Raw genomic sequence first — 230,686 nt, forward strand, 5'->3', positions numbered from 1 at the left:
GGAAATCTCATCAGCTTAAAATGAGCGATTTAAAAAAGATCCTTGAAATGCTGGGGTTCCAATCTGTGAAAACAGTTTTACGTAGCGGTAACGCAGTGATGAAAGGCGCGCCACAAGATGTAAATTTAATTGCTACAAAAATTGAAGAAAAATTAAAAACAATTGTTGATTTTCCTATTCCAGTTATTGTAATAACGGGAGAAACATTTATTCAGAATTTAGAAAAATGTTCCCTTTTTAAAGCAGAATTAGAAGAACAGAAAGAAATTCTTATTGTTTATAAAAAATCAGCTTTCGTTACGAGTGAGTTAGTCAATTTTAACTTTCCAAATGAACAATGGGAAATGATCAAAAATTGTTTAGTTATTCAAATTTATGGCAATCAGTTGTCTTCGCCCTTGTTAAAACAATTAACACCATATTTAAAAAAAGAACAAGCAACCATTCGCAACTGGCGAACTGTGACAAAATTAAGTGGATTACTGATTGAGTTAAAGACGTAGAATTTGTTTAGGATAAAAGGAAACGAGTGACTAATTTCCTTTTATCCTCTTTTTTAGATAGGACATTTTTAAAGAAAGGATGTGACCATCACGATGCGTTTGCAATTTGTTTTGGGAAGAGGAAATACAGCTAAACAAAACTATTTATTAGATGAAATTGGTCAAACTTTAACAGAGGATTCCACAGCTAAGCTATTTTATTTAATTCCAGAGCATATGTCTTTTCAAACAGAAATGTCTGTACTTGAAGGATTAGGTAAAATGCCTAATTTTCAAAATCAAAAATTAATAGGAATGATGAATTTACAAGTTTTTAGTTTTAGACGTTTAGCCTGGTTTTTTTTACAAGACTCATCTCTGTACCACAAGCCTCAATTGACAAATACAGGATTAACGATGCTTGTCCGAAAGTTATTGTTGCAATATGAAAATGAGTTAACCATTTATCGTGGAGAAGTCAAAAAAAGTGGTTTTGTAGAAAAATTAACTGAATTATTTTTGGAATTACGAAGTGGAAAAATTACGGAATCTGATTTACAAGAGTTGTTAAAACAGCAAGGAGATTCACCAAAAGAAGCGGATTTAAAATTAAAATTGCAGGATATTGTGTTACTGTATCATGCTTTTGAGAATGCTCTATTGGGAAAATACTTGGAAAAAGAAGATATTTTAACGGCTTTAGCGACTAAAATTGAAACTGTTGATTTATCAAATACAACCATTTATATTGATGGCTATACAAGATTTAATGCTCAAGAGCAAGCATTAATAGTAGCTTTAATGAAAGCTTCTAAAAAAGTGACCATCGCTTTGACTTTAGATAAAGGTTATCCAACTGAAAAACCGTCTATGTTTGAACTTTTTCAAGCAACGGGAGAAACTTACTATCAACTTTATCAAGCAGCCAGAGGAGATGGGATTCAAGTAGAACACGATAAGATTTTAAAAGAGTCAGATGCCCGTTACAGTGAAGAAATCAATCAATTAGAAGATTTTTGGGTTGAAACAAGTAAACTCTTACCGATAGATTACCGAAAAAAACAAGAACGAATTCCAATGTCTAATTGCGTGGAGGTTTGGCAAGCAAGTAACAAGCAAGTTGAAGTGACACATGTTGCTAAAGAAATCCGTCGCTTGATTGCTTCAAAAGAATATCGTTATCAGGATATATTAGTATTGGCTAGAGATATGAGTGAATACCAATCTATTTTGGAACCTATTTTTAAAGAAAATGAATTAGAAGTATTTACGGATGATGCAGCGGTGATGAGTCATCACCCTTTAGCTGAATTTTTAGTAGCCATGCTAGCAATTAAGAAAAATAATTGGCGATACCAAGACGTGATGCGTTTACTTCGAACCGAACTATTGTTGCCACTTCAACAAGTAGAAGAATCAGTGGACCGTACAACTAGGGTATTGATGAAACAAAACCACATAAACAACTTTCGAAATAAGATTGATATTACTGAAAATGTGGTTTTAATGTATGGTTACGAAGGTTTTTATTGGACGCAAAAAAAACCATGGCATTATAGTCGCTTTGTACAAGAAGAAACAGCAGGACAAACGACGGAAGATCAACGAATTGAAGGCATTGCCAATGAAGTCAGAGATTTTTTACAAAAAACCTTATTGCCGTTTTTTAAAAAATTGGATCAAGCAACGAATGGCTTAAGCTTTGCTAAAGAGCTTTATGAATTTTTAGAAAAAAGTGGCGTTAGCCAACAGCTCTCTTTTTGGCGTGACCAAGAAATTGAAAAAAATAATTTAGAAGTAGCCAAACAGCATGAGCAAACATGGGATGTTTTACTACAATTATTAGATGAATACGTTGAAATTTTAGGTACTGAATCTGTCGATTTAGATGCCTTTAATGACATTTTAATTGCAGGATTTGAGGGAGCAAGTTATCATTTAGTCCCCCCTACAATTGACCAAATCATGTTCTCTCCTTTTGATACAACCAGAAGAAATGCAACCAAAATCACCTTTATTTTAGGAATGACAGATACGAATTTACCAGCAAAAATTGAGAACAAAAGTGTTTTGACGCAAGAAGATCGCACTTATTTTTCTGAATTTTTACCAGAAGATAAATTTTTAGCACCATCGGTTGAGTCTTTAACAGCAACAGAACCGCTGCAAGCTTATCTTGCCTTTCTTTCATCAACAGAGCGCTTGATTTTTTCTTATTCAAAAAATGACGATTCAAAACAGAGTGCGCAACTGTCTTCTTATATTCAACGAATTGTCACAGGCCTAGACATTCCAATTCAAACTAAAGTAGAAGATAGTACAACTATTTTAGAAGAGCAAGAGGAAGCTTTAGCGTTTATTGGTTCAAAAAGAAGTACCTTAAGTCAGTTGTTAGTTGTTTTAAGAAAATCTCAAGAAGAAAATAGCCCTTTAGATCATTTTTGGTATGGCATCTATCAATATTTAACGGGATCTGGAGGAATGAAAGAGCTAACCAAACAAGTTTTAAAAAGTTTAACGTATAAAAATGTTCCTAAACCGTTAAAGCCAGAAATTGTCTCGGAGTTATACGGAAAAGAGCTCTATACATCTGTTTCACGAATGGAAAATTTTTATTCTTGTCACTATAAACATTTTGTCACCTACGGATTAGGTTTAAAAGAACGTGAAGTCTTCGGACTCTCGCCAGCAGGTACTGGGGAATTTTTCCATGATGCGTTAGACCAACTTTTTAAATCCCTTCATAGTCAAAACATATTGTTAAGTGAATTAACAGAAGAAACCCTAAGTAAAGTTACCGATGATGTGTTGCAAGTGATTTATGGAAAACCAAAATTTTCGATTTTAACTGTTTCTAACCGAATGAATTACATTCGATACCAACTAAGCCAAACGATTCAACGAGTAGCGTGGGCATTATCCAATCAAAGTCGAAAGACCGGTATGTCTACAATTGAAACGGAAGTTTTATTTGGTCAGATTGCCAGTCAAAAAGGAATTGAAGGATTAGAAATACCACTAAAAAATGATGGGAAACTTCATGTACGTGGGAAAATTGATCGAGTTGATGGAATGGAAGTCGATGGAAGTCATTATTTAAGCATTGTTGATTATAAATCAAGTGCACACACATTTGATTACCGTGATGCGTATTATGGTTTAGCAATGCAAATGATTACGTATTTAGATACTGCATTAATGAATTCAGTGAGTTTAGTCGGTCATGAAGCAAAACCAGCCGGTGCTTTTTATTTACATGTAAAAAATCCTTTTATTAATGATGAAGACGCAAGCGATGAAGAGCATTATCAGGATTCTCTTTTAAAAAACTTTAAGCTAGATGGGATTTTATTAGAAGATGATCCGATGTTGCGAAAATTAGATCAATCATTAGAACCAACGAATAGCTCTCTTGTTTATCCTTACCGAGAATTAAAAGATGAAACCTTAAAATCAGCGAAGTTCGTAACGAATGATGAAATGGCAGCTTTAAAAAATCATAATAATCGTTTGTTTAAAAAAGCAGGAGATAAAATTATTAGTGGAGATACGGATTTAAATCCCTATTACAAAGACAAACAACGAATTGCATGTGGGATGTGCCCGTTCCGTTCGATTTGTGAATTTGATGTGATGTTGCCAGAAAATAACTACCACCGTGTCGATCCTCTAAGTCAAAAAGATGTTTTGGAACGGATGTTAAAAGAAGAAGGTGAAAAAGATGAGTTATGATTTACCTGTCAAGCCATTAAACAGTCGTTTTACAGATGGTCAATGGCAAGCTGTCTATGAAGAGGGACACAATATTTTAGTTTCGGCTTCTGCTGGCTCAGGAAAAACCACTGTCTTAGTGCAACGAGTAATTGAAAAAATTAAAAGTGGAGTGAATGTAGATGAACTTTTAATTGTTACCTATACGGAAAGTGCTGCAAGAGAAATGAAAGAACGTATTCAAGTAGCGATTCAAAAAGCCATTACACAAGAAGGGGAAGCGGAATCAAAACGTCACTTGGTTAAACAGGTTTCCTTACTTTCTCAAGCTTCGATCAGTACTTTACATGCTTTTTGTTTACAAGTGATTAGACGTTATTACTATCTAATTGATTTAGATCCGGTGTTTCGTTTGCTAACGGATGAAACAGAAATGTTGTTATTGAAGGAAGATGTTTGGGAAGAACTTAGAGAAGAACTTTATGGAGAAGAAAAAAATGTTTTTTATGAGCTAACAGCGAATTATTCTGGAGATCGAAATGATGATGGGTTAACAAAGTTGATTTTTTCTTTATATGAATTTTCAAGAGCGAATCCAAACCCAGCTTTATGGTTAACTCAATTATCTGATTTGTATCGCATCACTTCAACTGACATCGGAAAATCTAAACTTTTCTTAGAATTACTAAAACCACAAATTCTTGAAATTCTTAAAAGCTTGATTCAAGTAAGCCGTTCGGCCGTTGTTTTAGCCGATGGAACGGAAGAATTAAAAAAACATTACGACTTAGTAGCAAGTGAAGCAGTCTTTTTTGAAGAGTTAATTGAATTAGTTGATACCAATAACTATAATGCTGCGTTTCAATTTATCTCTGACTTTAGTTTTGGTCGTATTCCTACCGTTAAAAAATCGGCGGATGAAGCGGTTAAAGAAGCTGGAAAAGAGATAAAAATGTTACGGGATCAGTATAAAAAAAGGTTTGGTGAATTAAAAGATAGCTATTTTTACACAAAACCGATTAATATGTTAGAGATTATGGCAAGTGCAGCACCGTTAGTTGATGAAATGGCACGAGTAACCCAACTCTTTACAGATGCCTATCGTAAGGAGAAAGCGAGACGAAACGTACTGGATTTCAATGATTTGGAGCATTTAACACATCAAATTTTAGCGACATATACGGATGAACAGTGGTTAGGAACAACGGCTTCTGATTATTACCGTGAAAAATTTCAAGAAGTCTTAGTAGATGAATATCAAGATGTCAATAAGCTACAAGAAAGCATTGTTTATTGGTTGACGAAGCATAGTGAGGAAGAAACGGGAAATTTATTCATGGTAGGAGACGTTAAACAATCGATTTATTCCTTCCGTTTAGCAGATCCATCCTTGTTTTTAACTAAATATGAACAGTTTGGGGAGCATCGAAATGGAGAGCGGATTATTCTGGCAGAAAATTTCCGTTCACGAGGAGAAGTGTTGCACTTTACCAATTTAATTTTTCAACAATTAATGGATAAAACCGTTGGTCAAATGGCTTACGATGAAGCTGCAAAATTGATTCACGGCTTTCCTAATTTTCCAGAAAGTACTCTTCATCAACCGGAAATATTAATTTATGAAAAAGGTACGAGTGTATCAGAAGAAGAGGAAACAGAAGTTGAATCTCTTGAATGGAATATGCGAATTGATGATAAAACAGAAGGGGAATTATTAATGGTTGGGCAAAAAATTCAGCAATTAATTGCCAGTGAATTTCCAATCTATGATAAAGAGTTAAAACAAAATCGTCCAATTCACTATCAAGATATTGTACTACTAACTCCGACAAAAAAAAATAATTTAGTATTACTAGATATTTTTAAGCGTTTGGAGATTCCTATTCATGTCAATGATACACAAAATTATTTTCAAACGACTGAAATCAAAATTATGATGTCTTTACTAAAAGTGATTGACAATCCTTATCAAGATATTCCATTAGCGGCTGTTTTAAGATCACCAATTGTGGGTTTAGATGAAAATGAATTGGCATCCATCCGGATTACTAAGAAAACAGGAGAATATTATGAAGCATTAGAATCTTTTTATCATCAGTACGAAGGTCGAGATAAAGCTAGTCATTTTACGACTGCACTTTATGAAAAAATTGCGAAGTTTCGTAGCCAATTGCTAAGCTGGCGAGAGATGGCGAGACGAGAAGAATTGGTTCGCTTAATTTGGCGTATTTATGAAGAAACTGGCTTTTTAGATTACGTTGGTGGGATGAGTGCCGGAAAACAAAGACAAGCCAATCTTCATGCTTTGTATGATCGCGCAAGTCGTTATGAGGCAAGTAGTTTTAAAGGTCTCTTTCAATTTGTCCGTTTTATTGAAAAAATGCAAGAAAAAGATAAAGATTTAGCAGAGCCGACTGCCGTTGCACCAGATGAAAAAGCAGTTCGTGTGATGACGATTCATGCAAGTAAAGGTTTAGAATTTCCCGTTGTATTTATCTTAGACTTAACAAAACGATTTAATTTACAAGATACAAGAAGCGCATATGTATTCAATGAGGAATATGGTGTGGGGACGAATTATAAAGATTTAGAAAAGCGAATTACCTATCGAACCTTACCAGAAATCGCTTTGAAAATAGAGAAAAAGAAAAAACTTTTAGCAGAAGAAATGCGTAAGTTATATGTAGCCTTAACAAGAGCTGAAGAAAAATTATTTCTAGTAGGTTCTTATGAGAGTCAAGAAGCTGCTTGGAAGGAATGGGGAAGCGTTAGCAACCATAAAGAAGTTGTTTTACCAAGTGATATGCGATTAACAGCCAGTCATATGATGAAATGGATTGGTTCAACGCTTGTTCGTCATCCAAGTAGTCAAAACGATTATGTGACAGAAATTGCTCCAATTGGTGAAATTTGTCAACATCCAGTTTCTTTTTCGATTGAATTCAAAAATGAAGAGGAGATACAAGAGTCAATGAAGCTGGTTACAAGTCAAACAGAACGAAATATTTTAGTTGAGTTAGCTGAACAAACCTATGATGTTCAAGAAGTTGAAGCGAATCAAAAACTTCAAAAAGCAATCCAATTAATGGATTTCACCTATCCTTACGAGGGGGCAACACGAACAACAAGTTATCAATCGGTTTCAGAAATCAAACGTCTATTTGAAGAACCAGAAGATACACGTATGGTAAAAATTGATATCAATCAACCAAGAAATCGATTTGTTGAACAAAAATTAGCTCGCCCTAAATTTATGCAAGAATTAACTGAACCAACAGCTGCAGAAATTGGAACAGCGACTCATTTGGTCATGCAATCAATTGATTTAAAAGAAAAACCAACTTTTCAATCACTGGAAAAATTAATCAAAAAGTTAGTTGAAGAAGAGTTAGTGACTCCTCAAATTGAAAAAAAACTATCACTCAATCAGATGCTGCAATTTTTCGAAACGGAACTAGGGAATCAATTAGTTAACTATCATTCGTTAGTGCGTCGAGAGCAACCTTTTTCATTATTAATGAGGGCGGAGGATATTTTCCATGATATGGCTGAGCAGACAGAAGATAAAATTTTAATTCACGGAATCGTAGATGGGTTTATTGAATTTGATGACTATATTATATTGTATGATTTTAAAACAGATTATGTTCCTAAAAATGGAACTGAAAAAATTATTCAAAAATATCGAGGTCAATTAAATTTGTATCAGGAAGCATTATCCTCAATTTTAGGAAAACCCGTCAAAAAAAGCTATATTTGTTTGTTATCAATTGGAGAAGTTTTTCAGATGAACGCTAGCGTTTAAATATGCTGATTTCCAGTTTGACTATTCATAGTAAGGAAAGAACAATTGATAATCTTACCAATGAATAAAAACTGAATAAATAAAAACTGAATAAATAAAAAAAGCTAAAATCAACTTAGTTGATTTTAGCTTTTTTGTTTATAGATTAAAGTAAACAGCTTGGCTGCCCATTTGTTCATAGGTCTCTTCAAATGTATCGCGATCCATTGAAGAATCTTTTTCGCCATATGGATCATTAAAATAGACCATTTCACTATCATAACCAGTAATTGCAACGCTGTGCATACTATAAGTAACATCTATTTCACCGTCAGTTGTATCCCATGTTACAAAATCATCAACTGGGCTAAAAGTAGCAGTAGTAATCGTCCAAACAGGGTGACCACTTGATAAGGCTGCAAGAACTTCGTTAAAATCACTGCCAGTAAGATCAATTACTTTATTTTTTGAAACATATTTTTGCGCAAGTTTTACAATTGGCTCATGGTAGACGCCTAACCCAGGTTCTTCACCACTAATGCTTCCAACAAAGCCCTTGTGAGGGTTACCATATTCGTCGTCCTCATTTAATAAAGAAACTGTTTTTATTTCATCAGCCAATTCATTTTTTGTCACTTCAATATCGTAATAATTTAAAATCATTGCTAATGAAGTAACTTCACATCCGTTATAAAGACTAGGTTCATCAAATTGATAAAATAAAGGGACATCAAGTTGCGAAGATTCTTTTATTGGAACAGACAAAGTTTTTTTCTCTGTTTGATGAGGTGATTGATTTCCAATCGTGTCGTTCTTTTGATCGGCTTTAATGTAACGCTCATTAATAAATAAAATTCCAATGATGAACGTTGCTACGAGCAAACCAAATTTAATCCATTTTCTATTAGGCGACATATTTATTCCTGACTTTCTATAGCTATTTTTGTTAACTATAACATGCTCTAAAAGTAAAAAGGTCGAATGGTCAAAACTTTAATCTTTTATTAACGGAACTGTTACTTTGTAATGATTACATAATTAAATTATGGTTAACTTGTTAGCTAGCATAAAAAAGAGATCCTTTTAAAGGATCTCTTTTTGTTTAATTTAAACCACGCATTAACGTTTTGATTCTTGGATTCATAAAGGATAGCAATAATCCAACTACTACAGTAAAGCCACCAACAGCTGCAAAGTAGACAATTTCATTGTTTGGATTATATAATGAAACGATTTGAGCATTAATTGCTTGCGCTGCAGCATCTCCAAGGAACCACATGCTCATCATTTGAGATTGGAAAGCACGAGGAGCTAATTTAGTAGTAACACTTAAACCGACAGGAGAAAGGCACATTTCCCCGATAATAACTAAGAAGAAGCTTAAAACTAACCACATTGGATTTACACGTGTATCAACGCCATGCATCATGGCAGGAATCACCATAACGACGAATGAAAGTCCGGCAAAAACAATCCCTACTGAAAATTTAATTGTAGTAGAAGGTTGACGTCTACCCAACTTAGTCCATAACCATGCGAAGATAGGTGACATTAAAATAACAAATAATGGATTTAACGATTGGAACCAGCTTGACATTAAGTGAACACCCATAAAGTCTAAGTTCGTACGTTTATCTGCATAAATTGCTAAAATAACTGAGCCTTGTTCTTCAATTGACCAAAAGAAAATACTGGCAATGAATAGTGGGATATAAGCCCATATTCTTGAACGCTCTGTATCGTCAACATCTTTACTACGAATCATCTTCGTAAAGTAAAAGACAGGTAAAGCAACACCCATAATACTTAGTAATAAAATAACGAATTCAATTGTAAGTTGTCCCATTAAGAACGCTATAAGAAAGACTGCAACTACAACAATTGCACCAATAATAAGATTTTTTAAAAGTTGTTTCTTTTCGTTTTCATTGATAGGATTTGTTGGTTTCATTCCTAACTCACCAAGATATTTTTTCCCTTGGAAATGGAATTGAATTAATCCTACAAACATTCCGACTGCAGCAATGGAAAAACCAAGATGATAATTATAAGTTTGACCGATTGTTCCTACAATATAAGGAGCTAAAAATGACCCAATATTGATTCCCATTACAAAGATACTAAAACCTGCATCGCGGCGATTGTCTTTTTTATCGTAAAGACCTCCAACAATTTCTGAAACATTTGGTTTTAACATTCCGGTTCCAAGAACAATAATGGCTATTGAGGCAAACAAAGCACCGGCACCAAATGGCGTTGCTAAGACAATATGACCAACCATAATTAACACACCACCATAGAAGATGGTTTTACGGCTACCTAGAAGCCGATCACTTACCCAACCTCCAATTACACTGGACATATAAACTAACGACCCATAAATGGCCATAATCGAAGCAGCTAGTGTTTGAGAAAAACCTAGTCCACCATTTGCAACAGTATCGTAAATATAATAGATTAAAATTGCGCGCATGCCATAATAACTAAATCGTTCCCACATTTCAGTAAAGAAGAGAGTGGATAATCCTCTTGGTTGACCAAAGAAGGTCTTTTCTTTTTTCACTTGAATTCATCCTCCAATATCGCTTGAATTTGAAATATTCTAACAATTTAGCTTTATCAAATTTAAGCGTTCTATAAAGTAAGATTATACTCTAAAATTTCAATAATTGAATAGTAAAATAAACATTGATAGCGTTTTTCACATAAGAAGTTAATAAAACCGGAAAAATTTAATTTTTTTTTAATTTAAAGTATTAAATTTACCTCAAGATTTTCTTAAATTGGTAAGGTAGTGTCATTAGAGATGTTATACTTAAAAAGATTTGGAATGCAATGTTAGGAGTTGTTTTATTTTGAAAACAGATTTAAATGTGAGCCAATTTTCAACTGCCACTTTTAAAATACGAAAAATTGAATCAATAAACGAAGAAGTAATGAAAATGCGTGTTAATTTTTATCATAAAAGTATTGTAGATGAGAACAATGAAGGAAGCGTAAGATTGACGATTCCTATAGATTATTTAGAAGAGATAGAAGAAATTGCCGTCGATCAATTAATAGATTGTTATTTTGAAGCAGGCCCATTGCTAACGACGCGGTCTTATCCTTGCCAAGTGATTAATAAACTGATTGGTGTTAAATTACAAGATTGATTTTATAAAAAAACTTGCTAATCAAAAATATGCGTGTTACTATAGTTGTGTAATCGGTTACATGTTTGGAGGAAGGAGAATCCATTGAATGACAACCATTAAAGATGTTGCTAAATTAGCAGGTGTCTCTGTTGCGACAGTATCAAGAGCCATCAATCAAAGTGGCTATGTAGGTGTTGACTCTGCAAAAAAAATTGAAAAAGCCATCAAAAAATTGGATTTTCATCCAAGCGAAGTGGCCCGGTCTCTCTATCAAAAAAAATCGAAATTAGTAGGTTTACTGTTGCCTGATATTTCCAATCCTTTTTTTCCTCTATTAGCAAAAGGGGTAGAGGATAAAATGAATGAAGCTGGTTATCATTTAATTCTAGGAAATGTACAAGAAGATATGGCAAAAGAGCAAGATTATTTAAAAGCATTTATGCAAAACAATGTTGCTGGAATACTATCTGCTGTGGATGGTGGAACCAGTAATTTAAAAGAAATCCCCTTTGTTTTACTAGATCGCGTGGCAACAAAAAAAGAATACGCCGTTCATGGCAATGATTTTGAAGGTGGAATACTTGCAGCTAAAACGATTGCTGAGGGAAGCCCAAAAGAAATTGTTTTGTTAGTAGGACCAAAATCAATTAAAGGTTCTGTGGAACGTTTAAAAGGTAGTGTCTCTGTTTTTAAAGAGGAAAACTTAACGTATCACCTGCTTCAAACGGATTCTTTTCAATTTGATTCAGCAAAAAAAGCTTCCTTAGAATTATTTGAACAGTTTCCAAAAGTGGATAGCGTAATTGCTTCAAATGACGTACACGGGTTAGCTATTTTAAAAGAAGCCTTACGTCGAGGAATTAAGGTTCCAGAAGAGCTTCAAATCATTGGATATGATGACATTCCATTTAGTCAAATGGTCTATCCTAGTTTAGCGACGATAGCTCAGCCAGCCTATGAGATGGGTTATAAAGGAGCAGAATTATTATGTCGCGTCATGGAAAACCAACCTATTGATAAAAAAATAATTCAACTACCCGTTCTATTAAAACAAAGAGAAACTTTAAGAAAGAAGGAGTAATCATGAACCAAATTATTGTGATTGGAAGTGCATCAACAGATTTTGTTGTAAAAACTGAAAAGCGCCCTAAAAAAGGTGAGACCTTAATAGGCCAAGATTTTCAAACAACCTTTGGAGGAAAAGGCGCCAATCAAGCTGTTGCTGCGGTAAGATTAGGAGCAAAGGTAAAAATGATTGGAGCTGTTGGCAAGGATTTTTATGGGGATGAAATTATCGAGAATTTATCAAAAGAAAAGATTGATGTAACAAATGTGGAACGGGTTCCACATTTAGGGACAGGATCAGCTCACATTACACTATCTGAAGGGGATAATAGTATTATAGTGATACCAGGAGCTAATAACGCGATAAATGAAAAAATGATTAAGCCGTTACTAACAACCTTAAATAAGGAAGATTTTGTTATATTACAACAAGAAATTCCAAGTGAAACAGTAGAAATCATTATTGATTATTGTTTTGAACATGGGATTCAAACCGTTTTAAACCCTGCTCCAGCGCGTCAAATTGCTAAAAAAACAATCGATAAAGTAACCTACCTTACACCTAATGAACATGAATTTGAGTTGTTGTTTCCTAATCATTCGCTTGAATCTGGCTTAGCGATGTACCCCAATAAATTACTAGTTACATTAGGGAGTAAAGGGGTTGTATACCACAATGGTCAAGAACAACTGATTATTTCAGGATATCAAGTTAATCCAACAGACACAACTGGTGCTGGAGATACTTTCAACGGAGCATTTGTGGTGGGATTGATGAATCAATTGTCTCTCAAAGAAAGCATTCGCTTTGGAAATTTAGCTGCCTCTGTATCAATTCAAAAATTTGGTGCACAAGGTGGAATGCCTACTCTAGAAGAGTTGAAAGGAAGTGATCACTATGAAAAAGAATGGGATTTTAAATAGCGAGATTGCCAAAATATTAGCCGATTTAGGACATACCGATCAAATTGTGATTGCCGATGCAGGACTTCCGATTCCTAAAGGGGTTGCTAAAATAGACTTAGCTCTTAGTCTACAAGATCCTCCTTTTCAAAAAATATTGGCGCTTCTTCTTCAAGAAATGGAGGTAGAATCAGCTATTTTAGCAGATGAGATTCAACAAATGAATGTGCCACAGTTAAAGTCAATCCATGCTTTAATGTTAGACCGACCACTGACATTTGTAAGCCATGAAGCTTTTAAAGAACAAACTAAAGAAGCAAAAGTCATTATCAGAACTGGTGAAGCCACACCATATTCCAATATCATACTAGAAGCTGGGGTTATTTTTTAGGAGGAATCAGAATGAATATTTTATTACAAGGAATATCAAAAGCATTTGGAGAAAATAAGGTACTTGTCAACGTTGATTTTGACTGTGTTGGCGGAGAAGTCCATGCGCTGATGGGAGAAAATGGTGCAGGGAAATCCACATTAATGAATATTCTAACAGGACTGCATAAAAAAGATCAAGGCACTATTTTTATAGATGGCAAGGAGCGTTACTTTAGTAATCCTAAAGAAGCAGAGGAATACGGCATTAGTTTTATCCATCAAGAGATGAACACATGGTCAGAAATGACCGTTTTAGAAAATCTTTTTATTGGAAAAGAATTAAAAAATAAATTTGGAATCATTCAAAACAAAAAAATGGAAGCGTTAGCAAAATCTGTTTTTGAAGAATTAACCATCGAATTAGATTTGTCAGCGAATGTCAGCGATTTATCTGTCGGTCAACAGCAAATGATTGAAATTGCTAAGGCCTTAATGACAGATGCTAAAGTACTCATTATGGATGAGCCAACTGCTGCTTTAACGGAACGAGAGATTCTTGCTTTATTTAAAATTATTGAGCTACTAAAACAAAAAAATGTCGCAATTGTTTATATTTCTCATAGAATGGAAGAAATTTTTCAAATTAGTGATCGCATCACAGTTATGCGAGATGGATTGACAGTTGGCACAATGAAAGTGGCAGAAACAGACGTTGACGATGTGGTACGTAAAATGGTTGGTCGTGAGTTAAGTGACTATTATCCAAAAAAAACTGCACGAATTGGCGAAGTTCGATTTGAAGTCAAAAATATTTCTAGTAAAGGAAAATTCGATCAGGTTTCTTTTGCTGTTCGCTCAGGTGAAATAGTAGGGTTTTCTGGTTTAATGGGAGCAGGACGAACCGAAATTATGCGAGCTATATTTGGGATTGATCCTATCGACTCAGGAAAAATTTACATTGAGAAAAAAGAAGTTGTATTGAAAAATCCAAGCACGGCTATTTTAAATGGGGTTGGCTTTTTAACGGAAGATCGTAAATCAGAAGGGTTAATTTTAGATTTTTCAATAGAAGACAATATTAGTTTACCAAGTATTGACGGCTTTACGGTGAAGGGAATTATTGACGAAAAAGCTGAAGATGAATTTGCAGAGTTACTAATGAAGCGTTTAACGGTAAAAGCACAAAATAAAGACATATCTGTAGGAAGTTTATCTGGTGGGAATCAACAAAAAGTTGTTTTAGCAAAATGGATTGGCATTGGTCCTAAAATATTGATTTTAGATGAACCTACTCGTGGCGTGGATGTGGGAGCTAAACGTGAGATTTATCAGTTAATGAATGAACTAGCAGAACGTGGTGTTGCCATTGTGATGGTGTCCAGTGATTTACCTGAAATACTTGGTGTAAGTGATCGGGTTATTGTGATTCATGAAGGAAAAATTGCCGGAGAATACCCAAAATCAGAAGCCACTCAAGAAAATATTATGAAACTTGCAACTGGAGGCTATTAAAATGGAAAATTCAATGAAAAAAAATCAGTTAAAAGAGTTGTTAGGAAAATTAGGTCCAGTTCTTGCACTACTTGTTTTAATGGTCATAGTTACCATTTTAAATCCAAATTTTATAGCACCCATTAACTTGTTGAATTTATTACGACAAGTATCGGTAAATGCGTTGATTGCATTCGGGATGACCTTTGTTATTTTGACAGGAGGGATTGATTTATCTGTTGGGTCAACATTAGCATTAAGTGGAGCATTAGTGGCTGGAATGATTGCAAGCGGTTTAGATCCAATTTTAGCAATGATTATTGGTGTGGTCATCGGTGGCGTTTTAGGTGCAGTCAATGGCTTGTTAATTACTAAAGGCAAAATGGCACCTTTTATTGCAACGTTAGCAACAATGACAATTTACCGTGGGGCAACACTAGTCTATACCGACGGAAACCCGATTACGGGAATTGGCGATAGTTTTATTTTCAAATTTGTTGGACGTGGCTATTTATTCAATATACCGGTTCCTGTTATTTTAATGGTAATGGCTTTTGTTTTATTATATGTTTTATTACACAAAATGACATTTGGGCGTAAAACTTACGCAATTGGGGGAAATGAAAAAGCTTCTTATATTGCGGGAATTAAGATTGATAAAGTTAAAACATTGATCTATGCATTATCAGGAATGATGGCTTCAGTTGCCGGAATTATTATCACTTCACGCTTAAACTCAGCCCAACCTACAGCAGGACAAGCGTATGAAATGGATGCAATTGCTGCAGTAGTATTAGGAGGAACGAGTCTTTCTGGTGGGAAGGGACGTATTTTTGGGACATTGATTGGTGCATTGATTATTGGAACCTTAAATAATGGATTAAACTTGCTAGGTGTTTCTAGCTTTTACCAACAAATTGTTAAAGGTATTGTGATTATTATCGCTGTTTTATTGGATAGAAAGAAAAAATAACGGAGGGATAACAAATGAAAAAAACAATCGCATTATTCCTTGTCAGTATGCTGGTTTTGTCAGGTTGTAAAATAGCGACATTAGAAGGCGAAAATGTGAAGGAGCTTAAACCTGAAAAAAAAGCTGAAAATCAATTGGTTGTGGGCGTTTCTTTATCAACCTTGAATAATCCATTCTTCGTCTCTGTTAAAGAAGGGATTAGTGACTTGGCAAAGGAACATGATACGACAGTAAAAATAGTCGATGCGCAAGATGACTCAGTTAAACAAAGTAACGATATCACCGATTTGATTCAACAAAATGTAGATGTCCTTTTGATTAATCCCGTAGATTCTTTTGCAATCGCTCCTGCCGTTGAATCTGCGAATCAAGCCAATATTCCTGTCATTGCTATTGATCGAAGCAGTGAATCAGGCAAGTTGTTAAGTCTTGTGGCTTCGAATAATAGTGAAGGCGGAAAGATGGCTGGAGAGTATCTTGAAAGAGTGAGTGGAAAAAAGGCATTAGTTGGAGAATTGCAGGGCGTGCCAGGAGCTTCGGCTACCAGAGAGCGCGGTAAAGGATTTGAAGATTATGCAAAAGAACATTTAACCGTTGTTGCCAAACAAACAGCCAACTTTGACCGAGCAAAAGGATTAACGGTTATGGAAAATATGCTCCAATCAAATCCTGAAGTAACGGCTATTTTTGCTCAAAATGATGAAATGGCGCTAGGAGCAATTGAAGCCATTGAAGCAGCAGGTAAAAAAGAGATTAAAGTGATTGGTTTTGATGGAACGGAAGATGGCTTAAAAGCGATTAAATCAGGGAAATTAGATGCGACCGTCGCTCAAAAACCAACTGAAATGGGACGTCTTGCCTTGCAAACGGCCTATGATTTCTTTAATTTAAAAGACGTTCAAGCAAAAGTAGATTCACCGCTTGAATTAATTGAAAAAAATAAATAAGATTCAAAAGGATTCTATTCAGTTAGAATCCTTTTTTATTTCATGAGAGGTTAACCATTGAATCAACTGATGATAAACTGCTAATGCTTTTGGATTTTTAGGATTTTTATCAAAATCATGAGGCTCATTTTCAACAGATACAAATTGATTTATTGGGATTTTTTTAGCTAAGGATTCTCCAATCTCATAAGGAACATCCTCGTCAGTAGTACTTTGAGCTAAAAAGGTCGGAGGCAATGACAGAAGATCCGTATCGGTTAGAGAATATTTTGTTGCTTGTAAAATAGCAGGCAGCACCATGTCTAGCCAGTGACCAGATTGCCTTGCGTACATATAGATGCCATAACGCTCTTCAATTGCTCCGGAAGCAAGAGGTTTATTTCCAATAATTGCATTTTTAAGTTCCACTGAAACCTTAGGGAATCGTAAATAATAGTGGCTTGGTTTTGAGTAAAAAGAAGCATTGATCGCTTCATATCCGTAAAAGCTAATTAAACTTTTAGGGTGAGGAAGTGTTTGATCTTTGCAAACTAAAAAAGCTAGATAAGCACCTGCTGAACGGCCAAATAAATGAAAATCCGAAGAAGAAAGGTTTAACTCTGAAGTCGCAACCTTATGAAACCATTGAATCCCTTGTTTGATAGAGGCTACTATTTCAGGTAAAGTGGTTTCAGGTGCCAATGGATAGTCAAAAGTTAAAAAATTGTATCCAGCTTTATGAAAAAGGTCGATATAATCAGCAGGCAAATCCTTGCGACTGCCCCAAACAAGGCCACCACCATGAATGTAAAGAATAGTGCGACTGCCTTCGGAATGTGTTGATGGATAAAAAGTAGCCATTAAAGGAAGTCCTTGTAAGGTACTATACGTAAATTCTTGATAATCCATTTATTTTCCTCCTTAAGAATAATTCTATCTTCATTGTAAAGGATGATAGAAAAAGAATGATATAGCAACAGTATCTAAAAAAAAGAAGATAATTGTTTGTTATGAACAAAAAGATATAAGACTATTTAGCGTGTTTATACAATGCAATTCCATTGATAAGCGCTTACAATAAGAAGTGTAGTAAGAAAGCTTATAAAAGAAAGGACAGATGATACATGATGGATTTAACAAAAGAAGTAGCAGAAAATGTTAAATGGCTTTCAAATATAGGGGCAGATCCAACCGGAGGAACCACTCGCTTGTTGTATTCTGATTTCTGGTTAGAAGCTCAAAATGGTGTGAAGCAAAGGCTTTCTGATATTGGAATGGTCACAAGTTTTGATGCAATAGGCAATCTTTTCGGTCGTTTGGAAGGAAGCAAGTATCCAACTGAAACCATTTTAACAGGATCACATATTGACACTGTGGTAAATGGTGGGAAATTAGATGGACAATTTGGTGTTATTTCTTCTTATCTGGCAGTTAAGTATTTAAAAGAACAATACGGAACACCTCTTCGTTCGCTTGAAGTGATTTCAATGGCAGAAGAAGAAGGAAGCCGTTTTCCATTTGCTTTTTGGGGAAGTAAAAATTTGATGGGTCTTGCAAAAAAAGAAGACGTATCTGAAATAGCCGATTTTAATGGAGTGAAATTTGTTGATGCTATGAGAAACGCTGGTTTTGATTTTAAAGATGAAGAAGAAACGCTTCGTACAGATATTAAAGCCTTCTTGGAAATTCATATCGAACAAGGAAATGTATTAGAATTAGAAAATAAATCAGTCGGCGTGGTGACAAGCATCGTCGGTCAAAAGCGTTATACAATGATTTTAAAAGGTCAAGCAAATCATGCAGGAACCACTCCAATGAAGTATCGAAAAGACGCGATTTATGGATTTAGTAAAATCTGTTCCCAATCCATTGATAAAGCACGATTAGTTGGAGAACCATTGGTACTGACTTTTGGAAAAGTAGAGCCAAAACCCAATACTGTGAATGTTGTTCCTGGAGAAGTTTTGTTCACAATGGATTGTCGTCATACAGATCAAAACGTTCTAAATGACTTTACAGCGGAGATTGAAGAAGATATGCATCAAATTGCTGATGAATTAGGTTTAGAGTTAACCGTGGATTTATGGATGGACGAAACACCGATTCCAATGGATAAAAAAATGATTGAGGTTATTAAAAATGTGGCTGAAAAAGAAGGCATCAATTATCGTATGATGCATAGTGGCGCGGGTCATGATTCTCAAATTATTGCCCCTCAAATACCAACAGGTATGATTTTTGTCCCAAGTATTGATGGAATTAGTCACAATCCAGCAGAAGACACGAAATTAGAAGATTTAGTTGAAGGTGTTAAAACAATGGCGTTAGCTTTGTATGAGCTAGCATACGTAGATTAAAAGGAGTGAAGGGTATGGAGAATAGTCAAGCAATCAAACAAAAAGGTATGGAATACTGGAAACAAATCATTGTCATGTTGTGTTTAGGGTGGGCCATTATTTGGGTGTATCGTTCAGCACTATCCCCAATTTTCCCAGAATTAAATGCTTCATTAGGTGGTGGAATTAGTGATGCTTCACTAGGAGCCATCTCAAGTTTTTATTTCTTTGGCTATACAGGAATGCAAATTCCAGCCGGGATTTTAGTTGATAAATTTGGTAAGAAAATGGTATTGATTCCAGGATTTACTTTGTTTGCATTAGCAGCAGTTTTGATTGCCAATGCAAATGGGATTACGATGGTTTACGCAGGTAGTTTGTTAGCAGGTATTGGTTGTGGCTCTTATTATGGTTCAGCATACTCGCTATCATCTGAAAGTATCCCCGCCGAACGTCGTGGGCTTTCAACCGCAATTATTAATAGTGGTTCAGCAATCGGAATGGGAATTGGCTTGATTTTATCAAGCTTACTAGTAAAACAATTGCATCTACCGTGGCAAATTATGATGTATTTAGTGGCTGGTTTAGTTATTTTAATTATGATTGCCTTTGTTAAAGTCATTCGTTCAACACCAGATGAGGTGGTTCAAAAAGGTTCTAAAACAAAAATTGAGCACGCACCTGAAGATAAAGTTTCAATGAAACGTTTATTTGCTCCTAATATGATTGCTTCTTATATTTTATATTTTGCAACTTGTTATGGCTACTATATGGTCGTTACTTGGCTGCCTTCCTTCTTACAACAAGAGCGCGGATTCCAAGGCGTTGCAATTGGTTTTTCAGCAGCATTAGTTGCTTTTTCAGCAATTCCAGGAGCGCTATTCTTTAGTCGACTATCAGATAAATTTCAATCTAAAAAAATTCATTTTATCGTTGTGTTGGAACTACTAGCAGCTGTTATGTTAGTTTTAACTGTTTTAGCGCCAACATCAGGAATTTTATTAGTTGGCTTAATTTTGTATGGATTACTTGGAAAATTAGCTGTAGAACCCATTATTATTTCGTATATTGCGGATACAGCACCTAAAAAAGGCTATGGAACAACTTTTGGTGTATTCAACTTCTTCGGAATGAGTTCATCTGTACTAGCTCCTTGGGTAACAGGATTGATTTCGGATGCTACTGGATCTAAAGTAAATGGATTTTATTTATCAGCCTTAATTATGGTTGTAGGAACTGTTTTATTCTTAGTAGCTAATTTAATGATGCGTAATAAAGAAAATGCTTAACTGGAATGGATGACTAAAAATAGTCATCCAATTCCTAATCAAAAAATAATAAAGTGAGGTTTTTAAAGTGGGTTATAAAAATAATCGTATTGGTTATAGTGATGAATTATTATCATCACGTTCAATTATTAGAAGAGGAAATTTTGCATTGATTCCACCAGACGGACTAGTAAAAAATACAGTTCCTGGTTTTGAAGACTGTGAGTTATCTATCCTTTCAACACCAAAATTAGGAGCAACCTTCGTAGACTATATTGTAACAATGCTGCCAAATGGTAGAAATGAACTAGGATTTGGAGAAGAAGGTGTTGAAACCTTTGTTTACGTGTTAGATGGAAAAGTTAAAATAAGCGATAGTGAAACCGAATACATTCATACAACTGGTGGTTATGTTTATCTACCAGCGGGTAAAAAAATGTATTTAGAAAACGTAAATGGAGCAAATAGTGAATTATTCTTATATAAAAAGCGTTACGAAGCGATTGCTGGTCATACAGCCCATGTGGTGAGTGGCAACACAAATGAAATGGCAGCAGAACATTATGAAGGAATGTCAGATGTTTTATTAACGGATTTATTGCCAAAAGAGTTAGGTTTTGATATGAATTTCCATATTCTTTCATTTAAACCAGGAGCAAGTCATGGTTATATTGAAACGCATGTTCAAGAACATGGCGCATATATGTTATCAGGTTCAGGTGTTTATGTACTGGATAATGAATGGATTCCAATTCAAAAAGGTGATTATTTATTTATGGGCGCATACGTACCACAAGCAACATATGCAGTAGGACGTGACGAAAGCTTTAGTTATTTATACTCAAAAGATTGCAATCGTGATGCACAAATTTAATTAAAGAAGGCGGATTTTTGACATGGCAGAATTAGAAATGGTAAAAATAACAAAAGAGGAACTTCACCAATTGATTCAAAAAAAATTAGAAAAAGCAGGCTTATCCAGTATTCATGCTGATACTGTAGCAGATACATTAGCTTTCGCTGATTCAAGAGGTATCCATTCTCATGGAGCAGTTCGTGTCGATTATTATGCAGAACGAATTGCAAAAGGTGGGACGAATTTAGCGCCTAAATTTAAATTTAATCAAACCGGACCAAGTGTTGGTGTTTTTGAAGCAGATAATGGAGTCGGTCATTTTGCAGCAAATGAGGCTTTAAAAGAAGCGATTACTCTTGCAAAAGAAACAGGCATCGGAGTTGTCGGTGTCCATCAAATGGGACATAGTGGGGCCTTAGCTTATTTTGTTAAACAAGCTGCTGAACAAGACATGATTGCCCTATCTGTTTGTCAATCCGATCCGATGGTGGTTCCTTTTGGCGGGGCAGAGCCGTATTTTGGAACAAATCCGATTGCGTTTGCAGCGCCGCGCTTTGGTCATTCGCCCGTCGTATTTGATATGGCGACAACCGTTCAAGCATGGGGTAAAATTTTAGATGCTCGTTCAAGAAATGTTGATATTCCAGATACGTGGGCAGTGGACGGTGAAGGAAATGCGACAACAAATCCACATGAAGTGAAAGCGCTATTGCCAATTGCTGGTCCAAAGGGTTATGGTTTGATGATGATGGTGGATATTTTATCGGGTACATTATTAGGTTTGCCATTTGGGAAACATGTTTCGTCTATGTATACCGATATTACCGCGGGTAGAAACTTAGGTCAACTCCATATTGTAATCAATCCAAGCTTTTTCACTGACTTAGAGCAATTTAAAAAAGACATTAATCAAATGGTGGAAGAACTTCACGAATCAAAACCAGCTAATGGTTTTGATCAAGTGCTTTATCCAGGTGAATTGTCAGAAATTATTGAAGCTAAATATGAAAAAGAAGGCATTCCAATCGTTAAGTCGATTTATGATTATTTACAAAGTGATACGATTCATTTTGATCAATACAACAAAGCAAGTGCTTTTGGTGAAAAAGTCCAATAAAAGGACTAAAGGAGGGTTTCTTTGAAACTATCAAAAAAAGAACTACATCAATTGATTCAAACTAAAATTCAACGAGCGGGTTTAAGTAAAGAACAGGCTGAAATTGTTAGTGATGTTTTAACCTTTGCAGATGCTAGAGGCATTCATTCTCATGGAGCAGTTCGGGTGGAATATTATGCGGAACGCATTGCAAAAGGTGGGATTACCAATCAACCTCATTTTGAATTCAAAAAAACAGCTCCGAGTTGTGGGATTTTTGAAGCAGACAACGGTTCAGGTCATGTAGCCGCTACTAAAGCAATGAGTGAAGCAATGAAGATGGCAAAAGAAACTGGCATAGGTGCAGTCGGTATTCGCAATATGTCTCATAGTGGGGCCTTGGCTTACTTTGTTGAAATGGCGGCTCAAGAAGATTTAGTTGCTTTGTCAGTCTGTCAGTCAGATCCCATGGTGGTTCCTTTTGGTGGTAGTGAAGCCTACTACGGGACTAATCCTATTGCATTTGCAGCACCATCAGCAGATGAACGGATGATTACTTTTGATATGGCAACAACGGTTCAAGCATGGGGAAAAGTGTTACATGCTCGATCTAAAAAAGAACCGATACCCAATACGTGGGCAGTAGATGAAAATGGCGAACCAACCACAGATCCAACCAAAGTTAATGCTTTGCTTCCAATTGCTGGTCCAAAAGGATCAGGCTTAATGATGATGGTAGATATTTTATCAGGTGTTTTATTGGGTTTACCTTTTGGCAAACATGTTTCATCAATGTATCATGACTTATCCAACGGGCGTGAATTAGGACAACTGCATATAGTGTTCAATCCAGCATTTTTTACTGATTTAACAGAATTTAAGCAAAATATCTCACAGATGTTAGATGAATTAAAAGAAATCACTCCTGCTAATGGCTTTACTGAGGTAAATTTCCCAGGAGAACGTGGTCGTTTAAGAGAAACGCGCTATGAAGAATTGGGAATTGAATTAGTAGATGATATTTACACTTATTTAATCAGTGACACAATCCATGAGAATAAATACGACCATAAAAATAAATTTGCTGAGTAACTCACTCAATTAAAATGATAAGATTGCGAGGAAATAAGATATGTTACACACAATAATTAAAGAAAATGCTTATCAAGATTCAGTTGTATTAATGCTATTAACAAATAAAATCAACACAATGGACGGAATCAACCGTGTGTCCATTATGATGGCAACACCAGCGAATAAAGATATTTTTGGTGGTAGCGGTCTTAGAACCCCTGAATTAGAAGCAGCATCGGCTAACGATATGGCAATTGTATTAGACATTGAAAGTGAAGAAATTGTTCCTACTGTTTTAGAGGAAATCGATGCCTTCCTACTTTCTCAAGCAACTTCAAGCAATGAGGCTGCAGAAGAAACGATTCATACATGGGATAAAGCCATGAAAATTGGTAAGGATGCAAATATCGCAATGCTTTCTATTCCTGGAACCTATGCTGCACTTGAAGCAGAAACAGCTCTTGATGAAGGACTAAACGTTTTTATTTTCAGTGATAATGTATCGATTGAAGATGAATTGCATTTAAAACAAAAAGCCCATGAAAAAGGCCTACTTGTTATGGGTCCAGATTGTGGTACAGGAATTATCAATGGTGTACCAATGGCATTTACAAATATTGTTCGACCAGGAAAAATCGGGATTGTTGGTGCTTCAGGAACAGGCATACAAGAAGTATCTACTTTAATTGATAAATTAGGTGCAGGTGTTACAAATGCAATCGGAACAGGTGGACGCGATTTATCAGAAAAAATTGGCGGCATCACGATGTTAGATAGTATTGCAGCTTTAGAAAAAGATGCAAATACTGAAGTAATCGTAGTCATTTCAAAGCCACCTGCAAAAGCCGTTCGTGATAAAGTTTTAGCAGCCCTTCGTAACGTAACAAAGCCCGTTGTAACAATTTTCTTAGGTGAAAAACCAACGTATCATGAAGAAAATTTATATCATGCCTATACATTAGAAGAGACCGCAAGAATTGCTGTGGACCTCTTAAATCATCAACCAATCGAAGTGATGTCTGATGAAATTGAAATTCCAACGGTTCACTTACAAGATAGTCAAAAACACATTAAAGGGTATTATTCAGGTGGAACATTGGCTAGTGAAACCGCAATGTTGATTGCAGATGCAATGAAATTAGAAGATGGCTTAATTAAAAAAGATGGTTTTGTATTAAAAACCGACGGAAATGAAGTCATTGATTTAGGCGATGATATGTACACTCAAGGGAAACCTCATCCAATGATTGATCCAGAAAAACGAATTGAAATGATTCAGCAAGCAGCCGATGATGAAACGACTGCGATTATTTTACTGGATGTTGTTTTAGGGTATGGTGCCCATGACGATATGGCGACAGCCTTAGCACCAACCATCAAAGAAACAATTGCAAAGGCGCAAGCAAAAGGTAGAGAATTAATTGTAATTGGTACTGTTGTGGGTACTACAAGTGATCCACAAAATTTCTTCCATCAAAAACAACTCTTAGAAGAAGCAGGCGTTTTGGTATGTGATAGCAACAATCAAGCTGTTCGTACGGCACTTGGTATCTTAGGCTTAAAAATTAATGATAGTCATAAAGAAATAAAAACAATAGAAAAAGAAACAACAAGTGAAGAAAATACGCCTTCTGAAAGAGTGTTAGACATGTTATCTGAAAAACCATATGTTATCAACTTAGGTTTAAAGAGCTTTTCAGATGCAATTCGTGAAACAGGTGGGAAAGCACTTCAATTTAATTGGAAACCAGTTGCTGGTGGCGATCTTAAATTACAAAAAGTATTATACTTCTTAAATCATTACCATGCATAAGAAAAAGAAACAATCAAAAATGAATCTAGGTTAAATTATTTAGGAGGTAAAGGATATTATGACTTATCAAACAATTGACGAAGCAAATAAAGCTGTTGCAGCAAAAGTAGTGGCATCTTCTCCCTTTTTATTAGATGTGGTGCCAGCAAAAGAAGTGATTCCAGTATTAAATGGAAAAGTTTTACTACATGCAGGTCCTCCAATTAAATGGGAAAATATGCCAGACCCAATGAAAGGCTCTTGTATCGGAGCTGTTTTATTTGAAGAATGGGAAACTACAGAAGAGGACGCACGTACGTTACTAGAACAGGGTCACATTGAATTTATTCCATGTCACCATGTTGATGCTGTTGGACCAATGGGGGGAATTACCTCTGGAAATATGCCCGTTTTTGTTGTAGAAAATAAAACAGATCACAATGTAGCTTACTGTACAATGAACGAAGGAATTGGAGCGGTACTACGTTTTGGAGCTTACTCAGATGAAGTTATTACCCGCTTACGTTGGATGCGTGATGTTTTAGGACCAGTATTAGGAAAAGCTATCCGTACTATTGAAAATGGGATGAACTTAAATGTTTTAATTGCAAAAGCAATTGCAATGGGAGATGAATTCCACCAACGTAATATTGCAGCATCCCTTGCATTCCTTAAAGAAATGGCACCGATTATTGTTGGTTTAGATATTGATGAAAAAGAACGTCAAGAAGTCATCAAATTTTTAGCAGATACGGATCAATTCTTCTTAAATATTATGATGGCCGCAAGTAAAGCTATTATGGATGGCGCCCGTATGATTCAAGAAGGAACAATTGTAACCGCAATGTGCCGGAATGGAGAAAATTTTGGTATCCGAATTAGTGGAATGGGGGACGAATGGTTTACAGGTCCTGTTAATACTCCGCAAGGTTTGTACTTTACTGGTTTTTCAGGGGAAGATGCTAGTCCAGACATGGGAGATAGTGCCATTACTGAAACTTTTGGAGTTGGAGGAATGGCGATGATTGCAGCTCCTGCTGTGACTCGTTTTGTTGGGACAGGCGGTTTTAATGATGCTCTAGCTATCAGCAATGAAATGTTGGAAATCGTGATTGATCAAAATCCAAATTTCCCAGTTCCTACGTGGGATTTCCAAGGTATTTGTCTTGGAATTGATGCTAGAAAAGTAGTTGAAACAGGAATTACTCCAGTAATCAATACTGGAATCGCTAATATTAAAGCTGGAGCAGGACAAATTGGGGCTGGAACAGTTCATCCACCTGTTGAATGCTTTGAAAAAGCAATTGTTGCTTATGCTAAAAAACTAGGTATGAAAATCTAAATAAAGTGAGGCGCATCAGATGTTAGTATTCTATCCTCAAAAAAAATCAAGTTATCTAAAAATTTTTTTACATGAAAACTCAACTTGGAGAGTTCACAGTCTTTTTAAAAATGGTTTGAATTTATCAAATGGGGAGGATTTGCTCTTTATAGGGACAAATAAAAATGGGGAGTTGCCTTTTGCAGTCCATTTAACACTTACTCATACTCAAGAATTAATCCAGCAACTTCATTTAAATCAACTATTTATTTTTAAAAACAATAAGTGGCTTAGCGAGAATGAGCAGATAAAAATTTCATTAGATTATACCATTGATTTTTGTTCAAAAGGAGAAATAGTAACATCTGTTGATTTTTTTCAAATTGAAGAGCTAAAACGCTCCGTTAATAACTTGTCAGGGAAAAATGGGTTTGGGAACAAACTGCCAATGAATCTTGAGTTGGAAGGATACGACGAACGATTTACAAATGCTTTTAATCAATTACAAAGTAGTGATAAAAATCAGATAGAAGCTGGGCTACGTTATTTTATAGGCCGCGGTGAAGGGGAAACACCATCTGGAGATGATCTTCTAGTTGGTCTGCTAAGCGTTGATACAGCCTATCAAGTATTATCCCAAAATGTTAGAAAGCAATTAAACCTGCTATTATCCACCGAAACCCTTACAACTGACATTGGCAAAGCCTATTTAAAAGTAGCCCTTTCAAATCAATTCACTACCACAATTAATGACTTATTAAGTGAACTGAAAACTAGACAAAAAAATAATACTCAATTGAAGTACCTTATCAATCAACTATCAAAAACTGGGCATACTTCTGGCTTAGATACATTGACAGGAATTCTACTGGGGTTATTTATTAAAGAAAAACAGCAATATTAGGAGGAATAAGAGTGGGGAAACGTGTTGTAATCGCACTTGGCGGAAATGCCATATTGCGTCCAAATCAAGAAGCAACTTATGAAAATCAATTAAAAAATGTACAAATTAGTTCAGATTTAATTGCAAATGTAAAAAAAGCAGGTCACAAAGTGATTGTTACTCATGGAAATGGGCCTCAAGTTGGCAATATTTTACGTCAAAATGAAGAAGCAAAAGCTGTTGTTCCAGCTTTACCAATCGATGTTTGCAGTGCTGAATCCCAAGGCTTTATCGGGTACATGATGGAACAAACATTAAAAAATGCACTTCAATTAACCGGTGAAACTGCTGGAGTAGTGACTCTTGTCACTGAAACTGAAGTTGATCCAGCGGATAGTGCCTTTCAAAATCCAACGAAACCTATTGGTGTTTTTTTCACAGAAGAAGAAAGCAAACAACTAGTAGCTGAAAAAAATTGGGCCATGGGAGAAGACGCGGGTCGTGGTTATCGTCGTTTGGTTCCTTCACCTAAACCAATTAAAATTCACGGAGTTGAAGCAATTAAAACCTTAATCGAACAGAATCAAATCGTCATTTGTGCAGGTGGAGGCGGAATCCCAGTTATTCGAAATCAGCAAAACTTATTAGAAGGTGTGGAGGCTGTTATTGATAAGGATCGTTCTGCCTTAACATTATCTGAACAAACAGATGCAGATGTCTTTATGATTTTAACAGATGTTCCTAATGTTTATTTAAATTACGGAAAACCAAATCAATTAAAATTAGAAGAAGTTGCTCTTGCAGATGCTGAAAGATATATGAGTGAAGGACATTTTGCAGATGGAAGTATGGGACCAAAAATGGAAGCTGCGATTGCATTTGCAGCTGGCGGAAAAGAAGCTATTATTTGTTCGTTAGATGAAGCTGTAGCAGCCTTAGCTGGTCATGCAGGGACAAGAATTGTTCCAAATAAATAAGAACAAAAACCTCCAAAAATCTTGGAGGTTTTTGCGTTAGTTGTTAGTCATTTTTAGGCTCCGAGAGAACCAATGCAAGTCTTACTTTTAATGAAAAGTCCGGATCGTTGATTGGCATTTGAAATAAGTCTTCACACTTTGCTATGCGATATTTTACGGTATTACGATGGATAAATAACCGTTTGGAAGTTTCAGTAATTTCACACTGACACTCCAGATAGACTTTTAATGTTTTCCGTAGTTCAATTAACGTTTCTTCTTTAGGAAAAGCTAGCGTTTTTAAGTAAACAGCGCAAAAATGTTCAATTTCTTTTTTTGGCACGTATTCTACCAATTTGTTGATTCCTTTTAATTGGTAATGATTTAAAATAGTACATTCATGTAACTTGTTTTCTTGTTGTTGCAGGATTTCTAAAGCTTCGTTATATGAAAAATGCAAAGCTGATAATTCAGAAACTGTATTTCCAATAAAAAAGCTTAAATGAAGAGGCAATAAATGTTTTAATTTATGGTGAATTGCTTCTAACTGTTTGGTCATTTTGGCTGTAGAGTCCTGCAATAGAATCCCATAATAATTTGAATTTTTTATTGGAAATAGTAACGCGTTTGGAAGGACTTCTTCCAGCTGTTTTTCCAACCATTGATAGGCTAAATACGATTGATTTTTTGGGGGCACTTGATTTTCAAGAGTTAACTGAATTGTTGCTAAAACTATTTGATAAGAAGTAGACGACTTAAGTCCATAATCTTTTCCATACTCTAACCAGTTGAGCATTTTTTCATTATTGCTTAGTTCAAGCAGTTGTTGAAAGAAATCTTCTCGTAATATCAAATTACTTTCTAACAATTTTTGATTTTTATATAAGGTATAAGATAACACAATATTTGCTTGTTCAATTGCAAATTGTGAAAAAGGATAAGGAATTTGATCTGCTTTGAAAATAACTAATAAATAAGGGAAATATGAACCTGTTTGAACTGGGAATACAGAAACTAAAAGCTGCTGTTCGGCATCACTTTCTAAGATAAATGAGTATTCTTTCCCTAATTTTTGCGCCTCTTTAAGTTTAGGAATCATTTTATTAAAATGAGCCTCTAAAATGTGAGGTTGTTGTTTTAAGTGTCTGGATTCAGCAACAATTTCAAGAAAAGAGTCCACTAATAAAACAGGACGTTTTAAAATTGAGCCTAAGTGACGAATTAAAGAAGCTAGCGTTGCGTCCTTAATCATCATATTCGCAAATTTCTTTTGAATATCCAATGCATAGTTGAGTTTTTCTGTTTGTTGATCCCAAATATAAGACAACAGTTGATGAGAAATCGTTCCTAAAGTAACGGTACTCGGAATTTGGAGGATAGGAAACTGAAGCTTATCTGCAAATTCAAGTACCTTTGGGTCAATTTCATCAATAAAGCGACCTAGTTTGATTCCAATACCAGCTGCAGGTAAATCATGCAAGCTTTGAATCATGCTACACAAACCAGCTGGATCATTTTCAAAGACCATCGCAGTTGTAAGTAAAAATGAATTTTTAGGTAAAAAAAGCGCTACATCAGGTGTTTCTGATATTTCAATGGTATCAACTACTTTTGATAAATCCGCCTTTTTATTTAATGTATGAATGGTTGAAAAACGTGGAATTGTCAAAATTTCCCCTAGTGTAGTCATAAAATTAGTTCCCCCATATCTTAAAAGAATAGATAGTATTATTCTATCGATAGTAAATTAAAAAGTCAATCGTTATTTTAGCTGTTTTGAATATAGAATTAAACATCTATTGTATACTTTGAATAAAGAATCACAAAGTCCTTTGTTTTATAATAGAAAGTAGTAGAGATTGTCAAACTTTTGGGAGGTATATCAATGATTAAAGAACTTTCAGTACCGAAAAGAACCATTATGACACCAGGTCCAGTTGAAGCAGAGCCAAGAGTTTTAAGAGCACTTGCAACACCTATTTTAGGGCAATATGATCCAGCTTTTTTTGAAATTATGGGAGAAGTTTCAACATTATTGAAAACCCCTTTTGAAACTAAGAATAAACAAGCTTTTGTTGTTGATGGAACGTCAAGATCTGGTTTAGAAGCAGCTATGTTTGGCTTAATAGAAAAAGGCGATCGTGTCTTGATTCCTGCGTATGGTCGTTTTGGCTACTTGTTTGTTGAATTAGCAGAACGTGCAGGAGCAGAAATTAAGTTAATTGAAAAAGAGTGGGGAGAAACTTTTGAACCAACAGAAGTTATTGACGCTATCAAAGAATTTAATCCAAAAATAGTAGCCATGGTTCATGGTGAAACTTCTACAGGTCAAATCCAAGAATTAAAAGAAATCGGTCATTTTTGTCGTAAAAATGGATGTTTATTTTTAGTTGATGCAGTGGCAACTTTTGCCGGAGCACCAGTTAAGGTTGATGAATGGTGTATCGATATTGCCATTGGTGGCACTCAAAAATGTCTTAGTGTTCCCTCAGGGATGGCGCCGATTACTTATAATGAGCGAGTGGAAGAATGCTTAACTGATCGTTATCAAATGGAATTAGGATTATCAGATCAATTTAGAAATGACCATTTTATCCAAAGTAATTACCTTGATTTGAGTCAAATTCAACGCTATTGGGGAGCAGAGCGGATTAATCATCATACCGAAATGACTTCCATGATTTATGGTATTCACGAAGGCTTAAGAATTGTTCAACAAGAAGGGCTTGAAGCTCGATATGCACGTCATCAATTAAATGAGAAAGCAATGATGGAAGGGCTAGTTGCTATGGGCTTGACGTTATTTGGCAATCCTAAAAGTAAGATGGTGACAGTTACTTGTGTGGAGATTCCTGAAGGGGTTGACGGTGAGGCTGTTAGGGAAACATTATTAACTGAATTTGGCGTTGAAATTGCAAGTTCTTTTGGTTCATTAAAAGGTAAAATTTGGCGTATTGGCAATATGGGATACAGCAGCCAAAAAGCCAATGTCTTGCAAACTTTGGGCGCTCTTGAAGCGGCAATTTTATTACATGGTGGAAAAATTCATGTTGGTAAAGCCGTTGCAAAAGCTTTAGAAGTTTATCACCGTTAAATTTAAAAAACCTTTAGAAAGTATTTTTTCTAAAGGTTTTTTTAGTTTCAGAAAAAAAAGAAATACCTTTACTTAAAAAGGTATTTCTTTTAACTGTCATTTTAATAAAAAGTGACCAGTAGCTTCTTTAAATGCTTTTGTTTGTTTATCGTAAATCGTTTCGCCACGTAAAATGGTTCTGACAACTTGACAACCAATTTCTCGTCCAATATATGGACTAATTTTATTTTTATATTCTAAATCTGATTCTTTTAGTGTATAAGGTGCTTTTGGTTTAATAAATGTAAAATCTGCATCTTTTCCAATCGCAATACTGCCTTTCGTTTTCAATTGATATAAATTTGCTGGAGCCGTAGCAATTAAGTCCGCAAATTGAGTTAGTGACATTCCACGTTTTTGAACGGCTTCATCAAAAAGAATATCCACATTATTTTGTAAACCAGAAATACCTCCCCAAGCAGTAAAAGCATTTCCAATTTTCATTTCAGGAGGGCAGGGAGAGTGGTCAGATGTAACAAAATCAATTTCGCCATTAAATAATTTTTCCCATAGTAATTCTTGATTTGCTTGATCTCTTAATGGCGGTGCACACTTAGCACTCATGCCAATTTCAGCAAATTGTTCTTGATTGAGAGCAAAATAGTGAGTACATGATTCGCAAGTCACTCGTTGACCAGCTTGTTTAGCTTTTGTGACTTCTGAAATCGCTTCGGGCGTACTTAAATGGCAAATATGAATTTGACAATCGGCAATTTTTGCTAAATAAATGGCTCTGCGAACGGCTTCAACTTCTGTAAAGGGTGGTCTTGATGCTACATAATCATCCGTTGATGTTTGTCCCTTACGTTGAGAAACTTTACCTAGTTCATCACAAATTAACGCATTTTCTGCGTGAATAGCTAGTAAACTGTCCATTTTAGCAATTTTTTTCATTCCAGCAAAAAACGAATAATCGTCTACATTTTGAAAATCCGTTGGTTCATCAGGAAAACCACAGGTGGCTAAGAAGCATTTAAACGCAACGACACCTTCTTCATCTAAATCCTCTAAGTCCTCTAAATTATATGGAACAAGTCCACCAAAAAGTGCGACATCCATGGAAAGTTTTCCCTTAGCCGCATCAAATTTCAGTTGCAATGTTTCACGACTAGTAGTGGCAGGAAGTTGATTTAAAGGCATTTCAATAAAGGTAGTCACACCACCTTTAGCTGCAGCTTTTGTCCCTGTTTGGTAACCTTCCCAGTGAGTACGACCAGGTTCTGAAATATGCACATGAGCATCCACCATTCCAGGTGAAACAATCAATTTTCTCGCATCAATCGTTTCAGTTCCTTGTGTTAAATCTGCTCCAATGGCTGCAATTTTTCCATCCTTAACAGCAATATTGGTGACAATTGCTTGATCTTCTAAAATGACTGTCCCGTTTTTAATTAGTAAATCATAATTCATTTTATTTCCTCCTTATATTGGTTGATGATTTGAAAATTAAAATAGAAAAACTATAAAGTACAAAAGCAGATACACTGCCAATCATCCACGAGAAGCCAGAAAGAATAGATAAACTTGGAATGATTTTCCCTGTAAAAGATAGGACGGTAGAGAAAAAAGTGATACTTAATGCTAGCCAATTGATCCCACTTTGATAATAGCCCGTGGTTCCTTTTGTGACATAAAGTTTATCAAGCACAAGAGTTTGCTTGATTGCTACAAAGTAATGAGCCAACATTACACCTAAAACAGGCCCTAAAATACCACCAATAATTTCTAAAAATGTATAAATACTTGCTTGATTTTCCATTAATTTCCAAGGACAAATTAAAAAACTAATAATGCTAGCAATTAAAACACCTTGTTTATATGAAATCTTTTTTGGAAAAGTAGCTGCTAATTGATAGCCAGCAGGTATAATATTTCCTGTGGCATTTGTTGAAATCGTTGTTAAGAGTAAAACTAGTGTTGCAAAGGCTGTAGCTGCTAAGTGATCCCATTTCGTCACGATATCTAAAATATTCCAAGTATCTACACCATAATGAATACTTGCGCCAGCTAAAATCGTGACACTTGAAAAGGCAAACAAGCCATAAGAAAGAACTAGTCCCGCAAATTGACCAAAGGCCTGACTTTTGAAACTCTTAGCATGTTGTGTAAAATCAGAAGCACTAACGCCAGGAGCTGCCCAAACAGCAAGATTTGCGTTAATAATCATAAAGAAAATGATAAGTGGGGCGTACTCTTTGGAAATCTGTTGTGGTATATAGGCTAAAATTTCGGATAAGCCTCCACCAATATTTAAAGCCCAAATTGTCATTCCACCAAACAATACATAAATTAAAGGATTAAGCAGTGCTGTGAACTTATTTAGAATTGCTCCACCACCTAAGCCAATCATTAAATTTAAAGACCAAAAGATAGTAAATGCAATTAAACCAGGCATTGTAATTCCTAAAAATTGAAAATCACCACCAAGGCTTAAAAAAGTAGGCCAAATTTTTCCGATTAAAATGAGCAAAGCCAATGAGCCCGTGTAGGTTTGCAAGCCATACCACATAATGGCAGCAATACAGCCTCTTAGAATGCCAGGAATCAATGCTCCTTTTTCTCCATAGGAAGCACGCAGTGACATTGCAAATGGAATTCCATATTTAGAACCAGCCTTTCCATTTAATATCATCATGCCCGCAATTAAAATCGAACTAAAAAAAATCGCCAACATAATGTATTGAGGAGCAATTCCTAAGAAAAAAAAGCCACCAACAGCTACATAATTGGGAACATTGTGTACGGATCCCATCCATAAAGTAAAGTAATTAAAAGTTCCCCACGTTTGTTGTCTTTTTGTTTTAGGAAGTAAATCAGCTTGATAGCCTTTATACTTTGAATTTTTTAAAGGCTTTTGATTATCTTCTAACATAGCATCCCTCCTAAGTAAGCGTTATCATCATAAATATAACATGACAAATAAACGAATTCTTTGGATGAAGCGGACAAAAGGAAAAAATGTCTTTAGCTAGAATGAATAGTTTCGATAAAAAAATCGTTTATTTGAACAAAAAAACCTCTACATAATTACATAGAGGCCAAGAGTAAATTCATTCAACTAGATTTTTCATTCTTAATTGTGATGAAGGGCAAGGCACCATCCGTATGGATACGATCGCCACCACCGTTACGAGCATGATAACTACTTGTAAAATGAGGAACAACTTCAATTGCTTTAACAAACGTTCCTTTTTTTAAACAATCGATAACAAAATCCCTTTCGTGGTCTACGTTTGCATCGATTTTATGAGTGATTTGTCCGGTAAATAAAGACAAGCCTACATGTTTATCATAGGTTGCAGCACCTAACCAATCAGCCGTTTTCCCGCCTGGCAAATGCCAATCTTTTGGTGTTTGCCAAATTCGTATATGATGTCTTTTTCGGGGGTTGCCATCAATTTCCATTTCAAATGCCAAATCCTGTTTTCTAGAAAATAAAAATAGTGAGCTGACAGGTGCAGTAGGGTAAGATTTACCTAAAATACTTGAAAGAGTAATTTTCCATGAACTACGAATAGAAAGTGGGTCTGCAATATGCCAACCGCTAGCTTTAAAAGCCGCAACCAACTCTTTTTCAGTGCCATAAAAAGCCAAATTGATTGGGTCACCTAGTAAACCATCATTTGTTTTAGTTCGTCCGATAAAATAATCGGGGACATAAAATTTTGTTAATAAACGATTTAACCAGGGAAGAAAAAGATACGCTGTAAATGCCCAAAAAACAATGTAAATAAAAATATGAATTTTTTTTGTAAGAATGGATGCAAATAGATTTTGATAAATCATAAAGGCTATCAAACAAACAAAGATAAATTTAATGGTTCTAAGACAACCATTTAGTACATTTTCATACCACTTCAAAATAGACTCCTCCTTTAATCTCATTTTACTAAGTATACCGTATTAGGCGTTGCATTTAAAAGCAATAGCTTCGCTAGATTGTACCTGTTCATTGAACCAAATACTAAGATAACAAAATATTTGCAAAAAAAATCAATTTTAAAAAGTTCATGATAAAAAAACTATCCCTAAAGCAATTAATAAGGTAGAATAGGAAAGATAGGAACAATTTTATATTTTAAATGAAAGTTTATAAAGTGAGGTTAAAAAATGATTTATTATTATCTATTAGCCCTAGTGGTCCTGATAGTAGATCAAGTGACAAAATATTTGGTCGTACAAAACATTGAATTATACCAAGTAAAAGCATTTTTACCCGGTGTTTTATCTTGGATGTACATTCAAAATACAGGAGCTGCATGGAGTATTTTAGAAGGACAAATGTGGTTTTTTTACGTGATTACAACCGTCGTGATCATTGGTGTTCTCTATATCATGCAAAAGTACGCTAAGGAAAGTCGCTTATTTTCAATGGGATTAACCTTGATATTAGCAGGCGCTTTAGGAAACTTTATTGACCGCATTCGATTAGGATACGTAGTGGACATGGTTCGTGTTGAACTATTTGATTTTCCGATTTTTAATGTAGCGGATATGTCGCTTAGTATTGGAGTAGCCTTGATTATCGTCTATGTTTTATTAGATGAGAAAAATAAAAAATTAGCTTAATGGAATGAGGAAAAGAAGCACATGACACAAATTTATACATTTACAATTAACGAAGAAAAAGGTAGAATCGATAAAGTTTTAGCAGAATTACTTCCCACTCATAGTCGTTCACAAATTCAACAATGGGTAAAAGAGGGAGCCGTTTATGTAAATGATGAAGCGGTAAAACAGAATTATAAAGTCAAAGCAGGGGACCTTATTCAAGCAACAGAACCAGATGCGGTTCCCTTAGAGATTATTGCAGAAGACATTCCTCTTGATATTGTCTATGAAGACGAAGATGTAATGGTCGTGAATAAACCTCAAGGAATGGTGGTTCACCCATCAGCAGGCCACATGACGGGAACCTTAGTAAACGCCTTGATGTATCATGTAAAAGACTTGTCTGGAATCAATGGCGTGATTCGTCCAGGTATTGTCCACCGTATTGATAAGGATACTTCTGGCTTGTTAATGGTTGCTAAAAACGATCAAGCCCATGAAAAATTAGCTGCACAATTAAAAGATAAAACCTCTCTGAGAGAATATGTAGCTTTGGTTCATGGCGAAATTCCACATGAAAAAGGAACCATTGATGCACCAATTGGCAGAGCAAAGGAAGATCGTAAAAAGCAAGCAATAATTGACGATGGCAGACCAGCTGTGACCCATTTTACAGTTATTGAACAATTTAGTGATTTTACTTTAGTCACATTGAAATTGGAAACAGGAAGAACCCATCAAATTCGTGTTCACATGCGTTATATCGGTTATCCTATTGCAGGAGATCCAACATATGGGCCAAAGAAAACCTTAAAAGGGAACGGGCAGTTTTTACATGCGAAAACATTAGGCTTTAAACACCCTACAACAGGTGAATTTTTAACCTTTGAAGCACCGCTACCAACAATATTTGAAAATACTTTAGAAGAATTAAGAAATAACAATTGACATCTCCTTTAAAATTAGGTATTCTTAATTCAGTTAAAAATTTAATACTTTCCTTTAACAATAGTCCTGTGAGGCTAAGAAGGAGCATAAGTAAAACTAGGAATAGTTTTACACCTCAAAGATAACATTGTGCCCTCTTACTCTAACTAGGTAAGAGGTTTTTTTTCGGGAAAAATTAAGGAGGCGATGAACGTGATTCAAAAGGAAGTTGAAGTAGTAGATGAAGCAGCGATGAAACGGGCCTTAACTCGTATCACCTATGAAATCATCGAACGGAACAAAGGAATAGAAGATTTGGTTTTAGTCGGAATCAAAACAAGAGGGATTTATGTGGCTAAACGCATTGCAAGTCGATTAAAACAACTGGAAGGCGTGGAAATTCCAGTCGGAGAACTAGACATCTCATTATATAGAGACGATGTTCACACAAGCGACGGACGAGATCCAGAGCTAAATGGCTCACACATTCCGGTTTCAATTGAAGGCAAGCAAGTCATTCTAGTTGATGATGTTTTGTTTACTGGTCGTACGATACGCGCCGCTTTAGACGCACTGATGGATATCGCAAGACCACAAAAAATCTCATTAGCAGTCCTTGTAGACAGAGGACACAGAGAATTACCGATTCGAGCTGATTTTGTTGGGAAAAATATTCCAACCTCATTAGACGAACAAATTAAAGTCGAAGTCGAAGAAATCGATGGATTAGATAAAGTATCCATTAAAAAAATTAACTAATAAATCGAATAAAAAAGAATCGTGAAACTTTAACTGAGTCCAGAGAGGCACAGAAGGTCACCATAATGAATTGAATGTTTTGGAATCTCTCGTTTTAGATGAAAACAGGGAAACTTTAGCAAATTCAATGATTTAAAGAACCTGGGAGTCTCACATAGACCTTCAGGTTCTTTTTCTTTACAAAAAATGCATTGAAGTCACTTAATGTTGACTTTTAAAAACGAGGAGCAATTAAAAATGTCAGTTAAAGAAGTTAAAAGAAATCCAGATGTTGTCTTAGATATTCATGAAAAACCACCGGGGATTCAATGGTTTGGGTTAAGTTTGCAACACTTGTTCACCATGTTTGGAGCTACTGTATTAGTGCCCATCTTAGTTGGCTTAAATCCAGGAATTGCCTTAGTAACATCTGGGTTAGGAACGTTACTTTATATCGGAATCACAAAAGGAAAAATCCCTGCTTATTTGGGAAGTAGCTTTGCTTTTATTACACCTATGCTTATGGTAATTAAAAATGGAGGTGGCTATCCTGCAGCTTTCCAAGGAGCCCTTTATGCTGGACTCGTTTACTGGATTGTTGCTCTAGTCATCAAAATGATCGGATCGGATTGGTTAGACAAAGTTCTACCACCAATCGTTGTAGGACCCGTTGTGATGGTAATCGGACTAAGTCTTTCAGGTACAGCGGCAAACCAAGCCATGTATATTGGAGCTACAGCTGCTCCTGAAAATTATAGTGTGACTTACATTTTAGTCGCACTTGCAACACTAGCGATTACCATTATTTGCAACATGTATTTAAAAGGATTTCTAAGTTTAATTCCGATTTTAATCGGTATTGTTTCAGGCTACGTCATCTCGTTAATGGTTGGAATTGTTGATTTATCAGGAGTCGAAGCAGCAGCATGGTTCCAAGTTCCAAACTTCCAAATCCCATTTGTTTCATATAAACCAGCCTTTTCACTAGCTGCTCTAGCTACGATGGCGCCAATCGCCTTTGTCACAATGAGTGAACATATCGGTCATCTGATGGTATTAAATAAAATCACCACACGCAACTTTTTCAAAAAACCAGGTTTATCAAGAACGATCTTTGCTGACGGTTCTGCAACAATTCTAGCTTCACTACTTGGTGGACCACCTGCAACAAGTTATGGAGAAAACATTGGTGTCTTAGCATTAACAAGAGTGCACAGTGTCTTCGTTATCGGAGGAGCTGCAACTTTAGCCATCCTGTTTGGATTTATCGGCAAGGTTAGCGCCGTTATCTTAAGTATACCGGGGCCAGTTATTGGCGGCATCAGCTTCCTATTATTCGGAGTCATCGCTTCAAGCGGCTTAAGAATCTTGATTGACAACAAAATTGATTTTGATAAAAAACGCAACTTGATTATCGCTTCAGTTATCTTAGTCATTGGAATTGGCGGTGCGTTCCTAGAATTTGGTTCGCTAACCCTTTCTGGTATGAGTTTAGCAACAGTCGTAGGAATTATTTTAAACTTAGTATTACCAAAGCAAGCAAAAAGTGAAACCAATTAATACAGTCTAACAGCAAGCAAAACATTTAATGGAGGGGAAAATCATATGACAACAACTATTCAAAAATTACATTTAGAGAATCTTGTATCTGTTGAAGCACTATCAAACAAAGAGGTAATGTCCTTAATCAAACGCGCTGGAGAATTTAAAAAAGGTTCCGTATACGCGCCGCCAGAGCAAAAATATGCAGTGAACCTTTTTTTTGAAAATAGTACCCGAACCCATAAAAGTTTTGAAATGGCTGAAAAAAAATTAGGCATTGATATCATTGATTTTGAAGTTTCTACTAGTAGTGTGAATAAAGGAGAAACCTTGTACGATACCGTCTTAACAATGGATGCCTTAGGAGTTGACGTCGCTGTTATTCGACACGGAGACGAAGCTTATTATGAAGAATTGATTGCTAGTACCGGAATTAAACTAGCCGTCGTAAACGGCGGTGATGGAAGTGGACAACATCCAAGCCAGTGTCTGCTAGATCTGATGACAATTTATGAAGAATTTGGCCGTTTTGAAGGATTAAAAGTAGCCATCGTAGGCGATTTAACCCATTCAAGAGTAGCCAATTCTAACATGCAAATGTTAAAACGATTAGGAGCAGAAGTCTATTTTTCAGGTCCAGAAGAATGGTATGATCCAGCTTTTGACGAATTTGGCACCTATCTTCCAATAGATGAACTTGCACCACTTGTTGACGTCATGATGTTGTTACGCGTTCAACACGAACGCCATGAATATTATGGAAACTTTTCAAAAGAAAAATACCTTGCAATGCACGGATTAACAGAAGAAAGAGAACAAAAAATGAAAGAAATGGCGATTATCATGCACCCAGCGCCTGTTAATCGCGATGTTGAACTGCAAGGAACGTTAGTCGAGTGTGAGCGTTCACGTATTGTTCAACAAATGACCAATGGTGTGTATACAAGAATGGCAATTTTAGAAGCAGTTTTATAAAGAGATGAATCAGCAACAGGTTCGATTGTTGAATTTGTTGCTGATTTTATGCGAATAAAAAAATTTGGAATGGAAAGAGGCGGTTTAAAAATGATCACATGGATAAAAAATGCAAAAATTCTGACACACAATGATACATTAGAACCTATTGAATTGCTAATTAAAGACACTAAAATCGAGGCAATTGGGCTAGAGTTAGAAAAAATAGGCTTAACAGCAGATACTATCATTGATGCTAAGGGAAGTCTAGTGACACCAGGCTTAGTAGATGTCCATGTTCATTTAAGAGAACCAGGATTCACGTATAAAGAAACCATTGCTTCAGGAAGTTTAGCGGCTGCACGAGGAGGATTTACAACGGTTTGTGCAATGCCGAATACCAATCCGGTTCCAGATACACCAGAAAAATTCGCTGCCATTCAACAAAAAATTAAAGACGATGCGGTTATAAAGGTGTTGCAATATGCACCCATAACAACAGGTTTGAAAAGTCAGGAGCTTGTAGATCAAACAGCATTAATTAAAGAAGGCGCGTTTGCCTTTACAAATGATGGAGTTGGAGTTCAAACGGCAGGTACAATGTATTTAGCCATGGAAGAAGCCGCAAAAAATAACGTAGCCATCGTCGCTCACACAGAAGATGATTCCTTATTATTTGGAGGCGTCATGCATCAGGGTGCCATGTCTGAAAAACTAAATTTACCAGGGATTTTAAGCATTACCGAAGCGTCTCAAATTGCTCGAGATGTGTTATTAAGTGAAGCAACTGGAGCTCATTATCATGTCTGTCATGTTTCAACAAAAGAAAGTGTCCGAGTGATTCGCGAGGCAAAACTAGCTGGAATTCACGTAACTGCAGAGGTTACTCCCCATCATTTACTACTCTGTGAAGACGATATACCTGGAGACACTGGCATTTATAAAATGAATCCACCATTGAGAGGTGAAGACGATCAAGCAGCTTTACTTGAAGGATTATTAGATGGAACACTTGATTTTATTGCAACGGATCATGCTCCTCATGGCAAGGAAGAAAAAGAAGCTTCTATGTTAACGTCACCCTTTGGAATTGTCGGTATCGAAACGGCTTTTGCTTTAATGTATACCCATTTTGTAAAAACGAGAATTGTAACCTTAAATCAACTGATTGAATGGATGAGCACCAAACCAAGCGACGTTTTCAAATTAAATTCAGGAAGATTAGCTGTTGGTGAAACAGCCGACTTAGCCTTTTTTAATCTTGAGGAAGAAGAAGTCATCGATGCAGCTGATTTTAAATCACTAGCAAGCAACACACCATTTATTGGATGGAAGGTATCAGGTTTAACAGAAATGACTATGGTTGACGGGAAAGTGGTATATACGAAAGGGGCATAATCAATGAATCGCTTATTACTATTAGAAGATGGCACAATATTTAAAGGAAAAGGTTTTGGAGCGCCACAAGAAGTAACAGGAGAAGTGGTTTTTACAACCGGTATGACGGGTTACCAAGAAACGATTACCGATCAGTCCTACAACGGTCAAATGATTGCTTTTACATTTCCCCTTGTAGGCAATTACGGCATTAATCGTGACGATTTTGAGTCCATTGAACCTACCTGTAAAGGCGTTATTGTAAAGGAGCATGCGAGAGTTGCGTCGAATTGGCGTAACCAAATGACCCTAGATGAATTTCTAAAAAAACGAAACATTCCAGGGATATCCGGAATTGATACAAGAAAATTAACTCGTCTTTTAAGAGATAAAGGAACGATTAAAGGCATGATTACGAATGATACAGAGGATCTGGAACATGCTTTTGATCAATTAAGAGCGACTGTGTTGCCAACCAATCAAGTCGCTCAAGTGTCAACAACAAAAGCATATCCAAGTCCCGGAAATGGTCGAAATATTGTTGTGATTGATTTTGGTCTTAAGCACAGTATTTTAAGAGAGTTAAGCAATCGCGACTGCCACTTAACGGTTTTACCTTATGATACAGATAGCCAAACTATTTTAGATTTAAAACCAGATGGCGTGATGTTAACAAACGGACCCGGAGATCCAAAAGATGTCCCAACAGCGCTAGAGATGATTCGAGGGATTCAAGGAAAGGTTCCGATTTTTGGAATCTGTCTAGGACACCAACTGATTGCACTAGCTAATGGAGCCGATACGTTTAAATTAAAATTTGGTCACCGTGGTTTTAATCATCCAGTAAAAGAGATTGCGACTGGACGCATTGACTTCACCTCTCAAAATCATGGGTACGCAGTAAATGATAAAACAATAGCTGGAACTGATTTAATTGTTACCCATACCGAATTAAATGATGGAACAGTTGAAGGAATCAAACATCGTTATCATCCAGTTTTCAGTGTTCAATTTCATCCAGATGCAGCACCCGGGCCACATGATGCTGTTCATTTATTTGATCAATTTATGGAATTAATCGATGCTGGAAAGGAGCAACAGTCTGATGCCTAAGAGAAGTGATTTAAAGAAAATATTAGTAATCGGTTCCGGACCAATTGTCATTGGACAAGCAGCAGAATTTGACTATGCCGGTACGCAAGCCTGTTTAGCATTAAAAGAAGAGGGGTATGAAGTTGTTTTAATCAACTCAAATCCAGCAACTATTATGACGGATCAAGAGATTGCAGATAAAGTTTACATTGAGCCGATTACCTTGGAATTTGTATCTAGTATCCTTAGAAAAGAGTTACCTGACGCAATCGTACCAACCTTGGGAGGGCAAACTGGCTTAAATATGGCGATGGAGCTAGCGAATTCAGGGATTTTAGAAGAGTTATCCATTGAATTACTGGGGACAAAATTAAGTGCAATTGACCAAGCTGAAGACCGCGATTTATTTAGGCAATTAATGCATCAACTTGGCGAGCCGGTTCCTGAAAGTGACATTGTTCATACGGTTGCTGAAGCGGTTAAATTTTCAGAACAAGTCGGATTTCCATTAATTGTTCGACCTGCTTTTACCCTAGGTGGTACAGGTGGCGGAATTTGTGACAACTTAAAAGAACTGGAAGAAATCGTAGCCAATGGATTAAAGCTTTCACCTGCTAATCAATGTTTAGTCGAAATGAGCATTGCAGGATTTAAAGAAATCGAATATGAAGTGATGCGAGACAGTCATGACAATGCGATGGTTGTGTGCAACATGGAAAATTTTGATCCAGTTGGGATTCACACAGGGGATTCGATTGTTGTTGCTCCAAGTCAAACGTTATCTGATGTCGAGTACCAGATGTTACGAGATTCTTCCTTAAAAATTATTCGTGCCTTGGGAATTGAAGGAGGGTGTAATGTTCAGTTAGCCCTTGATCCAAATAGCTTCCAATATTATATTATCGAAGTTAATCCAAGAGTGAGTCGTTCTTCCGCACTTGCAAGTAAGGCTACTGGTTATCCCATTGCTAAGCTAGCGGCAAAAATTGCAGTTGGGTTAACATTGGATGAAATGAAAAATCCAGTGACTGGAACAACCTATGCGCAATTTGAACCGGCATTAGATTATGTGGTGACTAAAATTCCAAGATGGCCTTTTGATAAATTTGAAAATGGCGATCGTAAACTAGGAACCCAAATGAAAGCAACTGGTGAGGTAATGGCAATTGGTCGAACAATTGAAGAGTCCCTTTTAAAAGCCGTGCGCTCTTTAGAAATTGGAGCCCTTCATGTTTCAATCCCTGCTGCAAAAAAAGTCAGTGATGAAGCATTAGTTGAAAAAATGATTAAAGCTCAAGACGATCGTTTGTTTTATTTAGTAGAAGGAATTAGACGAGGCTACACAATTGAAGAATTAGCTGAATTAACGAAAATCGACTTGTTTTTCTTAGACAAATTGTTGCATATCGTAGAAATTGAAAACGAACTACAAGCCCAACCAGAAAATATAGCTACTTTGAAAATGGCAAAAGAGTATGGTTTTTCAGATAGTGTCATTGCAGAGTTATGGCAGAAAAAAACGAATGAAGTAGCCGAATTACGCTACCAAAATGAGATAGTTCCCGTTTATAAAATGGTTGATACTTGTGCAGCTGAGTTTGAATCTACAACGCCTTATTTTTACAGCACCTACGAAGAGGAAAATGAAAGCATCATTACTGAAAAAGAATCGATTCTGATTATCGGATCTGGTCCCATTCGAATTGGACAAGGAGTGGAATTTGACTACGCTACGGTACATTCGGTTAAAGCTATCCAAAAATTAGGCTATGAAGCCATTATTATGAATAGCAATCCAGAAACAGTTTCAACGGATTTCTCAATTTCAGATAAATTGTATTTTGAACCCTTAACAGTTGAAGACGTGATGCATGTCATTCGATTGGAAAAACCAAAAGGTGTTATCGTTCAATTTGGCGGACAAACGGCAATTAACCTTGCTGAACCCTTAACCAAATTAGGCATTCATATTTTAGGAACAAGCGTGGAAGATCTAGATCGAGCTGAAAATCGAGATTTATTTGAGCAAGCCTTACAAGAACTAAACATCCCACAGCCTCTTGGTGCAACTGCATTAAGTACAACGGAAGCTGTCACGATAGCCAACGAAATTGGGTATCCTGTCTTGGTTCGACCAAGCTACGTCTTAGGCGGACGAGGAATGGAAATTGTTGAAAACCAAAAAGACTTAGAAAACTATATGGGAAATGCTGTAAAAGCTTCTCCAGAGCATCCCGTTTTAATCGACCGCTATTTACTTGGAAAAGAATGTGAAGTCGATGCCATTAGTGATGGAACAGACGTATTGATTCCAGGAATTATGGAGCATATCGAGCGAGCTGGTGTCCATTCTGGAGATTCGATGGCCGTTTATCCGCCACAACAATTAAGCGAAGCGCTAAAACAAAAAATTGTTGATTATACCAAACGATTGGCGATTGGATTAAATTGTATCGGCATGATGAATATCCAATTTGTTATTTTCGAAGAAGAAGTTTATGTCATAGAAGTAAACCCACGAGCAAGCCGAACAGTGCCTTTTTTAAGTAAAGTCACAGGTATTCCAATGGCACAAGTAGCAACCCATTGTATCTTAGGAGAGTCCTTAGCTAAACAAGGTTATCAAAGCGGTTTATACCCAGAATCGAATCGTGTCCATGTAAAAGCGCCTGTCTTTTCATTTGCCAAACTGCTTAGTGTAGATACAAACTTAGGACCTGAAATGAAATCTACTGGCGAAGTTATGGGAACGGATAAAACACTTGAAAAAGCCTTGTACAAAGCTTTTGAGGGAAGCAACCTTCATTTAGCTGATTACGGAACCGTCCTATTCACCATTGCGGATGAAGATAAGGAAGAAGCTGTCATATTAGCCAAACGTTTTAATACAATTGGGTACCAAATTATGGCAACTACTGGGACAGCTAATTATTTCAAACACAAAGGCATTCAAGTAAAAGAAGTGGATAAAATCTCAGCAAATGAAGACGAAAAAAATGTGTTAAATGCCATCAGACAAAATCGTTTGCAAGTGGTTGTAAACACAATGGGACGGGATAAAGAAGTGCAAACTGACGGCTTTTTAATTCGCCGTGAAGCAGTTGAACATGGGGTACCGTTGTTCACCTCGTTAGATACGGCTAACGCTATTTTAAAAGTCTTAGAATCACGCTCATTCGATACAGCACCCTTATAGTCAAACTTGTTAGGAGGAATTTTATGTTACAAGAACTCATGACGGTTGTTGATCAAAAACAACTAGCACCTAAAATTTTTGAAATGCGCTTAACGGGGGAATTAGTTAATGAAATGCAGGTGCCAGGTCAATTTTTGCATATTTTAGTACCTCAATCAGATCTTTTACTCAGAAGACCAATCAGTATTGCTGAAATTATCCCAGAAAAAAAAGAATGTAGTATTATTTATCGGATTGAAGGAGCAGGAACCGAAACGATGAGCCACTTAAAAACAGGTGACTTATTAGATGTCATGGGGCCGCTTGGCAATGGATTTCCATTAGAATCAGTTCAAAAAGGGCAAACAGCCTTTGTTATCGGTGGGGGAATTGGAGTTCCTCCCCTATATGAGCTTTCTAAACAGCTGGTTAAAAAGGGTGTAAAAGTAGAACTGATTTTTGGCTTTGCAACAAAAGACGTCATTTTTTATGAAAAGGAATTTTCTGAATTAGGAGAAGTTCATTTAGCCACAGATGATGGTTCTAAAGGTCAACATGGTCATGTGGGGCATTTATTAGATACTTTACAAGGTAAGCCTGATGTAGTCTATGCTTGTGGCTCAAGAGGTCTATTGATGGCTGTTGAAAATCGTTATGAAAATCAAAACGCATTTTTATCACTGGAAGCACGAATGGCTTGTGGAATGGGTGCTTGTTATGCCTGTGTTTGTCCTAAAAAATCCGATCCAACGGGTCAAACAAGCTATAAAGTTTGTGACGAAGGACCAGTGTTTAAAGTGGGAGAGGTGGTTTTATAATGAATCGTTTAGCCGTTAAATTACCCGGTTTAGATTTAAAAAATCCAATCATGCCGGCAAGTGGATGCTTTGGCTTTGGTGAAGAATATGCGAAATATTTCGATTTAAACCAATTAGGCTCCATGATGATAAAAGCCTGTACCTTAGAGCCACGTTTTGGCAATGCTACTCCAAGAGTTGCTGAAACCACAAGCGGAATGCTAAATGCAATTGGATTACAAAATCCAGGATTAGAAGTTATTTTAACAGAAAAATTACCTAAACTAGAGCAATTCAAGGTTCCTATCATTGCCAATGTAGCTGGATCAACTAAAGAGGATTATATAGAAGTTTGTAGGGAAATTTCAAAAGCACCTAATGTAGCTGCAATTGAGTTAAATGTTTCCTGTCCAAATGTAAAACATGGTGGTATCGCGTTTGGAACGGATGAAAAAGTGATTTATGAGCTGACTCAAGCTGTTAAAGCTGTTTCAAGCGTGCCAATTTATGTCAAACTTTCACCAAATGTAACAGATATCGTTCCCATTGCCAAAGCAGTTGAAGCAGCAGGCGCTGATGGGATTTCAATGATTAATACATTGTTAGGTATGCGTATCGATTTAAAAACCAAGCAACCGATTTTAGCAAATAAGACAGGCGGTTTATCAGGGCCAGCCATTAAACCTGTTGCCATTCGGTTGATTCATCAAGTGAGTCACAGCGTGAACATTCCTATAATTGGAATGGGAGGCGTTTATACAGTTGATGACGTGCTAGAAATGTTTATGGCTGGAGCAAGTGCAGTAGCTGTTGGAACAGCCAACTTTACAGATTCCATGATTTGCCCTAAACTGATTGAAGAGCTTCCAAGACGAATGGATGAACTTGGAATACCTTCACTAGAAGCACTCATTAAAGAAGTAAGGGAAGGAAGATAACATGCAATCAAAACCAATTATCGCTTTGGATTTTTCAACAAGCGACGAAATTAAAACCTTTTTAACTCATTTCAAGAATGAACAATTATTTGTTAAAGTTGGAATGGAGTTGTATTACCAGAACGGACCAGAAGTAGTTAAATGGATGAAAAGCTTAGGACATCAAATTTTCTTAGATTTAAAATTACATGATATTCCAAATACAGTTGAACGTTCAATGAAAGGTTTAGCTGCATTGGGTGTCGATATGATTAATGTTCATGCTGCAGGAGGAAAACAAATGATGGAAGCCGCAATGAGTGGAATTATTTCAGGTACGCCAGCCGGTAGCCAAAGACCGAGCCTCATCGCTGTAACGCAATTAACCTCTACTACACAAGAAGCCATGCGAACCGAACAATTGATTCAAGTTCCCTTGCTCCAAAGCGTGATTCACTATGCAAAATTAACACAAAGTGCAGGATTAGACGGAGTTGTTTGTTCCGCCTTAGAAGCGCAGCTAATCAAAGAAAATACAGCAAGTAAATTCCTGTGTGTAACTCCTGGAATTCGTCCAAGTGGGGATGAAAAAGGCGATCAAAAACGTGTTGCAACACCAAGTCGCGCCAAAGAAGCAGGCTCAAGCTTTATCGTAGTAGGTCGTCCCATTACTCAATCAGCAGATCCAGTTAAGAGCTATCACACAATTAAAAACCAATGGAATGGAGTCGAAGAATAAATGTCAATTGAAAAAAAGATTGCCCAAGATTTATTAGAAATAAAAGCAGTGAGTTTAAGTCCGAATGAGCCATATACATGGGCAAGTGGCATTAAAAGTCCAATTTATTGCGATAATCGTATTACGATGAGCTACCCAAGCGTGCGACGTGAAATTGCAAAGGGTTTAGCAGAACTGATCAAGCGTGATTACCCTGAAGCAGAAGTGATTGCTGGCACGGCTACGGCTGGAATTCCTCACGCTGCATGGGTTGCAGAGCTATTAGATTTGCCAATGGTGTATATTCGTGGAAAAGCAAAAGACCACGGCAAAGGCAATCAAATTGAGGGACGCATTACTAAAAACCAAAAAATGGTCATCATTGAAGACTTGATTTCCACTGGTGGAAGTGTGATTGACGCGGCAGTAGCTGCAAAAAATGAAGGTGCAGATGTAATAGGGGCAGCCGCCATCTTTACATACGAATTGCCAAAAGGGATTGAAAATTTTAAAAAGCATCAATTATCCTTTGCAACCTTAACCAATTACTCTACTCTGATTGATGTTGCGTTAGAGCTTGGAACGATTGAAGCCAACGACTTAAGTTTATTAAAAGAGTGGAAGCAAGATCCAACTAAGTGGAAAAAATAAGAAGAGCACTTCACTCAAGCTAGTGGAGATACCAGATTGTTCCTGATGAAAAAATATGGTAAACTAGCTAATAATTAAAATAAAAAGAGCAAAAGAGGTGAGTGAGATGATGAATACCTACAAATTAATATTGATTATGCTCCCGCCGCTTCCCGCAGTGAGATGTTTTTTTTCAACCCTTTAATCATTATTAGGAGGAATTATTTTGAAAAAAAGCATCACAACTCAAGCACCATCTTTATTATTACTCATTATTTTAGTTGGTTTTCCACAAATTAGCGAAACGATTTTTACACCTTCCTTGCCAGACATCGCAAGTGATTTTGAGACGACACTAGGAACGGTACAGCTAACCTTAAGTATTTACTTTTTAGCTTTTGCCTTAGGAGTCTTTTGCTGGGGAATTGTTTCTGATTTTATTGGACGTCGCCCTGCAATTCTATATGGTGTGATTCTTTACGGAATTGGTAGCTTTCTATGCTTTCAAGCAAAATCAATTGAATTCTTATTAGCTGCCCGTTTTATGCAAGCTTTTGGAGCAAGTACGGGTTCAGTCGTTACCCAAACAATTTTAAGAGAAAGTACAAATGGTTTGAGACGACATACTTTATTTGCTCAAATTTCTGCAGCACTAGCCTTTACACCTGCTATTGGTCCTTTAATTGGTGGAGTAGTAGACCAATTTTGGGGATTTCGAGCCGTCTTTTTTGTATTAGTTATAATGAGTCTTTTCGTTTTTAGCTATGCTTATTTTAGCTTAGGTGATACCTATGATGTTAAACAACGATCAAAAGTGAAATTGCTTCCTATTGTAAACCGCTTTTTAAAAAATCAACCAACTTTAATTTATGGTTTTTTGATTGGAACAATCAATGGCATTTTATTTAGTTACTATGCAGAAGCGCCATTTATTTTTATTGAGTATTTTCATTTTTCAACAGCTACCTATGGCTTCCTTGGAATGATTGTCGCAGTAGCAAGTATTTTAGGTTCACTTTTGTCAAAGCGTTTAGTCACAACTAGACAACCAGAAAAAATTATTTTAGATGGAATCAAAATAATGCTGGTAGGTATAAGTATTATTTTAGCTGTCAGTGTATCAACTTTTTTCACCTCAGAATGGCAATGGTTTATGTTGCTAGTAGGTGTTTTTATCACGCTACTTGGAACAGGAACGGCTTTACCTAATTGTTTAAGCCTTGCATTAATGGATTTTCAAGATGTCATTGGATCTGCTGGTGGACTGTTTAGTCTAGGTTACTATTTACTAGTAAGTGTGGTTACATTTGGCATGAGCTTTGTTCACAATGGAACGCTCTGGGCAATGCCTTGCTATTTTTTACTAATTGGTCTCATTATGTTGAAATTAGCAAAAAAATTGACTAACAACTAGTTTAGATTATGTTTTAAGAATAACTAAAAAACGATCGAAATCTTAATTGATTTCGATCGTTTTTTCTATAATGTTTCATTTTTTTGAATCACATCAATATAAGAAGTCATCAGAGCGTTGATTGTACCACGTTGTTCAATTGAATTTGCCATCAAAGCATTATCTGTAATAATTCCGTGAGCAGTAGTAGCTAAATATTGATTAAATTCAGCAGGTTCGTCAACTGTCCATAGAAAGACTGGTTGTTTACTTTCAAAAAATTCTGGCGCCGCCATTGTGTGCTTTAACGTTAAAAATTGGAAATCTGGATATTCCTTGCTAGGTAACATTGAGACAATCATACCCACCTGTAAGTCGTGATTTACTTCTTTAATCTGATTTAAAAAAGCCTCATTGGTTGATTGGACCAAATAGGAATCAACAACGTCTCTATCTGCCAATAACTCGGCTAATTGTTTAGGCATATCTAAACTGTCTTGCTTACTTGTTTTGATATCTAATAAAAGAGGTTGCTTCGAAGTTTTAGCTAAATCGATTGCTTCTTCCAATGTTGTAATTGAAGATTCAAAATTATTCTGCTTTAACGTCAATTTCTTTAATTCTGCCAGTGTTAACTGATGAACTTTTTTCTTTTTACGCGCTAACCGTTTTAAACTTGCATCATGCATTAAAATAAAATGCTCATCTTTTGTTTGCCGAACATCTAATTCAATATATGCTGGTTTATAAGGAATAGCTGCTTGAATGGACGAAAGTGTATTTTCAACGCCACCAGCTTTATACCCTCTATGTGCAATTATTTTTGAATTGGATTTAGGAATACCCAATACTCCTTGTGGAAACCTAAGTGGTGCGCTATTGGATGGAACACGAGACTCGATTTTGACATTTTTCGATCTAGGACCATCTAGAGGTGAAAAAAAGAAACATAAGAAAAAAAATAAAAAAAGTAGCTTTAAAATAACAAGCCCCCATGTGTAAACTAAGACTTTCATTCAATCACCTTCCATTAGAATAGTGTAACAAAAAAACGTAAAAAAAAGAAGTTGCTGTTTTTTAAATAAAAGTTAAGTATACTGATAAGAGTATCTAAAACCACCATTCGATAATAAATAACCCATCTAACTAAAAAGGAGACGATAAAATGACCTATTACGACTGGCGTAAGGTAGAAAAACAATTTTGTTTTCCATCAACTAAACCCTATATTCTTAAAAAACCAGCTTTTCAATACTTGATAATTAAACGGTCAAAAGCACTCTCAATGGAAAGCTTTATCGAAGAAATGGAATTATTACTTGCTATCTCAAAAGCAATTAAATTGAAATCAAATCAAACGAATAAAAATCCCGATTATCAACTTTTCCCGATTGAATGCCGCTGGATTCAATCAGATTCTAGCAAACAAGTTGATTTTCAATTAATGATTCGTCAACCTCAATTTATTAACGAGAAACTACTTCAGCAAGCCGTGTTAAGTAAAAATAATTTAACGCATCAGTTCTTTTTAAAAAAACCTGAACCAACATTACGAGTTTTTTGCCTACATAAAGGTTCTTACCACACAGAAGCAGATTGTTTAAACAAAATGACACACTATTGTCAAAGTAAAGGATACCAACGAATTGGCAAAGACTACGAAGAGATTTATGTAGCTGATTTTAGAAACCATACTCCTGAACAATTAAAAACCGTTCTATCTTTTGAAATAGAAAAAACGACCTAATTTAACTAATTAGGTCGTTTTTTTAATTTACACGCAATGATTCAACCAGTTCCTTATCAGGCGTTACATAGACCGTCTTTTGACCTTCGTAAATCACAAAGCCAGGTTTCGCTCCATTTGGTTTCCGAATGGCTTTAACGGGTACGAAATCAACTGGTACAAGCGCTGAAAGTTGTGACTTCGAATAGTACGCCGCAATATTGGCAGCTTCAAGAATCGTTTCTTCACTAGGGTCTGAATTTTGAATGATGACATGAGAACCTGGGATATTTTTTGTGTGTAGCCAAATATCACTTTTTCTTGCTAATTTAAGTGTCAGTTCATCATTTTGTAAATTATTTTTCCCTACTAAAATGACGGTTCCATCTGTTGCGTGGTATTTTTCTGGCTTGCTTTTTTGTGCTTTCATTTGTTTTTTCTTAGTTTTTTTCTTTTTAAGATAACCAACCTGCGTCAATTCTTCCTTAATTTCAGCCACATCTTTTGGCGTTGCTAAAGATAACTGAGTAGAAACCGATTCTAAATAATCAATTTCTCCCATCGTTAAATCGATTTGCTCAGTCACATAAGAAATGGCATTTTTAAGTTTTTGATATTTTGCAAAATATTTTTGTGCGTTTTGGGAAGGATTTTTTCGAATATCCAATTTGATTGTAATAGGAGCATCTTCTTCATAGAAGTTGGGCAGTTCAATCTCTGTTGCACCACGTTTAAATTCATGAAGATAGGCGGTTAAAATTTCACCTTTAATTCGATAATCATCCGCCAATTCCGTTTCCGCCATTGTTTTATGCAATTTTTCTAATTTTTTCACATTTTTTTGCAGCTCATTGTTTACCAATCGAATCAATTCAGATCCTTGTTGATGAACACGATCCTTTTCAGCTTTCCCGCCATAGTAAGCATCTAATAATTCACTAAGTAACGGAAAGGTTTTTTGTTCGCCATCCAAACTTAAAAATGGGGTAGGGGTAAAAAAATCTTTTTGTGTGTTTTCAGTCAACGTTGGTGTCGCATTGCCGTCTTTAACTTCATCGATTAAGCTTACAAAAACGTCCGGTAATAAGGCTGGGTTACTTTCACTTCGAAAAATCATTTCTGCAGCAGTATCTCCACCAATTCCTTGATACGTCGTTTGAAGTTGTCTTTGAACGGACAACTCTGAATCAAGATCTAATTTTTCGCTAATTTCTTGTTTAGTAACAGTAAAAGGATTTAATTTATCTTGATGTGGTGGGTTTAGGTAGGTAGCGCCAGGCATAACAGATCGGTAGCTATTTAAGCTTGCTGGGACATGTTTAATACAGTCAATAATACGTTTTGATTCTTGGTCGATTAAGAAAATATTACTATGACGTCCCATTAGTTCAACAATCAAGACGACGTTATGAATATCACCGATTTCATCGCGGCTTTTAAAGGTAAAATGAATGATACGATCGTTTCCAATTTGTTGGATATCCTCTAAAATAGCCCCTTCTAATTGTTTTCTCAATAACATACAAAAATTAGGAGGCGTATTTGGATTTTCATATGGAATCTGTGTAACTTGTATTCTTGCATAACTTGGATGAGCAGATAATAACACACGGTGATTTTTACCGTTTGCGCGCATCACTAAAATAATTTCACTTTGATAAGGTTGATGAATTTTTGACAAGCGTCCGTTTTTTAACAAACTCTTTAATTCATCGACCATGGCATGAGTGAAAATTCCATCAAATGACATAGGATTTCCTCACTTTCATTAATTGAATATGGACAAAAAAAGACTTTTCTTATTGTCGCTAACGGTCTTATTATAACGGTTATTTTACTAAAAGTATATGGAAGATAAACAGGACCTAATTTTATAACTAAGAAAAATGGTAAGAAACTTCAAACAATATCAGTTGACTTTTTTTTTCAAAAAAAGGTAGAATAAATGAAAGTTTGTGTATTCTAGGAGGAATGATTTTGGATTGGTTCTACGAAGAAGGCCCCCGAGGTCCAGAAAATTGGAAAAATATCTGTGCGATTTTTCATAAAGCTGAAAATGAAAGCTTACAATCGCCTATTAATTTAAAAGAAGAAGAGGTTACAGCTGAGATGGATGGAAATCTACTAGCTTTTGATTACCACGCAACAAATTTTAGATCTTCTTTTTTTAATCACACGGTTCATTTAAATCCTGTTGCAGGAGAAAAAATCAATCACGTAGTCTTTAATCATAAACGCTATACACTAGAAGATATTCATTTTCATCTCCCTAGTGAACATCTGATTAACAGTCAGCAATTCCCTTTAGAAATGCACCTTGTTCATCGTTCAGCAAAAAATGAATTGCTCGTTATTGGGGTAGTAGCAGAACCTACTCAAGTACCCTTAAATAAAAAATTAGCTAAAATTGATAATATTGCATTAAATCCAAGAAATGCAGCTAGAGGGTTTGTAGTTCCTATTCTGTTAAATCAATTGCTACCTGAAAAGCGCACTTTTTTTAATTATAGTGGGTCACTTACAACACCACCAACTGAAGGTCCTGTTGAATGGCTTGTATTTAAAATGCCTGTTTACATGCGCCAAGGACTCTTAAAAGCTTTTGAAGAGCAGATTGGCAAAACCAATCGTCCTGTTCAAGAAAGAAAAGGGCGACCAATTTATTTAGCAGACAAGTAACCCTAATTATAAAAATCTGCTTGACAAATAAGATTGAAACATAGTAAGATTGATTTATCAAAGAAAACAAAGGAGTGCCACACATGAAAACAACACCAACGAATCTAAAACAATTGAATCGCAATTGGCAAAGCCAAAATAGATAGGTTGGATTTCATGAGAGTACTCATAGATGCAGCCTTCAGACAGACTTTCTGAACTTGTATCTATGTTGGTTTATTTGAGAATTTAAATTAAAATTCCACCACATAGAAACGGATACCCTGATTCTATGTGGTTTTTGTTTTGCTAAAAACAGCTTCCACAATGGTTTTATTCATTGGGAAGCTGTTTTTTTATTCATAAATTAGATAGAGGAGTTTTAATAATGAGACAATGGACTAGTCAACGATGGCAAAGCAAATAGATGACATTAAACAATTAAATAAAAATTTATTGGAGGAAAAACAATGAAAAAAATGATTGGTTTTATTACTGTATTGATTATTTTGTTAAGCGTTGCCTTTGTAACAGAAACTAAAAAACAAGCAACAAAAGAAAAAGAGATTCCAGTTGTAGGGATTTTGCAACTAACGAGCCATCCAGCATTGGATAAGATTTATCAAGGAATCGTGGATGCTCTAAAAGAAGAAGGTTTTGTCGATAAAAAAAACATCAAAATTGATTTTCAAAATGCACAAGGAGATCAAAGCAATTTAAAAACAATGAGTGAACGTTTTGCCAATGAACAAGCTGCTGTAATGGTAGGAATTGCTACGCCTTCTGCACAAGCATTAGCAAATGCTTCAAAAGAAATCCCAATCGTTTTAGGTGCTGTAACAGATCCAAAAGGTGCAGGATTAGTGGCAGACAATCAGCATCCAGGAGGTAACATTACTGGTGTGAGTGATTTAACACCAATCAAAGCACAGTTTAACTTAATAAAAACCCTTCTTCCAAGCGCTAAAAAAATAGGTATTATCTACTCATCAAGTGAAGATAATTCAGTTGTTCAAGGCAAACAAGCCGAAGCCGAAGCCAAAAAATCGGGTTTAGAACCTATTACAGCAACTGTTTCTTCAACTAATGATGTTAATCAAGTAGCCACTAGCTTAGCTGGAAAAGTTGATGCTATCTATGTTCCTGCTGATAATACCGTGGCTAGTGCCATGAACACTTTAATTTCAGTCACAGATGCCAAAGGAATTCCTGTATTTCCAGCTGTCGATACAATGGTAGCTGAAGGTGGCTTAGCAACCGTTGGATTAAACCAATATGAACTAGGAAAAATGACTGGAAAAATGACGGCTGATTTATTAAAAGGTAAGAAAAAAGCAGCAACTACACCAATTGAATATTTAAAACATGGAGATACCATTATTAATCCTAAAAAAGCAGAAAAACTAGGCATCACCATTCCGCAAGAAATGTTAGATCACGCAATCATCAATTAATGAGTATTGGAGGAAGAATGAATGAATTTAATCGTTACAGCAACTTCACAAGGATTATTATGGGGCGTAATGGCGCTAGGAATTTTTATTACATTTAGAATTTTAGATTTACCTGATATGACAGCAGAAGGGTCCTTTCCTTTAGGAGCTGCCGTTTGTGCCAAGTTAATATTATCAGGTGTACACCCAATAATCGCAACACTAGTCGCATTTATTAGTGGAATGTTGGCGGGTGCCATCACAGGATTTTTAATTACAAAATGCAACATTCCAGGACTACTTGCTGGAATTTTAACGATGACGGGTTTGTATTCCATTAATCTTCGAATTATGGGACGTGCTAATTTAAGCCTACTTGGCAAGGAAAAGCTTAATGACCTGCTTCGACCATTACATTTACCTGCGCAGTTTGATACGATTTTAATTGGTTTGATTATCGTAGTGGCCGTTATTCTTTTATTGATTCTCTTTTTCAATACAGAATTAGGTCAAGCCCTAATTGCTACAGGAGACAATGAAATCATGGCTCGTTCTCTAGGTGTTTCTACAAATAAAACTAAAATTTTAGCGTTAATGTTATCCAACGGCATGATTGCTTTTGCTGGTGGGCTAATTACACAAGACAACGGCTATGCAGATATCAGCATGGGGATTGGGACAATTGTTATCGGATTAGCTTCAGTTATCATCGGAGAAGTCGTTTTTGGCAATCTCTCTTTAGGAAATCGTTTGATTTGTGTGATTCTTGGAGCGATTATCTACCGTTTGATTATTACTTTCGTGTTAGTTATCGGCTTACAACCCAATGATTTAAAACTCTTTTCAGCTATTATCTTAGCGATTTGTTTAGCATTACCGAGTTTACGCCCAAAATTAAACTTAAATTTCTTTGCTAAAAAGGAGGAAGCCTAATGACTCAAGAAATTTTAAATCTTTCGCAGATTGAGAAAACATTTAATAAAGGAACTATTAATCAAAATCAAGTTTTAAAGGGAATTGATTTAGCAGTCAACGAAGGAGATTTTATCACGATTATTGGTGGGAATGGAGCTGGGAAATCGACGCTGCTTAATAGCATAGCAGGAAATTTTTTACCAGATACTGGACATATTTCTATTGAGGGGAATGATGTGACAAAACTAAAAGAACACCAACGAGCAGCAATGGTTGGAAGAGTGTTCCAAGACCCTAGAATGGGGACGGCTTCGCGAATGACGGTTGGAGAAAACATGTCGATGGCTTACCGCAGAGGTCAAAAAAGAACTTTGCGTAAAGGCAATACTCAAAAAGAGCGAACTTATTTTAAAGAGCAACTAGCCCAATTAGGATTAGGTTTAGAAAATAGAATTGATAGTGAAATTGGATTGCTTTCAGGTGGTCAACGACAGGCGATTACGTTATTGATGGCTACTTTGAAAAAACCAGCTATTTTACTATTAGATGAACACACAGCCGCATTAGATCCAAAGACAGCAAAAGTAGTGCTGGATTTAACCAATCAGCGCATTCAAAATGAAGGATTAACGACATTGATGATTACTCATAATATGAAAGACGCGTTGAACTATGGCAATCGTTTAATTATGTTAGATTATGGAAAAGTAGTTGTAGATATCAAAGGTGATGAAAAAGCTCGACTTTCTGTCAATGACGTAATGAACTTATTTCAAACTGCGACAAAAGATGGGCAGCTAAAAGATGAGATGCTTTTAGGGAGTTAAAAACATTGAATTTAAACGCTTTTTAGTATATAGTTGCATAACACAACGATAATAGTTGTGTTATGCAACTATTTTTAGAGTAGGAGGGATTTTCATGGGTAAGTACAGTCAAAGCAATGAAATTAAAATTCAACTGGAACATTTTTATAATGAGTTCAATCAATTTGAAAATAAATTATTAAAAGAGCACGCGTTAACAAAAGCAACCTTTACACTGTTAAATAATCTTATTGATATTCCTAAAACGATAAAAAAACTTAGCTTTGAAACGAACTTAGATAAATCAACTTTGAGTCGACAATTAGATATTTTAGTCAAAAAAAATTTAGTTATTGAAATTAAAAACGAAGATCGACGTTTAAGAAATGTTCAATTAAGTGAAGAGGGACAAAATTTACAAAATCGAATCAATCAAAACTTAACCCAACAATGGGAACTAATCTTCCAATCATGGTCAGATGAAGAAAAACAACTATTAATGGTTTTACTAGGTCGAATGAATCGTTCCTTTCAATTAATTCATTAAGCCTTGAAAAATATTTTTGATTTCCTTTAAGATTCCTTAATCTCTTTATGTTTTAATAAGAAAGGATTATGAAAAGAAACTACTTATAAAAACAAAAAAAGGTGAAAGAAGGCAAACTATGAGAAATCAACACAAGAAAAAACGCCATATTTTTCGAAATAGCGTACTTATCCTACTAATTTTATTGATAGCGGGAGGTGGTTTTGCTTATGCAAGCTATCGCAATAGCTTGAAAGAAGCTCGATCTGATCAAAATTTACCGGATAAATCGGATATTACATTTAATGGAGAAAAAGCGGAAGATTTAAATGACGTCAATATTTTATTTATTGGGAGTGATTCTAGAGGCGATGACCAAGGTCGTTCCGATTCTTTAATGATTGCCCATTACGATTCAAAGTCAAAACAACCAAAATTAGTTTCGCTAATGAGAGACATGTATGTTGATATACCTGGTCATGATAAAGATAAAATCAACGCTGCTTATTCATATGGTGGACCTGAACTACTAAGAAAAACCATCAGTGAAAACTTTGGTATTGGCATTGAATATTTTGTAATTGTTGATTTTGATAGTTTTCCAAAAATTATCGATACTTTGCTACCAGATGGTGTTCAAATTGATGCCGAAAAAGATATGTCTGAATATATCGAAGCTTCCATTAAAAAAGGACCACAAAAAATGGATGGAGAAACCTTACTACAATACGCTCGCTTTAGACATGATGCTGAGAGCGACTTTGGACGTGTAAGAAGACAACAGCAAGTCCTGAATGCTGTTGCAGAGCAAGGCGTTAAAGTCACCAATATTACAAAGTTACCAAGTGTCTTAGGTAAGGTTGAAGGATACACAGTTACCAACTTACCAAGTAGTTTATTGCTATCTGCCGGGACAGACTTTGTATTAGGAAAAACAAAACCGATTGAAACCTTAACGTTACCTATTGAGGGATCGTGGGAAAATGGTTATTACGAACATGCAGGTAGTGTTCTTGAAATTGATACGGCCAAAAATAAAACAGAACTAAATAAATTTTTAGAAGATTAAAAAAATCCCTTGCACTGTTAGAAATTGATCTAATAGTTGCAAGGAATTTTTTATAAAAGCAAATATGTTTACAGAGGAATCTATTCACTGTTAAACTGATAGTAATCTATTTTTAGGAGGACATCCCATTGACAGTAAAAAATAAAAAAATTATTGCGTTAGTTAGTGATGATTTTGAAGATTTAGAATTATGGTACCCGGTTATGCGTGTGAGAGAAGCCGGTGGAATTGTTCATTTGGTTGGAGAAGAAAAGAACCACACCTATATCGGGAAATATGGCGTTCCAGCAACTAGTGATTACGCTTTTGAAGAAATTGATCTAAATGACTATGCTGGAATTTTAGTTCCAGGTGGTTGGGCACCAGATAAATTGAGACGTTTCCCAAAAGTAATTGAATTCGTCCAGCATTTCAATACGAAACAACAACCAATTGGGCAAATTTGTCATGCGGGTTGGGTGCTTGCTTCAGCAGGGATTTTAAAAGGCATCAATGTTACCAGCACACCTGGTATTAAGGACGATTTAACGAATGCAGGGGCGATTTGGCACGACACTCCAGCAATTACGGACGGACACATCGTTTCAAGCCGTAGACCTCCTGATTTGCCAGAATATATGATCCAATTTTTAGCGGCATTTGAAAACTAACAAAAAGAGTCCTAGTGTTTGTAACTGGGACTCTTTTTTTGTAGGAAGAACGTTATAAAAATGGTAAAATGAAAGCTAGAAGTAGGTGAGAAGATGTTAAATATTGGAGATTCAATCGGAATAATCGCATGTTCAAATGGAAAATCCAAAGTAGATCGTCCGTTAATTGAAGCTTTAAAAGAAAAACTAAAGCATCAATTTGGAATTCAAACAATAGAGGCCACTACTCTATATCAACAATCAAACTCGCTTTTTAGTGGCACTAAGTACGAACGAAGGGACGCGTTAATGAATCTTTACTTGAATCCAAAGGTAAGAATAATTTTTGATTTATCTGGTGGAGATGTAGCGAATGAACTATTGCCGTTACTAGACTTTAAGATGATTCAAAAAGCAAACACACCCTTTGTAGGTTATAGTGACTTAACCGTTTTAATTAATGCAATCCTCCATAAAACTGGAATCAATGGCTTTAACTATCAATTATTGAATTTAGTAAAAAAAGATGCTACTTTACAAGAAAGCTATTTTTCAAAGGTATTTATGGAAAATAAGTCAGTAGAATTAGACTTAACTTTGGGAAGTACAGAGATGATTTCTTCAAACGAAACAATGATTGGCGGGAACATTCGTTGTCTATTAAAATTAGCAGGAACGCGTTTTTTACCTTCAGCCAAAAATAATTGGTTATTATTAGAAGCCCGCAGTGGTGATATTGCAACGATTAGCAGTTACTTTGCCCAATTAGAACAAATTGGTTATTTAGAAGATTGCAAAGGTATCTTGTTGGGAGAATTTACTGAACTGAATGAAAAACAACAAATCAATGATTTAAAGAAATTGATTTTATCCTATGCATCCAAGTATCATTTTTCAATCGCTCAAACACAAGAAATCGGACATTCTAGCATGTCAAAACCAGTTTTAATTGGCACGCGATCAAAAGCGTTGTGAATCTCTTAGAAACATGCTATTCTTTAAAAAATAAAAGAGAAACTTCTAAATAAGAGAGTAGGAAGACTATGTTTAATCAATCAAAGAAAACCTATCAAATTGCTATTTTAGGAATGTTAACAGCGATTGTTCTCATTCAAAATTTTGTACCTGTTGTCGGGTATATTCCAATTCCACCAATTAATCCTACAATTATTCATATTACTGTCATCATAGCAGCGTTAACGCTAGGATATAAAAATGGAATGATTCTAGGTCTTGTTTGGGGCGTTGCCTGTATTATTCGTGCATTTACAACACCAACAAGCCCTTTGGATATTTTATTTTTCACAAATCCGATTATTGCGATTATTCCGAGAATATTGGTGGGTTTTGTAGCAGGCTATGTTTATCAGTTACTCAAAAAAACCAAACTACTGGACAGCATCTCAATGATTATTTCAGCAGTATTGGCGTCTTTAACGAATACCATTTTTGTACTGCTGTTTATCTATTTATTCTATCGTGTAGAATACGCGAGTTTCCTGAATGTAGACCAAGGAAAACTAATAGGTATTATGGGAATCGTCATTATTACTAGTGGAGTAGCTGAAGCTGTTGCTGCGGGAATTATTGCCCCCATCGTTGCAAAAGCATTAAAACAATTTGTTCCTACAAAAAATTAATTTGTCAGAAATTTAAAAACATGCTATTCTTTTAAAAGCATCTTGTTAAAGAGATGCAATTGATATTCGGAGAGTGAACCTTTTATGCAAAATCGTCCCAATAAAACCTATCGCATTGCGATTTTAGGAATTTTAACAGGAATTATATTGATTCAAAATTTTGTACCATTTTTAGGGTATATTCCAATTCCACCTTTAAACCCAACGATTATCCATATTACAGTAATTGTAGCGGCCTTAACATTAGGCGTAAAAGACGGTATGATTGTCGGAGCTGTGTGGGGCGTTATCCGTTTGATAAAAGCATTTGTTATGCCAAGTAGCCCATTAGATTTATTACTTTTTACAAATCCGATGATTTCAATCGTACCAAGAATTTTAGTTGGATTTATAACAGGTTATGCATACTTCAAGCTGAAAAACCATTTAAAAACAACAACAGCCATGACGATTGCTTCTGTTTTAGCTTCTTTAACCAATACGATTTTAGTGTTATTCTTCATTTATGTATTTTACAAAGATGATTATGCTACAGCTATGAAAGTAGACATGTCAAATCTAGTCAAATTCTTAGGAACTATCGTTTTAACTAATGGTGTGGCGGAAGCCATTGCAGCGGGCGTGATTGCGCCATTCATTGCCAAGTCTTTAAAAAAGTTTAGCCGAAATTAAACTCAGAAAAAACCTCTTAAAGGAACTAACTTTGAGAGGTTTTTTGGTCAATTTGTTATTAGCTCCAAACCAATTGCCAAGTAACTCCAAAACGATCTGTAATCCAAGCAACTTTTCGCATGGGAGGAATGGCTTCTGGCCCCATCATAATCGAGCCATCTTTTGAAAGAGAGTTAAATAAAGAGTCAAATTGAGCTTCGTCATTACATACAACGAGTAGGGAAGTGGCCCAACTAAAATCTGGTGCAAACTGAGGCTCCATATCCATAAACATGAGGGAATGGCCCTTTATTTCAACCGTTGCATTTAATATTTTTCCAACTGGCCCATTTTGTCCTTCTTCAAATTTAACAACCGAGTGGATTTTAGCTTCATTAGGAAAGAGAGAGACGTAAAAATTCATTGCTTCTTCGGCATTTCCTTTAAACGTCAAAAAAGTAGATAGTAGCTTCGTATTTTCAAACATTTTCAACACACTCCTTTCATATAATTATAAGATACAAGAGGGGAAGGGAAATGTCCATTAAAACCATTCCATAGATGATTATAGAATTAAAAAATAAGGAATTAAATAAAATGAATGCATTAGAAAATACAAATATAAGAAGAATAAAGGGAATTATAATAATTATATGTGCTATATTAATAATTACGAGAGGAGGGTTATTTTGGATATTTTAATTACATTATTAATTTTAATCTTATTTTTCTTAGTGATTGTGAAAAAGGTTACAAATATTAAAATAATAGGATTATGGTCAGTTATTTGTCTATTATGCTTAGTTCTTTATTTCTTACATGCAACAAATGCACTAAATATATCATTATAAGGAGATCACATTATGCTAGGAAGTACTCAGAAATTATTAAAAAAATATGGATCATTATTAGGTTTATTAGCAACTACAGGAATGATAGGTGCTTTTCTTCTTGTTTTATGGGGCAGTTTAAGTGCTCAATTTTTACTACATGAGCTACCTTGTCCACTGTGTGTACTGCAACGTTATTCGATGCTTTTAGTCTGCTTAGGTCCGATTTATATTCTTATTTGTCGGGAAAAAGGGGAGTTAGATTTACAAAAATATATGATAGGACATGGCATTTCTATTCTTAGCTCATTAGCTGGAATGTTATTTTCTGCTAGACAAATTTTATTGCATATTCCAGCCAATGATCCAGGGTATGGAGGCGTATTTTTAGGCCTTCATTTCTATACATGGTCATTTATCACGTTTATCATTGTTATTTTTTATTCAGCCGTAATGATGATTTTTTCAGATCTATTATTACCAAATTATACAAAATCAAATAAATTAGTAGATTTTGGGATCAAAATTGTTTTATATGTATTTTTATTTACTACTGCTGTTATCTTTTTAGCAATTGTTGCAGAATTAGGCTTTAATTTTAAATTACCAGATGATCCAATTTATTATGAATTATTCAGATAAATTTAAACTCAAAATTATCTGAATTTCCAACCACATCCTAACTAATTAGGGTGTTTTTTTGTGAGTAATCAAGTTTAATAAGCGAATCAATTCTTTATTTTAATTATGGGAAATTATTGTTATAATTCAAAAGGAATCAATACGAAAGAGGAGGAATCTCAATGATTACTAAAACACCTTTTAACAATCATAAATATAATTGGATTAACATTAATCTGGAGGATGCTAGTGAACTAGAAAATTTTTACGAAGAATACGGCATTGATAATGAAGTCGTTGCTTATTCGCTAGATAGAAATGAACGTGCTCATTTAGATTACGATCAGACCACAAATACTTTTGTTTTAATTTTTAATTTACCAAATCAAGAAAAAATAGACAATCACTACGAAACCATTCCCATGACTTTTATCATTAAAGATATGCAATTAATTACGGTTACCAATAATAAAAATCAATACGTTGTTCAGAAAATGAAGCATTATTTGACTAAAAATGAGAGTACCACGATTTTTAAATTTTTATTTGGTTGTCTGTTTACCATTACAGATCTATTTTTCCCTTATATAGAAGAAATGAATTTTGATCGAAAAAAAATCAATGACAAATTGAAAGAAAAAACAACGAAACAAAATTTACTTTCATTATCTGATTTAGAAACAGGAATTGTTTATTTTGTTTCTGCCTCAAAACAAAATTTAGTATTATTGGAGCAAGTAAAAACGCATATTATTTATCGGACACTAAATACCAACGAGAAAGAGCAGTATGAAGATGCTTTAATTGAAGCCAGACAGTTAGTTGAAATGACTCAATTATCTTCACAAATTTTACAGCAGCTATCTGGAACTTATAATAATATTTTGAACAATAATTTGAATGATACGATGAAAATCTTAACCGTTTTATCCATTTTGTTAACCGTTCCCACAATCATTACAGGCTTTTTTGGTATGAATATGCCCCTTCCATTAGAGCATAATGCTCTTGGATGGATTATTGCAATTTTTATTAGTGCGATTCTATGGTTTGGGCTTTCAGCAATTCTACGTAAGATATTGAATTAAAGATACTTGTAATGGTAATTTTTGAGAAAAAAAAACTATTTTCTTTTGCTGCAAGATCAGGCTAAAGGTTGAAAATATACAACTTAAAAAATGGACTCGTTGCCCATAAATCAATATCAGACAAGGTGTTAACAATAATCGGTAGCTTATTTAATGTAATTTCTATTTAGAAAAAGTTAAAAAGGTAACAATTATTGTTCATATTTTAAAAGACATTTATGGAATACAAACTCATAAAACAGCAACTGACAAATACAAACTATATCTGGATGAAATAAAAAATTTCAGATCAATTGTTTTTCCGCATAACGCAAGATACACATGCTTTTATGTGGAAAAATGAAAGATTTGAAAAATAAACAGGGAGGGATGATAGAATTTATGACCTAAAAAATTATCAAATCCTAGTTTACATAATATATATTATACAAAGTACAGATAGGTAAAAAAAGAAATAACTATTTAATTTATAGTCATTTCTTTTTGCTTTTTATCTCATTTTAATTGTCTAGTTAGTGTATTTTTCTAAAATTTCTTTTAACTTCTCTTGTGCTTCTTTATCATCTGATACTTTAAATGATTTTTGAGTATTAGGTTCGTATAATGCAGTTAAATTTCCTGTATTATCTGCAACATAAAAACAATCAGAGAATGCTCCGTTACTAGGAGATTCATAAACTACTCCATTATCACCTAAAAGATATTTAACAATAGGTTTTTCACTATTCGCAACTGTACTAAATCCAGTTGCAGTAGATGGGTTATTTTCTGGATTATCAACTTCATTAGTATTCCCAGTTGTTCCAAAATTCGAATAATAAAAAATAACTCCTCCTAGAGAGTGGATTGGAAAGTGACTATATCCTGGTTTCCCTTCTAAATCTTGTTGTTGTACTTGAATAAAACCATCAGGTGAGAGTGCATACCAATCACCTATACCACTTGCTCCATGATTAAAATAATTCCCACTAACCGCCATACCAGCTATTTTCGCACGACCATCAGACCACTCAAGAAATTGATTATTTATTCCTTGTTTTTCTTCTTCTGTATAGACTTTCGCCAAATTTTTATTATCGCTTGAAGAATTAGAATTTTCTTTTTTCTTATCTATTTCATTTGATGAATCAGTTACTTTAGACTCATTTTCCGATTCATTAGATACTGATTCATCTGCAGTGGAATTACTTTTGCTGTCTTCCTTATTTTCCGATGTTTTTGCTTTTTCAGATCCTATTTTTTTATCTTGTATACTACTTTTTTCTATGTCTGCTTTATTTTTATTGCTATTACTTTTACCTATAGAAATACTTATTATAAATGCTCCAATTAAAACAATTGCAATTACTATACCTACATACATTAATTGTTTCTTCGTACTGTTTTTTTTCTTTCCCACTCTTGATTTCCCATTTTTTTTCATCAGCAACTTTTCTCCTTTTAATAAATTTTCATATGAACCTAAAAGTATAAGCTTAAAAGAAATACAACTAAATTATACTCTAGTTGTAGGAATTAATCTAATCTTTATTTAAAAATTATAGGTATATTTCTATATTAGTTATTTTTAAAATCCACATTAAATTAATATGAGAAATTTTTCTATTTAATACAATTTATAATCCAATAAAAACAGCAAATGCGGGTACAACAATGACTGTTACAACCCCTACTACTACAACCGCAATACTTGCCATCGCAGCTTCAACTTCACCCAATTCAATTCCAACAGCAACTCCTAGTGCATGTCCACTTGCTCCTAATGCCAAACCTCGTGCAATCGGATTTTTAATATTGAATTTTTCTAATAAAAAACGTCCTAATGCGTAGACAATCACCGCATTGAAAATAACAGCAAAGGACGTAATAGCAGCAATACCTCCAATTGATTCTGATAAAGGGACTGCGATTGCTGTAGTTGAAGCTTCTGGTAATAATGAGGCCATAATTGAATGATCTACATGAATGACACCTGATAAAAGATACACAACAACTACAGAACCAAATGAACCGACAATGATTGCTGAAACAATTTGTACCCAATATTTTTTCAAAACATCTACTTGTTTATATAGAGGGATTGCAAAGGCGATGGTTGCAGGCTCTAAAAAGAAACTGATCATTTTTCCTCCGCTGCTATACTCTTCATAACTAAAATGACCTACTTTTAAAAAGAGAATCCCTAACACCATTGCTACAAATAATGGCGTAAATAAGAAGAAACCTTTTGATTTTTTAAATAAAAAAGTACCTATTCCAAATGCAACCATTGAGACAATAATACCAAAATAAGGAGTCATCCTAATTCACCTCTTCTAATTTTTTAGAGTGTTTCTTAACGGAAAGACGCCGTTTCAATCCATTCCAAGAAAATGTTTGTTTCTTTTTTAAATTCAATAACGCAGTTGCTGTCCAACCAGTAATGGCTAATAAAATCGTAGTTGCAATAATAATAATCAAAACAATCTGTAGTCCATATTGACCCATAATTCCCAAAGAATTTATAACAGAAATACCAGATGGAACAAACAAAAAGCTAATCAATCCAGTTAAACTAGTTCCTAATGCCTCTACTTGTTCTAATTTAACAATTTTTAAACAGAGTGCAATAAATAATAAAATTAACCCCATGACTGAAGCCGGCATTGGAAATGGTAACACTCCCACAATAAAGTTGGCTAGTAACATAATAAGTGCAAAAACAAAAGCTTGTTGTAAAAATGAATAAAGTTTCTTAGTTTCCATATCTTATCGCTCCCTCAAGTTCTTTTGATAGGTTTATTATACTAATTTTCAAGGTTTGTGTACGCTTTCAACGCTGAAATGACAGTATGTTAAGCTGAGTTACCAAAATCACTAGCTGACTGACCGTAAACAAAAAAGAGAAGTCCATTTGACTTCTCTTTTGATTTAACTTAATCCAATTTGCTCCTTAAGCTGTTTAACATAAGATCGACTTACGGGAATCTTATCCCCATTCTTAACCGTAATCTGATACGTATGATTAAACCATGGTTGAATTTCTTGAATAGCTTCACGATTTACAATAAAGCTACGATGCGTTTTAAAGAAACGATTGGAGTCCAATCTGTTGGCCAAATGAGTCAATGTTTCACTTGTATCATACTGTTGATCTGTTGTAAAAATATGGCTAGCCCCATTGTCTACACTTATATATAAAATATCTGCAACGGTCAGGATAAAAATACGCTCATCTACCTGTACAGCTATCGTTTCCCTCCCCTCTTTTTCCTGTAAATGTGTTGTTTCTTTTGTAGAATTGGTTAATTTTAAACACGCCTTTTCTACTGCCTGCTTCACACGTTCCGCTTCAAACGGTTTTAAAATATAATCAATCGCATCTACTTCAAACGCTTTTAATGCATACTCATCATATGCTGTTGCAAAAACTATTTGTGGAGGATGCTGCATTCTTTTGAATTTTTCAGCCAAGTCAAATCCACTTTCATCTGTCAAATGAATATCAAGAAAAACTAAGTCCGGTTTTTGATTGACCATCTTTTCTAAAGCTTCTTCAATAGATTCTGCTTTGTCAATTGATTCTACATGACCGTGTAGTTCAACTAAGTAGGCTAACTCATCGCGAGCTAATGGTTCATCATCAACAATTAATATACGCATCTTTTTACCGCTCCTCTTCAATTGGAATAGTTAATAAAACTGTCGTACCACCTGTTTCATTTTGAAAAAAATGCAACTGTGATGCTGAACCAAATAAGCCAACCAAACGTTTATTTAAGTTGTCTAAAGCAGTTCCAGTTCCCTTTTCTGACTCGATTGCCTCTTTCCCAATTTTTTCTAAACGATCTGGTGAAATTCCAATCCCATTATCGCGAACTTCGATTGCCACAATATGGACTTGCTTTGTTAACTGCACCACTATTTGATTATCTACTTTTCGATTTCCAAATGCATGACGAATCGCATTTTCGACTAAAACTTGAAGTAAAAATGGAGGCAATAACAAGGCATCTAAATCAGAATCAATCTTAAAATTTACTTGGTAGCGTTGTGGAAAACGTGCTTGTTCTAGTGATAGATAGGCTTCTACATGTTTTAATTCAGCGGTTAAGGGAATTAACACTTGTCTAGCTCCTTGTAAATTCGCTCTAAAATAAGTGCTTAATTGAAGTAGTAAGATCCGAGCCTGTTCTGAATTTTGTCTCATTAGAGCTGAAATCGTATTCATGGCATTAAAGAAAAAGTGTGGGTTCACTTGTGCTTGTAATGATTTAATTTCAGCATCTTTTAATAATTTTGATTGAATTTCTGCTTCACCTAGCTCCAATTGACTTGAAAAAATAGCACCTAGCCCTTCTGCCAACTGTTCTTCCACATGAGTTAACTTTGTTACATCGGTAAAATACATTTTTAATGTGCCTACAACCTCTTTTTTTGAAGTTAATGGAATAACAATCGCTGCACTTAACTGACAACTTGGATTGCTACACCCTATTTGAATTTTTGATTTTGCAATGGCCAGTTGGCCAGTTTTTAAAACATCTCTTGAAAGTTCGGTGATCACTTCTAATTCAGGAATATGGTGATCACTTCCAGCACCTACATGAGCTAAAATTTGATGTGTATCCGTCATACTAATGGCGGCTACTTTTGTGTATTTTTTTATAATTTTGGCTACTTCACGACACGAATTTTCTGTTAGCCCCTCTCTAAAATAAGGGAGCGTCTTTGCTGCCAATTCGAGAACATCATGGGTTTGAACTGCCCTCATCTGCTCTTCTTGTTTAAGTGTTGAGGTAATAATAGATAAGAAAATAAAGGTTCCTATGCTGTTTAACAAAACCATTGGAAAGGCAATAAATTTTACTAATAACCAACCTTCAGCAAATGTTCCGCTAAAAATAAAAACAAAGAGCATCTGAACTAACTCCATTAGTGCTCCAATCCCCGCTGCTTGTATAGGAGAAGGAAATTGATTTTTCCTTGCGAAACGATCACCCACTAAGCCGGAAAAAATACCAACTAAACTAGATGAGAACAAATAAAATAAGGAAGTTCCCCCACCCTGTATGACGCGATGCATCCCTGCAAGCAATCCGACTCCTATTCCAACAACAGGCCCTCCAATCAAGCCGGAAACGCCAATCGCTAATGTTCGAGTATTGGCAATGGAAGCATTATCCGATAGAACAGTTAAAAAATCAGTAGAAATAATTTTATTTTCTGTGATTTCAACACCTGTAAAATTGGAAATAATAGCAAATAAAGTAAAAATTGCCATTAATTGAAACTTAGAACTCAACCATCCTCGATTTAATAAAATTATTTTAAAATAAGAAACATTTACTAATAAATAAGCGAGCAAAATAATTAAACCTACTCGTTCCATCATCATAATAAATAAATTAAACATCGATTACGTCCTTTCATAAAGTATTCTATTTAGTTTATCATGATTTATAATAAATAAGCAATTGTACGATTACTTATATAATTACCTCTTAACTAAAAAGAAGTCCCTACTAAAAACTAGTAGGGACTTTTTTTAATTAACTTAAAGCTTCTGTTAATTGAGGGACAACTTGTTTTTTACGTGATACAACACCTTTTAATAACGCTTTATTATTTTCTAGAGTAACATCAAATGCTTTTTCAACAGCGGAAATAGGCTCCCCAACTGCTAAAATAACCGAATCGCTATCTAAAATATTGGTTACCACTAAGATAAATAAGTCAAAATCTTCCTTTTTCATAGCTGCTTCTAAATCTGCTTGTTTGACAAAAACATCATTGATATCGACTGTATTGACTTGCGCGATACGAACGTTTTTGTCACCCATTGGGAAGCTTTTAGCATCCATATTTAATAAGTCAGCTGCTGATTTATCTGCTAAGTTAGTACCAGCTTTTAATAAATCTAAGCCATAGGTTTCTAAATCGATTTCAGCAATCGTAGCAAGCTCTTTAGCAGCTGCAATATCTTCTTGGGTACAAGTAGGTGATTTAAACAATAAGCTATCTGAAATGATCGCAGAAGCCATTAAACCAGCAATCTCTTTAGGAATAGCGATTTGCTGTTCTTTGTACATTTTTAAAATGATTGTATTGGTACATCCAACTGGCTCAGCACGGTAATACAAAGGATTTGCTGTTTCAAAGTTTGCGATACGGTGATGATCCACTACTGCCAATACTTCAACATCACGAATATCTGAAACGCTTTGTTGAAACTCATTATGATCTACTAACATTACTTGATTGGTTTCATTTGCAACTGTTTCAACTACTCGTGGTGCAGCTACATTAAAATAGTTTAAAGCAAAGGCTGTTTCTTCACTAACATTTCCTAGCGCAACTGCTTCAGCTTCAACCCCTAATTGCTTTTGTAAATACGCAAATGAAATTGCGGATGTGATGGCATCTGTATCTGGATTCAAATGGCCAAAAATTAACACATTACTCATATAAAAAATCTCCTTTAAATTCATTAATAGCACTACTTCTTAAATTTAACCGATTAGTCCTCTGATTTCAAGCGTGAATTGTAATCAGATTCAATTAAGTGGGCATCAAAACTGCTTAAAAAGTTTTCAATACGTGGAATTTGATCCTTATCACTTCGATAAACAAAAGCCATTTTAAATTTAATCGCAGGATCAAAAGGGATGGCTTGAAGCTCTGCCTCACGCTCATGAGCTTTAACGTAAGAATTTGGTAAGGCTGTGTAACATTCAGTCGCATTACTAAATTTATAAAGCTGAGAAGGTGTTGTGTATTGACCCGCAACTTCAGGTAAATCAGCTAATTGGTTTTTGTAACTTTCTTTAATGACTTCATTCATGTAGTAAGATTCAGGATAGGTCACCCAACGATTTCCTGTTGTATCTTTCATTTTGATTTTTTTCTTTTTAGAAAGAGCTTCATCATGGTGTAAGAAAAGGATTTCTTCTTCCATAATTTTCTTAGATTTATAAGGTTTCCAATTTTTAATACTCTCATCAGGTAAGTACATAATTGCTAAATCAATTTTGTTGTTCTCTAATTTTTCCCATATCTCTTTACGAGACAACATTAATAGTGTCACTTCAACATCTGGATTTTCATGATAGTAGTCAATAATAAAATTAGTAAATACTTTATCTTCAATGGATGACAATAAGCCAATTCTGATTTTCCCGATGGTTGCACTTGTTGTCTGTTGAATCTCATCCGTTGCGGCGTTTAAGATATCATATACTTCATGTGTCGTGCGTAACATGGTTTTACCAGCATCCGATAGATGTAATTTTTTCCCAACTGAATAAAATAGAGGTGCTCCAGCGATGCGTTCTAATTTTTTAATCTGTTGCGTTAAGGCAGGTTGAGTAATTCCAAGTAATTGAGCTGCTTGCGTATAGTTCATTGTTTCAGCAAGCTGTAAAAAGTAATTTAAAGTTTTGGATGAAAAAATATTATCCGACTTTGTTTTCATAAGGTGTTCTCCTTTAAAATTAATTATAATAACTAATTCTATGATAATCAAAAAAAAGAAAAAGAGCAACAAAAAGTTGCTCTCTTCATTATTTTTTTCTTATATATTAATTTAAATAACCTGTATAGTCCGCTGTCTGCAAAATTTTCTTCGCATTTTCTACACGTTCTGTCGTAGGCGTTTCAATTCCTTCTAAGGGATAAGGAATACCCATTTCTTGATACTTATATAATCCCATTGTGTGATAAGGCAATACTTCAACTTTTTGAACATTTGAAAGTGTTTTAATAAAATCAGATAAACGAATTAAATACTCATCATAATCGGTTCTTTGCGGAACCAAAACGTGTCTGATCCAAACAGGTTGATTAATTTCAGATAGATACTTCGCCATTTCTAAGATGTTAGAATTTCCTAAACTAGTTAGCACTTTATGTTGTTCATCGTCAATATGCTTAATATCAAATAAAATTAAATCAGTATACTTCATCAGTTCTTCAAACTGGCTAAAGAAAGGTTCTTCACGGGTAAAAGGTTTTCCGCATGAATCAAGGGTTGTATGCACACCAGCTGCTTTGGCTTTTTTAAACAAATCAATTAAAAATTCCATTTGCAATAACGGTTCTCCACCACTGACTGTTATACCGCCATCTTTTCCCCAGTACGTTTTATAACGTAAAGCTTCTGCAAGAATATCGTCTGTCGAACGTTCTTTGCCACCGCCAATTTTCCAAGTATCCGGATTGTGACAAAATTGACAACGCATCCGACACCCTTGTGTAAAGACGATAAAACGAACACCAGGTCCATCCACCGTACCAAAATTTTCAGTTGAATGAATACTACCTATTACAGCTTGTGTCATAACTGCTCCTCATTTCTTTGAATAAAAAGAGATGACAATTGCCACCTCTTTTTATCTAATTTTAATTATAAATGATCGTGTGATGTTCTTGCAATAACATCTGCTTGTTGTTCTGGAGTTAAGTCACGGAATTTAACCGCATAACCAGATACACGAATGGTTAAGTTTGGATATTTTTCTGGATGCGCTTGAGCATCTAATAATAATTCATTTGTAAATACGTTCACGTTTAAGTGGTATCCGCTGTTGTCGAAGTAACCATCCATTACGTTACGTAAGTTGTCAATTCTAGTTTCTTCATCTTTACCTAAACCAGTTGGGTTGATTGTTTGAGTATTCGAAATACCATCTAATGCACAACCATAGTTTAAGCGAGCTGTTGAATTAAGTGAAGCTAATAATCCGTTCTTTTCACCTAAGAATGCACCATCTTGATAAGATGGGTTTGCTCCTGGTGCTAAAGGTTTACCAGCACGACGTCCATCTGGAGTGTTCCCAGTAGCTTTACCATAAACAACGTTTGAAGTAATTGTTAACAATGATGTTGTTGGTGTTGAGTTACGGTAAGTGTGTTGACGTTTGATTTGTGTCATGAAGTAATCAAGAATCCAGTTAGCTGTTGCATCTGCTTCTTCTTGATCGTTTCCGTAAGTTGGGAACTCTTGAGTTGGTTTGTAATCAATTGCTAACCCATTTTCGTCACGGATAACTTCAACATTACCATGTTTAATTGCCATTAAGCTATCAGCAGCATGAGAAATACCTGCAATACCAGTTGCAAAAGTACGTTTCAAGTTGCTATCCATTAAAGCTAGTTGAGGTGCTTCATAAGCATATTTATCATGCATGTAGTGGATAACGTTTAATGTATTTACATACAATTCTGCTAACCAATCCATAATATCTTTATAACGATCAATAAATTCGTTGTAGTCTAATTTATCACCAGTCATTGGTCTAAATTTAGGTCCAACTTGTGCTTTAGTCATTTCATCTACGCCACCATTGATTGCGTAAAGAACCGCTTTAGCTAAGTTCGCACGCGCTCCAAAGAATTGCATGTCTTTACCAACAACTGTTGCAGATACACAACATGCGATTGCACAGTCATCTGATCCCCAGTTTGCACGTAACAAGTCATCATTTTCAAATTGGATTGAAGAGCTTTCTTTCGCAATTTTAGCTGCAAATGTTCTGAAACCAACTGGTTCTTTAGAAGAATACAAAACAGTTAAGTTAGGTTCTGGAGAAGGTCCCATATTTGTTAATGTATGAAGAATACGGAAGTCATTTTTAGTAACTAATGAACGGCCATCTAATCCCATACCAGCAATTGATAATGTTGCCCAGATTGGGTAACCAGAGAACAATTGGTTGTAATCAGGTGTACGAGCAAATTTAACCATACGTAATTTCATAATTAAGTGGTCAATTAATTCTTGTGCTTCAAATTCAGTAATTAAGCCAGCTTCTAAATCACGTTGGATATAGATATCTAAGAATGCTGAGATACGTCCAATTGACATTGCTGCTCCATTTTGAGATTTGATTGCTGCAAGGTAACCAAAGTATAACCATTGGATGGCTTCTCTAGCATTTTTTGCTGGTTTAGAAATGTCAAAACCATATGATGCTGCCATTTCTTTAAGTTGACCTAATGCTCTGTATTGTTCTGAAATTTCTTCACGTAAACGAATAACGTCATCAGTCATTACTTTATTCCCAGTATTTGCATGATCCTTAGCTTTTTCTTTCATTAAGAAATCAATACCGTATAAAGCGATACGACGGTAGTCACCGATGATACGGCCACGGCCATAAGCATCTGGTAAACCCGTAATGATTTTGTTTTTACGAGCTGCACGCATTTCAGGAGTGTAAGCATCAAAAACACCTTGGTTATGTGTTTTACGCCAGTCAGTAAAGATATTTGTCATTTCATCATCAACTTCGTAACCGTTAGCAGTTAATGCGTTGTTGGCCATGTTGATTCCGCCAAAAGGCATGAATGCTTGTTTCAATGGTACATCTGTTTGTAATCCAACGATTTTTTCTTCTTCTTTAATTAAATAGCCTGGTTTGTGTGAGGTAATTGTTGCAGGAATATTGCGATCCATGTCGTAAACGCCATTTTTTTCATGTTGCACATCGAATAATTCTTGCAGTTTAGTCCATAGTTTGTCAGTACTTGGTGCGATTGGCTCTAAAAATGAATCGTCGCCTGTGTACTCTGTGTAGTTTGCTTGGATGAAATCTCTTGTGTTAACCGATGTTCTCCATTTTTCGCCTTTAAATCCATTCCATTGTTCCATAATAAAATGAGCCTCCTATGATAACTGTTTTTTGTTTTTTAATGAACTTTTAACTAAATGTAACAGTTCTTACAAAGACAGTATAACACGTCGATTTAAAAAAACAAGGTTTTTATGCGTATTTATTTTACAAACTTTCGTTTTATTGAAATATTACACTTATAAACATTGATTTAACAACATATTAAGTATGTGAAATAGTTATTTAACTTCCCTTTTTTTCTATATTTTTTCCGTTTTCTGTTACACTTGAAACACCCTATCTGTACTATAATACAGATCTTTTTTCATCTTATAATAAATAAAAAATAATACAGATAGTTCAATCAAGTTCACTTTTGAACGAATTAGTTTACAAAAAAAGTGTCAAACTAAGAATTTCTTCTTAATTTGACACTTTCTATTTTTATTTTGGCGCATCTTTTGATACTACTGGATATGGTAAGACTACTTGAACTAACACAGGCTCCCCATCAACTGATTCATCTAAAACGAATGAGCCATTTGAGTAGCGATCACTTACTTGATAGTTTTGACTACTTAATAAAATTTCTTTATCTTTTGTAGTCAGGATAACAATTTCAGTTTCTTTCGTTACTTCAACCATTGCAACAAGACGATGCGGCATTTTTTTAAGTTCTCTTAGAACCATCAGCCCACGTTTTGCTCGACCTAATGTGTCAAAGTCGCTAAGATTCATTTTCTTCACACTGCCACGTTGAGTAATCATCATGACATCGGTTTTAGCTTGATTACGATTAATCAGCAATCCGCCTATTACGCTGTCTCCGTCTTTAAGATTAATGGCTTTAACCCCCGCTGCTTTTGCACCTACAACAGGAACTTCAGTAACTGGGTATCTTAAACCAAAACCACGGTTCGTTGCTAGGAAGACATCTTGATTTGCAGTATCCGTTGAGTAAATAACATTCACTAACTCATCTGTTGCTTGTTTTAACTTAATCGCAACGGAAGCTTTCGTTTTATAACCACGCCCAGCAATAAAATCTTTGGCTGCAGTTTGTTTGATCATTCCATCTTTGGTAATAAAAGTAAAGGTTGCTTCTGGAAGGAAGTCCACTAATCCAACGGTTTTAACGATGGTTTCGTCAACCGCTAAACCAATTGTTTGAGAAATATGCTCCCCAATATCTTTCCAACGTAAATCTGTGATTTCATGGACTGGACGATAAATCAAGTTTCCTTTGCTTGTAAACATTAAAACATGATTTAAGGTATTCATTTGCTTCACAAAGATAGGGAAGTCAGTATCCTTAATACCTAGTTCTTCTGGCTTCGAAGCGCTGTAAGAACGTAAACTACTGCGTTTTAAATAGCCTTCTTTTGTAACAGAGACCATCACTTCTTCTTGCGCCACTAAAACTTCGGTATCAATTTTCAATTCTTCAATTTCATTTTGAATAACCGTTTTTCTTGGGTTGGCAAATTTTGTTTTGATTTCTGTTAACTCTTCTTTCATCACACGAGCCATTTCAGAAGGATCTTTTAAAATTTTTGTCAATTGGCTAATAGTTGTTGCTAATTCTTTCGCTTCTTTTTCAAGTGCAGTAATATCTGTATTCGTCAAACGATATAACTGCAAGGAAACAATCGCTTCAGCTTGTAATTCTGAAAAATCAAAAGCTGTGATTAAATTTTCTTTCGCATTTTTTTTATCCGTACTGCTACGAATCGTTTCAATTACTTTATCTAGAATTGAAAGAGCTTTGATTAAACCTTCAACAATGTGTTGTCTTGATTGAGCTTTATTTAAATTAAAAGTCGTTCTTCTAGTTAAGACTTCAATTTGATGATCAATATACGCTGTAAGCATACGAACAATTCCCACTTGTTGCGGGCGTTTTTTATCGATTGCTACCATATTAAAATTATACGAAACTTGTAAATCGGTATTTTTTAAGAGATAGTTTAAAATTCCCTCAGCATTTGCTTCTTTTTTTAATTCAACAACAATTTGCAAGCCTGTTCGATCGGATTCATCACGAACTTCTGCAATGCCATCAATTTTTTTATTTAAACGAATTTCGTCCATTTTTTTCACAAGGACAGCTTTATTCACTTCATAAGGGATTTCGCTAATGACAATTTGTTGTTTGCCACCACGCAAATCTTCAAAATGCGTTTTAGAACGCACAATCACTTTGCCTTTCCCCGTTTCATAAGCTTGTTTGATACCATCCAAACCTTGTAAAATTCCACCAGTTGCAAAATCAGGGCCTTTTAAATACTTCATTAAATCTGCCACACTTGCTGAGCGATTATCAATCAAATGAATAGTTGCGTCAATTACTTCACCTAAGTTGTGAGAAGGAATATCGGTTGCATATCCAGCTGAAATACCAGTAGCTCCATTTACCAAAAGGTTTGGGTAACGAGCCGGTAAAACAGTTGGCTCTTCGTCAGTGTCATCAAAGTTTAATACAAAATCTACTGTTTCTTTGTCAATATCTTTTAAAAGTTCCGCCGAAATTTTAGAAAGACGGGCTTCTGTATAACGCATTGCAGCTGGAGGATCGCCATCCATACTTCCGTTATTCCCGTGCATTTCAATTAAAACTTCTCGTAATTTCCAATCTTGACTTAAGCGAACCATTGCTTCATAAACACTAGAATCTCCATGTGGATGATAATTCCCAATAACATTTCCGACTGTTTTAGCAGATTTTCTAAACCCTTTTTCTGCAGTATTGCCTTCAACATTCATCGCGTATAAAATTCGTCTTTGAACGGGTTTTAAACCGTCACGAATGTCTGGGAGTGCACGTTCTTGGATAATATATTTAGAGTACCTACCAAAACGATCCCCCATCACTTCTTCCAGGGTTAATTCCTGAATATCCGATCTAATCTCCATTTTCGCCACTTCCTTCTAGCTCATCTAATAATTCAACTTGCTCAATTTCCGGTTCAAGTGAATCCATCATTTGATTATTTTCTAAGATACTTCCGCCTTCTTCTAATGAGAATTCAACGTGGGATTCAATCCACTTACGACGTGGTTCTACTTTGTCTCCCATCAAGGTGGAAACACGACGTTCTGCTTGAGCAGCATCGTCAATTCGAACACGAATTAAAGTTCTTGTTTCTGGATCCATCGTCGTTTCCCATAATTGGTCGGCGTTCATTTCACCAAGTCCTTTGTAACGTTGTAAAATATATCCTTTACCAAAGGTTTTTGTTTTAGCTTCTAATTCTTCATCTGTCCAAGCGTATTCAATCACTTCTTTTTTACCGGTTCCTTTTGACAATTTGTATAAAGGCGGTAATGCGATATAGACTTTTCCAGCTTCAATCAACGGTTTCATATAACGATAAAAGAATGTCAATAACAGCACTTGAATATGGGCACCATCGGTATCCGCATCAGTCATAATGATGACTTTGTCATAGTTACAGTCTGCTAAATCAAATTCAGGACCAACACCTGCACCGATTGTATAAATCATGGTATTGATTTCTTCATTTTTTAGAATATCTTGTAGCTTCGCTTTTTCTGTATTAATTACTTTTCCGCGTAAAGGTAAAATCGCTTGAAATTTACGATCACGGCCTTGTTTAGCAGAACCTCCGGCTGAATCTCCTTCGACTAGATAGATTTCATTCCGTTTTGGATTTTTGCTTTGTGCAGGCGTTAATTTCCCTGATAAAAGCGATTCATTCTTTTTACGTTTTTTCCCGTTACGACTTTCTTCTCTGGCTTTTCTAGCCGCGTCTCTAGCTTCTCTCGCCTTAATGGCTTTACGAACCAACATTTGACTGACTTCGCCATTTTCAATTAAATAGAAACCAAGTTGTTCCCCAATAACAGCATCAACAGCAGCTCTAGCTTGCGGAGTACCTAGCTTGCCCTTTGTTTGTCCTTCAAATTGAAGAAGATCTTCAGGGATACGCACAGAAATGATTGCAGCTAATCCTTCTCTAAAGTCGCTTCCTTCTAAATTTTTATCTTTTTCTTTTAATAAACTTACTTTGCGAGCATATTCATTAAAGGCTTTTGTTAAAGACGCTTTCATACCCGATTCGTGTGTACCACCATCTTTTGTTCGCACATTATTAACGAAGGACAAGATATTTTCTGAATAGCCATCATTGTATTGAAAAGCAAATTCAACTTCGATTTGGTTGTTTTCGCCAGAAAAATAAGCAACTGGATTTAATGTATCTTTTTCTTCATTTAAATACTCAACAAATTCTTTGATGCCTTCTTCGTAATGGAAAATCTCTTGTTTTTCAGTTCGCTCATCAATTAGCTCAATTTTTAAACCCTTTAATAAGAAAGCAGATTCTCTTAAACGTTCAGATAAAATATCGTATGAATACTTAACTGTCGAGAAAATAGTTTCATCTGGTTTAAAGTGCACGATTGTTCCATTTTTTTCTTTTGTGGTTTTAACTTTTTTTAATGTATCAGCGGGAATTCCGCCATTTTTAAATTTTTGTTGATACATTACACCATCACGAACGATGGTAACAGTTAGCCATTCTGATAGAGCATTTACAACGCTGGCACCAACACCGTGAAGTCCACCTGACGTTTTATAACCACCTTGTCCAAACTTTCCTCCCGCATGTAACACAGTAAAGATTACTTGTACGGTTGGAATTCCTGAAGCATGCATCCCAACTGGCATCCCACGTCCATTATCCTTAACGCTTACACTATTATCCTTGTGTAAAGTTACAGTGATTTCAGTTCCATAACCGGATAAAGCTTCGTCTACTGAATTGTCTACAATTTCATAGACTAAGTGATGCAACCCTCTACTATCGGTTGAACCGATGTACATTCCTGGGCGTTTTCTGACAGCTTCCAGTCCTTCTAGAACTTGGATTGCTTCATCGTTGTATTCCATATTTATTTTTTTTGGCATTCTCAAAACTCCTTAGACCATAGAAAATAGGCGCATATTACTTGTATAACTGGCGCATCTACACAATGATACTCTATCTTTCAAGTAATGGAAAGCGAAAATCATCTTTTTTACTAAACTATCGAAAATACGTTCGCTTTATTTGAGAAAACTTTTATTTTCAGTTTTTATGTAATTTGATTTAAATTCACATTACTAAATAAGGTTAAAGCACAGTGTTTTTATACGTTCATCTAACATGAACTGCTTCTTTAATCTAACGCATTCTTTTGAAAAAAGCAAATCTAAATCGTGAATTTCAGTAATTTAACTAGTAAAGACTACGCTAAAATGCTAAAATATTGCGAGTGAAGGATATTTTGAAGTTATAAGGAGCGAATTCATTTGCTGAAAATCATAATTATGTTTGTTATCGCCTATTTATTAGGATCGATTCCGTCTGGTGTCTGGATTGGAAAATTATTTTATAAAAAAGACATTCGCCAATTTGGTAGTGGCAATTCTGGAACAACGAATACGTACCGTGTTTTAGGAAAAACAGCTGGAACCATTGTTTTAGCGATGGATATTTTAAAAGGAACGTTGGCTGCAAGTTTGCCTTATTTCTTTCATAGTGACATTAACCCATTGATTATTGGACTAGGCGCCATTATTGGTCATACATTTCCAATTTTTGCTGAATTTAAAGGTGGCAAAGCCGTTGCGACAAGTGCTGGGACATTGCTAGCTTATAATCCACAATATTTCATTATCTGCGCTTGCCTATTTGTCACACTGATTTACCTGACTCGAATGGTGAGCCTATCAAGTATGTTAGGAATGTTGATTATTGCCCCACTTAGTCTCGTATATCACGATTGGATTTTAACAACCATTGCTTTTATTTTATTATTTTTCATTACGTATCGTCATAAAGACAATATTAAGCGCATTAAAAATGGCACTGAAAATAAAGTACCTTTTGGCTTAGGCTATAAGAAAACAACTAAAAACTAGCAAAAACCTCTTATGGATTGAACAATTCAATCCATAAGAGGTTTTTTATTAATTTACAGTTATTTCAAAAGCTGCTTCAAATGATTTTTGAGGGGCCAATGTTTGAATACCTAATTTTTCTTCAATCTTGCCGGTAGCATTCATATCATCTGCAATTCCAAACCATGGTTCGATGCAAACAAAAGGAGCGTCCGTTTGGGGTGGCGACCAAATGCCCACATACGGAAAGTCAACGAATCGAACAGCTACAGAATGTTCTGTTTTTTCAGATTTAATGGTAAAAATATTTTCACCTTTCGTTTCATAAATCATTGCATCATTATCGAATAAACTACGGGTCAAAGCAATATCTGTATTTGTTTGAGCCAATGTTTTACATGGTGTATTTAAATACGCTCCTGACAACGGAATCGTTGTTCTGGTTTTTCTTGGTGAAAAAGAAAAATAGTAGTCTTCAAACGTCGTATCAGTTGTCAACGGAATATTAAATCCAGGGTGTGCGCCAATTGAAAAATAAAGTGGCTCATCAGAAGCTGGATTTTCAACATGATAGGCTGTTGTCACAGTATTCCCAGTTAAAGTATACGTAATCAGCAAATGAAACGCATATGGGTAGCGCTCTTTAGTACTTGGACTATCTGATAATTTCAATGTCACGGTGCTATCTGTTTGATGCATTATTTCAAATTCACAATCTCGTGCAAATCCGTGCTGACCCATTGGGTATGTTTTTCCAGCCACTTCGTAGCGGTCTTCTTTTAAACGTCCGACAAATGGGAAAAGAACAGGAGCATGTCTCCCCCAGTATTTGGGATCTGCTTGCCATAAATACTCAATCTTGTTGTCTTTTCTTTTAATACTGGTAAGTTCTGCGCCTTTAGTTAAAATAGTAACGGTTAATGTATCATTTTCAAGTTTGATCATAATCCTTTCCCTCCTTTTAATGCATTCAATAAAATTGATTATATCATAGTTTAACTCTTTATTTGAAACCATTTTCAGCTTTTAGGTAAATTTAAATAAAAAATGATTTCGATAAACTTTATCGAAATCATTTTTGTTTAATAAACAGATTCTTTAGCAAGGGCTTCTATAAATTTTGGATTATTTACCCGAATATAGGTCCCTTTCATTCCAAGTGAACGAGATTCAATAATCCCACCTGATTCAAGTTTTCTTAATGCGTTAACAATAACTGAACGAGTGATGCCAATTTTATCAGCAATACTAGATGCCGTTAGACGTCCTTCTAAGCCATCTAGTTCATTAAATATGGCTTTAACGGCTTTTAGTTCACTATAAGAAAGTGTTTTAATCGCCATTTGAACAATCGCCAAACTTCTTGTTTCTTCTTCGATTTGATTTGATTTGTGGTATAAAATTTCCATTCCCACCACAGTTGCACTGTATTCTGCTAAAATTAAATCTCCATCATCAAACGCCGAATGCAAACGTGCTAATATAATCGTTCCTAATCGTTCGCCAGCAGCACGAATGGGGACAATCGTTGTTAGCCCTTCAGCAAATAGGTCACGATTTTCAATTGGAAAAGCTGTATAGTCACTTTCTACACCTATATTCGATTTTGTTTCAGTAATACCTAACATGTTAGCTGTATAATCTGCTGGGAATTTTTCATCAACAAGCATTTGTTTCACTCGCTCATTGTTAATCCCGTGTTTTTCATTGTATCCAAGTAATACTCCGTTCTCACTAATCAAGTAGGTATTCGCATCTAGAGTATCTCCTAATATCTCTGCCATATTGTTAAATGGCAAACGATCAGAAACCGACGCTACACCGCCTTTTTGTTGCAGCATACTGCTGATTTTACGCATTTTAAGAAGTAAATTGTTCACTCGTTTTTCCTCCAGCTCTTATAAGATATAACGACTTAAGTCTTTATCTTGGACAATATAGTCAATTTTATCGTTCACATAGTTTTCTGTAATTGTAATTTCTCCCATATGCATATCTGGAGCTTCAAATAATAAATCTTCTAATAATTTTTCTAAAATTGTATGCAGACGGCGTGCGCCAATATTATCGGTTTCGTGATTCACCTTAAAGGCAATCTCTGCTAAACACTCAATCGCTTCAAAGGTAAAGGTTACTTTGATATTTTCCGTTCCAAGCATTGCAATGTATTGTTTAATCAATGCGTTATTAGGTTCTGTTAAAATCTTAACAAAATCACTTGCATCTAAATCATTCAGTTCTACACGAATTGGAAAACGTCCTTGCAATTCTGGAATCAAATCGCTTGGTTTAGAAACATGGAATGCTCCTGAAGCGATAAATAAGATATGATCTGTTTGGATCGTGCCATATTTTGTATTGACTTGTGATCCTTCAACAATGGGTAAGATATCACGCTGCACACCCTCACGAGAAACTTCTCCAGACTGACTTGCTTTAGAAGTTATTTTATCAATTTCATCAATAAAGATAATCCCTGTATTTTGAGCAAGTTTAATGGCTTGTGAATGAATGTCTTCTGGGTTAACGAGCTTTTCAGATTCTTCTTGGATAAAGATTTTAATTGCTTCTTGAACAGTCACTGTCCGTTTGATTTTGCGTTTTGGAGTTAAGGCTCCTAAGGTATCATTCAAATCAATCCCCATTTGTTCAAGGCCAGCTCCCATAGGAGAATTGACCGGTTTTTTACTCTCATTCACTTCAATTGTTAATTCTCTTTGATCTAGCAAGCCATCCCGAATTTGTTGCTTCATTGTTTCACGATTTGATGAAATCGTTTCGGTCACTTCTTCCTCGACCTCTTCTTGATTAAATTGAGCCATATCAACACCCATATTTTGAAACATATTTTCAAAAGGATTTAAATTAGCAGCCTTTTTCTTTTCCTTTTTAATTCCTGGAACAAGTAATTTGGCTACACGATCAATTGCGCGTTTTTCAGCTTGTGAATAGACATTTGAATATTGTTGCTTTTGAACAATTTGGATACTGACTTCAACTAAGTCACGAACCATCGATTCCACATCACGTCCAACATAGCCTACTTCAGTAAATTTTGTTGCTTCTACTTTGATAAAAGGCGCATTGACGATTTTTGCTAAACGACGTGCAATTTCCGTTTTACCTACGCCAGTAGGCCCAATCATTAACATATTTTTGGGCGTAATTTCTTGTTGCATTTCTTCTTCTAACTGTAGGCGACGGTAACGATTACGTAAAGCTACCGCAACTGATTTTTTAGCTTCATTTTGTCCAATAATGTATTTATCAAGTTCTTGAACGATTTCTCTAGGAGTCATATTAATAGTTGTATTCATTGTAGACACTTCCTTTTAAAGTTTTTCCACGATAATATTATGATTGGTAAAGACACAGATATCTGCTGCTACCGTTAAGCTCTCTTTGGCAATTTCACTTGCACTTAAATGTTGACCGTGTTTTTTTAATGCTCGGCCTGCTGAAAGTGCATAATTCCCACCAGAGCCAATCGCTAAGATACCATCATCCGGTTCAATCACTTCACCACCGCCACTCACCATTAGCATTTCATCTTTATTCATGACAATTAATAATGCTTCAAGTTTTTGCATTGCACGATCTGTACGCCATTCTTGAGCTAGCTCTACTGCAGCTCGTTTTAAATTGCCTTTGTATTCATTTAATTTAGCTTCAAATTTTTCTTCTAATGTAAAAGCATCTGCTACACTTCCAGCAAATCCAACTAGCACTTCACCGTTATAAATACGACGAACTTTACGTGCTGTGCCTTTCATGATAACAGATTCTCCCATCGTTACCTGACCATCGCCAGCCATTGCACATTCCCCGTTATGACTCACTGCAAAAATCGTTGTTGCGTGAAAAGTTGTTGTCATTGTTTATTCCTCCTATTAATTCATTTCTTCTTAAAGCATTACGCTCTTGGATGAAATTGTCGGTAATTTTTTTGTAAATGCTCTTTCGTTACATGAGCATAAATTTGTGTCGAAGAAAGACTTGCATGACCTAATAATTCCTGAACAGTTCGCATATCTGCACCATTATTCAATAAATGAGTAGCAAATGTATGGCGCAACATGTGAGGATGAATATTAGAGGTTAAACTGCTTTTTTTTATTACTTGGTTTAATACATATTCAATTCCAGTTGACGTTATCTGATCGCCATAATGATTTACAAATAAATAGGGATGTTCTTTATGGTATTTTGTCATTAAAGGTGTTCGGCATTTTTCAAGGTACTCTTTAATCGCAATTGCTGCATAATGCCCAAATGGAACGTAACGTTCTTTGTTGCCTTTCCCATGAACTAGCAGCACCCCTAATTCAAAATCTAAGTCTTTGATTTGGATATTGCTACACTCGCTAACTCGAATACCAGTACCATACAATACTTCTAATAAAGCTTCATTCCGAAAATCTAACAATCTATCTCCTTTTACGGCTGTAAACAGGGCTTCCATTTCCTTTTCATAAAAAAAGCGTGGCAATCTTAGTGATTTTTTTTTCAAATGAATATATGAAAAAGGATTGTCTTCTACTAGTTGGTCTTTCAATAAAAATTGATAGAACGCTCGCATACTTGATATTTTTCTTGAAACTGAGTTGCGACTTAACTGTTTTTCATTTAATAAACCTAAATAAATTCGAACGTCAGAAAGCGTAACTGCTTTGAAAGAAGCTTCACCAGTTTCTTCAAGAAATTTTTTAAACTCTAGAATATCTTCTTCATAGGCTTTTTTTGTTAATTCAGAGTAATGTCTTTCAATCATTAAATACTGTAAAAAAATAGAAATCCATTGTGACTCATCCAAAAAAATCCCCCCTGTTGATACGACAAAGATACTTTATCATATCAACAAAGAGAATTCAATCTATTCAGACCTCTATTGAGAGAATTTTCTTTAAATTTAAAATACTTTCTAATGCCCGATTTGCATACGCTTCATTTCGAAGTTTTTTATCTCTAATTTTTTCTGGTAAGGGTGGAAACAAACCAAAATTTGCATTCATTGGTTGAAAATAGTTGCTATCGGCATGGGTAATATAATAAGCCATACTGCCAAGCGTAGTTTCTATAGGAAAAGTTACTAATTCTTCTCCTAAAACTAGCTTAGCTGCATTCATTCCCGCAATTAAACCACTTGCGGCACTTTCTACATATCCTTCTACGCCGGTCATTTGTCCAGCAAAAAACAAATCTGAACGTTTTTTTGACTGATAGGTTGCTTTTAATAAGTCAGGAGATTTAATAAACGTATTTCGATGCATAACTCCATATCGAACAATTTCGGCTTGTTCTAAACCTGGAATCAATTGCAAAATCCGTTTTTGCTCTCCCCATTTTAAATGCGTCTGGAAACCAACTAAATTATAAAGAGACCCTGCCGCATTATCTTGCCGTAATTGTACAACTGCAAATGGCCGCTTATCTGTCTTAGGATCTTCTAAGCCAACGGGTTTTAACGGGCCAAATAGCAATGTCTTACGTCCACGTTTGGCCATCACTTCAACAGGCATACAGCCTTCAAAGAATTTTTCCTTTTCAAACGATTTTAACGGTGCTACTTCAGCTCCAATTAATTCATCATAAAAGCGATTAAACTCTTCTTCATTCATTGGACAATTTAAATAGGCAGCCTCACCGTTATCATATCTGGACTTTAAATATACTTTATCAAAATCAATGCTATTTTTATCAATAATTGGTGCAGCCGCATCATAGAAATATAGTCCATCTGATTCGGTAAATTCTGCAATCTCTTTTGCTAGAGCAACAGATGTTAACGGGCCTGTTGCAACAACAGTCGGTCCCTTCGGTAATGTTTTGATTTCCTCAGAAAAAATTTTTATCAATGGATGCTTTTTAATTCTTTCCGTTACACCTTGCGAAAATTTATCTCGATCAACAGCTAATGCTCCGCCTGCAGGAATTGCATTTTGATCTGCTTCACTAATGATAAGCGAATTAAATTGTCGCATCTCTTCTTTTAATAAACCCGCTGCATTCGTTAGCTGGTTCGCTCTCAATGAGTTGCTACAAACTAACTCAGCAAAATCTGACGTATGATGAGCTTCTGTATTTTTTACTGGACGCATTTCATAAAGATGAACCTCAATTCCTCTTTCAGCAATCTGAAAAGCCGCCTCACTTCCTGCTAATCCGGCTCCGATAACGTTTACAAAACTTGTTTCAACCAATAATATTACCTTCTTTCATCTTATTCCATTAAAAGATTAAAGAAAAAAAGAAGCAAAAACTTCTTTTTTCCCTAAATAAATTATTTTTGAACCGCTTCTTGGTAATCACAATTGCTACAAACAACTTGCTTGCCGCCTTTTAATTTTTTCTCAACTAAATAATGCTCGCACTTAGGACAATCACGTCCAACTGGTTTATCCCATGATACAAATTCGCACTCTGGGTACTTGTCACACCCATAGAACAAACGATTTTTCTTCGATTTACGTTCTATGACATTACCTTTTTTACAAGTAGGGCATGTTACGCCAATTTCTTTTACAATGGCTTTTGTATTTCGACATTCAGGAAAATTACTACAAGCATAAAATTTACCGTATCTGCCTAATTTGATTACCATCGGATGGCCACATAATTCACAATCAAATCCTGCTGGCTCATCTTTGATTTGAATTTTTTCAATTCCTTCTTCTGCTTTTTCAACTTCAATCGCAAAAGGTTTATAGAATCGATCAATTACACCAACCCAGTTTTCTTTGCCTTCTTCCACATGATCAAGCTGTTGTTCCATTTCAGCAGTGAAATGAATGTCAACAATTTGTGGGAAAAACTCCACAATCATGGTATTTACGATATCGCCTAGTTCTGTTGGCTCAAAACGTTTGCTTTGTAATTTTACATAGTAGCGACGTTGAATCGTCTCTAATGTAGGTGCATATGTGGAAGGTCTCCCTACGCCATTTTCTTCAAGAGAACGAATTAAGGTCGCTTCAGTAAAACGAGCAGGTGGTTGAGTAAAGTGTTGTTTAGGTTCAATATCAACTGATTTAACAGTATCCCCTTTTTCCATCTCAGGAAGAATATTGTCCTTTTCTTCTTTACCTTCGTCATTGCCTTCAATATAAACTTTAGTGAATCCTGCAAATTTAATTTTTTGACCATTTGCTCTAAATAAGACATCATTTTGAACCAAATCAACTTTCATTGTGTCAAAAACTGCTGGTGTCATTTGACTAGCTACAAATCGCGACCAAATTAACTTATAAAGTTTTAATTGATCTTTTGATAGATGCTTTTCTAATTCTGTAGGTGTTCTAAGCACACTTGAAGGACGAATCGCTTCATGGGCATCTTGCGCACCTTGAGCATTTTTTGATTTTTTAAATTTGGTTGCAGAATATTCCTCACCATATTCTTTTACGATAAATTCAGCTGCTTCAGCTTTAGCGCTATCTGCAATTCGAGTTGAATCGGTTCTCATATAAGTAATCAAACCAACTGCGCCGCCACGTCCAAGTGAAATTCCTTCGTATAATTGTTGGGCAACCATCATCGTTTTCCTTGTTCTAAAGTTTAATTTACGTGCAGCTTCTTGTTGTAAGCTACTTGTTGTAAAAGGAAGAGCTGCATTTCGTTTGCGTTCTTTTTTTGTAACATTAGTAACTTCAAAATCAGGACCATCTAATCTTTTAATAACTTCTTGTACTTCTTCAGTATTTTTCAAGGCAACTTTTTTGTTTTTTAAGCCATAAAAATTCGCTTTAAACTTTTTCGTTCCTTTTTTGAAATTTCCACCAATCGTCCAGTACTCTTCTGGTTTAAAAGCGATAATTTCTTTTTCACGGTCAATAATCAATTTTAATGCAACGGATTGAACGCGACCTGCACTAAGTCCTTTTTTTACTTTTTTCCATAAAATAGGGCTGATTGTATAACCTACTAATCGATCTAAGATACGTCTAGCTTGTTGTGAATCGACTAAATCCATATTAATCGAACGAGGTTCTTTAAATGCTCCTTTAACAGCCTCTTTAGTAATTTCATTGAAAACCACTCTATTTTTATCTTCAATATCCAGATTCAGTAAGTGTGAAAGGTGCCATGCGATAGCTTCCCCTTCTCTATCTGGATCGGCTGCGAGATAAACTTTGTCTGCTTTTTTAGCAAACTTTTTTAATTCCTTAATTAAGTCACCTTTACCTCGAATTGAGATATAGTGAGGTTCATAGTTATTTTCAACGTCAACACCCATTTTACTTTTTGGAAGATCTCTAATATGTCCTAGACTAGCGACTACTTTATAATTTTTCCCTAGGTATTTTTCAATAGTTTTTGCTTTTGCGGGTGATTCAACAATCACCAAATATTTATAGGCCACAAAGTTGCTCCTTTCGAATGAGCTTTTATTTAATGATAAATTAAAAACTGAAATCGTTTATCATCTTATGCCATCTAGTAGCACTTTGTCAACTAACTGTTCTAAAATTTTGTATTTATATAGTAGGAAAAATTAAAAATAAAGAGGTTCTAATAGATAACAACGTTGATATTAAGGTGTTTCCAGCCCTTATTTAATTTTTTAAAAATTTTTTTATTATTTTTACAAATCTTCTAAGATTTGTTCGGCATCTACAACACATTTTGCTCCATTTAAAAGAAGTTCATTGGTTCCTTTTGAATAAGAGCTTAAAATACTTCCAGGAACTGAAAAAACTTCGCGCCCTTCTTGTAAAGCTAAATTAGCAGTAATTAAGCTACCACTTCTTTTTTTAGCTTCAACAACTAATGTCCCTAAGCTTATACCTGCTATAATACGATTTCTTAATGGAAAATGATGTCTTTCTGGAGCTGATCCCATGGGATATTCTGATACCAATAGATGATTTTTCGCAATTTCCAGTTGCAAATCCTTATTGCTTTTTGGGTAAGCTAAGTCTAAACCCGTTCCGACTATTGCAATGGTTTTGCCTTTTAAGTTAATTGTTTTTTCATGAACTTCAGCATCGATTCCCTTAGCTAATCCACTTACAGTAACAATTTGATGTTTAAGCAATTTCGGTAAAAATAAATTTAAAACGGCACTTCCATATGCTGTTTTTAAACGTGAACCTACAATTGCTAATAAATTTTCTTTTAATAAGTCTTTATCTCCTTGATAAAAAAGTAGGGCGGGTGGATTGTAAATTTCTTTTAAATAGCTTGGATAATCGTCGTCTAAGATAGTAATCCAATTAATATTTTTTTCTTTATAATAATTAAGAGCCGCTTGACGATCTATTTTTTCGTAGCTTTCATAAAATAACTTCGTGTTTTTTGAACTTAAATTAGCACTAAATGCTAACTCAAATAATGACAAGGATGGATTCTCCATTAATTCTGCAACCATTCGAATGCTGCTACTTGCTCCAACTCCATGACAATGTGCCAGATGAAACAACCATTCATTTAATTCTGTTACATTCATATGCGTATCTCCTTTTTTAATAGTGTATATTCTTACTATTCGCCAAAAAGAGTCCATTCATTTAAAAAAAGAAAGACAAAGAGAATTTCTCTTTATCTTTCTTTCAATAATTGATTTTTAACTGGAGCAAAGGTTTTCCGATGAATCGGGGTAACTCCATACTTTTCTAAACCTTCTAAATGCACTTTTGTTCCATAACCCGCATTTTTATCAAATCCGTATCCAGGATATTGCTCGTCATAATCTTTCATCATTCGATCTCTGGTCACTTTTGCTACAATGCTTGCAGCTGCAATTGACAAACTTCTAGCATCTCCTTTAATAATACTTGTTTGTGGAATAGGGAGATCTAATTGCATCGCATCAATCAATAGATGTTGAGGATCAATTGTTAAGTTTTCAACTGCTTCAATCATCGCCAATTTAGTAGCTTGATAGATATTTACTTGATCAATAGTGGACTCGTCTTTAATCCCAACTCCAATCGCCAATGCTTCATCCTTAATTTTTTCAAATAAAGCATCACGTTTCGCTTCAGATAATTGTTTGGAATCATTGATTTCTAATACATGAAAATTTTTAGGTAAAATAACTGCTGCTGCGACAACTGGACCAGCTAATGGACCACGGCCGACTTCGTCAATACCTGCAATATGAAGACAATTTTTTTGCCATAATTCTTCTTCAAACTGCAACATTTCTTGATGTTTTTCCTCTAGCTTAAGTGCATCGGCTTGTTTTTTATGCCAGGCTTTAATCGCGATTTGAACACCTTTACGCTCATCATTAGTTAAACGTTCAAATAACGGATCATTTGTCGTATTAATCGTTTTTAATAGTTCTTTCACTTCTAGAATAGTCAATTTTTTATCCATACTTACGCCTCTTCTATTGTTTCAAAATGAACTGGCGCATGATCCAATGTATAGCGTCCCACTTTACCACTTCGAATTTCATAGACAATCATTTCACTTGCTCTAGAGTAATCATCTCTAAAACCCCTTTTTTCACTAATTAGCATCAATAATTCTGGTAAATCTAAAGCTAATTCTTCTTGGTTGATTTTAAAACGCTTCATCAATTGTTGTGGGTAATAAGTTCTCATAATATTTAAGCCGTATAGAGCAATATCATCCATTTGTAATAGATTGTCTTTAATTGCTCCCGTTAAAGCTAATTTTTTTCCGATTTCAGGATCTTCAAATTTGGGCCATAGAATTCCTGGGGTGTCTAACAATTCCAATTCTTTGCCTAATTTCAACCATTGTTGCCCTTTTGTGACCCCAGGCTTATTCCCGGTTTTAGCAATATTTTTTTTGATAAAACGATTGATTAACGTTGATTTCCCAACGTTTGGAATTCCAATACTCATAGCACGAATCGCTCGTGGATTAATCCCCTTGCTTTTCATACGATCAAATTTTTCTTTTAATAGCAATTTCGCTTCAGCCATTACTTTTTGCATGCCTTTGCCTTCTTGCGCAATAATTGGAACAGCAGAAATTCCTTGCTCTTTAAAATATAAAACCCATGCTTTAGTCTGTCTTTCATCAGCTAAATCACTTTTGTTCAAAATAATAACACGCGGTTTTTGTCCAATTAATTCATCCAAGATTGGATTTCGACTTGAAAGTGGTAGTCTAGCATCTACTAGTTCAAAAACGACGTCTACTAATTTTAATTTTTCGGATACTTCTCTTCTTGCTTTGGCCATATGACCAGGAAACCATTGGATTGTCATGTTGTTGCTCCTCTATACTTAAAATTTATCGGTTAGCGAACATCAGTAAAAGAAATGACCTAAAAGCTGTCATTTCATTCACTAAATTATTCAGTTTTTAGTGTTCCAAAATGAGTAAACGGCCAAATGCGAAGATCTGTCGTTCCAGAAATCGTATCAATATGCACAAACCCAAAAATACGACTATCTTTTGAATTACCTCGATTATCTCCCATTACAAAATATTCATTTTCTGGGACTTTAGCAACACCCGTTTTCCCCATTAAGGTAAAGTCACCAGTTAATAGTTGCCCTTTTTCTTTCAATTTCTTTTTGTATTGATCTAGATAAGGCTCTTGAACCGCTTTGCCATTCAAATACAAAACATCGTCTTGCATCGAAATTTCATCCCCTGGCAAACCAATCACACGTTTAATATATTCTTTGTCTGGTGCGTCAGGTGCTGGGAAAACAATAATATCGAACCGATCCACTTTTTTTATTTTGTTTAAAATCAAGCGGTCATGGTTTTCTAGCGTTGGCATCATTGACTCTCCATCTACACTTACTGGTGCAAATAAAAACTGACGAATCAACAAACATATCGCTAATGCCACGACAATATAAACAAAGGTACTTAGAATTTCATTTTTTTTGCCTTTTTTTGACCTTTTTTTTCTTGTTTTAGAATGATGTGCCTTACTACGAGGCTCAAAAATTTCTGCAGATTCATCTCGTCCATCTGAATAATTCGTTCTACTCATATCATTTCCTACTTTCTTTTATCAGCATTAATAAACACTTATTCTATTAAACGGAAAATACACTAAAATCGTTTTCCCAATAATCTCATCTTTGGCAATCGATCCAAAAACACGACTGTCATTGCTTGACCTACGATTGTCCCCTAAAACAAAATACTCATTTTCAGGAACTTTTTTCTCACCTGTCAATTGCTGTAATTCAAAATCAGATGTCCACGTTTCTCCAGCCTGCGTTACTAGTTTATTTTTTAAAAAAGGCTCGTTGATTTTATGATTATTAATATAAAGTTGATCATTACGATAGGCAATCGATTCACCCGGTAGTCCAATAATTCTTTTCACTAAGGTTCGATTAGACGCATCCTTAAAAACAATAATATCAAAACGTTTGATTTTTGAAAATGATTCAACGACCATTTGATCTCCTTGATGCAGTGTTGGAATCATAGATGATCCTTGTACATTCATTGGAATAAAAATAAAATTTCTTAAAATAGCAGTGAGGACAATCGCTAAGACAGCGGCTTTAAACCAATCCCATAAATGATCTCTCCAAGTTTTTTTCATGTCCTTTCGCTCCAAACTTGTAAACTTTACTACCTTCTATCATACAAGAAAATGACTGAAATAACTATTATTTTACTACATTTCATTTTTTTTTTTTTAATCCTTCAAAAAAAGACCCTATTTCCTAATTAAATTTTAGAAAATAGAGTTCTTTTTTTATTATTTTGTTTGTAAATAAGAAACAGCTTTTTCATATTGCGTGTCATTTTGTTTCATTAGTTCTCGTAATGCTTCGATTAATGCGGTAGATGTTTTATCTGTCACAATGCCATCAGAAGGTAAATTATGGGCAGTTTGAAAGGCCTTAACCGCTTCGGTTGTTCCTGTTCCAAAGTAACCATTTGCGTCATTAGAAGTAAAACCTAATGCGTTTAAAACACTTTGCAAGTTCTTCACTTCATCTGACACATCATTTTGTTGATAGGTTTTCTTTGGATCAATTAGTAATAATTTTGTATAAGTTGGCAAATCAATGGCAATTGTGGGTTCGATGCCTTTTTTATTAATCCATTGACCAGATGGTGTTAACCATTTAGCAATTGTCATTTTCAATTCACTCTTATCATCAAAAGTTGCTACTGTTTGAACCGTTCCTTTACCAAAGGTTTTCGTACCAATGATGGTCGTGTTCGCTGACTCTTTTAAAGCACCTGCTAAAATTTCAGAAGCACTGGCGCTCCCTTCATCTACTAACAATGTGATAGGTTCTGTTACTTTAAAGTCGCCTAACGTTGCATCAGCTTTCATAATATCTGCTTTTTTGTCTCGTTCTTTCGTTTGCATCAAGACTTTGCCATCCTCTACAAACATGTTAGAAATTTTTAATGCTTGATCTAATAAACCACCTGGATTTCCACGAACATCTAGTATAAAGGATTTTGCACCTTTTCCACGTAAATCTTTGACTGCTTTTTCAACTTCAGAAGCAGTTGGTTGTGAAAAATTCGTAATTTGGATATATCCAATTGTTGGATCTTTTTCATCCAGACGACTTTTTACTGTTTCAACTGGAATCGTATCACGTTTTAACGTTACATCAAAGGTAGTTGTTCCTCTTTGGATTTTCAAGACAACGTCGGTCCCTTTTTCACCACGAATATACGAAACTGCTTTATTTAAAGTCAGACCTGCCATCTCATGATCGTCTACTTTTAAAATAACATCATTTGGCAAAAGTCCTGCTTTTTCAGCTGGCGAACCCGCAATTGGAGAAACAATGGTGATGGCGTCATTTTGATTCATTACTTCCGCACCAATTCCTTCAAAAGAAGCTGAAATCGTGCTGTCTAAATCCGTTGCCTCTGCAACATCTAGGTATTGCGTATAAGGATCCCCTGTCGCATTTACCATGCCAGACAAGGCTCCTTCTAATAATTTAGTGCTGTCGACTTTTTTGTAAAATTGAGTCGATAACTTCGAATAGACTTCTTGTAATTTATTGAAATTCTGATCTACTTTAGCCGCATTTGAAGAATCAACGGCTACTTGATTTTGGTTTTTTTCAGTTAGGAAATAAGTTCCACCCACCGCTAATACCGCGACCAAGATAAGAGATGTGACATACACACTTAAAGTAACGTTCTTTTTAGTTTTCTTAGGTTTTAAATCATTCGGTTCTTGATTCAAAGGAACACCTCCACTATTTTATTGTTTTTGTCTAAGAGCTGTTTCCAATGCTACAATCATCATGTCACTAAATGTACGTTCACGCTCATCTGAAGAAGTTTCTTCACCTGTGAAAATATGGTCACTAATCGTTAGAATCGCTAAAGCTTTACGGTTATATTTTGCTGCTAGTGTGTATAAGCCAGCTGCTTCCATTTCAACAGCTAAAATGCCGTAATCCGCTAATTTTACTTTATCAAGTTCTGCGTTATAAAAACGATCTGCTGATAAAATATTTCCAACTTTAACTGATAATCCTTTTTCAATACTAATATCGTAAGCAGTTTTTAAAAGATCAAAATTAGCTAAAGGAGCAAAATCTACTTTCCCATCAAATGCTTGTCGGTTAATAAAAGAATCCGTTGTTGCCCCTTGTCCTAAAACGATATCTCGTACTTTAACGTCTGCTTGCATTCCACCTGCCGTGCCTACACGGATTAGATTTTGAACATTGTAACTATTCATTAGCTCATCAGCATAAATCATCATCGACGGAATGCCCATTCCCGTACCTTGAACAGAAATACGCTCGCCTTTGTATAAACCTGTATAACCAAACATATTTCTAACGCGGTTGTATTGTTCAACATCTGTTAAAAAAGTTTCAGCAATATATTTTGCTCGTAATGGATCCCCTGGCAATAATACCGTTTCTGCAATTTGTCCTTGTGATGCTTCAATATGAATACTCATTTTGTTATTTCCTCCCTAATTTGAACTGCTTAATGTTTGGTTCCGTTCAAGATATCGCTCCCACGCGTTGTCAAAGACACTCATTGAACTTAAATAGTCCCCATAAAACTCTAAATAATCACTTATTTCTTGATAATTTTCTGATTGTTTTGGAAAGCTGACATCCAGGTAAACATCATTAGCAAACTTTGTGACTTCATCATTTTTATGAGGGTCTCGTTCTGTCATTAAAAAATGAAAGAAAGACTGCCTCATTTTAATTCAGCTCCTTTATTCAATTGATAGGATTGTCGTTCATTTTGTTCTGCTTGGTATCGCGCTGGATTCTTTTTATAAAAATCTTGATGCGTATCTTCAGCAGGGTAAAAAGTCGCTACTGGTTGAATTTGTGTGACAATAGGTTTCGAATACATCTTACTTTCAACTAAACGTTGCTTAGAAGCTTCTGCTATTTTACGTTGTTTGCCATCCTTCACAAATATCACAGGTCGATAATTATCACCTCGGTCTTGAAATTGCCCCATGGCATCGGTTGGATCTGTTTGATTCCAGTAAATATCCACCAATTCTTCATAACTAATCAGGTCTGGATCAAAAGTAATTTCAACAGCTTCCGTATGACCCGTTGTTTTTGTTAGAACTTCTTCATACGTTGGATTTTCTACGTGCCCTCCCGTGTATCCGGAAATCACTTTTTCAATCCCTTTCATCTGATCAAAAGGCGCTACCATGCACCAAAAGCAGCCGCCGGCAAAAATCGCTGTCTCCTTCATTAACAGTCCCCCTTATTTCTTAACAAGTTCTTCTAATGGCAAATAGACACTAAATCGAATGTCGTCATTTTTCAAATCGAATTTTTTAGCTTTTATTTTCAAGCCATTTTCTAACTTATACTCATCCAAGTTTAAAACAATTAATTGTTTTTTACTATCGATTTGTACCCATTTAGGCAAGTTATATTGTTTGGAAATCAAATTCATCACGTACCCGATCGGTAAATTTAACTTTCCAATGCTTAAATTCGTTGCTTTTAACTGAACATTGCCGTTTTCCATTACAAAGGGATCTAAATATAGATAAAAATGAACATCATGATTAAAGAGTTTAAACGTGCCGATTACTTCAGCTTGTTCATTGAACACTAACTGATATTGGATGTCTCCTTTTTTTATAAAGCGATCAATCCCATGAGCAACGATTTCATTGACTTCTTTTTTATGAGTACTCACTTCAAATGAAACATCTTCTGTTTTCTGCACTTTTTTTTGCTCAGTTACAGTATTAACAGGTACAAAAATTTTCGTTCCACCCCAAATACCGATTCCTAATAATATAGCTATTAAAATTAAAAATGCCCATTTCCATGGATTAATAGGATGTTTGAATTGTTTTCTTTGTTTGGTTTCTTCTACCATTTCCTCACTGCTTTCTCTATTTACTTTTTACGGAAGCCATTCTGTTTTTGTTTTCTGCATATTTTCGTAAAGTGCTTTTGCCATTATGTCATAGCCTTCCTCATTAGGATGGAAACTGTCTTCTTCAAATAATAAATCATTGACAATTTCAGCCTTTTGATGAGAAGAAGTAGATGAGGTATCTTCATTTTCAGTAGACTCAACTTGGTTTCCTTTAGAAAGTAAGTCGTTGATTGGAATAAAGTGTGCTTTATTTTGCTCATCAACAACGGATTTCGTTGCATCATTCCATGAATCTACCACTGTCTGCATTTCAGGAACATCTGAAAAGTATAGATAGAAAGGATTGTAAATACCATAAACATAAATCGGCGCTTGTTTATTTAACTTTCGAATTTCTGAAAAAATAGTTTCTACTCGTTGTTTATATGCTGCTTCTGGCTTTGCAAAACTGTCTTCTGTTACTTTTAATAGTTGGGATTTAATCACTTTCATTAAATCATTCCCACCAAAAGTTAAAACAATGACATCTGCGTCTTTCAAAGAATCTTGAATATCTGTTTTCGTTTGAATTCGTTTTAGAATTTGCGTACTTGTATTGCCTGATATCCCATAATTAGCCGTTGTAATATCGTTGATTTTTTTATCTGTTGCGTATAAGTCAGCAATTCTTGAAACGTACCCTTCAGTTGAGGTCCCGTCGCCAATGCCTTCTGTTAAAGAATCTCCTACTGCAACAATGGAAATATCTTTTTTTTGTACTTTATTCGTAATCTTTGTAACTGCCTTTTGAGTTGCTGTCTCATTGCCACTTAAAAAATTCAGCACTTGAAAAACAACAAATGTCGCTACTGCTAAAAAAAGGAGTACGCCTATTAGTGATTTTAACTGTTTCATTTATTTTTCCTTTCTTAATTTAAAAAGAACAGTTCTACTTATAGTAGAATCTGTCCATAAATAATTATGCAGGATACTTACTAATCGGTATAGTACATGACTGCAAAAGCACCTTTACCAGCATGGGTTGAAATAATTGGGCTGGTTAATCTAACGCGCATTGGTACGTCAGGTAATGCTGCTTGAAATTGATTTTTAATTTCTTCGCAAGCCTCTTCATCGTCTGCATATGAAAATGATATTTCACGAATATTAGGTGTTTCTTTTAATTTCTCTTGTAATTCAACAAGCCACTTATTAACTGGTTTCATTCCGCGTCCACGAACACGTAATTCTAATTGTCCTTTTACTTGCTCCATCATCACTTTTACATTTAAAAAGCTTGACAATGCTCCTGCCAGACGACCAATTCTACCACCTTTTACAAGATTTTCTAATGTCACAACACAAATATATAATTTAGTATTGGCTCTCACTTCGTCAATTCGTTTTAAAATAGCTTCTTTATCGGCGTTCGCTAAAGCCATTCTGGCTGCTTCAATTACTTGGAAAGACAAGCCGCGATCCGTAAAATCACTATCGATAACCGTAACTTCTGTTGTCGATAATTGCGCTGCTTGACGAGCGGTATTAACGGTTCCACTAAGATTTTCTGTCATGTGAATAGAAATAACCTCACTGCCATCTTTTCCTAATTCATCATACAGTTCGACAAATTGTCCAATTGGTGGCTGACTTGTTTTTGGTAAAGCTTTTGCTTGTTGCATTTTTTCCATAAATTCTTCTTTTTGCAATGTGACCCCGTCAACATATACAACATCATCGATCATCACTGTTAAAGGCAAAACATGAATCGCTAATTCTTTAATTTCATCTGGTCCTAACTCAGCGGATGAATCTGTTACAATTTTAAATTTCTTCATTTTTTATTAATCCCACTCTTTCTTCTGCAAAAATAGATAGGTTCATGTTATAATGATTAAAACAAATAAGTGAATCACTTAAAAGTGACCTAGCGCTATTTTATTCTTATTAAAATAGTATAACAGATTCTCATATTTTCGTACACTAGGGAAACGTGAGATTTTTTAAAGTTTTAACTTATCGGGGGGATTTAATTGAAGGAAACAACAAACACAACACAACATTTTTCTAAAAGTTACTTAATTGTCAACGAAGTTTTCAATGCGATTACTCATGGAATCGGAGTTGGTTTAAGCATTGCTGGTTTAGTTTTATTATTAATCAAAGGAACCCAAAATGGTTCAGCACTAGAAGTTGTCTCTTACGCAATTTACGGAACAACGTTGATTTTACTTTACCTTGCGTCCACTCTTTTTCATAGCCTAATGTTCACAAAAGCAAAAAAGATTTTTCAAATTTTTGATCATAGCAGTATTTACCTTTTAATTGCTGGAACCTATACTCCTTACTGTTTGGTTACTGTTGGCGGTCCACTAGGTTGGTCATTGTTCGGTGTGATTTGGTTGATGGCTATTCTAGGGGTGGTTTACAAATGCATTTGGTTAGGAAAATATCAAAATGCATCAACGGTCATTTATATTATTATGGGATGGCTATGCTTGATTGCAATGAAACCTTTGTATAGCGGTTTAGGCCCGATTGGTTTTTGGTTATTAGTAGCAGGCGGCGTTTCATTTACCGTCGGAGCTCTGGTTTACAGCATGCGCTCCGTTCGATTTATGCATGTTTTATGGCATCTATTCGTGATGCTTGGCACAGGATTTATGTATTTTTCAATTCTGTTGTATGCTTAAAAAATAAAATTGATAAAAAATGGCAACTTCAAATTGAAGTTGCCATTTTTTTATTTTCTAACATATGTTTCAAAAACATGAGGATAACGGTTTTTTTCGTCTAAAATACCTGGAGTTGCTTCTATGATTTTCCATTCTTGCCAATTTAAAGGTGGAAATTGAGTATCTCCTTTAAATTCACCTTTAATGATTGTGCGATACAAAACATCAGCATCCTCCAAAAAATCTTTAAATACTCCTGTACCACCAGTGATAAACGTATCTTTTTCATAGGTTTTAGCAAAATCCAGTACTTCTTGGCGACTGTGCATCACAGTCACACCAGTTGCTTCATAAGTCGGATCTGTAGTTAAAATAATGTTTATGCGATTTGGTAATGGACGTTTCCCCATTCCTTCAAAGGTTTTTCTGCCCATCACAACTGCATTATGAATTGTTTTTTCTTTAAAAAATTTTAGATCATTCGGCAAACGCCAAGGTAACGTGCCTTGATACCCAATTGTACCATTTTCATCTTGTGCCCATAAATACGCAATCATGAGTTTTCCCCTCTTTTCTATTGATTAAACAGCAATCGGTGCTTTAATTGCTGGATGTGGGTTGTAATCTTCAATTTGAATATCCGCTACATCAAAATCAAAAATACTTGTTTTTTCTTGATTTAATTGTAACGTTGGAAATTCGCGAATACTTCGAGTCAATTGCAGGTTCATTTGATCCATATGGTTCGAGTATAGATGTGCATCCCCAATTGTGTGCACAAAATCCCCCACTTTTAAGCCTACTTCATGGGCAATCAAGTGTGTTAACAACGCATAACTCGCAATGTTGAAAGGAACTCCTAGAAAGATATCTCCACTTCGTTGATACAATTGACAACTTAATTTTCCGTCTGCTACATAAAATTGAAACATCGAATGACATGGAGGCAATGCCATTGATGGAACATCTTCTGGATTCCAAGCGGAAACAATCAAACGTCTTGAATCAGGCGTTTCTTTGATCATTTGAATCACATCTTTTAATTGATCAATGGTTTCTCCTTGAGTTGTTTTCCAATGACGCCACTGAGAACCATAAATATTTCCCAGTTCACCATATGTTTTAGCAAAGTCATCATCTGTTAAAACGCGTTCGCAGAATTTTTTTAATTCTACTTGATAGATTTCATTAAAATCGGCATCTGTAACTGCACGACGACCAAAATTTGTCATATCCGGTCCTGAATAATCTGCACTTTTTACAAAGCGTTCAAATGCCCATTCATCCCAAATATGGTTATTATGCTCTAGTAGATAACGAATATTGGTATCGCCTTTAATAAACCATAATAATTCACTTTTTATTAATCCAAAAGGAACCCTTTTAGTTGTAAGCAGTGGAAAGCCTTTTGACAGATCAAAACGCATTTGATGGCCAAAGATGCTCTTTGTGCCAGTTCCTGTACGATCTGTTTTTACATTTCCAGTTTCCAATACTCTTTTTCCTAATGCTAAATACTCTTTTTCCACATGAACGCCTCCAGTTAATCGATCTTTCTTTTTTATGCAAATTGACTTAAAAATTCCCAACGGTCCATTTTAGCTTCAAGCTCTTCCTCTAAATGAGTGACATTTTCTTGTAATTCTTGTAGTTTTGTAAAGTCGCTATTTGATTGTGCCATTGCTTCTTTTAACTCTTCAATCTCTTTTTCTATTTTAGCAATATCGTCTTCAATCGTGTCCCATTCTTTTTGTTCTACAAAGGTTAATTTCTTTTTTTCTTTGGTTTCACTCTCTACTAAATTGACTTGATTGATAGTTTTTGTTGGCACAACTGCCTCCACTTTTAACGTTCGATTTTCTTTTAAAAATTCAGTGATACTTCCGTAGTAAGGTGTAACTTGCCCGTTGCCTTCAAACATCAGTAATTTATTCGTTGATTTATCTAAAAAGTAACGATCGTGAGAAACAGAAATCACAGCACCAGGGAAGGTTTCAATATAATCTTCCAAGACTGTTAATGTTGCAATATCCAAATCATTTGTTGGTTCATCTAATAATAACACATTTGGGCGCTCCATCAATAATTTCAATAGATACAAACGACGTTTTTCGCCACCTGATAATTTTCCAATTAACGCACCATGCATGTGACGTTCAAATAAGAATTGCTCTAACAGCTCAGTAACACTTACTCTTTCTCCATTGGTAGTTTCAATTTCTTCTCCTACTTCTTGAAGGTACTGAACTAGGCGCTTGTTAGGATCCATGTCTTCTGTCATTTGAGTATAATAAGCAATTTTAACCGTTTCGCCAACTACTAATTTCCCACTATCCAGAATCATTCTGCCAGCTAGCACATTCAATAAAGTTGATTTCCCCGCACCATTTAGTCCACTGATTCCAATTCGATCTTTGGTTTGCACTAATAAATTAAAGTTATTTAAAATAACATGATTTTCAAGAGTTAACCCCGCATCTACTAATTCAAAAACACGTTTTCCTAAGCGACTTCCATCCATTACAATCTCAACAGACCCATCTGTTTTAGCTTGATTTAAATTTCCTTCTAAATCGTGGAATCGATCAATTCTAGCTTGTTGTTTGGTGGTTCTTGCTTTTGCTCCAGCTCGCATCCAATCTAGTTCTTTTAGGTACATTTGTTTTCTCTTTTGATCTTGCTTTTCCATTTCAAGCATTCGCTCTGCGCGTTCTTTAACATAAACTTCATAGTTTCCTGTATACGTAGTGATTTTACCGTGAGCTAATTCAATCATGCGATTCACAACACGATCTAAAAAATAACGATCATGTGTTACAAGTAGCAACGAGCCTTTGTAATTACTTAAATATTTCTCTAGCCAAGTAATCGTTTCAAAATCAAGATGGTTAGTTGGTTCATCTAAAATCAATAAGTCTGGTGCTTGAATCAATACTTGAGCTAATCCAACACGTTTCTTTTGTCCACCAGAAAGCGTTGCAACTTTTTGTTCTAAATCATGAATACCCAATTGATTTAAAATCGTTTTAGCATTTGTATCCGCTGTCCACGCATCTTCACGATTCATTTCTTGTTCAGCATTTGAATAGGCTCTTTGATAGGCTTCATTCATTGAATCTAACGTTAAATTTTCTAAAGCTATTTCATAGTGACGAAGGGCTTTTAATATCGGAGTATCGCCTTCAAAAACTGCATCAAATACTGATTGTTCTGGATTTAATTGTGTTTGTTGTTCCAAATAGCCAATTCGATAATCTTTTGGCATTTGAATTTCTCCTGCTTCACTGCCGTCTCGTTCTGTCAGTACTCGCAATAAGCTTGATTTTCCAGTTCCGTTCGTTCCAATCAATCCTACGCGGTCTCCCTCTTTTATAGTAAAGGAAATATCGTCAAAGAGAACTTTTTCTCCATAGGTTTTCGTTAAGCCAATTACTTTTAAATCTTTCATTTCTATTCGCCACTTCCTTTATTCATTTCCAAAATTCAGTCTTTCTCATTCTAACATGGATCTTCATCGGTAAATAGTCTAAATCGAATTGATGAAGACTTCCTTAATGAATCAGCCTTTTAAATGTTGTTAAATCTTCCATTATCAGCGACTGCAACTGGCGGTTATAAAAAATAGCAGCAGGATGAAACGTTGAAAAGACTCGATAGTTTTTTTCTGTCCATATAAACTGGTTTGAATTTAACGATTGTAATTTTTGAATGGGTCCCGTATAGAGTTGGCCATGAAGCTCTGTAACCGTCCCTACATTCCCAAGGATTCTTTTTAATCCGATATTCCCCATAGTCAAAATAATCGGTGGATTTACAGTTTGAATTTCTGCATCTAACAATGGGGCGTGCGCAATGATTTCTTTTTTTGTTGGAGGACGATTGTATTTTCGGATTGTTTTTTCTCCTGTTTTCACACTCACTTTTTGTTTAATTTTATAAGGTCTACTTCGCACGGTACTCGTTATATAAACATCTTCTCTTGAAACTTCTAACCTATCAAAAAATTTCATTAATTCTTTCCCTGCACGCCCACTAAACGGAATTAAATTTCCAATTTCAGTTTCACCAGGTGCTTCACCAATCAACATAAACAATGGATGTAACGATCCTTGTCCTGGTACAAAACCTTCAACTGGTAAATTCTTAACACGCTCTTTTCCTAATCTTATTAGCTCTTTCGTCAATGCTGTTTCCATTCTTTTCACTCCTGACCTAAAAAAGATATGAGACATCGTTACGTCCCATACCTCTATTTTTTAGAATAAACCCGAAACTTTCCCCTCAGCATCAACATCCATATTTAAAGCTGCTGGGCTTTTAGGTAAGCCTGGCATCGTCATAACATCTCCTGTTAACGCAACGATAAAGCCAGCTCCTAGTTTAGGTACAAATTCTCGAATCGTCACATCAAAATCAGTTGGTCTACCCAAAAGAGAAGGATCATCTGATAATGAATATTGTGTTTTTGCCATACAAACAGGTAATTTTTCCCATCCATAAGTTTTAAATGTTTTTAACTGTGTCAACGCTTTTTTAGAAAATAAAACCCTACTTCCACCATAAATTTGTTGAACAATTTTAGTGACTTTTTCTTCAATTGACGTTTCTTCTGCATTATACAATGGTTGGAATCCTTCTGAACTTGATTCAATCGCCATTAAAACAGCGTTGGCTAGCTCTACACCACCGTTTGAACCTTTTTCCCAGACAGCTGTCAACGCTGCCTCAACGCCTAATTTACGGCATAATTCTTTAACTAATTGTGTTTCATTTTTTGTATCGCTGCTGAATTCATTAATCGCTACAACTACAGGCAAACCATAAGACTGCATATTCTCAATATGTTTTTGTAAATTACTAAACCCCACTTTTACAGCTTCAACATTTTCAGTAGATAATTGATCCTTAGAAATACCACCATGCATCTTTAGTGCGCGAATTGTTGCGACAACAACAATTGCATCTGGTGCTTTTTCAAGCTGCGGAACTTTAATATCTAAAAACTTCTCAGCACCTAAATCCGCACCAAATCCTGCTTCAGTAACCGTGTAATCAGCTAATTTCATAGCTGTTTGCGTGGCTAATACGCTGTTGCAACCATGAGCGATATTGGCAAAAGGACCGCCATGAACCAGAGCCGGCGTGTGTTCAATTGATTGTACGAGATTTGGTTTTAACGCATCTTTTAATAACAACGTTAACGCGCCTTCTACTTTTAAGTCCGCAACCGTCACAGGGTGTTTTTGAAAGGTGTAGCCTATTACAATTCGAGCTAAGCGTTTTTTTAAATCTGTTAAACTTGTTGCTAAACATAAAATCGCCATAATTTCACTTGCAACCGTAATATCAAATCCGTCTTCTCTTGGAACGCCTTGCATTGGTCCACCTAAACCAATCGTCACATGACGCAACGCGCGATCATTTAAATCAACAACGCGTTTCCATATCACTCTTCTTGAATCGATTTGTAAGAGATTCCCTTGAAATAAATGATTATCAATAAAAGCTGATAACGCATTATTTGCTGTTGTAATAGCGTGCATATCCCCTGTAAAATGCAAGTTAATATCTTCCATTGGAATCACTTGAGCATATCCACCACCACAAGCCCCTCCTTTTACGCCCATTGTAGGCCCTAGCGACGGTTCACGTAAAGCTATCATTGTTTTCTTCCCTAAAGATGAAAGCGCATCTGCTAATCCAATCGTTACAGTTGATTTCCCTTCACCAGCTGGAGTTGGGTTGATTGCTGTTACCAAGATTAACTTGCCATTTTTTTGACCAGCAAGACGTTTTGTTGTAGTAAAGTCTATTTTTGCTTTATATTTACCGTATAGTTCTAAGTCATCTGAATCTAATTTTACTTTTTGTGCAATTTCTTGAATTGGTTTTAGTTCAGCTGCTTGCGCAATTTCAATGTCTGTTAATGTCAATTTATGAATTCCTCCCTATTATATCCGAACATTAAATCAATTAATGTTTAATTCGTTCTTATCTCACTTTAATTATACAACAATTGTGACCGAAAAAGAAACTTAATTTTTATAAGTTAACGTTATTTTAGCTATTTATATTTGACGGATTCATAGAATATTTCTATAATAAGAATAAGCCATATATTAATTTTGGTGACGTTGGATTCTAAACTAGAGGGGGACGTTACATATGGAAACTGGGACTGTAAAATGGTTTAGTAATGACAAAGGATACGGATTTATTGAATACAATGATGGGGAAGATATTTTCGTACACTTCACTGGAATTGAAGGCGATGGATTTAAAACATTAACTGAAGGACAAACAGTCGTCTTTACGATTGTTGAAGGAACTAGAGGTCCTCAAGCTACTAAAGTAACGATTGAATAAAAAAACGATACCCTTTATCAGGTATCGTTTTTTAAATCACTTAATCTCTTTGATCGTTTTGAAAGACCGATGTATCCAAATACGTTGGGGTTTTAATAAATTCTTCAGATAAAGGAATCGCTGGATAATCCGTTACGAAATGGTGATAAAATTGCGTTTTTATTTTTTTATTAAAGAAATAAAACCAAAACTTCGGACGTTCTGTTTTAAAATCAATTTGTTGACTTAAATGATGCCCCTTAATTTTTTTAATCGATTCAAGTGGAATACTTTCTTTTTTCATACCTCTTAAATATGAAAATTCCATATTCGTATGATTGATCGTTAGATAAGATCCTAGTCCAATGTAGGCTGTTAAAATAAAAATAATTGCTGCAAGAATACTTACTACATTTACCCGTTGAATCTCTAAAATACCTATTAAACTAATAAAAAAAGTAGTCCAACTAATAGACCAATAAATAATTTGATAAGCAGGCTCCAAAGAAAGACGATACCTTATTGTTGCTTCGTTCTTCAACCAGGATTCCTCCTTTTATTGTTAGGATGATTCTATAGTATCATAGATTAATTTGGGAAGCTATTAAGAAACTTATAAAATTGAAAAGGAGACTCTTTTTGTCATGCTTAAAATTTATACAGATGCTGCAACAAAAGGCAATCCCGGTCCAAGCGGCGTTGGCATTGTCATTTCTGGCCCCAAACAATTGTACCAACAATTAGCCATCCCCTTACAAGAAAACTGTAGCAACCACGAAGCTGAATTCCAGGCTCTTTTAATTGCCTTACAACATATAGAAAAACAACATCTTTTAACTGAAACGGTCATGATTTATACCGATAGTAAAATCGTAGCGAATTCGGTTGAACGTAATTATGCTAAAAATGATCAATTCGCGACGTATTTAAAACCCATTCATCATATTTTAAATCAAATAGAACTGTCCTTTATTAATTGGATTCCTGAAGCACAAAATAAAGGCGCTGACCACTTAGCTAGACAAGCTCTACAATTAAAGCTAAAAGAAAAAGCTTAGTAGATAACTACTAAGCTTTACAATACATGTGCCTGTTTACGAATAAACCACTCCATTAATAATGGTTTGAGTTACGTTAAATTGATCATCTAACATTACTAAGTCAGCAACGTAGCCCTCTTTAATTTCCCCAATAGAATTGAGCCCTAGTATATTTGCTGGCGTAGTGGATGCCATTTTAATACTATCAGAAAGCGGAATGCCAAAATCACTACTTAGTTTTAATGAGCGGTTCATTGTAATGGTACTAGAAGCTAGCGTTCCATCTTGAAGTCTGGCAATGCCCTCTTTAACGGATACTTGATGTCCGCCGAATACATAATCACCATCTCCCACACCCATTGCTTGTAAGGCATCTGTAGTCAACACGATTTTATTGGGCCCTTTGATTTTATGCATCAAGCGAATAATACCTGGATGTAAATGTACTCCATCAACTATGGCTTGCAAACTAACACCATCATTTTCTAAAGCGGCTGCTACCAATCCTGGGGCACGATGATGAATTACGGGCATTGCATTGAAACAATGAGTAATATGACTAGCACCTTCTTCAAAAGCTTGCGTTGCTTCTTCATAAGTCGCATTTGAGTGAGCAATTGCCACCACTACATTGCGCTTTGTTAAATAGTGGATCAAGTCAATTCCTCCTGGCAATTCTGGAGCGATGGTTACCATTTTAATTAAGTCTCCTGCTTCTTTAAAAATAAGATCCATTTCTTCAAAATTAGGATGGCGGAGATACTTTTCATTTTGCATGCCTTTTTTTAATACATTTAAATAGGGACCTTCTAGATGGATTCCAGCAATTTTAGCACCTTCTTCTTTTCCAATCACTTCTTTAGTACTACGAATCATCTTAAGAAGAGATTCTAGTGAGGAACTAACTGAAGTAACTAAAAAACTGGTACAGCCTGTCTCGGCACATTTTTTCGAAACTACCTGAATGCTTTCGGTTGTGCCATCCATCATATCAAAATTATTGGCACCATGAATATGAACGTCCACCATTCCAGGAATAAGAAGTTGATTTTTAGCATCTATAATAACTGTATCTTCCAAATATTCAATGTTTTCGGTAGTAATTTGCTTAATACATTGGTGTTCAATTTCAATGGTTACTTTTTTTCTTGTTCCCTCTTCAATAATATGAGCATTTTTTATTAGTAGATTCAACAAGCTCACTCCTCTGTAATGATTATTTGAATGTTATGATCTTCTAGTTTATTTTTTAGTTCTTTTGAAAACGGTCGATTTGAAATAATCAAGTCAATTCCGCTAAATGCTAATTTGAAAGAAGTTTCAACAGCCATTTTTGAAGAATCAACGACTAAACATACTTTTTTAGCATTTTTTATAATGGCCTTCTTCATTTGAATATCAGTTAACTCCGAATAAAAGACACCGTTAGTGGAAATCCCTGCAGCACCAATAAAGGCACAATCAAATAAAAAAGTAAACAATTGTTCAATGGTTGCTTCTCCATAAATCAAGTGCGACTGAGCATCAAATAATCCACCCAGTAAAAAAACATCATTGGTTTTATTTTTTTTGGAAAGAACGAAAGCATTGTCAACCGATTGAGTGACAATCATTAATTGCTCATGGTTTAAGTGCTCTGCAATCATTTGAACAGTGGTGGAGACATCAAAAAAAAGAACTTGATGTGGTTTTATTTCCTCAATCGCTTTTAAGGCAATTGCATTTTTTGCTTTAGCATTTGCAATCATTCTATCGGTATACGTTTGAATTTTTTCTTTCATAACGGGTAAAGAAATACCTCCCCGATAGCGCTCAACTAATTCTTGATTGAGTAAAACTAAAATATCACGTCGAATGGTATCTTTTGAAACGGCCAATTCTTCTATCAGCTCTTCTGTTGAGAGTTCTTTTCTTTCTTCTAATAACTCAAGAATAGTTTTCAAACGATCTTTTTGATTCATTTATACCACCTCTTTTTAAGTTTAACTAAGTTTTTCATTATTATTTTTAAGTTATTTTAAGTTTAATCTTTTTTTAAAAGAAAGTCAATGCTAATATTGTTAAAAAAAAGATACTAAGAATCATCGATTCTTAGTATCTTCTACTTAATAATCATAAACCATTTGGTAAATTCTATCTTGCAATTCTAGTAAATAGCGAGGATTTAAGGCTTCTCCTGTTGCTTCTAAAATCAATTCATTCGGCTCTTTAAAGGCACCATATTGATGGATGTGCGCCGTTAACCACTGACGGATGGGTTCATAGTCGCCAGTTTTATAAATTGCTTCTAAATCAATTTCTTTTGCCATAGTATGTTGCAATTGCGCTGCATACATAAAGCCTAGAGCATAGGATGGGAAATAACCAAAGCTACCGCCACTCCAATGGACATCTTGTAAAATCCCTTCAGAATCATTGGTTGGTGTTACTCCAAGGTACTCCTGATATTTTTGATTCCAAATTTGAGGCAAGTCCTTCACATCAACCTCCTCATTAAAAATCATTTTTTCAATTTCATAACGAATAATAATGTGAATTGGGTACGTTAATGTATCAGCTTCAATTCGAATCAAGGAAGATTTAGTTTCATGCAATCCCTTGTAAAATGTTTCAAAATCAACATCATCTAGCTCGCCGTCTGCATAGCTTTGCAACAATGAGTAGTTATCTAACCAGAATCGTTTATCGCTACCCATAACAATCTCATAAAACAAGGATTGTGATTCATGAATTCCCATTGAAACACCACCACTCAACGGCGTGTAATCATATTTTTCAGAAATATTTTGTTCATAAATTCCATGTCCGGCTTCATGAATAATACCAAAAATTGCCATTTTATAATTATGTTCATCCCACCGAGTTGTAATTCGAGCATCTTTGCGATTCATACTTTGCATAAACGGATGAATTGTATCATCAAGTCTTCCAGCTTCAAAACGGTACCCCATTTTTTTTACGACTGCTGTAGAAAAAGCCTTTTGATTTTCTTTACTCATAAAACGAGTTAAAAAATCAGTTTTAGGGGGTGTCCCATTTTCCTTGATTTTGGCTAAAATTGCTAGAATTCCTTGTCTTAGTTCAAAAAATAATTTATCTAACTTGGCAACCGTCATGCCTGGTTCATATTGGTTTAATAAAACATCGTAATTTGTTGCTTCGTCTTTTTTCCAATAGGTAATAAATTTCTTTTCATAAGCAATAATTTTTTCTAACGATGGCAAGAATACCTTAAAATCTTGGGTTTCTCTTGCTTTTTTCCAGGTCGCATCCGCTTCACTCGTTACTTTGATGAAATCTTTGTATTCATTTTGTGGAATTTTATGATTTAAATCATATTCTTTTTGAACTTTTTCCACCATTTTTTTTAACTCATTAGACAGTTCACTTTGATTTTTGTGAAGTTCACTTAAATAATGAGCCATTTCAGTGGAAGTTGATTTTTCAAATGCTTGACTCGCCAGATAACTTACCAATTCACCACGATAAGAACTGCTTTCTTCAGGCATTCCAGTTAATGAGTCCCACTCTAACAGCGCAACTGCTTCATTTAGTAAAGCAATTTCTTTAGTTAATTCTAAAAAACCTTTTTCTTGTTCCCCCATCTAAATTCACTCCTTTAAGTTCTTGGTGCTCTTGGTGGACGTTCGCCCCAATACTGGAAGAAATCGGTACGAAGTGCGCCATTATAAAGCTTACGTTTTTTCGTTGCTCGTTCTCCATAGTAACTTTCAAATGTTAAATCGCTTGTTAAAATATATTTACTCCATGTTTTTAACGGACGATAGGTTGTACCCATTTGTTTGTATAGCGTTTGAACAGCTTCTTCTTCTCCTAAACGCTCACCGTATGGTGGATTTGCTATAATTACACCATATTCTTTATCTGTGGTAAAATCACTTAATTGCATTTGTTTAAAGGTAATGCTGTCTCCTAGACCTGCTTCAATCGCATTTTCTTTTGCAAATTCAATCATTTTCCCATCAATATCGCTTCCCACAATATCTAACTCAATATCGTAATCTGCTAAAGATTCAGCTTCTGTACGAACTTCTTTAAAAATCTCCTCGTCAAACCAATCCCATTCTTCACAAGCAAAACTGCGATTGAATCCTGGTGCAATGTTATGACCAATTAACGCTGCTTCGATTGGAATTGTACCACTCCCACATACAGGATCATAAAATGGACGGTCTTTTCTCCAAGATGTTAATAATACTAAAGCTGCAGCCATATTTTCTTTTAGCGGTGCGCCACCTTTTGAAGTACGGTATCCTCGTTTAAATAAACTTGGTCCAGTTGTATCTAATGTAATTGTTACTTTATCTTTTAATAAAGCCACTTCTAACTGATACAATGCACCTGTTTCTGGTAAACGTGTATTACGATGATACACGTCACTTAGTCGGTTTACAATTGCTTTTTTTACGATAGCTTGGCAATCTGAAACGCTATACAATTTAGATTTGATTGATTTACCAGCAACTGGGAAACAGGCATCCATTGGCAATAAGTCTTCCCACGGCAATGCTTTTGTTTTTTCAAACAACTCATCAAACTCATAGGCATTAAATTCACCAACGATAATTTTCACACGATCGGCCGTACGCAACCATAAGTTGGTTTTAGCAATATCACGCATGCCACCTTCAAAAAATACTTTCCCGTTTTCCACTTGACATTCATACCCTAAATCTTTGATCTCTCTGCCTACTAAAGCTTCGATTCCACTAGCTGCAGTCGCAACAAGTTGAAAATTTTTCATTCTATTTCCTCACTTCTATTTATTAGTTTTGAACAGTCTCTATATTTTAAACGAACCTTAAAAAATAGTCTTTTTTAGTATACCATTAAATCCTTTAATTTTCATAAAAATACAGATCGTCTGTTAAATTTTTTATTTAAATAATAAAAAAATTCCACCTTCAAATGAAGATGGAATTCTTACCTGAATTTGTAAATTTCTGTAAGCCATGTTCTGTCAGGGAATGCGAGTCAGGTGACTGCACACTCCCGAGGTAATTATCTGTCTGCAATTACTTGCCTCTTTCTCTCGTTCATTTCCTTAGAAAGAGTGCCCCTACCAAAGTTTGGGTTGCTCGCTCGAGGGGTTTACCGCGTTCCACCCATTACGTTTCCATAATGGCTTCGTCACTGTGGCACTTTTCAGGAATACTCAAGCATAGTTTTACAACCTTAGCTATTTTTTCCGCCGTTACTTTATCATTTGATAAAGGCCTTAGCTTATGGTTTCGCTAAGCACGAACACTACAAGCATCTCAGCTTGTGCGAGCATGGACTTTCCTCAGCCTAGTCAAGCTAGACCGCAATTACCCAAAATTTACAAATAGTTTCTATCTAAGCTTAGACTTCTTCATTTTCATCTAATTTTGAACCAAACACATGTCGTTCTAGATTAGATAAACGTTTCAGAATGTCAAAGTTTGTTACAGTATTGTTAGGTTGTGAAGAATATGCTGGTTTTGCAATTGTTGCTTGTTTTGTCAACTCATCTACTTTACTTAAAAGACGTTCATGCTCAGCTTTTAACTGCGTGATTTCTTTATTGTAAGATTCATAATCTCGAATCACATTATCCAAAAATTCATCGACTTCTGCCGGACTATAGCCACGCATGCTTGTTTTAAATTCTTTTTGTAAGATATCTTTAGTTGTTAAGTTTCTATTTGCCATGGTTACACCTCATTTTTATACTGTCGCTATTTCATTATAGCATAAATTCAATACTTTTTCCTATTGTATCAAAAATTATCGAAAAAAAAAACTAATTTCTTTATTCAAATGTCTGATTTTGCAATTGATCGAAGTCGATTAACAAACATTCATACGTTGTTTTTTCTTGTTTTCTTTGGATTGCTTCATATAAGTATTTTGTTTTCCCTTCAAATTCAGGGTCGTAAACAAGTAACGCTAACTCACTATGATCTAATAAAAATTGCTGGTGATTTTTTAATTGCGCTGGATTTTCATATGGTTTATGAGAGGTACTGTCAGTATAATCAGCTGCTTGTTTGATTTTTTGCAATTTTAATTGATTTGCTTCATTCCAATTTGATCCGAATTCATAAAACGGAAAAATAACGCTATATTTTATTTGAGGATAGTCTTTTTTTAATTCCTGTACAACTTCTGCTGCCCATTGTTCAACACCTGATTGTCCCCCAATCAGAATCCATTCAACTTGATTATTTTCAACTAACTGTGTAATTTCTTGTGATAAACATTTTTTTATAACTGCAATTTTAGGATCGTCTTCTTTAAAAACACCTAATTCAAAAGAACGATAACCGCTAATTACTAAATTTGCCATAAGCATGCTCCTTTCTACTTTCCAATCGCCTAGTTTATTTGATATAATAAGCTACTAGGAGTGTGATGACTATTGGCAATTGGATATCCAAATGGTAAAAGCTATTCTCATAGTGCCGAAAATAACAAAAAAAATCAAGTAAAAAAGACAGTCCATTCTTTTTCCAAAAGAGGAATGTCTTTAGAAGATGACATTAACGCCAGTAATGAAACTTATTTATCTCGAAACAAAGCGGTCATCCATAAAAAACCAACGCCCGTCCAAATTGTACAAGTTGATTACCCAAGACGAAGTGCCGCAGTTATTAAAGAAGCCTATTTCAGACAAGCTTCTACTACGGATTATAATGGTGTTTATCAAGGTTTCTACTTAGATTTCGAGGCAAAAGAAACACAAAACAAACGCTCTTTTCCATTAAAAAACTTTCATGAACACCAAATTTTGCACATGAAGCAATGTTTAGCTCAACAGGCTATTTGTTTTGTAATTATGAGATTTACCAGCGTTAATCGGCTTTTTTTATTAGAAGCTCGCGTTTTGATTGACTATTGGGATTTAAAAAACAATGAAGGTAGAAAGTCAATTCCATTAGAAGAACTTGAAAAAAATGGTTATGAACTGTATTATGGATTATCACCACGTATTCCATTTTTAGATGTGGTAGATGTTTTAATAGAAAAAAGCTTTTCAAAGGAGTCGAACAATCATGACAAGCGATAATGAAGAAATGTCACGTGTTGCAAATAAAAAACCAAAAAAAGGTGGAAAAATGAAATTATGGAAAAAAATCCTACTTTCACTAATTGGAATTGGCGTTCTTGTGCTATTAGTAGGAATCGGATTATTTGCCTATTATGCTTCTTCTGCACCTAATTTAACAGAAAAAGAACTAAACGGTTCCTTTTCATCTAAAATTTTAGATAGTAAAGGGAATATCTTTAAAGAAATCGGTGGCGAAAATAGAGAAATCGTAGAAGGAGAGCAAATTCCACAATCGTTAAAAGACGCAGTCATTTCAATTGAAGACCGACGCTTCTATAAACATATCGGAATCGATCCAATTCGTATTGGTGGTGCGGTCCTTGCTAACCTAAAAGGCGGTTTTGCCTCACAAGGTGGGAGTACTTTAACCCAACAATTAGTAAAACTTTCTGTCTTCTCAACAAAATCCTCCGATCAAACGTTGAAAAGAAAAGCTCAAGAAGCATGGTTATCACTAAAATTAGAGCGTAAATACTCAAAAGAACAAATTTTAGAATTCTATATCAATAAAGTTTACTTGGCGAATAATGTTTATGGTGTTGGAAAAGCCAGTCAATATTATTTTGGTAAACCCTTGAATGAAATCAGTCTCTCTCAAGCAGCGCTACTTGCTGGGATGCCTCAAGCTCCAAACAGTTACAATCCTTATACAAATCCAGATGAAGCGTTAGCTCGTCGAAATATGGTACTGGATGCTATGGCAAGTAATGAAAAAATCACTGCAGCAGAACGAGATGCTGCTAAAGCAGAACCTATTAATAGCGGTTTAGTAGATCACACGGAAGAAAGTGCTGATAATCTAGTAATTGATGCTTATTTGAAAGAAGTTATTGAAGAAGTATCAAAGAAAACTGATGTAGATATTTATACCGACGGCGTCACTGTTCATACCAATCTTGATATGGATGCACAACAACATTTATATGATACCTTAAATACTGAAAACTATGTTAAATACCCCGATGATCAAATTCAAGCGGGTGTTTCAATGGTTGACGTCAATACTGGCCAAATCAAAGCTCTTGGCGGAAGTCGTAAACAAACTGCGCAGCTTGGACTTAATCGCGCAACTGACTTGCAACGAAGTATCGGCTCAACAATGAAACCTCTAGCAGATTATGCTCCAGCAATTGAAAATCTGAATTATTCAACTTACCAACAAGTAGTTGACGCGCCATACACCTACTCAGATGGGAAAACACAAATCAAAAACTATGACAAAGCTTATAAAGGTCAGATGTCCATTCGAGAAGCAATTACTGATTCTCGTAACATTCCAGCTTTAAAAACATTGCAAACAGTTGGTTTAGATAAATCCAATGAATTTTTGAAAAAAGTTGGCATCAACATCAAACAACCTGATGGCTATGAGGGGCTTGTTGAATCAAATGCAATTGGTGGCGATGTAACACCTGTTCAATTGTCTGCTTCTTATGCAGCTTTTGCAAATGGTGGTACCTATTATCAACCATATGCTGTCAACAAAGTTGTTTTACGAAACAATCAAGAAATTGATTTAACGTCAAAAGGTGAAACAGCCATGAAGGATTCTACTGCTTATATGATGACGGACATGTTAAAAGACGTTATTAAAAAAGGAACGGGTACAACTGCTGAAATCCCAGGCTTAGCTCAAGCTGGTAAAACTGGTACAACGAATTATGATGATAAAATCGCAGATAAGTTTCCTAGTACTTCCTCACCAGACGCTTGGTTTAGTGGGTATACAACGAACTACTCTATCTCTGTATGGGTTGGATATGATGATCCAAATGCAGATAATCATGATTTAAATCCAAATTCTCAAAAATTACCTGCTCGTATTTATAAAGAATTAATGACTCATGTTTCAAAAGATATTGAAACAAAAGACTGGAAGAAACCTGCAACCGTTGTTTCTTCACCTGTCTTAAACGGAAGTAATCCTGCTGCTAAACCTGGTCCAAATGTTCCAAGTAGTAATATTGTAACTGAATTATTTGTAAAAGGAACAGCACCGACAAATACATCAAATGGTACTGGCAACACACCTGAAACATTACCTGCTCCGACTGGTTTAACTGCAAGTTACAACAAAGAAACAGATGCTATCTCAATCTCTTGGGATAGTTATAAATCTTCAAGTAAAAATGCTAAAGTGAGTTATCTATTAAATGTTAATGGACAAACTTATGAAACAAGTGATCTCTCCTACACGGTTCAAAAACCAACGAGTGGTACAAACTCTATTTCATTGGTTGCTTCTGTTAGTGGGCAAAGAAGTGCAACAGCTTCAACTAGTGTTCAGGTAGATTCAAAGGAAGCTGAAAGCTCCAGTGAGTCTGTAATAGATTCTACTGAACCACCTGCTAGTAGTGAAGCTAGCTCTGAAATCGTTCCACCTGAATCAAGTAGTAGTGAAACAAGTTCCAGTACACCTCCACCAGACACTAGTTCTGGCGGAAATGGTTCTGATTCTTCTTCGACAGTTGTTCCTCGAAGCACCCGAAGTAAGAATTTTAGTTCTCTAGGGAAATTTTTATGGATTTTCAATCTAAAGTAATACAAATAAAAGAGCGATTTAAGAATGAGTTATTCTTAAATCGTTCTTTTTAATTTGATATTTATAGTCCCATACGTTGTTTTCCTTCTCTACATTGAGCTAATAATGGACAGATATCACATTTTGGACTTCTTGCAGTACAATGGTAGCGCCCAAAAAAAATCAATCGATGGTGGGCATCTACCCACATTTTTGCAGGCAGTTTTTCCATCATCGTTTCTTCTACTTGCAGCACGCTATCCTTAATTCGGCAAATACCTAAACGCTTTGTCACTCGTTCAACATGAGTGTCTACAGCAATTGCCGGAATCCCAAATGCATCTCCTAAAACCACATTAGCCGTCTTTCGACCAACTCCAGGTAAACTCATCAGTTCTTCTCTCGTTTGAGGTACTGCTCCATTAAATTCTTCAATTAATTTTCGACAACAGCCTTGAATATGTTTAGCCTTATTTCGATACAGACCAATCGTTTTAATGTCATTCATTAGTTCTTCTACAGGAACAGATAAAAAATCAGCTGGGGTATGATATTTTTTAAAAAGGTTTGGTGTAACCTTATTCACTGAAATATCCGTTGCTTGAGCACTTAGCATCACTGCAATCAGCAAGTGAAATGCATTGTCATGTACCAATTCACATTTTGCATTTGGAAACATCTCCCCCATCACATCAATTGCGCGAATGGTTTTTATTTTTGAGTACAAACGGTATCCTCCTTTTTATTTCTAAAATGAGTCGTTATTCAACCAATTGTGCAACGGTACTTTTGTTGTATTTTTTGCAGATTCATTGGTTGGATTTTGGCTTTGTTTAACTTGACTTTGTCGATGTTTTGTAGATTCTTTTACTACTTGATCTTTTGTTCGAATATTTTTTCGTTCCCAATTTAAAAGAATTCGATCAACATATTTTAAATTGTACACTTGGCTGAGGACGGCTTCTCGAAGAGCCAGCTCAATTAAATCGATTGGATAATGATCCTCATCAAGCCACATGCCGATTGTTTCAATTTCAATAGGGGATAAAGGTCTGCCAAATTCGGATTCAAATTGCTGAAACAACTCTTTTTCATTTTGAACTTCTTCAACTTTGACAGTTTCTGTTTCCGTCTTTATAAGTAGCAATGCTAATTTATCCCAAAGTTGCGTTAAACTATACGCATCTTGTGTTTTTCCATCAGCTGTTTTGTCTGTCTCAATGGCGAGAACTTTCTTTTGAATCAGTTGATGAATCCCATGAAAAACGCCATCTGTGGACTCATTCATGCGCATTGCGATTTCTTGTGTGTCTGGAAATAAAATCCCTTCATCCATTAATGATTTTAATTGAATGACTAAAATTAGTTCATTATTCGTTAAACCAATTTTATGATAGTGCTTTAATAAGAGATTCGAAATAGACGTATTTCCCGCCTTTAACCAACTCTGTAAAATATGATTATCCATGATGTTATCAATCTCCTTACGTCACTTATTATAGTACGCTATTTTTTTAAGGAAGACAATCCTAAATCAATCAATAAAAATAGCAATTTCCAACACTTCTTATGGAAGCCTGAAAATTGCTAGATTTATTTTTTAGATTAAGGGTAGATGCGGTTTAATAGACGTGGGAATGGAATAGATTCACGAATATGCTCTGTACCACAAATCCAAGTTACTGCTCTTTCTAAGCCTAAGCCAAAACCAGAGTGAGGAACTGTTCCATATTTACGTAAATCTAAATACCAAGAGTAATCTTCTTCTGCTAAACCAAATTTTTTGATAGCTTCTTGAAGTTTATCAAAATCAACTTCACGTTCACTACCACCAATAATCTCACCATAACCTTCTGGAGCGATCATATCTGCACATAAAACAACATCATCACGATCTGGATGTGGTTTCATGTAGAATGGTTTAATTGCTTTTGGATAGTTTAAAATGAAGACAGGTTTGTCAAATGAGCTAGCGATAAAAGTTTCATGAGGCGATCCAAAATCATCTCCCCATTCAATGTCTTCAAATCCATTTTCTTTTAATAAAACGACAGCATCGTCATAAGAGATACGTGGGAATGGCAGTTCAGTATATTTTTTCAATAAGTCAACGTCACGATCTAAGACATGCAATGCGTGTTCACAGTTATCTAACACTCTTTGAACTAAGAAAGCTACATATTGTTCTTGAACTTCAAGACTTTGATCTTGGTCCATAAAGGCCATTTCTGGTTCAATCATCCAAAACTCAATTAAATGACGTCGTGTTTTTGATTTTTCTGCTCTAAAAGTTGGTCCAAATGAGAAGACTTTCCCAAAGGCCATTGCTGCAGCTTCCATATACAATTGGCCACTTTGAGAAAGAAATGCATCTTGATCAAAGTATTCAGTATGGAATAGCTCTGTTGTGTCTTCAGCAGCATTTGCCGTTAAAATAGGTGGATCAATTTTGATAAATCCATTGTCATTAAAGAAGACATAAGTCGCAAGGATGATTTCGTTACGAATTTGCATAATGGCGTGTTGTTTAGATGAACGCAACCATAAATGACGATGATCCATTAAGAATTCAGTTCCATGTTCTTTTGGTGTAATTGGGTAATCTTGACTTTCTCCAACAACTTCCACTTCTGTAACCGTCATTTCATAACCAAATTTTGAACGGCTGTCTTCTTGGATAACCCCTCTTACTAAAATCGATGTTTCTTGGTTTAGTCCTTTTGCTAGTTGGAACATATCATCTCCAACTTCACTTTTTACGACAACTCCTTGAAAATAGGCAGATCCATCACGTAATTGTAAAAACGCAATTTTACCGCTTGAACGTTTGTTGGCAACCCATGCGCCAATTTCAACTGTTTCTCCAACATGGTGTTTGGCTTCGTTAATTGTAATTCTTTTCACGTTTTGTATACTCCTTTTAGTTAAACTATAGTTTAGTTATTCATTTTTTTTAGTACATATTGATGAATTCTTGCAATTCCCGTTTTAAGTGTTTCTAAATCCGCTGCATAGCTGATTCTAAAATTATCTTTTGCGCCAAATCCAGATCCTTGAACAACGGCTACATGGGCTTCTTCTAAAATACCGTCAACAAAAGCATCTACTGAATCAAAACCACACGCTGTTGCTGCTTTTTTAACATTTGGAAACAGATAAAAAGCTCCTTGGGGCTTAATCACTTCAAATCCTGGAATGGCTGCTAATAAAGGATACGCAATATTTAAACGTTCTTCAAAAGCAAGACGCATTGTTTCGACAATTTCTTGATTGCCATTTAAGGCTTCGATTGCGGCATATTGGCTGGCTGCAGTTGGGTTACTGGTAGAATGACTTGCAACATCAATCATGCCTTTGATAATATCTCTGTCTCCTAGAGCATAACCAATTCGCCACCCTGTCATTGCATACGTTTTAGAAACGCCGTTAATCAAAATAGTTTGTCGCTTGATTTCATCAGATAAAGTCGCAATTGAAATGAACTCATGTCCATTATAAATGAGTTTACCATAAATTTCATCAGAAATAATAAGAATTTTATGTTTTACTGCCCAATTGCCAATTTCTAGCAGTTCTTCTCTCGTGTAAATCATCCCTGTAGGATTTGAAGGAGAATTTAAAATAAGTGCTTTTGTCTGATTTGTTCTCTTTTCTTCTAACTCTGAAACTGTGATTTTATAGTCTTTTTCAGGTCGTCCATTGACCAAAACGGGAGTTCCTTCTGCTAACTTGACTTGTTCCGTATAGCTCACCCAGAACGGCGCGAGAACCAACACTTCATCTTTAGGATTGAGGATAGATTGAAATAGATTATAAAGTGCATTTTTTGCTCCATCCGTTACAATAACTTCTGCATCAGAATAAACCAATCCAGTATCTAGTAACGTTCGCTCTATAACTGCATCTCGTAATGTAGGCAAACCCGCTGTGGGTGTATAATAACTTGCCCGTCCATTTTGAATGGCTTCAATTGCCGCTGCTTTAATCGTATCAGCTGTTTGAAAATCAGGCTCCCCTACTCCTAAACCAATGATGTCAATGCCTTGAGCAATCAATTTTTTAGACTTTGCTGATGTTGCTAACGTAATGGATTCGGAAATATGCTCCATTCTTTTAGCTAATTTGCTCATATCAATTCCCCCCTAGTTAAATATTGCCGATATCACGAATGTACTCGCCATCTTCTAAGGTTATCACATGATAGCCTAGTCTACCATTTTTTTCTTGATAAGCTACTTCCCAAATTGGGACTTTTTTATCCATTCCAATTCGTGATTCTAATATTTTTTCTGGATTTTTAGCTTCTCTTGTCATGCTTCGAGCTTGTCCTTCAGAAATTGCTTTATCTGCATCGATTACCGTTGTTTTTCCACCTTTTTTTGCAATAATCACAATAATCGATTTATTTTTATTCGTTTTACCCGTTACTGTAAAATAGGTTTCCTTGCCATTGTACCAGTAGAAGTTATCCACTTCCTTTAAGTCTGTTTCACTTTTAGCAATATCGATTGCTTCTGATTTTGCCTTTGACATGGGATGATTCCCTTGATAATAAATCGTTGCAGCGCCAACTACAATCGTTGCCATTATAATGGTTAAAATTAACACAAACCATTTTTTCATTTTTTCACCTACTTTACATTAGAAGATCTTTCTTCAGTCGTCTTATTATACCAAACTTTTTTACTTTTGCGGTTTGAAAATGCTAAAAAATTCTTTAATTTAGCTTAAGAAATCTTGAATTTCAGTTACGATTTCAGTCATAGGGAGTTCTTTTTTAGGCAAGTCTGTCGGCAATGAGTGCAACATTTGTTTGCCGTAGTTTGTTTTAAATAAGCGGTCATCTAAAACCAACATTATTCCTCTGTCGGTTTCTGAACGAATCAAACGACCTAATCCTTGTCTTAGACGTAACGTAGCTTTGGGCAATGCTTCAACTGAAAAAGGATTTTCACCTAATGTTTCAAGGTAATGGTATTTTGATTTTACAAAGGGTTGTTCTGGTGAATCAAAAGGCAATCGGGTCACAATGATGATTCTTAATGATTTCCCTGGCAAGTCCACGCCTTCCCAAAAACTATCTGCACCTAATAAAATGCCGCCATTCGCATGAAAGAAGCGTTTTAAAATTCGTTCTCGGCTTCCTGAAATTCCTTGAGCTAAAATTTCACGTTGATTAAATAAATGGTTTTGTTGTAACAAGCGATACACATCATGCAAAGGTTCAAAGGCATTAAATAAAACCATAATATTTTCTTGGCTATTTTCAATCAATTGAATTAATTGTGCTACAATCGATTCTACGTAATGCTTCTTCGACATTGATTTAATGCTTCCCATTTCAGTGGGTAAATAGAGTCTCGCTTGGTTTTTGTAATCGTAAGGGGATGCTAATATTAACGTATCTAACTCTTTTTCACCAATTTGTTCCTCAAAATAATCGAATGTTCCTCTGATTTCCAGTGTTGCTCCTGTATAGACAATCTGTTTGGCCTGTTCAACCAAATGTTCTTTTAAAAATTCCGAACTATTAATAGTAGAGCGTTTGATTTTAAAACTATTTTTAGGACTCTTTTCCTTATAAGAAAACCAAGTAACTGCATAGGGATTTTCATTGTTAAAAATAGTTTTAAACATTGTCCCCTGTTGCTCTATACTAGTTAACAACACATTGAAATCTTCAACAAAATAACTTTCTGTTAAACTTAATGTTTCTGGCTCACGTATTAGCTGCTGAACCAATTCAAAACCAAGCTGACAAATTTCCGTAAATTGTGCACTAATTTTTTTTATTTTTCGTTTATTTTCAAGAGACCACTGGATTGTGTCACTCAGCATTACATTAATTTCTTCACTTTTATCCAATTTTTTTGTAGCCATTTGATGACAAATCAATAACAACTCATCTAAAAATTCCGCTAGTTCTTCACTTAAAGACAACCCGCTCATTTCTATATTACTTAATTGATACGCATAAATACTTTTTACTTTTTTTGACAAACTTTCAAATTGATTTAAGTAACTATCTTCACTATCAATACGCCCAATCAACTTCAAAGCGTGGTGCACTTGGTAGTAGCTAAACGTCTCACTAGAAGCAGCAACTGCTACATCCGATAAATGATGCGCTTCATCAATAATAAATCGATCTACTTCAGGAAGTTCCGGTACCTCTCGTTTAAAATCATGGCATAAAAAAGCATGATTAGTGATAATAATGCTCGCCTGTTGCACGACTTTTTTGGCAAATAAATAAAAATCTTCATTATACCAAGGATCCTCTCTAGGATCGTTTAACCAGCCATGGTGACAAACTTTCTTCCAAAAGGTTCCGTTAAAGTTGGTCATATTTAGTTCATCTAAATCGCCAGTTACTGTTTGTGTTAACCAAGTTAGTAAACGCATTTTTAAAAGAGCGTCATTCTTGTTTAAGGTTTCTGATTTTATTTCCTCAGCAAAACGTGATAAATGAAGGTAATGATTTTTACTTTTCAAAATAGCTGCATTTACGTTAAAAGGCACTAACTTATTTAATTGAACAATATCTTTTTCAATCAGTTGTTTTTGCAACAATGTCGTATACGTGCTAATCACAACTGGTTTTTTTTTATTGGCTAAATACGCTAATGGAATTAGATAACCTAACGTTTTCCCCACGCCAGTAGCGGCTTCAATTGCTAGATGTGCATTCGAATCTTTTTGGAAAGTATCGTAAACTCGATCCATCATAGTCACTTGGCTTTCACGAATAACCAAATGATCGGCAAATAATTGCTCCTTTTCTACTAATGAAAGTGGATAGTTTTTTGTTTCTCCCCAGTTGCCAACTTGTTCCAATTGAATCTCTTTTTTTTGAAGTGCTAAACCATCCTTAATCATCAAAGCGTCCGGTAAAGGAGGAATTTCACTGCGTACTTTTTCAAGACAATCAACAAAAAATTCATTTGTATTCATTGAACAAAAAAGAGCTAATTCCACCATTTTTTCCAATGTAACCAAGGGCAAATTCATCGCTATTTGCTGCAACATTAAAAATAACTCTCCCGTCACATAAGCATCACTATCTGCTTGATGAGGATTACTGTGTTGAAAATGAAATTGATTCGCTAAATCGGTTAACCTAAAACTAGGAGCTGTAGGCAATAAGATTTGAGCTAGTTCAACTGTATCCATTCCTTTTAGCGTTAGCGGAGGATAACCCGCTTGTTTAAATTCATTATTTAAAAATTGATAATCAAATTGAATATTATGAGCAATAAAAATACAACCTTCTAATAAATTGTAAATCGTTGTTGCAACATCTTCAAAATACGGCGCATTTGCTACCTGTTTTGTTGTAATTCCAGTTAAATGCTCAATTTGTTTTGGGATGCGAATCAAGGGATTAATATCTGTTGCAAATTGTTGAACAATTTTTCCATCTTCTATTAAAACGCAGCCAAATTGGATAATTTTATCTCCATTTAAGGCATTTCCACCAGTTGTTTCAATGTCCACAACTGCATATGTTGTCTTCGTTTTCACTTTTTTCACCTAATTCTTGATTCGTTATGTTTTCGTCATCTCTCATCATACTATGAAGCGAAGAAAATTACAAAAATGCGTTCACTTTAAAACAAAAAAACAACTAAGCTTTTCAGCTTAGTTGCGAATACAGGATTAAAGTTTATCAGAATAAATTTCTTTTGCTGTTTTAGTTGGATCAATCACAACATATAAATTTTTATTTGCAATAAATGCACTTTGGAATTCATTGTCATTTCCATCCACGTCTTTTGCTTTATATGGGAAATAGACACGGTCTGTTGCGACGATAACATTTGATAATGGGTGATCAGCATCTTTATATAAGATGTCCATCATTTCAATATCAGGGTACTGTGTTGCACGCTCGAACATGCCTAATTCCAAACCACCTAAGTTGATATCATCTGTATGAACGTGATCGGCTTCTTGAGCAATTTCAATTCTTAATGATTCACAAGGATGAATTTCTTGGAAATCACTGTCTCCAATACGTCCAAAACTTGTTGTAATTTGTTTGATCCAAAGATCCCCAATGTGTTGCTTTTCAATTGTCCAAGTTTCACCATTGCGGAAAATAAATTTAAGTGCTGTTACTTCTTTTTTCATAAGTCTGATCTCCTTTGCTTTCCAGCTAGAATTAGAGTGTTAGCGTTAACGAATTAAGCTTCCTCACATTATTATTTTAACATACCTTCATGAAAATTGCTTCAGTAAAAACAATTCATGAATAAATACAAAAAAACACCTTCATAATAATTCTGTTATGAAGGTGTTTGAAAAATCATTTATTAGTTAAATACACGGAAACGTGCTGCATCATCCATATATTCTTTTTCGCCAGCGGCTTGTTCAATTGAACCAAATGGCATTTGCGCTCTTAAGTTCCATGAAGCTGGTAAATCAAATTCAGCTCTAACAGCGTCATCGATTAATGGGTTGTAATGTTGCAAGCTAGCACCAATGTTTTCTACTGCTAATGCAGTCCAAACTGAATGTTGTGCAATTCCGCTTGCTTGTTCAGACCATACTGGGAAGTTATCCGCATATAATGCAAATTGTTCTTGTAGATTTTTAACAATATCCATATCTTCAAAATAAAGAATCGTTCCTTTTCCGGCACGGAATGAAGCTAATTTATTTGCAGTCGCTTCAAAGGCATCTGCTGGTACTTCTTTGCGAAGTGCTGCTTCAACGATATCCCATAATTTATCATGAGATTCATTAAATAAAACAACCACTCGTGAAGTTTGTGAGTTAAATGAAGATGGACTTTCTTTTACTGCTTCTTTTACTAATGAAACAATGTTGTCATTTGATAATGAAACATTTTTACCTAATCCATAAATTGAACGACGATTTTTTAATAATTCTGTGTATTGGTTTGACATAATTTGTTTCCTCCTCTTAGTTACTTACAAACAATATGTTAACATCTTTCTTTTAGTAAGTAAAGACTTTTTACTTATTTTTTGTAATTAAATTTTCAAAAAAAATGAAACCCTTGTTACTACAAAGAAAATACCTAGTTATTTAGCAATAAAAAAAAGAGTTGGCTGTTAAAAGAACAACCAACTCTTTTTTTAATTAAATTTAAATTTTTTTCATAAAAAGCTGTTTATTTACGATAGCGCGAATATGAGTTCCAGTTGCAATAACATCCTCACCAACAGTTGCTTTTATCTCAAAAAATAAAATTGATTTTTTTATTTCTGTCAGCTTTGCAAAGCACACAACTTCTTTTCCAACTGCTGTAGCTTTTAAATGTTTTAAGTTCATTTCGATGCCAACTGTTGTCTCATCAACTTTCAGAAGCTCTAAAGGCATTTCTTTTGCTGTGTTTTCTAACATTGCAATTAAACGTGGCGTGGCTAAGACAGGTAAATCTCCCGATCCAAAAGCCAAAGCAGTATCTTCATTTTTCACTAAAAATCGTTTACTTTGTTCTTCCATCATCATGCTTCTTCTCCTTTTACAGCCTCTAAAGCCCATTCAAGAATCGCTTGTTGTTGGTTTGGAATGGCCCCAATTAATAATTGATACTCAATTTTTGCTAACAATTCTCCTAACCAAGGACCAGCAGGTCGTTTTAAGGCTGTTATTAAGTCGCTCCCACTCACGTTCATCTCTTGACGCTCTTTAATTGGCAAAGCCTCATATAGCTCTTGAACAGTCTCTAATTGGCTTTCTTGCTGAAAACCGTCAACTAAGGTTTCAACTTCCAATGCAATGTCAAGACCTGCTTGATACAATCGCTCTTTATTCCAAAAAGATTCTAGCCTTTGATCAAAGGCAATCCGTTCTTTGATTATATGCTTAATTTCTTTTTTAGAGCATTTCCAATTTCTTAAAAAGTTCTCAATTTCTGAAACCGGTAATTCAATAAAATAAGTTAATAAGGTCCAAGCACTAGTTGACGTCACTAATCGCGTTTCAAATTTTGCAAAAGAGGTTAATCCCACTTTTTTAGACGCTAATCCTGGACAAAATTGATACAACTCTGTTTCAATCATTTTTCTTAACCCAATTTGTCGACCCTGTCCCAATAATAATTTGACAAATTCAACTTGGATACGTTCAACTGCAATTTTTTCTAAAAGAGCATGGTGCTCTTTTATAGCCAATTCGGTTTTAGTTTCCATTGAAAAATTTAATTGACTAACAAAGCGAACGCCTCGCATCATTCGTAACGCATCTTCATGGAAACGCTCCGAAGCAGATCCGACCGCTTTGATTATTTTTTTTTCAATATCTTTCAAACCGCCAAAATAATCAATTAGCTCTCCTTCACTATTCATGGCTAACGCATTTACCGTAAAGTCTCTACGTTTTAAATCTTCTTCTAATGAACGAACAAAGGTAACCGTATCTGGTCGTCGATAATCTTGGTAAGTCGACTCTGTTCTAAACGTGGTGACTTCATAGCCTTCGCCTTCAAATAGAACCATCACCGTACCATGTTCAATCCCAACATCTACCGTTCTAGGAAAAATTTCTTTGACTTCCATAGGAAATGCACTTGTTGCAATATCCACATCAGCAATTGGCTTTTTTAAAATCCTATCCCGCACACTTCCGCCTACAAAATACGCTTCATATCCTGCTTCTTGAATTTTTTGGATAACAGGCAAAGCCTTCATAAATTCAGAATCTAATTTTCTCATAAAAGATTTTCCAACCCATAAACTAACTGATCCAATTCCATCACTTTTTCACAACCTAATGCAACACCTGTCATAAAGGACGCGCGGTCATAGGAATCATGGCGAATCGTTAACCCTTCACCTGCACTACCGAATTGAACTTGTTGATGTGCTACTAAGCCTGGTAAGCGAACACTATGAATTTTCATGCCTTCAAAATCTGCTCCACGTGCTCCTTTAATTAATTCTTTTTCAGCTGGATTTCCTTGTTGATGGTACCCTCGAACTTCAGCTATCATTTCTGCTGTTTTAATCGCTGTTCCACTTGGGGCATCTAATTTTTGGTCGTGGTGTAGTTCCATAATCTCAACATCTGGAAAGTATTCTGCTGCTTTTGCTGCAAACTGCATCATTAAAATGGCTCCAATGGCAAAATTAGGGGCGATTAATCCACCTAGCTGTTGCTCTTTTGTTTGTGTAATCAACCCTGCTACTTGGCTTTCAGTAAAACCTGTTGTTCCTACAACTGGTCGAATGCCATTCTCAACAGCAAATAAAGTGTGCTGATACGCTACTTTAGGAATGGTAAAATCAATCCAAACGTCTGGCTTCACTTGTTTTACAAGCTCTTCTTTTTGATGAAACACAGGGATATCCAATTGAACAAACTCTGGTAATTCATTTAAATTCGCTTCCGTTGCCATTGGATCTAAGACGCCTACTAATTCAAATTTCTCATTTTCTATTACCATCTTAGTGGCTGTCAATCCCATTTTCCCTTTGAAACCTGCTACTACTATTTTAATCATCCTAATTTTCTTTCCTTTCAAAACGGTTTTTATCCCGTTGATTAAATTTTTCCATCACTTGATTGAATGAATGCGTTAAATCAATGTCTAATGAATTAGCCATTGAAATGGTGACAAATAATAAATCGCCCAGTTCTTCTGCAATTTCTTTCGCTTCTTCACTCGCTTTTTTTGGTTTCTCACCATAATAATGATTGACCTCTCTTGCCAATTCACCAACTTCTTCAGTCAATCTTGCCATTTGACCTAGTGGCGAAAAATAGCCAGTCTTAAATTGAGTAATGTACCCATCAACCTCATCTTGCATTTGTTTTAATGTTTTATCAACCATCATAATCACCTCAATTTAGTATGTTGCTACTCTTTTATAGTAACAAACTATTTCATGTTTTCAAAGACTAAAAAACTATCTAGCAAACTTCCCAAAAGGCGCGTTGGCTAGATAGTTTTGCTTGTAAGATTAAAAACGACTGATTTCTTTTTCAAGTGAATTTAATGCAGCAGATAATTCTATAAACTCTTCTTTATTTTGACTTTCTAGCGCATCGTCAATTTTTTTTAACAATTCTGTTTTTTGCTTGGCTAACGTCAAACTAAAGAGTGCTTCTTCAACCTCCGCTTTTATTTGGTCGCTAATTGTGTCATTCCAACGATGGAATGGATTATCTTCCAAAACAGCTAAATATTCTGGTACATGCCATTGATCTTGAAAAAACAATTCGACATATAAATCGTCATTCCAATTCAAGCGGACTTCATGAAAAGCTTGCTCGGGGTCATTAAAAATTGTTCCTTCTTTATAAAATTGAAAAGGCGCTTCTTGCATTCCAATAGTAGATAATGCCATTCCTCTAGGAGTTGTTTCAACAGCTTCAACAAAATGCACCCGACTTAAAATAACATCATGATTGAGTAAATAGTTGATGATCCACATAGATTCTCTTCTCTTCAACTGATAGCGATCTAAAAATAAACTTAAAAAAGCTTTTTTGGTTTCTAGTGATACTTTTGTACTCATCTTGGGCGTCCCCCTATTCTTAGCAATCGCATAGGATAGTCATTGCTTGATTCCATTTATTATAACGTATTTGATTAATATTCGCTATTGATTTCATCTAAGAGTAAGATCATTTCTTCATCGGTTGGTTCAAGTGCAAGGTATTCAGATAATACTGTTTTTGTTAACTTCAGATTGCCTTCTTCTCTCAAGAAAAGCGCATAGGCTTTAAGAAAATCTTTATTGTGTTTAAATGCTTCATAGGCTTTTTGATACGCTTCATTCGCAGCATCGTACTCTTCAAGGTTTTCATAGGCAATCGCTAAGTTCCAGTAAAATTGTGGATCTGCTTCTTCGTTAATCAACGCTTTTTGAATAGCTAGAACACTCTCTTCAAAGCGCTCTTGTTTGATAAACAAATTAGTCAAAGCAAGTTGAATCACTTCGCTCTCAGGTTCAAGAGCCAAGGCTTCTTCTAAATAAGTTTCTGCTTGCTCTTCGTTGTCTAATTTTAAGAAGATTTGAGCAGCATAGTAGAAAAGTTCATGATTAAATTGGTCTACTCGTAAACCTTCTCGAATTACTTCTGAAGCTTTATCTAACTGATTTTCTTCTTCTAAACTTTTAGCTAAATACGGATAAAGCGAGGTATAACTCGGATCTAATTCTTTTAACTTAAATAAAGTTTCACTTGCTCGACGAAATTCTTTATTTTGCAAATAAGTGAAACCCAGTTCAAATAATAAATCGGTGGATTCATTCTCTTCAACACCTGTTTCTAAATAAGGAATCGCCTGTTCAAAATCGCCTACCGCGCTGTAGGCACTTCCACAACGAGCAGATAGATTAATTCCTGTCATATCGTCAATTCCTTGCGCTAATAACTCTTCATAACCATGAATTGCTTGCGCATATTTCCCCATTGTAAAATAAAGCTCCGCTAGGGCAAATGTTAAAATAGGCTCCTCAGGAAGGATTTCCTTTGCTTGTAAGAGCTTTTGCTCACTAACTTCATATAAACCTTGAACTTGATATAAATCAGCAGAGACAAGTAATGCTTGCGGATATGCTGGACTGTCTTCTTCAATTTCTAACAGCCAATCCATTGCTTCATCAATCTCATCTGATTCAATTGAAATTTCAGCTAAACCGATTTTTAATTCATCGTCTGTTGGGAATTCTTTTAATAGTTGTTCATAGATTGCTTTTGTTTCATCTAAAAATCCCAATTCGTATAATGTATCTGCTAGAATATACAACTCATCTGGTAAATCCTTTGCCAAGGCTTCTTGAAAATAGTCTTGTGCTTCCATTAACTGATTGTCTTGTAGTGCCGCAATCATTTGTTCTCCATAACTCATCTATAAAAACTCCTTTTTGATAATTCTTGGTACTTCATGATTATTGTTAATAACTCTGATTTTTGAAACTCTTCCCTTGTCAATTTCCCATCTTTTGACAGTACATAAAACTGAGCAGAATGCTGATGTAGATTTTCAACGATATCCGTTACAAACCAATTTTCCGGTAAATCTAGTTGATAACCCAGACATTGAATTTGTTTAAGCCAAATTTCTAGTTCTGCTGAAAATCCATTTCGTTGCTGAGATGCAATGAATCCTAATGTTATTCCAATAATTGTATCACTATTTGTTGTCAATCGTTTTTCGCCATTAAAGGTCGTTAATGCCTTTTGAAAATCTAGCCCTAACAATTTCATTGATGCTTTTTTTTGATGAAGCTCATTCACTGTAGCTAGATATGTCGATAAATAAGGAATCATACTATTCTCTTGTAAATCCTTTGAATCGTTAAAGCCTTTTAGTAATTGAGCGTACAAAGCTTTGTTGTGACTAATTGCTACTTGTAACCAACTAGCAAAACCTCTTTGAGCTTCTTCCAGATCATCTATTGAGAGCAAACGACCATCTAAAAAAATAGTAGAAATGGTTTGATTAACTAGACCAGTCACTTTCCCTTCTTGAGTTAGGTAAGCTTCTCCACTGATACTTCCACTAAGTGCTTCTAAACTCGTTGGAATGGCTACTAGTGGATATTTTTTAAAATAAAGATGAGCAAAAAAATTCCCTAATTGAATAACGGGTTCAGTACCGATAGCTACAATCAAAGATTGTTCATTCAAATCAACTTCATCACAATAAGTCATCAAGGCTAAAAGTTCTTTAAAACTTTTAGCCTCTAAAGAATTCGGGCAAATGTACCAAAGTAATTCTTGCTGTTTAAAAAGTAGCGTTAGCTTCTCATAATAACGTTCATATGTGGTTTGGTTCGTAATAATCAGTAGTTGCTCAATGTTTTTAAATCGTGGCATGTAATCAACAACCAATTTATTTAGCGTTTCTGCAAAAAAAATCGTGGAGACACCATCGACTTGATGAATCTGCTGCTGCAAATGACACCCATCCTCTCACTTCTTTAATAATTTTACAACTATGTATAACAAAAAATAGAATAAAAGGCTACCGTACAAGTACAGTAACCTTTCACTTTTAGTCTTATTTAACTGCATCTTTAAGAGCTTTACCTGGTTTGAATGCAGGTACTTTGCTTGCAGCGATTTGGATTTCTTCCCCTGTTTGAGGGTTACGACCTTTACGTGCAGCACGTTCGCGCACTTCAAAGTTACCAAAACCGATTAATTGAACTTTTTCACCCGCACTTAGAGTAGATTGGATAGTTTCAAATACTGCATCAACTGCTGCAGTTGCATCTTTTTTAGTTAAACCTGTAGAAGTTGCAACGCTTTCGATTAATTCTGCTTTGTTAGCCATGTGTATTTCACCTCCCTCGAAAAGAAGAATAAATGCTTTGTTTAATATAAGCAAATATACATCGATAATACCAAAATTGAGTGGTCCAAAATTGGCTTGAAAGAAATTATTGAACTGAAATTCAGAAACAACATTTCTTCTAAAAAGATATCATACAAATGCTGATACTGCAATGATTTTTACTATTTTAAGCGCATTTTTTAATCATTTCTTCCATTTTTTTCAAATTATTTGAAATGACGTCTCGAATGTGTTAAAATGCTTATTTTCTTTGTCTAGCAATGATTCTAATTGGTGTTCCTTCAAAGGTGAAGGCATCACGAATACGGTTTTCTAAGAAACGTGAATATGAAAAATGAAGCATTTCAGGTTCATTAACAAAAATGACAAAAGTAGGTGGTTTTACAGCAACCTGAGTTGCATAATAAATCTTCAAACGTTTGCCTTTATCTGTTGGCGTCGGATTCATTGCAACAGCATCCATAATAACATCATTTAGGACTGCTGATTGAATACGCAAGTTTTGACTCATGCTAACGCGTTCAATAACTTCTGGCAATGTATGCAGACGTTGTTTTGTTTTAGCAGAAACATAAACGATTGGTGCATAGCTTAGGTAAGCAAATGATTCACGAATATCTTCTTCGAATTTTTTCATTGTGCTGTTGTCTTTTTCTAGGGTATCCCATTTATTTACAACAATAATAACCCCTTTACCCGCTTCATGGGCAAATCCTGCTACCTTCTTGTCCTGCTCTCTAATGCCTTCTTCTGCGTCTAACACACAAAGAACCACATCTGAACGTTCAATCGCTCTCAACGCACGTAACACACTGTATTTTTCAGTCGATTCATAAACTTTCCCACGTTTACGCATACCTGCTGTATCGATCATGACAAATTCTGTTCCATCAGCTGATTCAAATTTTGTATCAATCGCATCACGGGTAGTTCCAGCAACGTCAGATACAATCACACGCTCTTCACCAAGAATAGCATTAACAAGTGATGATTTACCTACATTTGGTCGACCAATGAAACTGAATTTAATAACAGATTCATCATATTCTTCTTCTTCTTCTGTTGGAAAATGGCTGATTGCCGCATCTAGTAAATCCCCGATGCCTAAACCATGGCTTCCTGAGATTGGATAAGGATCGCCTAATCCTAATGAATAAAAGTCAAAAATATCATTTCTCATTTCAGGGTTATCCACTTTGTTAACAGCTAATAACACTGGTTTGTGAGTACGATATAAAATTTTTGCAACATTTTCATCTGCATCGGTTGCGCCTTCTCTACCGCTTGTAATAAAAATAATAACATCGGCTTCGTCAATTGCAATTTCTGCTTGTTGTTTAATTTGTTCTAAAAATGGTTCGTCTCCAATATCGATTCCACCTGTATCAATAATATTAAACTCTTTACCTAACCATTCTCCTTGCGAATAAATACGGTCACGAGTCACTCCTGATACATCTTCTACGATTGAAATACGTTCACCTACGATACGATTAAAGATTGTTGATTTTCCTACATTTGGACGACCCACAATGGCGATAACTGGTTTTGCCATAGATTTAGCCTCCTTCTTTTTCTTTTATTTTATTGGATCAAAATGAGTGCTAAGCAATTATTTAATGTTCCCTTGTTTCCCACATGTCCATTGAAAGACACTTTTTAAAAGTACGAATTCTCTTTCAAGGATAAACTTCTAGCTTAGTTTTTTTACTGTTCCATCTAGTAGTTTATAGAATAACCCTTCAACATGCAAGCTTTTCTTATAGGAAGTACTCGCTTCATTAGAACTTTTCCATTAAAAAAAAGAGAAGCGCTTTTTAACGCTTCTCTTTTTTTATTATTGATCGTCTTCAGTTGTCATATCAGAAAGTTGTTCCCCTAGAATATCTCCTAAAGTAAAACCTGTATCTTCTTCTGGCAATTCATAATCTACTACTTCTTCTTTTTCTTTAAGTCCAGCTGGTTTTTCTTGCAACGCTTTAATGCTTAAAGATAAACGTTGATCACCAGGGTTAACATCTAAGACCTTCACTTTAATTTCATCACCTTCATGTAACACTTCATGCGGTGTTGCAATATGGTTGTGAGAAATTTGTGAGATATGAACCAGACCTTCAACACCAGGATATACTTCAACAAATGCACCAAAACTTGTCAAACGTTTCACTGTTCCTGTTAGAGTTGTTCCAACTGCTGCACGTTCTTCAATATTATCCCAAGGTCCTGGTTGTGTATCTTTGATTGACAATGAGATGCGTCCAGTTTCAGTATCAATTGAAAGGATTTTCACTTCGACTGAATCGCCAACAGTTAATACATCTGCTGGATTTTTAACGTGGTCGTAAGAGATTTGTGAGATATGAACCAAACCGTCTACGCCACCTAAATCAATAAAAGCACCAAAGTTTGTTAAGCGTGCAACCGTTCCGGTCACAGTATCGCCTTCAACTAATTTAGCTAATACTTCTTTTTTAGCAACTTCTTTTTCAGCTTCAACAACTGCTTTATGAGATAAAATCAAACGATTTTCACTTGGTTCAATTTCAACGATTTTGAAACGTAAGGTTTGACCTTTATATACTGAAAAATCATCAACAAAGTGTGCATCTACCATTGAAGCTGGGACAAATCCACGTACGCCAGCGTCCACTACTAGTCCACCCTTAACTGCATCTGTAACGGGTGCTTCGATAATTGTTCCATTTTCAAAGTCTTTTTGGATGTCTTCCCATACTTTTTTAGCGTCAATGCGGCGTTTAGAAAGTAAAAAGCTTCCATTCTCTTTGTCCATGATTGGTTTAATAACAACTAAATCAACAACATCCCCAACATTCACAATATCTGTTACATTTTCAAATGGTGAAGCTGATAATTCGTTGAAAGGAATTACGCCTTCAACGCCTCCTCCAATAATCCCAACAATTGCTTGTTTATTATCTTGGATTTTTAGGATTTCACCTTTTACGATATCCCCAATATTAACTTCTTGGACACTATTCATTGCATCCATCATTGTTTCTGTTGCTTCTACTTCTTGTTTTTCTACATGTTCTGTCATCATTAAATCCTCCTAACAGCTATTAAAGTCCTTCTTACCTATTTTAACGAATATTTTAAAATAATGCCACTAAAACATCACTATTTTAAAGCAATTCTTTTGATATTATTGCTGTTTTGCGATAATCTCTTTGATTTTAGCAACGACTCCATCTATTGACAGGCTTGTTGTGTCGACTAAAAAGGCATCTTCTGCCTGAATTAAAGGCGAAACGGCTCTCGTTGAATCTTTGTAATCGCGTTCTGCAATTTCTTTTTCGATAGTTTCAAGAGGGGTCATAATGCCTTTTTCAGTGTTTTCTTTAAACCGACGTTCTGCTCGTTCGGAAACACTTGCAACCATAAATATTTTCACTTCAGCATCAGGTAAAACCGCCGTTCCAATATCGCGTCCATCCATTACGATACCTCCGTCAGCTGCAATAAGTTGTTGGTACTTAACTAATTGTTTTCGAACTTCTCCATGAGCTGAAACGGCTGAAACATTATTCGTCACATCTGGTTGTCGAATAGCCTCTGTTACTTCTTCATTGTTGATAAATACTTTTTGGATGGCTGTACTTGGATCGAAACGTAGCTTCATTTTTTTTAATAGTTCAACAAGCCCTGCTTCATCTTCTGGCGTGATACCATTTTGTAACGCATAGTAAGTCAACGCACGATACATCGCTCCAGTATCGCAATAAACATAGCCTAAATCTTTTGCCACTATTTTAGCAACGGTACTCTTCCCAGCAGAAGCAGGACCGTCAATTGCAATTCGTAATTTTTTTGGATTCATAATGTGCCTTCTTTCTCTTAAAAATCAACTTTTTCACAAAATTAAAGCCGCCATATCTGACGGCTTTAAGCAATTAATTTAGTTTTAAAACTGTTCCAACTGGAACGTTATCTGAACTTAAACCATTTAATGTTTTTAATTGCGCCACAGTTAATCCATTGTTAGTAGCAATACGATATAATGTATCGCCTACTTGAACTGTGTGGGTTTTTGACGTTTCTGTTGCAGGTGGTTCTTCACTTGCTGGAGGTGGAGTTGATTCCTCTGGCGGAGTCACTTCTTCTGATGAAGACTCAGCTGGTGGCTGCTCTTGTGAAACAGCTTCCTCACTTGAAGATACCTCTTCTTTAGAACTTTCTTCTTTTGAAGAAGAGCTTTCTTTTTTACTGCTTTCACTGCTACTGCTCATCGTTACTTGATCATCATTGGATTTTGGATCTTCAGATGAAGCTGCATTTGTATACCACCAATAAGTTGCAATTGGCAGAATAATTAATAAGGCCAAAAATACACATAAAGTAGTTAGGATTGGAGAAATTCCACCCTTAGATTTTTTACGCGCCGTTCTAGAATAATTGCCTTCAGTCGTTCCTTCTTCTTCACTGAATTTACGCGACCACGCTTCTTTTGATGGGTCATTTGATTTATTTTTACTCATTTAGACTTCCTCCTAAAAATAGTTCGCTTTTATTGTACCATAGTTCAGTTAGTCTTGTCTTTTAAAAGTTTCTAACGAAAACATCTCTTGCAAAATTTTTTCCCAAGAATCAACACTGGAAAACGCTCTGTTTTCAAGGTTTTTTTCATCTATCTCATAAATTTCTTCATCAATGCCACAATTGCTACAACAATTTTCTACCGTTTTATTAAGTTTTTCTTCAAAATAGTGTAGAAGCACTCTTCTTTTGCATTCTTTTGTTTCTGCATAAGTAATCATATAACGCAACTGTTCTTCTTTACGAATCACTCTGGCTCTTAACTGCTGTTTAGCCTGAGCAAGTGGGATTTTTGAAGCTAAATAATTTTCTAACAGCCTTTGCTGACTAACACTGCAACTTCCTTCAAGCACGATATTCTTTCGATAAACATACTCTAACATCGCTTCTGTTGGCAAATCATTTTCTTGTAATCGCACTTGTATATATCCATCACCGGGCTCATAGAGCAAGATGGCAACACTAGGCTTTCCATCACGACCACAACGCCCGATTTCTTGTAAATAAGCTTCGACGCTTGCTGGCATATGATAATGGATTACAAAACGAATATTTTTTTTATTAATACCCATACCAAATGCATTTGTCGCACATATCACATCAATTTCATCATAAATAAACTGTTGTTGCAACAAAATCCGATCGGCGGTTTCTAAATCAGAGTGGTAACTAGCAACACGAATTGCTAAGCTTTTCCTTAAAAAATCAGCCATGTCATCAGCCATTTTTTTACTTGAAAAATAAATAATTCCCGGTTTTTTTAATTTCTTAACTTGCTTGAGCAATTGCTCTTTTTTGTCTTTATCACACGTAATTGTTACAAGAGCAATATTTTTTCGATCAACAGAATGTACGATTTGAGTTGTTTGAAGTGGATCTAATTTTAAACAGGCTAAAATATCTTCTTTAACTTGACGATTAGCCGTCGCAGTCAATGCCATCGTAAGAGGATTCCCTAATACTGCTCTGATTTTTCCAAGTTCCAAATAATCAGGTCTAAAATCCATGCCCCACTGTGAAATACAGTGAGCCTCATCAATTGTAAATAACGAAATCTTTAGTTGTTTCAATGCTGCTAGAATACGTTCATTTTGTAACATTTCAGGAGATAGAAATAAAAATTTATACTCATTTAAGTGACGGATAATGAATTCTTTTTCTGAATAATCTAGCAAACTATTTAATGCAGCCACTCTTTTTTCTTTTAATAATTGCAATTGCTCCACTTGATCTTGCATCAATGAAAGTAGTGGTGAAACAATGACAACAGTGCCTTCTAATAAATAACCGGTTAACTGGTAACAAATTGATTTTCCTGTTCCTGTTGGCAATAACACCAATGTATCTTGTCCTTTTAATGCGGCAGTAATCGTTTCTTCTTGTCCATCTCTAAATGAATCGTAACCAAAATAGGCTTTCAATGTTTTTTTCAAGATTATTGGCTCAACCATTTGTTCGCCTTCTTTCAATTTGAAGTAAACGATAGATGTAAAAGGGAATTTGGTAACCTTGTTCTTCTATCTCATAATAACCAATTGTTGGATTTAGTTCAAATAATCCCATTATTTGTCGATAGTCACGCTCAGGTATTAGTTCTTTAATTGGGTAAGTTTCATCAAGAATTGCTAATTCAATTAAATGCTCAGAAACGGTACTGAGTTTCAACCCACGTTTTGTCGCAACTTCATCAAGAGAGCTTCCTTCGTCAATTAATTTTTTAGTCTCTAGCGTACTTTGATTGAATAAACTGATTTTACGAATACTTTCTAGATAAAGTTCTAAGAAAAGCGGGAACTCATTTGATTCTTTGATGTATTTAATACACTGAAACAAGCCATCTGTTAAAATTACTTGGATTTCATCTAATTCCCGTTCTAAAAGAATTGAAATTTGTTTTGCTGTTTTTCCATAGGTTTTGTAGCCCGTCAGTTTCAAGCTAATAACCGTTGCTCCAATGGGTTCTATCATTGCTAACAACGCCATCCATTCTTTTGCAAAACTTTGACTTAACATTTCTTTTGAAAGCATCTTTTTTTGCATTTGCAACCAACTCTTTAACCAGATTTGCTGTTTCCATTCTTTTTCAATTGGCAAGTAACGAACATTCTCATGGCTCATTTCAGAAAGTACTTGAGTGACAAAGGTTAATAACCTCCAAAATGATTTTAAACTTCTTCCCTCTAATAAACCGTTAAAATGGGTAGGATAATAATGATTTTCAAAAAAAATAACGACCGCCTTTTCACCTTTTTCAGTCAAATAGACAAGGTTGTCTGATGTTGTCTTTAATTCATTTCTTTCGATTAGGATATCCATTTTTTTGAGGTATTCCTCTTTTTTCAAGTGACGAAAACAACTAAAAAAATGCTTTAATTGATAGCTTTCTGCTACATATAAGATTGATGCCGTGCGCTTTCCAGTCAGAATATGAAAGACAGATATCGGTTTTCTTGCTTCTTTTCTTGAAAATAAACTTAAGAAGAGGTACTCTAAATAAAGTGATGATTCCAATTGGTTCATTCCTTCCAAGTAAAATAAAAAGAGGTTAAATTATGTATTATACAAAAGTGGATCAAGAGAAATGCATTGCTTGTGGCTTGTGTCAAATCAAAGCACCACAAGTATTTAATTATAACGAAGAGGGTATTGCTTATACAATTTCAGATAATAATAAAGGAGCTCTCCCTTTAGGCAAAGAGGACGTGGAATCTTTTAAAGCAGCCTACCTAGCTTGTCCAACTGGCGCAATCGTTAGAAGCACTACACCATTTTCTATAGACTAGTCCCTCTATTTCATAGTAGTAAAAACTGGTATAGAAGTCAATTTGCTGTGTTTATTTGAATTTCATAAAAATAGAAATGTTGTTAAATGGATTAAATTTAACAACATTTCTTTAGTAGATTAATAATTTCGTAATTGATTTCTTAAAATAAAGGGTTTTAATTTTGCAAATAGTCCAATAAAGACAATTCCCACCACTAGTCCTTTTAAAATGTTAAAAGGCACTACGCCATATAAAACAATCTCTTTTACTGGCCCTAAATTAAAGCCCATGATTGTAATATACAATGGTGTAATAACAAACCAATTTGCAATTGATAAAACTGTAGTTAAAGAAACAGTTCCAACAATATTAGCCATTACTAGCGTTTTCATATCATAACGCTGTTGCTTAGTGACAATAAAATAAATTGGCATTGCATAGGCTAAACTCGCAATAAAACTCGCAATATCGCCAATTGGATACCCCATATCTCCACCTGTTTGAATATAGTGAAGGACGGTTCTAATTAGCGCCACTAGTACACCTCCAATAGGTCCGTATAAAAACATCCCCATTAAGACTGGCACGTCACTAAAATCGACTTTCATAAAACTGGCACTTGGTAAGATTGGAAAAGCAAAAAACATCAGCACAAAGGCAATTGCCCCTAGCATTGCGATCCCGACTAACCTTTTGGTATTACTGGTTTTCATAAAAAATCCTCCTAAAAGGATTCATCTAGAGCGATTATGGAATAGTTGAGAAAAATAAAAAACCCGCCTAACTTTTTCTTCAGAAAAAAAGTTAAACAGAGCCATTGAATTCACTCAAATAAGCCCCATCTTCTTTATCCAGACTTTACTGTCGGTATTGGAATTACACCAATTCAACCAATTGCCGAAACAATCAGTTCGTGGACTTTACCACCGGTCGGGAATTTCACCCTGCCCCTGAAGACGAATCATTGTATTATTTTATACACTCTCATGTACAAGTAACATTATACACAATTTTAATTTAATTAGCAACAGAAATGCTAACAAATAGTAAGCAAAAAAACAATCCCTACTTATTTTTAGGAATTGTTTTTTTATTATTCGTGTTTGTCTTGTTCATCCAAGTAAGGCAAGTGAATGATAAAACGTGTCTTAGTATTAACTTCACTTTGAACTTCCATATAGCCATCATGTTCTTCAACGATATTTTTAACGATTGATAAGCCAATTCCAGTTCCCGTTTGATTTTGTTTATTCATCACTCGGGCCTTATCAGCTTTGTAAAAACGTTCAAAGATAAAGGGCAAATCTTGTTTTGGAATTCCAGTTCCATTATCGATAATTTCAATTAACAATTCGTCCATAACTTCATCTAAATGAATCAATAATTTAACATAACGTATTCCATCAATTGGTTCAGCTAAACTTGTGTGGCGAATGGCATTATTGATTAAATTAAATAAAACTTGATTCATTTTATCTTCATCCATCCAATAACTCGTCATGCCATCTTGGATATCTAATTCAAGACGGACATGATTAGATTCCGCTAATTGGCTAAATCTCGTCAAGAGGTCTTTAAAAAATTCGTATAAATCGACCTCTGTTTTTGTTAACTCAATATAGCCTGCTTCCATTCTTGATAGATCTAACATCTCGTTAACCATCCGACTCATTCGTTCTGATTCTTCCCAGATAATTTTTGCCATTTCATGTTTTTCTTCATTTGTTTCAGCAACATCATCTAGTATTGCTTCGCTATAACCTCTTATCATCACTAAGGGTGTTCTTAATTCATGAGACACATTGTTAATAAAATCCACTCTCATCGTGTCTAATCGACGTTCTTTTGTCATGTTTTGAATCGTAATCAACACACCACGAACAATACAAGGCGCTTCACTAAAAAGGGGTACTAAGTTTAAAGTAAAATAAGCATCATCAATCTCTAATTCGAAACTCAATCCATTTCTTTTTTCGATTACTTCGTCTATTTTCCCATCTAAGACATACGGAAGAATTTCACTTTCATGATATTGACCATTTAAGCGCCAACGATTTAAAAATTCATCTCCTGTTGGATTGGAAGTTAAAAGTGTTTTATCTCGATTGTAATACAAAATACCCGTTGTCATGGAAGACACAATATGAGCTAATAATTCTTTTTCTTGTTTGGTAGACATTCCAATGGCTTCCAATGATTTCCCCATTTTATTCATCGCTAGTGCTAACTGTGACAACTCATCTTTGGAGTTAACAGGCACTTGATGTGAAAAGTCATTTTTGGCGTATTCAAAAGCAATATCACGCATTTTTGCTAACGGAGTACCAATTCTATATTTAAGGAATTGATAAAACAGCACAGATAATATGAGGAGCATCACAAAAATAAAAGCCGTCCACTCCGTCATTTTTTTATCAATCTTTGTTAAGAAAGATAAATCACCGTACGAATAGAGAACGCCACGCTTACCATCGTGTTCAAAGAAATTTATTTTTAGAATAAAAGAACCATTTTTACTTTCTTTATCGCTTTCCTCTTCTAACAACACACTGTCTTTACCAGAATGAATAATTTCTTTTACATCTTTACGATTCAATAATTGCGTCAAATAATTTTTAGGTAGTTCGTTATAGAAATCATTATAAAAAACTGCTTTTTGATCATCATATTCAAGATAAAAAAACAAATGTGAATCATAAGAAGTAAATTTATCTGTATTTTCTAAAACAAAAAGCGGATCATCGATTACCCGCTTTTCAATACTTTTAATGGCGTCTTTAAAATCACTTAAATAGATTTCTTGAACGTGTTTTTGATAAATGTATGAATAAATTACTGTACTAGAAATCAAACAGAATGCAACAATTGCCATCGTCACTAGCCACGTTCGAAACACAATGCTGTTTAGTTTAGTCATAAGGTTACTACTCCTTATTCTCGTAGTGAGAATTAAACTTATAACCTAAGCCCCAGACAGTCACAATCATTTTAGAGGCTACTTCTGATTGTTGTGCTAGTTTTTCACGCAACCGTTTTACATGAGTATCCACTGTTCTTAAATCACCAAAAAACTCATATTTCCAAACTTCTCTAAGCAATTGTTCTCTGCCAAAAATCTGATCAGGAGCTTGTGCTAAATAAAGAAGTAAGTCGTATTCTTTCGGTGTTAAATTGACAGGTTTTCCATCAGATAAAACGCGATGAGCCTGATTGTCAATTTCTAGATGAGGAAAAATAATTAAATCTGGATTTTCTTGTTTTTTAGGTTTTGCTAATTGTGTTCGTTTCAAAATTGCGGCTACTCGTAAGACAACTTCTCTTGGACTAAACGGCTTTACAATATAATCATCTGCACCAACTTCAAAGCCTTGAACCCGATTCGTTTCTTCACCTTTTGCTGTCAACATCATAATTGGCGTTTCTTTTTTTTCACGTAGTTGTTTAGCAACCTCAATACCGTCCATTTTAGGAAGCATCAAATCAAGTAAAATTAAGTCATAATCATTTTCAAGAGCTAGAAAAAGAGCATCTTCTCCATTGTCTGTTTCAGTAATGATAAAGTTTTCTCGCTCTAAATACATTTTTAATAAACGACGAATTCGATCTTCATCATCAACAACCAGTATATTCATTGCATCATTATTCATTTGATAAACACCTCTTTCTCCAACCCTATCTAAAAATTGTTATTATATCACTAATTATACACAACAACTGTTTCATTTATCAACCAAAAGGGGCTGATCTTATTTTTTATTTTGTTGACTTTCTTTAGCAAGAACACGAAGTTGATTCACTTCAAAACCTTTTAATTCACGCCATTCTCCTGGTTTTAAACCTTCTAAAGTTAAACCACCATATGTTTCACGTTTTAATTTTTGAACAGGATGATTGATTGCCATAAACATATTTTTCACTTGATGATTACGTCCCTCAAAAATAGTAATTTCAACAATTGAAGTCTGCTTTACTTTATCGACTGAAATAATTCTTGTTTGTGCAGGAGACGTTTTTTTGCCATCAATGACAATTCCTTTGTCTAGCTTTCTCGTGTCAGTTGGATAAATAACACCTTTTACTTTAGCGACATAGGTTTTTGCAACATGGTATTTAGGATGCATCAACATTTGAGAAAGTTCTCCGTCATTTGTCATAAGCAATAATCCTGTCGTATCATAATCTAAACGTCCAACTGGATAAATACGTTGTTTTACGGAACCAAAAAAGTCCGTTACAACAGGTCGATCTTTATCATCGCTCACGGCAGAAATCACATTTCTTGGTTTGTACAATAAAAAGTAAACTGGTTCTTCACGGTCGATTGGAACACCATCTACTTCAATATTATCTGAGTTTCCAACTTGAACCCCCATATCTGTTACAACTTTTCCATTCACTTTTACGTGACCTTTTGCAATTAATTCTTCTGCTTTTCTTCGAGAAGCTACACCTGCGTGTGCCATTACTTTTTGTAAACGTTCCATTATTTAATCCCCTTTATTCTTCATTTAGTTGAAATTGTTGATTAAATTTTTCAAAGAATAAATCTGATTCGCTTTCATCAGGACTTTGTTCTAATTCATCAATTGTTGGTAATTCTTTTATATCTTTTAAGCCAAAATAATCCATAAAATAAGCGGATGTTCCATATAAAATAGCTCTACCTGGCCCATTAACTCGCCCTTTATCTTCAATTAATCCTCTTAAAAGAAGTTTTTGCAAAGCACCACTTGTTTGCACGCCTCTAATTTCATCAATTTCCATCCGGGTTAACGGTTGTTTGTAGGCAATAATCGCAAGCGTTTCTAATGCGGCCTGTGATAAATTCGTGGATAACGGCGAGACTGCATATTTTTTAATTAAATTAGCGTATTCTTTTTTAGTAGCCAATTGATAATGATTGCCTACTTCAAGTAGCATTAGTCCATTTGTTTTAGATTCAATGTACCGTTGTTGCAACTGCATTAATAATTGATACGTAAATTGTGTAGATGTATCTAGTAATGACGCCATCTCTTCTAATGATAAGCCCTCATCACCTGATACAAAAAGCAATGCTTCAATCGCTGCTATTTCATTCATTCTTACCTTCTCCTTGATTGACGGACTCTTGATTTTCAAACACTAAAATATCTCCACAAATTTCTTCTTGATTGATTCTAATGGTTCCTTCTTTGATCAATTCTAGTAACGCCATAAAAGTTGTGACTAGTTCTGATTTAGTTGTAGCGTCAAAAAATTCTTCAAATAACAAACCATTACGACTTTGATGACTGTTTAATTTATTTAATATCAGTTTCATTTTATCGTCAATCGTAATTTCTTCTGCTTTGATTTTTGTTTGCATTGGAATTTTACGATTCTTTTTTGTTAGCATTTCATGAAAAGCCATAAACAAATCAATTGTTGTAATTTGTTCTGATTTTAAAGGAACTTCTGTTTGTAAATGCTGTAAATTTGTTGGTGTTTTCGTATAATACTGGCTTCGTTCTTCTTCTTTATCTTTTAATACTGTCGCTGCATATTTGTATTTACGATATTCTAATAGTTGTTCAACAAGAGCATCCCGCGGATCTTCTCCATCTTCATAAAACGACTCATCTTCGTCATCTAAAATAAGTTCTTGTTTAGGCAGCAACATCTTGCTTTTAATGGCCATTAAAGTAGCTGCCATGACTAGATAATCTCCTGCAATATCCAGCTCTAGTTCTTTCATTGTATGAAGATAAGCTAGGTATTGTGCTGTGACTTCAGCCATTGGAATATCGTAAATATCCAACTCTAATTGTTGAATTAAATGAAGCAACAAATCAAGCGGCCCTTCAAACACATCAATTTTCACATTAATTTCAGCCATTCATTGATTCGCTCCTTCAACCTAGTTTCTATTCACTTCTTTGTTGCTCCCATTTTGCTACAATTGGAGCTGTTTCTAACGTACCAATTATTTTTTTATCTGGTGCTTTTTTTTCAAGTTCATTAATAATTTGATAGCTAATCCCTTCTTTACGATACGAAGGATTGATTGAAATATGACGAAGTAAGACCATTTCCTCACTTATTTCTACACCTACAACTGCAATAATGTCTGTACTTTCCTCACTACGCCATAAATATAATTGCCGATTTTCATCCGCTTCATACCATTCGATTTCCGATTTCAAGCGACTCACGTCTTTTAAATCAGGAATAAAGGATAGTAGCCCCATCATGATTTTTTCGTAATCGTTTTTATAATTAATTAGCATTGATGAACCTCCATTCGTGTCTATTCTGTTGGAAAAGGAATATCAAGTTGCATCACGTCTGCATATGTTTCACGTCGAATTGCTAAAAAGTCAGCACTATTTTCAACGAAAACAACTGCTGGACGAGGAATACGATTGTAGTTACTCGCCATTGAATAGCCGTATGCGCCTGTACTAAAGACAGCTAAAAGGTTAGCTTCTTGTACTTTAGGCAGTGGCAAGTCCCAAATCAACATATCTCCTGACTCACAACATTTCCCTGCAATTGAATAGGTTTCTGTTGGCTGTTCGGTCACCCGATTTGCTAATACTCCAGTGTATTTTGCATCATAAAGTGCTGGTCGAATGTTATCGGACATTCCCCCATCAACAGCCAAATAGTTCCGCACATTTGGAACTTCTTTTTGTGAGCCCGTTTCATATAAAGTAGTTCCAGCATCACCAACCAAGCTTCGGCCTGGTTCTAGCCAGATTTCAGGCATTTCAACGCCCAATTCTGTTGTTTTCAAAATAACTTCGTCGATAATCGACTCCATCAGTTCAGGAATAGCTAACGGTTGATCCTCTTCCGTGTAACGAATGCCAAATCCACCACCTAAATTTAACACACTTAGTTTAAAGCCAAAAGTATTTTGCCAGTCAATTGTTTTTGACAATAACTTATCAATTGCCATTAAAAAACCATCCGATTCAAAAATTTGTGATCCAATATGGCTATGAAGACCAATTAAGTCAACATTTGACATTTCTATTGCCTGAATCGCTGCTTGTTCAGCTTGACCATTCATTAAATCAAACCCAAATTTTGAATCTTCTTGTCCAGTTGAAATATAATCATGTGTATGTGCCTCTACGCCAGGCGTTACACGAAGTAAAATTTTGACAATGACTTCTTTTTTACTTGCTAACTGATTCAACAAGTTTAATTCATTGAAATTATCTACAACAAAGCAGCCAATTTGATAATCTAAGGCGGCGTTGATTTCTGTCATTGTTTTATTATTTCCATGAAAATGGATTTTCTCGCTTGGAAAACCTGCTTGAATAGCCGTATACAATTCTCCACCTGAAACTACGTCAAGAGACATTCCTTCTTGAGCCATCAATTGATAAATCGCTAAACATGAAAAGGCTTTGCTAGCATAAGCTACTTGTGCATTGATTTGTTTACGTTCGAAAGTTTCTTTAAACTCTCGACAACGTTCTCGAATTAAAGCGATATCGTAAACAAATAATGGCGTCTGGTACTTATCAGCAAGTAAAACTGTGTCAATTCCTCCAATCGTTAGATGATCTTCAGTATTGATTGTCATTGTACCTGGTAGTTTAGTTAAATTCATTTATTTTCCCCATTTCAATCCCCGTAAATTGCTCATTTAACTTTACCATAATCTTGACATTTTCACAATCTAACTAGCTAAAAGAATGTTCTATTTTCAACGATTTTTTATTTTTATGCCCTCGGATGATAGGTTTTGTATACAGACGTCATCCGTTGCTTGGTGATATGCGTGTAGATTTGAGTAGTTGAAATATCTGCATGTCCTAATAACTCTTGAACAACTCGTAAGTCAGCTCCGTTTTCTAACAAGTGGGTTGCAAATGAATGTCGTAAAGTATGAGGAGTTACCTCTTTTTCAATTCCTGCTTTTTTCACAATCGCTTTTAAATTTTTCCAAACGCCTTGTCTCGTTAAACCTTTGCCATGATGATTTAAAAATAGATTTAGTTCACGTTTTCCAGGTTTTTCAAGCTTAACTCGGCTATATTTCATGTATTTTTCAATCCATTCAATCGCCAAATCACCAAGTGGAATAATCCGTTCCTTGTCCCCTTTTCCAATTGTCTGAATTAACCCTAGCGATAAATGTAAATCACTTAGTTTTAGCTCTGTCAATTCGCTGACCCGTAATCCAGTTGCATACATCACCTCTAACATCGCTCGATCTCTTAACCCTAAAGTAGTATTCGTGTCCGGTGTTTCAATCAAGCATTCGACTTCTTTCATTGACAGTGTTTTAGGCAAAGTTTGAGCTTTTTTAGGCGTATCGATGTGCAACATGGGGTCTGTATCACATAGTCTCTCTTGTTTTAAAAATTGATGGAATCTTCTTAAACTAGATACCATTCGAATCACAGTACCAGCTGCTTTTTCTTCGTCTTTTAATTGCTGTAAAAAAGTAAGAACTAAATAACGATCAACTTCCGACCAATTTTTGACTTGATTCATAGTCAAAAATTCAATATAGCTTATTAAATCACGACGATAACTTTCTATTGTATTTTTGGAAAGACCTCTTTCAATCGTTAAATAATGCAGATACTCTGTTAAATCGTTCTCCACTTTCGTCACCTCCAACAGTGTTTTGTTAAGAAAAAAAGAAACAACCAACAAAGTCAATTGTTTCTCTCATTTTTAATTGTTGCTCAGTGTTTCCCTTTTTCTTGACATTCTTGACAAATCCCATGAAAAGTTAAACGATGATCTTTTACGATAAAATGGAAACGACTTTCAACAATTGGTTCAATTTCTTCAAGTAAATCTTCATGAACTTCTTCAATATTTCCACACTCAATGCATAATAAATGATGGTGGAAATGTTTTGCGCCTTCTTTACGAACGTCATAACGAGCTAGACCATCGTTAAAACTGATTTTATTGACAATATTTAATTCTGTTAAAATTTCTAGTGTCCGGTAAACTGTCGCTAAACCAATGTCTGGACTTTTTTCTTTAACAAGCATGTAAACTTCTTCAGCGCTTAAATGGTCTTTTTCTTTTTCAAGTAAAACCGCTACTGTTGCTTCCCGTTGTGGCGTTAATTTGAAACCTGCTTCATGTAATTGATTTTTGATTTTTAGTAAAGGAGATTCTGTTGTTTTCAAAGTAATAGCCTCTCTTATTTATAATCTTTATAATCTGACTTCTACATTCTTCTCTTCTAGTTTATAAAAATTACAATCTAATTGCAATCAATTTAAGTGTTATTGAACATTTTTATGAGACTTTACTCACTTTCATTCTCAATTGGCGATTCAACTAAGCGAGTTTCACCATCTATTTGAATGATTTTGCGTTGTCTCATTAGATTTCCTAACGCACGTTTAAATTGACCTTTACTGATTCCAAAACGTTCTTTAATTTCTTCTGGATCGCTTTTATCTGTGTAAGGGAAACTGCCTGTACGGGTTCGTTCTAAAATCGCTAGTAACATACCAGCATCGTCTTCAATTGCTTCGTGAGCACGAGGCATCAACGAAATATTTAAAATCCCATCTTCACGAACTCCAATAACACGGCCTTCAACGACCTCACCTAAACGCGGCTCATCTTTTCGCTCACTAAGGTGTACAAAACCTAAATAATCTTCTTCCATGATTAAATAAGTGCCCACTACCTTCAAACGGAACGCAGTACCTTTAATATTTTTATTTTTTAACGCTTCTTCGTCTGTCGCTTTTTTAGCGATTGAGTAGTAAAATTCTTCTGGCGCTAAAGTTCCCCACATACGGTCTTTTGCATCAACATGAATGCCAATCAATAACTGATCGCCTTTTTTAGGCCATAAATGTTTTTCAGTTGGAAGTTCATCTAAAGAAACGACCATTTCCTTGTCTGGCAAACCAATGTCTACAAAGACACCTAAGTCTTTTCTCGTATCTATAACAATTCCCCAAGCAAACTTTCCAACTTGAACATTAGGAATCGTCTGTGTCATAACAAAGTCTTTATTCATTGAAATGTATACAAAACCTTCTACTGGGTCACCTAATTCATAGTTTGTTTCTTCTGTTTTAGCTAATTTGTATGTTACACCATCTTTTTGGATAAAATAAGATTTATCATTTTCATCTGTTACGATTCCCGTAACAACTGTACCTAAGGATTGATTCATTATTGTGCCTCCATCATTTTCTTCTTGTTCTATTATAGCGTAGAATGGCTCTCTTGCCTATCGAATCCTTTTAAAATCTGAGTCATTACTTCGTAAAAGGCAAAATTTGTAAAATACAATAGGTCAAACCTGCCGCAATAACAGGTCCTGCTGCAACACCTTTTAACAAAACAACTCCCATGATGGTTCCAAACACCAAGGCAATTGTTACTTCTGGACTAGCAGACAGTAAGCCCACTCCTTTGCTTGATAGTAATGATACTCCGATTCCACAAAGGATTGCTACCCAACCCACGGGGGATTTAAACGCTTCAAGTAAATCTTTAAATCCTATTTGACCTGTTGCAATTGGGACTAGTATAGAAGCGGTAATAATCGTAACTCCCCAATTTATCCCTTTCAATTGAACCATTTCTAATAATTTATCTGTTTGAGGAATTAATTTAATTAGTAAAATAAATGCTGTAGCAATAATCAACGATTGATTTTTTGCAATTAATGCAATGATTAAAATAATACCTAAAAATAGCCAACTTTCTAACAACGCTCTCACTCCTTTATTCTCTCTAACTAGTTTAACGAAAAAATCGAAAGAAGGAAAGAAAAATAATTAGTTTACCATAATTTTATTATGTAAATAAAAAAACTCATAAATCAGAAATACCTGATTTATGAGTTTTTAACTTTTTTAAAATTTAGATAGCTGTTGTAGCACCACGGTAAATGATTCCACGACGAGAATCAACAGTGATTAATTCATCATTTTTAATTAATGATGTTGCATTTGTTGCGCCAACGATAACCGGAATGCTCATAGCAATTCCAACTACTGCAGCATGGCTAGTTAAGCCACCTTCTTCAACTACGATAGCAGCTGATTTTTCAATTGCAGGAAGGTAATCTTTGTCAGTTGTTTTAACAACTAAGATTCCGCCATCAATTGCATTTTTGTTTGCTTCTTCAGCAGAAGTTGCTACAACTGCTTTCGCAATAACTGAAGTCGTACCAACACCGTGGCCAGTAGCTAATTTAGAACCAATTAATTGGATCTTCATTAAGTTCGTTGTTCCACGTTCACCCACTGGAACACCAGCAGTGATAATGATTAAGTCGCCTTCTTTAGCAAATCCTGATTCTTGAGAAACACGAGTTGCAAGGTTGAACATATCATCTGTTGAGCTTGGTTTTTCAGCTACTTGAGGATAAACACCCCATGAAAGAGCTAAACCGCGCATTTGACGTTCTGTAAATGTAATTGCAACAATATGTGATTTAGGACGGTATTTAGAAATCATACGTGCAGTGTGACCAGATTCAGTAGCAGCTACAATTGTTTGAATTCCTAAGTTACGTGCAGTGTGACCAACTGATTGACCAATTGCTTCCGTCATATCTGTTTTGCTATATGCTTTTAATGCAAATGCATCTTGATTTACTAATGCTTCTTCCGTACGGATTGCAATGCGGTTCATTGTTTGAACGGCTTCAACTGGGTAATCCCCAGCAGCTGTTTCACCTGAAAGCATGATAGCATCTGTTCCATCAAAAATCGCATTGGCAACATCACTGGCTTCAGCACGTGTTGGACGTGGATTTTTTTGCATAGAATCAAGCATTTGAGTTGCAGTAATAACTGGTTTACCTAAAGCGTTACATTTTGAAATCAATAATTTTTGAGCAATTGGAACTTCCTCAGTTGGGATTTCAACTCCAAGATCTCCACGAGCAACCATTAAACCATCAGAAATTTTTAGAATTTCATCAATGTTGTCCACACCTTCTTGGTTTTCAATCTTAGGAATGATTTGAATGTGTGTTGCATTGTTTTCTTCTAAAATTTGAGTGATTTCTAAAACGTCACTTGGACGACGTACAAAGCTTGCTGCGATAAAATCAACATCGTTTTCAATACCGAAACGGATATCTGCTGCATCTTTTTCAGTGATTCCTGGTAAATTGATTGATACGTTTGGTACATTCACACCTTTTTTATTTTTCAATGTTCCAGCATTTTTAACAACTGTTACGATTTCATTTGCTGCTTTATCGATATCTGTTACTTCTAAATCGATTAAACCATCATCTAACAAAATGTGTGACCCTGGGTTTACATCGTTGATTAATTCTGGGTATGAAATTGAAAATTTTTCTTTTGTTCCTTCGATTTGCGTCATTGCAAGACGAACAACATCGCCAGTTGAAAAATCAATTTTTCCATCTTTCATGTCATGCGTACGGATTTCAGGACCTTTTGTATCTAAAAGAATCGCAACCATTTTACCCGTGATTTTTGATGCTTCACGAATGTTTTTGATACGGTTTCCGTGCTCTTCAAAATCACCATGTGAAAAGTTTAAACGACAAACGTTCATGCCTGATTCAATCAATTTCACCAATGTTTCTACTGATTCACTTGCAGGTCCAATCGTACATACTATTTTTGTTTTTTTCATAATTTAATTATCTCTCCCAAAATTTATTTTTAACCGCCTAGGATTAGTAAGAGGTTAGAAGTTATGCTTCGCTTAATAAGAAATTTCTTGATTTAATTGGTATAAAGATAAATCGGCTTTATGTTTGCCATTTTCAAGGACGTCGATAATGTCATTTTCCACAAGTTTGTTGTCGCGAATTCCAACACAAAGTCCACCTTTTCCAGATTTCAATAAATCAACAGCATGTGCACCAAAAGTACTAGCAAGTACACGGTCACGAGCGCTTGGTGCTCCACCACGTTGAACATGTCCTAAAACTGTTACACGTGCATGATAATCGCCATGTTTTGCTAATTCATCAGCAAACTCATTGCCACCCATTACGCCTTCTGCAACCACGATTAAACTGTGTTTTTTACCACGATCGCGGCCTTTTTGAATTGTTTTAGCAACTTCTGCCATATCAAAATCTTTTTCAGGGATAATGATTTGTTCTGCTCCACCAGCAACACCAGCCCAAAGAGCGATATCCCCAGCATCACGTCCCATTACTTCAATAATAAAAGTACGAACATGACTTGTTGCAGTATCACGAATACGGTCAATTGATTCTAAAACCGTGTTTGTGGCTGTGTCAAATCCAATACAAAAATCAGTTCCTGGAATATCATTATCGATTGTGCCTGGTAAACCAATTGCTGGGTAACCATGTTTTGTTAAAGCCATCGCTCCATGATAAGAACCATCGCCACCAATCACAACTAATCCTTCAATACCAAATTTTTTCAATTGCTCGATCCCTTTTAATTGGCCTTCCTCAGTGGCAAATTCAGGATAACGTGCAGAATATAGGAATGTTCCTCCTCGTTGGATCATATCTCCTACATCACTAATTGATAGTTTACGAATGTCGCCTGCTACTAAGCCAGCAAAACCATAATTGATTCCATAAACTTCCATACCTTCGTAGATTCCTTTACGAACAACCGCGCGAACGGCAGCGTTCATACCAGGAGCGTCTCCACCACTTGTTAAAACAGCGATACGTTTCATATACCTCTCACCTCATACGTTATTATTGTAAAAAATAATCCCTAAACAGTCATGTTATTTTTTACGGCTTCCTAAACCTTTTCATTTGTCATTGAGTTGCCAAAACGTGTTGTTTCATGACAAACTTAAAAGCTCACATCAACATTCTAACACTTTTCTTAGCAATTGTCTTTTCAAAATGAGCAATTTTCAAAAAAAGTCCGTTTTTTCTTTGTTTGAACCGTTTTCTTTGAAAATTAAGTTCCTTTTTGCCAAACAATATTTTGTTTTCCTAGTAATTCTTCTAATCGAGACAATAAGCCTTCTGAAATAGTTACCCATTCAGTGTCATTTAAAACGATTTTTTTATTGGATTCAACATAATATAAAATAACAGGTACATTCCCAGTTTCAGCTTTTAAAATTTGATGCATTTCATTCAACGTTTCCGTTTCTTCTTTATCTGATTGAACACGTATAAAGAGCTTATCGAAACTACTTTTCTTACTTAACTCACTCGCATCTTCTATTTTATTAACGATTAATTGTTTTTCTTCTTGCAAACCTTCCTCAGCCTTGCCTTCAATATAAAGAATGTTGTTTTTCTCTAAATATTTCGCGTACTGACGATAGGTTTTTGGAAAAAGTGTGATCGAGCATTCCCCTGATTGATCGTTAATCACCACAAATGCCATTTGCTCGCCTTTTTTAGTTCGAATCAAACGACTGCTTTTCACAGCACCTATAATTTTAGCCAGTTGGTTGCTTTGCAAATCTTTAATATAGCCTGCTTGTTTTAAAAAACGAACATTTTCAAAACGCTCAACCGGATGCCCTGAAAGATAGGCACCTAAAAATTCTTCCTCTTTTTCTAAGCGTGTATCTAATGTCAGATCTGGTGCTACTTCATATTTTGGCTCTAACGATTTTATCAGAGTTTCGTTGTTGCCACTAATTTTAATGTTATCAATAATCCCTTCCAAAGACGCAATTAACACGCCTCTAGGGTACTCAAATGAATCAAAAGCGCCTGCATAAATAAAAGGTTCAATCAACTCAAATTTCAACCACTTCGGATCAATTTTTCGTAAAAAGTCAATTAAATCACGATAAGGTCCATATTCTTTTCTTAAGCGAATCACTTCTAAAATCATATCGCGTCGCACACCTTTAATACTGCCTAACCCAAATTGAATCGCGCCATTTTTTAATGAGAAAACATAAAAGCTTTTATTGATATCTGGAGCGAAAACGTCAATTTTACGTTTTTTTGCTTCTAGTAGATATTCTTTAATTTTTGTTGGATTATTCATAGCCGAATTTAATAAGGCGGCAAAAAAGGCATGAGGGTAATGTGCTTTTAAATACGCAAGTTGATAGGCAATAAAAGCATATCCTACTGCATGTGAACGGTTGAAACCATAGTTCGCAAAGCGTTCAATATATTGATAGACGGTTGCCGCTGTTTCTTCACTATAGCCTTTCGCCAAAGCACCTTCAATAAAATGTCCTCGTTCTCTGTCAATTACTGATTTTTCTTTTTTACTCATGGCTCTTCTTAAAATATCTGCTTGCCCAAGAGTAAAACCACCCATTTTCGAAGCGACTTGCATCACTTGTTCTTGATAGACCATCACGCCATACGTGACTCCTAAAATATCCTTTAAACTATCATCTGGATAAGCAATCGCGACTTTGCCTTTTTTACGGTCAATAAACAGGTCGATTTGTTCCATAGGACCTGGACGGTATAAAGCATTTACAGCGGCAATATCTTCAAGGGATGTTGGCCCTAGTTTTCGAAGGACATTTTTAATACCTGTCGATTCAAATTGAAATACACCTGATGTATCTGCTTTTCTAAAGATAGTTAAGGTCTCTTCGTCATCCATTGGGATTTGATGTAAATCAATCACTATCCCCTTTTCTTGCTTGACTAATTGAATAGCGTTGTCTAGGATTTGAAGGTTTCGTAAACCCAAAAAATCCATTTTTAACAGGCCAATTTCTTCGACATTTCCCATCGCGTACTGTGTTAAATGAATTTCTCCACTTCCTAATTGCAAAGGGATTAGTGAAACGAGTGGTTGATCGCTAATAACTACACCAGCCGCATGAGTTGAGATGTGGCGAGGTAAACCTTCTATTCTTTTTGCTGTATCAAAAAGCAATTTATTTTTGTCATTTTCTGCAACGAGTTGTTGGAGTGATTTGGATTGTTTGTAGGCTGATTCTAACGTAATTCCTAAAACTTTCGGGATTGCTTTTGACCAAACATTGGCTTCATTTTGGTTTAAACCAAAAACACGTGCCACATCTCGCAAGGCCATTTTAGCAGCTAAGGTTCCAAATGTGGCAATTTGTGCGACATGATCTTGTCCGTATTTATTTTTAACATATTGAAGCATTTCTTCTCGACGATTATCAGGAAAATCTAGGTCAATATCAGGCATTGTATAACGTTCTTCATTCAAGAAACGCTCAAATAATAAATCAAATTCGATTGGATCGACGTCGGTGATTTCCAGCACATAAGAAACCAAGGAGCCCGCTGCTGAACCACGACCAGCACCTGTGATAATCTTCGAACGGTGGGCGTATGCCATTAAATCCCAAACAATCAGAAAGTAATCTTCAAATCCCATTTTATGGATGATTGTCAATTCATGCTCTAATTGTTTTTGATAACGTTCATCTGCTGCTGGAACGCGTTTTTTTAACCCTTCAAAACAACGTTCTCGTAAAAAACCAGCCGTTTCTTGCCCCTCTTTTAATGGGAATTTTGGTAATAAGTGTTGATGTAGTGGAATCTCGACTTGAATGGTATTGGCAATTTTTTCTGTTTCTTGCGCCGCTTCTGTCAACCCGGCTTCACTAAATTTCGCTTCGATGGTCTCAACGGTTGGCAAATAATAAGGGCCACTTGTTGAAGTGATGCTTAAATCTAATTTGATGCCTTCGTCAACTGCACGTAAAACTTTTGTGCTAAAATCATCATTTGGTGATAAATAACGCACATCGTGCATGGCAACCGTTTTGATTTGATGTTGTTGTGCTAGTCCTTGCAGTTCCTCATTAATATCCCTTAACGTTTGATGAAGTTGAACGCCAAGATAAAATTGATCTTTAGCAAAAATAGCTAACCAGTTGGATACCATTTGCTGGGCATCTTCAAGGTGGTGATTTAAAAGGGCTTGCTCGATTTCACCCGTTTCTCCTGGGGTGATTGCAATCAAGTCTTCTGAATAGTCTTTTAATAGTTGATATTCCAAAACTTGATGATCTGTTACTAGCATTTTTTTGGTTGATAAAGCCATTAAATTTTGGTAGCCCTGGTAATTTTTTGCCAATAAAACTATTGGATACGTTGTTTCTGGGTGCATTGCACCGGTTACTTCTATCGTTAAACCAATAATAGGTTTGATTTCATGTTTTAAACAAGCTTTATAAAAATCAACAACGCCGTATAAGACATTATAATCGGTTAGGGCGATTGCTTGGTAGCCATTTTTTTTCGCACAAATAACAAGCTGTTCAATAGAAGTGGTACTTTTTAATAAACTGTATGCGCTAATTACTTGTAACTGTACAAAAGACATTTTTTTCACTCCTATTCGCTTTTCTCTTGTTTATTATACCCTGTAATAGGAAGGATTCGCAATCGAACATCTTCTTTTTTCCAACTTTGAGATAATTCTTTACAATTAGGGAGAATGTGATAAAATGAAGGCGAATGAAAAGAGGTGCAAAACTATGAAATATTTAACCACTTTTTTCTGGGCTTTCGCTGTTGGACAAGCTGTCAACTACATCGGTAGTGCGCTTGTAAATGGTACCTATGATTTCAAAACAGCTACAATCATTGGTTTGATTGCTGGACTGATTTGTCTTGGAATCGGTGCGGTTGTCAACGAATCTGCCCCTGCTAAAACTGAGAATTAACAAAAAAGACCTAGAGCAAATTCCTCTAGGTCTTTTTAATTTAACTATTTTCTGAAAATTCTTCATCACTTAAAGCAATGTTTTCAAAAACCAAATGATTGTCTAACAAACTTACAATGACTTTGGTTTTTGGTAAAACGCGACCTGCGATGATTTCTTTTGCAAGCGGCGTCTCCACTTCTTTGGTTAAGAAGCGTTTCAATGGTCTTGCGCCATAGATTGGGTCATAGGCATTTTCTGCTATCCATGTTTGAGCTTCTTCAGAAACTTCTAATAAAATTTCTTGATCCGCTAAACGTTGGCTTAATGTTTTCGTCATTTTAACGATGATGCCCTTCACATTTTCTAGGCTAAGTGGCGTAAATAAGACGGTATCGTCAATTCGATTTAAAAATTCTGGTTTGAAGGAGCCTTTTAATAAGGTCATTACTTCATCTTCCACCGCTGGTTCAATGTGACCCTCTGCATCAGTTCCTTCTAATAATAAGTTAGAACCGATATTGCTTGTCATAATTAAAACAGTATTTTTAAAATCAACGACGCGTCCTTTCGAATCTGTTAAGCGACCATCATCTAATACTTGTAATAAAATATTGAAAACATCGGGATGAGCTTTTTCAATTTCATCTAATAGAACGATAGTGTAAGGACTTCTACGAACTGCTTCTGTTAATTGTCCGCCTTCTTCATACCCTACATAACCAGGAGGCGCACCAACTAAACGGGAAACGCTGTGTTTTTCCATATACTCACTCATATCAATTCGAACCATGTGGTCTTCTGAATCAAACAAGTTTTCTGCTAAAGCTTTAGCTAATTCTGTTTTCCCAACACCTGTTGGTCCTAAAAATAGGAACGAACCTAACGGACGACTAGGGTCTTGTAAGCCTGCACGGGCACGAATAACCGCGTCTGTTACGCTATCAACAGCTTCGTTTTGACCAATCACGCGTTTATGCAAGGTTTCACCTAGTTGCAATAGTTTTTCTCGTTCGCCTTCAACTAGTTTAGAAACTGGAATACCGGTCATTCTGCCGATTACTTCTGCAATTTCATTTTCAGTGACTGATTCTTGTACTAAACGGCTATTTTCTTGTTTGTAGCTAGCACCTTCTTGTTCGATTTCAGCTAGCTCTTTTTCTAGAGCGGGAATTTGACCGTGTCTTAAGACTGCAGCACGTTCCAAATCGTAGCTACTTTCTGCATCTTCAAGTTCGCGACGTGCTTGGTCTAGTTCGGCACGTTTATCACGTAATTTAGACACTTCTTCTTTTTCGGTTTCCCATTTCATTTTCAATTGGTTGGCTTGTTCTCTTAAATCTGCCAATTCTTCTTGTAACAAGTTTAAACGTTTCTTACTTGCATCGTCATTTTCTTTTTTCAAAGCCGCTTCTTCAATTTCTAGTTGCATTAAACGTCTTGTCACTTGATCTAGTTCCGTTGGCATTGAATTCATTTCAACTCGAATTGTTGCGCAAGCCTCATCAACTAAATCAATCGCTTTATCTGGTAAATAACGATCTGTGATGTAACGAGTTGATAAAGTAGCGGCTGCAACTAAGGCGTTATCATGGATATTCACACTGTGATGGATTTCAAAGCGTTCTTTTAACCCACGTAAAATACTAATTGTATCTTCAACGGTTGGTTCATTTACTAAGACCTTTTGGAAACGACGTTCTAAGGCTTTGTCTTTTTCCATGTACTCACGGTACTCGTCCAATGTTGTTGCTCCAATACAGTGCAACTCACCACGAGCCAGCATTGGTTTTAATAGGTTCCCAGCGTCCATACTACCTTCTGTTTTACCAGCGCCTACGATTGTATGAATTTCATCAATAAAGAGAATAATACGACCATCGCTTTTTTTCACTTCTTTTAAAACCGCTTTTAAACGCTCTTCAAATTCACCGCGGAATTTAGCACCTGCAATTAATGCGCCCATATCTAATGAAAAAATCGTTTTATCTTTTAAGTTTTCCGGCACGTCTTTTCGAACGATTCGTTGCGCTAAGCCTTCAACAATCGCGGTTTTACCAACCCCAGGTTCTCCAATCAAGACTGGGTTATTTTTTGTTTTACGAGATAGAATCCGAATAACGTCTCGAATTTCCTCATCACGTCCAATAACAGGATCTTGTTTCCCTGATTTTACGGCTTGAACTAAGTCTGTTCCATATTTTTCTAGTGCTTGGTATTGTTCTTCTTGATTTTGAGATGTCACACGCTCTCCTCCTCTCATTTTTTCGATTTCTTCTTTTAAAGCTTTTTCAGTAATTCCTTGTTCTTTCAAATATTTTGTCAAAGAATAATTTTTTAATTTCATTAAACCAAGGACTACTGTTTCAGTAGATGTGTATTCATCTTTAAAGCTTTCTCTGATTTTATCTGCTTCAATTAGTAAATTGTATAAATTTTGGCTAAGACCTTGTCCATATTGAACATTTCCGCCTTCAATCGATGGGTAACGATCTAACTCTGCATCAACTTTTTGTTCAAATTGGTTCATATTTAAACCAAGATCTTGATACAATCCTCTTGCAAAATGATCAGGTGTTAAAAAGATTTTCCATAGATGAACAATGTCGATATCTTGATTGTGTCTTGTAATCGCAATTTCTCTAGCGTCTCCTAAAGCTTGTTGCATCGTTGATGTTAATTTTTCTAAATCCATACGTTTGTAACCTCCCTTAAATTTATCTTTGAGTCAATTATACACCTATTGGTCAAAAAAGGTCAATAAATAACCCTTAAAAAATCTAAAAATTTTTTTACAAAAAAAACCTGATTTAAAAGGATCGTCTTCTCTTAAATCAAGTTTCTTATTTTTTTATATTTGCCTAAAATTACCGACTAGGTCTGTTGTTTGTTGCACATTTACAAAGGCCTTAGAATCTGCTTCTTGAACGAGTGCTTCCAAATAAAACAATTCATATTTTGAGACAACAGTAATGTACATTTTTACAGGTTCTTTTGTATATAAGCCATAACCATGATCAATAACTGTCACCCCGTGAATAAACTTCGAAGTCAGCGCCTCTTCTAATTCTTCTGATTTTTTCGTAATAATCGTCACGGTCATTTTTTGTTGTCGTGTATGGAAAAAATCAACCATATGTGCATTAACATAGATGGCAATAATACTATATAAGGCTAATTCCCAACCGTATAAAAAGCCTGCTACAATCAAAATCATCCCATTAACTAGAAAGCCTAATTGCCCGACTTTACGACCTGTTGCTAGCTGAATGACAACCGCTATAATATCAACGCCACCTGTTGAAAGTCCATATCGCAAACAAATTCCAACACCCATTCCACACAATCCACCACCAAAAATTGCGGCGACTAATGGATTTGTGGTAATCGTCATAACAGGAACGATCTTCAAAAAGATGGAAGAGGCAATCACCGAAATCAAACTATAACAAGTAAAACTACTGCCTAATTTTTTCCATGAAAGAAATACTAAGGGTAAATTTAATAAGAGGATTAATGTTGAAATAGATAAATTCAAGTGGATATAATCTGTTAAAATTTTTGATAATAATTGCGCTAAACCGGTGATTCCACTTGAATAGACTTTAGCGGGTACTAAGAAAAAATTAATTCCAATACTTGCTAGCATTCCATATAAAATAGCTGCTCCAATACGACGAATTGATGTTGCTTTAAAATCTGGTTTTTCAGTTGCTTCTTTTCCTTTTAACATACATGCGCTCCCATTTGATGGATTTCTACATTTCTTAAGCTTGCGTTTATTATAACACTTTCCTTCTATATTAAAAGGAATTATCAGCGGTTTTAACAGCGTTCTTTAAAAATACTTATGAATCGATTACAAAAACATGATAATCCTTTTATTTTCCTTGAACTGCAACAAAAAAAGCATGGAAATGACTCCCATGCTAAAAGATTTATTCGACATCTCCAGTATTGATAACCGGTTGCGTTCCTTTATCCGTAATAATAGACACTAATAAATTGTTAACTAATTGCAGGCGACGTTCATCCGTTAATTTTAAGACAGACTGCTCTTCTAATTGGGCAATGGCTAGTTGTGTCATGCCTACCGCTCCCTCAACAATAATTTGACGGGCACTTAAAATGGCCTTTGCCTGTTGACGTTGTAGCATGGCACTAGCAATCTCAGTTGAGTACGCTAAATGTGTTAAACGTGCTTCAATAATTTCAACACCCGCCACTTCTAATCGATTTTGCAATTCTTGGGCTAGTTCTTCCGATACTTCAGAAGCATTTCCTCGCAATGTAATGTCTTGATCGGTAAATGAATCATAAGGATATTTTGTCGCTACATGGCGAATTGCCGTTTCACTTTGGATTTCAATAAAATTTTCATAGAAATCAACATCAAAAGAAGCTTTGGCAGTGTCTACTACTTTAAAAACGACCACTGCTGCTATTTCAATGGGATTTCCATCCACATCATTCACCTTAAGCTTGGCGCTATTGAAATTACGAACACGTAACGAAATCATTGCTTTTTGAGTTAAAGGAACTGTGATAAATAAGCCATTTGCTCGAATGGTTCCTAGGTATTTTCCAAAAAAGGTAATGACTTTGGCTTGATTGGGTGCTACGATCGTTAGCGATGTGAAAAATAAATACGCAATAATTAAAAATAAAGCTCCTGCTACAATTAAGCCGATATTTTCATTGACAACTCCATTAAATCCTAAAAATGCTCCAAACAAACCTAGTAAAATGAGTAAAACAATGCCTAAGTAACCGTTTAAATAAAATGTTTTCTTTTCTTGCATTTCTTTTCCCCCTTGTGAATGTATTCGTTTTACATTCACATTATACCATGATTTGGTTGTTCAACAGATTCTTTTTAAAGATTCTAAATTGAAAACTTAATAATACAATTAGCAGTCATGCAAAAAAGCTGTAATTGTTGACTAAGTTAATTTGTAGCTCTTTTATTTTGGACAGTTTTTTTCAAAATGACATTTACGAGAGTTTTAGAACTCTTCAACATTTTCCGTTTTTTATCAGACTTCTTCCTATTGAAAATATCCGCTTCTCGAAGCTTGACAACCGCAAAAAAACATAAGAGTACTTTTTCTTTTATCTTTTTAAGGATTAACAGAAAAATAATTGTCAATATACGTTTTGATTTTTTCAAAATCCTTTTCCATAAATAAGATTGCTGGTACTTCGATTATTGGGAGATTATTTTCATTATCAAACGGCGTAAAGGGTTTAGGAACGATCAAATAATCAACTGCGTCTTTATCCCTAATATAGTTAATTGAAACGTCGTAATACTTAGAAAAATACTCTTTCAAATCATCGTGATTCTTGATAAGTGGTACAGAAAATATTGAACCATAATTTATTCCAGTGCTGACTGTTAATACAAAGCCGATTTTTTTCATGATGAACCTCCTTTTACATTAATATTAATCTACACGACTCTCTTTTGTAAAGCGGTTTCAAAAAAATATTAGAAATACTAACGAATCTTAATAATAAGAGAAAGAGATAAGCTTTAAGTTCATCAAATATAAAAATTTAGCTAATATGCTTCCTCGCTATTGTACCAATCGAACTTATCTAAGCTCTTTAGTTTAGGGTAAATATTAAGTTTTTGGCATTCAGCTACAAATTCTTTTTCTGTTTCAAAAGAAACTACTTGTTGATTTGTCTTTTTCACGATATAGTACCGATATTTTTTATTAAAAAAACTATAAAAATTATCAGAAACCGACCTAATTATTATATAAGTTTTATCTGAATTCACCTGATTGACCTGTTCAACAATATTAGGAATAGAGCTTGCTGTGCCGGTCTTGTAATACAAGCTTGAAGTTATTGCACTCGTCGTATTTATCGTGTACTCCTCATCAATTCTGATAAAATTTCCAGTTGCTGACGTTCCATGCTCACGGTAACTATCTGGTGGATCAAAAAATAATGGAGAATTTAAAATAGTGTAGATCGTTACTATTACTAGAGTTGTTAATAGACTGGTTAGACTAATTAATTTTATATTTTTCAATGCAGTGTCCTCCAAACCATTTGCTTGCTTAACCAATTTTATTTTTCAAAAAAACTCTTTCACTAACAACTAAGTGTTAGTGAAAGAGTTTTTTGACACTACAGAAGGATTAATCTTCAATTAAATTATCTAATCCCCAACGCAATCCGTGCATAACGGCTCATTCTATCCGTTGTCCACGCAGGATACCAAACCAACTGCACTTCTGATTTGGTTACTTCTGGTACGTCTTTTAAGGCTGTCATAATTTGATCGGTGATAACGTCTGCTAATGGGCATCCCATTGTCGTTAACGTCATTTTTACAATACAGTGACCGTTATTTTCTAATTCTACTTCATAAACCAAGCCTAGGTTCACAATATCAATTCCTAGCTCTGGATCGATTACTTGTTCTAATGCTTGAATAATTCGTTCTTTGATTCCATCTATTTCTTCTTGCGACCAATTTTTATTTTCATCTGTCATAAACGTCACCTCCACGTAAGTTCCACACTATCATACCGTGTTTCAGAAAAAAAGTAAATCTCTCAATAAGATAATTCTTAAAGGCGTTTCGCAAAGAATGTCGCCATTTCAACTGAGCTTTCATACGGTACTTTATGGCCTGCACCTTTTGTGGAGGTAAAGCTAACATGTTTTGCTGCTTCAGGCTGCTCATTGATCACTCTTTCGTAAAAATCAAGGGTTGGTTGGTATGGAACGGTATTGTCTGCTGTTCCATGCCAAAAATGCAAGTATCGACCGGCTATCTTTTCTGGCTGTAAGCTTAAATCAATCGGCTTTAATTGCTCCAATTCTGCTTGATAGTTCGCTTCGTCAATATTTAAACCCTCCGCCCATGAAGAGTTTAATAACCATCTTGAAAATAAAACGGGTGCCGGGCTGCCCATCAAACAAACGGCTGTTTTGATGGAAGGATATTGTGTGAGTAAAGCACAGGTTGTAATGCCTCCCATTGATAAACCCGTTACACCTATTCGATTAGGGTCTGTTAAACCTTTTGAAATATAATAATCAGTTAACGTTGGGAATTCTTCGATACTATGTGCCACAACTTGCCAAAATTCCATATACGCTTCCTCATTCAAGGTGCCTTCTTTTCGTTCACCATGTAAATACGCTTCTGGTAATACCGCGCGAAATCCATGTTTTGCCAGTTCATACCCATTTACCATCGCACTTTCCTTACAGCTTCCCCAACCATGATAAAACAAGACAGTTGGGAGCTTTTGGTGGTCGATATCAGATTCAACCATTTCTAACAAAGGAATTTCTGCTACAACGACATGTTTTACTACAATCATTTTCTTTTCCTCTTTTCTTTTATGAAAGTACGTCACAAATGTTTTCATTTTATGGTACACTATTAGTAGTTCTCTTAGTTGATTTTAACATAAGAGTACTCTTTTTTGTGAAAATTAATCTTCTGGAGGTATGTATGACTAAAAAATTAATTACCATCGATTTAGATGGCACGACACTAAACAACGAATCAAAAATTACCCCTAAAACAATCGAAGTCTTTAAAAAAGCTCAACATGCAGGACATATGATTTCAATTGTAACAGGTCGTCCGTACCGTATTAGTAAACAATATTACCAACAATTAGGCTTAGATACACCGATTGTCAATTTCAATGGTGCGCTTTGTCACATGCCACATGAATTAGAATGGGCTGCTCAATACCATAAAACGCTCCATCGTGATATCGCTTTAGACATGCTTTCGCTAAAAAAACATATGGAAATTGACATGATTGCAGCTGAAGTAAAAGACAGTGTTTATGCGGATCAATTTTATATGCCTAACAAAGATTTTTTCCCAGATGGAAAAAAAGGAACGAACACATTAACAGCTAAGAATTTAAAAGATGATCCAACTTCTGTTTGTGTCTTTACTAAAAAAGAAAACCAAGCTTCCATCACCAATGAATTAATTACTCGCTATGGCGATTCGATTGAGATTCGAACTTGGGGCGGCGACACACCTTGTTTAGAGATTGTTTCTGCTGGTGTTCAAAAGGCTCTTGGGGTTGAGTGTATCGCTGATGCATACGGATTTAAACAGCAAGATATCATCGCTTTTGGAGATGAGGACAACGATTATGAAATGATTCAATATGCTGGACATGGCGTTGTCATGAAAAATGGAATTGATGCATTAAAATCGATTGCGAATGATATCACTCAAAAAACAAATAATGAAGATGGTCTTGCCTCTTATTTAGAAAATTACTTACACTTAGCTTAAATTTAGAAGTGTCACATAAAAAAAGGTTCAAAGGAAAATTCCTTTGAACCTTTTTAATTTATAATTGCTCTTTTTGACGTTTTTGCTGATCTGTATCCCAAAATTCGCCAATCAATTTATTCGTTTGTAAAATATTAACAAAAGCACTTGTATCGGTTTCTTTAACTGCAATTTCTAGATCGTACAATTCATAACGCGTAATAACGATCATTAAAACGGCACTATCGTCTCCAGTATAGCCGCCTTTAGCTGGTATCACTGTAATGCCACGAATTAATTTATCATTAATGGCTTTGATCATTTCGTCGCTGTGTTTTGTGACAATCATGGCTGTTACTTTTTGATGGCTCGTATGAATCGTATCGACAACTTTAGTCATCACATAGATGGATAGTAATGTATACAATGCATATTCCCATCCATAAACAAAACCGGCTGTTGAAATGATGATTAAATTAATGCCAAACATTAAACTTCCAATCGAGCGTCCAGTTGTTTTAGACAATACCATTGAAATGATATCCATTCCGCCTGTTGAAAATCCGTACTTCAACGCACAACCAATCCCCACGCCACTCATTACGCCACCTGCAACGGCATTCATAATAGGATCTGGAGTTAATTCAATAATGGGAAAAATCATTGAAAAAATCGACATTAACGCAACCGTCATAAAGCTATACAGCGTAAAATCACGTCCAATTTTGTACCAACCGAGTAAAGCAATTGGTGCATTGAACAAGATAATTAAAAGTCCTGTACTGACATGAATATGAGCAAAGTCAAAAAGAGACGAGGAAATCAACTGTGAAACCCCATTTAAACCAGCGCCATACACTCTTGCTGGGATCAAAAAATTATTTAACGCAATTGCATTTGTTAGTGCTGCAAAGAAAATAAAGAACATTTTTTTTGAAAACTCTGCCCACATATTGGGAACTTTTAATTTTGCCACTAAAGAAACCTCCAATCGATTTATCAGATTAAAATATAACAAGTTTTTCAACATAAAGAAAGAAAAATTTACTGAGTTTTTTCGTTTTCTTAGCTTCTTCACATTTTGACTGTAAAATGGTAGAATGTAAGCGTTCAATGAATTGTGAAATAAAGGAAGGAAGTGACTTTTTAGTGGCAAAAGAAGCTAGTTTTGATATTGTATCGGAAATCAACCAAGAAGAAGTAAAAAATGCAATTGCACTTGCAAAAAAAGAAATTACCAATCGCTTTGATTTTAAAGGGTCTATTAGCGAAATTAAACTGGAAAAAAATCAATTAGTTCTTGTCTCTGAAGATGAGTATAAGATTGGTCAAGTTAAAGATATTTTAACGAGTAAATTAATTAAACGTGATGTCCCAACTAAAAATATTCATTATGGTGAAAGCGAAAAAGCCTTTGGCGGAAATGTTCGTCAACATGCTGATTTAATTAGTGGGATTGATAAAGAAAATGCAAAAAAAATCAATACCTTGATTAAACAATCTGGCATTAAAGTTAAAAGCACCATTCAAGATGACCAAATTCGCGTCACAGGTAAAAGTCGTGACGATTTGCAACAAGTCATTTCATTACTTAGAGATGCTGATTTAAAAGTTGAGTTGCAATTTACGAACTTCCGCTAAGCAAAATACAAAATAGCACCTAAACCGTTAAAGGATTTAGGTGCTATTTTTATGGAGTCGTTGTGGCCATTACAGTGACTGTTTGACTGCCCTTCATCAGTTTAGAAATGGGACATCGCTGATCGGCTAATTCAACTATTTCTTGAATTTCAGGTTGACTAAGAGATTCAATAAATACTTTTGCTGTTACATTAAAATGATACCCGATTGTTTCAGGAATCAGTGCAATCGTTACTTTGACTGAGCTTTTTTTAGGCTGTTGTTGCTCTTTTAAAATTGTTTCAACCGTTGCATTCAAACAGGTGCTATATGCCAATGCTAGCAATTCTTCTGGGTTCGTCCCAGGCTCTTTACTGACTGGACTAGACACGTTTACTTTCCAGCCCTCACTGCCTTCAATATACGCAACACCAGCAACTCCAGTTTCATTAATGGCTGTTGTTTGATAAATACTTTTTTCGTTTTGATTCACTGAGATGCCCCCCCCCTAAACTAAGCCGAATTTTAATTCCCTCATCAAATCACTTAATAGCGAAGAACCTACTAATAAAATTTCATAAAGTGGTAAAATCTCTTCTCCTGTTCGACCTTCAAATAATAAAGAAACTTCTCCCTCATTTGTTAAAACTAAACGATAATAAGAGGTTTTTTCTTGGTTTAATTGATTGATTAACGCTACTAGTTGAAGACGATTGTCTTCATTAGAACACGCTATTAATTGATGATAAGTGATTGTAACATCCGTTTGTTTTGTCGCTTCTTTGAAGACAATGTCAAAAAGGATTTCATTTTCAGGGCTTGCTTGAAAACTCCCACTATAAGAAGTCTCATTGGAATTTTCTGTTGATTTAACTAATGGGATTTGTTTTGCTCTAAGTAATTCTTCAAATGCTCGGATAGCAGTCATTGTTAAACTCCTTTTTATAGTCAATTATTTAAGAAAAAAAGGAACATTTGTTAAAATAACGAAATGTTCACTCTCTATTTTTAACCTTTAAGTGTTTCTTCTTTTAAAAGTTGTACATGCTCTAATTCAGTAAACCATTTTTTAATCGTTTCAATCTTGTTCATTTTTTCTTTGTCTCGTCCTTCAACGAAACTGATTGCAACAATGGTTTCATACTCTTTATGTTCAGGATATTGCCATTCTTCGCCGTATAAATTCTGTTTAATCAACATTTGGTCAGCGTACTTTCCTGAATAATTAATACAGCTTCCTAATAGGTGATCGCCATGCTTATTGAACTCTAATTTAAAGCGTTCTTCTAAGTCATTTTCTACCACTGAAACACATTTTGAACTACCGTATTCCAAAAAATAATAATTTCTCATTTTTACTAGACCCCTTCATTCATAAAAAGCTGTTCTTTCATAAAGAATTTAAAACTATTATAGCACCGACCTTGGATAAAAACTAGGGTTCTGTTTATTTCTTTGAATTTTAAGTTATTTTTTCCCTTCATTCCCTTAAAGATATTGGTTTATACTTTATTTGTAAGTATTTTTTTAGGGATTAAAACTGTTAAAAAATTAGATTATTAAAATAAAAAATATATGTTTTTTTATCTTGACAATAAATAACTGTAGGTATATGATTAATATAAATAATTCACTCAGGTGAATATAAAAGGGGATTTTGAAATGAAAAAAATTAAATTATTAATTATTGGATTAAGTTTATTTTCAGCATTCGTATTTACCCGCACAGCAACTGCTCAAGAAACAACGATTGAAAGGGACGCATTGCACCCTAGTACTAGAATCACAACCGATGTTAAAATGGTTACTCTTGAAAATGGAGAATCCTATAATTTAAAAAAAAGCTTATTTAAAGATAAAAAACATTCTACTCTTTTAGCCTTCCAAGTAAAAACACAAGAAGATACCACTGAAGCAGTAGTTAAGACAATAAGATATGATGATGGACAAGATTTTGTGCCACCATATGTAGGTACTGTAGGTTACGTATCATCACAATTTTTAAAAAATTTAGATCCGAAGCATCGGCTTGGTTTTAATACAATCAATATTAGCCTTACCAATATGTCTGGGGGAACAGTCACTTATAGAGTTGCTTATAACTCAAAAGTTGTCGAAAATACTTCTATAACAGGAGATACAAATGATGACTATTTAGACATCATGACATGGAATCCTTATTTTAACTTCGAATAATACAAAAAATAATTTTTTCTAGCCTCCATAATTAGTGGGGGTTTCTTTTTTTACATTTAAATAATTCATCCATTGTCCGTTTCTTTAAGTTCAAACTAGATGGTACGTCAATGCTTTTTCAATACAAAAGGCCAATTCTTGAATAGGAAGTTCTTTTTGAGGATCAAGGAGGATTCCCCGATTTTTAGAAAATTCAAACGTACCGTTAAATAAAGGTCTGAACTCTTCAATTAAGGTTGTTTGGCAATGAATAAAAAGTGCTATCTGATGTTCACCAAATCGATCAATTCGAATCGGCGTGCCTGATTTTGTTTGATTGGTTGCGTAGCTCGGTTGGTTCCATTTTAAACTCTCTTCAATTTCGCCAACTTCTGCTATACCATCAGCTGTATCAAAAATAAGCTGCCTTATTTCTAATAATGGTGTACGATAAATTTTTGGATACTTTTTAAAAACAGCAGCAACCTCTATATTTCTAATTGGTTTCATAGGTATTTTTCCCCTTTTCTAATTAAATAATTTCTTTTCAATATCAATGTAACCCACAAATGATGACAAGTAGCTGTCATCGTTCAATTACTTGAATACGCTTTTTGTAAGTGAATGATTGCTGCTTGATGTTGTTTTTTTAAAGATAGTGGTGTTATCACTTGTACTCCATTTCCAAACATAAGTAAAAATGGAATTAAATGCTTTTGATATTCTGAAAAAAAAGTTACCTCAACGTGATTATCTACTACTCGAATTTCATCTTGGGTGTAATAATCGTAAAGTTTTCCTAGCTCATCCTTTTTAAAATATAATTTGACCCACTCACCTGTGAGAAGTTCTTTTTTTGTAGGTGGTATTTGTAGGTCAAAGTGTTGATCCAAAATAGTCATTTTCCGTATTCTTGTCACTTTAAAGTGTCTAAATGCTGCTCTTTTTTCACAATACGCATGCACGTACCAACTGCCATTTAGCAGCATCAATTCATAAGGATGGATTGTTCGTTCAGTTCCTTCGCCTTGGTTGCTGACATACTCAATTGTCAGCTTCAAATAGTTGTGTAAGGCATTGGTTAATTGAGTATTTTTTTGCTTTGTTTCCTCTTCTATTTCAGCACGATGAAGAGTTGGAGACGCAAATGAAATAAGTGGACTCGTGATTTCCTTTGATGGATGCAATTGCATTAGATGAATTTTTTCTTTAATTGTATGTTGTTTATCTGTTGGTTCGATAAATCGTTCTTTCATTTGCAAAGCGCTTAAAATATCCTGTTTTTCAGCATCTGTATAGGTATATGTACGAAGTTTAAATGAATTTAATAAAGAATAGCCACCCTTTCTCCCAGTAAATGAAACAATCGGAAAGCCTGCCATTTCAATTGTTTCAATATCTCTAAAAATGGTGCGCTTGGTTACATTGAAGCGCGTAGCTAGTTGTGTAGCTGGTATGACTTCATTTTCTAACAGCAATACAATGATTGAGAGAATGCGTTCAATTTTTTTCATATTCTGCTCCTTTCTTTTCTTCCTATTTATCGTAGCATCCTAATCACTATTCAGCAAGTTTTTGGACAACAAAAAAACCCTTGAATACTCAAGGGTCTCAACACTCATCTTAACGACGAGCTTCTTTGATACGAGCTGCTTTACCATGTAATGCACGTAAGTAGTACAATTTAGCACGACGTACTTTACCATGACGAATAACTTCGATTTGTGCAACACGTGGAGTGTGAACTGGGAATGTACGCTCAACACCAACACCGCCAGAAATTTTACGAACGGTATAAGTTTCGCTGATTCCAGCACCACGACGTTTAATTACTACGCCTTCGAATAATTGGATACGTTCTCTAGTACCCTCAACTACGCGTGCGTGTACACGAACTGTATCTCCAGGACGGAACGTTGGGATATCAGAACGTAATTGTTCGTTTGTGATTGATTCCATTAATTGACTCATGTTTTTTTCTCCTTCCAACAACCATTCATAAGCCTCCAATTGGGCTTAGCGGAATACCGTTTATCGAGTAAAGTTTCTCTTTACTCACCTCAAATAGTTTATCATATCTCTACTTTAGTGTAAAGGGGTTTTCCTTGATAATTTTATTTTTGACTTTATTCAATAATCAACATGTCTTGATCATCAAATTTCCAGCTATCAGCATAGGCAACTTCCCAATAATAACCATCTAAGTCTTTAAAGTAACCGCTATAACCGCCCCAGAATACTTTTTCAGGAGGCTTAACGATTTCCCCGCCTAATGTAGCCGCTTTTTGAATCAATTCATCCACTTCTGCTTCATGTTTTACATTGATTGCGAAAGTGATGCCGTTGAAAGCATTACTTTCTTTAGCAGGTGGCTCTGGAAGGTTCATATCTTTGGCTAATTCTGCAATCGGGAATAATTCTAATTTCGTTCCTTTGTTATTAAAAAACACAATCTGTGGATCTTCTGATTTTTCAGGCGTTTGAAAACCTAGCTCTTTGTAAAAATGCAATGATGCTTTTAAATTAGTAACTCCTAGACAAATTAAATTGATTCGATTCATAATGATTCTCCTTTTTTATAGTAAGTTTAAAAAATGATTTTCCCAAATTGCTTCGTGATGAGCGATGATGACTGGCGCTGTTAATAATGGACTGTCCACTGTCGTATGCAAGTCACTTTTCATCCAGCAGTGATAGGCCTAAACTGTGGGCAACTCGAATAGTCGTATCTACGCAATATTCTGTTTGCGCCCCACAAAATTCAATTGATTCTACTCCTAATTCAGTTAACGTTGCTTGTAGGTTTGTTTGGAAAAAAGAGTTGGCGTGGGTTTTCAATAGGTAATAATCTGTTGGCTGATTGTCTAGTTCCTTCATTTTAAGTATTTATCAGAATAAAGGCGCATCAATTTAAATAAATCTGACAAATCAAGTGGCTGGTTAGGTTCATCCGACCAGATTCCTTGCATATTCCCAATAGTAGCAAGTGGACCTTTGGCTCCTTTAACCATCGAAGCTTCTAAATGCGTGATACCTTCTACTGCTTGGTTAAAGTTATAATACCCATCTGCTATTGTCTTTCTCCCAATCACCCAATACCATTCGTCATTTGTATTTAAAATTGGATGCCCTTTTTCCACTAGATATTCAGGCATAGCAACATCGTAATTTTCCCAACCAGATGTCCAGTAAGCAATTATAAAGTCCTTATCAAAACGACCAAAAGTATCGTCATTATTGTAATAGACGCCATCATTGAAGATCATGGGTTTCATTTTATAGGTTTTAGCCATTAGGGCTAATTCATTGGCATAAGCTATAAATTTTTGATACGTACCTTGTTTTTGAATGGCTACCCAGCCGCCATCTTCCACGACATCGTTGGCGTATTCGTCACATCCAAAATTAATGATTTCAGCATAAGTTGAAAAATAAGCCACATAGTTTTTTACAATCGCTTTGGTAAAGGCCACAGCTAAGTCGTTGTCTAAATCAATCGTACTTTTTGACGATTTAAATGCTGGATTTAAAATCTTTAATTCCTTCATAATCGCTATGATTGTATCCATATGACCGGGACTGTTAATGACAGGGATGATTTCAATCTTTTTTTCTAATGCAAACTGCAGCAACTCATCCATTTCAGCTTGAGTTAACGCATTTCCATTTGGGTCATCGTAGTAGTGTCGATTCCCCTTAAGAAGAGCTTTCCTTACTTCATCACTTTTGTATACCTTTTCATTTATTGTGACTGTCATATCATCTAACAAAAAACGCAAACCGTTATTCCCCACGATAAGCTCCATACCTGTATATCCCAATAAATTGGCTTGATTGATGATTTTCTTTAACTCAGCTTTAGAAATATATTTTCGTCCTGCATCAATAGAAATGATTTTTTTCTTATTGCTAACATGGGTATCTTGCTGTTTTGATTGACCATACAACTTATTTTTACTCTTTTCCATTCACATTCCCCCCTGTGATGTTTTTTATGTCCATTTTCTATCCTTCAATTTTTATCATTTCTTTTGATTGAATATCTATCTCTAGATTAACATAAAACTCCTTAAATCCCCTCCCTTTTGATTCACTTTTTTACCAATTAAAAAAAGACAACTAATCCAGCTAGTTGTCTTCATTCATTACTTTTCTTCTTCTTTAATTTCAGCTAACCATTGTTCTTGCTCTTTTGTTAAGTCTAATACTGCCAACATATCCGGGCGGCGCAAATACGTTCGACGTAACGATTCTTTTTCCTGCCATTCGTGAATCAATTTGTGATTGCCGTTAGTTAAAACTTCAGGAACTTTCATTCCTCTAAAATCGGCAGGTCTTGTGTATTGAGGGTGCTCTAATAAGCCTGTGGAATGAGAATCTGTTTGAGCAGATAAGTTATTCCCTAGCACATCTGGCAATAAGCGTACAGTCGCGTCTATCATCACCATAGCACCTAGTTCTCCTCCAGTTAACACATAGTCCCCTAATGAGATTTCATCTGTTACAAGCGTCCGGATACGTTCATCATAGCCTTCGTAATGCCCACAAATAAAAATCAGATGCTCTTCATTTGCTAGTTCTTCTGCGACCGATTGGGTAAAAGGGACTCCAGCTGGATCTAACAGAATCACTCTTTTTTTAGTCGTTGGCGTTTCTGCTTCAATCGCTTCGATTCCGCTAAAAATAGGTTGAGCAGTCAGCAACATCCCTGCACCACCACCATATGGGTAATCGTCAACATTTTGATGTTTATTTTCAGAAAAATCGCGAAAATTAGCAACATTAACTTCTAACAGTTTTTTTTCAATCGCTTTTCCTAAAATTGACTCTGTTAACGGACCTTCAAACATTTTAGGAAATAGCGTCAAGACATCGATTCTCATTAATCCAACAATCCTTCCATTAAATGAACGATCACCAATTGTTTTTCTAAATCGACTTTAACTACAACATCCTCAATGTACGGTACTAGTAAATCTTTTCCTTTTGGACGTTGAATCACCCAAACGTCATTAGCTCCTGGTGATAAAATTTCTTTGATTTTGCCAAGTTCATTTTCTTCTTCATCTATGACAGTTAAGCCAATAATTTCATGATAATAAAATTCATGCTCCGGTAATTCTTGTAATTGTTCCGATGTAATTTTTAAAATAGCATCGCGGTATTTTTCTACATCGTTGATATTGTGATGGTCAACAAATGAAATAATATCAAAATTCTTATGTTTACGATGACTGTTAACCGTCATTTCTAATGGTGCTTTATTGTCTTGACAAAGCAATAATTTTGCTCCTTTTTTATAGCGTTCTTCTGGAAAATCCGTTCTTGAAATCACTCGAACGTCTCCTTTTAACCCTTGTGTATTGACGATTTTACCTACGTTATATAATTCAGACACATTAATTCCCTCATTTTCATTTATTTGATCTTATTTATTGTACCATATTCTAGCATTATTTCTGTCATTTTCAATGATTTCTTTGGAAATAGTGGGAAAATAAAAAACCATCTCAGTTGAAATGGTTTTTTCGTTATTATTTTGGATTTACTATTCGACAATCGATAATCGCACACGTTTAGGTCCATTGACCCTCACACTGTACACGATCGTACGAATTGATTTAGCTACGCGACCTTGTTTGCCAATTACTCTACCAATATCATCTGGATGAACCGATAATTGATACTCAAGATACTCATTAGATTCCTCAATCACAATATCCAATTCTTCCGGATGGGTGACTAAAGGACGAACAACTGTAAGAATTAATTCTTTCATGTCAGCCATAGAAAACATCCTTTTTATTTAACGTTTTTTGAATCATGGAATTTTTTCATAATACCTTCTTTTGAAAGGATGTTACGAACTGTATCAGAAGGTTGTGCGCCTGTAGCTAACCAGCTTAATACTTTTTCTTCTTCCACTTTAACTTCTGCAGGGCTTACAACTGGGTTGTATGTTCCTACTACTTCGATGTAACGTCCGTCACGTGGAGAACGTGAATCAGCGACTACCATACGATAAAATGGGTTTCTTTTAGATCCCATACGTTTTAAACGAATTTTTACTGCCATGTCTCTTTACACCTCCAATAACTATCTCACATTTATATATATTACCAGTAAATCACTCCCCTGTAAAGTGTTTTTTCTTTACAGGGTGATTTTTTTTTCAAATCAGAGTGAAACACTTTGGTTGCAAGCTTTTTAACGCTTATTTTTTGCGCTTATTTTTCTTTTTCTTTTTGTTTTTTTTCACCATTTGGTTCATGGCCATTTTGCCTAGCTTGCCTTTAATACCACTACCAAACATATTATCCATGCCATTAAAATTGCCTTTTGACATTTGATTCATCATTTTTTTAGATTCATTAAACTGTTTGATCATGCGATTTACTTCGGCAATTGGGCGACCTGAGCCACGAGCGATACGACGACGGCGACTTTGAGATAAAATATCCGGATTTTCGCGTTCTTGTGGTGTCATTGATAAAACAACGGCCTTCATACGAGCGGTATCTTTTGGATCGATTTTAATTTGATCTAAGCCTGGTGCGTTGCTCATACCAGGAATCATTTTTAAAATATCTTCTAATGGTCCCATGTTATTTAACTGATCCATTTGATCGATAAAGTCGTTAAAATCAAAGCTATTTTCTTTTAATTTTTTCGTCATTTCTTCGGCTTTTTGTTCGTCAAAGTCAAGTTGCGCTTTTTCAATCAGCGTCAACATGTCTCCCATGCCTAGAATACGACTTGCCATCCGTTCTGGATAGAAGGGTTCTAAAGCGTCTAACTTCTCACCTTGTCCAGTAAATTTAATTGGTTTTCCTGTCACTGAACGGATAGAAAGGGCTGCCCCACCACGAGTATCGCCGTCTAATTTAGTTAAGATGACTCCTGTGATGTCTAATTGTTCATTAAAGGATTCCGCTACATTAACGGCATCTTGCCCTGTCATTGCATCTACTACTAAGAAGATTTCGGTAGGGTTGGCCAATGCTTTAATATCAGTTAATTCAGTCATTAAGGTTTCATCGATATGCAAACGACCGGCTGTATCGATAATAACAAAATCGCGGTGCTCTTCTTTTGCTTTTTCAATCCCTTTTTGTGCAATTTCAACGGGGCTAACTTGATTGCCCATTGAAAACACAGGAATATCCAATTGTTCCCCAATCGTTTCTAATTGTTGGATTGCGGCAGGACGATAAATATCCGCTGCTACAAGCATTGGTCGACGGTTTTGGTTTTTTCTTAGATAGTTAGCTAATTTCCCAGCTGTTGTTGTTTTACCTGCCCCTTGTAACCCAACCATCATAATAACAGTTGGTGACTTTGGTGCCGTTTGAATCGTTGATTGTTCTCCGCCCATTAAAGCAGTTAATTCTTCGTTTACAATCTTAATCACTTGTTGAGAAGGAGATAGACTTTCCAACACTTCTTCCCCAATAGATCGCTCACTGACCGTTTTTACAAACTCTTTTACTACTTTAAAGTTTACATCGGCTTCTAGTAATGCAAGTCGAACTTCACGCATCATTTCTTTTACGTCTGCTTCAGAAATCTTCCCTTTGCGACGCATTTTATTCATTGCTGCTTGGAGACGTTCTGATAATCCTTCAAATGCCATATAAATTCACCTTTTCCTTATTTTTCATCTTTTTCATCTTGAAGTTGCTGGATAAGTGTTGTTAACTTTTTATCAGTTGAGTAGTTGGCTTCCACATAGCTTGCCAATTCTTCTACAATCTGTTCCGTGCGTTTAAAATCAGCTACGATATGCAATTTTTTTTCATATTCTAACAAGATATGTTCGGTTCTTTTGATGTTGTCATACACTGCTTGACGGCTGACACCAAATTCTTCAGCTATTTCGCCTAATGAAAAATCATCTGCATAATACAACTGCATGTAATTTTGTTGTTTTTCAGTTAGTAAGGACTCATAAAATTCAAACAAGCCATTGATACGATTTGTTTTTTCAATTTCCATTTCTGATCCTTCTTTCTTATTAGACGTTCTGTCAAGTGATTTTAGTTTACACACTTCACTAGCGTACCTATTTTTCAGTCTTTAGTCAATAGTTATTCGTTATAAAATAGGAATTTATCAAAAAAGAATAGGTTGCTTTGGTAAAGGTTGAAATTGCCTCTCTTCTTTAAAATGAAAAATAAAGCTCTAAATAAATTTAGAGCTTTACTTTTTTTACTTTTCTTCATTTTTTAGTAATAACTGACTAAACAAACCGTAAACGTATTCGCTTGGATCGAATTCTTGTAAATCATCCATTCCTTCGCCAAGTCCGACTAATTTAACTGGAATGTGCAGTTCGTTACGGATTGCTAAAACAATTCCGCCTTTTGCTGTACCGTCTAATTTTGTTAAAACAAGACCTGTGACGTCAGTTGTTTCTTTAAATTGTTTTGCTTGAATCATTGCGTTTTGACCTGTTGTCGCATCTAGTACCAGTAATACTTCATGAGGTGCTCCTGGGACTTCTCGTTCAATAATGCGCTTCATTTTTTCAAGCTCGTTCATTAAATTGACTTTATTTTGTAAGCGACCGGCTGTATCTACCATTAAGATATCCGCATGCTCGCTTTTAGCCTGTTTTACTGCGTCGTAAACGACTGCTGCTGGATCTCCACCTGGTACGCCATGAACAACATCTACCCCCACACGCTCGCCCCAAACGACCAACTGATCGATGGCGCCTGCTCTAAAGGTATCCCCTGCAGCTAATAATACTTTTTTGCCTTCTGCTTGGTATTGGTGGGCTAACTTTCCAATTGTAGTTGTTTTTCCTACTCCGTTTACGCCAACAAAAAGCATAATCGTTAAACCATCAGGATTTAAGTTGATTTCTGGTTTTTCAGGTTCGCCTTTTTCATAAATTTCGACTAATTTTTCAATAATCGCTTCTTGAACGGCTCCTTGATTTTTAGCATTTCTTAATTTTACTTCTTGACGTAGGGCATCAGTAATTTCCATTGTGGTATCAAAGCCTACATCCGCGCCTATTAAAACCTCTTCTAGTTCGTCAAAGAAGTCTTCATCCACGGTTCTAAAGTTGGCAAATAATTCATTCATTCGTTCTGAAAAGCTTTTACGTGTTTTTTCTAAGCCCTTTTCGTATTTCTCGGTGACTTCTGTTGTTTCGACTTCTTCACCTGTAAAAGCTTTTTTTATTTTATCAAAAAATCCCATATTATTTCCTCATTTCATTGCTTTCTTTGTTCTTATTGTAACACAATTTCAAACTAGATTCTGTTAGATATTCTCCAGTGTTTTTCCAGCAAGAACGAATTCTTCAACAGCGTAGGCAACGCCTTCTTCTTCGTTTGTTTTTGTGACAAATTGGGCTGCTTTTTTGACTTCATCTGTCGCATTCCCCATTGCAATACCTAACCCTGCGAATTCAATCATTGCCAAATCATTTTCTTCATCGCCTAAGGTCATTACTTCATTGGCGTCAATATTTAGCAACTTGCAAAGTGTGGCGATTCCTTGACCCTTGTCAACACCTTGTGGCAATAGTTCTAGTAAAAATGGTCTTGATTTCATGATGGTATATTTTTCAGTTAAGCTAGCTGGAATTCTGGTAATGGCTTCGTCTAAAATTACTTGATCGAAACAAAAAACAGCTTTGTTAACCGCAATGTCTGCTGGCACTTCTTCCATCACAACGGAAACCATTGGCAAAGCTTTCATCACGGTGCCATATAAAGAAGCGCGATTTTCAGGATGTGGCAAAGCATACACCTGTTTTAAATCGATAAAATTCATCGGCAATTCAAGGGCTTGACTCAATTGGTAAAGCTCTTCAATATGGTGTTTGGTCAGCGTTTTTTGAGCTAAGATTTCGCCATTATTAGTTTTTTGAACTAAACCGCCATTATACGTGATTCCAAAGTCACCTTCGTCGCGTAATCCTAGTTCATCTAAATAGTGAACCATTCCCAGCAATGGGCGCCCTGTACATAAAACAACTTTAACACCTTTTTCTTTAGCACGTTGCAAAGCAAGCTTGGTTCGTGGTGTAATTTGTTTTTCATTATTTAATAGTGTTCCATCTAAATCGATTGCAATTAATTTTATCATTCGTTTGCTCCTTCTTATCTGTCTACTCTTTTAGTATACGTGTTCTTGAAAGTATTGTGAATCAAAAAAAGCAAAAAGACGGAAAACTTCTTGTCTTTTTGCTTTTTTCGTTAACTCGTCGTTGTAATTTCGCCTGTTTCTGCAATTTCTTCTAAGCGAACGGAAACAATTCTGGAAACTCCTGATTCTTGCATCGTAACTCCATACAAAACATCGGCTTCTTCCATTGTTCCTTTGCGATGCGTAATGACAATAAACTGCGTATCCCCTTCAAATTGATTTAAGTAACGTCCAAATCGCGCAACATTGGCTTCGTCTAACGCGGCTTCAACTTCATCCAAAATACAAAATGGAACGGGACGCACTTGAATAATTGAAAACAACAATGCAATTGCTGTAAAGGCGCGTTCTCCACCAGAGAGTAAACTTAAATTTTGTAATTTTTTCCCTGGCGGCTGAGCAATAATCTCGATTCCGGTATTTAGTAAGTCTGACGGATCGCTTAACCTTAATTCTGCATATCCGCCGCCAAACATTTTTGGAAATACATCGGAAAATTTTTCACGAATCGCTTCAAACACTTCAGAAAAACGTTTTTTCACTTCTTCATCCATCTCATCCATCGTTTCAAATAGACTTGATTTTGCCGTTAATAAATCGTCTCGTTGCTCGGTTAAAAATGTAAAACGCTCATTCACACGGTCAAATTCTTCAATTGCACCTAGATTCACAGAGCCTAGTTCTTCAATTCCTAATTTCAATAACTTCACTTTTTGACGTGCTTCTTCAAGTGTTATCGTCAAAGAATGGTTCGCTTTTGCAAATTCAAAGCTCAATCCATATTCTTCACTTAAATGATTTAAGCGATTTTCGATTTCGACGTCTTGACGATTCATCGTTACTTCCGCTTTTGATTTTTGCTCTAACACAATATGTTGTTGATTATTCTGTTCTGCAATTGAGCGGTCAAGCTCATCAATTTCTGCTTCCATAATGCTACGCTTTTCTTTGCCTGCAAGCATTTGACCTTCAAGCGTTTCTTTTTCTGAAAGCAACGACGCTACTTTCACTTCTAATTCTTCTTTTGTCAATTGATGGTTGCCATTGTTTTCGTCAATTGCTTGGATTTGTAACTGAATCCCATTCACATTTTCTTCTTCTTGTTGGATGGCTTCCAATAAATTGGCTTGTTCTTTTCTTGAGCCTGCAAGTTGCTCTTTAACGACGGCAACAGTAGCTGTCAATTGTTGAACTTTTTCACTGGCTTCTTTTTGTAAGAGTGTTCGTTTCTCGTTTTCGGAAGAAAGCATGTCAATTTGATGATTAATTTTTTTCATTTCGTCTTCAATTAGGAGCATTTCAGCTTTAATTTCGGCTGTCCTTGAATGATAATGATCGGCTTCTTCTTTTGCTTCCTGAAATTCAAAGCTATGAGCTTTTAATTCACGAGATAAACGATGTTCTTTTTCGCTGTATAACTCGCAATCATTTTTTAATTGCTGTTCTTCCAAGCGTTTTTGTTCGCCTGCCATGCGGAGCTCTTCTAAGTGATGCTCAGCTTTTTTTAAAGCTTGTTTTAAACTTCGTACTTCAATCTCTTTTTCGTTTAATGTTTTTTCCATTGCTTCTATCTGTTGATTTAAGGTAGCAAGCTCATTTTTTCTAGCAAAAATACTGCCTTGATTGCCTTTTTTACTAGCTCCACCTGTCATTGATCCGCCAGCATTCATAACGTCACCGTCTAACGTTACAACACGGTATTTGAATTGAATAAGACGTGCAATTGCATTCGCTGAGGTTAAATCTTCCGCGATAATCGTGGTCCCTAATAGGTTTTGAATGACTGTTGCTACTTCTGCTGGATAGTCGACTAATTCACTAGCAATTCCAATAAAGCCAGCATTGTTGCGAACCGTTGCTTCTACACTACTTGGCAATTGCCTTGGCTTAATAGTTGTAAGTGGTAAGAAAGTGGCGCGACCTAAACGTTTTTGTTTGAGGTAGGTAATTCCTTTTCGTCCACTTTCTTCATCTTTTACGATGACATTTTGGCTCTGAGCACCAAGAGCGATATCAATGGCTAATTCCGTTTGCTTTGGAACGTTGATGACTTCCGCAACTGCACCAATAACTCCGCCAATCTCGGTTTTACGTTTTAAAACTTCTCGAACACCTTGATAGAATCCAGCATAATCTTCGTTTAAATCAGATAAGCTGTCTCTTTTTGCTTTGGCTTGTTGAACTAAACGCATTGCATCAAACATATTTCGTTCGTAGATTTCTAACGTTCCTTGATTTTTTTGATATTCAGTTTGTAACTCTTGATGATTTAATAATTTAGTAGCCAAATCTTGTTGAATGGTTTTTAATTGTTCTGTGACAGCTGCTTTTTTAGCGATGGCTTCGGTTAATTCTTCTTCCAATCGTTTGCCGGCTTCGTCGGATTGTTTGTTTTTTTGTGAACTATGAAGAAAACTTTTTTCTAAGTAACTTTGTTCATTTCTTAGTGTGGTTTGTTTTTGCATCCATTCCACATAGTCATCTCGTAAAGTTTCTATGGTATAAGCGCTGTCTTCTAAAAGCATATTTCGTTCTTTTTCTGCTTGAAGTAAGTCTGCTTTTAGTTTTTTTTCTTCCTCTTGTTTAACGGCAATCCGTTCTTTAATTTCTTCGTGTTGCTGATTTAATTGGCTTATTTTTGCTTCAATTTTTGCTTTGTTTTGTTGGAATTGTTCTAGATTTTCTTTTGTGTTTTTACTTCGTTCACTTAAAACTTTCTTTGAGGCTTCTGTTTGTTCGTATTGTTGAATAATCGTGACAAGTAACGCTTGCGTTCGATCTAACTCGCTATCTAATTGTTGACGCTTTTCTCGTAGTTCACCAACTGATTGTTCATTATGCTTAAGCAGATCTCGAATTGTTGCTAATTCACGTTGATACTGGGAAAGTTCTTTTTGGCTTGCTTGCCATTTTTCTTTCAATAAGTCGATTTCAACAACGGTTAGAGCAATTTCAACTTCACTTAATTGTTCTTTTTGGGATAAATAATCTTTGGCAATACTACTTTGTTCTCGCAAAGGCTCGACTTGATCTTCTAGTTCGTACACAATGTCTTGAACGCGATTCAAATTATCTTCTGTTTCAAATAATTTTTGCTCCGCTTTTTTCTTACGTGTTTTGTACTTTAAAACCCCTGCTGCTTCTTCAAAAATAGAGCGTCGATCTTCTGGTTTACTATTGAAGATGGCTTCTACTTTCCCTTGAGAAATGATGGAAAACGATTCTTTTCCTAATCCTGAATCCATAAACAAATCAACGATATCTTTTAATCTACAGCTTTGCTTGTTCAAGTAAAAATCACTATCTCCATTGCGATTTAAGCGTCTTGTAATGCTGATTTCACTAAAATCTAGCGGTAAAAAATGATCTTCATTTTCTAAGACAAGAGTCACTTCAGCGAAGTTTAAAGGCTTTCTAGATTCAGAACCTGCAAAAATCACATCGTTCATTCTGCCACCACGCAAACTTTTAGCTGAAGTTTCACCTAGTACCCAACGGATAGCTTCTGTAATGTTACTTTTCCCACTACCATTAGGACCAACGACTGCAGTAACGCCATCTACAAATTCAATGGTCGTTTTATCTGCAAAGGATTTAAATCCAGTAATGTCAATTCTTTTTAAATGCACTGTAGTCGTGGCTCCTTTCTTATCTTGATTGAATTGTTTTTAAAGCATTTTCAGCAGCAGATTGTTCTGCTGCTTTTTTCGTTTTTCCACTTCCTGAGCCTAACACTTTTCCTTTTGCACTGACTTCTACAATAAATTCTTTTTCATGGGCTGGACCAACTTCGTCAATTAAACGATATTCAATGATGATTTCACCGTCTTGTTGGAGCCACTCTTGTAAGTTTGTTTTGTGATCCATCACATGTGAGAAAGCACCGGTTGCAATTTTAGGGAACATGGTTTGTCTTAGAAAGTCTAAAACAGCCTCAATTCCTTGATCCAAATAAAGCGCTCCGATAAAAGATTCGTATAAATCGCAAAGTAGCGCGGGTCTATTTCTGCCATTCATTCTTTCTTCTCCACGGCCTAAACGAATGTATTTATCAAATCCATATTCTTTAGCAAATAAACTTAAACTGGCTTCGCAGACAATTGTTGCACGCAGTTTAGTTAACTTTCCTTCAGGTAATTCTGGATAATGATCGAATAAATAGCGAGAAACTGTTAATTCTAAAACGGCATCTCCTAAAAATTCAATTCGTTCGTTGTCTTGAATTTTGCAATCCCTGTGCTCATTCACATATGATGAATGGGTAAATGCTTCTTGTAAAAAAGCTAAGTTTTTAAACGTGATGCCAAATTTTTCTTTCAGTTCGTTTAAAAATAATTCATTCATTTCGACACTCCTTTTTAAGTATAACAAGTTAAACCTATTCTATTATACTTGGTTTTTCTGTAAAAATAAAATTTTTCCGCTGAAAAAAAAGGTTTTCTTAATAATAATGGGGTTTTCATCTTTTAACTCTCATTTTCCACTATAAAAACCCAGTCTGTAAAATCTAAAAAGATCCTACAAGCTGGGTTTTGTTGAATTTATTCATTATTATTGAAGATGAGCGTCGATGTATTTCACTGCATCGCCAACGGTTTCGATTTGTTCGGCATCTTCGTCGGAAATTTCAGTACCGAAAACATCTTCCAATTCCATTACAAGTTCAACGATGTCTAATGAATCTGCTCCCAAATCGTCTTTAAAAGTCAATTCACTAGTGACTTTTTCATTGTCCACGCCAAAACGTTCTACAATAATTTTTGCAACTTTTTCAAAAGTTTCATTTTGAGACAACTGCTCCACCTCCATCTACTTACTGGATCATTTTGTTTGATAGTCTTTAACGTATGTTCCATTTGTATCACAATTATTTTACTGATAAAGAATGCTTTTGTCTAGTATTTTTTTATTTTATACTAAATTTAATCTTCAATTGGTGTCTCTTTTGTTTCAAAATACGTCACTAAATCGTCGATCACATGTGATTCTAGCATTTCGTGAATTTGCTTGATGGTAAAATAAACAGATTCTTTTTCAGTAGAACCATGTGTTTTTACAACAGGTGCCTTTACTCCAAATAAAACAGCTCCGCCATATCTTGAATAGTCTAATTTTTCTTTCATATCCATTAAACCATTTTTTAATAGCGCGCCTCCAATTTTTTCTTTCACACCATTGTCATAAATTGCTGCTTTTAACAATTTCATCATGGACATTGCGGTTCCTTCAATTGTTTTTAACACAGCATTTCCAGTAAAACCATCCGTAACCACCACATCGGCAACGCCATTTAATAATTCACGCGCCTCAACATTTCCAATAAAGTCAATTTCTGGTTCTGCGGCTAACAATGCATAGGCACGTTTTGTCACATCATTGCCTTTATTTTCTTCTGTTCCGTTATTTAAAAGTCCAACAGTTGGTTTTTTAACACCTCGAACAAATTTTGCATAATAGCTAGCTAAAATGGCATACTGATGAATGTTTTCAGGTTTTGTATCTGCATTAGCACCTACATCCATTAAGTTAAAGACTCGTTCATCATTTCCTACAACAGGTAATGTCGGCATCAAGCCTGGACGATCAATTCCTTTAATTCTACCAATGATTAATAAGCCCGCTGTTAACAATGCACCCGTATTCCCTGCTGAAAAAAGAGCATCGGCTTCTTTATTTTTAACGGCTTGCGCAGCTAAAACCATGGAAGCATTTTTTTTTCTTCTAACAGAACGAACAGGGTCGTCATCACTTGCGATTTTTTCATCGGTATGAACAATCTTAATATTTGTTTCATCCGTCATATATTTACGAATCGCATCTTCTTTTCCATATAATATAAATTCAATATCGTTAAATTCTTTTGCTGCCATTACAACACCTTCTACAATGGCCTTAGGAGCGTTGTCGCCTCCCATTGCGTCTACTGCAATTCTCAAAAGTTACCCTCCTTAATTGGTACCCTAAAACTATGTTACTTGTCTATTATCTCATATTTTTTTTAGATGGCAACTGAATTTAATTAATTCCCTGGATTCTTTCGGTTAATCAAAGCCAAGGGAATCCATATTTTCAATCCCAATTTCACGACGCAAACTTTGATAGTCAGGTGAAACGTAAAATTCTTCTTGGTTAACTAAAAGAGCCGCTTCATTTCTAGCTGCTTCTAACGCACCAAAGTCACCGATAATATCGCCGACTTTAAATTCTGGAGCACCTGACTGTTTTGACCCGAATAAATCACCGGCACCACGTAATTCTAAATCTTTTTCGCTTAAAACAAAGCCATCTGTCGTTTCTGTCATGATTTTCATCCGTTCGATGCCGGTATCATTTTTAGGATTTGCCACTAAAATACAATAAGATTCTTTCGTTCCACGTCCAACACGTCCGCGTAATTGGTGTAGTTGTGATAATCCAAAACGATCGGCATCATAGATAACCATTGTAGTCGCATTTGGCACGTTTACACCAACTTCAATAACGGTTGTTGAAACTAAAACTTGCAATTGGTTCTTTTTGAAGCGCTCCATTACAGCTTCTTTTTCAGCAGGTTTCATTTTCCCATGTAACAATCCTACTTGAAAATTAGGTTCGTAATACGCTTGTAGCTTTTCATAAATATCGGTAGCATTTTTTACATCTAAGCTTTCTGATTCTTCAATTAAAGGACAAATCACATAAGCTTGTGAACCTTTTCTTAACTGAGTTTCAATAAAATGCAAGGTATGTTCAAAGTTTTTCGGTCGGGTCCAAGTTGTTTCAATAGGTATTCGACCGGCTGGAAGTTCATCAATAATCGACACATCCATTTCGCCATATGCTGTAATTGCAAGGGTTCTGGGAATAGGTGTCGCAGTCATAAAGAGAACATCAGGGTGATCTCCCTTTTCTCTTAAAATTTTCCGTTGATTCACACCAAAGCGATGCTGCTCATCCGTAATAACTAAACCTAAATTGTGAAAGGAAACATCTTCTTGAATTAACGCATGGGTTCCTATTAGAACATCCAATTCCCCATTTGCTAATTCAGTTAAGATTTCACGACGCATTTTAGTTTTTGTGGAGCCTGTCAACAGGGCAATTCGCACTTCTAATGGATCAAAAAGCTGTACCAAACTTTCCATATGTTGTTCTGCTAGAATTTCAGTTGGTACCATTAGAGCGGATTGAAAGCCTGCGTTGCTTGTTGCAAAGAGAGCAATGGCAGCTACGATGGTCTTTCCACTCCCTACATCTCCTTGTAATAAACGATGCATATGTAGGGATTTTCGAAGATCTCCGCAAATTTCATTGACAACTCTTTTTTGAGCATTTGTTAATTCAAAGGGTAATGAGGCAATAAAACGTCTTAAATCTGCAACGTTGTATGTCAATTCTGTCCCTTTGCCAACCGCTTTTTCTTGTTTTCTTAACACTTGCATTTTCATTTGAAAAACAAAAAATTCTTCAAAAACAACTTCACGTCTCGCTTGTTTCGTTTGTTCTTCGCTTGTTGGAAAATGCATCGCGTAGATGGCATCTCGATGACTGATTAATCGGTATTTTTCTTTTAAATAGGCTGGGATAATCTCTGGAATCAATGCTTCATAACGAGCAAAGGCTTCGGTTACTAGATTTAAAATGGTTTTTTGCTTAATTCCTTTATTTGCGCTATAAATTGATTCAAAACCGGCTTCTTCTTGTTCTATCTGTGCCCCAAGAATTTTCATTCCAGTTAAACTTTTTCGTTTGTCGTCCCATTTTCCGAAAACCGCAATTTCCTCGCCTGCATGAATTTTACTTTTTAAGTAGGGTTGGTTAAAGAAAGTAACCGCAATTACAGCGTGATCGATTGCCATGCGAAAAACAAGACGATTTTTTTTTGGTCCAAATCTAGTTAAAACAGCTTCTGAAACAACATCGCCTTTTAAAGTTACTTTTTCTTGGTCTTCAATTTCTGATAAGTCTTTGACTTGAATGTCTTCATAACGGAAAGGATAGTGAGAAAGTAAGTCTAGTACGGTAAAAATACCAAGCTGATGGAGTGCCTCCAAGCGTTTAGCGCCAACTTGAGGAAGCACGGTTACTGGATCATAGATTGATTTCCCCATATTTTATGCAGGATTGCCAAAAATACGCATTTTAATTTCACGTCCTGTTGGCGTATCTGCCAACCCTCCCTCTGCAGTTTCTTTGAAAATAGACGGCATTTGACGTCCTACTTTATACATTGCTTCAATGACTTCATCCGTTGGAATCACACTTGTAATTCCAGCTAAGGCCATATCTGCTGAAATCATGGCTTGTGCTGCACCTAAGGCGTTCCGTTTGACACAAGGAACCTCAACTAAACCTGCAACAGGATCACAAATTAAGCCCATCATGTTTTTCAACGTCATAGCAATCGCGGCACTACACATCTCTGGCGTGCCTCCACTAGCATCAACTAAAGCCGCACTGGCAATGGCACTAGCACTTCCAATCTCAGCTTGGCAGCCACCTTCTGCGCCACTGATGGAAGCATTATTGGCAATTACTAACCCGAATGCCCCTGCAGTAAATAAAAAACGTACCATCGCTTCTCTATTCATGTTTAAACGATCTTTAGCAGCAAATAGCACACCTGGAACTACGCCAGCACTTCCTGCTGTTGGTGTTGCACATACTAACCCCATTGCAGCATTGACTTCATTCGTAGCAACAGCATTACGAACAGCAGTCAAAATGGTTTCTCCACTTAAAAAATTACCCCTTTCGATGTATTCTTTTAATTTGGTCGCGTCTCCGCCTGTCAAACCAGTTGCTGAAGAGACACCATTGACACCTTTTTCAACAGCATTTTCCATTACTGTCAACTGCTGTTCCATTTTTTTTAAAATTTCGGTGCGCGGCATGCGTGTGGTTTCCATTTCTAGTGCAATCATTACTTCAAAGACACTGCCTAATTGGTTGGCTTGTTCTACTAACTCACTTACATTTTGAAACATAATTGAAATCCCCTTAAATTAAAATAATTAACAGAAAAGCTGAACAAATACTACTTGTTCAGCTTTTCTAACGTATCTATTTGAAAAAGCTCACTTGCATAATATGCGGAACTTCTTTTAATTCTTTTAGTGTTTCGCCAACTTCAAACTGATCGACTTCGATTATCATAATGGCTTGCTTGCCTTTTGATTCTCTCGAAACAGTCATCGTTCCAATATTAATCGCTTGTTCTGCTAGAATATTAGAAACTTTTGCAATCATACCTGGGACATCTTGATGAACGATTAAGAAAGTTGGTTGATTTTCTTCCAACTGAATTTTAAACCCGTTCACTTCAGAAATTTGAATTTTACCGCCACCGATTGAAGCCCCTACGACAGATAATGATTTCGTTTCATTAGAAACGACCATTTTAACTGAATTTGGGTGGTCTGCTTCATCATTTGTTGGAATAAAAACTACTTTCATCCCATTTTCGTTTGCAATTTCAATTGAATCAGCCAAATGTTCATCATCTGGATCCATTCCTAATAAGCCGCCAACTAACGCAATATCCGTTCCATGTCCACGATACGTTTTGGCAAATGATTCATACAAATAAATATCGACTTGTGTTGGCATTGAACCAAAAATTTTTCTTACTACCTTACCAATTCTAGCAGCTCCTGCAGTATGAGAACTGCTAGGACCTACCATAATTGGACCGATAATATCAAACACGCTGTGAAAGCGATTTGCCATAACTATCCCTACTTTACTAAACCCTTCTACTCAACAGAAAGAATGTATGGGTAAACAGGTTGATTTCCTTCATGGATTTCTACTTCAACATCTTCAAAATCGGCTTCAATTGCTGCAGCAATATTTTCTGCTTCTGCTAATTCAGCATCCTCACCAAGAATAATCGTCACGATTTCGCTATCTTCTGAAATCATTTGTCTCAATGTTTCCACTGTTACTTCTTCACGACTTGGTTTAGCAATTTTAATTTTGCCTTCGATAATCCCCATGTAATCGTCTTTACTAATTGAAACACCGTCAATTGCGGTATCTCTAACAGCGACAGTTACTTGACCACTAACAACGTTTTCAAGTTCATTCGTCATTTCTTCTTTATTTGTTGCTAAATCATTCATTTCATTGAAGGCTAACATTGCTGTCATTCCTTGTGAAATGGTTTTACTTGGTACGACAACAACTGGCGTTTCGCTTACTTCTGCAGCTTGATCGGCAGCCATAAAGATGTTTTTATTGTTTGGTAAGATGATCACTTTTTCAGCATTTACTGCTGCTACTGCTTTTAAAATGTCTTCTGTACTTGGATTCATTGTTTGGCCGCCACTAATAATATAGTGAGCCCCTAAACTCTTGAATAAGTTTTGCACGCCTTCACCTGCTGCGATTGCAATAATGCCATAAGGAATTTTTTTAGCAGGCGCTGCTGGTGTTTCTTTTTCGTGTTCTAAAATGGTTTCATGTTGTAAACGCATATTGTCTACTTTGATCTTCATTAATGAACCGAATTTTTGACCATAATTCATGACTTCGCCTGGACGTTCTGTATGAACATGAACTTTAATAATTTCGTCATCAGCAACAACTAATAAAGAATCGCCAATTTCATTTAAATGATTTCGGAAAGTGTCATAATCAAATTCGCTGTCGACTGTTTCGCCTTCGCCAATTTTAACCATGATTTCAGTACAGTAACCAAATTTGATTTCTTCTGTCGCAATATGGTTTGATACGCTACGGTGATGTTCTGCATTCACCATTTCGGTCATCTCTTTTTGGTTTGGTTGATGGTAGTCTTCTTCGACAACATTTCCTGATAAAACTTCTAGGAAACCTTCATAAATAAAGAGTAAACCTTGACCACCACTATCTACAACACCCACTTCTTTTAAGACGGGTAATAAATCCGGCGTTTTAGCTAATGATTTTTTTGCGCCACGAACAACGGCTTCCATCACTTCGATGACATCAGTTGTGTCTTTTGCTTTACGCTCACCCGCTTTTGCTGATTCACGAGCTACTGTTAAAATGGTACCTTCAACGGGCTTCATAACTGCTTTATAAGCTGTTTCAACACCATTTGTAAAGGCTGCTGCAAATTCACTGGCTGTTAATGTTTCTTTTCCAACGATTGCTTTTGAAAACCCTCTAAATAATTGCGACAAAATAACACCAGAGTTTCCTCTAGCTCCCATTAATAATCCCTTTGATAAAGCTTCAGCTAATTCTCCAATACTTTCAGAAGTTGAAGAGTTGACAGCTTTTGCACCACTTGTCATTGATAAATTCATATTTGTTCCTGTATCTCCATCTGGAACTGGAAAAACATTTAATGAATTGACAAACTCAGCATTTTTATTTAGACGATTCGCGCCAATTGCGACCATTGCCTGAAATTGTTTACCTTCTAATTTTGTTACTTCCACCGATATTATCCTCCTTTGTCACTCTTATTTTAATGAGTGACATTGACCATTTGTTATTAGTCTTTCATTACACGAACGCCTTGAACATATACGTTCACTGCATTTGCTGATACGCCTAACATTGTTTCTAAATTATACTTCACTTTTTCTTGTACGTTACGACAAACTTCAGAAATTTTTGTTCCGTAACTTACGATGATAAAGACATCTACAGCTACTCCATTTTCTTCTTGTTTGACTACAACGCCACGTGAATAGTTTTCTTTTTTTAGAATATCATTTAAGTTGTCACGAATTTGGTTTTTACTTGCCATACCCACGATTCCATAGATATCTGTTGCCGCACCACCAACTACAGTTGCAATAACTTCATTAGTAATGTCGATTGTTCCAAATTGTGTTTTGATTTTAACTGCCATGTTAAAAATCCTCCCTTTGGCTAAATAAGCCATAAATTACTATTCTATATTTTAGCATAGCTCCCTCGATTTTAAAAGGTTTATCCGATAAACTCTTATAAACATGCCATTTACTTAAAACAATATAACTAATTTTTTAGACTTTGACAATCAAAATAAACAATTTCTCACTACTATTTTACTCTTTTATAGGTTCAATTAAGTGTCAAGTAAAAATACTTGAAAGAAAACTATTGCAAAGCATCGCTAATTATGATAAATTATTGAGGTATGAATTATTGAAGCTTTGCTTCGAGATATCGGCAAAGGAGGAAAGAATAATGGCAAAAGTTTGTGTAATTACTGGACGCAAGAGTAAAAGTGGTAACCGTCGCTCTCACGCGATGAATGCTAACAAACGTACTTGGAAAGCTAACTTACAAAAAGTTCGTATTTTAGTTGACGGCAAACCTAAAAAAGTTTGGGTTTCAGCTCGTGCACTTAAATCAGGTAAAGTTGAACGTGTTTAATTTAAAGCATTGAAGAACCTGCTCTTATCAGAGATAGGTTCTTTTTTTATCTAAAAAATCCCAGCTAACGACGTGTTAGCTGGGATTTTTTCTCAGTCTTTACTTTGGATGACTGCAATGATTCCTGACTCAAAAGAAAATTCACCCGTCTCTTTTAAGAATTCATTACTTCCTAATGATGTTGGATACGCAAAATCAGCTTGATCTAATTGATATTTTTCATCAAATAAAGACAACTTTGTAACAGGTGTCAGACACGTAAAACCTAAATATTTTTTATCTGGCTCTTTTGTCAGTTGATAATGTCCTGGTAGATAATAACGAATGGAATTGTTTTGATCGACTAATTGAATTTTAGCTGCATTTTTTTTGAAACGTGGCTGTAAGACCATCCACAGATTGGAAAGGAAATGATCTAAACGACCTCCTGTTGCTCCTAATAAAATGACTTTTGTAGCTTCTAGTTCATCTAACGCTACTGATAAAGCCAACTCTGCATCTGTTTCATCTTTTTCAGACTGGCATCGTCGAACATCTTTTACATGCTCTTGAATAAGTTCGTAATCCGTTGCTGTAATGGAATCGAAGTCGCCTAACGCAATTAATTGATTGATGCCAGCTTTTACTAAGCGTAATGAGCCACGATCGACACCAATCCAACCATCTACTTTTTTTGACCACTCCATAAGATCAGGAACTGATTCTAATGGTCCACCTAGCAAAATAGCGATTACTTTCGAACTCATTTAGCAAGAGCCTCCTTCAAATGTTGAATTTGTTTTTGAGGATCTTCAGCATTGTAAACGTAAGAACCTGCTACAAAAACATCTGCCCCCGCTTGCTTACATTGTTTTGCTGTTTCTGGCACAATGCCACCGTCAACTTCAATTTCATAATGATAGTGGTTTGCTTCTTTTAATTGCTTTAGCTTTTCAATTTTTTTCAATGTTTCTGGAATAAAACTTTGGCCACCAAAACCAGGATTAACGGTCATGACTAAAACCATGTCACATTCTGAAAGAACGTATTCAACAGCTGCTACTGGTGTTCCCGGATTTAATACAACACCCGCTCTAACCCCTGCATTTTTAATCATTTGAATAGCACGATGAATGTGTGGTGTACTTTCAACGTGAACCGTAATAATATCTGCACCCGCTTTTGCAAAATTTTCAATGTATTTTTCTGGATTTTCAATCATTAAATGGCAATCTAAAGGAAGTTTGGTTACTGGACGAATCGCTGAAACGATGTTTGGTCCAAGGGTAATATTTGGCACAAAATGACCATCCATTACGTCCACATGAATATAATCTGCGCCTCCTTCTTCGACAATACGGATATCTCTTTCTAAATTAGCAAAATCGGCACTTAAAATAGATGGTGAAATTTTCATAGTGATGCTCCTTTTTAATGTTTTTTTGTGTATTTAGGTTTGCGATTTTCAATTTCTTCTAAAAATTGCAAGTAATGTTGGTAACGATACGCTTCAATTTCTCCAGTTGCCAATTCTTCTTGAACTTTACAGCCAGGTTCTTTACGATGCATACAGCCTCTAAAACGACATTCTGCTTGAACCTCAACAAATTCAGGGAAAAGTTCTGGAAGTTCTTCTGATTCGATTTCAGCAAATTCAATTGAACCAAAACCGGGTGTATCTGCTACAAGTCCACCAAATAGTGGCAGTAGTTCGACGTGCCTTGTAGTATGCTTTCCACGGCCTAAGGCGTTTGAAATGACACCTGTTTCTAAATCAAGTTCTGGCGCGATTTGATTGAGTAGCGTTGACTTTCCTGCTCCTGATTGTCCCATAAAAACGGTTAACTTATCTTTAAACGCAGCAGTCAGTTCCTCAACAGCTTGGGTAGGTTCTTTGGGATTAGGTAAAATAACTGAATAACCAATTTTTTGGTAGGCTTTTTTAAAGGCGACCATTTCTTGGTAGGCTGTTTCATCAAGTAAATCTGTTTTAGTAATGTATATCAAGCCTTTGATTTTTTTACTTTCCAGCGTGACTAAAAAACGATCTAATAAATTGGTTGAAAAAGTTGGTTCAATCGCTGACATTACTACAACGCCTAAATCAACATTGGCAACAGCTGGTCGAATCAGTTCATTTTTTCGAGGCAAAAGCTTTTTTAAAATTCCATCTGTTACGTTGTCACTTTCAAAAAGGACCTCATCACCAACTAGTGGGATTAGATTTTGATTTCTAAAATTTCCTCTTCCTCTTGTTTGATAAGTTTCGCCCTCATGATAGACATAATAAAACCCACTTAATGCTTTTCGAATTTGACCAATTGTCAAAAAATCCACTCCTTTTATTGAATAAAAGTTCTCTTATTTTACTCTACTGAAAGAACGCTTAGATTGCAACTATTTTCTGATGATTTTAGAGATATTTAAAAAGCCAATTCATTTAGTAAAAATGAATTGGCTTTTAACTTATTTCACAACGTTGTTATCTTCTAGAATGGTAACCCCATCACGTACTACTTTATATTTCCCTGCTGTTCCTTCTTTTAATTTAAAGGTCAAGTCAATAACGGTGTCTTTCGTAATCGTCAGTTTTTGGTAAACTGTTCCGTAACTATGTTCATCGTCTTCAATATAAATTTCAATTGTATTTGGTGTAAGTGTACTGCTTGAAGATGCTGAATTTTGTGAACTGCTGCTATCGCTTGAACTGCTGTCGCTGCTTACTGCACTATCCATTGTCTGAGATGCTTTGTAAGGGACTGTAATTGATTTAGTAAAGGTGTTGACTGGAACTTCTTTTGGACCTTTTGAAATAACAGCTGAAATAGAGTTACCACTATAAACGGTTGAACCGGCTTTTGGTTCTTGAGAGATTACTTGTCCATTGGTGATTTCATCTGAAAACTCTTCTGTAAATGTTACTTTTAGACCTAAGCTAGTTGCATAATCTTGAACACCTTTTTTCGAATAACCTGCAAAATCAATCAAGGTTTGTCCTTTTTCTCCAGAACTGACTACAAAACTAACTGTTGTTTCACTTGGAATCACTTCTGAACCTGAGTCAAGATCTTGGCTAATAATTGACCCTGAGGTTACAGAATCGCTACTCTCTTCAGTAAATTCTACTTTGTATCCTTGACGTACTAATTTTGCTTTGACTTCTTGGTAGTCATCGCCAACATAATTCCCAAACTTCACTGTTTTTTTACCTGAACTGATAAATAAGTCTACAGCTGAGTTTTCTTTTACTTCCTTCTCTTCTTTAGGATCTGTTCGAATCACTTTGCCTTCTGCAATTTTTTCATTGGCTTCCTCTGTTACTTTTCCTACCTTCAACTTAAGCTTAGCCAATTCACGTTCTGCTTGTGATTCTGTCATTCCTGATAAATCAGGAATCGTTACTTCTTTTGGGGCGCTTAAGGCAATGGCAAAAAAGCCAATCACTGCTAGTAGTAAGATGCCTAAAATTGAGAAGAAAATTAGTTTTTTCTTTTTCTTTTTTTTCTTTTTTTGATTATCTTGTGTTACTTCTTCTTTAATTGGAGAAGCGGATTTTTCCTCAACAGGTGGTTCAACAGGTAGCTGTTCGTGAATTCTAGTCACTTCTAACATGCTAGCTGGCTCAAATTTAGGTTCATCAAGTCGTTGTGGTGACAAAGATGTTGCTAAATCACTCGCCATTTCTTCTGCTGAAGTATAACGATCTGTTGCTTCTTTAGCAGTCGCTTTTAAAACGACATTTTCCAAGGCTTGTGGAATTCTCGTATCAAAGTCTTTTACCGATGGAACCGTTTCTTGGAAATGTTTTAACGCAATCGAGACAGCTGATTCGCCTTCAAAGGGAACGGTGCCTGTTAACATCTCATACAAGATAATCCCCATGGCATAAATATCCGATTGTTTCGTCGCCATGCTGCCTCTTGCTTGTTCTGGTGATAAATAATGAACAGAGCCTAATAAGGAATTTGTTTGTGTAATGGAAGTTTCAGATAGTGCAACCGCAATTCCGAAATCAGTAATTTTTACGACACCATTTTCATCAACTAAAATATTTTGTGGTTTTAAATCACGATGAATAATCCGATTGTGATGGGCATCAGCCACGGCGGATAGAATTTGTTCCATCATATCAATCACTTTTTGATACGGTATTGGAAAATAGTTATGGATGTATTTTTTTAAATCCGTCCCTTTAACATATTCCATCACAATATATTGCGAATTATCTTCTTCACCCACATCATAAACGCTCACGATATTTGGATGAACCAATTCTGTTGCGGAAAGGGCTTCTCTTTGGAAACGGCGGATAACATCTTGGTCTTCTCTAAAATCATAACGCAATACTTTAACAGCAACATCACGATCTAAAATTAAATCATGTGCAAGATAGACATTTGCCATCCCACCGCCACCAACAGTACCAATGATTTTATATCTTCCACTTAACTTTTTTCCTATTTCCATGGATATTATTGCTCCTCTCTTGTGGCAAAATCAGCTAATAATACGGTTATATTATCAATTCCACCTCGTTCATTAGCTAATGATACTAATTTTTCAACTTTTAAATCAACTGAAATTGGCTCTTTTAGGATCTCTTTGATTTCATTATCTGATAACATATTCGTTAAACCATCTGAACAAAGTAATAAACTATTTTCAACTCCAACAGGGAAAATCGCAATATCGATATCAATTTCTGCTGAAACACCCAACGAACGAGTTAACACGTTTTTTCTTGGGTGGTTAACGGCTGCTTCGGATGAAATTTCACCACTTTTTAATAGTTCATTTACTAGCGAATGGTCTTCTGTTAGTTGCAACATTTTGTCATTTCCATATAAATAACCACGACTATCACCAATATTGGCAATCACGATTTCTGAATCGAATAATGCAGCTGCGACTAATGTCGTTCCCATGCCATCTAAATCAGAATACTGGTTAGATTTCCCTACAATGCGCTCATTTTCGATACTAATATGTTTTAACATCCATTTTGTTACTTCCTCAGAAGTCGTTAGCTGACTTTCTTCCCAAGCATGACCTAAGTGAGAAACTGCCATTTCACTGGCAACATCACCAGCTTTATGCCCACCCATACCATCACAAACAACAGCTAAAGTGATGCCTTTTTTATTTTTAAAATGTCCAGCGTAGTCTTGATTATTTTTTCTTATTTTTCCAATATCACTATGAAATACAATTTGCATTTCTCCACCTCGTTTATGTCTTCATGATTGATTATTCTGCTATTTTTTTGATGCAACTAATAAAAAATCCATCTGTTTCAAAATCATGAGGATAAATTTGTACAAAGCCATCTGCAGTTACACAAGGCTGTAATTTTTCGCCAACGGCTACTTCAATTTTCTCAAATTCTGGATGATTTTTCAAAAATGCTTCAACGGTTTCAGTATTTTCTTGTTTCGTAATCGTACAAGTACTATAAACCATTATACCGTAAAGTTTCAACTTTGGCGCTACACTTTCTAAGATTTCTAATTGAATTTTTTGTAAATTTTTGAAGTCTGCTGCTTTTTTAGTGTATTTAATGTCTGGCTTGCGACGCATTAAACCTAAACCTGAGCATGGAGCGTCAACTAAAATACGATCAAATAATCCATCTTCAAATACCTCATCAACTTTTCTAGCATCTAACGTACGGCCTTCTACGACTTCTGAAACGTGTAAACGAGCTGCATTTTCTTCTACTAGTTTAACTTTATGGGCATGTAAATCTAAAGCAATTACTTTTCCACCTGCTTCTTTATCCAGATAAGATGCAATATGAGTCGTTTTTCCACCTGGAGCTGAACAGGCATCTAAAACTAAATGATGGGGTTCGATTTGAAGCGCAGGTGCGACAAGCATTGAGCTTTCATCTTGAATGGTTAATTGACCGGATGAGAATAACGGCGAAGAAGCAAAATGTCCACCATTGCTAATGATGCCCACAGGTGATACTTCACTTTTACGAACGTCAAAGCCTTCTTCTTCCATTGCTTCAATCGCTTCATCAACGGTTAAAAAGCGTTCATTTACTCGAGCGCTCGCATGACTTGGTTGTAATAAGGAAAGTCCCATCGCTTTTGTTTCTTCTAATCCAAGTTCTGCAACAAAATTTTCTACCAACCATTCTGGCATGCTGATTTCAAGACTAAGACGTTTGATATCGTCTTTGATGTCTGCAATATTTTTAAAGCCACGGCGTTCAGCGTTACGCAAAACTCCATTGACAAATTTACTAACTCCAACGTGTCCTTTTTTCTTTGCAATTTCTGCGGCTTCAAAAAGAATCGCGTGTTGTGGAATTTTGTCTAAGTAAATCATTTGATAGATCGACAAACGCAATAGATTTTGCACCCATGTATCCACTTTTTTTGCAGAGTCAATAAAATCTGACAGATAGAAATCCAAGGTGATTTTACGTTGTAAAACGCCGTAAACAAGCTCAGTTAATAACCCTGCATCTGGTCCACTCAGTTTGTTTTTTTCAATTGCATCATTTAGCAATAAATTTGAATAGGCATTATTTTTTTCAGTCTTATCTAAGATAGACATTGCAATGTAACGGCTTGTTTTTTTAGTATTGCGTTTCTCTTTTTTCACTTCGTTAGTCATTCGTTCCCACCATTTCTCCAACTTCAAGTTTATGGCCAACACCGCGTAGGTATTCTTCTACTGATAATCGTCCTTTTCCTGCTGGTTGAATTTCATTTAATTCTAAAACTGTATTTGCGCCACAAGCAACAGCGATACTTGTCGGTTCAATTGTAATAATCGTTCCTGGTTCAGCCTTTGTTTCTTTTTTAGTCGGGGTTACTGCCCATATTTTAAGACGATTCCCACCAAGTGTTGTATACGCTCCTGGCCACGGACGCATGCCTCTTACTTGGCAATCGATTTCAGTAGCGTTTTTATTCCAATCAATCACTTCTTCTTCACGGGTAATATTAGGTGAATACGTTACTTTTTCTTCATCTTGCTTAATCGGTTGGATATTTCCTGCAATGAGTTCTGGAATGGTTTCTAATAGTAAATCACGACCTAGTACGCTCAAACGGTCAAATAACGTCCCTACATCATCGGCTCTTGTAATTGGTAAGGAACGCTGATTTAAAATATCTCCTGCATCCATTTTCTTTTCCATATACATAATTGAAACACCGGTTTCTTTTTCGCCTTTTATTAATGAATAATGTACTGGAGCGCCACCACGGTATTTTGGCAATAATGAAGCATGGACATTAATCGCACGATATTTAGGCACTTCTAATAATTTAGTTGGTAGAAATTGACCAAAGGCAGCTGTCACAATTAAATCTGGTGCTAACTCGATGATTTCTGCCATTTCAGGAGAACCACTGATTTTTTCAGGTTGTAAAACTTTTAAATGATGCTTCAATGCCGCTTCTTTGACTGGCGGAGGAGTTAAGATTTTTTTACGACCGACTGGGCGGTCTGGTTGCGTAACCACTGCAAGAATTTCATAGTTTTCCTCAATTAAAGCTTCTAATATTGGAACTGAAAATGCAGGTGTTCCCATAAAAACGATTTTTGTCATATTACTCTTCTCCTTCCATATAGGCTTCCAAGTCTTCAGGGGCTATTGGATCAATAATTTTATCGGTAAATAATTTGCCATCTAAATGTTCGATTTCATGTTGAAAAGCTCTTGCGAGATAATCATCGGCTTCAACTTCGTATTCTTCACCTGTGCGGTCAAAGTAACGAACGACAACGCGTTCAGCTCGCTCGACAGTTCCATAGACTTCTGGAAAGCTTAAGCAACCCTCCACATCAATACTGCTACCAGATGATTCAATGATTTCTGGGTTGATCATTTCAAATAAGCCAGTATCTTCGTCTAATTCGACAATAGCAATTCTAAGATCTTGATTGACCTGAGGTGCTGCAATGCCTATGCCATCATGTTGAATCATTGTGTCGTACATATCTTCAAGTAGTTGGATGATTTCATCTGTAATTTCTTTGACTTTCTTAGTAGGGGTTTCTAAAATTTCATCTGGGTATTTCACTACTGGTAAAACGGCCATTATAGATTCCTTCTTTCTGCTAATTCGCCTTAAATAAAGTGCATGGGTTCAGAATCAATACTGACTTGCAAACCTTTTGCCATTTCTCGTTGCGATTGATTTAAAATTTCATGTAAAGTTGTAAACAGTTGGGGTTCATTTTTATATTTGATAATCGTTTGATAATAGTAGCGATTATTAACACGAGCCACTGCTTTGGGTGTTGGTCCTAAAAGAATTGTCTCGGGCTTTATAACAGGTTTAATCACCTGAATAATGTCTTGCATTTTTTTGGCTGCCTTTAGCTCTTCTTCATGACTTGTGGTAATTAGAATTGTAAAATAGTAAGGCGGATAGCCACCACGATGTCTTAAAAGCATTTCATGTTGATAAAAATGATCGTAGTCATGTTCTTTTGCTAGTTGTATTGCATAGTGTTCTGGATTGTAGGTTTGGACAATGACTTCACCAGTCAGTTCAGCACGTCCCGCTCTCCCACTAACTTGAGTGAGGAGTTGGAAAGTTCGTTCACTTGCTCTAAAATCGGGTAACCCTAGTGCTGTATCAGCATTGATAACACCCACTAAGGTAATGTTAGGAAAGTCGAGTCCCTTTGCAATCATTTGTGTACCCAATAAAACATCTGCTTCGCCATTGCCAAAGGCCGTTAAAAGCTTTTCATGAGCCCCTTTTTTTCTAGTTGTGTCGACATCCATTCGAATCACAGAAGCTTCTGGAATCAGCGTTAGTAACTCTTCTTCAATTTTTTGAGTACCTGTGCCATAATAACGGATTTTGTGCCCTTTACAACTTGGACAAGTATGGGGAATTCCTTCTTCATGCCCGCAATAATGGCATTTCATTGTCTTCGTGTCCATGTGAAGCGTTAATGAAATATCACAATTTGGACAAGGCAATACAAAGCCACAATCGCGACACATCACAAAGGAAGAATAGCCGCGTCTGTTCAACAATAACACGATTTGTTCTTTTTTGGCAATGCGTTCTCGGATTTTTTCTTGTAAAACTAATGAAAAGCTACTACGATTTTGTTTTTTAACTTCTTCTCGCATATCCACAACTTCAACTTCCGGCAGTGCTTTTTTATTTGCTCGCTCAGTTAGTTCAAGCAATGTGTATACTTTTTTTTGCGCTCTAGCACGTGATTCTAAGGAGGGCGTCGCACTTCCTAAGATTACTGGGCAGTGATGATACTCACTACGCCACAACGCGATATCTCGTGCATGGTAACGAGGGCTTTCATCTTGCTTATAGGTTGCTTCATGTTCTTCATCAATTATAATGACTCCGATGTTTTCAACTGGAGCAAAAATAGACGATCTTGCCCCTACTACAACCTTTGCTTCGCCTCGTTCAATCTTACGCCATTCGTCGTACTTTTCACCAACTGATAATCCGCTATGCAAAACAGCTACCGCTTCGCCAAAACGACCTTTGAAATGATTGACCATTTGCGGAGTCAATGCAATTTCAGGTACTAACATTAAGGCACTCTTGCCTCTTTTAAGTGTTTCAGCAATGGTTTGTAAGTAGACCTCTGTCTTGCCACTACCTGTAACGCCTTTTAAAAGGAAGGTTTCATTGCGATCTTCTGTAACAGCTTTTAAAATGGGGGCTAACGCTACTGCTTGACTTGACGTTAACGTAAATGCTTCTGTTTGTGCAAACTCTTTATCTTTAAATGGATCACGGTACACTTCAGTTTCAAAAATTTCTATCCATTTTTTATTAGCGCCTTCTCTTAAAACAGCAGAAGTCAACTCTGTTAATTGAGTAATTTCTTCCACACTGGTTGTTTCCTCACCTAAAGTTTCAAGAAAATCTAGTAATTGATGTTGTTTAGGTCCTCTTTTCCCGAGAGAATCATGGGCTTCTTTGATTTCAGTGAATGTTAATAAATTTTTGACCATCCGCTTCTTCTTCGTTCGGGCTTGATTTTTTACAACATAAATCACTTCAACGAGTTGTTGTTGTTTTAATTTCATTAGAGGAACTAGCAACTCTTTTTCTTCGGCTTCTTCCCAGCTGATTTCTAGGTTGTCTTTAAAGAATTTTTGAATGTCTGGATCGATTGATTCTGAGACTAGACGAATTTTTTTCTCGTATTTCGCCTTCATCACGCTTGGCAGCATCGTTTGCAGACAGGTAATTTGAAACGCAAACGTAGTGGCTGCCATATAGGTGCCTAGGGATAGCATTTCTTCGTTCAAAACGGGTGTTAAGTCCATCACGTTGTCAATAAACTTAAGGATGCCTTCATAATCTGTTGAGTGTTGGATTTCCACTACAAACCCTTGAACTTTTCTGCCACCTTTACCAAATGGAACTTCTACTCGCATTCCACGTTTTAATTGACTTTCAAATGCTTCTGGAATGCCATAATCATAAGGTCGATTTGTTTGCATTGTTGGCACGTCAACAATCACTTTTGCAATGGAAACCATGTTTTCTCACACCCTTTATTTCTTGATTTTTGATAATGCCACTTGTAGAATTTCGTCAGCAATTAAATCTTTACTGCGGACAGACACATGAATAGGTTCTTGATCATTCGTGAAAATGGTCACTTCATTGGTATCTGAATTAAATCCCGTGTCACTTTTTGAGACATCATTTGCAACAATCATATCGGCTTTCTTTTTAGCTAACTTTCCTTTAGCGTATTCTGCTAAATTAGTTGTTTCTGCCGCAAAGCCAATTAGTAATTGATGGTCTTTCATTTTGCCTAGCGTCGCTAAAATATCGGTTGTCTTTTCTAATTCTAAAGTAAGCAAGGACTCTGTTTTTTTTATTTTTTCTTTCGCTTCTTGAATTGGTCGATAATCTGAAACGGCAGCTGCCATAATTACGATATCGCTTGTTGCAAATCGTTCTAGGACGGCTTGCTCCATTTCCTGTGAGGATTCAACGATGACTCTCGTCACATTAACGGGTAAGGGCAAATTGCTCATTGTGCTGATTAAGGTTACGTCAGCACCTAATAAGCTCGCTGATTTTGCTAAGCTGTATCCCATTTTCCCTGAGGAATCATTGGTAATAAAGCGAACTGGATCAATTCGTTCTTTTGTCCCACCAGCTGTGATGATGACTTTTTTAGTTGATAATGGCAAATCAATTTGTTGTTCCAATAATCCAGCTTCAATAAATGCTAAAATTTCATCTGGTTCAGGTAGGCGACCTTTTCCAACATAGCCTTCTGCTAAAAAACCAGTATTTGGTTCAATAATCATTCGTCCATCGACTTGTAATGTAGTTAAATTGCGGACAGTTGCCGGATTTTCAAACATGTGTTGATTCATTGCAGGTGCGATAAAAATTGGGGCTGTTGTCGCTAAAAGAGCGGTTGAAACGAAATCATCTGCAATTCCGTTCGCCATTTTGGCAATGATATTAGCGGTTGCCGGAGCTACGACAGCTAAATCACACCAATCAGCCAAGTGAATATGCGCGACTTCTGAACTCACCTTTTCATCAAAAGTATCTAGGTAAACATCATTTTTACTTAACACTTGAAAAGTCAATGGTGTGACAAATTCAGTGGCAGAAGCAGTCATTGCTACTTTTACATCTGCTCCTGCTTTAATAAATTTCCGCACCAAATCACAAACTTTATAAACAGCAATGCCACCTGTAACATAAACGGCAATTTTTTTGTTTTTTAACATACCCAACAACTCCCTTGTTTGAAATCATTCTTTTCTATTTTACTAAAAAAAAGTCGTTTTGTCTTTGGAATTCAGTTAAAGTCTTGGTTAAACTTTTTTAGCATGGATTTAGAATAGAAAAGAAGCAAAAGCGCACAAACTCGCCTTTGCTTCTTCTCGTTGAATTTCTTTATTTAATCGTTTATTCTTCTGGTCCAACAGTTGTTGGATCAATGACTAAGTCTCCTGCTTCTACTTCTTCCAAAGCGCGGCCGACATTTTTATAAGATTGGTACTCTTCTAACATTGGCATTGCGTTGTCATGTAACTCATGAGCGCGTTTGCTGGCTAAAATCACCAATGAATATTTTGAATCGATTTTTTCTAGTAAGCTATCAATAGACGGATGTAACATCATAATTTCCTACAACTCCTCAATCATTTTTTTATAGCGGTGAAGCACTCGTGAAACTTTTAAGTGTTCACTTTCAATAATTTGTTTGATATTGCGTACGGCATTTTCCACTTCGTCGTTTACAACGGCATAATCGTATAAACGCATCATTTCAATTTCTTCTACCGCTTTTTTCATACGTTCTTCGATCACAGACATCTCATCTGTTCCTCGTCCCACGATTCTAGACTTTAATTCGACTAAGTCTGGTGGCGTTAAAAAGATAAAAACACCTTCTGGCATTTTTTCTCGAACTTGCAACGCTCCTTGAACTTCAATCTCTAAAAAGACATCTTTTCCACTTGCTAATGTTTCTTCAACATATGAAAGTGGAGTCCCATAATAATTGCCGACATACTCAGCATACTCTAATAAGCCGCCATTTTCAATCAAAGTTTCAAATTCTGCTCTTGTTCGAAAGAAATAATCAGTTGCATCAACTTCGCCAGCACGTTTATTTCGCGTTGTCATGGAAATTGAATATTCAAAATTGTTGTCTTCATTTTCAAAAATTGCTTGTCTTACTGTTCCTTTACCAACACCTGATGGTCCTGATAAAACAATTAACAAACCGCGTTCTGTCATAATGTCTCCCACTCCATTGTCTCATTTAATTCGTTTATATTATTCAATGTTTTGTACTTGTTCTCTAATTTTTTCAAGTTGTGTCTTCATTTGAATGACCGCATCCGTCAATTGAATTTGAGTTGCTTTTGAGCCAATTGTATTTACTTCACGGTTCATCTCTTGAATCAGAAAATCAAGCTCACGTCCAATAGGAGTATCTTTTTCTAATAATACACGCAATTGAGCAAGATGGCTATCAAGTCGCTCTAATTCTTCATGAATGTCGGCTTTTTCTAATAATAAGGCTAATTCAGTTAACAGTCTTGGTTCATCAACTAATCCTCCAGCAACTTCCATTAATTTGGTACTCAAACGTTTTTGATAATAGGCTTCAAAGCTCTCCGTATGGGTGGCAACTTCTTGAACTCCTTTTTCAAATTCAAACAAGTGATTCGTTAAGTGTTGCTTTAATCGCTCGCCTTCAGCTTTACGACTAGTGACCAATTCAATTAACGCTTGGTCCATAGCTTCTTGAATCAAGTTCATCAAATCATCGTTGGCTATTTTCTTCTCTTCAATCGCTAAAAAATCACCTGTGGCAATTAATTGAGTTAAGCTAGGTGTAAAATCAATTCCTTGTTCTTGGTATTTTTTATTCGCTTCTGAAACAAATCCAACAGCTTCTTCAATCAAGGACCAATTAACTTGGAGTTGTTTTTGATTTTCTGCGGTTTGTTTTAGATTGATGTAAACTTCAACACGCCCTCGTTTCAAAGTAGCTGTAATTTGTTTACGAATCTCACTTTCAAACGCATTTAATTCTTTTGGAAAACGACTAATGACTTCTAAAAATCGATGATTGATGGATTTAATTTCAATATCAATTTGGTAAGCAGCTGAGTGGATTGAATGCCTGCCAAATCCTGTCATACTTTTCATAAAGAACCTTCTTTCTCTTACATATCTTTTAAGTGTTCTTTTAAAACAGTGATTTCTTCGTTGGTTAAGGTCAAGCCTTTTCCCATTTTTTCATGATCTGGTGCCCAGTCACGAATATCAAACTTAGGAGGATTGCCATTCCAACTGACCAAATTAAATTCTTTTCGCCACCCTTTTGCATTTTCAGAAAGTACAGCGATTTCTTCCATGATTTCATATGAAAATTCTTTTGCCATCCTTATCACCTCAATTAAAATCAAGCTTTATTACAGTTTCCTTGAATTTGAAACTCACCAAATAGTGTACCATAAAATCAATGCTGGTGACAGTTCTTTTTTAGTTGATAAAGGTAGACTGCCATTAAGAACGCAATTGGTTTGCGCTCAATTAAAAATTGTTTGCGTTTTGACTGTAGCAAGCTGGCTTGATGTTGTTCTAATTGTTCCAAAAAGTAAACGGTCATTTTGACATTCGAAATAAAGGGCAACATTTCAGAATAAGCTGCTAGCCATTCGTCTCCACTATAAATACGATTGCTTTCGTCTAGCTCAAAGAGTGTTGTGGAATCGATTTGACTCGCAATTTTTTCAAATTTAGTGATTACGGCTTGGTTAAACTCGTCAAAAGAATAAATCTTGACGGGATTAATGCGTAGCATTTTACCTGTTAATTCGTGAATGGCAAAGCTTAGCTCACGTTTACCTACTCGCCCTTTAAAACTTAACCGTAATTTTTTTAATAAGAAGCGTTGGGTATCTTTATCAGTAAGATACGATGTTAAAAAAGATTCTTTGTCGCTGTGTATTAGTTTACGCGTTGTTTCGTAAAAAATTTTCTGGTGGGCCTTGAAAGAGTCATTCTCAAATGAGTACCAACTACCTTGTAGTTTGCCATAGGCTTTCAACGTTTCTAGATAGCCTAATCCAATATTCAGCTCAGAACGAGCGCCATCAAAAAGCAAGATTGTTCCTAATGACCATTTACTAGACAATTCGCATACTGTTGCACCAGTTGGAACTTTCACCCTTCTAGTTATCCCTGGTCCTTTGACATCGACTACAATAAAATCTGTTGCACCTTTTTTAATCGCTAAATCAATTGGAATATTGTCATGATACCCGCCATCAACATAGCTTTTAGTTCCAATTTTAGTAGGTTGCATCATTGGAAAAAATGAGGCGCTTCCTAATAAATAGAGATTGACGAATCCTTTAGGAATTTCATCCAAAAAGAATGAAGCTGAACGCATCGTTGGAAACTCCGTCATTGCAATGCCGAATTCAATGCCTCGATGGCGCATCCGCTCTTCATCTAATAAAGGATCAATAATATTGGTTTTCAAGGGATTCGCACTAATGCCTTTGTTTCTAAAGGCATCTAATAAAAATTGACTAACCACTTTACGGTACCCCTTAAAATCAACAATATTTCCTGAAAAATCAATGTCTAGTACATGATTGGTTTCAATAGCTTCCCACATTTCACGAGCCGCTTCGTAATCTCCTTGAACAATCAGTCCGCCGTTTAAAGCTCCAACTGAAGTACCTGTCACCACCTGAAAATCGATCCCTAATTCCAACAAGCCTTGCCAAACACCAATTTGATAAGATCCTCTCGCACCACCGCCACCTAAAACCAGTGCTGTTTTTCGATTCTCTTGGCTTTGCATTTTCATTAGTTTCTCTCCTTTCTTAACTACTTTCACCCTATAATCGTGGTTTCTTCCGGGTATCTAATTTTCCCAGTGTAGGTTGTATCTTTTTTGATAAGCGATAATAAGATTGTGAAAATACCCACTCGACCAATAAACATCAATCCCATAACCAAAAATTTCCCAATAGCAGTCAATTCTGATGTTAATCCTAGTGTTACCCCCACCGTTCCAAAAGCAGAGAAAACTTCGAAAATAATGTATTCAATTCCCACATTTTCTGGCAAGGTTTCTGTAATACTCAACAATACAATGGCCGTTGTGATGATTGACATTGTTGTAAAAAGCAGAACAAACGATCGATTGACGGTTTTAATATTAATCGTACGTCCTAAAAATTGCGTTTCTTCTTTTCCTTTAAAAATCGAGAGGGCATGAATAACCAACACACCAAAAGTGGATGTTTTAAGTCCGCCTGCGGTTGAACCAGATGAGCCACCGATATACATAAAAAAGCAAGTTAATAAAATACTCGCGTAACTTAGATCATTATAAGAAATACTGTTAAAACCAGCTGTTCTAGGTGTAATGGCTAGAAATAACGTATTCATCATACGGTCGAACCAATTTAATGAGCTCATTTGACCTAAATTGCCTTCTATTAATAAAAATAAAACAAAGCCACTAATAAGCAACAACGATGTTACGATTAGTGTTAATTTAGTGTGAAAGGAAAAGCGCTTATTTTTTTTGTAGGTCAACAAGTCACGCCAGACAATAAAACCTAGTCCACCTGCCACAATTAATAAACTTAAGACCAGTAATACATAGGGATTTTTTTGAAAGGATTCCAAACTGTTGCCAAATAAATCAAATCCCGCATTACAAAATGCCGAAATAGCATGAAAAATGCTATAAAAAATACCTTTTCCAATACCATACTTAGGAATAAAATCTATCATTAAAAGTAGTGCTCCTAATAACTGAACACCAATAGAGAATTTTAAAATATAGATAACTAGATTAATACCACCTGATAATTCATCGATGTTTAACGCTTCTTTCATAATAATGCGCATCTTTAAATTGACTTTTCTTTTTGATAAAAAAAGAATAAAAACGGTGAAGGACATAAACCCTAGACCGCCAATCTCAATTAACAACATGATAATTAACTTACCAGCCAAACTCCAATGAAGTGCGGTGTTTAGTGTAACTAAACCCGTTACACAAACAGCTGATGTCGCGGTAAATAAGGCATCAATTAAATTGGTGGGTTGATGATTACTGGCTGCAAAAGGCAACGACAATAAAAAGCCACCAATCAAAATTGTACTTAAAAAACCTAATGATAAAAATTGAACAGGAGATAATTGCCAATAAGAGTGTTTTAATTTATTTTTTCTTAACATTTAATTGCTCCTTGATTAAAATGATGAACTTAATTATTCGACTCTTTTTGAACCGAATGAAAAAATAGCAACCGAACCAAATCCCGTATGACTTGCAATGGTTGGACCAAAAGAATAGACAAGAACTTCTTTGACGTTCAGACGGTTTACTAATTCTAATTTTACTTGTTCAGCTTCTTCTGGTACACCTACATGACCTACTAGAATCGTTTGCTCAGTTGGGTTTTGAATCCCTTCAACGGTTTTATCAATCAAATAATTCAACGAACGTTTTCGTCCACGAACTTTGCTAATCGGAACCAGACCGCCTGCTTTATTGACGATAATAATCGGCTTTACATTTAATAACGAGCCCATTGTTGCTGCCACCGATGAAATTCGACCCCCTCGTTCTAAATGTTTCAAGTCGTCCACAGTCACCCATGAATGGAGATTCATTTTATTTTCTTCTACCCAACTAGCAACCTCTGCCAAGCTTTTTCCTTGTTCTTTTAATAACGCTGCTTGGTAGACTAATAATCCTTCTCCTAGACAAGCTGCTTTTGTATCGATTACAGTGATATTGACTGTTTGAAACTCTTCTTTCAGCATTTCGACAGCTGCTAATGCGTTATTATAGGACCCACTTAAAGCTGAAGAAAAAGCTAAATATAGAACGTCTTGTTGTTTTTCAACAAATGGTTTAAACATTTCATAGTAGGTTCCAATATTGATTTGAGATGTTGTCGCTATTTTCCCGTTTTTTAAATCTTGAAAAAAAGCATCTTTATCAAACGTTTTGCCTAAATCATCCACTAATTCTTCCCCTTCTAATTGAATGGTCATACTAATAATGGCTATTTGGTGTTCTTCAACAAATGATACTGGCAAGTCTGAACATGAATCGGTTATTAATTGAAAACTCATTTCTCTCACTCCTCTAAACACTTACAAAATTTACCTCTATTATTGCATGTTTTTGCCTAAAATTATACTCTTCAAAAAATAAAAAAGAAAAAGCTTGCAAAAGTGAACGTTTGTTCGTATAATAGATTTAACAAACAAACGTTCGGAGGTTTTAATCATGGAAAACTATTTTGCAACAAGTCAGCTTCGCCCTTTTAGTTTTTTACAAAAGAAAGTCACTGTCGGTCATAAGGAAACTCTTCAAGTTCACTCACAAATGCCACAAGCACAAATTCTTTTTTTCTTAAACCAAGCCTATCAAAAAAGAAAACCGATCGTCATCCAAGTTAATAAAACCAAACACATTCTTGCAATTAATGAACATACAGGTATTCTTCGTTACTCTCCAACGGAGCAACATCGTGCTATCTTAGAGAGCTCAAACCAAAACACAACCTATATGATTGATTTTAAAGACATCCGTCATATACGTATAGCAAATTAAAAACCTGAGATTGAAGTGGGTCATACTAAAAACTAGTACTATAAACTAGCTTTTCGTATCCACATCTTTCTCAGGTTTTTTTATTTAAAATAATGATGTTCTTTTAAAAATTTTTCTGCGACTACACTTGGTTCCATTAAATCATTGTCTACTTGATAATTCAATTTCTGCATCGTTTCAGTGGAAATTTTGCCATCCAATCTTTCTAAAACTGGCGCAAGTTTAGGATATTTTTCTAAAATTTGTTTTGTTGCAACTAAACTGGCATCATATGGTGGGAAAAAGTGCCGATCATCTTCTAAAATCTGTAGATTGTAACTGCCAATTCGGCCATCTGTTGAATAGCCGAGGACAACATCCATTTTACCAGCAGCTAATGCGTCATAAACTAACCCGATTTGCATCGGATACACTCGCTTAAAGTCAAAACCGTATTCTTTTGTAAAGGCAGGATAGCCATCTCCTTCACGTTTTAGCCAAGTGGTATCAACACCTGCTTCTAGTTGGTTCGCCACCGTTTTTAAATCACTAATTGTTTTTAAATGGTATTTTTCAGCGGTCTCTTTAGTGACCATAAAAGAAAAACTATTCGCAAATCCATAAGAAGGAAAGTAAACATGATCATATCGTTTAGCAAATTCTTTTTTTACAATTTGGTAGGCTTTTTTTGGATCTTTTTCAGCAGGGAGTTGCAACAACGTCGTTAAATCTGTTCCTGAGTATCGAGCAGCTGCAATATCTGCATCTCCATTTAATAAGGCTTGATGGTTAATATTTGCGGAACCAAGATTATTGATTAAAATGACCGGTTCCTTTAATTCATGTTCAATCATGCCCCCAACTATACTCGCTAAAATCTGAGATTCCGACGTGACACCACCCGTTACTTTGATAGCCTCTCCATTTTTTCCATTACTAGATAAACCTGGCAAGCCACAACCACCTATTAGCAACATTAATAGTAATAATATACTTATTTTTTGATTCTTTTTCATTGTTTCACCTCCTAAGTTTTCACTCTTTTAATTTCAAAATAAAAAACGAATTCAGATCAGAATGAATCTGGTTCGTTTTTTATCACTATATTTTACTAGTTGCTTGTACGGGATCTAATTTCCGTTCGAAAAATCCTAATACTAAGTCACTAATGATAGCCATAAAGGCAGTTGGCAATGCTCCTGCTAAAATAATGGCCGTTCCATCAGTAGCATTGGTTCCTCTCGTAATGATATCCCCTAAACCACCTGCTCCAATAAATGAACCAATTGCGGTAATTCCGATTGCGACTACGAGTGCATTTCGAATCCCTGCCATAATTACGGATAGCGACAGTGGCAATTCTACCATATAAAGAATTTGGAATTTCGTCATTCCCATTCCTTTTCCTGAATCTAAAATATTACGATCAACGCTTCTCAAACCTGTATAAGCATTCTTGATAATTGGCAATAATGAATATAAAAAGACAGTCACAATAACAGTATTTACTCCCAATCCTAAGCCTAACATCAAAATAGACAACATTGCTAATGAAGGAATCGTTTGAATCACATTTGCCATACCAATGACCCAACTAGCTAATTTCGTATGACGGGCAATCCATATCCCAATTGGTATCCCAATCACGGCTGCAAATAATACACCATAAATGGAGATTAAAAAGTGGCGCATAAATTGGCTGAAAACATAGGAGCCATTTTGATTAAAATAATAAATCAATTGCTCAAATAAATTCATATTTTCCATAATTTTAGTTGTCTCCTTTGCTAAAATAATCGTGTTCTTTTAAGAAGTCTTGCGCAACAACTTCTGGTTCAATCAAGTCATTATCTGCTTTGTAATTTAATTGTTGCATGGTTTTTGTATCAATTTTACCTTCAAGCTTTTCTAAAATCCCGTTTAACTTAGGATAGGCTTTTAAAATAGCATCTGTTGCAACAGGACTGGCATCATAGGGTGGGAAAAATTTTAAGTCATCTTCTAAGACAACTAAATCATAACTTGCAATCCGACCATCTGTTGAATAGCCTAGTACCGCATCCATTTTTCCAGCAGCTAGCGCATCGTAAACTAACCCAATTTGCATTGGATAGACACGTTTAAAATCAAAACCATAATCCTCTTTAAATGCACGATAACCGTCACCCTCTTTTTCTAACCAAGAGCTGTCTACACCTGCATTTAATTGATCGGCAACTTTTTTGAAATCGCTAATTTTTTTCAACTGATATTTTTCAGCAGTTTCTTTCGTGACCATAAAAGCATAGGTATTCGCAAATCCATAAGAAGGGTAATATTTTTGTTTGTAGCGTTCTTCAAATTCTTTTACAACAATGTCCATTGCTTTTTTAGGATCTTTCTCGGCTGTCATTTGCAACGTTGACGTTAAATCCGTTCCCGTATAACGAGCAGCTGAAATATTCGCATCTCCATTTATCATTGCTTGATGGTTAATCGTTGTTGATCCTAAATTATTGATGACTTGAACTGGCTGATCGGTGTAGTGTTCAATCATCCCTTTGACAATACCTGCTAAAATTTGTGTTTCCGTCGTTACGCCACCCGTCACTGTAATGGCATCTTTTCCCGCATCGCCACCTAATCCTGGCAAACTGCAACTACTCAGAACAAGTGCAACCAAGAAAAGTGCCACAATGTTCTTAGATTTTCTCATTGTGTTCATTTTTGGTTTTCCTCCTAGTCATTTGTACGAAGTGAAATGGGTGTAATCCAGTGTTCGAGTTTTCCAAGTAAGAAGTCAGCTAATAAGGCTAAAATTGTTACCGGAATTGTCCCACCGATAATCAGTGCTGGTTTATAAAGATTTAATCCATTGAAGATAAAGTCTCCTAAACCACCTGCTCCAATGTATGAAGCTAACGTTGCCCAAGCAATGACATATACGGCACCTAAACGGATACCTGCCATAATCACAGGTGCTGCTAATGGCAATTCAACCATTCGAATGGACTGAAAATTTGTCATGCCCATTCCTTTAGCAGCATCCTTTAAATTAGGATCAACATTTTTTACTCCTAAATAAGTATTTCTTAAAATAGGAAGCAAGGAATAGATAAAAAGTGCTACAATAGCGGGAAACTTCCCAATCCCAAAAATTGGAATCATTAAGGCTAATAACGCTAGCGATGGTACCGTTTGTAATACACTTGCAATTCCAATAACAACGGAAGCTGTTTTCTTTGTTCTAGTTAACAAGACGCCTAATGGCACTGCTACGATAATGCCTAGCCCGAGAGCCACTGCAGAAATATAAAGATGTTCCCACGTTTTAAGCAACAGCTCTGAGCCATAGGTATTTAAAAATTCAATCATTTTTTAGTTCCCCTTTCTACTCATTGCTTTCCTTAACTTCGACATTCTTTTCATTAACTGGTACCGTTTCTTCCGAATCATCGTCTCCCCAAATAGTATCGTAAACGACATCTACTAGACTTGCTCTTGTAACGATTCCTACTAATTTTCCTGCTTCATCTACAACTGGTACATATTTAAGTCCACGTTTTAAAATACGTTGAACCGTATCACGTAATAAGGAATCTTTGCGAACAAAGAAGACGTTCTTACTCATAATATCCCCTACACTTGTAGCAGTACGATGGTTGTAATCGATACTTTCAATATCAATATACCCTTTTAAGATCCCCGCATCGTCGGTTACCAACAAAGTATCCACTCGTTTATCGCGCATCAAGCGAATGGCTTCTGTTAATGATTTGCCTGGTGTAATGGAGATTGGCGTTTTCAACATCACTTGTTCAACCGTTTGAATATTCGGACGTGCTTGAATCAAACGATCATGCCCAATAAATTCTTCAACAAATTTATCAGCTGGTTCGCGTAAAATATTATCTGGCGTATCAAATTGAACCACTCGACCTTCTCGCATAATCACAATTCTGTCGGCAAGCTTAAGGGCTTCATCCATATCATGGGTTACAAATATAATGGTTCTTCCCATTTCTTGTTGCAACTGTTTGACTAAATCCTGCAAGGCTTCACGGGTAATAGGATCTAGCGCACCAAAAGGTTCATCCATTAAAATAATATCTTGGTCAGCTGCTAATGCACGAACAACTCCAATCCGTTGTTGCTGTCCACCAGATAATTCAGATGGGTAGCGTTCAAGAAAGTCATTTGGTAAATCAACCAGCTTGATTAAACGATCTGCAATCTCTTTACGTTTATCTTCTGGCCATTTTAATAATTTAGGAACAAGAACAATATTTTCACGAATTGTCATATGTGGCATTAATCCGATTTGTTGAATGACGTACCCAATCTTGCGGCGCAATTCCACTGGATCTGTCTTAGCAATATCTTCCCCATTGATTAATATTTGTCCCGATGTTGGTTCAATCATACGGTTGATCATTCTCATCGTAGTTGTTTTCCCACTACCGCTGGTACCGATAAACGCAATAAATTCGCCTTTTTCAAAATTTAAATTGACGTCATCAACTGCTTTTTTTCCACCTTTATAAATTTTTGAAACATTCTTGAATTCTAACAATCGATTCACCCCATTAGTTTTTTATTATTTTTGCATAAATAAACAAAAAGAAATACGTCTTCTCTTCTATTATCCATGAAAAAGTCCTATCTTTCAAATCAGACACACTGAAATCATTAAATTTTATCAAAAAAAACGCATAAATCAACTCTTTTGTGAAGTAAGATTTATACGTTTTCGGTAGAAAATTATGCAATTTTTTATAAGATGGGTGACAATAATCTGGAGAATTCTTGTTTAAATTTCATCCAGCGACTTTGCTGATCTAGTAACTCTTTTGTTAATAAATGACATTTTTCAATGTCTTTTTCGTAAATTTGTTTTAAATCTTGTGCGATTACAGGATCATAAATGAAGGCATTGACTTCAAAGTTTAATTTAAAGCTTCTAAAATCAAGGTTTGCTGTACCAACTGAAGCAATTTCGCCATCAATTACCATTGTCTTCGCATGTAAAAAGCCGTTATCATAAATATACACCTTCGCACCCGCATTTACCATCTCGCCTGCAAAATAAGTGGTTGCTCTGTAAACGAATGGATGATCTGGCTTATTTGGAATCATAATCCGTACATCAATTCCAGACATCGCAGCTATTGTAATAGCATCTAACACACTGTCATCTGGAATAAAATAGGGCGATTGTATATAAATAGATTCTTTTGCCATACTAATCATCTTTAAATAGCCTTTTTTAATTTGTTGCAATTCTGAATCTGGTCCGCTAGAGACAATTTGCATATTGGTTTTTCCGTGATTTTTGCTTAATGGAAAGTACTCTTCTTTGTAATCAAATTTTTGTTTTACAACAGCTGCATTCCAATCCATTAAAAATCGACTTTGTAGAGCCAAAACGGCATTCCCCTCAATTCGAAGATGCGTATCACGCCAATAACCAAATTTTTTCACTTTCCCTAAATATTCATCTCCTATATTGAATCCTCCAATATATCCGACTTTCCCATCAATAATCACAATTTTACGATGATTTCGATAATTCAAACGCAAATTTATAATCGTCCAATGAGAACCAAAGAACGGTTCTGCTTTGCCACCTAATTTTTCTAAGTTCTTAAAAAAGCGATGCTTGGTTGAGCGAGATCCCATCGCATCATAGATAACTAACACTTCAACACCTGCTGCAGCTCGTTCTTCCAATGCTGCTAAAACTCGATTTCCTAGCTCATCTTGATGAAACGTATAATACAACAAATGAACATGGTGTTTCGCTTGTTGGATATCATGAATCAAATGATCAAATTTTTCTTTTCCATCGGTAAAAATCTTCAATTCATTTCCTTTGGTTAAAATCGATTCATCGCTTTCCAAAAATAAACTTGCCATTTCTTTTGTATTTTCATTACTTTGTTTGCTTGACAGCAATTCATCTTCCGCAAGCATTTCTTTTTGAGCCAAAACAAGTTCACTCATTCCAATGCTTTCCTGCGTCTTAATATCAAAAATTTTCTCTCGAGAGATTTTTTTACCAACAAAAAGATACGCAATAAACCCAATTCCCGGTAATAAAACAAGGACGAGCAACCATGCCCACGTGGCTGCAATATCTCGCTTTTCACGAAAAACTGTGATGATAGCTAAAAAAATATTAATCAATGTCACAAGAGCGATAACAAGTAAAATAGTATTCATAAAAGCCTCCTTTAAACGAACTTAATTCTTTATTATCTTACTATGAAGTTTTTCTTTTAGCTACTAAAATCTTATCTCATTTATAAAAATAATTCTTTTTCTAATAAAAAAAGGACCCTGTCAAAGTCCCTTTTTTAAATTCTTATTTTTTTAGCCAACTTGTTTCTTTCGAAAGAAATAAGTCGGGTGCTGTAGCAGCCACAATCACTAAAACAACACTGGTGACAATTCCTGTTGCCAATGCGCTTCCCCCATTCATAATAAAGGAAAACCAAACCGCACTCATTCCCTTTGGAGCATAACTTCCCCAAAAATAAAATCCTGCTACGAAATGCCAAAAGAAGCGGGCGAATGTTCCAATAAAAGTTCCCACTATAATATAGCTCACCATTTTCCCACGTTGCCTAGTCACGATTGATTCTCGTACTTGGCTGGCTACTACGCCTGCAAATCCCGTAAACATAAACGCGATAAAATATTCTATAAAGCCTTGTAGTAAATTTAAAATAGCCACATTTCCAACTAAAAAATGCAGAACGCCCCATAAAAATCCAGCAACAATTCCTGCTGCTACTCCCCTTCTAAAACTAAAAAGAATAAGCGGAATCATTCCTAATGAAATGGTGAAATTTGCTCCGATATTTGTTGGTAAAAATGACAAAACGATTGCAAGTGCCGCACAAATCGTTCCTTCAATCCAGACATTTAACTTTGTTTTGGACATAAAAAAACTCCTCCTTTGAATGTGTCGAACAGTGCCACACAACAAAGGAGGAGCTGAATGATTCTTTTTATCATCGTCGCCCCGTCACAATTCCTACGCTCGTACTAACGAACAGGTTCGAAGGGTTAGAATCCACTTGATTCAATCTCAGCCGCATTTGCAGCACCCCTTTGTGATGGTTGTTCTATTAAATTTTCTTCTCGCTAATTATCGCATTTATATCAATTCTAGTCAATAGTAGCTCGTTAGTTCTTTAATCTATATGCTAGTTTTCAAAGTAATTTTTTTAAATCTAAAATACTTTGAATAGTTCCTAAAACACCCACAATTAAGCTAATAACATTTAATTCTTTATAACCAACAGTCTTTATTCTAAAAAGGCTAGAAATTAATATAACCATATAAGCTATTAAAAACAAAATGGTCACAATCATTTTTGTACGCTTTTTAACTTTTTGTTCCAACAATATTTTTTTTAAATCACCATCTTCTTTGATTAACTCATCCAATGAAAAATTAAATATTTCTGAGATTCTAATGATATTTGCAATATCTGGATACCCTTTTTGTCTTTCCCAATTGGAGATAGCTTGTCCTGAAACATTTAATTTCTCAGCTAATTCTTTTTGAGTTAAGTTATTATTTTTCCTTAAGACTTTAATTTTTTCTCCTATTTTCATTTGTTCAACTCCTTTATTCTTTGATAGCCTTAGCATAGTTCCTAATGATGCATTCGTCACTAAAGGAATGCTTGAACGAGCTAAAGTATTTCTTTACCTCCACTATTCAATCAATTATGCTGTCTTTTTATTTTTCAGATTATACATTTGTTCTTAAACCCAATCGTTATTATTTTAATTGACTTTTATATTGAACTCTAACTGATATCAAAAAAAGTAACGATTGTTATTATTTAAAAAAATAAATTATTATACTTTATCTATGTAGTGATTTCAAAAAGTTGAATTTTAATCGAACTTTTTGAAATCTATTCAAAAAAATTTATCTTAAAAATTAAATTCAACCATTCAATAATCATCCAAAAAATTATTTAAGTAATTTATTTAAAATCTTTTCTATATTGTCTAAATAGATACAGACTCCCTATTAAAACAGCTAAGCTATATTTTATTGAATAAAACTGATACGGCATGTAACTTTTTGGAAAAATTATATCACAAATAATAATTACCACCAATACAACATATGCCAACTTCTTATAATATTCATTTGTTCTTTCATCGGGTTTTCCAATTTTTTTTAATAAATAATAAGACAAGCACATACCAATAAGAATCATAAGCATCGTGAGCCCCACTAAAAAATTCAAATTCGAGGGACTCTGAGAGACCCATTCCTTCAATGGAAAAAATAATGCTTCAGGCAAATCACTTAAAGATTTAATTTTCATTTTTATCTACTCCTTTTTTATATTCAAAAATTTCTCCCACAGTAACTCCAAAAAATTCTGCAATTCTAAATGCTAATAATAAAGTTGGAACATAATTTCCTTTTTCCATCACAAAAATCGTTTGCTTTGATACACCTACGTTATTAGCTAATTCTTGTTGAGATAATCTTGCTAACACTCTAAACTCATACACTTTATTATCAATTGAGTCCTCAAAGTCTTTTTTCATCGTTATCACCTCTTGATAAAACTATAACACTTTTCTTTTTAAAAATAAAATTAAACTTATACAAAATAAAGATATATCATTCATCATAATGCAAAACCCCTTAAACAGATGCCTTGAAATTTTCTTCAAAAAAAAATCTTTCAAAATCATTAGACTCTGAAAGATATTCCGATTATTCAATATTTGTTAATAGATCAGCTAAATAAGCTATTTTTGCAAAATCCTTTTGATTATTTTTCTGATTTCGGTAACTATCTTTAGAAGAAGCTTGATATAGTTGATAATATTGAGTGGCATTTAACAGTCGATAACGTATCCCTTGATCTTCTATTTGCTTAATGTCATCTAAGGCAATTCCTGCAAATTCAGGCAGTGTATCAATAACTGCAAATTCAACTCGCAAGGTTCCTTTTTCAAAAGCATGCTCGTGTAAATCAACCAATGAGAAACCTAATCCTTCAAGTTGTTTTTTTACTTCTTCCCATTGGTAAATGATTTCTTCAACCGGAGCTGACCATCCCCTGCTATCTCCTGGAATATGTATATCAATATCTCCAACATCCCAATTTTTAGTTGTTACAATCTCAAGACCTAGTGAACCCATTAAAACCGGAACAATTCCACATTCATTTAGTTGTTTGGCAACGGATAAAAACACTGAATATTTTGGATTTTCATAACCATACGCTTTCATTCTATCCTCTCCTATTAAATGATTTTTCCCAATTGTTTTTTGCGTTGATACAAGCTTAACAAGGCTATTAAAAACCAATAAATACTTATTAAATAAATACTCGCAACAAATTGCAATTTGCCGTTTACCATGATTGGTTCTATTTTATAGTTGGTAACCGTTACAGCGAAGGCTGTGATACTCATAACAAAATAAAATAAAATCATTCTTTTTTTAATACTCGCTTCATGACCCAGCGCACCTTTCCAACTCGTCATTACACCAAAATAAAAGGAACTAAACAACAATAAAATCCATGTTTCTAAACGATTGGTTTCCGCCCACTGAAAGCCAGTTCCAGTCAGAAATTGATTCATAAGAAATAACCCAATAAACACTAAAAATGAATAGTAGCCATATTGATACCTCAGGTTTTTACGATCTTTTCTCAACAATTCACATCACTCCTTTTATTCAGTATAAGGAAACAGAAAGTAAACTACAACGCGTTTGTTAATAGTTTTATTCGCTACAATGCTAATTCTCATCTTGATAAATAAATGCCTTCACTTGTTTTTGTACCTTTGAATTATCTAACAAGTCACTATGACCTGTTTGTTTGCCAGTAATGATGCTTTCTTGATAGCTTGCCACTTGCTTTTTGATAAATAGCCGACTAGCTAATGCGCTTTGTACAGGAACTACGCCATCACTATGCGTCTCATTTTTTTCTTGATCTCCAGCTATTGCCAAAACCTTTAACGACGAAGGCAATTGCGTTTGTTTTTCAATAAAATTAGTTAATAGATGGCTCGCTTTTTTCACTTCTGTAAAGGCTAGATTATTGTCGTTATACTCGGCTGTTGTATCATTAAATGGCGTTGCAATGGTTATCAGGCGATTCATTTGGGGATTTGAGGTTGTTTGATAGTTCTCTAAATAAGTCGCTAAGACTAATCCTCCATTTGAATGCCCTACAGCATCAAAAGTCGAAAACGGGTATTTCTTTTTGACGTCTAGCACTACGTTTTGAAACCATTTAGCTTCAATATCTACTGCTTTTTCTGTATTGTCTTCAAAACCGACAACGATAAAAGGACGCTCACTACTTTTTTTCAATTGATTTAAATAGTGAATCCCGCCATCTTTTTTAACTTGAATTTTTAGGACTGTGTTGCTAGTCACCTGTTCCTCCATCAACGATTCCGTAAAGCTATTAAAACGTTTATTCGTTGCATTCGTTCCTGGTATCAAAAAAACAGGATTTTTTGCAGTTTGTTCTTCAGTGGGAACTTTAGGAAGTTGCTGTTGTTGATAAAATCGAATTCCAAAATAGCTTGTTGCAAGTAACGTTATAAGGACAAGGGCAAGCCCTTTAAAATTCATCTTCATCCACTAACCACTCCCTTTGGTTTCTGCTAATAATAAATTTTAAGGTATTTTCGTTTTTCCACTTCATCGAAGCCTTCCACCATATCCTTTTCAGTTAGCTGATTGACATCTTTTACAACAATTGAAATGTTATTATTAATTTTGATTTTATTTTTGACTTTTTTAGAAAAAGCTTCTTTATTTTTCTCATTTACTTTAAAATTATCAGGAAACGTCACTGCATGGGTTTTTTCATAGTTTGCAACGCCTGTCTTAAATTCTTCTTGCTTTGATTCTTCTACCAGCGTATCTGCAAAGTCTTCCAAATTGATTTCTGGCTGAACTTCTAAATATTCTTGTGCTTCTTTAATAAAAGTTGATTTTCCAACTAAGCTTTCATCGTCTTTTTTGACAAATTCCGCACAGATATTCACAAAACTTTCTGCTAATAGCGTGTCGTCTAGGACTTTTTCAATGCCTAAAAAATGTTGTTTCCAATACACACTTTCTCCCCTCGTTAAATTGTCTAACGCAACAACGCGGTAGCCATCTTTTTCCTGCAGGTTAAAAACAATACAAGCTTTATCGATGTCTTTTTTAGTGATTCCTTTTTCATACCCAATCGTAACCGATTGCTGATTAAATTCATTTTTTAAGAAAACTTCTTTGTTTTCAACTTTAAAAATTCCAATCGCATCGGTTAATTCCCCTTCAATGATGCATTCGTTTAAATAAATCAACCACAAATCCCCTGATTTGACATTGGGATGGCTAGACGCTTCATACAGTTGCTTTAATAAATCAACCGACCCTTCAAAAAAAGAAGTTTCTTCATTAAAAATTTTACGAATGTAATTGTACGCTTCGTTATAATCTAAGCTTGTTGAGTGTGAAAAATGGTTTGTTGTTTCACTTTTAAAAGGAGATAAAAAAATCTCATTTAACACGGCGGTCATTTCTTCATCCAGTTCTTCAATAATATTATCTGCAATTTCATACCCTTGCTCTTGGGCTTTATTGCCTACAAAATGGACAATTATTTGACGCATTTTGGCATAAGAAAAATCAATCATTTTGTTATACACCTATTTCATTTGGATTCCCATTCGGGTTCAAAACTATTATACTCTATTTTTTTGCAGCTCGCTTCTACTTCATTAAAAAAATCAACTTTCCAACAGAACATAACTGTTAGAAAGTTGATTCTTTAGTGATCGATTTTTAATAATAACGCGTTAAACGCTACTACAACCGTACTCAATGACATTAAGACTGATCCAACGGCTGGACTTAATACAACTCCAATCGGAGCTAGAATCCCCGCAGCTAAAGGAATCGCAATAATATTGTATCCTGCGCCCCACCATAAGTTTTCAATCATTTTTCTAGTAGTATTTTTGGCTAAGGATAGAAAATGTAGGGTATCAAGCGGATCGCTTTTCACTAAAATCACATCTGCTGAATCAATCGCAATATCCGTGCCTGCGCCAATTGCGATGCCAACATCTGCCTTTGCTAAGCTAGGGGCGTCATTTACTCCATCCCCTAACATCATCACCGTTTTCTCTTTTTGTTGATACCTTGCCACCATTTTTTCTTTTTCCTCTGGCAGAAGGTTCGCGTAGAATGTTTGAATTCCAACTTTGTCTGCAACCATTTTTGCTGCTGCTTGGTTATCGCCAGTCAACATTACTGGTTGAATACCTCTATCCAATAGTTCCTTAATAAATTGATAGGCATTTTCTTTGATTTTATCTCCTTGAGCAATTAACCCTATGACTGTTTCTTCAATCATTAAATAACTAACAGAATTTCCCTCCCCAGCTAATTGATTGAACTGTTCTTGATCAAATGCACCTTTTTGTTTCATCAAATAGGATGCAGTCACTATTTTTATGTTTTGGTGATTGATTGTTCCTGATAATCCAACACCTGATATCGCTTGAACTTCACTAGCTGTTGGAAGTTTCACTTTTTCTTCCTCTACTCTTTTTAAAATACCCGTTGCTAAAGGATGACTCGATTTTTGTTCTAAAGCTCCTGCTATTTTTAAAATATCTAGTCTTGAATAGTCTGATTTGAAGGTTTCAATTGCAGTCACGCTAAAATCCCCTTCTGTTAAAGTTCCGGTTTTATCCATTAAGATGACATCCACTTTTTTCGCAGATTCAAGTGCATTTTTATTCCGGATCAATAAACCATTTTTAGCACCAAGTGAAGTGGAACGTGCGGTAACTAAAGGAACTGCTAGTCCTAGCGCATGGGGACAGGCAATCACCAATACCGTCACCATTCGTTCTAAGGGCGTGTTGATTTCTTTCGTAATAAACAACCAACTTACAAATGCTAAAATCCCTACGCTCAGCGCTACATAAAACAACCATTTTGCTACTCGATCAGAAAGCGACTCTACGGCTGATTTTTCTTCTTTTGCACTGCCAACTAAAGCCATTACTTGAGCTAGATAACCAGACTCACCCGTTCCAGTAACACTAATGGTGATCGTCCCTTCACCGTTAACCGAACCGCCAATCACTTTATCTTTCACTTGCTTTTTAACAGACTTCGCTTCCCCAGTAACCATCGCTTCATTAATACTAGTCGTTCCTGCTTCGACAATTCCATCTGCTGGTATTTTTTCGCCTGCCTTCACTTGCAACAAATCTCCGATTGCAACTTCTGATAAGGGAATTTGTTTTGTCTTTAAAGAAGTTGAGTCAATGATCGTCGCTTCATTTGGCAACAATTCCGCCATTTTTTTTAAGGCATCTCCAGCATTACTAATAGCTCGCATTTCTATCCAGTGTCCCAGTAACATAATGACGATTAACGTTGCCAATTCCCAGAAGAAATCCATAACATGTGGCAGATTTGGTAAGAAGTGATTGCTGATAAAAGCATAGACACTATAAAAGTAAGAAACCGAAATTCCTAAAGCAATTAGCGTCATCATTGCCGGACTATGAGCCTTTAGCTCCATTTTAGCTCCACTTAAAAATGGTTTTCCTCCGTAGAAAAAAAGGACAGTCCCTAATAGTAACACAAGCCAATCAGAGCCTTTAAATGTAAATTGAAAAGGTAAATCCATCCCCATCATTGGAGACAATAGGATAATCGGAATAGCTAACAATAGTGAAACTAAAAACTTTTGTTTTAAATTCCCCATGTGTGCCATATGTTCCATCCCACTCATTTCTTCGTGATCCATTCCTTTCATATCGTGTGGGTCCATTGAATGATTCTTCATCGAATCCATAATAATCCCTCCTCTATCTACGACTACATATGTAATCGTTTTGGTTTATCTTTACAATACTGCGCCTTTGATTAAAAGTCAATTCATCCAACTTAAAAAGAAACTTGCTGATGATTAGTAGCAAGTTTCCTTTGTTGTTATAAATCCATTGAATAGATCAATTGAACGCCCAGTTCACCGTTAATTCTTCTTTTAGTATCATAAAATCCTGATTTTAAATAAAGCATCTGTGCCCCTATATTCATGTGATTAACAGCAAGTACAACTTCATTTACTTGTGGAAAGTGTTCATTAATAAAGGGTTTTAAAGTAGACATGGACTCTTTTCCATACCCTTTTCCTTGATAGCGATCATCAATGGAATACGCTCGCAATAAAATGGCATTGGGATTATCAGTGTAAGGCTCCACTCCAATACCAACCTGCAAAATAAAAAAACCAACTAATGCCTCCTCTTTTAAAATCATAATAGGATGCTTTTCAACTTCATACAATGTCTGAGTCATTGCGTCCATTGGCAACGAAGTAAAATGACTGTCTTCTAAGAAATAACTTGCTAGCAACTCTCCATCACTCACCCGTGCTTCCCTTAACCAAACTCCAACTTCCTTTTTCATGCCTTACACCTCTCTCCATACGAATTTCTTTTATTTTAGTATATCATGTTGCCTTAAATTAGAAAATTTTTATGAAAAAAGACTAGAAGAAAAATCTTCTAGTCTCAAAAGTTTACTTGCCTGCCAAACGATAAATTGCCTCCGCGTAAATGTCCATAGCTCCATAGATATCTCGCAAGGACATTTTTTCATTTGCTTCATGAAAAGTAATCGGAGAATCTGGGAAAACCGCACCAAATGCCACACAATTATCCATTGTTCTAGCAAAAGTTGCTCCGCCTGACGTCATTGGATCTGAGAGATCCCCTGTTTTATCACGATATACGCCTAATAATGTTTCAACTAATGTTGATTCTAAAGGCACATAAAGTGACGCTAGATAATCAAATTCTTCATATTTGAGATGATACTTTTTCGCTACTTCCGTAAGTGTTGCAACGATCTCGTCTTTGTTAACAGTCACTGGAATGCGAATATCAATACCAATTACGGACTCGTTTTCATCTACTTTTAAAGAAGCAACGTTGAAGGTCAAAATACCAGAAGCATTATCTTCTACTTCGCCAAATAGCTTGATTCCACGTGCATCTTCCTTGACTTCATTTGCAATAAAATCAATGGCTTCTGATTTTGTAATCATTTGAAGAGCCATTGCTAAACGAGTAACGGCATTGATTCCTTGGTTTGCATCTTTTGAATGAATGGATTTCCCTAAAACCACCACAGTTTCATTTTCCATCTTATAGTTAAATCCTAATTTTTCAAGTTCGGATTTCAAGGCTTCTTTAAGTGGACCTTTGTATCGTGCTTCTGCTGGAACAACGTTTAATGCATCTCCACATGCCACTGCAATACCCTTTGATCCTTTGCCTTTTAGTTTTACTTGTAACAAACCTTTTTCAGCAAATGTTAAAGGAAATTCAGCGTCTGGTGCAAAACCCATTACTGCTTTTTCTTCTTTTTCATTGTATTTATCCATACATCGCCATAAGTTTTCTTCATCCGTTCCAAAGATAAAGCGAATTCGTTTATCAAATTCAACTTCTGCATCAATCAAGGCTTTCATTCCATAAAGAGCTGCCATCGCTGGCCCTTTATCGTCTTGTGAACCACGTCCAAATAAAAAGTCATCACGAATCACACCTTCAAATGCTGGTGTTTCCCATAACTCTTCATTGCCTGGTGGCACAACATCTAAATGACAAAGAACGGCTAAAATTTCTTTTCCATCTCCATAATCTGCATATCCATAATAGCCTTCTGGATCTAGATAGGTTTTAAACCCTAGATCTTGACAAATGTCCAATGTTTTTTCTAATACCTTTTGAATGTCCTTGCCAAATAAGGTGCCTTCAGTATTCGTTTCTCTTAAATAAGATGGGTAACTAATTAATGTTTGAATGGTTTCAATACAAGCTGCTTGGTGTTCTTTTGTAACAAATGATTTCACAATTTAGCCCTTCTTTCCATTATTTTTTAAGATTCGTACTTACATCACTGCTGCAATGCCTAGTACGATACAAGTCAAAATAAACAAGATGACAATTAATTTTACCATAAATTTCAACCAAATCGTCAAGTCAACCCTTGCTAAAGCCAAACCACCCATGACAACCCCTGACGTTGGTGTAATTAAGTTCACAATACCTGAACCTGCTTGATAAGCCGTTACAACCAAATGCTCTGGCACACCAGCAAAATTCCCCATTGGTCCAATAATCCCCATTGTAGCTGCTGCTAAGCCAGAAGTAGAAGGAATTAAGAAAGACATTGGAATATAGAAAATAAAGGTTAGCACAATAAAGACAACTGAAGATAAGCCACTTAGTCCTTGTTCGCCCCAATGTAAAACAGTCGCTGTTATCATTCCGTCGTTCATTACCACTTGAATCCCTCTTGCAATCGCACAAATTAAAGCGACCCCCAGTAATTCCCCTGCACCACTAATAAAAGTTGAAACAAAATCTTCCTCTTTCATACGATAAACAATTCCAATAATAACTGCCATTAAAAACATCAGCATTGTAATTTCAGTAAAATACCACGTTCCAAAAGGAGCGATATCTTTTCCAATTAATGCCCCCAATAATGGAAGGTTCGTTAACCATGTATTAAAAGTTTCAAAAATGGTCCATTTTGGATTAATCGATGACCACGGAATCAGACCAAAAATCATAATAACAAAAGTTAAAATAAAAAGAGTTAATACTTTTTTTTGTTTTGGTGTAATACTTTCCATATTTTCATTGATTTTAAAATGTTCTAAATCAGCTTCTCGTTGATGATACATTAGAGAAGCTTCTGGATTTTTTTCGATTTTTGATGCGTAACGATACACATAAATAATTCCAGCAGACAAGGTCACTACCAATAAAAGAATCCGCCAAATAATGCCATCTCCTGGACTAATTCCTAATGCTTGTGAAGCCACACCTGTTGCAAAGGGGTTTGTTGTTGAGGCCAAACATCCAATTTGTGAACCAATTAACACAATTCCAACCGCTACAATGGAGTCAAAGCCTACTGCAATCATGACTGGAATCAACAACGGATAAAAGGCCATTGTCTCTTCTGCCATTCCAAATGAGGTACCGCCTAATGCAAATAAAATCATTAAAATGGGAATAAGACGTTTTTCACGTCCCTTATTATTTTTTACCACTGAACTAATTCCCGCGTCCAATGCTCCTGTTTTTGTAATAACCCCTAAAAAGCCACCAATTACAATAATAAAAAATGAAATTTCCATTGCGCCTGGCGTTGTTTCAGTTCCTAGCATCCCTCTAATTGGTGCCATAAAAATATCCCATAATCCTTGTGGATGAGAAGCAGTTTGATGATAAGTTCCTGCAATAATATTGCCTGCTTTAGTGGTCTCATAAGCACCCGATGGGATCAACCAAGTTAAAATAGCAATTGCCACAATAATTAAAAATAAAACGGTATACGATGTGGGCATCGTAAATTTTTTCTTATTCACTTGCCTTCCTCCTTTTGTGATTCGGAATTGATTGAATGAGTATGCATGTTCTACTCATGTTTATTGTATCACAACCCACAAAAAAACTAGTTTATTAACCTCGTTTTCTAACTAAAAACCCATCTTATTGTAAGCCTTTACTTTCTATTCTTTTACTGTTTCAACAGACTTATTTAAGTGAACCATTGATGTGTAAAGCTTTTCCAACAGTTGCTTAATCAAAAATAGTTGATATGTATAATCATTCTATTTATTCACTACACTCATAAAATAAAAACTTGCTTCTATCATAATATAGAAACAAGTTAATTCTAGAATTTGCTACTTTTCGCCATTCCATTCTGCAAAAAACTCTTTTAAATAGTTTTCCATATACAAATGTCTTTCATTGGCTAATTTTTTTCCAGTAGTTGTATTCATGGTATCTTTTAACTTTAATAACTTTTCATAAAAATGCATAATCGCCGTGTCTTCGTTAGAGCGATATTCTGCTAACGTCATGTTCGTTCTTGGTTGCTTTGCCGGGTCGTGCATCGGTCGACCATGATGCCCTGAATAAATCATTGTTCTAGCAATCCCTATGGCTCCCATTGCATCCAATCGATCTGCGTCTTGAACAATTTTCCCTTCAATGGTTTCTAACTGTACTTTGTTCGTTCCACCTTTATAAGAAAGGTTTAAGACTATCGTTAAAATAGCTGTTTGATCTACTAACGCTAGCTTTTGACTCTTCAACCAATGTTCCACTCGTTGTTTCCCGATTTCTGGCGTTACGTTAAGTTTTTCATCAGGTATATCATGAAGTAATGCGGCCATTTCACAAACAAAAGCATCTACCTGTCCTGCTTCTTGCTGTGTAATTTGTTTAGTCAAATTTACCACTCGTTGAATATGAAACCAATCATGTCCGCTTTTTTCGTTATTTAGCGTTTGAAAGACAAACTCTTTTGTATCCTCTAAAATTTGTTTTTTCATTTTATTCGTCACGTTTTCTTTCACCTCCACCCTTTATTAAACCCGTCATTCTTTTTTAGAATACAATTTTAATAGTAGAAAAACAACTTTTTCTTTATTAAGGTAAGCGGTTTCTTCGTGAAAATAAAAATTTTTTTAAATTCTTTCTAACGACTACTACAATGCGGATAACCCGACTTTTCAAGCTTTTTTTGAAAACAAATCAGTTTTCATTTTCTTTTATTTAATGTTAGAATAATAGACATGCTTTTTAAATCAGGGCATTTTCAATGTACAAAACAGATTAATTGAAACCGAAATAACAAAAAGAGCTTAATCATTTTGATTTACTGCAGGGAAATACTTCCTTGTCTTCTAGGTCATTGTCATTTCATTTTGTTCGTATCGTGTTTTAATTAAACTACAGTGTTTGATTAAAAAAGGAGGAAATTGTTTTGTCAAAAATTAAAGTTGAACATCTTACCAAAGTATTTGGGAAAAAAAGCGCTAAAGCACTTTCGATGTTAAAAGATGGTCAGTCTAAGAAAGACATCTTAAAAGAAACAGGCGCTACTATCGGGGTTGATAACGTAAGTTTCAACGTTGAAGAAGGCGAGATTTTTGTAATTATGGGATTGTCAGGTAGTGGGAAATCAACCTTGATTCGTCTGCTAAATCGTCTGATTGAACCAACATCTGGCGATATTTATTTAGATGATGTTGATTTAGTCAATATGGATAAAAAGACCTTACGCGAAACTCGTCGTAAAAGTATGAGTATGGTTTTCCAGAATTTCGGCTTGTTTCCAAATCGTACTATTTTAAAAAATACAGAATATGGCTTAGAAATTCAAGATATTGATAAAAGCGAACGCACACAACGTGCCAATGAAGCGTTGGATTTAGTTGGCTTAAATGGCTATGGGGAACAATACCCAGACCAATTATCAGGTGGGATGCAACAACGTGTTGGTCTTGCAAGAGCATTAGCGAATAACCCAGATATTTTATTGATGGATGAAGCCTTCTCTGCCTTAGATCCATTAAACCGAAAAGAAATGCAAAATCAATTGTTAGAATTACAAAGTACTGTTCAAAAAACAATTATTTTTATCACTCATGACTTAAATGAAGCCTTAAGAATCGGCGATCGTATTATGATTATGCGCGATGGTGCTGTTGTTCAAACCGGTACCCCTGAAGATATCTTAACGAGTCCTGAAAACGACTATGTTGAGAAATTTATCGAAGATGTGGATCGCTCTAAAGTCTTTACAGCAAGCAATGTGATGATTCGCCCGTCTACTATTTCAATCGAAAAAGATGGACCTCGTGTTGCCTTAAAACGCATGCGTGAAGAAAGCATCTCAAGTATTTTTGTTGTCAATCGTCATCGTGAGTTAATTGGAATGGTTCATGCTAAAGAAGTCTTAGATTTAATCAATGAAAAGAAATCGTCGCTTGAAGAAATCATTCACCGTGACATCGTAACAACTGAACCAGATACACCTATCGCTGATTTGATGGACACTGTTTCAACTATGGCGGTTCCAATGGCCGTTATTGAAAATAACAAACTTAAAGGAATAATTGTGCGCGGTTCTGTTCTGGCTGCGTTAGCAGGAAATGAGGTACCACAACATGTCTAATATACCAATGATTCCAATCGCTGATTGGATTGATTCACTCGTTGAAAACTTAACAAAATTTGAAGGATTCTTTAATGTAATTTCCGTGATTATCGCAAGCATCGCTAGCGTTTTCCAATGGGTCTTTGATATTTTACCAATTTGGCTGTTTATCGTCCTTGTTGTAGCATGCGTTTACTACGTTAACCGCAACGGAAAAAAATGGGGACTAATTGCCTTTTCATTCTTTGGCTTATTGTTTATTTGGAACTTAGGGTTCTGGCGTGATATGACTCAGACCTTAACGTTAGTCTTAACAAGTAGTTTTGTTGCCTTAGTAATCGGCGTACCTCTTGGTATTTGGATGTCAAAAAGCAGAATTGCTGAAAAAATCATCCGTCCGATTCTTGACTTTATGCAAACAATGCCAGCTTTCGTTTACTTGATTCCTGCTGTTGCCTTCTTTGGTA

220 protein-coding genes, 1 other RNA gene and 2 riboswitches (2 of these 223 only partly in view) are annotated in these 230,686 nt (G+C 35.5%); of the genes, 61 read left to right on the forward strand and 160 right to left on the reverse strand.

The genetic code is table 11. The features are described 5' to 3' along the window. The 3 genes from AC07SW_RS00305 to addA all read left to right on the forward strand — a co-directional run. Positions 1 to 503 carry the 3' portion of a DUF1697 domain-containing protein gene (locus tag AC07SW_RS00305; RefSeq protein WP_135025323.1) on the forward strand. The gene continues 40 nt to the left of window position 1, outside the view, so only the last 503 of its 543 coding nucleotides appear in the window; its start codon lies off the left edge, out of view; it ends in the stop codon at positions 501 to 503. A 93-nt stretch (positions 504 to 596) separates the two neighbouring features. Then, complete coding sequence (addB, locus tag AC07SW_RS00310; RefSeq protein ID WP_494632056.1) at positions 597 to 4,214, forward strand: helicase-exonuclease AddAB subunit AddB; 3,618 nt, start codon at positions 597 to 599, stop codon at positions 4,212 to 4,214. Beyond that, the gene (addA, locus tag AC07SW_RS00315) at positions 4,204 to 7,998 is read left to right on the forward strand and encodes a helicase-exonuclease AddAB subunit AddA (protein WP_463684619.1); all 3,795 of its coding nucleotides are present in this window, start codon (positions 4,204 to 4,206) and stop codon (positions 7,996 to 7,998) included. Before addB ends, addA begins: the two co-directional genes overlap by 11 nt. Positions 7,999 to 8,136: 138 nt before the next feature. Here the strand turns inward: addA and AC07SW_RS00320 are convergent, their stop codons facing one another. Beyond that, a complete protein-coding gene (locus AC07SW_RS00320) occupies positions 8,137 to 8,892 on the reverse strand; it encodes a C39 family peptidase (protein ID WP_494632057.1) in 756 nt (251 codons plus the stop codon). Between the two features lie 187 nt (positions 8,893 to 9,079). After that, a complete protein-coding gene (locus tag AC07SW_RS00325; RefSeq protein WP_436627660.1) occupies positions 9,080 to 10,546 on the reverse strand; it encodes a peptide MFS transporter in 1,467 nt (488 codons plus the stop codon). 286 nt (positions 10,547 to 10,832) lie between these two features. Here AC07SW_RS00325 and AC07SW_RS00330 point away from each other — a divergent pair, with 286 nt between their 5' ends. The 7 genes from AC07SW_RS00330 (at position 10,833) to AC07SW_RS00360 (ending at position 16,865) form a co-directional block, all read left to right on the forward strand. Next, on the forward strand, positions 10,833 to 11,132 hold the full coding sequence (locus AC07SW_RS00330) for a hypothetical protein (protein WP_034569804.1): 300 nt from the start codon (positions 10,833 to 10,835) through the stop codon (positions 11,130 to 11,132). Between the two features lie 88 nt (positions 11,133 to 11,220). Further along, positions 11,221 to 12,195 (forward strand): LacI family DNA-binding transcriptional regulator, encoded by a 975-nt coding sequence (locus AC07SW_RS00335; protein ID WP_119908021.1) that lies wholly within the window; start codon positions 11,221 to 11,223, stop codon positions 12,193 to 12,195. A gap of 2 nt (positions 12,196 to 12,197) precedes the next feature. Continuing rightward, positions 12,198 to 13,103, forward strand: a complete 906-nt coding sequence (rbsK, locus tag AC07SW_RS00340) for a ribokinase (protein ID WP_494632059.1) — start codon at positions 12,198 to 12,200, stop codon at positions 13,101 to 13,103. Then, positions 13,078 to 13,473, forward strand: coding sequence for a D-ribose pyranase (rbsD, locus tag AC07SW_RS00345; protein WP_119908023.1), 396 nt, complete (start codon positions 13,078 to 13,080; stop codon positions 13,471 to 13,473). Before rbsK ends, rbsD begins: the two co-directional genes overlap by 26 nt. An 11-nt stretch (positions 13,474 to 13,484) precedes the next feature. Then, complete coding sequence (locus tag AC07SW_RS00350; protein ID WP_485400735.1) at positions 13,485 to 14,966, forward strand: sugar ABC transporter ATP-binding protein; 1,482 nt, start codon at positions 13,485 to 13,487, stop codon at positions 14,964 to 14,966. A gap of 1 nt (position 14,967) precedes the next feature. After that, positions 14,968 to 15,918 (forward strand): ABC transporter permease subunit, encoded by a 951-nt coding sequence (locus tag AC07SW_RS00355; RefSeq protein WP_034569789.1) that lies wholly within the window; start codon positions 14,968 to 14,970, stop codon positions 15,916 to 15,918. 14 nt (positions 15,919 to 15,932) lie between these two features. Then, complete coding sequence (locus AC07SW_RS00360; protein ID WP_034569787.1) at positions 15,933 to 16,865, forward strand: D-ribose ABC transporter substrate-binding protein; 933 nt, start codon at positions 15,933 to 15,935, stop codon at positions 16,863 to 16,865. Between the two features lie 18 nt (positions 16,866 to 16,883). Here the strand turns inward: AC07SW_RS00360 and AC07SW_RS00365 are convergent, their stop codons facing one another. Then, complete coding sequence (locus AC07SW_RS00365; RefSeq protein ID WP_119908026.1) at positions 16,884 to 17,753, reverse strand: alpha/beta hydrolase; 870 nt, start codon at positions 17,751 to 17,753, stop codon at positions 16,884 to 16,886. Between the two features lie 218 nt (positions 17,754 to 17,971). Between AC07SW_RS00365 and allC the strand changes: the two genes are divergently transcribed. The 9 genes from allC (at position 17,972) to arcC (ending at position 28,447) form a co-directional block, all read left to right on the forward strand. Next, complete coding sequence (gene allC / locus AC07SW_RS00370; protein ID WP_119908684.1) at positions 17,972 to 19,201, forward strand: allantoate deiminase; 1,230 nt, start codon at positions 17,972 to 17,974, stop codon at positions 19,199 to 19,201. 14 nt (positions 19,202 to 19,215) lie between these two features. Further along, positions 19,216 to 20,469: an MFS transporter gene (locus tag AC07SW_RS00375; protein WP_034569783.1), complete on the forward strand. Its 1,254-nt coding sequence runs from the start codon at positions 19,216 to 19,218 to the stop codon at positions 20,467 to 20,469. Between the two features lie 67 nt (positions 20,470 to 20,536). Continuing rightward, a complete protein-coding gene (gene allE, locus AC07SW_RS00380) occupies positions 20,537 to 21,322 on the forward strand; it encodes a (S)-ureidoglycine aminohydrolase (protein ID WP_119908027.1) in 786 nt (261 codons plus the stop codon). 22 nt (positions 21,323 to 21,344) lie between these two features. Next, positions 21,345 to 22,421, forward strand: a complete 1,077-nt coding sequence (gene allD, locus AC07SW_RS00385) for an ureidoglycolate dehydrogenase (protein ID WP_119908028.1) — start codon at positions 21,345 to 21,347, stop codon at positions 22,419 to 22,421. A 21-nt stretch (positions 22,422 to 22,442) separates the two neighbouring features. Then, on the forward strand, positions 22,443 to 23,492 hold the full coding sequence (gene allD, locus AC07SW_RS00390) for an ureidoglycolate dehydrogenase (RefSeq protein ID WP_034569775.1): 1,050 nt from the start codon (positions 22,443 to 22,445) through the stop codon (positions 23,490 to 23,492). Between the two features lie 40 nt (positions 23,493 to 23,532). Further along, on the forward strand, positions 23,533 to 25,287 hold the full coding sequence (gene fdrA, locus AC07SW_RS00395) for an acyl-CoA synthetase FdrA (RefSeq protein ID WP_119908029.1): 1,755 nt from the start codon (positions 23,533 to 23,535) through the stop codon (positions 25,285 to 25,287). A 58-nt stretch (positions 25,288 to 25,345) separates the two neighbouring features. Beyond that, positions 25,346 to 26,608 carry a YlbE family protein gene (locus tag AC07SW_RS00400; RefSeq protein ID WP_034569769.1) on the forward strand — a complete coding sequence of 421 codons (1,263 nt, stop codon included), beginning with the start codon at positions 25,346 to 25,348 and terminating at the stop codon, positions 26,606 to 26,608. Between the two features lie 19 nt (positions 26,609 to 26,627). Next, complete coding sequence (locus AC07SW_RS00405; RefSeq protein WP_119908030.1) at positions 26,628 to 27,491, forward strand: oxamate carbamoyltransferase subunit AllH family protein; 864 nt, start codon at positions 26,628 to 26,630, stop codon at positions 27,489 to 27,491. An 11-nt stretch (positions 27,492 to 27,502) separates the two neighbouring features. Beyond that, positions 27,503 to 28,447, forward strand: coding sequence for a carbamate kinase (gene arcC / locus AC07SW_RS00410; RefSeq protein ID WP_494632061.1), 945 nt, complete (start codon positions 27,503 to 27,505; stop codon positions 28,445 to 28,447). Between the two features lie 43 nt (positions 28,448 to 28,490). Here the strand turns inward: arcC and AC07SW_RS00415 are convergent, their stop codons facing one another. Beyond that, on the reverse strand, positions 28,491 to 30,116 hold the full coding sequence (locus AC07SW_RS00415; RefSeq protein ID WP_034569763.1) for a PucR family transcriptional regulator: 1,626 nt from the start codon (positions 30,114 to 30,116) through the stop codon (positions 28,491 to 28,493). A gap of 195 nt (positions 30,117 to 30,311) precedes the next feature. Here AC07SW_RS00415 and AC07SW_RS00420 point away from each other — a divergent pair, with 195 nt between their 5' ends. Next, entirely contained in the window at positions 30,312 to 31,520 is a 1,209-nt protein-coding gene (locus AC07SW_RS00420) for a pyridoxal-phosphate-dependent aminotransferase family protein (RefSeq protein WP_135023588.1), read from the forward strand. Positions 31,521 to 31,616: 96 nt separating this feature from the next. Here AC07SW_RS00420 and allB read toward each other — a convergent pair whose 3' ends face one another. The 3 genes from allB to AC07SW_RS00435 form a co-directional block, all read right to left on the reverse strand. Next, positions 31,617 to 32,969 carry an allantoinase AllB gene (allB, locus tag AC07SW_RS00425; protein WP_135018519.1) on the reverse strand — a complete coding sequence of 451 codons (1,353 nt, stop codon included), beginning with the start codon at positions 32,967 to 32,969 and terminating at the stop codon, positions 31,617 to 31,619. 1 nt (position 32,970) lies between these two features. Beyond that, entirely contained in the window at positions 32,971 to 34,431 is a 1,461-nt protein-coding gene (locus tag AC07SW_RS00430; RefSeq protein WP_135018520.1) for an allantoin transporter, read from the reverse strand. Positions 34,432 to 34,613: 182 nt separating this feature from the next. Further along, on the reverse strand, positions 34,614 to 35,420 hold the full coding sequence (locus tag AC07SW_RS00435) for an LssY C-terminal domain-containing protein (RefSeq protein ID WP_034569753.1): 807 nt from the start codon (positions 35,418 to 35,420) through the stop codon (positions 34,614 to 34,616). A 249-nt stretch (positions 35,421 to 35,669) separates the two neighbouring features. On the opposite strand from AC07SW_RS00435, the gene lspA reads away from it, so the two are divergent. The 13 genes from lspA (at position 35,670) to AC07SW_RS00500 (ending at position 50,391) form a co-directional block, all read left to right on the forward strand. Continuing rightward, positions 35,670 to 36,128 carry a signal peptidase II gene (lspA, locus tag AC07SW_RS00440; protein ID WP_494632062.1) on the forward strand — a complete coding sequence of 153 codons (459 nt, stop codon included), beginning with the start codon at positions 35,670 to 35,672 and terminating at the stop codon, positions 36,126 to 36,128. A 21-nt stretch (positions 36,129 to 36,149) separates the two neighbouring features. Next, positions 36,150 to 37,058: an RluA family pseudouridine synthase gene (locus AC07SW_RS00445; RefSeq protein WP_034569748.1), complete on the forward strand. Its 909-nt coding sequence runs from the start codon at positions 36,150 to 36,152 to the stop codon at positions 37,056 to 37,058. 192 nt (positions 37,059 to 37,250) lie between these two features. Then, positions 37,251 to 37,796, forward strand: coding sequence for a bifunctional pyr operon transcriptional regulator/uracil phosphoribosyltransferase PyrR (pyrR, locus tag AC07SW_RS00450; RefSeq protein WP_272947520.1), 546 nt, complete (start codon positions 37,251 to 37,253; stop codon positions 37,794 to 37,796). Positions 37,797 to 38,033: 237 nt separating this feature from the next. After that, positions 38,034 to 39,335, forward strand: coding sequence for a uracil permease (gene uraA, locus AC07SW_RS00455; protein WP_135018521.1), 1,302 nt, complete (start codon positions 38,034 to 38,036; stop codon positions 39,333 to 39,335). A 45-nt stretch (positions 39,336 to 39,380) separates the two neighbouring features. Further along, on the forward strand, positions 39,381 to 40,292 hold the full coding sequence (locus tag AC07SW_RS00460; RefSeq protein WP_119908037.1) for an aspartate carbamoyltransferase catalytic subunit: 912 nt from the start codon (positions 39,381 to 39,383) through the stop codon (positions 40,290 to 40,292). Between the two features lie 90 nt (positions 40,293 to 40,382). Further along, positions 40,383 to 41,669, forward strand: a complete 1,287-nt coding sequence (gene pyrC, locus AC07SW_RS00465) for a dihydroorotase (protein ID WP_463684599.1) — start codon at positions 40,383 to 40,385, stop codon at positions 41,667 to 41,669. 3 nt (positions 41,670 to 41,672) lie between these two features. Continuing rightward, the gene (locus AC07SW_RS00470) at positions 41,673 to 42,761 is read left to right on the forward strand and encodes a carbamoyl phosphate synthase small subunit (protein ID WP_034569735.1); all 1,089 of its coding nucleotides are present in this window, start codon (positions 41,673 to 41,675) and stop codon (positions 42,759 to 42,761) included. Beyond that, complete coding sequence (gene carB / locus AC07SW_RS00475) at positions 42,754 to 45,936, forward strand: carbamoyl-phosphate synthase large subunit (protein WP_485441646.1); 3,183 nt, start codon at positions 42,754 to 42,756, stop codon at positions 45,934 to 45,936. The genes AC07SW_RS00470 and carB overlap by 8 nt, the downstream gene beginning before the upstream one ends. Positions 45,937 to 45,959: 23 nt before the next feature. Beyond that, entirely contained in the window at positions 45,960 to 46,733 is a 774-nt protein-coding gene (locus AC07SW_RS00480) for a dihydroorotate dehydrogenase electron transfer subunit (protein WP_311780232.1), read from the forward strand. After that, the gene (locus AC07SW_RS00485; protein WP_494632064.1) at positions 46,733 to 47,650 is read left to right on the forward strand and encodes a dihydroorotate dehydrogenase; all 918 of its coding nucleotides are present in this window, start codon (positions 46,733 to 46,735) and stop codon (positions 47,648 to 47,650) included. The genes AC07SW_RS00480 and AC07SW_RS00485 overlap by 1 nt, the downstream gene beginning before the upstream one ends. A 1-nt stretch (position 47,651) precedes the next feature. Then, on the forward strand, positions 47,652 to 48,368 hold the full coding sequence (pyrF, locus tag AC07SW_RS00490) for an orotidine-5'-phosphate decarboxylase (protein ID WP_494632065.1): 717 nt from the start codon (positions 47,652 to 47,654) through the stop codon (positions 48,366 to 48,368). Then, complete coding sequence (gene pyrE, locus AC07SW_RS00495) at positions 48,369 to 48,998, forward strand: orotate phosphoribosyltransferase (RefSeq protein ID WP_463684595.1); 630 nt, start codon at positions 48,369 to 48,371, stop codon at positions 48,996 to 48,998. It abuts the gene before it with no gap. 205 nt (positions 48,999 to 49,203) lie between these two features. After that, positions 49,204 to 50,391: a multidrug effflux MFS transporter gene (locus tag AC07SW_RS00500; RefSeq protein ID WP_494632066.1), complete on the forward strand. Its 1,188-nt coding sequence runs from the start codon at positions 49,204 to 49,206 to the stop codon at positions 50,389 to 50,391. Positions 50,392 to 50,456: 65 nt separating this feature from the next. On the opposite strand, the gene AC07SW_RS00505 is transcribed toward AC07SW_RS00500, so the two are convergent. Continuing rightward, on the reverse strand, positions 50,457 to 51,386 hold the full coding sequence (locus AC07SW_RS00505; RefSeq protein WP_463684591.1) for a glycerophosphodiester phosphodiesterase family protein: 930 nt from the start codon (positions 51,384 to 51,386) through the stop codon (positions 50,457 to 50,459). Positions 51,387 to 51,535: 149 nt separating this feature from the next. Between AC07SW_RS00505 and AC07SW_RS00510 the strand changes: the two genes are divergently transcribed. Continuing rightward, entirely contained in the window at positions 51,536 to 52,117 is a 582-nt protein-coding gene (locus AC07SW_RS00510; RefSeq protein WP_494632068.1) for a GyrI-like domain-containing protein, read from the forward strand. A 22-nt stretch (positions 52,118 to 52,139) separates the two neighbouring features. Here the strand turns inward: AC07SW_RS00510 and AC07SW_RS00515 are convergent, their stop codons facing one another. Beyond that, positions 52,140 to 53,846 carry an NFACT RNA binding domain-containing protein gene (locus AC07SW_RS00515; protein ID WP_135023611.1) on the reverse strand — a complete coding sequence of 569 codons (1,707 nt, stop codon included), beginning with the start codon at positions 53,844 to 53,846 and terminating at the stop codon, positions 52,140 to 52,142. A gap of 221 nt (positions 53,847 to 54,067) precedes the next feature. Between AC07SW_RS00515 and AC07SW_RS00520 the strand changes: the two genes are divergently transcribed. The 10 genes from AC07SW_RS00520 to AC07SW_RS00565 all read left to right on the forward strand — a co-directional run bounded on the left by AC07SW_RS00520 (position 54,068) and on the right by AC07SW_RS00565 (position 62,444). After that, positions 54,068 to 54,775, forward strand: coding sequence for a carbonic anhydrase family protein (locus AC07SW_RS00520; RefSeq protein WP_034569709.1), 708 nt, complete (start codon positions 54,068 to 54,070; stop codon positions 54,773 to 54,775). Between the two features lie 449 nt (positions 54,776 to 55,224). Continuing rightward, complete coding sequence (gene trpX, locus AC07SW_RS00525) at positions 55,225 to 56,208, forward strand: tryptophan ABC transporter substrate-binding protein (protein WP_119908047.1); 984 nt, start codon at positions 55,225 to 55,227, stop codon at positions 56,206 to 56,208. Positions 56,209 to 56,229: 21 nt separating this feature from the next. Next, positions 56,230 to 57,120 (forward strand): ABC transporter permease, encoded by an 891-nt coding sequence (locus AC07SW_RS00530; protein WP_463684588.1) that lies wholly within the window; start codon positions 56,230 to 56,232, stop codon positions 57,118 to 57,120. Continuing rightward, positions 57,120 to 57,929, forward strand: coding sequence for an ABC transporter ATP-binding protein (locus AC07SW_RS00535; RefSeq protein ID WP_081890699.1), 810 nt, complete (start codon positions 57,120 to 57,122; stop codon positions 57,927 to 57,929). The genes AC07SW_RS00530 and AC07SW_RS00535 overlap by 1 nt, the downstream gene beginning before the upstream one ends. 94 nt (positions 57,930 to 58,023) lie before the next feature. After that, complete coding sequence (locus AC07SW_RS00540; RefSeq protein WP_119908048.1) at positions 58,024 to 58,455, forward strand: MarR family winged helix-turn-helix transcriptional regulator; 432 nt, start codon at positions 58,024 to 58,026, stop codon at positions 58,453 to 58,455. Between the two features lie 118 nt (positions 58,456 to 58,573). Further along, positions 58,574 to 59,503, forward strand: coding sequence for an LCP family protein (locus AC07SW_RS00545; protein ID WP_034569704.1), 930 nt, complete (start codon positions 58,574 to 58,576; stop codon positions 59,501 to 59,503). Between the two features lie 128 nt (positions 59,504 to 59,631). After that, positions 59,632 to 60,153 (forward strand): type 1 glutamine amidotransferase domain-containing protein, encoded by a 522-nt coding sequence (locus tag AC07SW_RS00550; protein WP_135018530.1) that lies wholly within the window; start codon positions 59,632 to 59,634, stop codon positions 60,151 to 60,153. A gap of 93 nt (positions 60,154 to 60,246) precedes the next feature. Further along, positions 60,247 to 61,107, forward strand: a complete 861-nt coding sequence (locus AC07SW_RS00555; RefSeq protein WP_494632069.1) for an LD-carboxypeptidase — start codon at positions 60,247 to 60,249, stop codon at positions 61,105 to 61,107. Positions 61,108 to 61,175: 68 nt separating this feature from the next. Next, a complete protein-coding gene (locus AC07SW_RS00560) occupies positions 61,176 to 61,772 on the forward strand; it encodes an ECF transporter S component (protein ID WP_463684582.1) in 597 nt (198 codons plus the stop codon). A gap of 84 nt (positions 61,773 to 61,856) precedes the next feature. Further along, the gene (locus tag AC07SW_RS00565) at positions 61,857 to 62,444 is read left to right on the forward strand and encodes an ECF transporter S component (protein WP_494632070.1); all 588 of its coding nucleotides are present in this window, start codon (positions 61,857 to 61,859) and stop codon (positions 62,442 to 62,444) included. 58 nt (positions 62,445 to 62,502) lie between these two features. Here AC07SW_RS00565 and AC07SW_RS00570 read toward each other — a convergent pair whose 3' ends face one another. Further along, positions 62,503 to 62,910 (reverse strand): VOC family protein, encoded by a 408-nt coding sequence (locus tag AC07SW_RS00570; RefSeq protein WP_034569696.1) that lies wholly within the window; start codon positions 62,908 to 62,910, stop codon positions 62,503 to 62,505. Between the two features lie 376 nt (positions 62,911 to 63,286). Between AC07SW_RS00570 and AC07SW_RS00575 the strand changes: the two genes are divergently transcribed. Further along, positions 63,287 to 63,895 (forward strand): disulfide bond formation protein B, encoded by a 609-nt coding sequence (locus AC07SW_RS00575; protein WP_119908055.1) that lies wholly within the window; start codon positions 63,287 to 63,289, stop codon positions 63,893 to 63,895. A gap of 161 nt (positions 63,896 to 64,056) precedes the next feature. Continuing rightward, positions 64,057 to 64,962, forward strand: coding sequence for a magnesium transporter CorA family protein (locus tag AC07SW_RS00580; protein WP_463684581.1), 906 nt, complete (start codon positions 64,057 to 64,059; stop codon positions 64,960 to 64,962). 508 nt (positions 64,963 to 65,470) lie between these two features. Here AC07SW_RS00580 and AC07SW_RS00585 read toward each other — a convergent pair. The 11 genes from AC07SW_RS00585 to parE form a co-directional block, all read right to left on the reverse strand. Beyond that, positions 65,471 to 66,385 (reverse strand): hypothetical protein, encoded by a 915-nt coding sequence (locus AC07SW_RS00585; RefSeq protein WP_463684580.1) that lies wholly within the window; start codon positions 66,383 to 66,385, stop codon positions 65,471 to 65,473. Positions 66,386 to 66,578: 193 nt separating this feature from the next. Further along, positions 66,579 to 67,262: an antiholin-like protein LrgB gene (gene lrgB, locus AC07SW_RS00590; RefSeq protein WP_034569692.1), complete on the reverse strand. Its 684-nt coding sequence runs from the start codon at positions 67,260 to 67,262 to the stop codon at positions 66,579 to 66,581. Between the two features lies 1 nt (position 67,263). Continuing rightward, on the reverse strand, positions 67,264 to 67,707 hold the full coding sequence (lrgA, locus tag AC07SW_RS00595; protein WP_463684578.1) for an antiholin-like murein hydrolase modulator LrgA: 444 nt from the start codon (positions 67,705 to 67,707) through the stop codon (positions 67,264 to 67,266). A 165-nt stretch (positions 67,708 to 67,872) separates the two neighbouring features. Next, positions 67,873 to 68,604, reverse strand: a complete 732-nt coding sequence (locus AC07SW_RS00600) for a LytTR family transcriptional regulator DNA-binding domain-containing protein (RefSeq protein ID WP_463684577.1) — start codon at positions 68,602 to 68,604, stop codon at positions 67,873 to 67,875. 4 nt (positions 68,605 to 68,608) lie between these two features. Then, the gene (locus tag AC07SW_RS00605; RefSeq protein ID WP_494632072.1) at positions 68,609 to 70,357 is read right to left on the reverse strand and encodes a LytS/YhcK type 5TM receptor domain-containing protein; all 1,749 of its coding nucleotides are present in this window, start codon (positions 70,355 to 70,357) and stop codon (positions 68,609 to 68,611) included. 136 nt (positions 70,358 to 70,493) lie between these two features. Further along, positions 70,494 to 71,408, reverse strand: coding sequence for a manganese-dependent inorganic pyrophosphatase (locus tag AC07SW_RS00610; RefSeq protein WP_119908060.1), 915 nt, complete (start codon positions 71,406 to 71,408; stop codon positions 70,494 to 70,496). A gap of 53 nt (positions 71,409 to 71,461) precedes the next feature. Next, positions 71,462 to 72,415: a LysR family transcriptional regulator gene (locus AC07SW_RS00615; RefSeq protein WP_119908061.1), complete on the reverse strand. Its 954-nt coding sequence runs from the start codon at positions 72,413 to 72,415 to the stop codon at positions 71,462 to 71,464. A 106-nt stretch (positions 72,416 to 72,521) separates the two neighbouring features. After that, positions 72,522 to 73,280, reverse strand: coding sequence for a pyruvate formate-lyase-activating protein (gene pflA / locus AC07SW_RS00620; protein WP_034569680.1), 759 nt, complete (start codon positions 73,278 to 73,280; stop codon positions 72,522 to 72,524). Positions 73,281 to 73,345: 65 nt separating this feature from the next. Beyond that, complete coding sequence (gene pflB, locus AC07SW_RS00625) at positions 73,346 to 75,592, reverse strand: formate C-acetyltransferase (protein ID WP_034569678.1); 2,247 nt, start codon at positions 75,590 to 75,592, stop codon at positions 73,346 to 73,348. Between the two features lie 406 nt (positions 75,593 to 75,998). Further along, positions 75,999 to 78,467, reverse strand: a complete 2,469-nt coding sequence (gene parC / locus AC07SW_RS00630; RefSeq protein ID WP_034569677.1) for a DNA topoisomerase IV subunit A — start codon at positions 78,465 to 78,467, stop codon at positions 75,999 to 76,001. Then, positions 78,457 to 80,484 (reverse strand): DNA topoisomerase IV subunit B, encoded by a 2,028-nt coding sequence (parE, locus tag AC07SW_RS00635; RefSeq protein WP_034569676.1) that lies wholly within the window; start codon positions 80,482 to 80,484, stop codon positions 78,457 to 78,459. The genes parC and parE overlap by 11 nt, the downstream gene beginning before the upstream one ends. Before the next feature lie 387 nt (positions 80,485 to 80,871). On the opposite strand from parE, the gene plsY reads away from it, so the two are divergent. Next, positions 80,872 to 81,480 carry a glycerol-3-phosphate 1-O-acyltransferase PlsY gene (plsY, locus tag AC07SW_RS00640; protein ID WP_269845361.1) on the forward strand — a complete coding sequence of 203 codons (609 nt, stop codon included), beginning with the start codon at positions 80,872 to 80,874 and terminating at the stop codon, positions 81,478 to 81,480. Between the two features lie 48 nt (positions 81,481 to 81,528). Here the strand turns inward: plsY and AC07SW_RS00645 are convergent, their stop codons facing one another. The 19 genes from AC07SW_RS00645 to AC07SW_RS00735 all read right to left on the reverse strand — a co-directional run bounded on the left by AC07SW_RS00645 (position 81,529) and on the right by AC07SW_RS00735 (position 99,548). Beyond that, a complete protein-coding gene (locus AC07SW_RS00645; RefSeq protein ID WP_376711486.1) occupies positions 81,529 to 82,407 on the reverse strand; it encodes an aldose 1-epimerase family protein in 879 nt (292 codons plus the stop codon). Positions 82,408 to 82,541: 134 nt separating this feature from the next. After that, positions 82,542 to 83,339 carry a GTP-sensing pleiotropic transcriptional regulator CodY gene (codY, locus tag AC07SW_RS00650; protein WP_034569672.1) on the reverse strand — a complete coding sequence of 266 codons (798 nt, stop codon included), beginning with the start codon at positions 83,337 to 83,339 and terminating at the stop codon, positions 82,542 to 82,544. Positions 83,340 to 83,357: 18 nt separating this feature from the next. Then, positions 83,358 to 84,776 carry an ATP-dependent protease ATPase subunit HslU gene (hslU, locus tag AC07SW_RS00655; protein ID WP_463684572.1) on the reverse strand — a complete coding sequence of 473 codons (1,419 nt, stop codon included), beginning with the start codon at positions 84,774 to 84,776 and terminating at the stop codon, positions 83,358 to 83,360. 15 nt (positions 84,777 to 84,791) lie between these two features. Beyond that, positions 84,792 to 85,334: an ATP-dependent protease subunit HslV gene (gene hslV / locus AC07SW_RS00660; protein ID WP_034569666.1), complete on the reverse strand. Its 543-nt coding sequence runs from the start codon at positions 85,332 to 85,334 to the stop codon at positions 84,792 to 84,794. 38 nt (positions 85,335 to 85,372) lie between these two features. Then, complete coding sequence (xerC, locus tag AC07SW_RS00665; protein WP_463684571.1) at positions 85,373 to 86,272, reverse strand: tyrosine recombinase XerC; 900 nt, start codon at positions 86,270 to 86,272, stop codon at positions 85,373 to 85,375. Between the two features lie 64 nt (positions 86,273 to 86,336). Beyond that, a complete protein-coding gene (trmFO, locus tag AC07SW_RS00670) occupies positions 86,337 to 87,659 on the reverse strand; it encodes an FADH(2)-oxidizing methylenetetrahydrofolate--tRNA-(uracil(54)-C(5))-methyltransferase TrmFO (RefSeq protein ID WP_034569662.1) in 1,323 nt (440 codons plus the stop codon). A gap of 80 nt (positions 87,660 to 87,739) precedes the next feature. Next, on the reverse strand, positions 87,740 to 89,818 hold the full coding sequence (gene topA / locus AC07SW_RS00675; protein ID WP_074402720.1) for a type I DNA topoisomerase: 2,079 nt from the start codon (positions 89,816 to 89,818) through the stop codon (positions 87,740 to 87,742). A 222-nt stretch (positions 89,819 to 90,040) separates the two neighbouring features. After that, positions 90,041 to 90,904, reverse strand: a complete 864-nt coding sequence (gene dprA / locus AC07SW_RS00680; RefSeq protein ID WP_463684567.1) for a DNA-processing protein DprA — start codon at positions 90,902 to 90,904, stop codon at positions 90,041 to 90,043. A 92-nt stretch (positions 90,905 to 90,996) separates the two neighbouring features. Further along, the gene (rnhB, locus tag AC07SW_RS00685; protein ID WP_135023648.1) at positions 90,997 to 91,779 is read right to left on the reverse strand and encodes a ribonuclease HII; all 783 of its coding nucleotides are present in this window, start codon (positions 91,777 to 91,779) and stop codon (positions 90,997 to 90,999) included. Positions 91,780 to 91,781: 2 nt separating this feature from the next. Beyond that, positions 91,782 to 92,645, reverse strand: coding sequence for a ribosome biogenesis GTPase YlqF (gene ylqF, locus AC07SW_RS00690; protein WP_034569655.1), 864 nt, complete (start codon positions 92,643 to 92,645; stop codon positions 91,782 to 91,784). Between the two features lie 86 nt (positions 92,646 to 92,731). Next, positions 92,732 to 93,388: a signal peptidase I gene (lepB, locus tag AC07SW_RS00695; protein ID WP_119908069.1), complete on the reverse strand. Its 657-nt coding sequence runs from the start codon at positions 93,386 to 93,388 to the stop codon at positions 92,732 to 92,734. A 27-nt stretch (positions 93,389 to 93,415) separates the two neighbouring features. Next, the gene (lepB, locus tag AC07SW_RS00700; protein ID WP_311780827.1) at positions 93,416 to 93,955 is read right to left on the reverse strand and encodes a signal peptidase I; all 540 of its coding nucleotides are present in this window, start codon (positions 93,953 to 93,955) and stop codon (positions 93,416 to 93,418) included. A 159-nt stretch (positions 93,956 to 94,114) separates the two neighbouring features. Beyond that, a complete protein-coding gene (locus AC07SW_RS00705; protein WP_463684564.1) occupies positions 94,115 to 95,581 on the reverse strand; it encodes a S41 family peptidase in 1,467 nt (488 codons plus the stop codon). A gap of 18 nt (positions 95,582 to 95,599) precedes the next feature. Beyond that, positions 95,600 to 96,313, reverse strand: a complete 714-nt coding sequence (deoD, locus tag AC07SW_RS00710) for a purine-nucleoside phosphorylase (RefSeq protein WP_119908071.1) — start codon at positions 96,311 to 96,313, stop codon at positions 95,600 to 95,602. Positions 96,314 to 96,328: 15 nt separating this feature from the next. Beyond that, on the reverse strand, positions 96,329 to 96,568 hold the full coding sequence (locus AC07SW_RS00715; RefSeq protein WP_034569642.1) for a YozE family protein: 240 nt from the start codon (positions 96,566 to 96,568) through the stop codon (positions 96,329 to 96,331). Continuing rightward, positions 96,565 to 97,086, reverse strand: a complete 522-nt coding sequence (gene msrA / locus AC07SW_RS00720; RefSeq protein WP_463684563.1) for a peptide-methionine (S)-S-oxide reductase MsrA — start codon at positions 97,084 to 97,086, stop codon at positions 96,565 to 96,567. Before msrA ends, AC07SW_RS00715 begins: the two co-directional genes overlap by 4 nt. 12 nt (positions 97,087 to 97,098) lie before the next feature. Further along, entirely contained in the window at positions 97,099 to 97,728 is a 630-nt protein-coding gene (locus tag AC07SW_RS00725; protein ID WP_135023656.1) for a YpmS family protein, read from the reverse strand. 27 nt (positions 97,729 to 97,755) lie between these two features. Next, entirely contained in the window at positions 97,756 to 98,625 is an 870-nt protein-coding gene (locus AC07SW_RS00730) for an SGNH/GDSL hydrolase family protein (protein WP_494632074.1), read from the reverse strand. 80 nt (positions 98,626 to 98,705) lie between these two features. Beyond that, on the reverse strand, positions 98,706 to 99,548 hold the full coding sequence (locus AC07SW_RS00735; RefSeq protein ID WP_463684560.1) for a DegV family protein: 843 nt from the start codon (positions 99,546 to 99,548) through the stop codon (positions 98,706 to 98,708). Between the two features lie 195 nt (positions 99,549 to 99,743). On the opposite strand from AC07SW_RS00735, the gene trhA reads away from it, so the two are divergent. Further along, on the forward strand, positions 99,744 to 100,403 hold the full coding sequence (gene trhA, locus AC07SW_RS00740; protein ID WP_034569633.1) for a PAQR family membrane homeostasis protein TrhA: 660 nt from the start codon (positions 99,744 to 99,746) through the stop codon (positions 100,401 to 100,403). A gap of 50 nt (positions 100,404 to 100,453) precedes the next feature. On the opposite strand, the gene AC07SW_RS00745 is transcribed toward trhA, so the two are convergent. The 5 genes from AC07SW_RS00745 to AC07SW_RS00765 form a co-directional block, all read right to left on the reverse strand. Then, positions 100,454 to 100,942 (reverse strand): dihydrofolate reductase, encoded by a 489-nt coding sequence (locus AC07SW_RS00745; RefSeq protein ID WP_034569632.1) that lies wholly within the window; start codon positions 100,940 to 100,942, stop codon positions 100,454 to 100,456. Positions 100,943 to 100,966: 24 nt separating this feature from the next. Continuing rightward, positions 100,967 to 101,914: a thymidylate synthase gene (locus AC07SW_RS00750; RefSeq protein WP_135018548.1), complete on the reverse strand. Its 948-nt coding sequence runs from the start codon at positions 101,912 to 101,914 to the stop codon at positions 100,967 to 100,969. 32 nt (positions 101,915 to 101,946) lie between these two features. After that, the gene (locus tag AC07SW_RS00755; protein ID WP_494632075.1) at positions 101,947 to 103,833 is read right to left on the reverse strand and encodes an ABC-F family ATP-binding cassette domain-containing protein; all 1,887 of its coding nucleotides are present in this window, start codon (positions 103,831 to 103,833) and stop codon (positions 101,947 to 101,949) included. Between the two features lie 103 nt (positions 103,834 to 103,936). Next, complete coding sequence (locus tag AC07SW_RS00760; RefSeq protein WP_034569629.1) at positions 103,937 to 104,581, reverse strand: uracil-DNA glycosylase; 645 nt, start codon at positions 104,579 to 104,581, stop codon at positions 103,937 to 103,939. Positions 104,582 to 104,641: 60 nt separating this feature from the next. Next, on the reverse strand, positions 104,642 to 106,318 hold the full coding sequence (locus AC07SW_RS00765; RefSeq protein WP_034569628.1) for a formate--tetrahydrofolate ligase: 1,677 nt from the start codon (positions 106,316 to 106,318) through the stop codon (positions 104,642 to 104,644). Between the two features lie 232 nt (positions 106,319 to 106,550). Between AC07SW_RS00765 and AC07SW_RS00770 the strand changes: the two genes are divergently transcribed. After that, a complete protein-coding gene (locus AC07SW_RS00770) occupies positions 106,551 to 106,751 on the forward strand; it encodes a cold-shock protein (RefSeq protein WP_074402702.1) in 201 nt (66 codons plus the stop codon). A gap of 40 nt (positions 106,752 to 106,791) precedes the next feature. Here AC07SW_RS00770 and AC07SW_RS00775 read toward each other — a convergent pair whose 3' ends face one another. After that, complete coding sequence (locus AC07SW_RS00775) at positions 106,792 to 107,271, reverse strand: EbsA family protein (RefSeq protein ID WP_135023664.1); 480 nt, start codon at positions 107,269 to 107,271, stop codon at positions 106,792 to 106,794. A 103-nt stretch (positions 107,272 to 107,374) separates the two neighbouring features. Between AC07SW_RS00775 and AC07SW_RS00780 the strand changes: the two genes are divergently transcribed. After that, on the forward strand, positions 107,375 to 107,788 hold the full coding sequence (locus tag AC07SW_RS00780; RefSeq protein ID WP_074402700.1) for a ribonuclease HI family protein: 414 nt from the start codon (positions 107,375 to 107,377) through the stop codon (positions 107,786 to 107,788). Between the two features lie 36 nt (positions 107,789 to 107,824). Here the strand turns inward: AC07SW_RS00780 and nagA are convergent, their stop codons facing one another. The 7 genes from nagA to AC07SW_RS00815 all read right to left on the reverse strand — a co-directional run bounded on the left by nagA (position 107,825) and on the right by AC07SW_RS00815 (position 114,101). Then, positions 107,825 to 108,964, reverse strand: a complete 1,140-nt coding sequence (nagA, locus tag AC07SW_RS00785; protein WP_494632077.1) for an N-acetylglucosamine-6-phosphate deacetylase — start codon at positions 108,962 to 108,964, stop codon at positions 107,825 to 107,827. Positions 108,965 to 108,969: 5 nt separating this feature from the next. Further along, on the reverse strand, positions 108,970 to 109,731 hold the full coding sequence (locus tag AC07SW_RS00790) for a DeoR/GlpR family DNA-binding transcription regulator (protein ID WP_135023666.1): 762 nt from the start codon (positions 109,729 to 109,731) through the stop codon (positions 108,970 to 108,972). 144 nt (positions 109,732 to 109,875) lie between these two features. Next, positions 109,876 to 111,375 carry a carboxypeptidase M32 gene (locus AC07SW_RS00795; protein ID WP_494632078.1) on the reverse strand — a complete coding sequence of 500 codons (1,500 nt, stop codon included), beginning with the start codon at positions 111,373 to 111,375 and terminating at the stop codon, positions 109,876 to 109,878. A gap of 14 nt (positions 111,376 to 111,389) precedes the next feature. Beyond that, positions 111,390 to 112,535, reverse strand: a complete 1,146-nt coding sequence (locus tag AC07SW_RS00800) for a THUMP domain-containing class I SAM-dependent RNA methyltransferase (protein ID WP_074402696.1) — start codon at positions 112,533 to 112,535, stop codon at positions 111,390 to 111,392. A gap of 197 nt (positions 112,536 to 112,732) precedes the next feature. Further along, an RNA gene (gene rnpB, locus AC07SW_RS00805) (RNase P RNA component class B) lies at positions 112,733 to 113,112 on the reverse strand. 22 nt (positions 113,113 to 113,134) lie between these two features. After that, positions 113,135 to 113,464 (reverse strand): cell division regulator GpsB, encoded by a 330-nt coding sequence (gene gpsB, locus AC07SW_RS00810; RefSeq protein ID WP_034569612.1) that lies wholly within the window; start codon positions 113,462 to 113,464, stop codon positions 113,135 to 113,137. A 100-nt stretch (positions 113,465 to 113,564) separates the two neighbouring features. Then, positions 113,565 to 114,101, reverse strand: coding sequence for an SLOG family protein (locus AC07SW_RS00815; protein ID WP_034569609.1), 537 nt, complete (start codon positions 114,099 to 114,101; stop codon positions 113,565 to 113,567). Between the two features lie 72 nt (positions 114,102 to 114,173). Here AC07SW_RS00815 and recU point away from each other — a divergent pair, with 72 nt between their 5' ends. Together recU and AC07SW_RS00825 are read left to right on the forward strand one after the other, a co-directional pair. After that, on the forward strand, positions 114,174 to 114,821 hold the full coding sequence (recU, locus tag AC07SW_RS00820) for a Holliday junction resolvase RecU (RefSeq protein WP_494632080.1): 648 nt from the start codon (positions 114,174 to 114,176) through the stop codon (positions 114,819 to 114,821). After that, complete coding sequence (locus AC07SW_RS00825) at positions 114,808 to 117,405, forward strand: transglycosylase domain-containing protein (RefSeq protein ID WP_494632081.1); 2,598 nt, start codon at positions 114,808 to 114,810, stop codon at positions 117,403 to 117,405. The genes recU and AC07SW_RS00825 overlap by 14 nt, the downstream gene beginning before the upstream one ends. Before the next feature lie 61 nt (positions 117,406 to 117,466). On the opposite strand, the gene nth is transcribed toward AC07SW_RS00825, so the two are convergent. The 22 genes from nth to AC07SW_RS00935 form a co-directional block, all read right to left on the reverse strand. After that, positions 117,467 to 118,111 carry an endonuclease III gene (gene nth, locus AC07SW_RS00830; protein WP_119908081.1) on the reverse strand — a complete coding sequence of 215 codons (645 nt, stop codon included), beginning with the start codon at positions 118,109 to 118,111 and terminating at the stop codon, positions 117,467 to 117,469. Positions 118,112 to 118,132: 21 nt separating this feature from the next. After that, complete coding sequence (locus AC07SW_RS00835) at positions 118,133 to 118,852, reverse strand: DnaD domain-containing protein (protein WP_034569601.1); 720 nt, start codon at positions 118,850 to 118,852, stop codon at positions 118,133 to 118,135. Positions 118,853 to 118,989: 137 nt separating this feature from the next. Beyond that, positions 118,990 to 120,288 carry an asparagine--tRNA ligase gene (gene asnS, locus AC07SW_RS00840; RefSeq protein WP_135018555.1) on the reverse strand — a complete coding sequence of 433 codons (1,299 nt, stop codon included), beginning with the start codon at positions 120,286 to 120,288 and terminating at the stop codon, positions 118,990 to 118,992. A 32-nt stretch (positions 120,289 to 120,320) separates the two neighbouring features. Further along, positions 120,321 to 121,514 (reverse strand): pyridoxal phosphate-dependent aminotransferase, encoded by a 1,194-nt coding sequence (locus AC07SW_RS00845; protein ID WP_135023682.1) that lies wholly within the window; start codon positions 121,512 to 121,514, stop codon positions 120,321 to 120,323. A gap of 16 nt (positions 121,515 to 121,530) precedes the next feature. After that, positions 121,531 to 122,007 carry a cell wall elongation regulator TseB-like domain-containing protein gene (locus AC07SW_RS00850; RefSeq protein WP_135023684.1) on the reverse strand — a complete coding sequence of 159 codons (477 nt, stop codon included), beginning with the start codon at positions 122,005 to 122,007 and terminating at the stop codon, positions 121,531 to 121,533. Positions 122,008 to 122,106: 99 nt separating this feature from the next. Then, a complete protein-coding gene (dinG, locus tag AC07SW_RS00855) occupies positions 122,107 to 124,908 on the reverse strand; it encodes an ATP-dependent DNA helicase DinG (RefSeq protein ID WP_494632083.1) in 2,802 nt (933 codons plus the stop codon). Between the two features lie 135 nt (positions 124,909 to 125,043). Beyond that, positions 125,044 to 125,517, reverse strand: coding sequence for a hypothetical protein (locus AC07SW_RS00860; protein WP_034569586.1), 474 nt, complete (start codon positions 125,515 to 125,517; stop codon positions 125,044 to 125,046). A gap of 182 nt (positions 125,518 to 125,699) precedes the next feature. Then, complete coding sequence (locus tag AC07SW_RS00865; protein ID WP_311780813.1) at positions 125,700 to 126,299, reverse strand: nitroreductase family protein; 600 nt, start codon at positions 126,297 to 126,299, stop codon at positions 125,700 to 125,702. 202 nt (positions 126,300 to 126,501) lie between these two features. After that, the gene (locus AC07SW_RS00870) at positions 126,502 to 126,864 is read right to left on the reverse strand and encodes a thioesterase family protein (protein WP_494632084.1); all 363 of its coding nucleotides are present in this window, start codon (positions 126,862 to 126,864) and stop codon (positions 126,502 to 126,504) included. Continuing rightward, on the reverse strand, positions 126,864 to 128,072 hold the full coding sequence (locus AC07SW_RS00875; protein WP_494632086.1) for a CCA tRNA nucleotidyltransferase: 1,209 nt from the start codon (positions 128,070 to 128,072) through the stop codon (positions 126,864 to 126,866). Before AC07SW_RS00875 ends, AC07SW_RS00870 begins: the two co-directional genes overlap by 1 nt. Next, positions 128,069 to 128,860, reverse strand: a complete 792-nt coding sequence (gene dapB, locus AC07SW_RS00880; protein ID WP_034569575.1) for a 4-hydroxy-tetrahydrodipicolinate reductase — start codon at positions 128,858 to 128,860, stop codon at positions 128,069 to 128,071. Before dapB ends, AC07SW_RS00875 begins: the two co-directional genes overlap by 4 nt. 1 nt (position 128,861) lies before the next feature. Continuing rightward, positions 128,862 to 129,191 carry a nucleotide pyrophosphohydrolase gene (locus AC07SW_RS00885; RefSeq protein WP_034569572.1) on the reverse strand — a complete coding sequence of 110 codons (330 nt, stop codon included), beginning with the start codon at positions 129,189 to 129,191 and terminating at the stop codon, positions 128,862 to 128,864. A 129-nt stretch (positions 129,192 to 129,320) separates the two neighbouring features. Then, on the reverse strand, positions 129,321 to 129,878 hold the full coding sequence (locus AC07SW_RS00890) for a ReoY family proteolytic degradation factor (RefSeq protein ID WP_034569569.1): 558 nt from the start codon (positions 129,876 to 129,878) through the stop codon (positions 129,321 to 129,323). A 74-nt stretch (positions 129,879 to 129,952) separates the two neighbouring features. Further along, the gene (locus AC07SW_RS00895) at positions 129,953 to 131,218 is read right to left on the reverse strand and encodes a tetratricopeptide repeat protein (RefSeq protein WP_135023694.1); all 1,266 of its coding nucleotides are present in this window, start codon (positions 131,216 to 131,218) and stop codon (positions 129,953 to 129,955) included. Further along, positions 131,215 to 132,270, reverse strand: coding sequence for a hypothetical protein (locus AC07SW_RS00900; RefSeq protein ID WP_494632087.1), 1,056 nt, complete (start codon positions 132,268 to 132,270; stop codon positions 131,215 to 131,217). Before AC07SW_RS00900 ends, AC07SW_RS00895 begins: the two co-directional genes overlap by 4 nt. 103 nt (positions 132,271 to 132,373) lie before the next feature. Next, the gene (locus AC07SW_RS00905) at positions 132,374 to 132,649 is read right to left on the reverse strand and encodes an HU family DNA-binding protein (protein WP_074402679.1); all 276 of its coding nucleotides are present in this window, start codon (positions 132,647 to 132,649) and stop codon (positions 132,374 to 132,376) included. A 262-nt stretch (positions 132,650 to 132,911) separates the two neighbouring features. Beyond that, the gene (der, locus tag AC07SW_RS00910; RefSeq protein ID WP_034569559.1) at positions 132,912 to 134,225 is read right to left on the reverse strand and encodes a ribosome biogenesis GTPase Der; all 1,314 of its coding nucleotides are present in this window, start codon (positions 134,223 to 134,225) and stop codon (positions 132,912 to 132,914) included. A gap of 282 nt (positions 134,226 to 134,507) precedes the next feature. Further along, positions 134,508 to 135,728, reverse strand: a complete 1,221-nt coding sequence (gene rpsA, locus AC07SW_RS00915) for a 30S ribosomal protein S1 (RefSeq protein ID WP_034569556.1) — start codon at positions 135,726 to 135,728, stop codon at positions 134,508 to 134,510. 105 nt (positions 135,729 to 135,833) lie between these two features. Further along, entirely contained in the window at positions 135,834 to 136,508 is a 675-nt protein-coding gene (cmk, locus tag AC07SW_RS00920; protein WP_119908090.1) for a (d)CMP kinase, read from the reverse strand. A 73-nt stretch (positions 136,509 to 136,581) separates the two neighbouring features. Then, positions 136,582 to 137,166, reverse strand: coding sequence for an SAG1386/EF1546 family surface-associated protein (locus AC07SW_RS00925; protein ID WP_119908091.1), 585 nt, complete (start codon positions 137,164 to 137,166; stop codon positions 136,582 to 136,584). Between the two features lie 48 nt (positions 137,167 to 137,214). Beyond that, complete coding sequence (locus tag AC07SW_RS00930; RefSeq protein ID WP_135023700.1) at positions 137,215 to 138,675, reverse strand: RecQ family ATP-dependent DNA helicase; 1,461 nt, start codon at positions 138,673 to 138,675, stop codon at positions 137,215 to 137,217. Next, positions 138,668 to 139,744 carry a YpbB family protein gene (locus AC07SW_RS00935; RefSeq protein WP_494632089.1) on the reverse strand — a complete coding sequence of 359 codons (1,077 nt, stop codon included), beginning with the start codon at positions 139,742 to 139,744 and terminating at the stop codon, positions 138,668 to 138,670. The genes AC07SW_RS00930 and AC07SW_RS00935 overlap by 8 nt, the downstream gene beginning before the upstream one ends. Positions 139,745 to 139,776: 32 nt before the next feature. Between AC07SW_RS00935 and AC07SW_RS00940 the strand changes: the two genes are divergently transcribed. Beyond that, a complete protein-coding gene (locus AC07SW_RS00940) occupies positions 139,777 to 140,007 on the forward strand; it encodes a ferredoxin (protein WP_494632090.1) in 231 nt (76 codons plus the stop codon). A gap of 119 nt (positions 140,008 to 140,126) precedes the next feature. On the opposite strand, the gene AC07SW_RS00945 is transcribed toward AC07SW_RS00940, so the two are convergent. From AC07SW_RS00945 to dnaE, 15 genes are all read right to left on the reverse strand, one after another. Next, positions 140,127 to 140,702: an ECF transporter S component gene (locus tag AC07SW_RS00945; RefSeq protein WP_034569541.1), complete on the reverse strand. Its 576-nt coding sequence runs from the start codon at positions 140,700 to 140,702 to the stop codon at positions 140,127 to 140,129. Between the two features lie 123 nt (positions 140,703 to 140,825). Continuing rightward, a riboswitch (FMN riboswitch) is annotated at positions 140,826 to 140,951 on the reverse strand. A gap of 131 nt (positions 140,952 to 141,082) precedes the next feature. Then, the gene (locus tag AC07SW_RS00950; RefSeq protein ID WP_311780121.1) at positions 141,083 to 142,906 is read right to left on the reverse strand and encodes a HAMP domain-containing sensor histidine kinase; all 1,824 of its coding nucleotides are present in this window, start codon (positions 142,904 to 142,906) and stop codon (positions 141,083 to 141,085) included. A gap of 7 nt (positions 142,907 to 142,913) precedes the next feature. Further along, positions 142,914 to 143,636 (reverse strand): response regulator transcription factor, encoded by a 723-nt coding sequence (locus tag AC07SW_RS00955; protein ID WP_119908095.1) that lies wholly within the window; start codon positions 143,634 to 143,636, stop codon positions 142,914 to 142,916. 99 nt (positions 143,637 to 143,735) lie between these two features. Continuing rightward, positions 143,736 to 144,473 (reverse strand): pseudouridine synthase, encoded by a 738-nt coding sequence (locus AC07SW_RS00960; RefSeq protein WP_034569530.1) that lies wholly within the window; start codon positions 144,471 to 144,473, stop codon positions 143,736 to 143,738. A 13-nt stretch (positions 144,474 to 144,486) separates the two neighbouring features. Then, on the reverse strand, positions 144,487 to 145,071 hold the full coding sequence (gene scpB / locus AC07SW_RS00965; protein WP_485402060.1) for an SMC-Scp complex subunit ScpB: 585 nt from the start codon (positions 145,069 to 145,071) through the stop codon (positions 144,487 to 144,489). Then, a complete protein-coding gene (locus tag AC07SW_RS00970; protein ID WP_034569525.1) occupies positions 145,064 to 145,846 on the reverse strand; it encodes a segregation/condensation protein A in 783 nt (260 codons plus the stop codon). Before AC07SW_RS00970 ends, scpB begins: the two co-directional genes overlap by 8 nt. 28 nt (positions 145,847 to 145,874) lie before the next feature. Next, on the reverse strand, positions 145,875 to 146,237 hold the full coding sequence (locus AC07SW_RS00975; RefSeq protein ID WP_034569522.1) for a GNAT family N-acetyltransferase: 363 nt from the start codon (positions 146,235 to 146,237) through the stop codon (positions 145,875 to 145,877). Between the two features lie 20 nt (positions 146,238 to 146,257). Further along, positions 146,258 to 147,577, reverse strand: a complete 1,320-nt coding sequence (gene lysA / locus AC07SW_RS00980; RefSeq protein WP_311780124.1) for a diaminopimelate decarboxylase — start codon at positions 147,575 to 147,577, stop codon at positions 146,258 to 146,260. A 113-nt stretch (positions 147,578 to 147,690) separates the two neighbouring features. Further along, positions 147,691 to 148,581, reverse strand: coding sequence for a site-specific tyrosine recombinase XerD (xerD, locus tag AC07SW_RS00985; RefSeq protein WP_034569517.1), 891 nt, complete (start codon positions 148,579 to 148,581; stop codon positions 147,691 to 147,693). A gap of 83 nt (positions 148,582 to 148,664) precedes the next feature. Next, a complete protein-coding gene (fur, locus tag AC07SW_RS00990; RefSeq protein ID WP_034569515.1) occupies positions 148,665 to 149,123 on the reverse strand; it encodes a ferric iron uptake transcriptional regulator in 459 nt (152 codons plus the stop codon). A gap of 122 nt (positions 149,124 to 149,245) precedes the next feature. Continuing rightward, a complete protein-coding gene (locus tag AC07SW_RS00995; protein WP_494632093.1) occupies positions 149,246 to 150,133 on the reverse strand; it encodes a CvfB family protein in 888 nt (295 codons plus the stop codon). An 85-nt stretch (positions 150,134 to 150,218) separates the two neighbouring features. Beyond that, a complete protein-coding gene (locus tag AC07SW_RS01000) occupies positions 150,219 to 150,677 on the reverse strand; it encodes a DUF441 domain-containing protein (protein ID WP_034569510.1) in 459 nt (152 codons plus the stop codon). 151 nt (positions 150,678 to 150,828) lie between these two features. Next, positions 150,829 to 152,586: a pyruvate kinase gene (gene pyk / locus AC07SW_RS01005; protein WP_034569508.1), complete on the reverse strand. Its 1,758-nt coding sequence runs from the start codon at positions 152,584 to 152,586 to the stop codon at positions 150,829 to 150,831. A 72-nt stretch (positions 152,587 to 152,658) separates the two neighbouring features. Beyond that, positions 152,659 to 153,621, reverse strand: a complete 963-nt coding sequence (gene pfkA, locus AC07SW_RS01010) for a 6-phosphofructokinase (RefSeq protein WP_034569506.1) — start codon at positions 153,619 to 153,621, stop codon at positions 152,659 to 152,661. 236 nt (positions 153,622 to 153,857) lie between these two features. Then, on the reverse strand, positions 153,858 to 157,199 hold the full coding sequence (gene dnaE, locus AC07SW_RS01015) for a DNA polymerase III subunit alpha (RefSeq protein WP_494632094.1): 3,342 nt from the start codon (positions 157,197 to 157,199) through the stop codon (positions 153,858 to 153,860). Between the two features lie 154 nt (positions 157,200 to 157,353). Here dnaE and AC07SW_RS01020 point away from each other — a divergent pair, with 154 nt between their 5' ends. Next, entirely contained in the window at positions 157,354 to 157,542 is a 189-nt protein-coding gene (locus tag AC07SW_RS01020; RefSeq protein WP_034569501.1) for a YjzD family protein, read from the forward strand. 40 nt (positions 157,543 to 157,582) lie between these two features. On the opposite strand, the gene clpB is transcribed toward AC07SW_RS01020, so the two are convergent. The 7 genes from clpB to AC07SW_RS01055 form a co-directional block, all read right to left on the reverse strand. Next, the gene (gene clpB, locus AC07SW_RS01025) at positions 157,583 to 160,216 is read right to left on the reverse strand and encodes an ATP-dependent chaperone ClpB (protein WP_034569498.1); all 2,634 of its coding nucleotides are present in this window, start codon (positions 160,214 to 160,216) and stop codon (positions 157,583 to 157,585) included. Positions 160,217 to 160,372: 156 nt separating this feature from the next. Next, a complete protein-coding gene (locus tag AC07SW_RS01030; RefSeq protein ID WP_051915630.1) occupies positions 160,373 to 161,254 on the reverse strand; it encodes a YitT family protein in 882 nt (293 codons plus the stop codon). 205 nt (positions 161,255 to 161,459) lie between these two features. Beyond that, positions 161,460 to 162,323, reverse strand: a complete 864-nt coding sequence (locus AC07SW_RS01035; RefSeq protein ID WP_034569495.1) for an SPFH domain-containing protein — start codon at positions 162,321 to 162,323, stop codon at positions 161,460 to 161,462. Positions 162,324 to 162,641: 318 nt separating this feature from the next. Next, positions 162,642 to 162,944, reverse strand: a complete 303-nt coding sequence (locus AC07SW_RS01040) for a hypothetical protein (protein ID WP_034569493.1) — start codon at positions 162,942 to 162,944, stop codon at positions 162,642 to 162,644. Positions 162,945 to 163,084: 140 nt separating this feature from the next. Then, positions 163,085 to 163,567, reverse strand: a complete 483-nt coding sequence (locus tag AC07SW_RS01045) for a DUF3997 domain-containing protein (RefSeq protein ID WP_494632096.1) — start codon at positions 163,565 to 163,567, stop codon at positions 163,085 to 163,087. A gap of 125 nt (positions 163,568 to 163,692) precedes the next feature. Next, positions 163,693 to 164,034 carry a metal-sulfur cluster assembly factor gene (locus AC07SW_RS01050; protein ID WP_034569488.1) on the reverse strand — a complete coding sequence of 114 codons (342 nt, stop codon included), beginning with the start codon at positions 164,032 to 164,034 and terminating at the stop codon, positions 163,693 to 163,695. A 77-nt stretch (positions 164,035 to 164,111) separates the two neighbouring features. Beyond that, positions 164,112 to 164,873, reverse strand: coding sequence for a prolyl oligopeptidase family serine peptidase (locus AC07SW_RS01055; RefSeq protein WP_494632097.1), 762 nt, complete (start codon positions 164,871 to 164,873; stop codon positions 164,112 to 164,114). 134 nt (positions 164,874 to 165,007) lie between these two features. Between AC07SW_RS01055 and AC07SW_RS01060 the strand changes: the two genes are divergently transcribed. Then, positions 165,008 to 165,820 (forward strand): Cof-type HAD-IIB family hydrolase, encoded by an 813-nt coding sequence (locus tag AC07SW_RS01060; RefSeq protein WP_119908106.1) that lies wholly within the window; start codon positions 165,008 to 165,010, stop codon positions 165,818 to 165,820. Between the two features lie 58 nt (positions 165,821 to 165,878). Here the strand turns inward: AC07SW_RS01060 and AC07SW_RS01065 are convergent, their stop codons facing one another. Then, positions 165,879 to 166,775 carry a YitT family protein gene (locus AC07SW_RS01065; RefSeq protein ID WP_236707202.1) on the reverse strand — a complete coding sequence of 299 codons (897 nt, stop codon included), beginning with the start codon at positions 166,773 to 166,775 and terminating at the stop codon, positions 165,879 to 165,881. Between the two features lie 173 nt (positions 166,776 to 166,948). On the opposite strand from AC07SW_RS01065, the gene AC07SW_RS01070 reads away from it, so the two are divergent. Continuing rightward, positions 166,949 to 167,440 carry a YajQ family cyclic di-GMP-binding protein gene (locus AC07SW_RS01070; protein ID WP_034569481.1) on the forward strand — a complete coding sequence of 164 codons (492 nt, stop codon included), beginning with the start codon at positions 166,949 to 166,951 and terminating at the stop codon, positions 167,438 to 167,440. Positions 167,441 to 167,489: 49 nt separating this feature from the next. On the opposite strand, the gene AC07SW_RS01075 is transcribed toward AC07SW_RS01070, so the two are convergent. From AC07SW_RS01075 to AC07SW_RS01085, 3 genes are all read right to left on the reverse strand, one after another. Further along, complete coding sequence (locus tag AC07SW_RS01075; protein WP_463684521.1) at positions 167,490 to 167,912, reverse strand: OsmC family protein; 423 nt, start codon at positions 167,910 to 167,912, stop codon at positions 167,490 to 167,492. Between the two features lie 15 nt (positions 167,913 to 167,927). Further along, positions 167,928 to 168,347 carry a hypothetical protein gene (locus AC07SW_RS01080; RefSeq protein ID WP_494632098.1) on the reverse strand — a complete coding sequence of 140 codons (420 nt, stop codon included), beginning with the start codon at positions 168,345 to 168,347 and terminating at the stop codon, positions 167,928 to 167,930. 80 nt (positions 168,348 to 168,427) lie between these two features. Further along, the gene (locus tag AC07SW_RS01085; RefSeq protein ID WP_034569475.1) at positions 168,428 to 168,772 is read right to left on the reverse strand and encodes a hypothetical protein; all 345 of its coding nucleotides are present in this window, start codon (positions 168,770 to 168,772) and stop codon (positions 168,428 to 168,430) included. Positions 168,773 to 169,081: 309 nt separating this feature from the next. Between AC07SW_RS01085 and AC07SW_RS01090 the strand changes: the two genes are divergently transcribed. Beyond that, on the forward strand, positions 169,082 to 169,615 hold the full coding sequence (locus AC07SW_RS01090) for a hypothetical protein (RefSeq protein WP_311780135.1): 534 nt from the start codon (positions 169,082 to 169,084) through the stop codon (positions 169,613 to 169,615). 90 nt (positions 169,616 to 169,705) lie between these two features. Here the strand turns inward: AC07SW_RS01090 and AC07SW_RS01095 are convergent, their stop codons facing one another. The 23 genes from AC07SW_RS01095 to AC07SW_RS01205 form a co-directional block, all read right to left on the reverse strand. Then, entirely contained in the window at positions 169,706 to 170,104 is a 399-nt protein-coding gene (locus AC07SW_RS01095; RefSeq protein WP_135023757.1) for a DUF1801 domain-containing protein, read from the reverse strand. An 83-nt stretch (positions 170,105 to 170,187) separates the two neighbouring features. Beyond that, positions 170,188 to 171,108, reverse strand: coding sequence for a helix-turn-helix transcriptional regulator (locus AC07SW_RS01100; RefSeq protein WP_135023760.1), 921 nt, complete (start codon positions 171,106 to 171,108; stop codon positions 170,188 to 170,190). 109 nt (positions 171,109 to 171,217) lie between these two features. Continuing rightward, positions 171,218 to 171,565 carry a 50S ribosomal protein L19 gene (rplS, locus tag AC07SW_RS01105; protein ID WP_034573490.1) on the reverse strand — a complete coding sequence of 116 codons (348 nt, stop codon included), beginning with the start codon at positions 171,563 to 171,565 and terminating at the stop codon, positions 171,218 to 171,220. Positions 171,566 to 171,720: 155 nt separating this feature from the next. After that, complete coding sequence (locus AC07SW_RS01110) at positions 171,721 to 172,155, reverse strand: VOC family protein (RefSeq protein WP_135018582.1); 435 nt, start codon at positions 172,153 to 172,155, stop codon at positions 171,721 to 171,723. Positions 172,156 to 172,267: 112 nt separating this feature from the next. Then, positions 172,268 to 172,471, reverse strand: a complete 204-nt coding sequence (locus AC07SW_RS01115) for an isochorismatase family protein (protein WP_135023763.1) — start codon at positions 172,469 to 172,471, stop codon at positions 172,268 to 172,270. Further along, positions 172,468 to 173,562, reverse strand: coding sequence for a beta-N-acetylhexosaminidase (locus tag AC07SW_RS01120; RefSeq protein WP_463684515.1), 1,095 nt, complete (start codon positions 173,560 to 173,562; stop codon positions 172,468 to 172,470). Before AC07SW_RS01120 ends, AC07SW_RS01115 begins: the two co-directional genes overlap by 4 nt. A 177-nt stretch (positions 173,563 to 173,739) precedes the next feature. Further along, on the reverse strand, positions 173,740 to 174,477 hold the full coding sequence (trmD, locus tag AC07SW_RS01125; protein WP_135023767.1) for a tRNA (guanosine(37)-N1)-methyltransferase TrmD: 738 nt from the start codon (positions 174,475 to 174,477) through the stop codon (positions 173,740 to 173,742). Then, positions 174,477 to 174,992 carry a ribosome maturation factor RimM gene (gene rimM, locus AC07SW_RS01130; protein ID WP_034569459.1) on the reverse strand — a complete coding sequence of 172 codons (516 nt, stop codon included), beginning with the start codon at positions 174,990 to 174,992 and terminating at the stop codon, positions 174,477 to 174,479. The genes trmD and rimM overlap by 1 nt, the downstream gene beginning before the upstream one ends. 150 nt (positions 174,993 to 175,142) lie before the next feature. Continuing rightward, positions 175,143 to 175,382: a KH domain-containing protein gene (locus tag AC07SW_RS01135; protein WP_034569457.1), complete on the reverse strand. Its 240-nt coding sequence runs from the start codon at positions 175,380 to 175,382 to the stop codon at positions 175,143 to 175,145. A 14-nt stretch (positions 175,383 to 175,396) separates the two neighbouring features. Then, entirely contained in the window at positions 175,397 to 175,669 is a 273-nt protein-coding gene (gene rpsP, locus AC07SW_RS01140; RefSeq protein WP_034569454.1) for a 30S ribosomal protein S16, read from the reverse strand. A gap of 139 nt (positions 175,670 to 175,808) precedes the next feature. Beyond that, positions 175,809 to 177,227, reverse strand: coding sequence for a signal recognition particle protein (ffh, locus tag AC07SW_RS01145; RefSeq protein ID WP_034569452.1), 1,419 nt, complete (start codon positions 177,225 to 177,227; stop codon positions 175,809 to 175,811). 17 nt (positions 177,228 to 177,244) lie between these two features. Next, complete coding sequence (locus AC07SW_RS01150; RefSeq protein ID WP_034569450.1) at positions 177,245 to 177,589, reverse strand: putative DNA-binding protein; 345 nt, start codon at positions 177,587 to 177,589, stop codon at positions 177,245 to 177,247. A gap of 213 nt (positions 177,590 to 177,802) precedes the next feature. Continuing rightward, complete coding sequence (gene ftsY, locus AC07SW_RS01155) at positions 177,803 to 178,804, reverse strand: signal recognition particle-docking protein FtsY (RefSeq protein WP_034569448.1); 1,002 nt, start codon at positions 178,802 to 178,804, stop codon at positions 177,803 to 177,805. Positions 178,805 to 178,867: 63 nt separating this feature from the next. Then, on the reverse strand, positions 178,868 to 179,698 hold the full coding sequence (yidA, locus tag AC07SW_RS01160; RefSeq protein ID WP_494632102.1) for a sugar-phosphatase: 831 nt from the start codon (positions 179,696 to 179,698) through the stop codon (positions 178,868 to 178,870). Positions 179,699 to 179,808: 110 nt separating this feature from the next. Next, positions 179,809 to 183,387 (reverse strand): chromosome segregation protein SMC, encoded by a 3,579-nt coding sequence (gene smc / locus AC07SW_RS01165; RefSeq protein ID WP_463684513.1) that lies wholly within the window; start codon positions 183,385 to 183,387, stop codon positions 179,809 to 179,811. A 19-nt stretch (positions 183,388 to 183,406) separates the two neighbouring features. Then, entirely contained in the window at positions 183,407 to 184,102 is a 696-nt protein-coding gene (gene rnc, locus AC07SW_RS01170; protein ID WP_034569440.1) for a ribonuclease III, read from the reverse strand. A 207-nt stretch (positions 184,103 to 184,309) separates the two neighbouring features. Next, positions 184,310 to 184,567, reverse strand: coding sequence for an acyl carrier protein (acpP, locus tag AC07SW_RS01175; RefSeq protein WP_051915626.1), 258 nt, complete (start codon positions 184,565 to 184,567; stop codon positions 184,310 to 184,312). A 113-nt stretch (positions 184,568 to 184,680) separates the two neighbouring features. Next, the gene (gene plsX / locus AC07SW_RS01180) at positions 184,681 to 185,694 is read right to left on the reverse strand and encodes a phosphate acyltransferase PlsX (RefSeq protein ID WP_034569436.1); all 1,014 of its coding nucleotides are present in this window, start codon (positions 185,692 to 185,694) and stop codon (positions 184,681 to 184,683) included. Positions 185,695 to 185,799: 105 nt separating this feature from the next. Then, the gene (gene recG, locus AC07SW_RS01185) at positions 185,800 to 187,848 is read right to left on the reverse strand and encodes an ATP-dependent DNA helicase RecG (protein WP_119908117.1); all 2,049 of its coding nucleotides are present in this window, start codon (positions 187,846 to 187,848) and stop codon (positions 185,800 to 185,802) included. Positions 187,849 to 187,851: 3 nt separating this feature from the next. Further along, positions 187,852 to 188,724 (reverse strand): L-serine ammonia-lyase, iron-sulfur-dependent, subunit alpha, encoded by an 873-nt coding sequence (gene sdaAA / locus AC07SW_RS01190; RefSeq protein WP_034569431.1) that lies wholly within the window; start codon positions 188,722 to 188,724, stop codon positions 187,852 to 187,854. 76 nt (positions 188,725 to 188,800) lie between these two features. Continuing rightward, positions 188,801 to 189,466, reverse strand: coding sequence for an L-serine ammonia-lyase, iron-sulfur-dependent subunit beta (gene sdaAB / locus AC07SW_RS01195; protein ID WP_034569430.1), 666 nt, complete (start codon positions 189,464 to 189,466; stop codon positions 188,801 to 188,803). A 26-nt stretch (positions 189,467 to 189,492) separates the two neighbouring features. After that, entirely contained in the window at positions 189,493 to 191,127 is a 1,635-nt protein-coding gene (locus AC07SW_RS01200; protein ID WP_376711512.1) for a DAK2 domain-containing protein, read from the reverse strand. A 95-nt stretch (positions 191,128 to 191,222) separates the two neighbouring features. Then, entirely contained in the window at positions 191,223 to 191,585 is a 363-nt protein-coding gene (locus AC07SW_RS01205) for an Asp23/Gls24 family envelope stress response protein (protein ID WP_034569426.1), read from the reverse strand. Positions 191,586 to 191,905: 320 nt separating this feature from the next. Here AC07SW_RS01205 and rpmB point away from each other — a divergent pair, with 320 nt between their 5' ends. Further along, a complete protein-coding gene (gene rpmB / locus AC07SW_RS01210; protein ID WP_034569423.1) occupies positions 191,906 to 192,094 on the forward strand; it encodes a 50S ribosomal protein L28 in 189 nt (62 codons plus the stop codon). 92 nt (positions 192,095 to 192,186) lie between these two features. Here the strand turns inward: rpmB and AC07SW_RS01215 are convergent, their stop codons facing one another. The 17 genes from AC07SW_RS01215 to AC07SW_RS01295 form a co-directional block, all read right to left on the reverse strand. Next, positions 192,187 to 192,840 carry a thiamine diphosphokinase gene (locus tag AC07SW_RS01215; RefSeq protein WP_135018590.1) on the reverse strand — a complete coding sequence of 218 codons (654 nt, stop codon included), beginning with the start codon at positions 192,838 to 192,840 and terminating at the stop codon, positions 192,187 to 192,189. Continuing rightward, the gene (gene rpe / locus AC07SW_RS01220) at positions 192,837 to 193,490 is read right to left on the reverse strand and encodes a ribulose-phosphate 3-epimerase (RefSeq protein ID WP_494632103.1); all 654 of its coding nucleotides are present in this window, start codon (positions 193,488 to 193,490) and stop codon (positions 192,837 to 192,839) included. Before rpe ends, AC07SW_RS01215 begins: the two co-directional genes overlap by 4 nt. A gap of 14 nt (positions 193,491 to 193,504) precedes the next feature. After that, positions 193,505 to 194,401 (reverse strand): ribosome small subunit-dependent GTPase A, encoded by an 897-nt coding sequence (gene rsgA, locus AC07SW_RS01225; protein ID WP_494632105.1) that lies wholly within the window; start codon positions 194,399 to 194,401, stop codon positions 193,505 to 193,507. A 138-nt stretch (positions 194,402 to 194,539) separates the two neighbouring features. Next, positions 194,540 to 196,540: a Stk1 family PASTA domain-containing Ser/Thr kinase gene (pknB, locus tag AC07SW_RS01230; protein ID WP_034569414.1), complete on the reverse strand. Its 2,001-nt coding sequence runs from the start codon at positions 196,538 to 196,540 to the stop codon at positions 194,540 to 194,542. Positions 196,541 to 196,545: 5 nt separating this feature from the next. Then, complete coding sequence (locus AC07SW_RS01235) at positions 196,546 to 197,289, reverse strand: Stp1/IreP family PP2C-type Ser/Thr phosphatase (protein ID WP_074402586.1); 744 nt, start codon at positions 197,287 to 197,289, stop codon at positions 196,546 to 196,548. Positions 197,290 to 197,320: 31 nt separating this feature from the next. Beyond that, positions 197,321 to 198,700, reverse strand: coding sequence for a 16S rRNA (cytosine(967)-C(5))-methyltransferase RsmB (gene rsmB / locus AC07SW_RS01240; protein WP_494632106.1), 1,380 nt, complete (start codon positions 198,698 to 198,700; stop codon positions 197,321 to 197,323). Continuing rightward, positions 198,693 to 199,643, reverse strand: coding sequence for a methionyl-tRNA formyltransferase (gene fmt / locus AC07SW_RS01245; RefSeq protein ID WP_034569407.1), 951 nt, complete (start codon positions 199,641 to 199,643; stop codon positions 198,693 to 198,695). The genes rsmB and fmt overlap by 8 nt, the downstream gene beginning before the upstream one ends. Position 199,644: 1 nt before the next feature. After that, the gene (gene def / locus AC07SW_RS01250) at positions 199,645 to 200,136 is read right to left on the reverse strand and encodes a peptide deformylase (RefSeq protein ID WP_311907505.1); all 492 of its coding nucleotides are present in this window, start codon (positions 200,134 to 200,136) and stop codon (positions 199,645 to 199,647) included. Between the two features lie 29 nt (positions 200,137 to 200,165). Then, on the reverse strand, positions 200,166 to 202,580 hold the full coding sequence (gene priA, locus AC07SW_RS01255) for a primosomal protein N' (RefSeq protein ID WP_494632107.1): 2,415 nt from the start codon (positions 202,578 to 202,580) through the stop codon (positions 200,166 to 200,168). Positions 202,581 to 202,595: 15 nt separating this feature from the next. Next, a complete protein-coding gene (coaBC, locus tag AC07SW_RS01260; protein ID WP_135023793.1) occupies positions 202,596 to 203,801 on the reverse strand; it encodes a bifunctional phosphopantothenoylcysteine decarboxylase/phosphopantothenate--cysteine ligase CoaBC in 1,206 nt (401 codons plus the stop codon). A 181-nt stretch (positions 203,802 to 203,982) separates the two neighbouring features. Beyond that, positions 203,983 to 204,198 carry a DNA-directed RNA polymerase subunit omega gene (gene rpoZ / locus AC07SW_RS01265; protein ID WP_034569396.1) on the reverse strand — a complete coding sequence of 72 codons (216 nt, stop codon included), beginning with the start codon at positions 204,196 to 204,198 and terminating at the stop codon, positions 203,983 to 203,985. 6 nt (positions 204,199 to 204,204) lie between these two features. After that, complete coding sequence (gmk, locus tag AC07SW_RS01270; protein ID WP_034569395.1) at positions 204,205 to 204,819, reverse strand: guanylate kinase; 615 nt, start codon at positions 204,817 to 204,819, stop codon at positions 204,205 to 204,207. A gap of 39 nt (positions 204,820 to 204,858) precedes the next feature. Beyond that, positions 204,859 to 205,740: a YicC/YloC family endoribonuclease gene (locus tag AC07SW_RS01275; RefSeq protein WP_034569393.1), complete on the reverse strand. Its 882-nt coding sequence runs from the start codon at positions 205,738 to 205,740 to the stop codon at positions 204,859 to 204,861. Positions 205,741 to 205,757: 17 nt separating this feature from the next. Beyond that, on the reverse strand, positions 205,758 to 205,976 hold the full coding sequence (locus AC07SW_RS01280; RefSeq protein ID WP_034569391.1) for a YdbC family protein: 219 nt from the start codon (positions 205,974 to 205,976) through the stop codon (positions 205,758 to 205,760). Between the two features lie 77 nt (positions 205,977 to 206,053). Further along, the gene (locus tag AC07SW_RS01285) at positions 206,054 to 207,415 is read right to left on the reverse strand and encodes a patatin-like phospholipase family protein (protein ID WP_135018595.1); all 1,362 of its coding nucleotides are present in this window, start codon (positions 207,413 to 207,415) and stop codon (positions 206,054 to 206,056) included. Between the two features lie 26 nt (positions 207,416 to 207,441). After that, entirely contained in the window at positions 207,442 to 208,803 is a 1,362-nt protein-coding gene (locus AC07SW_RS01290) for a TrkH family potassium uptake protein (RefSeq protein ID WP_119908127.1), read from the reverse strand. Between the two features lie 33 nt (positions 208,804 to 208,836). Further along, a complete protein-coding gene (locus AC07SW_RS01295) occupies positions 208,837 to 209,709 on the reverse strand; it encodes a DegV family protein (protein WP_034569386.1) in 873 nt (290 codons plus the stop codon). A 157-nt stretch (positions 209,710 to 209,866) separates the two neighbouring features. Here AC07SW_RS01295 and AC07SW_RS01300 point away from each other — a divergent pair, with 157 nt between their 5' ends. Beyond that, a complete protein-coding gene (locus AC07SW_RS01300; RefSeq protein WP_034569382.1) occupies positions 209,867 to 210,193 on the forward strand; it encodes a hypothetical protein in 327 nt (108 codons plus the stop codon). Positions 210,194 to 210,273: 80 nt separating this feature from the next. Here the strand turns inward: AC07SW_RS01300 and AC07SW_RS01305 are convergent, their stop codons facing one another. The 19 genes from AC07SW_RS01305 to AC07SW_RS01395 all read right to left on the reverse strand — a co-directional run bounded on the left by AC07SW_RS01305 (position 210,274) and on the right by AC07SW_RS01395 (position 228,609). Next, positions 210,274 to 211,188, reverse strand: coding sequence for an osmoprotectant ABC transporter substrate-binding protein (locus tag AC07SW_RS01305; protein WP_311780154.1), 915 nt, complete (start codon positions 211,186 to 211,188; stop codon positions 210,274 to 210,276). A gap of 85 nt (positions 211,189 to 211,273) precedes the next feature. After that, positions 211,274 to 211,939, reverse strand: a complete 666-nt coding sequence (locus tag AC07SW_RS01310; protein WP_034569378.1) for an ABC transporter permease — start codon at positions 211,937 to 211,939, stop codon at positions 211,274 to 211,276. A gap of 4 nt (positions 211,940 to 211,943) precedes the next feature. Continuing rightward, a complete protein-coding gene (locus tag AC07SW_RS01315) occupies positions 211,944 to 212,867 on the reverse strand; it encodes an osmoprotectant ABC transporter substrate-binding protein (RefSeq protein WP_034573484.1) in 924 nt (307 codons plus the stop codon). A 23-nt stretch (positions 212,868 to 212,890) separates the two neighbouring features. Further along, positions 212,891 to 213,526, reverse strand: a complete 636-nt coding sequence (locus tag AC07SW_RS01320) for an ABC transporter permease (protein ID WP_034569376.1) — start codon at positions 213,524 to 213,526, stop codon at positions 212,891 to 212,893. A 16-nt stretch (positions 213,527 to 213,542) separates the two neighbouring features. Then, positions 213,543 to 214,733, reverse strand: a complete 1,191-nt coding sequence (locus tag AC07SW_RS01325) for a betaine/proline/choline family ABC transporter ATP-binding protein (RefSeq protein ID WP_463684508.1) — start codon at positions 214,731 to 214,733, stop codon at positions 213,543 to 213,545. A 191-nt stretch (positions 214,734 to 214,924) separates the two neighbouring features. Beyond that, a complete protein-coding gene (gene cls / locus AC07SW_RS01330) occupies positions 214,925 to 216,373 on the reverse strand; it encodes a cardiolipin synthase (protein WP_034569370.1) in 1,449 nt (482 codons plus the stop codon). A gap of 142 nt (positions 216,374 to 216,515) precedes the next feature. Continuing rightward, on the reverse strand, positions 216,516 to 217,097 hold the full coding sequence (gene thiT, locus AC07SW_RS01335) for an energy-coupled thiamine transporter ThiT (protein WP_119908132.1): 582 nt from the start codon (positions 217,095 to 217,097) through the stop codon (positions 216,516 to 216,518). Between the two features lie 73 nt (positions 217,098 to 217,170). Next, a riboswitch (TPP riboswitch) is annotated at positions 217,171 to 217,277 on the reverse strand. Between the two features lie 92 nt (positions 217,278 to 217,369). After that, a complete protein-coding gene (locus AC07SW_RS01340) occupies positions 217,370 to 217,777 on the reverse strand; it encodes a helix-turn-helix domain-containing protein (RefSeq protein WP_494632111.1) in 408 nt (135 codons plus the stop codon). Positions 217,778 to 218,157: 380 nt separating this feature from the next. Continuing rightward, the gene (locus tag AC07SW_RS01345) at positions 218,158 to 218,508 is read right to left on the reverse strand and encodes a DUF2178 domain-containing protein (RefSeq protein ID WP_494632112.1); all 351 of its coding nucleotides are present in this window, start codon (positions 218,506 to 218,508) and stop codon (positions 218,158 to 218,160) included. After that, complete coding sequence (locus AC07SW_RS01350; protein WP_135023805.1) at positions 218,498 to 218,737, reverse strand: helix-turn-helix transcriptional regulator; 240 nt, start codon at positions 218,735 to 218,737, stop codon at positions 218,498 to 218,500. The genes AC07SW_RS01345 and AC07SW_RS01350 overlap by 11 nt, the downstream gene beginning before the upstream one ends. Positions 218,738 to 218,909: 172 nt before the next feature. Beyond that, positions 218,910 to 219,431, reverse strand: a complete 522-nt coding sequence (locus AC07SW_RS01355; RefSeq protein ID WP_494632113.1) for a phosphoribosylanthranilate isomerase — start codon at positions 219,429 to 219,431, stop codon at positions 218,910 to 218,912. A 14-nt stretch (positions 219,432 to 219,445) separates the two neighbouring features. Further along, entirely contained in the window at positions 219,446 to 219,865 is a 420-nt protein-coding gene (locus AC07SW_RS01360) for a hypothetical protein (RefSeq protein WP_311907514.1), read from the reverse strand. An 82-nt stretch (positions 219,866 to 219,947) separates the two neighbouring features. After that, positions 219,948 to 220,802: an alpha/beta hydrolase gene (locus tag AC07SW_RS01365; protein WP_135023811.1), complete on the reverse strand. Its 855-nt coding sequence runs from the start codon at positions 220,800 to 220,802 to the stop codon at positions 219,948 to 219,950. A 26-nt stretch (positions 220,803 to 220,828) separates the two neighbouring features. After that, a complete protein-coding gene (locus AC07SW_RS01370; protein ID WP_494632114.1) occupies positions 220,829 to 221,854 on the reverse strand; it encodes a nucleoid-associated protein in 1,026 nt (341 codons plus the stop codon). Positions 221,855 to 221,988: 134 nt separating this feature from the next. Beyond that, complete coding sequence (locus AC07SW_RS01375; protein WP_494632116.1) at positions 221,989 to 224,037, reverse strand: heavy metal translocating P-type ATPase; 2,049 nt, start codon at positions 224,035 to 224,037, stop codon at positions 221,989 to 221,991. A gap of 137 nt (positions 224,038 to 224,174) precedes the next feature. Further along, a complete protein-coding gene (locus tag AC07SW_RS01380) occupies positions 224,175 to 224,654 on the reverse strand; it encodes a GNAT family N-acetyltransferase (RefSeq protein WP_074402568.1) in 480 nt (159 codons plus the stop codon). Between the two features lie 112 nt (positions 224,655 to 224,766). Next, complete coding sequence (locus tag AC07SW_RS01385) at positions 224,767 to 226,104, reverse strand: M20 family metallopeptidase (protein ID WP_135023818.1); 1,338 nt, start codon at positions 226,102 to 226,104, stop codon at positions 224,767 to 224,769. Positions 226,105 to 226,143: 39 nt separating this feature from the next. Then, positions 226,144 to 227,613, reverse strand: coding sequence for a YfcC family protein (locus AC07SW_RS01390; protein ID WP_135018719.1), 1,470 nt, complete (start codon positions 227,611 to 227,613; stop codon positions 226,144 to 226,146). Between the two features lie 342 nt (positions 227,614 to 227,955). Then, positions 227,956 to 228,609 (reverse strand): HD domain-containing protein, encoded by a 654-nt coding sequence (locus AC07SW_RS01395; RefSeq protein ID WP_135023955.1) that lies wholly within the window; start codon positions 228,607 to 228,609, stop codon positions 227,956 to 227,958. Between the two features lie 434 nt (positions 228,610 to 229,043). Here AC07SW_RS01395 and AC07SW_RS01400 point away from each other — a divergent pair, with 434 nt between their 5' ends. After that, the gene (locus tag AC07SW_RS01400) at positions 229,044 to 230,237 is read left to right on the forward strand and encodes a quaternary amine ABC transporter ATP-binding protein (RefSeq protein WP_034569357.1); all 1,194 of its coding nucleotides are present in this window, start codon (positions 229,044 to 229,046) and stop codon (positions 230,235 to 230,237) included. Continuing rightward, positions 230,230 to 230,686, forward strand: partial view of an ABC transporter permease gene (locus AC07SW_RS01405; protein WP_034569355.1) — the 5' portion only. 392 nt of this gene lie beyond the right edge of the window; only the first 457 of its 849 coding nucleotides appear in the window; it begins with the start codon at positions 230,230 to 230,232; its stop codon lies beyond the right edge, outside the window. Before AC07SW_RS01400 ends, AC07SW_RS01405 begins: the two co-directional genes overlap by 8 nt.

Source organism: Carnobacterium sp. GW821-FHT04C06, from assembly GCF_059420345.1.

Excerpts from the sequence above, each read along its gene's own strand:
- AC07SW_RS00415 (WP_034569763.1), bottom strand. The coding sequence starts at position 30,116 with ATGACTACACTAGGGGAAATTTTGACAATTCCACGTTTTTCAACCATT.
- AC07SW_RS01050 (WP_034569488.1), bottom strand. The coding sequence starts at position 164,034 with ATGACAGATGAAAATAAAAATTGGTCGCAAGAAGAAATAGATGGAATC.
- AC07SW_RS00860 (WP_034569586.1), bottom strand. The coding sequence starts at position 125,517 with ATGAAAAAAGAAGTAACAGCACTTAAATTTATTTTCCGCAATGGTGAA.
- AC07SW_RS00580 (WP_463684581.1), top strand. The coding sequence starts at position 64,057 with ATGATTACTAAAACACCTTTTAACAATCATAAATATAATTGGATTAAC.
- pfkA (WP_034569506.1), bottom strand. The coding sequence starts at position 153,621 with ATGAAACGTATCGCTGTTTTAACAAGTGGTGGAGACGCTCCTGGTATG.
- AC07SW_RS00335 (WP_119908021.1), top strand. The coding sequence starts at position 11,221 with ATGACAACCATTAAAGATGTTGCTAAATTAGCAGGTGTCTCTGTTGCG.
- AC07SW_RS00535 (WP_081890699.1), top strand. The coding sequence starts at position 57,120 with ATGACTCAAGAAATTTTAAATCTTTCGCAGATTGAGAAAACATTTAAT.
- AC07SW_RS00480 (WP_311780232.1), top strand. The coding sequence starts at position 45,960 with ATGTTACAAGAACTCATGACGGTTGTTGATCAAAAACAACTAGCACCT.
- AC07SW_RS00540 (WP_119908048.1), top strand. The coding sequence starts at position 58,024 with ATGGGTAAGTACAGTCAAAGCAATGAAATTAAAATTCAACTGGAACAT.
- AC07SW_RS01055 (WP_494632097.1), bottom strand. The coding sequence starts at position 164,873 with ATGATTGTAGTAAAACATGTCGTTGTAGCAGAAATTCCTTTGTTAGAA.
- rpoZ (WP_034569396.1), bottom strand. The coding sequence starts at position 204,198 with ATGATGTTACATCCGTCTATTGATAGCTTACTAGAAAAAATCGATTCA.
- AC07SW_RS00405 (WP_119908030.1), top strand. The coding sequence starts at position 26,628 with ATGTTAGTATTCTATCCTCAAAAAAAATCAAGTTATCTAAAAATTTTT.
- AC07SW_RS01040 (WP_034569493.1), bottom strand. The coding sequence starts at position 162,944 with ATGAAAAAAATCGGCTTTGTATTAACAGTCAGCACTGGAATAAATTAT.
- allD (WP_119908028.1), top strand. The coding sequence starts at position 21,345 with ATGGCAGAATTAGAAATGGTAAAAATAACAAAAGAGGAACTTCACCAA.
- AC07SW_RS01110 (WP_135018582.1), bottom strand. The coding sequence starts at position 172,155 with ATGAATCGAATCAATTTAATTTGTCTAGGAGTTACTAATTTAAAAGCA.
- AC07SW_RS01365 (WP_135023811.1), bottom strand. The coding sequence starts at position 220,802 with ATGAAGATGAATTTTAAAGGGCTTGCCCTTGTCCTTATAACGTTACTT.
- AC07SW_RS00545 (WP_034569704.1), top strand. The coding sequence starts at position 58,574 with ATGAGAAATCAACACAAGAAAAAACGCCATATTTTTCGAAATAGCGTA.
- uraA (WP_135018521.1), top strand. The coding sequence starts at position 38,034 with ATGTCAGTTAAAGAAGTTAAAAGAAATCCAGATGTTGTCTTAGATATT.
- AC07SW_RS01395 (WP_135023955.1), bottom strand. The coding sequence starts at position 228,609 with ATGAAAAAACAAATTTTAGAGGATACAAAAGAGTTTGTCTTTCAAACG.
- AC07SW_RS01035 (WP_034569495.1), bottom strand. The coding sequence starts at position 162,323 with ATGCAAGAAAAGAAAACATTTTATTTAAACGGTTACTTAGGCATTGTT.
- thiT (WP_119908132.1), bottom strand. The coding sequence starts at position 217,097 with ATGTCCAAAACAAAGTTAAATGTCTGGATTGAAGGAACGATTTGTGCG.
- AC07SW_RS01095 (WP_135023757.1), bottom strand. The coding sequence starts at position 170,104 with ATGAAACCAATTAGAAATATAGAGGTTGCTGCTGTTTTTAAAAAGTAT.
- rbsK (WP_494632059.1), top strand. The coding sequence starts at position 12,198 with ATGAACCAAATTATTGTGATTGGAAGTGCATCAACAGATTTTGTTGTA.
- clpB (WP_034569498.1), bottom strand. The coding sequence starts at position 160,216 with ATGGATTTAGAAAAATTAACATCAACGATGCAACAAGCTTTAGGAGAC.
- AC07SW_RS01300 (WP_034569382.1), top strand. The coding sequence starts at position 209,867 with ATGGAAAACTATTTTGCAACAAGTCAGCTTCGCCCTTTTAGTTTTTTA.
- pyrE (WP_463684595.1), top strand. The coding sequence starts at position 48,369 with ATGTCAATTGAAAAAAAGATTGCCCAAGATTTATTAGAAATAAAAGCA.
- AC07SW_RS00510 (WP_494632068.1), top strand. The coding sequence starts at position 51,536 with ATGACCTATTACGACTGGCGTAAGGTAGAAAAACAATTTTGTTTTCCA.
- AC07SW_RS00755 (WP_494632075.1), bottom strand. The coding sequence starts at position 103,833 with ATGAAAGATTTAAAAGTAATTGGCTTAACGAAAACCTATGGAGAAAAA.
- pflB (WP_034569678.1), bottom strand. The coding sequence starts at position 75,592 with ATGGAACAATGGAATGGATTTAAAGGCGAAAAATGGAGAACATCGGTT.
- AC07SW_RS00575 (WP_119908055.1), top strand. The coding sequence starts at position 63,287 with ATGCTAGGAAGTACTCAGAAATTATTAAAAAAATATGGATCATTATTA.
- rnhB (WP_135023648.1), bottom strand. The coding sequence starts at position 91,779 with ATGGATAAAAAATTGACTATTCTAGAAGTGAAAGAACTATTAAAAACG.
- addB (WP_494632056.1), top strand. The coding sequence starts at position 597 with ATGCGTTTGCAATTTGTTTTGGGAAGAGGAAATACAGCTAAACAAAAC.
- AC07SW_RS00375 (WP_034569783.1), top strand. The coding sequence starts at position 19,216 with ATGGAGAATAGTCAAGCAATCAAACAAAAAGGTATGGAATACTGGAAA.
- AC07SW_RS00825 (WP_494632081.1), top strand. The coding sequence starts at position 114,808 with ATGACAAGCGATAATGAAGAAATGTCACGTGTTGCAAATAAAAAACCA.
- ylqF (WP_034569655.1), bottom strand. The coding sequence starts at position 92,645 with ATGACAATCCAATGGTTTCCTGGTCATATGGCCAAAGCAAGAAGAGAA.
- AC07SW_RS01060 (WP_119908106.1), top strand. The coding sequence starts at position 165,008 with ATGACTAAAAAATTAATTACCATCGATTTAGATGGCACGACACTAAAC.
- AC07SW_RS01290 (WP_119908127.1), bottom strand. The coding sequence starts at position 208,803 with ATGTTAAGAAAAAATAAATTAAAACACTCTTATTGGCAATTATCTCCT.
- AC07SW_RS01305 (WP_311780154.1), bottom strand. The coding sequence starts at position 211,188 with ATGAAAAAGAATCAAAAAATAAGTATATTATTACTATTAATGTTGCTA.
- AC07SW_RS01340 (WP_494632111.1), bottom strand. The coding sequence starts at position 217,777 with ATGAAAATAGGAGAAAAAATTAAAGTCTTAAGGAAAAATAATAACTTA.
- AC07SW_RS00850 (WP_135023684.1), bottom strand. The coding sequence starts at position 122,007 with ATGAAAAAATGGTTTGTGTTAATTTTAACCATTATAATGGCAACGATT.
- AC07SW_RS00885 (WP_034569572.1), bottom strand. The coding sequence starts at position 129,191 with ATGGTTGATAAAACATTAAAACAAATGCAAGATGAGGTTGATGGGTAC.
- rnc (WP_034569440.1), bottom strand. The coding sequence starts at position 184,102 with ATGAATGAATTATTTTTAAACGAACTGAAAGAAAAATTTGGCATCACG.
- AC07SW_RS00800 (WP_074402696.1), bottom strand. The coding sequence starts at position 112,535 with ATGAAAAATTTTCAACTTGTTGCGACTGCAGCTAGTGGAATCGAAGCT.
- lrgB (WP_034569692.1), bottom strand. The coding sequence starts at position 67,262 with ATGACTCCTTATTTTGGTATTATTGTCTCAATGGTTGCATTTGGAATA.
- dapB (WP_034569575.1), bottom strand. The coding sequence starts at position 128,860 with ATGATTAAAATAGTAGTAGCAGGTTTCAAAGGGAAAATGGGATTGACA.
- AC07SW_RS01275 (WP_034569393.1), bottom strand. The coding sequence starts at position 205,740 with ATGAAAAGTATGACAGGATTTGGCAGGCATTCAATCCACTCAGCTGCT.
- AC07SW_RS00925 (WP_119908091.1), bottom strand. The coding sequence starts at position 137,166 with ATGAGTAAAAATAAATCAAATGACCCATCAAAAGAAGCGTGGTCGCGT.
- AC07SW_RS01320 (WP_034569376.1), bottom strand. The coding sequence starts at position 213,526 with ATGATTGAATTTTTAAATACCTATGGCTCAGAGCTGTTGCTTAAAACG.
- AC07SW_RS01375 (WP_494632116.1), bottom strand. The coding sequence starts at position 224,037 with ATGGATTCGATGAAGAATCATTCAATGGACCCACACGATATGAAAGGA.
- lspA (WP_494632062.1), top strand. The coding sequence starts at position 35,670 with ATGATTTATTATTATCTATTAGCCCTAGTGGTCCTGATAGTAGATCAA.
- sdaAB (WP_034569430.1), bottom strand. The coding sequence starts at position 189,466 with ATGGCAAATCGCTTTCACAGCGTGTTTGATATTATCGGTCCAATTATG.
- scpB (WP_485402060.1), bottom strand. The coding sequence starts at position 145,071 with ATGAATGAAATAGCAGCGATTGAAGCATTGCTTTTTGTATCAGGTGAT.
- trpX (WP_119908047.1), top strand. The coding sequence starts at position 55,225 with ATGAAAAAAATGATTGGTTTTATTACTGTATTGATTATTTTGTTAAGC.
- lysA (WP_311780124.1), bottom strand. The coding sequence starts at position 147,577 with ATGAATTTAACTAAACTACCAGGTACAATGACAATCAATACTGAAGAT.
- trmD (WP_135023767.1), bottom strand. The coding sequence starts at position 174,477 with ATGAGAATCGATGTCTTGACGCTATTTCCTAAAATGTTTGAAGGTCCG.
- AC07SW_RS00780 (WP_074402700.1), top strand. The coding sequence starts at position 107,375 with ATGCTTAAAATTTATACAGATGCTGCAACAAAAGGCAATCCCGGTCCA.
- AC07SW_RS01285 (WP_135018595.1), bottom strand. The coding sequence starts at position 207,415 with ATGAAAATGCAAAGCCAAGAGAATCGAAAAACAGCACTGGTTTTAGGT.
- rsmB (WP_494632106.1), bottom strand. The coding sequence starts at position 198,700 with ATGACTAACGAAGTGAAAAAAGAGAAACGCAATACTAAAAAAACAAGC.
- AC07SW_RS00875 (WP_494632086.1), bottom strand. The coding sequence starts at position 128,072 with ATGAGAAAATTAGATTCTGAATTTATGAAGGCTTTGCCTGTTATCCAA.
- AC07SW_RS00460 (WP_119908037.1), top strand. The coding sequence starts at position 39,381 with ATGACAACAACTATTCAAAAATTACATTTAGAGAATCTTGTATCTGTT.
- AC07SW_RS00795 (WP_494632078.1), bottom strand. The coding sequence starts at position 111,375 with ATGGGGGAACAAGAAAAAGGTTTTTTAGAATTAACTAAAGAAATTGCT.
- AC07SW_RS01390 (WP_135018719.1), bottom strand. The coding sequence starts at position 227,613 with ATGCCCACATCGTATACCGTTTTATTTTTAATTATTGTGGCAATTGCT.
- AC07SW_RS00725 (WP_135023656.1), bottom strand. The coding sequence starts at position 97,728 with ATGGTAGAAGAAACCAAACAAAGAAAACAATTCAAACATCCTATTAAT.
- AC07SW_RS01020 (WP_034569501.1), top strand. The coding sequence starts at position 157,354 with ATGAAATATTTAACCACTTTTTTCTGGGCTTTCGCTGTTGGACAAGCT.
- hslV (WP_034569666.1), bottom strand. The coding sequence starts at position 85,334 with ATGACAACAACTTTTCACGCAACAACGATTTTTGCAGTGAGTCATAAC.
- yidA (WP_494632102.1), bottom strand. The coding sequence starts at position 179,698 with ATGATAAAATTAATTGCAATCGATTTAGATGGAACACTATTAAATAAT.
- lepB (WP_119908069.1), bottom strand. The coding sequence starts at position 93,388 with ATGAGTAGAACGAATTATTCAGATGGACGAGATGAATCTGCAGAAATT.
- AC07SW_RS01315 (WP_034573484.1), bottom strand. The coding sequence starts at position 212,867 with ATGAGAAAATCTAAGAACATTGTGGCACTTTTCTTGGTTGCACTTGTT.
- AC07SW_RS00350 (WP_485400735.1), top strand. The coding sequence starts at position 13,485 with ATGAATATTTTATTACAAGGAATATCAAAAGCATTTGGAGAAAATAAG.
- AC07SW_RS00445 (WP_034569748.1), top strand. The coding sequence starts at position 36,150 with ATGACACAAATTTATACATTTACAATTAACGAAGAAAAAGGTAGAATC.
- AC07SW_RS00760 (WP_034569629.1), bottom strand. The coding sequence starts at position 104,581 with ATGGAAACAGCATTGACGAAAGAGCTAATAAGATTAGGAAAAGAGCGT.
- AC07SW_RS01150 (WP_034569450.1), bottom strand. The coding sequence starts at position 177,589 with ATGGAAATTGAAAAAACAAATCGTATCAATGGCTTGTTTGAATTTTAT.
- AC07SW_RS00560 (WP_463684582.1), top strand. The coding sequence starts at position 61,176 with ATGTTTAATCAATCAAAGAAAACCTATCAAATTGCTATTTTAGGAATG.
- AC07SW_RS00845 (WP_135023682.1), bottom strand. The coding sequence starts at position 121,514 with ATGAGCAAATTAGCTAAAAGAATGGAGCATATTTCCGAATCCATTACG.
- priA (WP_494632107.1), bottom strand. The coding sequence starts at position 202,580 with ATGGTTTCCATTGCAAAAGTGATTGTTGACGTGCCAACAATGCAAACA.
- AC07SW_RS00430 (WP_135018520.1), bottom strand. The coding sequence starts at position 34,431 with ATGTTAGAAGATAATCAAAAGCCTTTAAAAAATTCAAAGTATAAAGGC.
- pyk (WP_034569508.1), bottom strand. The coding sequence starts at position 152,586 with ATGAAAAAAACAAAAATAGTATGTACGATTGGACCTGCAAGTGAATCA.
- recG (WP_119908117.1), bottom strand. The coding sequence starts at position 187,848 with ATGGGGAAATCAATCTATGATCCAGTAACCGTGCTTCCTCAAGTTGGC.
- AC07SW_RS00865 (WP_311780813.1), bottom strand. The coding sequence starts at position 126,299 with ATGTCAAACCAATACACAGAATTATTAAAAAATCGTCGTTCAATTTAT.
- cmk (WP_119908090.1), bottom strand. The coding sequence starts at position 136,508 with ATGAATCCAAAAAAATTACGAATTGCAATTGACGGTCCTGCTTCTGCT.
- AC07SW_RS00530 (WP_463684588.1), top strand. The coding sequence starts at position 56,230 with ATGAATTTAATCGTTACAGCAACTTCACAAGGATTATTATGGGGCGTA.
- AC07SW_RS00565 (WP_494632070.1), top strand. The coding sequence starts at position 61,857 with ATGCAAAATCGTCCCAATAAAACCTATCGCATTGCGATTTTAGGAATT.
- AC07SW_RS01200 (WP_376711512.1), bottom strand. The coding sequence starts at position 191,127 with ATGGTCGCAATTGGCGCGAATCGTCTAAATAAAAATGCTGAGTTTGTC.
- acpP (WP_051915626.1), bottom strand. The coding sequence starts at position 184,567 with ATGGAGGTGGAGCAGTTGTCTCAAAATGAAACTTTTGAAAAAGTTGCA.
- deoD (WP_119908071.1), bottom strand. The coding sequence starts at position 96,313 with ATGAGTATTCATATTGAAGCATCACAAGGACAAATTGCAGAAACGGTA.
- AC07SW_RS00960 (WP_034569530.1), bottom strand. The coding sequence starts at position 144,473 with ATGGAACGTTTACAAAAAGTAATGGCACACGCAGGTGTAGCTTCTCGA.
- gpsB (WP_034569612.1), bottom strand. The coding sequence starts at position 113,464 with ATGGCAAATAGAAACTTAACAACTAAAGATATCTTACAAAAAGAATTT.
- AC07SW_RS00610 (WP_119908060.1), bottom strand. The coding sequence starts at position 71,408 with ATGAGTAATGTGTTAATTTTTGGCCATTTGAATCCAGATACAGATGCC.
- AC07SW_RS00940 (WP_494632090.1), top strand. The coding sequence starts at position 139,777 with ATGTATTATACAAAAGTGGATCAAGAGAAATGCATTGCTTGTGGCTTG.
- AC07SW_RS00360 (WP_034569787.1), top strand. The coding sequence starts at position 15,933 with ATGAAAAAAACAATCGCATTATTCCTTGTCAGTATGCTGGTTTTGTCA.
- dprA (WP_463684567.1), bottom strand. The coding sequence starts at position 90,904 with ATGAATGTAACAGAATTAAATGAATGGTTGTTTCATCTGGCACATTGT.
- AC07SW_RS00930 (WP_135023700.1), bottom strand. The coding sequence starts at position 138,675 with ATGGTTGAGCCAATAATCTTGAAAAAAACATTGAAAGCCTATTTTGGT.
- pflA (WP_034569680.1), bottom strand. The coding sequence starts at position 73,280 with ATGACACAAGCTGTAATAGGTAGTATTCATTCAACTGAAAATTTTGGT.
- AC07SW_RS01080 (WP_494632098.1), bottom strand. The coding sequence starts at position 168,347 with ATGACTGCTATCCGAGCATTTGAAGAATTACTTAGAGCAAAACAAATC.
- lepB (WP_311780827.1), bottom strand. The coding sequence starts at position 93,955 with ATGAAAAAAACTTGGAGAGATCATTTATGGGATTGGTTTAAAGCCGCT.
- dnaE (WP_494632094.1), bottom strand. The coding sequence starts at position 157,199 with ATGTCTTTTGTACAGTTACAAGTAATTAGCGCATACAGTTTATTAAAA.
- AC07SW_RS00770 (WP_074402702.1), top strand. The coding sequence starts at position 106,551 with ATGGAAACTGGGACTGTAAAATGGTTTAGTAATGACAAAGGATACGGA.
- AC07SW_RS00945 (WP_034569541.1), bottom strand. The coding sequence starts at position 140,702 with ATGAAAACCAGTAATACCAAAAGGTTAGTCGGGATCGCAATGCTAGGG.
- AC07SW_RS00605 (WP_494632072.1), bottom strand. The coding sequence starts at position 70,357 with ATGTTTAATTTATTTATTATGATGATGGAACGAGTAGGTTTAATTATT.
- parC (WP_034569677.1), bottom strand. The coding sequence starts at position 78,467 with ATGGAGATTAGATCGGATATTCAGGAATTAACCCTGGAAGAAGTGATG.
- AC07SW_RS00815 (WP_034569609.1), bottom strand. The coding sequence starts at position 114,101 with ATGGCAAATTTAGTAATTAGCGGTTATCGTTCTTTTGAATTAGGTGTT.
- AC07SW_RS00895 (WP_135023694.1), bottom strand. The coding sequence starts at position 131,218 with ATGAGTTATGGAGAACAAATGATTGCGGCACTACAAGACAATCAGTTA.
- AC07SW_RS00950 (WP_311780121.1), bottom strand. The coding sequence starts at position 142,906 with ATGACTAAACTAAACAGCATTGTGTTTCGAACGTGGCTAGTGACGATG.
- der (WP_034569559.1), bottom strand. The coding sequence starts at position 134,225 with ATGGCAAAACCAGTTATCGCCATTGTGGGTCGTCCAAATGTAGGAAAA.
- pknB (WP_034569414.1), bottom strand. The coding sequence starts at position 196,540 with ATGGAAATAGGAAAAAAGTTAAGTGGAAGATATAAAATCATTGGTACT.
- rpe (WP_494632103.1), bottom strand. The coding sequence starts at position 193,490 with ATGAAAATTTCACCATCTATTTTAAGTGCCGATTTTGCTAATTTAGAA.
- rplS (WP_034573490.1), bottom strand. The coding sequence starts at position 171,565 with ATGAGTCAATTAATGGAATCAATCACAAACGAACAATTACGTTCTGAT.
- AC07SW_RS00320 (WP_494632057.1), bottom strand. The coding sequence starts at position 8,892 with ATGTCGCCTAATAGAAAATGGATTAAATTTGGTTTGCTCGTAGCAACG.
- addA (WP_463684619.1), top strand. The coding sequence starts at position 4,204 with ATGAGTTATGATTTACCTGTCAAGCCATTAAACAGTCGTTTTACAGAT.
- msrA (WP_463684563.1), bottom strand. The coding sequence starts at position 97,086 with ATGAAGGAGACAGCGATTTTTGCCGGCGGCTGCTTTTGGTGCATGGTA.
- AC07SW_RS01135 (WP_034569457.1), bottom strand. The coding sequence starts at position 175,382 with ATGGCTGACATGAAAGAATTAATTCTTACAGTTGTTCGTCCTTTAGTC.
- AC07SW_RS00955 (WP_119908095.1), bottom strand. The coding sequence starts at position 143,636 with ATGAATAATGATGCAATGAATATACTGGTTGTTGATGATGAAGATCGA.
- gmk (WP_034569395.1), bottom strand. The coding sequence starts at position 204,819 with ATGACAGAACGCGGTTTGTTAATTGTTTTATCAGGACCATCAGGTGTT.
- AC07SW_RS00835 (WP_034569601.1), bottom strand. The coding sequence starts at position 118,852 with ATGGATAATCATATTTTACAGAGTTGGTTAAAGGCGGGAAATACGTCT.
- AC07SW_RS00890 (WP_034569569.1), bottom strand. The coding sequence starts at position 129,878 with ATGAGTACAAAAGTATCACTAGAAACCAAAAAAGCTTTTTTAAGTTTA.
- AC07SW_RS00935 (WP_494632089.1), bottom strand. The coding sequence starts at position 139,744 with ATGAACCAATTGGAATCATCACTTTATTTAGAGTACCTCTTCTTAAGT.
- rpsP (WP_034569454.1), bottom strand. The coding sequence starts at position 175,669 with ATGGCAGTAAAAATTCGTTTAAAACGTATGGGATCTAAAAGAAACCCA.
- AC07SW_RS01295 (WP_034569386.1), bottom strand. The coding sequence starts at position 209,709 with ATGAGTTTTCAATTAATAACCGATTCATGTTCAGACTTGCCAGTATCA.
- AC07SW_RS00420 (WP_135023588.1), top strand. The coding sequence starts at position 30,312 with ATGATTAAAGAACTTTCAGTACCGAAAAGAACCATTATGACACCAGGT.
- coaBC (WP_135023793.1), bottom strand. The coding sequence starts at position 203,801 with ATGTTAAAAAACAAAAAAATTGCCGTTTATGTTACAGGTGGCATTGCT.
- AC07SW_RS01030 (WP_051915630.1), bottom strand. The coding sequence starts at position 161,254 with ATGTTAAAAGGAAAAGAAGCAACTGAAAAACCAGATTTTAAAGCAACA.
- hslU (WP_463684572.1), bottom strand. The coding sequence starts at position 84,776 with ATGAATACAACTATTAATATGACTCCTAGAGAAATCGTTCAAGAACTT.
- fmt (WP_034569407.1), bottom strand. The coding sequence starts at position 199,643 with ATGACAAAAATCGTTTTTATGGGAACACCTGCATTTTCAGTTCCAATA.
- AC07SW_RS00995 (WP_494632093.1), bottom strand. The coding sequence starts at position 150,133 with ATGAATCAATCCTTAGGTACAGTTGTTACGGGAATCGTAACAGATGAA.
- ftsY (WP_034569448.1), bottom strand. The coding sequence starts at position 178,804 with ATGGGATTTTTTGATAAAATAAAAAAAGCTTTTACAGGTGAAGAAGTC.
- AC07SW_RS00790 (WP_135023666.1), bottom strand. The coding sequence starts at position 109,731 with ATGAATCAAAAAGATCGTTTGAAAACTATTCTTGAGTTATTAGAAGAA.
- rpmB (WP_034569423.1), top strand. The coding sequence starts at position 191,906 with ATGGCAAAAGTTTGTGTAATTACTGGACGCAAGAGTAAAAGTGGTAAC.
- AC07SW_RS00715 (WP_034569642.1), bottom strand. The coding sequence starts at position 96,568 with ATGAGGCAGTCTTTCTTTCATTTTTTAATGACAGAACGAGACCCTCAT.
- AC07SW_RS00615 (WP_119908061.1), bottom strand. The coding sequence starts at position 72,415 with ATGAAAACAAAGTCGGATAATATTTTTTCATCCAAAACTTTAAATTAC.
- AC07SW_RS00585 (WP_463684580.1), bottom strand. The coding sequence starts at position 66,385 with ATGAAAAAAAATGGGAAATCAAGAGTGGGAAAGAAAAAAAACAGTACG.
- parE (WP_034569676.1), bottom strand. The coding sequence starts at position 80,484 with ATGCCAAAAAAAATAAATATGGAATACAACGATGAAGCAATCCAAGTT.
- AC07SW_RS01310 (WP_034569378.1), bottom strand. The coding sequence starts at position 211,939 with ATGGAAAATATGAATTTATTTGAGCAATTGATTTATTATTTTAATCAA.
- AC07SW_RS01355 (WP_494632113.1), bottom strand. The coding sequence starts at position 219,431 with ATGAAAGCGTATGGTTATGAAAATCCAAAATATTCAGTGTTTTTATCC.
- AC07SW_RS00745 (WP_034569632.1), bottom strand. The coding sequence starts at position 100,942 with ATGATTGCGTATTTATGGGCACAAGATGAAAATGGTACAATTGGGTAT.
- AC07SW_RS00485 (WP_494632064.1), top strand. The coding sequence starts at position 46,733 with ATGAATCGTTTAGCCGTTAAATTACCCGGTTTAGATTTAAAAAATCCA.
- rbsD (WP_119908023.1), top strand. The coding sequence starts at position 13,078 with ATGAAAAAGAATGGGATTTTAAATAGCGAGATTGCCAAAATATTAGCC.
- ffh (WP_034569452.1), bottom strand. The coding sequence starts at position 177,227 with ATGGCATTTGAAGGATTATCAGAACGTCTCCAAGCAGCAATGAATAAA.
- AC07SW_RS00555 (WP_494632069.1), top strand. The coding sequence starts at position 60,247 with ATGTTAAATATTGGAGATTCAATCGGAATAATCGCATGTTCAAATGGA.
- AC07SW_RS00520 (WP_034569709.1), top strand. The coding sequence starts at position 54,068 with ATGATTTTGGATTGGTTCTACGAAGAAGGCCCCCGAGGTCCAGAAAAT.
- rpsA (WP_034569556.1), bottom strand. The coding sequence starts at position 135,728 with ATGACAGAACATGTAGAAAAACAAGAAGTAGAAGCAACAGAAACAATG.
- AC07SW_RS01350 (WP_135023805.1), bottom strand. The coding sequence starts at position 218,737 with ATGAAAAAAGACTTTGAGGACTCAATTGATAATAAAGTGTATGAGTTT.
- AC07SW_RS01205 (WP_034569426.1), bottom strand. The coding sequence starts at position 191,585 with ATGGCAGTTAAAATCAAAACACAATTTGGAACAATCGACATTACTAAT.
- AC07SW_RS00355 (WP_034569789.1), top strand. The coding sequence starts at position 14,968 with ATGGAAAATTCAATGAAAAAAAATCAGTTAAAAGAGTTGTTAGGAAAA.
- AC07SW_RS01235 (WP_074402586.1), bottom strand. The coding sequence starts at position 197,289 with ATGCAAATTGTATTTCATAGTGATATTGGAAAAATAAGAAAAAATAAT.
- allC (WP_119908684.1), top strand. The coding sequence starts at position 17,972 with ATGGATTTAACAAAAGAAGTAGCAGAAAATGTTAAATGGCTTTCAAAT.
- lrgA (WP_463684578.1), bottom strand. The coding sequence starts at position 67,707 with ATGGAAACTAAGAAACTTTATTCATTTTTACAACAAGCTTTTGTTTTT.
- AC07SW_RS00470 (WP_034569735.1), top strand. The coding sequence starts at position 41,673 with ATGAATCGCTTATTACTATTAGAAGATGGCACAATATTTAAAGGAAAA.
- AC07SW_RS00870 (WP_494632084.1), bottom strand. The coding sequence starts at position 126,864 with ATGATGGAAGAACAAAGTAAACGATTTTTAGTGAAAAATGAAGATACT.
- pyrF (WP_494632065.1), top strand. The coding sequence starts at position 47,652 with ATGCAATCAAAACCAATTATCGCTTTGGATTTTTCAACAAGCGACGAA.
- AC07SW_RS00975 (WP_034569522.1), bottom strand. The coding sequence starts at position 146,237 with ATGCTAATTAATTATAAAAACGATTACGAAAAAATCATGATGGGGCTA.
- pyrC (WP_463684599.1), top strand. The coding sequence starts at position 40,383 with ATGATCACATGGATAAAAAATGCAAAAATTCTGACACACAATGATACA.
- AC07SW_RS01090 (WP_311780135.1), top strand. The coding sequence starts at position 169,082 with ATGAAAAAAATTAAATTATTAATTATTGGATTAAGTTTATTTTCAGCA.
- AC07SW_RS01085 (WP_034569475.1), bottom strand. The coding sequence starts at position 168,772 with ATGAGAAATTATTATTTTTTGGAATACGGTAGTTCAAAATGTGTTTCA.
- allB (WP_135018519.1), bottom strand. The coding sequence starts at position 32,969 with ATGAATTATGATTTACTAATTAAAAACGGGACAGTCATTTTAGAAGAT.
- AC07SW_RS01280 (WP_034569391.1), bottom strand. The coding sequence starts at position 205,976 with ATGGCAAAAGAATTTTCATATGAAATCATGGAAGAAATCGCTGTACTT.
- AC07SW_RS01380 (WP_074402568.1), bottom strand. The coding sequence starts at position 224,654 with ATGAAAAAGGAAGTTGGAGTTTGGTTAAGGGAAGCACGGGTGAGTGAT.
- AC07SW_RS00970 (WP_034569525.1), bottom strand. The coding sequence starts at position 145,846 with ATGGCTGAAATTAATGTGAAAATTGATGTGTTTGAAGGGCCGCTTGAT.
- AC07SW_RS01215 (WP_135018590.1), bottom strand. The coding sequence starts at position 192,840 with ATGAGTTCGAAAGTAATCGCTATTTTGCTAGGTGGACCATTAGAATCA.
- AC07SW_RS01115 (WP_135023763.1), bottom strand. The coding sequence starts at position 172,471 with ATGAAGGAACTAGACAATCAGCCAACAGATTATTACCTATTGAAAACC.
- AC07SW_RS00570 (WP_034569696.1), bottom strand. The coding sequence starts at position 62,910 with ATGTTTGAAAATACGAAGCTACTATCTACTTTTTTGACGTTTAAAGGA.
- AC07SW_RS01120 (WP_463684515.1), bottom strand. The coding sequence starts at position 173,562 with ATGGAAAAGAGTAAAAATAAGTTGTATGGTCAATCAAAACAGCAAGAT.
- AC07SW_RS00400 (WP_034569769.1), top strand. The coding sequence starts at position 25,346 with ATGACTTATCAAACAATTGACGAAGCAAATAAAGCTGTTGCAGCAAAA.
- AC07SW_RS01370 (WP_494632114.1), bottom strand. The coding sequence starts at position 221,854 with ATGATTGATTTTTCTTATGCCAAAATGCGTCAAATAATTGTCCATTTT.
- AC07SW_RS00365 (WP_119908026.1), bottom strand. The coding sequence starts at position 17,753 with ATGGATTATCAAGAATTTACGTATAGTACCTTACAAGGACTTCCTTTA.
- AC07SW_RS00600 (WP_463684577.1), bottom strand. The coding sequence starts at position 68,604 with ATGCGTATATTAATTGTTGATGATGAACCATTAGCTCGCGATGAGTTA.
- AC07SW_RS01100 (WP_135023760.1), bottom strand. The coding sequence starts at position 171,108 with ATGAAAAAAATTGAACGCATTCTCTCAATCATTGTATTGCTGTTAGAA.
- fdrA (WP_119908029.1), top strand. The coding sequence starts at position 23,533 with ATGTTACACACAATAATTAAAGAAAATGCTTATCAAGATTCAGTTGTA.
- AC07SW_RS00730 (WP_494632074.1), bottom strand. The coding sequence starts at position 98,625 with ATGAAACAGTTAAAATCACTAATAGGCGTACTCCTTTTTTTAGCAGTA.
- AC07SW_RS00735 (WP_463684560.1), bottom strand. The coding sequence starts at position 99,548 with ATGAAGAAATTTAAAATTGTAACAGATTCATCCGCTGAGTTAGGACCA.
- AC07SW_RS01345 (WP_494632112.1), bottom strand. The coding sequence starts at position 218,508 with ATGAAAATTAAATCTTTAAGTGATTTGCCTGAAGCATTATTTTTTCCA.
- AC07SW_RS00505 (WP_463684591.1), bottom strand. The coding sequence starts at position 51,386 with ATGAAAGTCTTAGTTTACACATGGGGGCTTGTTATTTTAAAGCTACTT.
- AC07SW_RS00515 (WP_135023611.1), bottom strand. The coding sequence starts at position 53,846 with ATGTCATTTGATGGAATTTTCACTCATGCCATGGTCGATGAATTAAAG.
- AC07SW_RS00905 (WP_074402679.1), bottom strand. The coding sequence starts at position 132,649 with ATGGCTAACAAAGCAGAATTAATCGAAAGCGTTGCAACTTCTACAGGT.
- sdaAA (WP_034569431.1), bottom strand. The coding sequence starts at position 188,724 with ATGTTTCAAAATGTAAGTGAGTTAGTAGAACAAGCCAACCAATTAGGC.
- def (WP_311907505.1), bottom strand. The coding sequence starts at position 200,136 with ATGGCCGTTTTACCAGTAGTGAAATACCCAGATGAAATTTTAGAAACC.
- cls (WP_034569370.1), bottom strand. The coding sequence starts at position 216,373 with ATGAATACTATTTTACTTGTTATCGCTCTTGTGACATTGATTAATATT.
- carB (WP_485441646.1), top strand. The coding sequence starts at position 42,754 with ATGCCTAAGAGAAGTGATTTAAAGAAAATATTAGTAATCGGTTCCGGA.